Origin of the sequence: Variovorax sp. YR634 (assembly GCF_900106655.1) — a bacterium.
Taxonomy (GTDB): domain Bacteria; phylum Pseudomonadota; class Gammaproteobacteria; order Burkholderiales; family Burkholderiaceae_C; genus Variovorax.
The window spans coordinates 1-175,306 of the sequence record NZ_FNOL01000014.1 but is presented as its reverse complement, the minus strand read 5'-3'; the positions used below and the strand labels follow the sequence as shown (position 1 = coordinate 175,306).

The 175,306-nt window shown below is 66.7% G+C and carries 173 protein-coding genes, 1 tRNA gene and 1 pseudogene; 96 read left to right on the top strand and 79 right to left on the bottom strand.

The features are described from left to right. Window positions 1–167: 167 nt before the first annotated feature. The 20 genes from BLV60_RS22445 to serA all read right to left on the bottom strand — a co-directional run bounded on the left by BLV60_RS22445 (window position 168) and on the right by serA (window position 20,027). Complete coding sequence (locus BLV60_RS22445; RefSeq protein WP_093057488.1) at window positions 168–686, bottom strand: BON domain-containing protein; 519 nt, start codon at window positions 684–686, stop codon at window positions 168–170. 65 nt (window positions 687–751) lie between these two features. Continuing rightward, window positions 752–949, bottom strand: a complete 198-nt coding sequence (locus BLV60_RS22440; RefSeq protein WP_093057487.1) for a CsbD family protein — start codon at window positions 947–949, stop codon at window positions 752–754. Window positions 950–1,073: 124 nt separating this feature from the next. Further along, window positions 1,074–1,898, bottom strand: coding sequence for a DUF429 domain-containing protein (locus BLV60_RS22435; RefSeq protein WP_093057486.1), 825 nt, complete (start codon window positions 1,896–1,898; stop codon window positions 1,074–1,076). A gap of 4 nt (window positions 1,899–1,902) precedes the next feature. Further along, window positions 1,903–2,784 (bottom strand): EamA family transporter, encoded by an 882-nt coding sequence (locus BLV60_RS22430; protein WP_093057485.1) that lies wholly within the window; start codon window positions 2,782–2,784, stop codon window positions 1,903–1,905. Between the two features lie 10 nt (window positions 2,785–2,794). Beyond that, window positions 2,795–3,217: a BLUF domain-containing protein gene (locus tag BLV60_RS22425; RefSeq protein ID WP_093057484.1), complete on the bottom strand. Its 423-nt coding sequence runs from the start codon at window positions 3,215–3,217 to the stop codon at window positions 2,795–2,797. Between the two features lie 3 nt (window positions 3,218–3,220). Continuing rightward, a complete protein-coding gene (gene folE, locus BLV60_RS22420) occupies window positions 3,221–3,952 on the bottom strand; it encodes a GTP cyclohydrolase I (RefSeq protein ID WP_093057483.1) in 732 nt (243 codons plus the stop codon). A 73-nt stretch (window positions 3,953–4,025) separates the two neighbouring features. Continuing rightward, a complete protein-coding gene (locus BLV60_RS22415) occupies window positions 4,026–4,802 on the bottom strand; it encodes an endonuclease/exonuclease/phosphatase family protein (RefSeq protein ID WP_093057482.1) in 777 nt (258 codons plus the stop codon). Next, complete coding sequence (gene nudB / locus BLV60_RS22410) at window positions 4,799–5,275, bottom strand: dihydroneopterin triphosphate diphosphatase (protein ID WP_093057481.1); 477 nt, start codon at window positions 5,273–5,275, stop codon at window positions 4,799–4,801. Before nudB ends, BLV60_RS22415 begins: the two co-directional genes overlap by 4 nt. A gap of 15 nt (window positions 5,276–5,290) precedes the next feature. Further along, on the bottom strand, window positions 5,291–7,096 hold the full coding sequence (gene aspS, locus BLV60_RS22405) for an aspartate--tRNA ligase (protein ID WP_093057480.1): 1,806 nt from the start codon (window positions 7,094–7,096) through the stop codon (window positions 5,291–5,293). A gap of 38 nt (window positions 7,097–7,134) precedes the next feature. After that, complete coding sequence (locus BLV60_RS22400) at window positions 7,135–7,767, bottom strand: DUF502 domain-containing protein (protein ID WP_093057479.1); 633 nt, start codon at window positions 7,765–7,767, stop codon at window positions 7,135–7,137. 9 nt (window positions 7,768–7,776) lie between these two features. Beyond that, window positions 7,777–8,112, bottom strand: a complete 336-nt coding sequence (locus tag BLV60_RS22395) for an FmdB family zinc ribbon protein (RefSeq protein WP_093057478.1) — start codon at window positions 8,110–8,112, stop codon at window positions 7,777–7,779. A gap of 102 nt (window positions 8,113–8,214) precedes the next feature. After that, window positions 8,215–9,663, bottom strand: a complete 1,449-nt coding sequence (locus BLV60_RS22390) for a high affinity choline transporter 1 (protein WP_093057477.1) — start codon at window positions 9,661–9,663, stop codon at window positions 8,215–8,217. A gap of 13 nt (window positions 9,664–9,676) precedes the next feature. Continuing rightward, a complete protein-coding gene (gene ubiB, locus BLV60_RS22385; protein ID WP_093057476.1) occupies window positions 9,677–11,242 on the bottom strand; it encodes a ubiquinone biosynthesis regulatory protein kinase UbiB in 1,566 nt (521 codons plus the stop codon). Further along, window positions 11,239–11,808 (bottom strand): ubiquinone biosynthesis accessory factor UbiJ, encoded by a 570-nt coding sequence (locus BLV60_RS22380; protein WP_093057475.1) that lies wholly within the window; start codon window positions 11,806–11,808, stop codon window positions 11,239–11,241. The genes ubiB and BLV60_RS22380 overlap by 4 nt, the downstream gene beginning before the upstream one ends. A gap of 166 nt (window positions 11,809–11,974) precedes the next feature. Further along, a complete protein-coding gene (locus tag BLV60_RS22375) occupies window positions 11,975–12,997 on the bottom strand; it encodes a Tim44 domain-containing protein (protein WP_093057474.1) in 1,023 nt (340 codons plus the stop codon). A 41-nt stretch (window positions 12,998–13,038) separates the two neighbouring features. Further along, window positions 13,039–13,770: a bifunctional demethylmenaquinone methyltransferase/2-methoxy-6-polyprenyl-1,4-benzoquinol methylase UbiE gene (gene ubiE, locus BLV60_RS22370; protein WP_093057473.1), complete on the bottom strand. Its 732-nt coding sequence runs from the start codon at window positions 13,768–13,770 to the stop codon at window positions 13,039–13,041. A 148-nt stretch (window positions 13,771–13,918) separates the two neighbouring features. After that, a complete protein-coding gene (locus tag BLV60_RS22365) occupies window positions 13,919–14,332 on the bottom strand; it encodes a gamma-butyrobetaine hydroxylase family protein (RefSeq protein ID WP_093057472.1) in 414 nt (137 codons plus the stop codon). Then, window positions 14,332–14,772 (bottom strand): HIT family protein, encoded by a 441-nt coding sequence (locus BLV60_RS22360; protein ID WP_093057471.1) that lies wholly within the window; start codon window positions 14,770–14,772, stop codon window positions 14,332–14,334. Before BLV60_RS22360 ends, BLV60_RS22365 begins: the two co-directional genes overlap by 1 nt. Then, window positions 14,769–18,647, bottom strand: coding sequence for a DUF3683 domain-containing protein (locus BLV60_RS22355; protein WP_093057503.1), 3,879 nt, complete (start codon window positions 18,645–18,647; stop codon window positions 14,769–14,771). Before BLV60_RS22355 ends, BLV60_RS22360 begins: the two co-directional genes overlap by 4 nt. Window positions 18,648–18,794: 147 nt before the next feature. Next, complete coding sequence (gene serA / locus BLV60_RS22350) at window positions 18,795–20,027, bottom strand: phosphoglycerate dehydrogenase (RefSeq protein ID WP_093057470.1); 1,233 nt, start codon at window positions 20,025–20,027, stop codon at window positions 18,795–18,797. Window positions 20,028–20,263: 236 nt separating this feature from the next. Here serA and ugpB point away from each other — a divergent pair, with 236 nt between their 5' ends. The 6 genes from ugpB (at window position 20,264) to BLV60_RS22320 (ending at window position 27,679) form a co-directional block, all read left to right on the top strand. Continuing rightward, window positions 20,264–21,574 (top strand): sn-glycerol-3-phosphate ABC transporter substrate-binding protein UgpB, encoded by a 1,311-nt coding sequence (ugpB, locus tag BLV60_RS22345; protein ID WP_093057469.1) that lies wholly within the window; start codon window positions 20,264–20,266, stop codon window positions 21,572–21,574. A gap of 99 nt (window positions 21,575–21,673) precedes the next feature. After that, the gene (gene ugpA, locus BLV60_RS22340; RefSeq protein WP_093057468.1) at window positions 21,674–22,555 is read left to right on the top strand and encodes a sn-glycerol-3-phosphate ABC transporter permease UgpA; all 882 of its coding nucleotides are present in this window, start codon (window positions 21,674–21,676) and stop codon (window positions 22,553–22,555) included. 1 nt (window position 22,556) lies between these two features. Continuing rightward, window positions 22,557–23,408: a sn-glycerol-3-phosphate ABC transporter permease UgpE gene (gene ugpE, locus BLV60_RS22335; RefSeq protein WP_093057467.1), complete on the top strand. Its 852-nt coding sequence runs from the start codon at window positions 22,557–22,559 to the stop codon at window positions 23,406–23,408. A gap of 3 nt (window positions 23,409–23,411) precedes the next feature. Next, window positions 23,412–24,419: a sn-glycerol-3-phosphate ABC transporter ATP-binding protein UgpC gene (gene ugpC / locus BLV60_RS22330; protein WP_093057466.1), complete on the top strand. Its 1,008-nt coding sequence runs from the start codon at window positions 23,412–23,414 to the stop codon at window positions 24,417–24,419. Between the two features lie 3 nt (window positions 24,420–24,422). Continuing rightward, window positions 24,423–25,169, top strand: a complete 747-nt coding sequence (gene ugpQ / locus BLV60_RS22325) for a glycerophosphodiester phosphodiesterase (RefSeq protein WP_093057465.1) — start codon at window positions 24,423–24,425, stop codon at window positions 25,167–25,169. 77 nt (window positions 25,170–25,246) lie between these two features. Beyond that, entirely contained in the window at window positions 25,247–27,679 is a 2,433-nt protein-coding gene (locus BLV60_RS22320; RefSeq protein WP_093057464.1) for a DUF3772 domain-containing protein, read from the top strand. Between the two features lie 12 nt (window positions 27,680–27,691). On the opposite strand, the gene BLV60_RS22315 is transcribed toward BLV60_RS22320, so the two are convergent. After that, window positions 27,692–28,162, bottom strand: coding sequence for an Lrp/AsnC family transcriptional regulator (locus BLV60_RS22315; protein WP_093057502.1), 471 nt, complete (start codon window positions 28,160–28,162; stop codon window positions 27,692–27,694). A 264-nt stretch (window positions 28,163–28,426) separates the two neighbouring features. Between BLV60_RS22315 and BLV60_RS22310 the strand changes: the two genes are divergently transcribed. The 4 genes from BLV60_RS22310 to BLV60_RS22295 are packed head-to-tail and all read left to right on the top strand — an operon-like array spanning window position 28,427 to window position 31,577. Beyond that, the gene (locus tag BLV60_RS22310) at window positions 28,427–29,353 is read left to right on the top strand and encodes an ABC transporter substrate-binding protein (protein WP_093057501.1); all 927 of its coding nucleotides are present in this window, start codon (window positions 28,427–28,429) and stop codon (window positions 29,351–29,353) included. A 21-nt stretch (window positions 29,354–29,374) separates the two neighbouring features. Further along, window positions 29,375–30,271 (top strand): ABC transporter permease, encoded by an 897-nt coding sequence (locus BLV60_RS22305; RefSeq protein WP_093057463.1) that lies wholly within the window; start codon window positions 29,375–29,377, stop codon window positions 30,269–30,271. Beyond that, window positions 30,271–31,065 (top strand): ABC transporter ATP-binding protein, encoded by a 795-nt coding sequence (locus tag BLV60_RS22300; RefSeq protein ID WP_093057462.1) that lies wholly within the window; start codon window positions 30,271–30,273, stop codon window positions 31,063–31,065. Before BLV60_RS22305 ends, BLV60_RS22300 begins: the two co-directional genes overlap by 1 nt. Further along, the gene (locus BLV60_RS22295) at window positions 31,065–31,577 is read left to right on the top strand and encodes a GNAT family N-acetyltransferase (protein WP_093057461.1); all 513 of its coding nucleotides are present in this window, start codon (window positions 31,065–31,067) and stop codon (window positions 31,575–31,577) included. The genes BLV60_RS22300 and BLV60_RS22295 overlap by 1 nt, the downstream gene beginning before the upstream one ends. 7 nt (window positions 31,578–31,584) lie before the next feature. On the opposite strand, the gene BLV60_RS22290 is transcribed toward BLV60_RS22295, so the two are convergent. Continuing rightward, on the bottom strand, window positions 31,585–31,863 hold the full coding sequence (locus tag BLV60_RS22290; RefSeq protein ID WP_093057460.1) for a hypothetical protein: 279 nt from the start codon (window positions 31,861–31,863) through the stop codon (window positions 31,585–31,587). A 112-nt stretch (window positions 31,864–31,975) separates the two neighbouring features. Here BLV60_RS22290 and hemA point away from each other — a divergent pair, with 112 nt between their 5' ends. From hemA to BLV60_RS22260, 6 genes are all read left to right on the top strand, one after another. Further along, window positions 31,976–33,247: a glutamyl-tRNA reductase gene (hemA, locus tag BLV60_RS22285; protein ID WP_093057459.1), complete on the top strand. Its 1,272-nt coding sequence runs from the start codon at window positions 31,976–31,978 to the stop codon at window positions 33,245–33,247. Window positions 33,248–33,346: 99 nt separating this feature from the next. Beyond that, window positions 33,347–34,435 (top strand): peptide chain release factor 1, encoded by a 1,089-nt coding sequence (gene prfA, locus BLV60_RS22280; RefSeq protein WP_093057458.1) that lies wholly within the window; start codon window positions 33,347–33,349, stop codon window positions 34,433–34,435. Then, a complete protein-coding gene (gene prmC / locus BLV60_RS22275; protein WP_093057457.1) occupies window positions 34,435–35,289 on the top strand; it encodes a peptide chain release factor N(5)-glutamine methyltransferase in 855 nt (284 codons plus the stop codon). Before prfA ends, prmC begins: the two co-directional genes overlap by 1 nt. A 30-nt stretch (window positions 35,290–35,319) precedes the next feature. Further along, window positions 35,320–35,646, top strand: coding sequence for a Grx4 family monothiol glutaredoxin (gene grxD, locus BLV60_RS22270; RefSeq protein WP_093057456.1), 327 nt, complete (start codon window positions 35,320–35,322; stop codon window positions 35,644–35,646). 16 nt (window positions 35,647–35,662) lie between these two features. Continuing rightward, window positions 35,663–36,193 carry a cupin domain-containing protein gene (locus BLV60_RS22265; RefSeq protein WP_093057455.1) on the top strand — a complete coding sequence of 177 codons (531 nt, stop codon included), beginning with the start codon at window positions 35,663–35,665 and terminating at the stop codon, window positions 36,191–36,193. A 55-nt stretch (window positions 36,194–36,248) separates the two neighbouring features. After that, complete coding sequence (locus tag BLV60_RS22260; RefSeq protein ID WP_093057454.1) at window positions 36,249–37,559, top strand: polyamine export protein PaeA; 1,311 nt, start codon at window positions 36,249–36,251, stop codon at window positions 37,557–37,559. Between the two features lie 22 nt (window positions 37,560–37,581). Here the strand turns inward: BLV60_RS22260 and BLV60_RS22255 are convergent, their stop codons facing one another. Both BLV60_RS22255 and BLV60_RS22250 read right to left on the bottom strand, forming a co-directional pair. After that, window positions 37,582–38,262: a lytic transglycosylase domain-containing protein gene (locus tag BLV60_RS22255; protein ID WP_093057453.1), complete on the bottom strand. Its 681-nt coding sequence runs from the start codon at window positions 38,260–38,262 to the stop codon at window positions 37,582–37,584. Beyond that, window positions 38,259–40,004, bottom strand: coding sequence for a proline--tRNA ligase (locus BLV60_RS22250; RefSeq protein ID WP_093057452.1), 1,746 nt, complete (start codon window positions 40,002–40,004; stop codon window positions 38,259–38,261). The genes BLV60_RS22255 and BLV60_RS22250 overlap by 4 nt, the downstream gene beginning before the upstream one ends. Before the next feature lie 147 nt (window positions 40,005–40,151). On the opposite strand from BLV60_RS22250, the gene BLV60_RS22245 reads away from it, so the two are divergent. Both BLV60_RS22245 and BLV60_RS22240 read left to right on the top strand, forming a co-directional pair. After that, window positions 40,152–40,820 carry an RNA pyrophosphohydrolase gene (locus BLV60_RS22245; protein ID WP_093057451.1) on the top strand — a complete coding sequence of 223 codons (669 nt, stop codon included), beginning with the start codon at window positions 40,152–40,154 and terminating at the stop codon, window positions 40,818–40,820. Further along, on the top strand, window positions 40,768–41,361 hold the full coding sequence (locus BLV60_RS22240; RefSeq protein WP_176928885.1) for a CNP1-like family protein: 594 nt from the start codon (window positions 40,768–40,770) through the stop codon (window positions 41,359–41,361). Before BLV60_RS22245 ends, BLV60_RS22240 begins: the two co-directional genes overlap by 53 nt. A gap of 44 nt (window positions 41,362–41,405) precedes the next feature. Here the strand turns inward: BLV60_RS22240 and proB are convergent, their stop codons facing one another. The 4 genes from proB to rplU form a co-directional block, all read right to left on the bottom strand. After that, window positions 41,406–42,545, bottom strand: coding sequence for a glutamate 5-kinase (proB, locus tag BLV60_RS22235; protein WP_093057450.1), 1,140 nt, complete (start codon window positions 42,543–42,545; stop codon window positions 41,406–41,408). Window positions 42,546–42,634: 89 nt separating this feature from the next. Beyond that, a complete protein-coding gene (cgtA, locus tag BLV60_RS22230) occupies window positions 42,635–43,711 on the bottom strand; it encodes an Obg family GTPase CgtA (protein ID WP_093057449.1) in 1,077 nt (358 codons plus the stop codon). Window positions 43,712–43,782: 71 nt separating this feature from the next. Further along, window positions 43,783–44,043 (bottom strand): 50S ribosomal protein L27, encoded by a 261-nt coding sequence (gene rpmA / locus BLV60_RS22225; protein WP_093057448.1) that lies wholly within the window; start codon window positions 44,041–44,043, stop codon window positions 43,783–43,785. 12 nt (window positions 44,044–44,055) lie between these two features. After that, window positions 44,056–44,367 (bottom strand): 50S ribosomal protein L21, encoded by a 312-nt coding sequence (rplU, locus tag BLV60_RS22220; RefSeq protein WP_007833243.1) that lies wholly within the window; start codon window positions 44,365–44,367, stop codon window positions 44,056–44,058. 191 nt (window positions 44,368–44,558) lie between these two features. On the opposite strand from rplU, the gene BLV60_RS22215 reads away from it, so the two are divergent. The 10 genes from BLV60_RS22215 to BLV60_RS22170 all read left to right on the top strand — a co-directional run bounded on the left by BLV60_RS22215 (window position 44,559) and on the right by BLV60_RS22170 (window position 53,958). Next, a complete protein-coding gene (locus BLV60_RS22215; RefSeq protein ID WP_093057447.1) occupies window positions 44,559–45,551 on the top strand; it encodes a polyprenyl synthetase family protein in 993 nt (330 codons plus the stop codon). A gap of 51 nt (window positions 45,552–45,602) precedes the next feature. Then, window positions 45,603–45,679, top strand: a tRNA-Pro gene (locus BLV60_RS22210). Between the two features lie 113 nt (window positions 45,680–45,792). After that, window positions 45,793–47,526, top strand: a complete 1,734-nt coding sequence (gene pilB, locus BLV60_RS22205) for a type IV-A pilus assembly ATPase PilB (protein ID WP_093057446.1) — start codon at window positions 45,793–45,795, stop codon at window positions 47,524–47,526. 26 nt (window positions 47,527–47,552) lie between these two features. After that, the gene (locus tag BLV60_RS22200) at window positions 47,553–48,782 is read left to right on the top strand and encodes a type II secretion system F family protein (protein WP_093057445.1); all 1,230 of its coding nucleotides are present in this window, start codon (window positions 47,553–47,555) and stop codon (window positions 48,780–48,782) included. Further along, window positions 48,782–49,747, top strand: coding sequence for a prepilin peptidase (locus BLV60_RS22195; protein ID WP_093057444.1), 966 nt, complete (start codon window positions 48,782–48,784; stop codon window positions 49,745–49,747). The genes BLV60_RS22200 and BLV60_RS22195 overlap by 1 nt, the downstream gene beginning before the upstream one ends. 8 nt (window positions 49,748–49,755) lie before the next feature. Further along, window positions 49,756–50,364 carry a dephospho-CoA kinase gene (gene coaE, locus BLV60_RS22190; protein ID WP_176928882.1) on the top strand — a complete coding sequence of 203 codons (609 nt, stop codon included), beginning with the start codon at window positions 49,756–49,758 and terminating at the stop codon, window positions 50,362–50,364. A 69-nt stretch (window positions 50,365–50,433) separates the two neighbouring features. Further along, window positions 50,434–51,927, top strand: coding sequence for an MBOAT family O-acyltransferase (locus BLV60_RS22185; RefSeq protein ID WP_093057443.1), 1,494 nt, complete (start codon window positions 50,434–50,436; stop codon window positions 51,925–51,927). Window position 51,928: 1 nt separating this feature from the next. Further along, complete coding sequence (locus BLV60_RS22180) at window positions 51,929–52,963, top strand: alginate O-acetyltransferase AlgX-related protein (protein ID WP_093057442.1); 1,035 nt, start codon at window positions 51,929–51,931, stop codon at window positions 52,961–52,963. 30 nt (window positions 52,964–52,993) lie between these two features. Beyond that, entirely contained in the window at window positions 52,994–53,749 is a 756-nt protein-coding gene (gene zapD, locus BLV60_RS22175; RefSeq protein WP_093057441.1) for a cell division protein ZapD, read from the top strand. Then, window positions 53,746–53,958 (top strand): DNA gyrase inhibitor YacG, encoded by a 213-nt coding sequence (locus tag BLV60_RS22170; protein WP_007833230.1) that lies wholly within the window; start codon window positions 53,746–53,748, stop codon window positions 53,956–53,958. The genes zapD and BLV60_RS22170 overlap by 4 nt, the downstream gene beginning before the upstream one ends. Before the next feature lie 24 nt (window positions 53,959–53,982). Here BLV60_RS22170 and BLV60_RS22165 read toward each other — a convergent pair whose 3' ends face one another. From BLV60_RS22165 to secA, 6 genes are all read right to left on the bottom strand, one after another. Next, the gene (locus BLV60_RS22165; protein ID WP_093057440.1) at window positions 53,983–55,950 is read right to left on the bottom strand and encodes an acyltransferase family protein; all 1,968 of its coding nucleotides are present in this window, start codon (window positions 55,948–55,950) and stop codon (window positions 53,983–53,985) included. Between the two features lie 17 nt (window positions 55,951–55,967). Continuing rightward, on the bottom strand, window positions 55,968–57,926 hold the full coding sequence (locus tag BLV60_RS22160) for an acyltransferase family protein (RefSeq protein ID WP_093057439.1): 1,959 nt from the start codon (window positions 57,924–57,926) through the stop codon (window positions 55,968–55,970). A gap of 7 nt (window positions 57,927–57,933) precedes the next feature. Beyond that, on the bottom strand, window positions 57,934–58,389 hold the full coding sequence (locus BLV60_RS22155) for an NUDIX domain-containing protein (RefSeq protein ID WP_093057438.1): 456 nt from the start codon (window positions 58,387–58,389) through the stop codon (window positions 57,934–57,936). Then, the gene (locus tag BLV60_RS22150; protein WP_093057437.1) at window positions 58,386–59,261 is read right to left on the bottom strand and encodes an ATP-binding protein; all 876 of its coding nucleotides are present in this window, start codon (window positions 59,259–59,261) and stop codon (window positions 58,386–58,388) included. Before BLV60_RS22150 ends, BLV60_RS22155 begins: the two co-directional genes overlap by 4 nt. 82 nt (window positions 59,262–59,343) lie before the next feature. Continuing rightward, window positions 59,344–60,573: a bifunctional glutamate N-acetyltransferase/amino-acid acetyltransferase ArgJ gene (gene argJ, locus BLV60_RS22145; protein ID WP_093057436.1), complete on the bottom strand. Its 1,230-nt coding sequence runs from the start codon at window positions 60,571–60,573 to the stop codon at window positions 59,344–59,346. Between the two features lie 31 nt (window positions 60,574–60,604). Then, a complete protein-coding gene (secA, locus tag BLV60_RS22140; RefSeq protein ID WP_093057435.1) occupies window positions 60,605–63,391 on the bottom strand; it encodes a preprotein translocase subunit SecA in 2,787 nt (928 codons plus the stop codon). Window positions 63,392–63,559: 168 nt separating this feature from the next. Between secA and BLV60_RS22135 the strand changes: the two genes are divergently transcribed. From BLV60_RS22135 to BLV60_RS22125, 3 genes are all read left to right on the top strand, one after another. Beyond that, window positions 63,560–63,868, top strand: a complete 309-nt coding sequence (locus tag BLV60_RS22135) for a hypothetical protein (protein WP_093057434.1) — start codon at window positions 63,560–63,562, stop codon at window positions 63,866–63,868. A gap of 55 nt (window positions 63,869–63,923) precedes the next feature. Next, complete coding sequence (locus BLV60_RS22130; RefSeq protein WP_093057433.1) at window positions 63,924–64,910, top strand: ornithine cyclodeaminase family protein; 987 nt, start codon at window positions 63,924–63,926, stop codon at window positions 64,908–64,910. A 516-nt stretch (window positions 64,911–65,426) separates the two neighbouring features. Beyond that, on the top strand, window positions 65,427–67,628 hold the full coding sequence (locus BLV60_RS22125; RefSeq protein ID WP_093057432.1) for a YadA-like family protein: 2,202 nt from the start codon (window positions 65,427–65,429) through the stop codon (window positions 67,626–67,628). A 56-nt stretch (window positions 67,629–67,684) separates the two neighbouring features. Here the strand turns inward: BLV60_RS22125 and BLV60_RS22120 are convergent, their stop codons facing one another. Next, window positions 67,685–68,839: a threonine synthase gene (locus tag BLV60_RS22120; protein ID WP_093057431.1), complete on the bottom strand. Its 1,155-nt coding sequence runs from the start codon at window positions 68,837–68,839 to the stop codon at window positions 67,685–67,687. A gap of 93 nt (window positions 68,840–68,932) precedes the next feature. On the opposite strand from BLV60_RS22120, the gene BLV60_RS22115 reads away from it, so the two are divergent. Beyond that, complete coding sequence (locus BLV60_RS22115) at window positions 68,933–69,559, top strand: helix-turn-helix transcriptional regulator (RefSeq protein WP_093057430.1); 627 nt, start codon at window positions 68,933–68,935, stop codon at window positions 69,557–69,559. Between the two features lie 20 nt (window positions 69,560–69,579). Here the strand turns inward: BLV60_RS22115 and BLV60_RS22110 are convergent, their stop codons facing one another. Then, on the bottom strand, window positions 69,580–70,563 hold the full coding sequence (locus tag BLV60_RS22110; RefSeq protein WP_093057429.1) for a Bug family tripartite tricarboxylate transporter substrate binding protein: 984 nt from the start codon (window positions 70,561–70,563) through the stop codon (window positions 69,580–69,582). 19 nt (window positions 70,564–70,582) lie between these two features. Further along, the gene (locus BLV60_RS22105) at window positions 70,583–71,812 is read right to left on the bottom strand and encodes a threonine synthase (RefSeq protein WP_093057428.1); all 1,230 of its coding nucleotides are present in this window, start codon (window positions 71,810–71,812) and stop codon (window positions 70,583–70,585) included. Between the two features lie 91 nt (window positions 71,813–71,903). On the opposite strand from BLV60_RS22105, the gene BLV60_RS22100 reads away from it, so the two are divergent. Next, window positions 71,904–72,824 carry a LysR substrate-binding domain-containing protein gene (locus BLV60_RS22100; protein ID WP_093057427.1) on the top strand — a complete coding sequence of 307 codons (921 nt, stop codon included), beginning with the start codon at window positions 71,904–71,906 and terminating at the stop codon, window positions 72,822–72,824. A gap of 12 nt (window positions 72,825–72,836) precedes the next feature. Here the strand turns inward: BLV60_RS22100 and BLV60_RS22095 are convergent, their stop codons facing one another. The 3 genes from BLV60_RS22095 to BLV60_RS22085 all read right to left on the bottom strand — a co-directional run bounded on the left by BLV60_RS22095 (window position 72,837) and on the right by BLV60_RS22085 (window position 78,297). Further along, the gene (locus BLV60_RS22095) at window positions 72,837–73,505 is read right to left on the bottom strand and encodes a hypothetical protein (protein ID WP_256329439.1); all 669 of its coding nucleotides are present in this window, start codon (window positions 73,503–73,505) and stop codon (window positions 72,837–72,839) included. 146 nt (window positions 73,506–73,651) lie between these two features. After that, window positions 73,652–74,659, bottom strand: a complete 1,008-nt coding sequence (locus tag BLV60_RS22090) for a response regulator transcription factor (protein WP_093057426.1) — start codon at window positions 74,657–74,659, stop codon at window positions 73,652–73,654. A gap of 23 nt (window positions 74,660–74,682) precedes the next feature. Further along, a complete protein-coding gene (locus BLV60_RS22085; protein WP_093057425.1) occupies window positions 74,683–78,297 on the bottom strand; it encodes a hybrid sensor histidine kinase/response regulator in 3,615 nt (1,204 codons plus the stop codon). Window positions 78,298–78,401: 104 nt separating this feature from the next. Between BLV60_RS22085 and BLV60_RS22080 the strand changes: the two genes are divergently transcribed. The 7 genes from BLV60_RS22080 (at window position 78,402) to ureG (ending at window position 83,610) form a co-directional block, all read left to right on the top strand. Then, window positions 78,402–78,704, top strand: a complete 303-nt coding sequence (locus BLV60_RS22080; protein ID WP_093057424.1) for an urease subunit gamma — start codon at window positions 78,402–78,404, stop codon at window positions 78,702–78,704. A 25-nt stretch (window positions 78,705–78,729) separates the two neighbouring features. Further along, the gene (locus tag BLV60_RS22075) at window positions 78,730–79,329 is read left to right on the top strand and encodes a HupE/UreJ family protein (protein ID WP_093057423.1); all 600 of its coding nucleotides are present in this window, start codon (window positions 78,730–78,732) and stop codon (window positions 79,327–79,329) included. An 8-nt stretch (window positions 79,330–79,337) separates the two neighbouring features. After that, complete coding sequence (locus BLV60_RS22070; protein WP_093057422.1) at window positions 79,338–79,643, top strand: urease subunit beta; 306 nt, start codon at window positions 79,338–79,340, stop codon at window positions 79,641–79,643. Window positions 79,644–79,646: 3 nt separating this feature from the next. Next, window positions 79,647–81,365, top strand: a complete 1,719-nt coding sequence (ureC, locus tag BLV60_RS22065) for an urease subunit alpha (protein WP_093057421.1) — start codon at window positions 79,647–79,649, stop codon at window positions 81,363–81,365. Between the two features lie 88 nt (window positions 81,366–81,453). Beyond that, window positions 81,454–82,056: an urease accessory protein UreE gene (gene ureE / locus BLV60_RS22060; RefSeq protein WP_093057420.1), complete on the top strand. Its 603-nt coding sequence runs from the start codon at window positions 81,454–81,456 to the stop codon at window positions 82,054–82,056. Between the two features lie 209 nt (window positions 82,057–82,265). Further along, window positions 82,266–82,943, top strand: a complete 678-nt coding sequence (locus tag BLV60_RS22055; RefSeq protein ID WP_093057419.1) for an urease accessory protein UreF — start codon at window positions 82,266–82,268, stop codon at window positions 82,941–82,943. Between the two features lie 16 nt (window positions 82,944–82,959). Then, complete coding sequence (gene ureG / locus BLV60_RS22050; protein ID WP_093057418.1) at window positions 82,960–83,610, top strand: urease accessory protein UreG; 651 nt, start codon at window positions 82,960–82,962, stop codon at window positions 83,608–83,610. Window positions 83,611–83,625: 15 nt separating this feature from the next. Here the strand turns inward: ureG and BLV60_RS22045 are convergent, their stop codons facing one another. Then, window positions 83,626–83,805 (bottom strand): DUF3606 domain-containing protein, encoded by a 180-nt coding sequence (locus BLV60_RS22045; RefSeq protein WP_093057417.1) that lies wholly within the window; start codon window positions 83,803–83,805, stop codon window positions 83,626–83,628. Between the two features lie 229 nt (window positions 83,806–84,034). Between BLV60_RS22045 and BLV60_RS22040 the strand changes: the two genes are divergently transcribed. Both BLV60_RS22040 and BLV60_RS22035 read left to right on the top strand, forming a co-directional pair. Continuing rightward, the gene (locus BLV60_RS22040; RefSeq protein WP_093057416.1) at window positions 84,035–85,516 is read left to right on the top strand and encodes an ATPase domain-containing protein; all 1,482 of its coding nucleotides are present in this window, start codon (window positions 84,035–84,037) and stop codon (window positions 85,514–85,516) included. Next, entirely contained in the window at window positions 85,513–87,093 is a 1,581-nt protein-coding gene (locus tag BLV60_RS22035) for a hybrid sensor histidine kinase/response regulator (RefSeq protein WP_256329435.1), read from the top strand. The genes BLV60_RS22040 and BLV60_RS22035 overlap by 4 nt, the downstream gene beginning before the upstream one ends. 10 nt (window positions 87,094–87,103) lie before the next feature. Here the strand turns inward: BLV60_RS22035 and BLV60_RS22030 are convergent, their stop codons facing one another. The 4 genes from BLV60_RS22030 to BLV60_RS22020 all read right to left on the bottom strand — a co-directional run bounded on the left by BLV60_RS22030 (window position 87,104) and on the right by BLV60_RS22020 (window position 89,831). Further along, window positions 87,104–87,634, bottom strand: a complete 531-nt coding sequence (locus tag BLV60_RS22030) for a hypothetical protein (RefSeq protein WP_093057415.1) — start codon at window positions 87,632–87,634, stop codon at window positions 87,104–87,106. Between the two features lie 80 nt (window positions 87,635–87,714). Continuing rightward, the gene (locus BLV60_RS22025) at window positions 87,715–88,326 is read right to left on the bottom strand and encodes an ATP-binding protein (protein ID WP_176928880.1); all 612 of its coding nucleotides are present in this window, start codon (window positions 88,324–88,326) and stop codon (window positions 87,715–87,717) included. Further along, on the bottom strand, window positions 88,326–88,577 hold the full coding sequence (locus BLV60_RS34160; protein WP_101952286.1) for a hypothetical protein: 252 nt from the start codon (window positions 88,575–88,577) through the stop codon (window positions 88,326–88,328). The genes BLV60_RS22025 and BLV60_RS34160 overlap by 1 nt, the downstream gene beginning before the upstream one ends. 93 nt (window positions 88,578–88,670) lie before the next feature. Then, entirely contained in the window at window positions 88,671–89,831 is a 1,161-nt protein-coding gene (locus tag BLV60_RS22020) for a porin (protein WP_093057368.1), read from the bottom strand. Between the two features lie 211 nt (window positions 89,832–90,042). Between BLV60_RS22020 and BLV60_RS22015 the strand changes: the two genes are divergently transcribed. The 3 genes from BLV60_RS22015 (at window position 90,043) to BLV60_RS22005 (ending at window position 93,918) form a co-directional block, all read left to right on the top strand. Next, on the top strand, window positions 90,043–90,711 hold the full coding sequence (locus BLV60_RS22015; protein ID WP_093057414.1) for a nuclease-related domain-containing protein: 669 nt from the start codon (window positions 90,043–90,045) through the stop codon (window positions 90,709–90,711). Between the two features lie 89 nt (window positions 90,712–90,800). Continuing rightward, window positions 90,801–93,215, top strand: coding sequence for an outer membrane protein assembly factor BamA (gene bamA / locus BLV60_RS22010; RefSeq protein ID WP_093057413.1), 2,415 nt, complete (start codon window positions 90,801–90,803; stop codon window positions 93,213–93,215). 16 nt (window positions 93,216–93,231) lie between these two features. After that, the gene (locus tag BLV60_RS22005; protein WP_093057412.1) at window positions 93,232–93,918 is read left to right on the top strand and encodes a response regulator; all 687 of its coding nucleotides are present in this window, start codon (window positions 93,232–93,234) and stop codon (window positions 93,916–93,918) included. A 35-nt stretch (window positions 93,919–93,953) separates the two neighbouring features. Here BLV60_RS22005 and BLV60_RS22000 read toward each other — a convergent pair whose 3' ends face one another. Together BLV60_RS22000 and BLV60_RS34155 are read right to left on the bottom strand one after the other, a co-directional pair. Next, a complete protein-coding gene (locus tag BLV60_RS22000) occupies window positions 93,954–94,805 on the bottom strand; it encodes an intradiol ring-cleavage dioxygenase (protein WP_093057411.1) in 852 nt (283 codons plus the stop codon). Next, window positions 94,802–94,963, bottom strand: a complete 162-nt coding sequence (locus tag BLV60_RS34155) for a hypothetical protein (protein ID WP_256216802.1) — start codon at window positions 94,961–94,963, stop codon at window positions 94,802–94,804. The genes BLV60_RS22000 and BLV60_RS34155 overlap by 4 nt, the downstream gene beginning before the upstream one ends. Before the next feature lie 158 nt (window positions 94,964–95,121). Here BLV60_RS34155 and BLV60_RS21995 point away from each other — a divergent pair, with 158 nt between their 5' ends. Both BLV60_RS21995 and BLV60_RS21990 read left to right on the top strand, forming a co-directional pair. Next, the gene (locus BLV60_RS21995) at window positions 95,122–96,741 is read left to right on the top strand and encodes an ATP-binding protein (RefSeq protein WP_093057495.1); all 1,620 of its coding nucleotides are present in this window, start codon (window positions 95,122–95,124) and stop codon (window positions 96,739–96,741) included. After that, window positions 96,738–97,427, top strand: a complete 690-nt coding sequence (locus BLV60_RS21990; protein WP_093057410.1) for a response regulator — start codon at window positions 96,738–96,740, stop codon at window positions 97,425–97,427. Before BLV60_RS21995 ends, BLV60_RS21990 begins: the two co-directional genes overlap by 4 nt. Before the next feature lie 7 nt (window positions 97,428–97,434). On the opposite strand, the gene BLV60_RS21985 is transcribed toward BLV60_RS21990, so the two are convergent. Together BLV60_RS21985 and BLV60_RS21980 are read right to left on the bottom strand one after the other, a co-directional pair. After that, window positions 97,435–97,806: a glutaredoxin domain-containing protein gene (locus BLV60_RS21985; RefSeq protein ID WP_093057409.1), complete on the bottom strand. Its 372-nt coding sequence runs from the start codon at window positions 97,804–97,806 to the stop codon at window positions 97,435–97,437. A 94-nt stretch (window positions 97,807–97,900) separates the two neighbouring features. Continuing rightward, window positions 97,901–98,734, bottom strand: coding sequence for an AraC family transcriptional regulator (locus BLV60_RS21980; protein WP_176928878.1), 834 nt, complete (start codon window positions 98,732–98,734; stop codon window positions 97,901–97,903). A gap of 103 nt (window positions 98,735–98,837) precedes the next feature. On the opposite strand from BLV60_RS21980, the gene BLV60_RS21975 reads away from it, so the two are divergent. Then, complete coding sequence (locus BLV60_RS21975) at window positions 98,838–99,818, top strand: Bug family tripartite tricarboxylate transporter substrate binding protein (protein WP_176928876.1); 981 nt, start codon at window positions 98,838–98,840, stop codon at window positions 99,816–99,818. A gap of 2 nt (window positions 99,819–99,820) precedes the next feature. Further along, on the top strand, window positions 99,821–100,681 hold the full coding sequence (locus BLV60_RS21970; RefSeq protein WP_093057407.1) for a PhzF family phenazine biosynthesis protein: 861 nt from the start codon (window positions 99,821–99,823) through the stop codon (window positions 100,679–100,681). Between the two features lie 36 nt (window positions 100,682–100,717). Here BLV60_RS21970 and BLV60_RS21965 read toward each other — a convergent pair whose 3' ends face one another. Next, window positions 100,718–101,935 carry an acyl-CoA dehydrogenase family protein gene (locus BLV60_RS21965; RefSeq protein ID WP_093057406.1) on the bottom strand — a complete coding sequence of 406 codons (1,218 nt, stop codon included), beginning with the start codon at window positions 101,933–101,935 and terminating at the stop codon, window positions 100,718–100,720. 131 nt (window positions 101,936–102,066) lie between these two features. On the opposite strand from BLV60_RS21965, the gene BLV60_RS21960 reads away from it, so the two are divergent. The 5 genes from BLV60_RS21960 (at window position 102,067) to BLV60_RS21940 (ending at window position 107,572) form a co-directional block, all read left to right on the top strand. Then, window positions 102,067–103,404: an NUDIX domain-containing protein gene (locus BLV60_RS21960; RefSeq protein WP_093057405.1), complete on the top strand. Its 1,338-nt coding sequence runs from the start codon at window positions 102,067–102,069 to the stop codon at window positions 103,402–103,404. A 47-nt stretch (window positions 103,405–103,451) separates the two neighbouring features. Continuing rightward, window positions 103,452–105,680 (top strand): YccS family putative transporter, encoded by a 2,229-nt coding sequence (gene yccS, locus BLV60_RS21955; protein WP_093057404.1) that lies wholly within the window; start codon window positions 103,452–103,454, stop codon window positions 105,678–105,680. Window positions 105,681–105,759: 79 nt separating this feature from the next. After that, window positions 105,760–106,125 (top strand): hypothetical protein, encoded by a 366-nt coding sequence (locus tag BLV60_RS21950; RefSeq protein WP_256329429.1) that lies wholly within the window; start codon window positions 105,760–105,762, stop codon window positions 106,123–106,125. 175 nt (window positions 106,126–106,300) lie between these two features. After that, a complete protein-coding gene (locus tag BLV60_RS21945) occupies window positions 106,301–106,999 on the top strand; it encodes a Bax inhibitor-1/YccA family protein (RefSeq protein ID WP_093057402.1) in 699 nt (232 codons plus the stop codon). Between the two features lie 30 nt (window positions 107,000–107,029). Further along, window positions 107,030–107,572, top strand: coding sequence for an Rrf2 family transcriptional regulator (locus tag BLV60_RS21940; protein WP_093057401.1), 543 nt, complete (start codon window positions 107,030–107,032; stop codon window positions 107,570–107,572). Between the two features lie 69 nt (window positions 107,573–107,641). Here BLV60_RS21940 and BLV60_RS21935 read toward each other — a convergent pair whose 3' ends face one another. Next, on the bottom strand, window positions 107,642–108,544 hold the full coding sequence (locus BLV60_RS21935) for a DMT family transporter (RefSeq protein ID WP_093057400.1): 903 nt from the start codon (window positions 108,542–108,544) through the stop codon (window positions 107,642–107,644). A gap of 136 nt (window positions 108,545–108,680) precedes the next feature. On the opposite strand from BLV60_RS21935, the gene BLV60_RS21930 reads away from it, so the two are divergent. Next, window positions 108,681–109,124, top strand: a complete 444-nt coding sequence (locus BLV60_RS21930; protein ID WP_093057399.1) for an Lrp/AsnC family transcriptional regulator — start codon at window positions 108,681–108,683, stop codon at window positions 109,122–109,124. 3 nt (window positions 109,125–109,127) lie between these two features. On the opposite strand, the gene BLV60_RS21925 is transcribed toward BLV60_RS21930, so the two are convergent. Then, on the bottom strand, window positions 109,128–109,754 hold the full coding sequence (locus tag BLV60_RS21925; protein WP_093057398.1) for a TetR/AcrR family transcriptional regulator: 627 nt from the start codon (window positions 109,752–109,754) through the stop codon (window positions 109,128–109,130). 134 nt (window positions 109,755–109,888) lie between these two features. Between BLV60_RS21925 and BLV60_RS21920 the strand changes: the two genes are divergently transcribed. Then, the gene (locus BLV60_RS21920; protein WP_093057397.1) at window positions 109,889–111,115 is read left to right on the top strand and encodes an ABA4-like family protein; all 1,227 of its coding nucleotides are present in this window, start codon (window positions 109,889–109,891) and stop codon (window positions 111,113–111,115) included. 9 nt (window positions 111,116–111,124) lie between these two features. Here BLV60_RS21920 and BLV60_RS21915 read toward each other — a convergent pair whose 3' ends face one another. Next, entirely contained in the window at window positions 111,125–111,787 is a 663-nt protein-coding gene (locus BLV60_RS21915; protein WP_218132240.1) for a MarR family winged helix-turn-helix transcriptional regulator, read from the bottom strand. 171 nt (window positions 111,788–111,958) lie between these two features. Here BLV60_RS21915 and BLV60_RS21910 point away from each other — a divergent pair, with 171 nt between their 5' ends. The 13 genes from BLV60_RS21910 to BLV60_RS21850 all read left to right on the top strand — a co-directional run bounded on the left by BLV60_RS21910 (window position 111,959) and on the right by BLV60_RS21850 (window position 124,258). Then, window positions 111,959–112,984 carry an ABC transporter substrate-binding protein gene (locus tag BLV60_RS21910; protein WP_093057396.1) on the top strand — a complete coding sequence of 342 codons (1,026 nt, stop codon included), beginning with the start codon at window positions 111,959–111,961 and terminating at the stop codon, window positions 112,982–112,984. 28 nt (window positions 112,985–113,012) lie between these two features. Continuing rightward, entirely contained in the window at window positions 113,013–114,101 is a 1,089-nt protein-coding gene (locus BLV60_RS21905) for an ABC transporter ATP-binding protein (RefSeq protein WP_093057395.1), read from the top strand. Next, the gene (locus tag BLV60_RS21900; RefSeq protein WP_093057394.1) at window positions 114,098–114,949 is read left to right on the top strand and encodes an ABC transporter permease; all 852 of its coding nucleotides are present in this window, start codon (window positions 114,098–114,100) and stop codon (window positions 114,947–114,949) included. Before BLV60_RS21905 ends, BLV60_RS21900 begins: the two co-directional genes overlap by 4 nt. Then, complete coding sequence (locus tag BLV60_RS21895) at window positions 114,946–115,737, top strand: ABC transporter permease (protein WP_093057393.1); 792 nt, start codon at window positions 114,946–114,948, stop codon at window positions 115,735–115,737. Before BLV60_RS21900 ends, BLV60_RS21895 begins: the two co-directional genes overlap by 4 nt. A 39-nt stretch (window positions 115,738–115,776) precedes the next feature. Next, on the top strand, window positions 115,777–116,601 hold the full coding sequence (locus BLV60_RS21890) for a polysaccharide deacetylase family protein (protein WP_093057392.1): 825 nt from the start codon (window positions 115,777–115,779) through the stop codon (window positions 116,599–116,601). Then, window positions 116,598–117,347: an SDR family NAD(P)-dependent oxidoreductase gene (locus BLV60_RS21885; RefSeq protein WP_093057391.1), complete on the top strand. Its 750-nt coding sequence runs from the start codon at window positions 116,598–116,600 to the stop codon at window positions 117,345–117,347. Before BLV60_RS21890 ends, BLV60_RS21885 begins: the two co-directional genes overlap by 4 nt. 13 nt (window positions 117,348–117,360) lie before the next feature. Continuing rightward, window positions 117,361–118,113 carry an SDR family NAD(P)-dependent oxidoreductase gene (locus tag BLV60_RS21880; protein ID WP_093057390.1) on the top strand — a complete coding sequence of 251 codons (753 nt, stop codon included), beginning with the start codon at window positions 117,361–117,363 and terminating at the stop codon, window positions 118,111–118,113. Window positions 118,114–118,134: 21 nt separating this feature from the next. Continuing rightward, window positions 118,135–119,511 (top strand): amidase, encoded by a 1,377-nt coding sequence (locus BLV60_RS21875; RefSeq protein ID WP_093057389.1) that lies wholly within the window; start codon window positions 118,135–118,137, stop codon window positions 119,509–119,511. Window positions 119,512–119,676: 165 nt separating this feature from the next. Beyond that, window positions 119,677–120,468, top strand: a complete 792-nt coding sequence (locus BLV60_RS21870; protein WP_093057388.1) for a fumarylacetoacetate hydrolase family protein — start codon at window positions 119,677–119,679, stop codon at window positions 120,466–120,468. A 77-nt stretch (window positions 120,469–120,545) separates the two neighbouring features. Then, on the top strand, window positions 120,546–120,818 hold the full coding sequence (locus BLV60_RS21865; protein WP_093057387.1) for a hypothetical protein: 273 nt from the start codon (window positions 120,546–120,548) through the stop codon (window positions 120,816–120,818). A 193-nt stretch (window positions 120,819–121,011) separates the two neighbouring features. Continuing rightward, window positions 121,012–123,102, top strand: a complete 2,091-nt coding sequence (locus BLV60_RS21860; protein WP_093057492.1) for a TonB-dependent siderophore receptor — start codon at window positions 121,012–121,014, stop codon at window positions 123,100–123,102. Between the two features lie 139 nt (window positions 123,103–123,241). Next, window positions 123,242–123,622, top strand: coding sequence for a hypothetical protein (locus BLV60_RS21855; RefSeq protein WP_093057386.1), 381 nt, complete (start codon window positions 123,242–123,244; stop codon window positions 123,620–123,622). A gap of 42 nt (window positions 123,623–123,664) precedes the next feature. Further along, window positions 123,665–124,258, top strand: a complete 594-nt coding sequence (locus BLV60_RS21850) for a response regulator (RefSeq protein WP_176928874.1) — start codon at window positions 123,665–123,667, stop codon at window positions 124,256–124,258. Here the strand turns inward: BLV60_RS21850 and BLV60_RS21845 are convergent. Together BLV60_RS21845 and BLV60_RS21840 are read right to left on the bottom strand one after the other, a co-directional pair. Then, window positions 124,203–124,502 carry a hypothetical protein gene (locus BLV60_RS21845; protein ID WP_176928872.1) on the bottom strand — a complete coding sequence of 100 codons (300 nt, stop codon included), beginning with the start codon at window positions 124,500–124,502 and terminating at the stop codon, window positions 124,203–124,205. The two genes, BLV60_RS21850 and BLV60_RS21845, sit on opposite strands and share 56 nt — an antisense overlap. Before the next feature lie 20 nt (window positions 124,503–124,522). Continuing rightward, window positions 124,523–125,329: a response regulator gene (locus tag BLV60_RS21840; RefSeq protein WP_093057383.1), complete on the bottom strand. Its 807-nt coding sequence runs from the start codon at window positions 125,327–125,329 to the stop codon at window positions 124,523–124,525. Between the two features lie 224 nt (window positions 125,330–125,553). Between BLV60_RS21840 and BLV60_RS21835 the strand changes: the two genes are divergently transcribed. Continuing rightward, window positions 125,554–127,773, top strand: a complete 2,220-nt coding sequence (locus BLV60_RS21835) for an ATP-binding protein (protein WP_093057382.1) — start codon at window positions 125,554–125,556, stop codon at window positions 127,771–127,773. A gap of 225 nt (window positions 127,774–127,998) precedes the next feature. Next, a complete protein-coding gene (locus tag BLV60_RS21830; RefSeq protein WP_093057381.1) occupies window positions 127,999–128,487 on the top strand; it encodes a pilin in 489 nt (162 codons plus the stop codon). Window positions 128,488–128,541: 54 nt separating this feature from the next. On the opposite strand, the gene BLV60_RS21825 is transcribed toward BLV60_RS21830, so the two are convergent. Both BLV60_RS21825 and BLV60_RS21820 read right to left on the bottom strand, forming a co-directional pair. Then, window positions 128,542–128,769 (bottom strand): hypothetical protein, encoded by a 228-nt coding sequence (locus tag BLV60_RS21825; RefSeq protein ID WP_093057380.1) that lies wholly within the window; start codon window positions 128,767–128,769, stop codon window positions 128,542–128,544. 125 nt (window positions 128,770–128,894) lie between these two features. Continuing rightward, window positions 128,895–129,404 carry a tetratricopeptide repeat protein gene (locus tag BLV60_RS21820; RefSeq protein WP_256329449.1) on the bottom strand — a complete coding sequence of 170 codons (510 nt, stop codon included), beginning with the start codon at window positions 129,402–129,404 and terminating at the stop codon, window positions 128,895–128,897. A gap of 144 nt (window positions 129,405–129,548) precedes the next feature. On the opposite strand from BLV60_RS21820, the gene BLV60_RS21815 reads away from it, so the two are divergent. The 9 genes from BLV60_RS21815 (at window position 129,549) to BLV60_RS21775 (ending at window position 138,608) form a co-directional block, all read left to right on the top strand. Continuing rightward, window positions 129,549–129,779, top strand: a complete 231-nt coding sequence (locus BLV60_RS21815) for a hypothetical protein (RefSeq protein WP_143042628.1) — start codon at window positions 129,549–129,551, stop codon at window positions 129,777–129,779. Window positions 129,780–129,958: 179 nt separating this feature from the next. After that, window positions 129,959–130,429, top strand: a complete 471-nt coding sequence (locus tag BLV60_RS21810; RefSeq protein WP_093057377.1) for a type IV pilin protein — start codon at window positions 129,959–129,961, stop codon at window positions 130,427–130,429. Beyond that, window positions 130,429–131,049 carry a GspH/FimT family pseudopilin gene (locus BLV60_RS21805; RefSeq protein ID WP_093057376.1) on the top strand — a complete coding sequence of 207 codons (621 nt, stop codon included), beginning with the start codon at window positions 130,429–130,431 and terminating at the stop codon, window positions 131,047–131,049. The genes BLV60_RS21810 and BLV60_RS21805 overlap by 1 nt, the downstream gene beginning before the upstream one ends. A 2-nt stretch (window positions 131,050–131,051) precedes the next feature. Continuing rightward, window positions 131,052–131,510 carry a type IV pilus modification protein PilV gene (gene pilV, locus BLV60_RS21800; protein WP_093057375.1) on the top strand — a complete coding sequence of 153 codons (459 nt, stop codon included), beginning with the start codon at window positions 131,052–131,054 and terminating at the stop codon, window positions 131,508–131,510. 8 nt (window positions 131,511–131,518) lie between these two features. Beyond that, a complete protein-coding gene (locus BLV60_RS21795) occupies window positions 131,519–132,703 on the top strand; it encodes a PilW family protein (protein WP_093057374.1) in 1,185 nt (394 codons plus the stop codon). A 38-nt stretch (window positions 132,704–132,741) separates the two neighbouring features. Beyond that, window positions 132,742–133,320 (top strand): pilus assembly PilX family protein, encoded by a 579-nt coding sequence (locus BLV60_RS21790; RefSeq protein WP_093057373.1) that lies wholly within the window; start codon window positions 132,742–132,744, stop codon window positions 133,318–133,320. Beyond that, the gene (locus tag BLV60_RS21785; protein WP_143042627.1) at window positions 133,317–137,375 is read left to right on the top strand and encodes a pilus assembly protein; all 4,059 of its coding nucleotides are present in this window, start codon (window positions 133,317–133,319) and stop codon (window positions 137,373–137,375) included. The genes BLV60_RS21790 and BLV60_RS21785 overlap by 4 nt, the downstream gene beginning before the upstream one ends. 113 nt (window positions 137,376–137,488) lie before the next feature. Then, on the top strand, window positions 137,489–137,752 hold the full coding sequence (locus BLV60_RS21780) for a hypothetical protein (protein WP_143042626.1): 264 nt from the start codon (window positions 137,489–137,491) through the stop codon (window positions 137,750–137,752). A gap of 307 nt (window positions 137,753–138,059) precedes the next feature. Continuing rightward, a complete protein-coding gene (locus tag BLV60_RS21775) occupies window positions 138,060–138,608 on the top strand; it encodes a hypothetical protein (RefSeq protein ID WP_093057370.1) in 549 nt (182 codons plus the stop codon). 21 nt (window positions 138,609–138,629) lie between these two features. On the opposite strand, the gene pilQ is transcribed toward BLV60_RS21775, so the two are convergent. Beyond that, window positions 138,630–140,756, bottom strand: a complete 2,127-nt coding sequence (gene pilQ, locus BLV60_RS21770) for a type IV pilus secretin PilQ (protein WP_093057369.1) — start codon at window positions 140,754–140,756, stop codon at window positions 138,630–138,632. Between the two features lie 156 nt (window positions 140,757–140,912). After that, a complete protein-coding gene (locus BLV60_RS21765; RefSeq protein WP_093057368.1) occupies window positions 140,913–142,073 on the bottom strand; it encodes a porin in 1,161 nt (386 codons plus the stop codon). A 306-nt stretch (window positions 142,074–142,379) separates the two neighbouring features. On the opposite strand from BLV60_RS21765, the gene BLV60_RS21760 reads away from it, so the two are divergent. The 4 genes from BLV60_RS21760 to BLV60_RS21745 are packed head-to-tail and all read left to right on the top strand — an operon-like array spanning window position 142,380 to window position 147,296. Next, complete coding sequence (locus BLV60_RS21760) at window positions 142,380–143,402, top strand: hypothetical protein (RefSeq protein WP_143042625.1); 1,023 nt, start codon at window positions 142,380–142,382, stop codon at window positions 143,400–143,402. 18 nt (window positions 143,403–143,420) lie between these two features. Further along, entirely contained in the window at window positions 143,421–144,182 is a 762-nt protein-coding gene (locus tag BLV60_RS21755; RefSeq protein ID WP_093057366.1) for a nuclease-related domain-containing protein, read from the top strand. Between the two features lie 4 nt (window positions 144,183–144,186). Then, window positions 144,187–144,876: a response regulator gene (locus BLV60_RS21750; RefSeq protein ID WP_093057365.1), complete on the top strand. Its 690-nt coding sequence runs from the start codon at window positions 144,187–144,189 to the stop codon at window positions 144,874–144,876. A 35-nt stretch (window positions 144,877–144,911) separates the two neighbouring features. Beyond that, complete coding sequence (locus BLV60_RS21745; RefSeq protein ID WP_093057364.1) at window positions 144,912–147,296, top strand: LPS-assembly protein LptD; 2,385 nt, start codon at window positions 144,912–144,914, stop codon at window positions 147,294–147,296. A gap of 16 nt (window positions 147,297–147,312) precedes the next feature. Here BLV60_RS21745 and BLV60_RS21740 read toward each other — a convergent pair whose 3' ends face one another. The 12 genes from BLV60_RS21740 to nac all read right to left on the bottom strand — a co-directional run bounded on the left by BLV60_RS21740 (window position 147,313) and on the right by nac (window position 157,416). Then, a complete protein-coding gene (locus BLV60_RS21740; protein WP_093057363.1) occupies window positions 147,313–148,155 on the bottom strand; it encodes an ABC transporter substrate-binding protein in 843 nt (280 codons plus the stop codon). A 47-nt stretch (window positions 148,156–148,202) separates the two neighbouring features. Continuing rightward, window positions 148,203–148,937 (bottom strand): amino acid ABC transporter ATP-binding protein, encoded by a 735-nt coding sequence (locus BLV60_RS21735; protein ID WP_093057491.1) that lies wholly within the window; start codon window positions 148,935–148,937, stop codon window positions 148,203–148,205. A gap of 53 nt (window positions 148,938–148,990) precedes the next feature. Next, window positions 148,991–149,749 carry an amino acid ABC transporter permease gene (locus BLV60_RS21730; RefSeq protein ID WP_093057362.1) on the bottom strand — a complete coding sequence of 253 codons (759 nt, stop codon included), beginning with the start codon at window positions 149,747–149,749 and terminating at the stop codon, window positions 148,991–148,993. 12 nt (window positions 149,750–149,761) lie between these two features. After that, complete coding sequence (locus BLV60_RS21725; RefSeq protein WP_093057361.1) at window positions 149,762–150,463, bottom strand: amino acid ABC transporter permease; 702 nt, start codon at window positions 150,461–150,463, stop codon at window positions 149,762–149,764. A gap of 37 nt (window positions 150,464–150,500) precedes the next feature. Beyond that, window positions 150,501–151,253, bottom strand: coding sequence for an SDR family oxidoreductase (locus BLV60_RS21720; protein WP_093057360.1), 753 nt, complete (start codon window positions 151,251–151,253; stop codon window positions 150,501–150,503). 165 nt (window positions 151,254–151,418) lie between these two features. Next, the gene (locus tag BLV60_RS21715) at window positions 151,419–152,183 is read right to left on the bottom strand and encodes a LamB/YcsF family protein (RefSeq protein ID WP_093057359.1); all 765 of its coding nucleotides are present in this window, start codon (window positions 152,181–152,183) and stop codon (window positions 151,419–151,421) included. A 21-nt stretch (window positions 152,184–152,204) separates the two neighbouring features. Next, window positions 152,205–152,600 (bottom strand): acetyl-CoA carboxylase biotin carboxyl carrier protein, encoded by a 396-nt coding sequence (locus BLV60_RS21710; protein ID WP_093057358.1) that lies wholly within the window; start codon window positions 152,598–152,600, stop codon window positions 152,205–152,207. Between the two features lie 298 nt (window positions 152,601–152,898). Next, entirely contained in the window at window positions 152,899–153,882 is a 984-nt protein-coding gene (locus BLV60_RS21705) for a 5-oxoprolinase subunit C family protein (protein ID WP_093057357.1), read from the bottom strand. Further along, window positions 153,879–154,550, bottom strand: a complete 672-nt coding sequence (gene pxpB / locus BLV60_RS21700) for a 5-oxoprolinase subunit PxpB (RefSeq protein ID WP_093057356.1) — start codon at window positions 154,548–154,550, stop codon at window positions 153,879–153,881. The genes BLV60_RS21705 and pxpB overlap by 4 nt, the downstream gene beginning before the upstream one ends. Next, window positions 154,547–155,899: an acetyl-CoA carboxylase biotin carboxylase subunit gene (gene accC, locus BLV60_RS21695; RefSeq protein ID WP_093057355.1), complete on the bottom strand. Its 1,353-nt coding sequence runs from the start codon at window positions 155,897–155,899 to the stop codon at window positions 154,547–154,549. The genes pxpB and accC overlap by 4 nt, the downstream gene beginning before the upstream one ends. A gap of 13 nt (window positions 155,900–155,912) precedes the next feature. Further along, window positions 155,913–156,341, bottom strand: coding sequence for an acetyl-CoA carboxylase biotin carboxyl carrier protein (locus BLV60_RS21690; RefSeq protein WP_093057490.1), 429 nt, complete (start codon window positions 156,339–156,341; stop codon window positions 155,913–155,915). A 136-nt stretch (window positions 156,342–156,477) separates the two neighbouring features. Continuing rightward, window positions 156,478–157,416 (bottom strand): nitrogen assimilation transcriptional regulator NAC, encoded by a 939-nt coding sequence (nac, locus tag BLV60_RS21685; RefSeq protein WP_176928866.1) that lies wholly within the window; start codon window positions 157,414–157,416, stop codon window positions 156,478–156,480. 171 nt (window positions 157,417–157,587) lie between these two features. Between nac and BLV60_RS21680 the strand changes: the two genes are divergently transcribed. Both BLV60_RS21680 and BLV60_RS21675 read left to right on the top strand, forming a co-directional pair. Next, the gene (locus BLV60_RS21680) at window positions 157,588–158,796 is read left to right on the top strand and encodes an aspartate transaminase (RefSeq protein ID WP_093057353.1); all 1,209 of its coding nucleotides are present in this window, start codon (window positions 157,588–157,590) and stop codon (window positions 158,794–158,796) included. A gap of 30 nt (window positions 158,797–158,826) precedes the next feature. After that, on the top strand, window positions 158,827–159,498 hold the full coding sequence (locus BLV60_RS21675) for an RraA family protein (RefSeq protein WP_093057352.1): 672 nt from the start codon (window positions 158,827–158,829) through the stop codon (window positions 159,496–159,498). Between the two features lie 5 nt (window positions 159,499–159,503). Here the strand turns inward: BLV60_RS21675 and BLV60_RS21670 are convergent, their stop codons facing one another. Next, window positions 159,504–160,439 (bottom strand): LysR family transcriptional regulator, encoded by a 936-nt coding sequence (locus BLV60_RS21670; protein WP_093057351.1) that lies wholly within the window; start codon window positions 160,437–160,439, stop codon window positions 159,504–159,506. A gap of 108 nt (window positions 160,440–160,547) precedes the next feature. On the opposite strand from BLV60_RS21670, the gene BLV60_RS21665 reads away from it, so the two are divergent. From BLV60_RS21665 to BLV60_RS21650, 4 genes are read left to right on the top strand one after another with little or no spacing between them, the layout of a single operon-like run. Beyond that, a complete protein-coding gene (locus BLV60_RS21665) occupies window positions 160,548–161,486 on the top strand; it encodes a dihydrodipicolinate synthase family protein (RefSeq protein WP_093057350.1) in 939 nt (312 codons plus the stop codon). A gap of 59 nt (window positions 161,487–161,545) precedes the next feature. Further along, entirely contained in the window at window positions 161,546–162,517 is a 972-nt protein-coding gene (locus tag BLV60_RS21660) for a Bug family tripartite tricarboxylate transporter substrate binding protein (protein WP_093057349.1), read from the top strand. After that, a complete protein-coding gene (locus BLV60_RS21655) occupies window positions 162,507–163,208 on the top strand; it encodes an SDR family NAD(P)-dependent oxidoreductase (RefSeq protein ID WP_093057348.1) in 702 nt (233 codons plus the stop codon). Before BLV60_RS21660 ends, BLV60_RS21655 begins: the two co-directional genes overlap by 11 nt. A gap of 35 nt (window positions 163,209–163,243) precedes the next feature. Further along, window positions 163,244–164,410, top strand: coding sequence for a mandelate racemase/muconate lactonizing enzyme family protein (locus BLV60_RS21650; protein ID WP_093057347.1), 1,167 nt, complete (start codon window positions 163,244–163,246; stop codon window positions 164,408–164,410). 12 nt (window positions 164,411–164,422) lie between these two features. Here BLV60_RS21650 and BLV60_RS21645 read toward each other — a convergent pair whose 3' ends face one another. Further along, complete coding sequence (locus BLV60_RS21645) at window positions 164,423–165,400, bottom strand: tripartite tricarboxylate transporter substrate-binding protein (protein WP_093057346.1); 978 nt, start codon at window positions 165,398–165,400, stop codon at window positions 164,423–164,425. Between the two features lie 188 nt (window positions 165,401–165,588). Here BLV60_RS21645 and BLV60_RS21640 point away from each other — a divergent pair, with 188 nt between their 5' ends. Beyond that, on the top strand, window positions 165,589–166,137 hold the full coding sequence (locus BLV60_RS21640; protein ID WP_093057345.1) for a MarR family winged helix-turn-helix transcriptional regulator: 549 nt from the start codon (window positions 165,589–165,591) through the stop codon (window positions 166,135–166,137). Between the two features lies 1 nt (window position 166,138). Here BLV60_RS21640 and BLV60_RS21635 read toward each other — a convergent pair whose 3' ends face one another. Further along, window positions 166,139–166,492 carry a FlxA-like family protein gene (locus BLV60_RS21635; RefSeq protein WP_093057344.1) on the bottom strand — a complete coding sequence of 118 codons (354 nt, stop codon included), beginning with the start codon at window positions 166,490–166,492 and terminating at the stop codon, window positions 166,139–166,141. Between the two features lie 132 nt (window positions 166,493–166,624). On the opposite strand from BLV60_RS21635, the gene BLV60_RS21630 reads away from it, so the two are divergent. Further along, complete coding sequence (locus tag BLV60_RS21630; RefSeq protein WP_093057489.1) at window positions 166,625–167,071, top strand: universal stress protein; 447 nt, start codon at window positions 166,625–166,627, stop codon at window positions 167,069–167,071. On the opposite strand, the gene BLV60_RS21625 is transcribed toward BLV60_RS21630, so the two are convergent. After that, window positions 167,068–168,000, bottom strand: a complete 933-nt coding sequence (locus BLV60_RS21625) for a LysR substrate-binding domain-containing protein (RefSeq protein WP_093057343.1) — start codon at window positions 167,998–168,000, stop codon at window positions 167,068–167,070. The two genes, BLV60_RS21630 and BLV60_RS21625, sit on opposite strands and share 4 nt — an antisense overlap. A 130-nt stretch (window positions 168,001–168,130) precedes the next feature. Here BLV60_RS21625 and BLV60_RS21620 point away from each other — a divergent pair, with 130 nt between their 5' ends. Genes BLV60_RS21620 through hpaI form a run of 4 tightly spaced genes read left to right on the top strand, consistent with a single transcriptional unit; the run spans window position 168,131 to window position 173,060 of the window. Beyond that, on the top strand, window positions 168,131–169,126 hold the full coding sequence (locus tag BLV60_RS21620; RefSeq protein WP_093057342.1) for a tripartite tricarboxylate transporter substrate binding protein: 996 nt from the start codon (window positions 168,131–168,133) through the stop codon (window positions 169,124–169,126). A gap of 55 nt (window positions 169,127–169,181) precedes the next feature. After that, a complete protein-coding gene (locus BLV60_RS21615) occupies window positions 169,182–170,705 on the top strand; it encodes a UxaA family hydrolase (RefSeq protein WP_093057341.1) in 1,524 nt (507 codons plus the stop codon). 31 nt (window positions 170,706–170,736) lie between these two features. Beyond that, a complete protein-coding gene (locus BLV60_RS21610; protein WP_093057340.1) occupies window positions 170,737–172,209 on the top strand; it encodes an NAD-dependent succinate-semialdehyde dehydrogenase in 1,473 nt (490 codons plus the stop codon). Window positions 172,210–172,250: 41 nt separating this feature from the next. Next, the gene (gene hpaI / locus BLV60_RS21605; RefSeq protein WP_093057339.1) at window positions 172,251–173,060 is read left to right on the top strand and encodes a 4-hydroxy-2-oxoheptanedioate aldolase; all 810 of its coding nucleotides are present in this window, start codon (window positions 172,251–172,253) and stop codon (window positions 173,058–173,060) included. A 36-nt stretch (window positions 173,061–173,096) separates the two neighbouring features. On the opposite strand, the gene BLV60_RS21600 is transcribed toward hpaI, so the two are convergent. The 4 genes and pseudogenes from BLV60_RS21600 to BLV60_RS21585 form a co-directional block, all read right to left on the bottom strand. Further along, entirely contained in the window at window positions 173,097–173,612 is a 516-nt protein-coding gene (locus BLV60_RS21600; protein WP_176928865.1) for a PTS sugar transporter subunit IIA, read from the bottom strand. A gap of 25 nt (window positions 173,613–173,637) precedes the next feature. Further along, a complete protein-coding gene (locus tag BLV60_RS21595) occupies window positions 173,638–174,348 on the bottom strand; it encodes a DUF1826 domain-containing protein (protein ID WP_176928864.1) in 711 nt (236 codons plus the stop codon). Continuing rightward, window positions 174,338–174,682: a hypothetical protein gene (locus tag BLV60_RS21590; RefSeq protein ID WP_093057336.1), complete on the bottom strand. Its 345-nt coding sequence runs from the start codon at window positions 174,680–174,682 to the stop codon at window positions 174,338–174,340. Before BLV60_RS21590 ends, BLV60_RS21595 begins: the two co-directional genes overlap by 11 nt. Window positions 174,683–175,108: 426 nt before the next feature. Beyond that, window positions 175,109–175,306: pseudogene (locus BLV60_RS21585) on the bottom strand (hypothetical protein); the annotation flags it as partial.

The following is a 175,306-nucleotide window of genomic DNA, read 5'->3' as shown; positions in this document are numbered from 1 at the left end:
GCCAGCGTGTAGTCCCGCTGCGTGCGTTTGATGCCTGATTCCATTGACTCGCCTTTTCTGAGGGAAAAGGTGTCAACCCAGGTCAGGACGGGTCACCGCCCATGAAAAAGCCCGGTAGAACCGGGCTTTTTCATGGGTGAACGAGTAAAGCTCGCCAGGGCGATCAATCAGCCCTTCACTTCGAGCTGGTTGCTCACCGACGTCACGCCCTGCACGCCCTTGGCGATCTCTTCGGCACGCGCCTTGGCTGCCGCCGTGGGCGCCGGGCCCTTCAGGCTCACCGCGCCGCCCTTGGTGTCGACGTTGATCTTGATCGCGCTCAGGTCCGGATCCTTGGCCAGGCCCGCGGATACGGAAGCCGTGATGGCGGCATCGTTCACCGTCGCGCTCATCGCTGCGCCGGCATCCTTGGCCGCTTCCTTGGCATTGGCCATGCCTTCCTTCACCTCAGCAGTGGTGCTGGACGACTCGACCTTGGCCGTGGCGTCCTTGACAGCCTGGCCGGTCTTGGCGGCCGCGGTATCGGCGGCCTGCTCGGTCTTCGCCACAGCGCTGTCGAGCTTCTCGCCCGCGGTGCGGTTGTCGGATTTGTCGCAGGCGGCCAGCGTCAGCGCTGCGCCGGCCACGAGCACGGCAAGCCACGCACGCGAATGCGGCATGGCGATGTATTGATTCGATTTGTTCATGGGAATCCTCCAGTCACTCACGGAGATGGAAAAGGGCTGCGGGGTGTGCCCGCCGCCCTGTTCGGTCACAACTTGTCGGCGCCCGACTTGATCGCGTCCTTGGCCTTTTCCTTGACGTCGCCGTAGGTCTTCTGCACCTTGCCGGCGGCCTGGTCGGCAATGCCCTCGCCCTCGAGCTTTTCGTTGCCGACGACCTTGCCGGTGACTTCCTTCAGCTTGCCCTTGGCTTCCTCGACGCGGCCTGCCACTTGGTCCTTGTTCATGTCGCTTCCTTCCTGTTCGGGTAGTGAAATCCGTGGGCCGGAATGACCCACTGATTTCAATCTAGGCCCCGGCCGGTGACGGCGAATGCCGACGGAAGCCCGAAGCGGTGTAGGACAACAAGGCTCAGGCGCTGACGATCCATCCTTCAAGCGGGTCGACGCTTTCCGGCAGGCCGTGGCCCGGACCGGGGCTGCCGGCACGCTGCAGGCCCCAGGCCGCCTGCAGGAGGCACAGCACTGCGTCGATGTCGTCGCCGCGGGCATCGGCCAGCAGTTCGGCACGCTGCGGCCTGGTGATGGAGAGCCGCAGGCCGAGGCGGGTTGTCCCGGCCTCGAGCGCGGCCAGCAGGTCGGCGCGTGCGGCGTGCCGCTCAGGCGTCTGCTTCTGCAGGTCGTCGCTCTTGTAGCTGCGGCGCCCGATCAGCTCGCGCGCCAGCAGGCCGGGATAGGCCTCCAGCGCAATACGGTCGGCACCGCTGCCTGCGTGCAGGCCTGGAATGCGCGCACCGGCCGCCAGCAGGCGCGGCACGCCCGCATGAAGCATGTAGGCCACTGGCGGGTTGACCCATTTCATCGAAGGACTGGAGCCCGCCGGCCCGTCCGTCGCACGGTGCGCGAACTTGCCGCCGACCGGGCGCGCCGCGCAGAACGCAGCGAAGGTCTCGCGGATTTCGGCACGGCTCAGGCTGGCGTAGTGGGCCATCAGCGGCTTCCACTGCGGGGGCCATCGCAGATGCTCGACGAGTTCGCGCGGCAGGCTGAACGGAAAGTCGAAACCACCGGTCCAGGACGGCGTGGCGCACAGCCATTCGCCCCACGCCTGGAGCGTCGCGAAGCGCTGCAGGCTGGTCGGCCTGACGCGGTCGGCACCGGCCAGTTCACCAACCGCAATCACGATCGGCTTGCGTGCCGTCGGCGCGCTGGAGAAGTCGCAGCCGAACAGCACCATCGCCTCAGCCCATCGCGAGCGCCACCACCCCGGCGGCGATGAACAGCGCGCCGAGCAGCCGCAGCAGCCGGTCGCCTTCGCGCAGCAGGTGGCCGCCGATCAACGCGGCAAACAGCATCGACACCTCGCGCGCCGGCGCGACGTGCGAGATCGGCGCCTGCTGCACCGCGTACAGCACCAGCACATAAGACACCGGACTGACCGCCGCCACCAGCAGCGCGTACTTCCACTGCTCGCGCCACATGCGCGCGGTGGTCGCACGGTCCTTCAGCGCGACAGGCGCCAGCAGCACCATGCGCACGAGATTGCCGAAGTAGTCGAGCAGGATCGGCGACATCGCGAGGAACTTGACCGCGTAGCTGTCGGCCACGGTGTACGCCGCGATGAAGCCGCCGGTCAGCACGCCGTAGCGGATGCCCTTGTGCACGCGCTCGCGCTGCGCCGGGTCATGCGCCTTGCGCCACAGCTTGGGCCCGCCGGCAACGAGGAACACGCCGCCCACCACGCCAGCGATGCCTGCCACGCCAATCAGGCTGATCTTCTCGCCCAGGAAAAGCACCGCCACCAGCGACGACAGCAGCGGCCCCGAACCGCGCGCGAGCGGGTAGACCACCGTGAGGTCCGACTTGCGATAGCCGCGCAGCAGCACGATGAAATAGAAGATGTGCAGCACGCCGCTGAGCACGACGAAGCCCCACTCCGTCACGCCCCAGCCGGGCACCACGTTCCAGCCCAGCGTGATGCCCACGGGCGCCCAGATGAGCATGTTGAACACGCTGGTCTGGAAGCTGAATCGCGCATCACCATTCGCCTTCTTGGCGGCGATGTTCCAGCCTGCGTGAACGATCCCGGCGAGCAGGATCAGCGCGAATGCAGAGAGCGGCACCCCTGCCGGACTAGTGACGGCCGACGATGGCGGCGGTGGCCATCAGCTCTTCGAGCAGCGCCAGCGAAACCTTGCCCGACACCGCGTACGGGTTGAGCTCGGGCTTTTCGGAGTACTTCAGCAGCGTCGATGCGTTGAGCTTCGACAGGTTGACCTGTCCCATCGTCCAGCCGCCGAAGCGGCGCTCGGAAATCTCTTCGTAGTGCAGCAGCACCACGTCCTTGTGGCGCGCATCGCGCTGGATGTGGCCGTAGAGCTCGCTGATGGCCATGCGGCCACCCTCGATGGCTTGCAGGAAGGTGCCGGCACCGTAGCAGAGGATGCCGGTGATGCCGCAGGTCGTGTTGTGCGTGCGCGATTGCGCAAGGATCGCCTCGATGGCCTCGGGGCTGGTGTCGACGGCGCGGCTGGCGTAGAGAAGTCGGACCAGCATGGCTCAGCTCTTTCGGGGAAGGAGAGAAAGGAATTCGCGGCGCAGGCTCGGGTCTTTGAGGAACACGCCGCGCATCACGGAGTTGATCATCTTGCTGTCCATTTCCTTCACGCCGCGCCAGGCCATGCAGAAATGCTCGGCTTCCATGACCAGCGCGAGGCCGTCGGGCTGCGTCTTTTCCTGGATCAGGTCGGCCAGCTGAACCACGGCTTCTTCCTGGATCTGGGGACGGCCCATGACCCACTCGGCCAGGCGCGCGTACTTCGACAGGCCGATCACGTTGGTGTGCTCGTTGGGCATCACGCCGATCCAGAGCTTGCCGATGATCGGGCAGAAGTGATGCGAGCAGGCGCTGCGCACGGTGATCGGGCCGACGATCATCAGCTCGTTCAGGTGCTCGGCGTTGGGAAACTCGGTGAGCGAGGGCGGCGCCACGTAGCGGCCGCGGAACACCTCGTTCAGGTACATCTTGGCGACGCGCCGTGCTGTGTTGTCGGTGTTGTGGTCGTTCTCGACGTCGATGACCAGGCTCTGGAGCACGCCCTTCATCTTGACCTCGACCTCGTCGAGCAAGGCCTCCAGCTCGCCGGGCTCGATGAACTCGGCGATGTTGTCATTGGCGTTGAAGCGCTTGCGCGCCGCGGTGAGGCGCTCACGGATCTTCACGGAGACGGGCGTACCCTCGTCATCGTCGTTTCGATCGGGGCGCGGGTCGACGTCGGTTTTCCTCAGCATGGCGGGGATCGTACCAGTGAATGGCTCCAGACATTCGGGCCCGCAACGCCCGTCCCTTCTTGGAGCAATGCTATCAATTGAGGAGCGTGAAATCGGCCACCAGCGGCAGGTGGTCGGACATGCGAGCCCAGATCGGGCCGCGCGGCACCGTGCAGGCCAGCGGCTCCAGCCTGCGTCCGTAGACGAAGTCGAGCTGCGCCACCGGCAGGCGCGAGGGGTAAGTGAGCGTGCGCGGACCGCGCAGGTCGCTGGTGTCACGCAGGCCCATGGCATTCATGGCGTAGCGCATGCGCGCGCCCCAGTCGTTGAAATCGCCGGCCACCACAACGGCCTCGTCGGGCGGCACCTCGCGGTCGATGAACTCGCGCAGGCGCGCAATCTGCCGAACCCGGCTGCCCTTGATGAGCCCGAGGTGCACCACGATGGTGTGCACCCGCCGGCCCTCCACATCGATCACCACGTGCAGCAGCCCGCGCTGTTCGAAACGGTGGTCGGAAATGTCCTGATGGTTGATTCGCAGCACCGGCCAGCGCGTGAGCAGCGCATTGCCGTGCTCGCCGTGGCGCGTGACGGCATTGGTCTCGTAGACGGCGGTGTAGCCCTCGGGCGCGAGGAAATCGGCCTGCGGCAACTCGGGCCATCGCGCGAAACGGGCGGCCGCCTGCCGGTTCATCTTGCGCACTTCCTGCAGGCAGACGATGTCGGCGTCGAGCTGCTCGATGGCGTGGCCAAGGTTATGGATTTCGAGCCGCCGTGCGGGTCCGATGCCTTGAACACCCTTGTGGATGTTGTAGGTCGCGACCCGGAGGTTCTGCGTTGCTGCTACTGCTGCTGCTGCCGGCTGGTTCATCGCGCAAATTCTGGCAGCAACAGAATGGCTTCGGCATTCGATGGGGAAAAGCAGGCATCTGCCGCTTCGTGGTACGGCAGCCAGCGCCAGTCGGTGTGCTCGCGCGGGTCTAGCGTGGGCGTGATGCGTTCGGGCACGCACAGGCCGAACAGGTGCTCGGTGTTGTGGGTGATACCGGGCGCGTAGCGGGCGCGCCAGCGGGGGTAGATCTCGTAGACGTTGCGCAGCTGCCAGTCGACCAGTTGCGAGGCCAGCGCCGTGCCTTCGCCGCACTGGATGCCGGTCTCCTCGGCCACCTCGCGCGCCGCGGTGAGCGCGAGCGGCTCATCGGCCGCGTCCTTGCTGCCCGTGACCGACTGCCAGAAGTCGGTCTCGGCATCCGCACGCCGGATCAGCAGCACATCGAGCGCCGGCGTGTGGATCACGACCAGCACCGACTCCGGGATCTTCCAGGGTCGAGGGCTGGTCGTCATGGGAGCCTCAGAGCATCAGGCAGCTTGAGGCGTGTTGCGCAGCTTGATGTGCAGCTCGCGCAGTTGCTTCTCGTCGACCGGGCTCGGCGCCTGCGTCAGCAGGTCTTGTGCGCGCTGGGTCTTGGGGAAGGCGATCACGTCGCGGATCGACTCGGCGCCGGTCATGAGCATGACGAGGCGGTCCAGGCCGATGGCAATGCCGCCGTGCGGCGGCGCGCCGTACTGCAGCGCGTCCAGCAGGAAGCCGAACTTCAGCTGTGCGTCTTCGGCGCTGATCTTCAGCGCGCGGAACACCTTGCTCTGCACTTCCTCGCGGTGGATACGCACCGAGCCGCCGCCCATTTCAATGCCGTTGAGCACCATGTCATAGGCCTTGGCAATGCACTTCTCGGGAGCGGTGTCCATGAGGTCTTCATGGCCGTCCTTCGGCGCGGTGAACGGATGGTGCACGGCGCTCCAGCGCTGGCCTTCCTCGTCGAACTCGAACATCGGGAAGTCCACCACCCACAGCGGTGCCCAGCGGTCGTCGAAGAGGCCCGCCTTCTTGCCGAAGGCGCTGTGGCCGATCTTGACGCGCAACGCGCCGATGGCGTCGTTGACGACCTTTTCCTTGTCGGCGCCGAAGAACAGGATGTCGCCATTGCGCGCACCCGTGCGGGCGATGATCTCGGCCAGCGTGCTGTCGTCGAGGTTCTTCACGATCGGGCTCTGCAGGCCTTCGCGGCCGGCTTGGGCGTCGTTGACCTTGATGTAGGCCAGGCCCTTGGCGCCGTAGATCTTCACGAACTCCTGGTACGCATCGATTTCGCCGCGCGACAGGCCGCCCTCGGCGCCGCCGCCGGGCACGCGCAGCGCCACCACGCGGCCACCCGTCATGGTGGCGGCATTCGAGAACACCTTGAACTCGACGCGCTTCATCAGCTCGGTCAGCTCGGTGAATTCGAGCTTCACGCGCAGGTCGGGCTTGTCCGAGCCGTACTTGAACATTGCGTCGGCATACGTCATGGTCGGGAACACCGGCAGGTCGATGCCAGCGGCGTTGCGGAACACGTTGCGGATCATGCCTTCGAACATCTCGCGGATTTCCTCTTCGGCGAGGAACGAGGTCTCGATGTCGATCTGCGTGAATTCGGGCTGGCGGTCGGCGCGCAGGTCTTCGTCGCGGAAGCACTTCACGATCTGGTAGTAGCGGTCGTAGCCGGCCACCATCAGCAGCTGCTTGAACAGCTGGGGCGACTGCGGCAGCGCGAAGAAGCTGCCGTCGTGCACGCGGCTGGGCACGAGGTAGTCGCGCGCGCCTTCGGGCGTGGACTTGCCGAGCATCGGCGTCTCGATGTCGATGAAGCCGTTGGCATCGAGGAACTTGCGCGTTTCCATCGTCACCTTGTAGCGCAGCATCATGTTGCGCTGCATGGCCGGGCGGCGCAGGTCGAGCACGCGGTGCGTGAGGCGGGTGGTTTCCGACAGGTTGTCGTCGTCCAGCAGGAACGGAGGCGTGACCGAGGGGTTCAGCACCTTCAGTTCGTGGCACAGCACTTCGATCTTGCCGCTCTTGAGCTGGTCGTTGGTCGTGCCTTCGGGACGCGCGCGCACGAGGCCCGTGATCTGCACGCAGAACTCGTTGCGCAGGTTCTCGGCCACGGCGAAGGTGGAGGCGCGATCGGGGTCGCACACCACCTGCACGTAGCCTTCGCGGTCACGCACGTCGATGAAGATCACGCCACCGTGGTCGCGGCGACGGTTGACCCAGCCGCACAGGGTGACGGTTTGGCCCAGCAGGGCTTCGGTCACGAGACCGCAATAGTGAGTACGCATGGCCATAGGAATCCATTCCGGCGCCTTGTCGGCGCGTTCGTTTTTTATGAGTTGGAAGATTTCACCGCCACCGTGGTGGGGCCGCCTGGAACGACCACCCCCATCGAGACGATGTACTTGAGCGCTTCGTCCACGCTCATCTTCAGTTCGATGCAGTCGCTGCGCTTGAGCATCACGAAGTAGCCGCCCGTGGGGTTGGGCGTGGTCGGCACATAGACGCTGAGGAATTCCTCTTCGCCGAGGTGTTCAGCGACTTCGTTGCCGGGCGCGCCGGTGACGAAGGCGATGGTCCACACGCCTTCGCGTGGCCATTGCACCAGCACCGCGGTGCGAAAGGCATTGCCGTTCTCGGAGAACAGCGTGTCCGACACCTGCTTGACGCTGGAGTAGATCGAGCGCACCACCGGAATGCGGCGCACCACGGCGTCGCCCCAGCCGAGCAGGCGCTTGCCGACGAAGTTGCTGGCGGTGGCGCCCACCACCAGCAGGATCGCCAGCGTGAGCAGCACGCCCAGGCCGCGCACCTTGTGGTCGCTGAGCCAGACCTGCCATTGCTCAGGCAGCAGCCACAGCGTCTGGTCGAGCGTACCGATGATCCAGTTCAGCACGCCGAGCGTGATGACCAGCGGCACGATGACCAGCAGGCCGGACAGCAACCATTTGCGCAGGGCGAGCATGGTGATCGATCAGTCGCCGCTCTTGGCGGCAGCAGCCGGCGCGGGGGCCGGTGCCGCGGGCGCCGGAGCGGGGCTCGGCGTGGCGGCGGAAGAGGAAGATTCGGCGGACTTGGCACCGTCACTCGACACGGGCGCCGTGGCAGGCTCGGCCTTCTTGCCGCCGCCCTCACGGAAATCGGTCACGTACCAGCCCGAGCCCTTGAGCTGGAAGCCGGCGGCCGTGACCTGTTTTTCGAATGCGCTCGCACCGCACGCCGGACACACCGTCAGGGGCGCGTCGGACATCTTTTGCAGGGCGTCTTTGGCAAAGCCGCAGGCGCTGCACTTGTAGGCGTAGATGGGCATGGGAAATGAGGTCAAAAAGCGGCGCAGCTGCCGCTCGCAAAGCCCTCGATTATAGGGGCGCCCCTGCCAAAGGGCGCCCAGCCCGACCGCCGAGCCCGGGCTTCAGGCTGGCTCGGTGGCCAGCGGGCGGTGCGGCGTGTGAGTGTTCGCCAACCATTGCGGCAGCAGCGAGCCGGCCACCATGCCCACGAACGAGCAGAGCACGCCCGCCAGCTGGGCCGGGAACGCGCTGCCCCAGGGCATCCACAGGAACAGCAGCCACACGCCGATGCCCAGGACGATCGAGGCGACTGCTCCTTGGGTGCTGGCGCGGCGCCAGTACAGGCCGCACACCAGCGGCACGAAGGCCCCCACCAGCGGCACCTGATAGGCACCTGACACCAGTTCGTAGATCGGGGTGCCCTGCATGCGAATGGCGTAGGCCAGCACGGCGGCGCTGAACAGCAGCACCGTGATGCGCATCGTCATGAGGTTCTGGCGGTCCGTGCCGGCCGGGCGGAACTGGCGCCAGATGTTCTCGGTGAAAGTGACGCTGGGCGCCAGCAAGGTGGCCGAGGCGGTCGACTTGATGGCCGACAGCAGCGCACCAAAAAACAGCACCTGCATCACGAACGGCATCTTCTGCAGCACCAGCGTGGGCAGCACCTTCTGCGGATCTTCCTTCAGCAGCGCGGCGGTCTGCTCCGGCATGATCAGCAGCGCGCTGGCCACCAGGAACATCGGCACGAAGGCGAACAGGATGTACGCCACGCCGCCGATCACCGGGCCGCGCTGGGCCGCTTTCACACTGTTGGCCGACATCACGCGCTGGAACACGTCCTGCTGCGGAATTGAGCCAAGCATCATCGTGATGGCAGCCGCGAAGAAGAACACCATGTCGTGCCAGCTCGGCTCTGGCCAGAACTTGAAGAGGTCCTTGCTCACGGCAAAGGCCACCACCTTGTCGGCGCCGCCGGCCATGTTGCCCGCGAACACCGCGATGACGGCCAGGCCAGCCACCAGGATGATCATCTGCATGAAGTCGGTCACCGCCACCGACCACATGCCGCCGAACAGCGTGTAGGCCAGGATCGAGACCACCCCGATCACCATGCCCACCGGAATGCTGATGGCGTCGCCCGACAGCAGGTTGAACACCAGCCCCAGCGCCGTGACCTGCGCCGACACCCAGCCCAGGTAGCTCAGCATGATGATCAGCGAGCAGGCCACCTCCACCGTGCGGCCGTAGCGCTCGCGGTAGTAGTCGCTGATGGTCAGCAGCGTCATGCGGTAGAGCTTGCCCGCGAAGAACAGGCCCACCAGGATCAGGCAGGTGCCCGCGCCGAACGGGTCTTCGACCACGCCGTTGAGCCCGCCCTCGATGAACTTCGCCGGGATGCCGAGCACCGTTTCGGAGCCGAACCACGTGGCAAAGGTGGTCGTGACGATCATGAAGAGCGGCAGATGCCGCCCGGCAATGGCGAAGTCGGTGGTGTTCTTCACCCGCTTGGCGGCATAGAGGCCGATTGCGATGGTGACCAGCAGATAGACGATGACCAGCGTCAACAACACGGCGGAAACTCCTCTAGAACAAGCGCACGCGCACCAGCAATTGCATGGCGAGCAACCCCAATACAAAACCTATGCCACCGTAGACGATGGTCTGGAGCAACCGGTTGGTGCGCTTCTGCTCGGCCAGCAGTTCGAGCAGCTCGCGGCGGTTGTCGGACGGGCGATTTTCCAGGAAATCGTGCAGCAATCGAGGAAGCTGGGGCAGCAGCTTGGCGTATCGCGGTGCCTCGGCCTTGAGCTGCTGCAGCAGCTTCTTGGGGCCGATCTGGTCGACCATCCACTTCTCGAGGAAAGGCTTGGCTGTGGCCCAGAGGTCGAGTTCTGGGTCGATGTTGCGACCCAGGCCCTCGATGTTGAGCAGCGTCTTCTGCAGCAGCACCAGCTGCGGCTGGATCTCGACGTGAAAGCGGCGCGAGGTCTGGAACAGGCGCATCAGCACCATGCCCAGCGAAATCTCTTTCAGCGGCCGGTCGAAGTACGGCTCGCAGACGGTGCGGATGGCGCCCTCCAGCTCGTCGATGCGGGTGCCCACCGGCACCCAGCCGCTTTCGAGGTGCAGTTCGGCCACGCGCTTGTAGTCACGCCGGAAGAAGGCCACGAAGTTCTGCGCGAGGTATTCCTTGTCCGACTCGGTCAGCGTGCCGATGATCCCGAAATCCAGCGAGATGTAGCGCCCGAAGGTCTCGGGCTCCAGGCTCACCTGGATGTTGCCGGGGTGCATGTCGGCGTGGAAAAAGCCATCGCGGAACACCTGCGTGAAGAAGATCGTGACGCCGTCGCGCGCCAGCTTGGGAATGTCGACGCCGGCCGCGCGCAAGCGGTCCATCTGCGCGATGGGCACGCCCTTCATGCGCTCCATCACGATGACCTCGGGATGGCAGAAGTCCCAGAACATCTCGGGGATCAGCACCAGGTCGAGCTCGGCCATGTTGCGGCGCAGCTGGGCGGCGTTGGCGGCCTCGCGCACCAGGTCGAGCTCGTCGTGCAGGTACTTGTCGAACTCGCCGACCACCTCGCGCGGCTTCAAGCGCTTGCCGTCGGCCGAGAGGTTTTCGAGCCAGCCGGCCATCATGGCCATCAGCGCCAGGTCTTTCTCGATCACGCCGCGCATGTTGGGGCGCAGCACCTTGACCGCCACTTCGCGCACATCGCCCTGGTTGGTGCGGATGGTCGCGAAATGCACCTGCGCGATCGACGCGCTGGCAATGGGCGTTTCGTCGAACTGCACGAACACGTCGCCCACCGGGCGGCGGAATGCGCGTTCGATGGTGGCGATGGCCACCGACGACGGGAACGGCGGCACGCGGTCCTGCAAAAAGGCCAGCTCGTCGGCGATGTCGGGCGGCAGCAGGTCGCGCCGGGTCGACAGCACCTGGCCGAACTTCACGAAGATGGGGCCGAGGCGCTCGAGCGCCTCGCGCAGCCGCTGGCCGCGCGGCGCGTCGAGGTTGCGCCCGATCGAAACGACACGCGCCACAACGAGCAGCCAGGGCTTCCTGAAGCTCGTGAGCACGAGCTCGTCGAGGCCGTAGCGCAGCGCGACCCAGACGATGAACAGTCCGCGGTAGAAGCGCCTCATTCGGCCGTGCTCGCCGAGCCGGCCGTCGAGCCGCCAGCCTTGGCCGTGCGGTCGCCGACGAACTGGCGCAGCGCGCCCACGACACGCCGCACGCCGTTGCCCAGAGTGTGCGCAGGCACGTCGCCGATCACGCGGGCAAGGTCGTCCTCGACGTCCCAGCGCACATGGTCGACCAGCCAGTTGACCTCGGCCGCCAGCTGTACGTCGCCGATGATCTGCACGGCCGGCTTGTCGCCGCGCAGCGTGGCGCGGGCGATATCGAAGGGGGAATCGTCGGTAACGGTGAGCGTAAGTTCTGGCACCGAACCGGCAGGGGCCAGGTCGAGCAGGCCGGCCGGCGTGGCCACCAGTTCCATGGTCACGAAGCGCCACTGGAAGCGCACCACCCGCCCCTGCTGGCGCAGCAGCCGCTGCTGGGCCTCGGGCTCCTGCTGCAGCACATGGTTCAGGAACAGGACCGCGCGGTGCTGGATCTCGTGAACGGCCCAGTCCGGCGGCTGCAGGCGCTCGCCGATGCGGTTGAAGAGGTCGCCGAGAAAAGAAAATGGGGACGATGGTGTGGCCATGTCCCCATTATCCCGTCACTGTAGCGCCCCGCGACTCATGGACCGCATGCCCTTTTCCAGAAACACCGCAGAACCGGCTTTGCCGGGCTGCTGGTGTTGCCCCCGGCAGGGGCAGGAGAAGCGACACGAAGTGCGCGAAGCCTGGGGACGAGCCTTTAGCCTTTATTTACTGCAGTGCTTGCACGCCAGCCACCAGCCAGCCGCTGTTGCCGCTGGTCGGCTTGGTCATGTTCCACACTTCGCGGAACGGACCCGGGCCGGCCGAGGCGTCTTCGCGGATCATGCCGGAGAACTCCACGCTGGCCATGTAGGCGTCGGGCAGCTCTTCGATGCCCAGCAGCTTGGCGTCGAGCATCACGACTTCAGTCTTGTTCGAGGCACCGCCGGTGTGGCTGGCCCGGTCGGCCAGCTGCGCGCGGATCTCGTCGACCATGCCGTCGGTCATCATCGAACGCAGCATCGACACGTCGGCGCGGTCCCATGCGTCCTGCAGCGTCACGAAGTTGCGCTTGGCTGCGCCGAGGAAGCCGTCGATGTCGAAGCCCGCGGGAATGCCCCAGGACTGCGAACCGGCGAGTGCCGAGCCGATCATGCTGCCACCGGCCGCGGCGCCCGCTGCCGAGAGGCTGCTGCCATGCGGTGCGTCGTTCGAAGGCGTGGCGTCGAAGGCCGCTGCATTGCGCTCCCACGGACGTGCCGAGGCGTCGTTACCCACGTTGGCCGGGCTGTACTGCACCGGCGCGCTGGCATTGGCGGGGCTGCCGCCCGCGCCCTGGAACGCGAAGCCGCCCTGGCGATTGCCGGCAGGTTGCGAGCGCGACTTGATCATGCGCCACACCACCACGCCGGCCAGCACGAGCAGGCCGATCAGCAGGATGTTGCCGAAGCCGGCACCGAGGCCGAGCGAGCTTGCGAGCCATGCGAGGCCAAGGCCAGCGGCCAGACCACCGAGCATCGCGCCCCACGGACGTTTCGGTGCAGCGGCGGCGGGTGCGGGCGTTGCAGGCTTCGCCGCCGCCGCGTTGGTCGCACTCTGCTGCGAAGGCGCACTGGGCGATGCGGACTCGCGCTGCGTCACGTTGGACGACTGGCGCCCCACCGACTTGCCACCGCCCATGCGGGCAGCCTCGGCCTGGACACTGCCCAGCACCAATGCAGCTGCCAAAAACAAAGAACCCAAACTTTTCATGTCGTCTCCTCTTGAGCGAAAGATTCGCTTGATCAACACTTTCAACACTTGATTCCAACATGCAGGGCGGCGATGCCACCCGTCATGTTGTGATAGTCCACATGTCCGAAACCGCCCTCTTTCATGAGGGTCTTGAGCTCCTCTTGCGAGGGGTGCATCCGGATCGATTCGGCGAGATAGCGATAGCTCGCGTCGTCGCCGGCCACGAGCTTGCCCAGGCGGGGCAGCACGTTGAAGGAGTACCAGTCGTAGGCCTTTGCGAGCGGCTTCGCGACCTTCGAGAATTCGAGCACCAGCAGCTTGCCGCGCGGCTTGATCACGCGGTTCATTTCCTTGAGCGCGATGTCCTTGTGCGTCATGTTGCGCAGGCCAAAGGCCACCGTGACAACGTCGAAGTGGTTGTCCGGAAAAGGCAGCTTCTCGGCGTCGCAGACCATGGTGGGCAGCACCACGCCGGCATCGAGCAGGCGGTCTCGACCAGTGCGCAGCATGGCCTCGTTGATGTCGGTGTGAACCACTTGCCCGCTGGCGCCGACCTTCTTTGCGAAGGCCAGCGCGAGGTCGCCGGTGCCGCCCGCGATGTCGAGCACGCGCGAGCCTTCGCCCACGTTCGCGACCATCACGGTGTACGCCTTCCAGGCGCGGTGCAGGCCGGCCGACATCAGGTCGTTCATGACGTCGTAGCGCGAGGCAACTGAATCGAAGACACCGCGAACGCGGCGGGCCTTCTCGCTTTCGTCGACTGTTTCGAAGCCGAAGTGTGTGGTACTCATGCAACCGATGTTAGGCCGGAAGCCTTCACATCAAGCCGACGACCCCGCGCGCACGGCGGGCATTTGTTGCTTTTTTCGTCCCGCCCTTCCTGGGGGTAGGGCTATCTTTTCAATAGCGCGGCGCGGATTTTCAGGCGAATTCGCGCGCTCAGTGGCTGCCGCAGGCGTGGCCGCTCTTGTCGATCATCGGCGTGTCGCGGTCGACACCCGCTTCGAGCAGGCGGCGCTCGTAGGTGGCCCACAGCTCGGCCTGCTTCTCGCCCAGTTCGTAGAGCAGGTCCCACGAGTAGATGCCCGTGTTGTGGCCATCGCTGAAGGTCGGCTGCACGGCGTAGTTGCCGACCGCTTCGAGGTCGACGAGTTCGACCTCGCGCTTGCCCGTCTGCAGAATTTCCTGGCCCGGGCCATGGCCTTGCACCTCGGCCGACGGCGAGTAGATGCGCATCAGCTCGAAAGGGATTCGAAAGGTCGCGCCATCGGAGAAGCCCACTTCGAGCACGCGCGACTGGCCGTGCACGGTGATCGATTGCGGCGTCGGTGCGCCCGGTTTCAAGCCTGCCATCAGAAACTCCTGTTGCCCAAGCGTTCGATCATCGCAGCCTCGAGGGCTGGCAGGCGCGCGGCGATAGCCGCTTCCTGCGCCGCATTGCGTTCGCGCTGCACCGGCGCCCACACCGAGCCCGGGAAATGGCTGTCGTCGGCGAAGCGCGCGATCACGTGCCAGTGCAGATGCGCCACCATGTTGCCAAGCGCGGCGAGATTGATTTTCGTTGGCTTCAGGTGCTCGCGCAGGCACTGCTCGACGACCGCCACTGCTTCCATGCACAGCGTGCGATTTGCGGCATCGAGGTCGGAAAACTCCGCCGCATGGTCACGCCACACCACGCGATAGAAGGCCGGAAAGCCGGCCTCTTCCGCATGGATGACGCGCAGCTTCGCGCCCTCGAACACGAGGCGACCACCCGGCCCCTCGCACAGCACGCAGCCCTGTACCTTCGTCACACCAGCACCCGCTCGATCCCGCCCTGATTGGCTGCGGCCACATAGGTCGGCATCCAGTCGGCACCGAGGATCTTGTTGGCCATCTCGACCACGATGTAGTCGGCTTCGAGCAGGCCGTTGTTCAGGTCGTTGCCGTAGCGCGAGAGGCCTTGCAGGCAGCTCGGGCAACTGGTGAGGATCTTCACGTTGTCCTGTGAGCCGACCTTGCCGGAGTCGCGCAGCGCGGCTTCACCCTTCTTCAGCTCTTCTTCCTTGCGGAAGCGGATCTGCGTCGAGATGTCGGGCCGCGACACGCCCAGCGTGCCCGATTCGCCGCAGCAGCGGTCATTCTTGAGCACGTTGTCGCCGACCAGCGCCTTCACGGTCTTCATCGGGTCCTGCAGCTTCATCGGCGAATGGCAGGGATCGTGGTACAGGTAGCCGCCACCGCCCGCATCGGCAAGCGTGATGCCCTTTTCGAGCAGGTACTCGTGGATGTCGATGATCCGGCAGCCCGGGAAGATCTTGTCGAACTGGTAGCCCTGCAGCTGGTCGTAGCAGGTACCGCAGCTCACCACCACCGTCTTGATGTCGAGATAGTTGAGCGTGTTGGCCACGCGGTGGAAGAGCACGCGGTTGTCCGTGATCATCTTCTCGGCTTTGTCGAACTGGCCGCTGCCGCGTTGCGGATAGCCGCAGCACAGGTAACCCGGCGGCAGCACGGTTTGCACGCCCGCATGCCAGAGCATCGCCTGCGTGGCGAGGCCGACCTGCGAGAACAAGCGCTCCGAACCGCAGCCCGGAAAGTAGAAGACGGCCTCTGTCTCGGAGGTGGTCGCCTTCGGGTTGCGGATGATCGGCACGTAGTCGGCATCCTCGATGTCGAGCAGCGCGCGCGCCGTTTTCTTCGGCAGGTTGCCCGGCATCTTCTTGTTGATGAAGTGGATCACCTGCTCCTTGACCGGCGCCGGACCCAGCGTGGCTGGCGGTGCGGCCGTCTGCTTCTTCGCGAGGCCGCGCAGCAGGTCGTTGGCCATGCGCTGCGCCTTGAAGCCGATGCCCACCATGCCCGCACGCACCGCCTTGATGGTCTGCGGATTAGTGGCGTTCAGGAAGAACATCGCAGCAGCGTTGCCAGGACGGAAACTCTTCTGGCCCATCTTGCGCAGCAGGTTGCGCATGTTCATCGACACGTCGCCGAAGTCGATCTTCACGGGGCACGGCGTGAGGCACTTGTGGCACACGGTGCAGTGGTCGGCCACGTCCTCGAACTCTTCCCAGTGCTTGATGCTGATGCCGCGCCGGGTCTGCTCTTCGTAGAGGAAGGCCTCCACCAGCAGCGAGGTCGCGAGGATCTTGTTGCGTGGGCTGTAGAGCAGGTTGGCACGCGGCACGTGCGTGGCGCACACAGGCTTGCACTTGCCGCAGCGCAGGCAGTCCTTCACGCTGTCGGCAATGGCGCCGATGTCGCTCTGCTGCATGATCAGCGACTCATGGCCCATGAGGCCGAAGCTCGGCGTGTAGGCGTTGGTCAGGTCGGCGTGCAGCGTCTGCGCCTCGCCGGCAGGCGCACGCAGCAGCTTGCCCTTGTTGAAGCGGCCTTCGGGGTCGACCCTGGCCTTGTATTCGGTGAACGGGCGCAGCTCTTCGTCGCTCAGGAATTCGAGCTTGGTGATGCCGATGCCGTGCTCGCCCGAGATCACGCCGTCGAGGCTGCGCGCCAGCGCCATGATGCGCACTACCGCGGCATGCGCGGTCTGCAGCATGTCGTAGTTGTCGCTGTTGACGGGGATGTTGGTGTGCACATTGCCGTCGCCCGCGTGCATGTGCAGCGCGACCCACACGCGGCCCTTGAGCACTCGCTTATGGATGGCCGTGCACTCGGCCAGGATCGGCGCGAACTCGGCGCCCGAGAAAATCTCCTGCAGCGGCTGGCGCAGCTGCGTCTTCCAGCTCGCACGCAGGCTGTGGTCCTGCAGTTGCGGGAACAGCGCATCGACGTTCTGCAGCCAGCCAGCCCAGAGCGTACGCACTTCCTGCACCAGCGCCACGGCCTGTGCCACGCGGTCTTCGAGCAGCTCGGCCGCCGGAATCTCGTGCGCATCGTCGGTCTTGCCCAGCGGCAGGTTACCGCGCATGAGAAAGGCTTCGAGCTCGTCGGTGAGCGCGAGCTTGTTCTGCAGCGACAGCTCGATGTTGATGCGCTCGATGCCGTCGCTGTACTCGGCCATGCGCGGCAGCGGGATCACCACGTCTTCGTTGATCTTGAAGGCGTTGGTGTGCTTGCTGATGGCGGCCGTGCGCTTGCGGTCGAGCCAGAACTTCTTGCGCGCCTCGGGGCTGATGGCGATGAAGCCTTCGCCGCTGCGCGAGTTGGCGATGCGCACCACTTCGGAGGTGACGCGGGCCACCGCATCGGCGTCGTCGCCGGCGATGTCGCCGAACAGCACCATCTTCGGCAGGCCGCCGTGCTTCTTCGACTTGGTGGCGTAGCCCACCGCCTTGAGGTAGCGGTCGTCCAGGTGTTCGAGGCCGGCCAGCAGCACGCCTGAGCGTTTCTGCTCGGCGAACATGAAGTCCTTGATCTCGACGATGCTGGGCACCGCGTCCTTGGCGTTGCCGAAGAATTCGAGGCACACGGTGCGCGTGTGCGAGGGCATCCTGTGCACCACCCAGCGGCAGCTGGTGATGAGGCCGTCGCAGCCCTCTTTCTGGATGCCCGGCAGGCCCGAGAGGAACTTGTCGGTCACGTCCTTGCCCAGGCCTTCCTTGCGGAAGGTGCGGCCAGGGATGTCGAGGCGCTCGGTGCGCAGCTTGGTCTTGCCGTCGGCAGCGTAGTACTGCAGCTCGAACACGGCGCTTTCGGCGTCGTGGATCTTGCCGAGGTTGTGGCCGATGCGCGTGACTTCGAGCCATTCGGCCTGCGGCGTGACCATGCGCCACGAGGCGAGGTTGTCGAGCGCCGTGCCCCAGAGCACGGCCTTCTTGCCGCCGGCGTTCATGGCGACGTTGCCGCCGACGCACGAGGCCTCGGCCGACGTCGGATCGACCGCGAACACGAAGCCCGAGCGCTCGGCCGCATCGGCCACGCGCTGGGTTACCACTCCGGCTTCGGTCCAGATGGTGGGCACCGGATCGGCCAGGCCGGGCAGCGAGACGTGCTCGACCTCGGTCATCGCCTCGAGCTTCTCGGTGTTGATGACGACGCTGTTCCAGGTCAGCGGAATGGCACCGCCGGTGTAGCCGGTGCCGCCTCCGCGCGGAATGATGGTCAGGCCCAGCTCGATGCAGCCTTTCACCAGCAGCGCCATCTCGACCTCGGTGTCGGGGCACAGCACGACAAAGGGGTACTCCACGCGCCAGTCGGTGGCATCGGTGACGTGCGACACGCGAGAGAGGCCGTCGAACTTGATGTTGTCCTTGGCCGTGAGCCGGCCCAGCACGCGCGTGGCCTTGCGGCGCAGGGCGGCGACGTCGCGGAACTTGGTGTCGAAGGCGGCCACCGCCTCGCCCACGAGGCCGGTGAGTTCGCCCACGAGCTGGTCGCGCGGCAGGTCGCTGTCGGGGGTGCGGCGCTTTTGCACCTCGGTCAGGCGGTGCCTGAGGGCATCGACCAGCTGGCCGCGGCGGCGCGGATTGTCGAGCAGGTCGTCGACGAGGTACGGATTGCGCTGCACCACCCAGATGTCGCCGAGCACTTCATAGAGCATGCGGGCCGATCGGCCGGTGCGGCGCTCGGCGCGCAAGGTCTGGAGCAGTTCCCAGCCGCGTTCGCCCAGCAGGCGAATCACGATCTCGCGATCGGAGAAGCTGGTGTAGTTGTACGGGATCTCGCGCAGTCGGACAGGCTCTGCGGCCTGTGCCAACAGCGTGTTCAACGCAGTCGGAGCATTCATCGGGTGGGGCGCCTCGGCCGGGCGCTGCGCGCCCATAGCCGGGCTGGGGATTTTAGGGCAGCGCCTGGGGACTTGCCTCGTGACGGTTGCTACGGCCTTGTGCTAAGCATGGCTCCCGGAGGGCTCCCCGCCCCTTCTCAAGGAAACTCAGAACAGCACGCGGCTGCGAATCGTCCCGCCCACCTTCGCCAGTTTCTCCAGCGCCAGGTCCGAGGATGCCGCGTCGATGTCCATCACCACATAGCCGATCTTCTCGTTCGTCTGCAGGAACTGCGAGGAGATGTTGATCTGGTTGTCCGAAAAGATCTTGTTGATCTCGGACAGCACCCCAGGCACGTTCCGGTGGACGTGCAGCAGCCGGTGCTTGCCAGGGTGCGCAGGCAGCGCCACTTCAGGGAAGTTGACGGAAGACGTCGAAGTGCCGTTGTCGCTGTACTTGACCAGCTTTTCCGCCACTTCCAGCCCGATGTTGGCCTGCGCCTCCATGGTCGAGCCGCCGATGTGCGGCGTCAGGATCACGTTGTCGAGGCCTCGCAGCGGCGACTGGAACTCGTCCTTGTTGCTGCGCGGCTCCACCGGGAACACGTCGATGGCGGCGCCCAGCAGCTTTTTCGTCTTCAGGGCCTCGGCCAGCGAGTCGATCTCGACCACCGTGCCGCGCGAGGCGTTGATCAGGATGGCGCCGGGCTTCATGGCCGCGATCTCGGCCGCGCCGATCATCCATTGCGTGGCCTGCGTCTCGGGCACGTGCAGCGTCACGATGTCGCTCTGGGCCAGCAACTGGTGCAGCTCGCGCACCTGGCGCGCATTGCCCAGCGGCAGCTTGGTGACCACGTCGAAGAAGGCCACGTGCATGCCCAGCGCCTCGGCCAGCACCGACAGCTGCGCGCCGATGGAGCCGTAGCCCACGATGCCCAGCGTCTTGCCGCGGATTTCAAACGCGTTGTCGGCCGACTTGAGCCAGCCGCCGCGGTGCGCCACCGCACTCTTCTCGGGCACGCCGCGCAGCAGCAGGATGGCTTCGGCCAGCACCAGTTCGGCCACCGAGCGGGTGTTGGAATACGGGGCATTGAACACCGCCACGCCGTGCTCGCGGGCAGCTTCCAGGTCGACCTGGTTGGTGCCGATGCAAAAGCACCCGGCGGCCACCAGCTTGTGGGCGGCGGCGAACACCTCGGCCGTCAGCTGGGTGCGCGAACGGATACCCAGGAAATGCACGTCGGCGATCTTCGCCTTGAGCTCGGCGTCGGGCAGCGCGCCCGGCAGCGACTCGATGTTGGTGTAGCCGGCGGCGCGCAGCACCTCCACGGCCGAGGGGTGAATGCCTTCGAGCAAGAGGAACTTGATCCTGCTTTTGTCGAGGGAGGTTTTGCTGCTCATGGCGCTCTCGCAGAAGTCCCGGCCGTGGCGACAGGCTAGGCCAAAAAAGGGAGGGCGATGCTAGCATGGTGCGGCGCAGCAAGCAGGGCCGCAGCCCGCGCCGGGCCTGATGCAAACAGGGCCAAAGGGGTTTCCCCGATTGGAAGCAACCCGCGCTCCATGCGCCAATGTGACGCGGCTGTGTCATGCACATGCCCTAGCATCCGCGCTTTCCATTTTTCCCTTCAGGAGTCTTCATGCGATTCAAGACGCTTGCGCTGGCATCGGCGTTGGCCGCCACGCTGTTCAACGTGGCACAGGCCCAGACCGAGATCCAGTGGTGGCATTCCATGACCGCCGTCAACAACGAGTGGGTCAACGATCTGGCCAAGCAGTTCAACGAGAGCCAGAAGGAATACAAGGTCATCCCGACCTTCAAGGGCACGTACGACGAATCGATGACGGCTTCCATCGCGGCCTTCCGCGCCGGCAACGCGCCGCACATCCTGCAGGTGTTCGAAGTGGGCACCGCCACCATGATGGCCAGCAAGGGCGCCATCGTGCCGGTCGGCCAGGTCATGAAGGACGCGGGCGAGAAGTTCGACCCGGCCGCCTACATCCCTGCCGTGGCCGGCTACTACACCGCCCCCAATGGCCAGATGCTGAGCTTCCCGTTCAACAGCTCGACCACCATCTTCTATTTCAACAAGGACGCCTTCAAGGCTGCCGGCCTGCCCACCGACAAGGCGCCGTCGACCTGGCCCGAGGTGGTAGCCGCCGCCGCCAAGCTCAAGGCCAGCGGCCACAAGTGCCCGTTCACCACGGCCTGGCAGAACTGGACGCAGGTGGAGAGCTTCTCGGCCTGGCACAACGTGGAATTCGCCAGCAAGGCCAACGGCCTGCAGGGCCTGGACGCGCGCCTGAAGGTGAACTCGCCGCTGCACCAGCGCCACATCGAGAACCTGGCCAGCATGGCCAAGCAGGGCCTGTTCATCTACAAGGGCCGTGGCAACGTGCCCGAGGCCTCGTTCGTGTCGGGCGAGTGCGCCATGATCAACACCTCTTCGGGCTTCTACGGCAACGTGGCAAAGAACGCCAAGTTCGCCTACGGCCTGGCGCCCCTGCCCTACTACCCGGACGTGCCGGGCGCACCGCAGAACACCGTGATCGGCGGCGCCAGCCTGTGGGTCATGTCGGGCAAGAAGCCGGCCGAATACAAGGGCGTGGCCAAGTTCTTCAGCTTCATCTCGACGCCTGAAGTGCAGTCCGCCAGCCACAAGCGCACGGGCTACCTGCCCGTGACCACCGCTTCGTACAAGCTCACCGAAGAGTCGGGCTTCTACAAGCAGAACCCCGGCACCGACGTGGCCGTGACGCAGATGATCCGCAAGGTCACCGACAAGAGCCGCGGCATCCGCCTGGGCAACTACGTGCAGATCCGCGCCATCGAGGACGAAGAGCTCGAACAGGTCTGGAACGGCAAGAAGACGGCCAAGGAAGCCCTCGACGCCATCGTGACCCGCGGCAACGAGCAGCTGGAACGCTTCCAGAAGGCAAACAAGAGCTGACGATTGACGACCGGGCCCCTCGTGTCCGGCTAATATCGCCCGCCCCCGCTCACTCTTCTACAAGAGTGGGCGCGGCGGGATTTTTTACGTAGAGGGTTCATGGAAAAACGCGTCTTCTTTCGCTCGGGCTGGCTGCCCTGGCTGCTGCTGGCACCCCAGATGGCGGTGATCCTCGTGTTTTTCTTCTGGCCGGCGGGGCAGGCCATCCTGCAATCGCTGCAGCAGCAGGATGCGTTCGGCACATCGGTCGAGTTCGTCGGGCTGCAGAACTTCAAGGAGCTGTTCCACGACCCGGCCTACGCCGAGTCGTTCAAGACCACCGCCGTTTTCTCGGTGCTGGTGGCCGGCATCGGGATCAGCCTGTCGCTGGCGCTCGCCGTGTTCGCCGACCGCATCGTTCGCGGCGGCATGTTCTACAAAACCATGCTGATCCTGCCGTACGCGGTGGCCCCCGCCGTGGCAGCGGTGCTGTGGGTCTTCATGTTCTCGCCGTCGCTGGGCGTGGTGGCCTACGCGCTCGGCAAGATCGGCATCGACTGGAACCACCTGCTCAATTCGCGGCACGCAATGACGCTGATCGTGATGGCGGCTGTGTGGAAGCAGATTTCCTACAACTTCCTGTTCTTCCTGGCCGGCCTGCAGTCCATTCCGAAATCGCTGATCGAGGCCGCAGCCATCGATGGCGCGCGCCCGTGGCGCCGGTTCTGGACCGTGCAGTTCCCGCTGCTGTCGCCCACCACGTTCTTCCTGCTGGTGATGAACGTGGTCTACGCCTTCTTCGACACCTTCGCCATCGTCCACGCTGCCACCGAAGGTGGCCCCGGCAAGGACACCGAAATCCTCGTCTACAAGGTCTATCACGACGGCTTCAAGGCACTGGACCTTGGCGGCTCGGCCGCACAGTCGGTGGTGCTGATGGTGATCGTCATCGCGCTGACCATCGTGCAGTTCCGCTACGTCGAAAAGAAGGTGCAGTACTGACATGGTTGAAAAACGAAGCACCCAGGGCATCCTGGCCCACGTGGTGATGATCCTGGGGGTCATCATCGTCGCCTTCCCCATCTACCTTGCGTTCGTGGCGTCCACCCACACCGCGCAGGAGATCGTGCAGCGGCCCATGCCGCTGCTGCCCGGCAGCCACATGCTGGACAGCTACAAGGCCGCGCTCTTCGGCCGCGCCACCAGCGCCGGATCGAACGCGCCTGTTGCGCACATGATGTGGGTGAGCCTGGTGACGGCCATGGTCATTGCCATCGGCAAGATCTCGATCTCGCTGCTGTCGGCCTTCGCCATCGTCTACTTTCGCTTTCCGTTCAAGAAGATCTGCTTCTGGGCCATCTTCGTGACGCTGATGCTGCCGGTGGAAGTGCGCATCCTGCCCACCTACAAGGTGCTGTCGGACCTGAGCCTGCTGAACTCGTACGCGGGCCTCACGGTGCCGCTGATCGCGTCGGCCACGGCCACCTTCCTGTTCCGCCAGTTCTTCCTGACGGTGCCCGAGGAGCTCACCGAGGCCTCGCGCATGGATGGCGCCGGTCCGATGCGCTTCTTCTTCGATGTGCTGCTGCCGCTGTCGAAGACTTCGATCGCCGCGCTGTTCGTGATCCAGTTCATCTACGGCTGGAACCAGTACCTCTGGCCGCTCCTGGCTGTCACCAACGAAGACATGTACCCCATCGTCGTCGGCATCAAGCGGCTGATTGCCGGCGGCGATGGCCAGAACGAATGGAACGTCGTGATGGCCACCGCCATCCTAGCCATGCTGCCGCCCGCGCTGGTGGTGGTGCTGATGCAAAAGTGGTTCGTCAAGGGCCTCGTGGACACTGAAAAATAAGTTATGGCTGCTCTCTCCCTACGCAACGTCATCAAGCGCTACGGCCACGGGCCGAAAGCCAACCAGGTCATCCACGGCGTGAGCGCCGAGATCGCCGACCATGAATTCATCGTCATCGTCGGCCCCTCGGGCTGCGGCAAGTCCACGCTGCTGCGCATGGTGGCGGGCCTGGAGGAAGTCTCGGCCGGCGAGATCGCCATCGGCAACAAGGTGGTGAACCAGCTCGAACCCTCCGAGCGCGACATCGCCATGGTGTTCCAGAACTACGCGCTGTACCCGCACATGAGCGTGTTCGCAAACATGGCCTACGGCCTGAAGATCGCCAAGGTGCCGGTCGACGAGATCAAGGTGCGCGTCGACAAGGCCGCGAAGATCCTCGAACTCGGCCACCTGCTGGAGCGCAAGCCGCGCGAACTCTCCGGCGGCCAGCGCCAGCGCGTGGCCATGGGCCGCGCCATCGTGCGCCAGCCACAGGTGTTCCTGTTCGACGAGCCGCTGTCGAACCTCGACGCCAAGCTGCGCGCGCAGACGCGCCTCGAAATCCAGAAGCTGCACCGCGAGCTCGGCATCACCTCGCTGTTCGTCACGCACGACCAGGTCGAGGCCATGACGCTGGCGCAACGCATCATCGTGATGAACGGCGGCGTGATGGACCAGTTCGCCACGCCCGAAGAGGTGTACTCGCGCCCCGCCACCACCTTCGTGGCGAGCTTCATCGGTTCTCCTCCGATGAACCTGCTGCGGCACGCGCCGGGCGTGCGCCCGGGCCAGATCCTGGGCATTCGCCCCGAGCACCTGAAGCTCGACGAAAGCGGCTGGACGGTGCAGGTCGAGCAGGTCGAACTGCTGGGCGCCGAGCGCCTGGTGTACGGCCGCATCGGCGACGAGCAGATCATCATGCGCACCGACGAAGGCGACCATCCACCGGTCGCGGGCGACACCGTGAAGATCGCGGCGCGCGAAGACAAGCTGCACTGGTTCGACGCCGGTTCGGGCAAGCGCGCAGACTGAACGATGGCCTTGTCGACACCCTGGCCGTATCCCCGCTGGGTCGCGCATCGCGGCGCCGGCAAGCTGGCACCCGAAAACACGCTTGCGGCCTTCAAGCTCGGCGCCTCGCACGGCTACCGCATGTTCGAGTGCGACGCCAAGCTCAGCGCCGACGGCGTGGTCTTCCTCATGCACGACGCCACGCTCGGCCGCACCACCAGCGGCCACGGCATCGGCGGCGCGCAGCCCTGGAGCGCGCTGGCGCAGCTCGACGCGGGCGGCTGGCACTCGCGCGCCTACGCGGGCGAGCCGCTGCCCACGCTGGAGAACATCGCACGCTTCTGCCTGGCCAACGGGCACCTGCTCAACATCGAGATCAAGCCGACGCCCGGCGTCGAGCGCGAAACCGGTGAAGTGGTGGCGCGCGAGACCGCCCGCCTGTGGCAGGGCGCGGCCGTGCCACCGCTGCTCACGTCCTTCCAGGTCGAATCGCTCAAAGGCGCGCAGGCGGCGCAACCCGAGCTGCCGCGCGGCCTGCTGCTCGACACGCTGTGGAACGGCTGGCTCGAGGCCGCGCAGCAGCTGGACTGCGTGGCCATCGTCTGCAACCACGCGCTGTGGGACGCGGCGGTGGTGGCGCAAGTGCACGGCGCAGGCCTGCGCGCACTGAGCTACACGGTGAACGACGAGTGGGCTGCGCAGCGGCTGATCGACCTGGGCACCGACGGCATCATCACCGACAGGGTGGACCTGTTCAGCCCCGCCGGCTGAAGCTGCGCGGCTGAGGCCGCACCTACGCACTTACTTCTTACCGGCCCTTACGAAATGGCGGCTTCTATGATGCGGCCATGAGTTGGACCCTACGCTTCGCGAGCTTCTGCTTCGCAGCCCTGTGCATGTGCGGCGGCGCCTCGGCGCAGCCAGACCTCGGCGGCAACGCCAACAGTGCTGCCGCGGCCGCAGCAGCCCCCGCCCCCACAGTGGCCGAACTGCGCGAGCAGTTCACCAAGCTCAGCACCGCCGCCGAGACCGACGAGGACGCGCGCAAGCTGCTCGCGCAGATCAACGACATCGGCACCCAGGCCGACAAGTTCGTCACCGCGCGCACCGGCGAGCTTGCCGATCTGAACGCCCGGCTCGGCGAACTCGGCAACCCGCCCGCCGCTGGCGCCACCGAAGACCCCGACATCACCCGCCAGCGCGCGCGCCTGACCAAGGAGCGCAACGCACTCGACGCCGACATCCGCCTTGCGCGCCTGCTGTCGGTCGACGTACGGCAGCGCGGCACCGAACTGGTCACGCAGCGCCGGGCGCTGTTCGAGGCGCAGCTCACCGAGCGCGCGGCCTCGCCGCTGACCGCCGAGTTCTGGAACGACCTGCGCGAGGCCTGGCCCGACGACCAGGCACGGCTGAAGGCGATGGTGTCCTCGGTGAACGACGGCCTGGTGGCCGCGACCCAACCCGAAACGCGCCTGCAGGTGATCGCAGCCCTGGTCGGGGCGCTGCTGCTCGCGGTGTTCGGCAACTGGGCGGCCGAAGTCCTGCTCGCCCGGCTGGCCGCGCGCGTCCTGCCGGCGGGGCGGCTGCGGCGTTCGGTGCTGGTGATCGGCATCGTCGCGAGCCACGTGCTGCTCGTGGCCGTGGCCGCGCACGGCTTCGTCGAGGTGCTGAAAGAGTTTGCCACCTGGGAGCCGCAGGCGCGCAAGGTGCTCAATTCGACGGCCCAGGCGCTGGTGTTCATGGCCTTCGTGATCGGGCTGGGCCGCGGGCTGCTGGCCACGCGCCGGCCCTCGTGGCGCCTGCCGCCGATTCCCGACGCCATGGCCACGCGGCTCGCCGCCCTGCCCTGGCTGGTGGCGCTGGTGGCCGCGCTGGCGTGGACCCCGGCGGAGGTCAACGCGCTGATCGACGCGAGCTTCGCGGCCGTAGTGGCCACGCACGTGCTCACGGCGCTGGTGCTGACGGCGCTGGTCGCCACGGTGCTCTATGTCGTGAAGCCGCTGCGCGCCGATGCGGCCGAGGCCGGCCTGCCCGAGCGGCCGATGTGGGTCGGCCTGCTGGTGGCGCTGATCGGCGCGCTGATGATCGCGATCTGGGTGCTGGTGGCTGTCGGCTACGTGGCGCTGGCGAGCTTTTTGGCCTCGCAGCTCACCTGGAGCGGCATCGTGGCTGCCGCCTTCTACGTGCTGTTCAAGTTCGCGGACGACGTGTTCATGGCCACGGTGTCGTCGCGCGCCGCCTTCGGCCAGCGGCTGCAGAAGAGCTTCAACCTCGCGCCGCAGACGCTGGACCAGGTCGCCACGGTGCTGTCGGCGCTGAGCCGGGTGGCGCTGTTCTTCTACATGTTGATAGCGCTGGCCGCGCCGCTGGGCACGGGGCCGGGCGAGGTGTTCCAGCGCAGCGGCAAGTTCGGCACCGGCGTGAAGGTGGGCGAGTTCCAGCTGGTGCCGGGAGCGATCCTGAGCGCGATCGCGGTGGCGGTGGTGGGCTTTGTCGTGCTTCGGATCTTCAAGCGCTGGCTCGAAAGAGCCTACCTGCCGAACACGAAGTTCGAGCCGGGCATGCAGAGCTCCATCACCACGCTGCTGGGCTATGTGGGCGGCATCCTGGTGGTGGCGTTTGCGCTTTCCGCACTGGGCATCGGCATCGAGCGCATCGCGTGGGTGGCGAGCGCGCTGTCGGTGGGTATCGGCTTCGGCCTGCAGGCGATCGTGCAGAACTTCATCTCGGGGCTGATCCTGCTGGCCGAGCAGCCGGTGAAGGTGGGCGACTGGGTGGTGCTGGGCACGGCCGAGGGCGACGTGCGGCGCATCAACGTGCGCGCCACCGAGATCCAGCTGGGCGACCGCTCGACGCTGATCGTGCCGAACTCGGAGTTCATCACCAAGACCGTGCGCAACATGACGCTGGCCAACGCCGAGGGACGCGTGCTGATCCGCCTGCCGATGCCGTTGACCACCGACGCGCAGCGCGTGCGCGACCTGATCCTCGCGGCCTGCAAGGCGCACGAAGGCGTGCTGGAAACCCCGGCGCCGTCGCTCACGCTCGAGGGCATCGAGAACGGGCTGCTGATCTTCCAGGCGATCGCCTATGTGGCGAGCCCCCGGCTCGCGGGCGGCGTGCGCAGCGACCTGCTGTTCGCGATCCTCGACGAACTGAAGAAGGCCTCGCTGCCGCTGGCCGTGCCGACGATGGTGATGACGGCTACCGCGCCGGAAGCGCTCGCGACGCCCTCCGTGCCTTCGTCGCCCGCCTCGCCGATTCCCGGCATGCCGAGCTGATCACTCCAGCAGTCATTCCAGCGGCAGCGCCGTGGTGAATTTGACTTCGTTGAGGCACACGCTCGAACGCACCGCCGACACGCCGGGCATGTGCATCAGCGTGTGCATCAGGAACTGCGAGAGCGCCTCCAGGTCTTGCGCGACGACCTTGAGCACGTAGTCGAAGTCGCCCGTCACCGAGTAGCACTCCAGGATCTGCTTCAGGTCGGCGATCAGGTCCTGGAACTTGGGCAGTTCGTCGACATGGCCGCGCGCCATGGTCACGTGGATGAAGGCGATCACGCCCAGCCCGATGTGGCGCGCGTTCAGCCGCGCCGCGTAGCCGTTGATGAGCCCCAGTTCTTCCAGCCGCCGGTGGCGCCGCAGGCACTGCGCCGGCGAGAGATTGGCCACCTCGGCCAGTTCAAGGTTGGATGCACGGCCATGCACCTGCAGGTGCTCAAGAATCCTCCGGTCGATCCGGTCGAGTTCGATCTCATGCAATTTCTTCTCCCAATGCACCAAATTCATGCAATTTTATGGCGCAAAGCGGGGTAAGCCCGAGCCGTTCATGCACCTTAATTGTGCAAAGTACGATCTAGACTCCGAGGCGCCCGGGACGCATGCCGCGATCCAGGGTCGCTGAATTCCTCGCCACCGGCGCCCGCCGGCGGCTTCAGACGCATCCACACCCCCACCCGGAGACCCTTTCCCGTGAAAAACGCTTTGCTTCGCACACCCTTCAGCGCAGTGGCCCTGGCCCTCGGCATGCTGGCCGCCGCGCCTTCGTTCGCGGCCGACACCAAGTCGGTGGCCGTGACCGCCATCGTCGAGCACCCGGCGCTGGACGCCGTGCGCGACGGCGTGAAGGCCGAGCTGAAGGCGGCCGGCTACGAAGAAGGCAAGAACCTCAAGTTCACTTACCAGAGCGCGCAGGGCAACGTGGGCACTGCAGCCCAGATCGCCCGCAAGTACGTGGGCGATGCGCCCGACGCGATCGTCGCCATCGCCACGCCGTCGGCGCAGGCCGTGGTGGCCGCCACCAAGACGATTCCGGTGGTGTATTCGGCAATCACCGACCCGGTGGCCGCCAAGCTGGTGAAGAACTGGGAGCCCTCGGGCACCAACGTGACGGGCGTGTCGGACCTGTCGCCGCTCGAAAAGCACGTCGGCCTGATCAAGCAGGTGGTGCCGAACGCCAAGCGCATCGGCGTGATCTACAGCCCCGGCGAAGCCAACTCGGTGGCCATCGTCGCCTCTTTGAAGAAGGCCGCCGCCGACGCTGGCATGACCGTGGTCGAAGCCGCCGCCGCCCGCACGGTGGACGTGCCCACCGCCGCCCAGAGCCTGGTCGGCAAGGCCGACGTGATCTACACGCCCACCGACAACAACGTGGTCTCGGCCTTCGAAGGCATCGTGAAGGTGGCGCAGCAGGCCAAGCTGCCGGTGGTGGCAGCCGACACGGCCACCGTCGAGCGCGGCGCCGTTGCTGCCCTGGGCCTGAACTACAGCGACATCGGCCGCCAGACCGGCAAGATCGTGGTGCGCATCCTCAAGGGTGAAAAGCCCGGCACGATCGCCTCGCAGACCAGCACCAACTTCGAGCTGGTGGTGAACCCCGGCGCAGCCAAGCTGCAGGGCGTGACGCTGTCCGAATCGCTGCTGAAGACCGCCAAGGTCGTGAGCACGAAGTAAGCACGCGAGCCATTTTCTCTCATGTCGCTCATCGCTTCGCTGGGCGCCATCGAGATCGGTCTGATATTCGGACTGGTCGCGCTGGGCGTCTTCATGTCGTTTCGCATCATCAATTTTCCCGACCTCACGGTGGACGGCAGCTTTCCGCTGGGCGCCGCCGTGGCCGCGACGCTGATCGTCGCGGGCTGGAACCCGGTGGCCGCCACCGCCGTGGCCTGCGTGGCCGGCGCCGTCTCTGGCTGGGTCACGGCCTGGCTCAACGTGAAGCTGAAGATCATGCAGTTGCTCGCGAGCATCCTGGTGATGATCGCGCTGTACTCCATCAACCTGCGCGTGATGGGCAAGCCCAACGTGGCGCTCATCACCGAACCGACTGTGTTCAGCATGGTCGACTTCGGCGGCATGCCCGAGCAGTGGGCCAAGCCGCTGTTGCTGCTGCTGATCGTGATCGTCGCGAAGATCCTGGTCGACATGTTCTTCGCTTCTGAAGCCGGCCTGGCGATGCGCGCCACGGGCGGCAACGCGCGCATGGCGCGGGCCCAGGGCATCTCGACCGACTTCCACACCATGGCAGGCCTGGCGCTGTCGAACGCGCTGGTGGCGCTGGCCGGCGCGCTGTTCGCCCAGAGCCAGGGCACGGCCGACATCTCGATGGGCGTGGGCACGATCGTGATCGGCCTGGCCGCGGTGATCATCGGCGAGACGCTGCTGCCCGCGCGAAGCATGGTCATCACCACCCTGGCCTGCGTGCTGGGTGCGCTGCTGTATCGCTTTTTCATCGCGATGGCGCTGAACACCGACTTCATGGGCCTGCAAGCGCAAGACCTGAACCTGGTGACTGCCGTGCTGGTGGCGTTCGCGCTTCTGGTGCCAGCCTACAAGCGCAAGCTGGGCGGGCTTTTCAAGGGGAAGAACTGATGCTGCGCGCCCAACAACTCGAGATGACCTTCAACCCGGGCACGCCGATCGAGAACCGCGTGCTGCGCGGGCTCAGCCTGGAAATTCCGACCGGCCAGTTCGTCACCGTGATCGGCTCGAACGGCGCAGGCAAGTCGACCTTTCTGAATGCGGTGAGCGGCGACCTGATCGTCGACAAGGGCAGCATCGAGATCGACGGCAAGGACGTGACCCGCCTGAACGCCTGGCAGCGCTCGGGCATGGTGGCCCGCGTGTTCCAGGACCCGATGGCCGGCACCTGCGAGGCGCTGACCATCGAGGAGAACATGGCGCTCGCCTGGAAGCGCGGCGAGCGCCGGGCCTTCGGCTTTGCGCTCAACCGCAACCTGCGCGAGCTGTTCCGCGAGAAGCTGTCGATCCTGAAGCTGGGGCTGGAGAACCGGCTGGCCGACCGCATCGGCCTGCTCTCGGGCGGGCAGCGGCAGGCGGTGAGCCTGCTGATGGCCTCGCTCAAGCCCTCGCGCATCCTGCTGCTGGACGAGCACACGGCCGCGCTGGACCCGAAAACTGCCGCCTTCGTGCTGGAACTGACCGCCAGGATCGTCGAAGGCAGCCAGCTCACCGCGATGATGGTGACGCACAGCATGCGCCAGGCACTGGACTACGGTTCGCGCACGGTGATGCTGCACGAGGGCCAGGTGATCCTCGACGTGGCCGGGCCGGAGCGCTCGGGGCTCGACGTGCCCGACCTGCTGCGCATGTTCGAGCAGACACGCGGCGAAAAACTGGACGACGACAAGCTGCTGCTGGCCTGATGGTGTCGGACGCCCCATTCGTGCGCGGCATGCGCGCCGACGACCTCGACGCCGTGCTCGCGATCCAGCTCGCCTGCTATGGCGCGGGGTTCGTGGAGGACGGCGCACTGATCGCCCGGCGGCTCGCTGCCGCGCCGCATACGGGCTGGGTGGCCGAGCATGAAGGCGGCGTGCGGGCCTATCTGGCCGGGTATCCATCGGTAGTCGGCAAGCTCACTCCGCTGCACGGGGAGTTCGAAGTGGCCGAACAGCCCGATTCGCTATGCCTGCACGACCTGGCTGTGCACCCGGACGCCTCGGGCCTGGGGCTGGGGCCCTTGCTGGTACGCCATGCCTGGGCTCACGCGGCACAGGCCGGCTGGCGGCATTCGACGCTGGTGTCGGTGCAATCCTCGGTGGGTTTCTGGCTGCGCCAGGGCTATGCGGCCACGCAGCCCGCCGGCACCGGGCAGCAGGCCTGGCTCGCCACCTACCCCGGCGAGTCGGTCTACATGATCCGCCGGCTCGGCTGACTGGTTGTCAGCGGCGCCAGCCGCGCATCGCCAGCCACTGGACAGTGCCGCAAACCACCACGAGCGCGGCGTAGGTCACCATCGCTCCGTCACGCCCGAACACGGCAAGGCCCACCACCAACACCCCCACGCCGGCCGCAAAGGTCAGCGCCCACTGCACCCACCAGCGCGGGACGCCGGCGCGGTTGCCGCCCAGGAGCCGCCCGGCAAAGGCCAGCACCAGGGCCAGGAATGCCGCGGGTGCTACAAAATTAAGCAGGTGATTCAAGAGGGCCAGCAGGTCCATCGGGAGGGGTTGCGCACGTGCCGGAACATGCGCGGAAGGTTATGGCTGTCATAGGGAAAGCCATTTGTCCTTCCGCAAGCCTCGTGCGGCTGCTGATTTTATAATCACGGCCATGTCAGTCTGGGCTCTCGGCTTGAACCACACGACCGCGCCGCTCGATCTGCGCGGTCGTTTCGCGTTCGCGCTCGACCAGATAGCCCCCACGCTGCAGAGCCTGCGCAGTTCCTTTGCCTCCGGCCGCCACCCCCAGGTCGAGGCCGCGATCATCTCCACCTGCAACCGCACCGAGATCTATTGCGCCTCGGAACACATCGCGCTCGACCACACCTTCGGCTGGCTGGCAGCCAGCGGCGGCGTGGCCCCTGCCCTGCTGCGCTCGCACGCCTACACCCTGCACGACGACGAAGCCGCGCGCCATGCCTTCCGCGTGGCCAGCGGGCTCGATTCGATGGTGCTCGGCGAAGCGCAGATCCTCGGCCAGATGAAAGACGCTGTGCGCGCAGCCGAGACGGCCGGCGCGCTCGGCAGTACGCTGAACCAGCTGTTCCAGCGCTCCTTTGCCGTCGCGAAAGAGGTCCGCACCGCCACCGAGATCGGCGCGCACTCCATCAGCATGGCCGCCGCGGCGGTCCGGCTGGCCGGGCAGCTCTTCGAAGATTTGCATCAAACGCGCGTGCTGTTCGTCGGCGCGGGCGAAATGATCGACCTTGCGGCCACGCACTTCGCGGCCAAGGAGCCCAAGTCGATCGCCATTGCCAACCGCACGCTCGAACGCGGCGAAAAGCTGGCCTCGCGCTTCGGCGGCGAGGCGATGCGGCTGGCCGACCTTCCCTCGCGGCTCGCCGAGTTCGACATCGTGGTGAGCTGCACCGCGAGCACGCTGCCGATCATCGGCCTGGGCGCCGTCGAGCGGGCGCTCAAGGCACGCAAGCACCGCCCGATGTTCATGGTCGACCTGGCCGTGCCGCGCGACATCGAGCCCGAAGTGAAGGCTCTGGAAGATATTTATCTCTACACCGTCGACGACCTCGCCCAGGTCGTGCAACAGGGCCAGGCCAACCGCCAGGCCGCGGTGGCACAGGCCGAAGTGATCATCGACGCCGGCGTGCAGAGCTTCATGCACTGGCTGGGCCAGCGCGGCACCGTGCCGCTGATCCAGCAGCTCAACGCGCAGGCCGACGAGTGGCGCGCCGCCGAAATGGCCCGTGCGCGCAAGCTGCTGGCCAAGGGCGAATCGGTCGATGCGGTGCTCGAAGCGATGTCGCGCGGGCTCACGCAGAAGATGATGCACGGCGCCATGGCCGAGCTGCACGCTGGCGATGCCGCCTCGCGCGAGCAGACGGCTCAGACGATCTCGCGCCTGTTCCTGCGCAAAGAGCGTTAGCGACGCTCGTCATCGCCTGGCCCGACCGGCCGCGATCTTCTTCATGCGCCCTGCCCTCGCTCGGCAGCACCCTCCCATTTTTTCGAGCCTCTTTCCCCCGTGAAATCCTTTCTGCGCCATCAACTCGAACGCTACGCCCAGCGCCTGGGCGAGCTCGACTTCCTGCTCTCGCGCGAAGACATCATGAGCGACATGGCGCAGTACCGCACCATCTCGCGCGAGCATGCCGAGGTCACGCAGATCGCCGGCCGCTACGAGCGCTACCGCCAGCGCGAGGCCGACATCGCCGGTGCCAAGGAAATGCTCGACGACCCCGACATGGCCGAGATGGCAAAGGAAGAAATCGCAGGCGCCGAGGCCGAGCTGGTGCAGCTCGAAGAAGAACTGCAGCGCCTGCTGCTGCCCAAGGACCCCGACGACGCGCGCAATGCCTTCCTCGAAATCCGCGCGGGCACGGGCGGCGACGAATCGGCGCTGTTCGCGGGCGATCTGCTGCGCATGTACACGCGCTACTGCGAGCGTGCCGGCTGGCGCTGCGAGGTGGTGAGCGAAAGCGAGAGCGAACTCGGCGGCTACAAGGAAGTGGTGATCCGCATCGTCGGCGACGACGTGTTCGGTCACCTGCGCTTCGAATCGGGCGGCCACCGCGTGCAGCGCGTGCCGGCCACCGAGACGCAGGGCCGCATCCACACCAGCGCCTGCACGGTTGCCGTGCTGGCCGAGCCCGACGAGACCGTGGCCGTGCAGATCAACCCCGCCGACCTGCGCATCGACACCTACCGCGCGAGCGGCGCCGGCGGGCAGCACATCAACAAGACCGACTCGGCCGTGCGCATCACGCACATCCCGACCGGCATCGTGGCCGAATGCCAGGACGACCGCAGCCAGCACCGCAACAAGGCCAAGGCGCTGCAGGTGCTGTCGGCGCGCATCCAGGAAAAGGAACGCAGCGAACGCGCCGCCAAGGACGCGGCGATGCGCAAGGGGCTGATCGGCAGCGGCGACCGCTCGGACCGCATCCGCACCTACAACTTTCCGCAGGGGCGGCTGACCGACCACCGCATCAACCTCACGCTCTACAAGCTGCTCGCCATCATGGAAGGCGACCTCGGCGACGTGCTCGACGCGTTGCGCGCCGCACGCGAGGCCGAGCAGCTGGCCGAGCTCGAATCGAGCCTGCCGGCGTGATGACCACCACCGAGAACCCATTGCCGTCGACCGTGGCGCAGGCGCTGACCGCGGCTGTCGCCCTGGGCATCGACCGGCTCGACGCCCAACTGCTGCTGCTGCACGCGCTGGGCCGCGCGCCGCACGACCGGGCCTGGCTGCTGGCACACGACACCGATGCGATGCCTGATTCGGCATGGTCCGCGCTGGCCGCGCAGTTGTCTCGGCGCCGCGCTGGCGAACCGGTGGCCTACCTGCTGGGCGAGAAGGAATTCCATGGCCTCAACCTGCAGGTCGATGCCCGTGTGCTGGTGCCGCGCCCCGACACGGAAACGCTGGTCGAATGGGCCCTGCAGTGCCTCGAAGGCCATGCCGCCCCGCGCGCGCTCGACCTCGGCACAGGCAGCGGCGCGATCGCGCTGGCCCTGCAACACGCCCGCCCCGATGCACAGGTCGACGCGGTCGATGCAAGCGCCGATGCGCTCACGGTCGCCCAGGCCAACGCCCGACGCCTCGGCCTGCCCGTACGCTTCACCCAGGCGAATTGGCTCGACGGCGCCGACAGCGGCTACACGGTCATCGCCAGCAATCCGCCGTACATCGCCGCCGGCGACCCGCATCTGCCCGCGCTGCGCCATGAGCCTTCTTCCGCGCTGGTCGCGGGCACCGACGGGCTCGACGACATCCGCCAGATCGTGCAGAACGCCCCCACCCACCTCGCGGAAGGCGGCTGGCTGCTGCTCGAACACGGCCATGACCAGGCCGCCGCCGCGCGCCAACTGCTCGCCGCGCGCGGTTTCGCCGAAGTGCAAAGCCGCGACGACCTCGCCGGCATCCAGCGCTGCTCCGGCGGAATCTGGCGCACGGTGAAATAATCCCCCCAGCCTATTTTTTCAGGAGTCCCCATGTCCGACGCCCAGCAACGCATCGACGACCTCGTCAAGACCAACGACCTCGTGCTCTTCATGAAGGGCAATGCAAGCTTTCCGATGTGCGGCTTCTCTGGCCGCGCGATCCAGATCCTGAAGGCGGTCGGCGTCGACACGAAGACGCTCAAGACCGTCAACGTGCTCGAAGACGACGGCATCCGCCAGGGCATCAAGGAATACAGCAACTGGCCCACGATCCCTCAGCTCTACGTGAAGGGCGAGTTCATCGGCGGCTCGGACATCATGATGGAGATGTACGAATCGGGCGAGCTGCAGCAAGTGGTGAACGGCGCTGCCGCCTGAACCAACGAAGCCGGTCATGAGCCACGATCACGACGCGGATCACGGCCATTCGCATGACGGCGATGACGGCGATGACGGCGAAGGCGCCCCGGCCTGGAAGCACGACGGCGTGCGGGTGATCGGGGCCAACCAGCTCGACGTCAACACCGCGCAGACGCCCGGCATGAACCGGGCGGCCGCCATCAACTTCGCCCGCGTAGGCGCACAGAAGCTCTGGGCCGGCACCGTGACCATCCATGCCGATGCCAAGACCGGCGCCCATCACCACGGGCACCTCGAATCGGTGATCTACGTCGTGCGCGGCCGGGCCCGCATGCGTTGGGGCGAGAAGCTGGAGTTCACTGCCGAGGCCGGGCCGGGCGACTTCATCTACGTGCCGCCCTTCGTGCCGCACCAGGAAATCAACGCCAGCGCGACCGAGACGCTCGAATGCGTGCTGTGCCGCAGCGACGGCGAGGCCGTGGCGGTGAACCTCGACATCGAGCCTGTGGAAAAACCTGAATCGGTGCTCTGGGTCGACCCGACTCACCCCCACGGCGGGGTCTGAGCGTTTTTCCGGTGCCGAGTCATGGCACCATGGTGGCCGTCTTCGACGTGCCACCATGACCCTGACCCAAAGCCTGCTCATCATCGCGCTACTGATTGCGCTGAGCGCCTTCTTCTCCCTTGCCGAAATCACCTTGGCCGCCTCGCGCCGCCTGCGTTTGCGCCAGATGGCCGACGAAGGCGACCCTCGGGCAGAGAAAGTGCTGCGCGTGCAGGAGCAGCCCGGCCACTACTTCACCGTGGTGCAGATCGGGCTCAACGCGGTGGCGATCCTCGGCGGCGTCGTGGGCGAAGGCTCGCTCAGCCCTTACTTCGCAGTCTTCTTCGAGAAGTGGCTGAGCGTCGAGGCTTCGGCCAGCGCGGCCTTCCTGTGCTCGTTCATCATCATCATCGCGGTGTTCCTGGTGTTCGCCGACCTGTTCCCCAAGCGGCTGGGCATGAGCAACCCAGAGCAGTTGGCGGTACGCATGGTCGGGCCGATGCAGCTGCTGATCACCACCTTCAAGCCGCTGGTGTGGTTCTTCACGCGCTGCACCGACCTGCTGTTCAAGCTGCTCGGCATGCCGATGGTGCGCGACGACAAGATCACCTCGGCCGACATCCTCGCGATGACCGAGGCCGGCGCCCGGGCCGGCGTGCTCGCTGTGCGCGAGCAGCAGGTGATTGCCAACGTGTTCGAGCTGGAAACACGCCTTGTGAGCAGCGTGATGACCGCACGCGACAGCATCGCCTGGTTCCTGCATGACGACCCCGAGTCGGTGCTGCGCGCGCGCATCGTGGCCGAGCCCTTCTCGGCGTATCCGGTGTGCGACGGCGACATTGACCACGTGCTGGGCTATGTGGACGCCAAGGACATGTTCCAGCGTGTGCTCAGCGGCCAGCCGCTGGCCTTCGACCAGGGCCTGCCGCTGCACAAGGCGCTGGTCATTCCCGACCGGCTGTCGCTGACCGAGGTGCTCGAGCAGTTCCAGCAGGCGCATGAAGACTTCGCAATCATCGTCAACGAATACAGCCTGGTGGTGGGCGTGATCACCCTCAACGACGTGATGAGCACGGTGATGGGCGACCTGGTGTCGATGCCCGACGAAGAGCAGATCGTGCAGCGCGACGAAAACTCGTGGCTCATCGACGGCATCACGCCCATTCAGGACGTGCAGCGCGCGCTGCACATCGACGAGCTGCCGCATGCCGAGGAATACGAAACGCTCGCGGGCTTCCTGATGGTGATGCTGCGTCGCGTGCCCAAGCGCACCGACAACGTGACCTGGGGCGGCTACACCTTCGAGGTGATGGACGTGGACAGCTACCGCATCGACCAGGTGATGGTCACGAAGGGCTCGGGCACCGCCAAGGCGCCGGCGAACTGACTGGACTGGCTGGCTTGCAGACTCAGGCTGCCGACCGGTCCTTGTCCTTTTCCTTCTCGCGTTCCTTGTCGTTGAACACCCAGAGCCGCTGGTTGGCGAACACCGCGTTCGGGTATGGCGACTTGCCGCGGCTACCGTTGTAGCGGCCCAGCGTCATGTACAGGTCGCCGTTCTCGCGGTCGAGGTAGTGGCGCAGGATCACGCAGCCGAAGCGCAGATTGGTCTGCATGTGGAAGAGCTTGGCCGAATCGCTGTCGCCGATCACGCGCGTCCAGAACGGCATGACCTGCATGTAGCCGCGCGCGCCGGCGCTCGACACCGCGAACTTGCGGAAATTGCTCTCGACCTGCACCAGCCCGAGCACCAGGCTCACCTCGAGCCCCGAGCGCTTGGCTTCGTACCAGGCGGTCTGCAGGAATTCGATGCGCGAGGGCGCGTCGGCGATCTTCTTCTTGAGGCGTTCGCTCATCTCGCCGAGCCAGCGCAGATAGGCCAGGCGGGCTTCGGTGTTCGCGAACTGGGGCACCGGCGGCGCCTTGTTGTGGATGGCCGAGCTCAGTGCGGTGCGCACCGAGTCGATCAGCGGCTCCTCGATCTGCGCACCGGCCAGGGCGGTCTGCGGCAGCGATAGCATTGCGAGGGCGCCCGCCGTCACGGCGCCGCCCAGGCACTGGCGTCGCGAGAGGCCGCCCTCGAGGCTCATTTCGCGAGCTTGCCGGCGATGAAGTCGACGATGCCGGCCGCAGGCACCTTGGTGGCTGCGGTGTCGCGCCGGCCCTGGTATTCGAGCTGACCTTCCTTGAGACCGCGATCCGAGATGACCACGCGGTGCGGCACGCCGATCAGCTCCCAGTCGGCGAACATCGCGCCAGGGCGCTCGCCGCGGTCGTCGAGCAGCACGTCGACGCCCTTGGCAAGCAGCTCTTCGTAGAGCGCTTCGGCCGCGACCTTGACCTCGGGGCTGCGGTCCATGCCGATGGGGCAGACCACCACCGTGAACGGAGCCAGCGCGTCGGGCCAGATGATGCCGCGCTCGTCGTGGTTCTGTTCGATGGCGGCGGCCGGCAGGCGGGTGATGCCGATGCCGTAGCAGCCCATTTCGAGGAACTGCGGCTTGCCACCTTCGTCGAGGTAGGTGGCGTTCATGTCCTTGCTGTACTTGGTGCCCAGCACGAACACATGGCCGACTTCGATGCCGCGCTCGATGGCCAGCACGCCCTTGCCGTCGGGCGAGGCGTCGCCCGCGACCACGTTGCGGATGTCGGCGATCAGGTCGGGCTCGGGCAGGTCGCGGCCCCAGTTGACGCCGGTCATGTGGAAGTCGACTTCGTTGGCGCCGGTGATCCAGTCGGCCATGCCGGCAGCTTCGCGATCGGCCACCAGCTTGACGGGCTTCTTGAGGTTCAGCGGACCGAGGTAGCCGGGCTTGCAGCCGAAGTGGTCCTCGATCTCGGCGAGGGTCGCAAAGCGGAAGCCCTGGTTCAGGCCGGGCAGCTTGCTGACCTTGATCTCGTTCATGTCATGGTCGCCGCGCAGCAGCAGCAACCATACCTGCGAGCCCTTCGGATTGCCGGCCTCATCGACGATGTCGGTGGCCAGCACCAGCGACTTGATGGTGGTCGACAGCGGCACGCCGAGCAGCTCGGCCACGTCGGCGCAGGTGCTCTTGCCGGGGGTCGGAGTCTTCTGGAGCGCCTTGGCGGCCGCGGGGCGCGGGCCGGCCGGGGCCAGCGCCTCGGCCTTTTCCATGTTGGCGGCGTATTCGCTGTCGGGGCAGTAGACGATGGCGTCTTCGCCGGTCGCGGCGATCACCTGGAACTCTTCGCTCAGGTCGCCGCCGATGGCGCCGCTGTCGGCCGCCACGGCGCGATAGCGCAAGCCGAAGCGGTCGAAGATGTTGCGGTATGCCTGCGCCATGGTCTGGTAGCTGGCCTTGGCCGCGTCGAGGTCGCGGTCGAAGCTGTAGGCGTCCTTCATGATGAATTCGCGCCCGCGCATCAGGCCGAAGCGCGGACGGCGCTCGTCGCGAAACTTGGTCTGGATCTGGTAGAAATTCTTCGGCAGCTGCTTGTAGCTGCGGATCTCCTGGCGCGCGATGTCGGTCACGACCTCTTCGCTGGTCGGCTGGATCACGTAGTCGCGGTCGTGCCGGTCCTTGATGCGCAGCAGCTCGGGGCCCATCTTCTCGAAGCGGCCGGTCTCCTGCCAGAACTCGGCCGGCTGCACCACGGGCATCGTCATCTCGACGGCGCCAGCGCGGTTCATCTCCTCGCGCACGATGGCCTCGACCTTGCGGATCACGCGCAGCCCCATGGGCATGTAGGTGTAGATGCCCGTGCCGAGCTTCTTGATCATGCCGGCCCGCATCATGAGCCGGTGGCTCGCGACCTCTGCGTCAGCAGGCGCTTCCTTGAGAGTGGAGACAAAAAATCGGGAAGCTTTCATCGGGATCGGTGTGATGGATTCGCTGGATTCGAAAATGGGAAGTGGGGGACTGCTCCCCCGGAGAGACCCTGAGAGCCTGGCATCGGCAGCTTGCCGAGGGCAACCCGGCATGCATAATCGACTCAGTTCAAAAATTGGGGTTTGATTATGCTCGACCGGGACGGCTTCAGGCCCAACGTCGGCATCATCCTGCTCAACCAGAGAAACCAGGTTTTCTGGGGCAAACGCATACGCACGCATTCCTGGCAGTTTCCGCAAGGCGGCATCGACCGCGGCGAAAGTCCCGAGCAAGCCATGTTCCGGGAACTGCACGAGGAAGTGGGGCTCCACCCGGAGCACGTGCGCATCGTGGCCCGTACCCGCGACTGGTTGCGCTACGAGGTGCCGGATCGGTTCATCCGCCGTGACGCACGGGGCCACTACAAGGGCCAGAAACAAATCTGGTATTTGCTGCAACTCGTCGGCCACGACTGGGATCTCAACCTTCGTGCCACCGACCATCCCGAATTCGATGCTTGGCGCTGGCACGACTACTGGGTGCCGCTCGACGTGGTCGTCGAGTTCAAGCGCGGCGTCTACGAGATGGCGCTCACCGAGCTTGCTCGCTACCTGCCAAGGCAGGATTTCCGCAACCGCTTCCTGCGCAGCAACGTGCGCGCCCGAGAATTCGAGCGCCATTCGCCAGACGCCGGGGCGCCTCCCGGACTGGATCTGCCGCCCGGCGGCAGTTTCGATCCGCATCCCGACATTCCTTCTGCGAGCGATGAACCTCCTGTCCACAACAACAAAGCGCCGTTCCTTCCGACGCAACGCTGAACGCGCCCTTCTTCTGATCTGCTTCGGCGTCCTCGCGGGCTGCGCCTCGGGCCAGCACGACACCGACAACCCCGACTGGGCGCAGGCCGGCAGCCCGCCGCCGCCGAAGCGGTCCGAAACGGACAAGGAATGGGAAGAAACGGCAACGCCTCCGCCGCCGGCCTTCAGCGAAAGCCGTCTGCTGCCGATCGAGATGCCGCCTTACATGAGCCTGAAATTCGGCGTCGACCCGAACACGATCGCAATCACTGGCGACGGGATCGTGCGTTACGTGGTGGTGGCACACAACCGCAACGGCGGTGCCGTCAACGCCTTCTACGAGGGCGTGCGCTGCTCTACGGCGGAAATGAAGAGCTATGCGCGCTACAACAACGGCGCCTGGCAGGACGTCGCAAAGCCGGAGTGGAAACGCCTGAACGACCTGAACTCCAGCTACACCCGGGCGTTGTCGACCCAGGCCCTGTGTCGCGGCAATGCGCCGCGCGCCTCGATCGGGGAAATGGTGCAGAACATGCGCAACCCGGTGCGGGAAGTGCAGTAATCCAAACAACAACGGGGCGCAAGGCCCCGTTGTTGTCTGGATCATCAGCTGGGCATCAGCACCATGTTGTCGCGGTGGACCATCTCGGGTTCCGCAACATAGCCCAGCAGGCGCTCGAATTCGCTCGAGGGCTTGCGGCACAGCAGGCGCGCCTCCACGCTCGAATAGTTGGCAAGGCCCCGGGCCAGCTCGACGCCGTCGACGTCGCGCACCGCGATCACGTCGCCGCGCGAGAACTCGCCCGAAACGCTGGTCATGCCGATCGGCAGCAGGCTCTTGCCCTCGGCTCGCACCTTCGCGGCCGCGCCTGCATCGACGACGACGGCGCCGCGCAATTGCAGGTGGTCGGCCATCCAGCGCTTGCGGGCCTGGTGCTTGGCAGTCTGCGCCACCAGCAGCGTGCCGATGGACTCGCCCCGCGCCAGGCGCAGCAGGGCGTCGGCCTCGCGACCCCAGGCGATGACGGTAGAAGCGCCCGAGCCCGCGGCGCGCTTGGCCGCGAGGATCTTGGTGATCATGCCGCCCTTGCCGATGCTCGACCCCGCCCCACCCGCCATCGCTTCGAGCGCCGGATCGCCCGCGGCGGCTTCGTGCACAAACTTGGCTTCCGGGTCCTTGCGCGGGTCGGCCGTGTACAGGCCCTTCTGGTCCGTGAGGATGACCAGCGCGTCGGCCTCGACGAGGTTGGCCACGAGCGCACCGAGCGTGTCGTTGTCGCCGAACTTGATCTCGTCGTTGACGACCGTGTCGTTCTCGTTGATGACCGGCACCACACCCAGCTTGAGCAGCGTGACCAGTGTCGAGCGGGCATTGAGGTAGCGCTCGCGATCGGCCAGGTCGGCGTGGGTCAGCAGCACCTGCGCACTGCCGATTTCGTTTTCGCGCAACTTGGTTTCGTACATCTGGGCCAGGCCCATCTGTCCGACGGCCGCAGCGGCCTGAAGCTCGTTGATTTCGTGCGGTCGGGTGCGCCAGCCGAGGCGCTTCATGCCTTCGGCGATGGCCCCGCTCGACACCATCACGACCTCACGCCCTTCGCGCACCAGCGCAGCCAGTTGCCGGCACCACTCGCCGATGGCGGCCTCGTCGAGACCGCGCCCCTCGTTGGTCACGAGGCTGGAACCCACCTTGACGACGATACGGCGGGCATCCCGCAAGGCAGTGGATCCGGAGTTCGAGGTCATTTTCGGGTTGTAACGGTCTTGAATGCTGCGTGGGTTGCTGTCTGTCTATCTATCTGTTGGCAGGGCCGCGGGGGATGCGGCAACGCCGCTCAGGCGCCCTCGGAAGGCAACGGCGTGAAGCGCGGATCGACGACGACCGGCGCGTGCTCGGCCACCTGCTGCGCCTTGACCTGCTGATAAACAGCCTGCACCAGGTGTTCGCAGCCTTCGCGGGTGAGTGCCGAGATTTCGAACACAGGGCCCTTGAAACGCAGGCGCTTCACGACGTCCTTGACGCGCGCCGCGCGTTCTTCGGTCGGCACCATGTCGAGCTTGTTGAGCACGAGCCAGCGCGGCTTTTCGTAGAGCGCGGCGTCGTACTTCTTGAGTTCACCGACGATGGCCTTGGCCTGAGCGACGGGGTCGATGTTGTCGTCGAACGGTGCCATGTCGATCACATGCAGCAGCAGACGCGTGCGTTGCAGGTGACGCAGGAAGAGATGGCCGAGGCCCGCACCTTCGGATGCGCCTTCGATCAGACCGGGAAGGTCGGCCACCACGAAGCTCTGCTCCGGGCCGACGCGCACCACGCCGAGGTTCGGGTGCAACGTTGTGAAGGGGTAGTCGGCGATGCGCGGGCGGGCATTGGAAATGGCGCTGATCAGCGTCGACTTGCCGGCATTCGGCATGCCGAGCAGGCCGACGTCGGCCAGCACCTTCAGCTCCAGCTTGACGCTGCGCTTTTCACCGGGCCATCCGGGCGTCTTCTGACGCGGCGCGCGGTTGATGGCGCTCTTGAAGCGCATGTTGCCGAAGCCGCCGTCGCCACCCTTGGCAATGGTGATGACTTCGCCCTCTTTCAACAGCTCGAACAGCACCTCGCCGGTTTCGGCATCGGAGATGATCGTGCCGACCGGCATCTTGAGCGTGATGTCGTCGCCCGCGGCGCCGAACATGTCGGAGCCCATGCCATGCTCGCCGCGCTTTGCCTCGTGGCGGCGGGAGTAGCGGAAATCGACCAGCGTATTGAGGTTCGAGTCGGCAACCGCGAACACGTGGCCGCCGCGACCGCCGTCGCCGCCGTTGGGGCCGCCGAATTCCTTGTACTTCTCATGACGGAACGACACGCAGCCGTTGCCGCCATCGCCGGCGGCGATGTCGATGAAGGCTTCGTCGACGAACTTCATGGGATGTCCAGTTTACAAATGAAGAAGCCCCGGCAATGCGGGGCCTCGGGCAGGTCGAAGTGACTCGAGGCTTACGCCGCGGGGGTCACGTTGACCGTGTGCTTGTTGAGTGCACCCTTGGTACCGAACGACACGTGACCGTCGACCAGGGCAAACAGCGTGTGGTCCTTGCCCACGCCGACATTCACGCCGGGGTGGAACTGGGTGCCGCGCTGGCGCACGATGATCGAGCCTGCGCTGATCAGTTCGCCGCCGAAAGCCTTCACGCCGAGCATCTTGGGCTTGGAATCGCGCCCGTTTCGCGTTGAGCCGCCGCCTTTTTTCTGTGCCATGGAATCTGCTCCTTAGCCGGCGATCGCGCCGATTTGCAGTTCGGTGAACTGCTGGCGATGGCCTTGACGTTTCTGATAGTGCTTGCGACGGCGCATCTTGAAGATGTGGACCTTGTCGTGCTTGCCGTGCGACAGTACCGTGACTGTCACCGTTGCGCCGGACACCAGGGGCGTGCCAACCTTGATTTCAGCGCCGTTTCCGACGGCCAGAACCTGGTCGATCACGATTTCCTGGCCTACGTCCGCAGCAATCTGTTCTACTTTAATTTTCTCGCCGGAAGCAACGCGATACTGCTTGCCACCGGTTTTTATGACCGCGTACATGTAAACCTCTTAGAAATGAGTCTCCGCAGCGAATTCCGCAGAGCCCAAGATTATAGCGCGGTTTGTGGTTGCTAACCACTTTCGGCCCAGCGCAATCCCGGCAAACCGCCGCGGCTCCCTATAATTTGCGCCTTCCGGCCCTTCCTCCGCCTGGGTCGCCATCATCCTCAGCAGCGCTCCGCGCCTCCGCTTTGCCAGTTCCCGCCGCCGACACCTCCCCCACCGCCACCGTGCTGGACCTGATTGCCGGCGACATGGTCGAAGTCGACCGTGTGATAGCCCGCCGCCTCGACACGGGCGTGCCGCTGGTCAGCCAGGTTTCCAGGTACATCATTTCCGCTGGCGGCAAACGCCTGCGGCCGGCACTCCTGCTGCTGATGTCGGGCGCGCTGGGTTACACCGGCGAGCAGCGCTTCAATCTGGCGGCCGTTGTGGAATTCATCCATACGGCCACCCTGCTGCACGACGACGTGGTCGACGAATCGACCCTGCGGCGCGGTCGGGCGACCGCCAACGAATCGTTCGGTAACCCGGCCAGCGTGCTGGTCGGCGACTTTCTCTATTCGCGCGCATTCCAGATGATGTTGGATGCCAACAACATGCGCGTCATGCAGATCCTGGCCGAAGCCACCAACGTGATCGCCGAGGGCGAGGTACTCCAACTGATGAACATGCACGACGCATCGCTGGACGAGGCGGCGTATCTGCGCGTGATCCGCTCGAAGACCGCGAAGCTCTTCGAGGCCAGCACCCGCCTCGCGGCCGTGCTGGCAGGCGCCACACCCGAAGTGGAAGAAGCCTGCGCAACCTACGGACAGGCACTCGGCACCGCCTTCCAGGTGATCGACGACGTGCTGGACTACGCGGGCGACGCCAACGAGACAGGAAAGAACGTCGGCGACGACCTGCGCGAAGGCAAGACCACGCTCCCGCTCATCTTCGCCATGCAGCGCGGCACCTCGGCACAGAGCGACCTGGTGCGCGCTGCCATCGAGGCGGGCGATACCGCCCAGTTGGGCAAGGTCGTCGAGATCGTTCGCGAAACTGGAGCCCTGGATGCTTCCCGCGCGGCGGCTGCCGCCGAAGCACAACGCGCAATTCATGCGCTGAACGGCTTCCCGTCCAATTCGCACGCTTCAGGTTTGCTACAATTGGCGGCTCAGTTGCTTGAGCGACGTGCCTGAACACCTCTCCTGAGTTGGCATCTAGGACGATTTCTTTTTTCTTGCAACCATCGGGGTGTAGCTTAGCCTGGTAGAGCGCTACGTTCGGGACGTAGAGGCCGGAGGTTCGAATCCTCTCACCCCGACCAGCCTTTGGCTGGCATAAATAAATGGCCATGCCTGTTGCTGTGTAGCGATTTACAGCACTGGGCTGTTCAGCGATGATCGTGAAGCACTTTTTCACATCTTTTTCATTCGCTGAATGGCCGCTGCCGAACTTCCAGTTAAAGAACCCTCGCAGATTGCCCTCCCCGGGCTCGCGCGCGCCCTGGTGTCGGCCGGCAAGCTTCCTGCCAGGGCCGCCGAAGACATCTACCAGAAGTCCCTGAGCGGCCGCACCAGCTTCATCGCGGAGCTGACCGGCTCCGGCGCCGTCTCGGCCGCCGATCTCGCCCACACCCTTTCCACCGCCTTCGGCGCGCCGCTGCTCGATCTCGATGCCATCGATCCCCAGCGCCTGCCGAAGGATCTGCTCGACGCTAAGCTGTGCCACGCGTACCGCATCGTTGTCCTGAGTAAACGCAACAACCGTCTGATTGTTGCAACAGCCGACCCCTCGGACCAGCAGGCGGCGGAGAAGATCAAGTTCGCATCCCAGATGGGTGTCGACTGGGTCATCGCGGAATACGACAAGCTGTCCCGAATGATCGAAGCCGCTGCAGTGACGGCAGCGGAGACCATCAACAGCATCGTAGGCAGCGAGTTCGAGTTCGACGATGTCTCGGCCGACACCTCAGGCGACAGCAACGAGCAGGCGATCGCCGAAGTCGAAGACGCACCGGTCGTGCGCTTCCTTCACAAGATGCTGCTCGACGCCGTCGGCATGCGGGCCTCGGACATTCACTTCGAGCCCTACGAGCACCACTACCGCGTGCGCTTTCGGGTCGACGGCGAACTGCGCGAGATCGCCAGCCCGCCCACCGTCATCAAGGACAAGCTGGCCTCGCGCATCAAGGTCATTTCCCGGCTCGACATCTCCGAGAAACGCGTGCCGCAGGACGGCCGCATGAAGCTCAAGATCGGGCCCGACCGCGTGATCGACTTTCGCGTGAGCACACTGCCCACGCTGTTTGGCGAGAAGATCGTCGTTCGTATTCTCGACCCGAGCAGCGCGCGGCTGGGTATCGATGCCCTGGGCTACGACGCGGATGAAAAGGCGCGGCTCCTGCACGCCATCGGCCGCCCGTACGGGATGGTGCTCGTCACCGGCCCCACGGGCTCGGGCAAGACGGTGTCGCTCTACACCTGCCTGAACCTGCTGAACCAGCCGGGCGTCAATATCGCGACGGCAGAAGACCCGTCGGAAATCAACCTGCCCGGCGTCAACCAGGTCAACGTCAACGAACGGGCCGGCCTGACCTTCGCGACCGCGTTGCGCGCCTTCCTGCGCCAGGATCCCGACATCATCATGGTCGGCGAAATCCGCGACCTCGAAACCGCCGACATCTCGATCAAGGCCGCGCAAACGGGCCACCTGGTGCTCTCCACGCTGCACACCAATGACGCGCCGACCACGCTCACGCGGATGCGCAACATGGGCATCGCGCCGTTCAACATCGCGTCCAGCGTGATCCTGATCACGGCGCAGCGCCTTGCACGGCGGCTGTGCACCGTCTGCCGCGTGCCGGCCGACGTCCCGCGCGAAGCGCTACTCGACGCGGGGTTCAGGGAAGAAGACCTGGACGGCACCTGGAAGCCCTACCGCCCCGTCGGCTGCTCCGCTTGTAGCGGCGGCTACAAGGGCCGCGTGGGCATCTACCAGGTGATGCCGATCACCGAGGCCATCCAGGAAATCATCCTGCGGGACGGTAGCGCGCTCGACATCGCACAGCAGTCCGAGGCAGAGGGCGTACGCTCGCTGCGCCAGTCGGGTCTGCGCAAAGTGATGCAAGGTCTCACTTCTCTGGAAGAAGTCGTGGCCTGCACCAACGAATAACGAACACACTGAAAACCGGAGATCGAATGGCAACAGTGGCATCCACCCGCTCACGTGATGGGCTCAAGGAGTTTGTCTTCGAATGGGAAGGCAAAGATCGCAACGGCAAGATGGTGCGCGGCGAACTTCGTGCCGCCGGCGAAAACCAGGTGCAGGCTGCCCTGCGTCGCCAGGGCGTGCTCGCGTCCAAGATCAAGAAGCGCCGCATGCGCTCCGGCAAGGCGATCAAGCCCAAGGACATCGCCATCTTCACGCGCCAGCTGGCGACCATGATGAAGGCCGGAGTGCCCTTGATGCAGTCCTTCGACATCGTCGGGCGCGGCAATGCGAACGCGAGCGTGGCCAAGCTGCTCAACGACATCCGCAGCGATGTGGAAACCGGTACCTCGCTGTCGGCCGCCTTCCGCAAGTTCCCGAAGTACTTCGACAACCTCTACTGCAACCTGGTGGAGGCCGGCGAAGCAGCCGGTATTCTCGAAGAACTGCTGGACCGGCTGGCCACCTACATGGAAAAGACCGAGGCGATCAAGTCCAAGATCAAGTCGGCCCTGATGTACCCCACTTCCGTGGTCGTCGTGGCGTTCGTGGTGGTGGCCATCATCATGATCTTCGTGATTCCGGCATTCAAGCAGGTGTTTACTTCGTTCGGGGCCGATCTGCCTGCACCAACGCTGTTCGTGATGGCGATGAGCGAGTTCTTCGTCTCGTACTGGTGGCTGATCTTCGGCGGCATTGGCGGCGGGCTCTACTTCTTCATGCAGGCCTGGAAGCGCAACGAGCGCTTTCAAAGAGTCATGGACCGGGCACTGCTGAAGGTGCCGATTTTCGGCACGCTGATCGAAAAATCCTGCGTGGCTCGCTGGACCCGTACGCTGGCAACCATGTTCGCCGCCGGCGTGCCGCTGGTCGAAGCCCTCGACTCGGTGGGCGGTGCCTCGGGCAATACCGTCTATGGCGACGCCACGGCGAAGATCCAGCAGGAGGTCTCCACAGGCACCAGCCTCACCACGGCCATGACCAACGCCAACCTGTTCCCGTCCATGGTGATCCAGATGACCGCCATCGGCGAGGAATCCGGCTCCATCGACCACATGCTGGGCAAGGCCGCCGACTTCTACGAATCCGAAGTGGACGACATGGTCGCAGGCCTCTCCAGCCTGATGGAACCCATCATCATCGTGTTTCTGGGCACCATCATCGGCGGCATCGTGGTGTCGATGTACCTGCCCATCTTCAAGCTCGGCCAGGTCGTTTGATGCTCGTTTCGCGGGAGTTCGACACCGTTTTTGCCGGTGTGCTGGGGCTATTGATCGGCAGCTTCATGAATGTCGTCATCTACCGCACGCCGGTGATGATGTACCGCGACTGGCTCGCCGACGCCGTCGCCAATCTCATGCCGTCGAAGGACGCACCCTCGCTGTGGTCGCTGGCCTTCGGCCCGAAGGTCGCGCCCCCCGCGGGGCTGGAAGCAGCTGCTGACAAGGCGGCTGCAGTCATCGAAGCGCAGCCTCCTTTCGACCTGACCCGTCCCGCGTCGCGCTGCGGAACGTGCGGGCACAAGATCCGCTGGTACGAGAACATCCCCGTGCTGAGCTACGCCGTGCTGCGCGGGCGCTGCTCGTCGTGCAAGACCTCGATCAGCCTGCGCTACCCGATGGTCGAACTGGTCACGGGCGCCCTGTTCGCCCTCTGTGCCTGGCGCTTCGGCATCACGCCAGCCGGGGCGTTGTGGGCCGCATTCGGCGCCCTGCTGATCTGCCAGTTCCTGATCGATTTCGACACCCAGTTCCTGCCTGACTCGCTCAACTACCCCCTGCTCTGGCTCGGCCTGATCGGCGCGGCCATGGGCTGGACCGGCGTGCCGCTGAGCTCGGCGGTCTGGGGCGCGGTGTTCGGCTACCTGAGCCTCTGGCTTGTGTACCATGGCTTTCGCCTGGTCACGGGCAAGGAAGGCATGGGCTATGGAGACTTCAAACTGCTCGCCGCGCTGGGCGCCTGGCTCGGCGCCGACTACCTCATCGCGATCATCCTCGTCTCCTCGCTGGTGGGCGCGGTGATCGGCGTGACGCTGCGCATCGCCGGCAAACTGGCGCACAAGGACATTCCCATCGCCTTCGGCCCCTTCCTGGCCGGAGCGGGCCTCGTCTGCCTGGTGGCGGGCCCGGAAGTCGTGAGGCAATGGATTCCGTTCGCCTTCCCCCTTGGCGCACTGATCCATTGACACACCGCATGGTGCGGCGCATCGGTCTGACGGGCGGCATCGGCAGCGGCAAGAGCACCGTCGCCGGGCTGCTGGTGGCCCAGGGGGCGGTACTGGTGGACACCGACGCCATCGCGCGCGCCATCGCACTCCCAGGCGGCATCGCCATGCCGGCCCTCGAGGCAGCCTTCGGCCCCAGGGTCATCGCCCCGGACGGAGGCCTGGACAGGGCCGCCATGCGACAGATCGTGTTCGCGGATGCGGGAGCCAAGGTGCGCCTCGAATCCATCCTCCACCCCTTGATCGGCGCAGAAACCCAGCGCCAGGCCGCAGCAGCGGGCGAGGATGCGGTCGTCGTGTTCGATGTCCCCCTGCTCGTCGAATCCGGCCGCTGGCGCGCCATCGTCGACCGGGTGCTGGTGGTCGACGCCACCGAGGAAACGCAGCTCAAGCGCGTCGTCGCACGCTCTGGTTGGGCGCCGGAAGCGGTCAAGGCGGTGATCGCCCAGCAGGCCACACGCCAGGCTCGCCGGGCCGCCGCCGACGCCGTCATTTTCAACGAGTCGCTGACGCTCGAGGAACTCGCTCAGCAGGTACGGGGTCTCTGGGAACGGTGGGTTCGGCCGGGCACGCGATAATTTGGGGTTGACGCCGCGACGGCTACACGACGATCACGTCAAACGGCGCACGCCTCAGCGCCCCTCACGATGCTTTTCAATTCGTACCCTTTCATCTTTGTTTTCTTCCCGCTGGTCCTGATCGGCTTCTTCCTGATCGGTGCGCGCAGCCCCCGGTCGGCGGCGGGTTTCCTGGCACTGGCCTCGCTCTTCTTCTACGGGTGGTGGAGCGTCAAGGCACTGCCCTTGCTGCTGGGGTCGATCTGCATCAACTACTGGTTCGGATTGCGGCTCACGCCCTCGCCCGGCCGGGAAGACAAGCACCGCAAGGCCCTGCTGATCATCGCGCTGGTGGTCAACCTCGGGGTGCTGGCCGTCTTCAAGTACGCCAACTTCTTCCTGGAAAACATCGATGCCGGCCTGGCCGCCGCGGGCTTCGCGCAGATCGATCTGGTGCACATCGTGCTGCCGATCGGCATCTCGTTCTACACCTTCACGCAGATCGCCTTCCTGGTCGACTGCTGGCAGGGCAAGGTGCGGGAGCGCAGCTTCGTGCACTACGCGCTGTTCGTCACCTACTTCCCGCACCTGATCGCGGGCCCGGTGCTGCATCACGCGCAGATGATGCCGCAGTTCAACAACCCGGCCACCTACCGGTTCAACGCCAACAACATGGCGCTCGGACTGGGCATCTTCGTATTCGGCCTGGCCAAGAAAATGCTGATCGCCGACCCGCTGGGGCAGTACGCCGACATGATGTTCAAGGGCGTGCACGAAGGCGTGCTGCCCTCGCTGTACACGGCCTGGTTCGGGGTGCTGGCCTACACGCTGCAGATCTACTTCGACTTCTCCGGCTACTCGGACATGGCGGTCGGCCTGTCTCTGTGCGTGGGCGTGCAGCTGCCGCTCAATTTCAGGTCGCCTTACAAGTCGACCAACATGATCGAGTTCTGGCGCCGCTGGCACATTTCGCTGTCGACTTTCCTGCGCGACTACCTCTACGTGCCGCTCGGAGGCAACCGCAAGGGGCCGGCCCGGCGCTACATCAACCTTTTCCTGACGATGCTGCTGGGCGGCCTGTGGCACGGCGCCGCCTGGACTTTCGTCATCTGGGGCGCACTGCATGGCGCCTACCTGATGGTCAACCATTTCTGGAACGCCAAGGTGCGCCGCGGCAGCACCAGGACCACGTGGTATGGCCGCGTGGTCGGCTGGTTCATCACCTTCCTGTGCGTGATGATCGCCTGGGTGGTGTTCCGGGCCGACAGCATGACGGCCGCCGTCGAGATCTACAAGGGCATGCTGGGCATGCACGGCGCTCCCGTGTCGGCCTTCAGCGAGTTCCGCGTGCCGTTCCGCAAGCCCGAGTTCTTCCAGACCATCCTCGTCGGCCTGGTGATCTGCCTGGCGCTGCCGCCCACCATCACGCTCGACCGCTGGATCCCGAACGTCGCGGGGCTGGCCGGCCGCCCCCGCCTCCAGCGCCTGGCCACCTGGGTCACGGGCCTGGGCTGCATCTATCTTTTTGGCCTGTGCGTGTCGAAGTTCGGCAACTACAGCCCGTTCCTCTATTTCCAGTTCTGACATGGAAGACACGAAATCGGCCAGGACCTGGCTACGCATCTTTGTCGCGGGCTATCTGGTGTGCTGCGCGCTGCTGGTCGCCAGCCTCTTCACCCCCATCCCCTACGGCGACCTGACCCGCATCGGGCGCATCTCGGAACGCGAGTTCGGCTGGCACGTACCGCCACCACCTATTCCCGACGCGGACATCAAGACATGGCCGATCCAGGAATCCGACATCCTGGTGATCGGCGACAGCTTCTCCGTACGCTACGCCTGGCAATCGGCGCTCGTGGGCGCCGGCTACAAGGTCACCACGACGCACTGGGACAACCTCGGCGGCACCCTGTGCGACGACTTCTCTGGTTGGCTCGATAAATCCGGCTTCAAGGGCAAGGTGGTCATCGTCGAGAGCATCGAGCGCCTGCTGCAGGACCGTATCGAGAAGTCCGAGAGCTGCAAGACTATGAAGCATGCCTTCAAGCCGACGCCGCCGCCCTTCGAGAACCCGGCCAAGCCCGCCCCCGGCTTCCAGCTCAACTGGGATGCCCAGTTGCTCAGTGGCTGGTTCACATACCAAAACACCAAGGCCATCATGGCCTCCGACAGCTGGACCAACACGCCCGACCGCTGGGGCCCGCTGATCGACGCGCGCGTGGTGCCCGACGGCTGCAAGCAGTTCAGCCACCGCGCCTGCGACAAGCTGCTCATGACCGCCGAAGACCGCGTCAACGCGGCGCTGACGGCCGAGTCCGCGCAGTTCATGAAGCGCTTCGAAAGCACCGCCGCGCCTTACAAGGTGGTGTGGATGGTGGTCCCCAACAAGAGCACCGTGTATTTGCAACAAAACCATGCCGATGCGTTCCGGGCCGAATTCAACCCGCAAAATATCGGACCGGACCTGTTCGCGCTGGCAGAAGAGAACCGCTTCAAGATGATGGATCTTTTCCCCGCCAACGAGACCCACGTCTCGACCCGGGGTTACATTCTTTTCGGGCAGCGTATGCTGGAGGCTGTGCGCCAGGTGATGCCCACCCCGGTTGCCAAATCACAATGAGCTCGAACCCGACGTGAAAAAACGATACGCGTGATCCTCTACGAGTACCCCTTCAACGAGCGCATCCGCACGTACCTGCGGCTGGAGCACCTGTTTCGCCGCCTCGGTGAACTGGTGCCCGCCGAATCGCCTCTGTCCCACCACTACGCCCTGGTCACGATCTTCGAGATCATGGACGTCGCCGCGCGCGCCGACCTCAAGGCCGACGTGCTGCGCGACCTGGACAAGCACAAGAACGTCTTCAACAGCTACCGGGGCAATCCGGCCATTGCCGAGGCCGTGCTCGACCAGGTCGTCGGCCAGCTCGAAGGCAACTTCGCCACCCTCAACAGCGTGGCCGGCAAGGCCGGGCAGGCGCTGACGGAGAACGAGTGGCTCATGAGCATCCGCAGCCGCGCCGGCATTCCGGGCGGCACCTGCGAGTTCGACCTGCCCGCCTACTACGCCTGGCAGCACCGCCCCGCCGCCAGCCGCCGCGCTGACCTCGAACGCTGGTCGAACACCCTCTCGCCGCTGGCCTCGTCGATCTACCTGCTGCTCAAGCTGCTGCGCGATGCCGACGTGCCCTACAAGGTGATCGCCACCAACGGCCAGTTCCAGCAGAACCTGCCGCAGGGCCGCAGCTTCCAGCTGCTGCGCCTGCGCATCGACCCCAAGCTCGGCTTGATTCCTGAAATCAGCGGCAACCGCCTCATGGTCTCGGTGCGCCTGATGCGCCATGACGCGGACGACCGCCTCCACCAAAGCTCGGACGACGCGCCTTTCGAGCTGACCCTCTGCGCATGACGACACGGTTGAACAGCAAGGGCGAACGGATCGTCCGCTGCCCCACGTGCGGCGGCGACAGCATCTACGCACCGAGCAACGCCTACAGGCCCTTCTGCAGCGCGCGCTGCAAGGGTGTCGACCTGGGTGCCTGGGCCAGCGAAGAATTCCGCATGCCGGCCGAAGCGCCGCCTGACGACGAGCCTTTCGGCGACCCCAAGATCCAGTAGGCAGCCGGGCAGCCGCGGGGCTGGCTACTTGCCGCCCGCGTCTTCGTCGAGCAAGGCAGGGTCGATGTAGGTCGCGAAGCTGCGCGCGTACCGGGGCCGCAAGTGCCCGATGTCCTTGTAGGCCGGCGAACCGTCGTCCGGCATGCTGCGGATGCACTGGCCATCGGCACACAGGCTGGCAAACGGCTCGATGACCTTCGCGCCATTGGCCTCGGCCACCTGCTTCAGCCGCGCATTGAACTGCGCCTGGTCTTGCGGCATCGGCGCCTTGAGCTGCCCGGTGGCCGCCGTCATGCCGCCCAGCCGGCTACCCTGGATCTGCTTGAGCGGATCGAAATCCATGCCGACCGGATTGCCGAGCACCAGGTAGACCGCCTTGTGCGCCGACAGGCGCTTCAGCGTCTCGCCCAGCGACTTCAGCGACAAGTCGACGCCGTCCCCGCCGAGGAACGGGTGCACGGCCTTCTTGTCGTCGACGAAGTAGTTCACCGTGGGCCCGGCCCCCGTGAAGTAGCAGCTCCAGCATGCCCCGAGCACCACCGAATCGATCTCCGGCTTCAGCGCCAGGTTGAGCACTGCTGTGCGCCTCTCTTCGCACGCCGTATCGGCGCCGCTGAACAGGCCCGGCACAGGCGGACATGAGCCCTTGGTCGCGAAGTACACCGTGCGGGCCTTGCCGGGCTGCGTGCGCACCAGCTCGAGTGCGCGAGGCGCGTATTGCTCGACGTGGCTGTCGCCGATCAGCAGCACGTTGTGCTTGCCGCTGCCGGTGCGGTAGACGAACTGCCCGCCCAGCGCAGCCGCTTCGAAGCCGTCGTAGTAGTTGTCTTCGCGCGTCGCATCCGCCACGGCCTGCAGGGCCTGGCTGTCGTTGCGCGGAAGCGGCGTGCCCAGGAAAACCAGCACGCCGGCCAGCGCCAGCGCAGCGCCGCTGCCCGCCAACCCGCGCAGCATCGCCTGCGAGAGATGAAGCTTGACGAAGCGCTCGAGGAAGCGATACGTGGCCCACGCCAGCACGACCGACGCCACCACCAGCGCAATACGCACCTGCAGCGGCGGCTCCCCGCCCACCACAATGCGCGCATACGAAAGCAGCGGCCAGTGCCAGAGGTACAGCGGGTAACTGATCAAGCCGATCCACACCATGACGCGGTTCGACAGCAGATACCGGTTGAGCACGCCGTTCGGCCCGGCCGCGATGCAGCTCACCGCCCCCAGCACCGGCAGCAGCGCCCACCAGCCCGGAAACGCCTTCGTGCTGCGCGTCATGAAGAGGCCGAGCACGAGCAGGCCCACACCGACGACGGACTGCACATGCTTCGTCCACGCACGCGGCTGGGCCGAACCGCTGGCAGCCTGCAGCCGCATCGCCGCCAGCAACCCGCCGGCCATCAGTTCCCAGGCGCGAGACAGCGGCGAATAGAACGCCGCCGCGCGATGCGGCTGCACCGTCAGCACATTGACCAGGAACGAGATCGCGGCCACCGCCAGCGTCACGCGCAAGATGGGCCAGCGCTTGCGCCAGGCCAGCCCGAGCATCAGCGGCCAGAAGATGTAGAACTGCTCCTCGATCCCCAGCGACCACAGGTGCAGCAGCGGCTTGGTCTCGGCCGTGGCGTCGAAGTACCCGGCTTCGCCCAGGAAGACGAGGTTGGCAAAGAAGGCGGCCCCGCCCGTGGTCTGCTTGCCGAGCTGCGAGAACTCGCCCGGCAGCAGCACGTACCAGCCGAAGGCCAGCGTCGCGAGCAGCACGAGCACCAGCGCCGGAAAGATGCGCCGGATGCGCCGCGCATAGAAGTCGCGATAGCTGAAATCGCCCGCCGCCAGGCTCTGCAGAAGAATGGTCGTGATCAGGAAGCCCGAGATCACGAAGAAGATGTCGACCCCGATGAAGCCGCCCGGCAGCAGGCTCGGAAAGGCGTGATACGCCAACACCGAGCCCACCGCGATGGCGCGCAGGCCGTCGATGTCCGGGCGGTACTTGGGATGCATCGTTCGCTCAGCCTCGCTCAGCGCGACGGCTGTTGCACGGCGCGCACCGTGCGGTCGAAGTAGCTCGCCTCTTCCCGGGTATAGCGCGGGCGCAGGTGGTCGGCGTCCTTGTAGGCGGGCGAACCGTCGGGCATCGTGCGGATGCACTGGTCGTCCTTGCACAGCACCGCCATCGCATCGATGGCCTCGGCTCCGCTTGCCTGCGCGATCGCGCGCAACCGGTCATTGAGCTGCTTCTGGTCGGCCGGCAGCGGCGTCGTCGGCGTCGAGACCGAAGCCTCCATGTGCGTCAGGCGGCTGCCCTCGATCAGGCGCTTCGGCGTGAACTCGGGACCACCGGGGTTGTCGAGCAGCAAGTAGACCTTCTTGTGGCGTGCCAGCTCGCGCAGCGTGACCTCCAGCGAAGCCAGCGAGCGTTCGATGCCGTCGCCGCCCTGGAACGGATGGACCACGTTGTCCGCGCCGCGGTAGTAGTACTCCAGGGCGCCGTGGCCGACGAAGTAGCAGTTCCAGCAGCCGCCGATGACGACTGAATCGACCTCGGGGCTCAGCGCATAGGCCAGCAATGCGGTGCGCCGCTCGGCGCATCCGATATTCTTGTCCGCAAAGACCCCCGGCACCGCCGGACACGCGCCCTGGGTCACGAACCAGGCCGACTTGTCTTCCATCGACAGCGTGCGGGCCAGTTCCATCACGCGCGGCGCGTACTGCTGCACGTGGCTGTCGCCCAGGAACAGCACCCGCTTGGGCCCACCGCCAACCTTGTAGACCAGCTGGTCGCCGATCATGTCGAGCTTGAAGCCCTGGTAGTAGTCGGCATCCAGTCCGGCGTTGGCGACGATCTGCAGTTGGGCGCTGTTGTTGCGCGGCTCGGGCACGCCGAAGAAGATCGCCGTGCCTGCGGCGGCCAGCAGCACCATCCCCGCGCCCAGTGCCTTGAGCGTGCCCGCGCCGGGGCGGTTTCTCGCATAGCGCTCGACAAAGCGGTACGTGGCCCACGCGAGCAGCACGCTGGCCACCATCGCGCCGGCGCGGTAGACCGGCGACGGATGCAGCGGGTCGGCCTCCACGATGCGCACGAACGCAAGCAGCGGCCAGTGCCACAGGTACAGCGGATAGCTGATGAGCCCGAGCCACACCATCACCCGGTTCGACAGCAGGTACTTGTTCAGCACGCCGTTCGGCCCCGCGGCGATGCAGCTCACCGCGCCCAGCGTGGGCAGCAGCGCCCACCAGCCCGGGAACGCCTTGTTGCTGCGGATCATCACCAGCCCGAGCACGATCAACCCGACGCCCAGCACCGACTGCAAGTGGCTGCGCCACGCGCTCGGCGCCGGTGGCTTCAGCCGCATGCAGGCCAGGATGCCGCCCACCATCAGCTCCCAGAAACGGGAGGCCGGCGAGTAGAACGACGCCGCCGGCAACGGATGCACCGTCGTCACGTTCACCAGGAACGAGACCACCGCGACCACCAGCACCACGCGCACGATCGGCCAGCGCTTGCGCCATGCGAGCCCCAGCAGCAGCGGCCAGAAAATGTAGAACTGCTCCTCGATGCCCAGCGACCACAAGTGCAGCAGTGGCTTGGTTTCGGCTGCGGTGTCGAAGTACCCCGACTCGCCCCAGAACACCAGGTTGGCGACGAACGCCGCGCCGCCCACGGTCTGCTTGCCGAGCTCGGCGAACTCGTCGGACAGCAACAGATACCAGCCGGCGCACAGCGTCGCCAGCAGCACCACGATCAGCGCCGGAAAGATCCGCCGGATGCGCCGCGCATAGAAGTCGCGGTAGCTGAAGTCACCCGCCGCGAGGCTCTGGAGAATGATGGTCGTGATCAGGAAGCCCGAGATCACGAAGAAGATGTCGACCCCGACGAAGCCGCCCATCAGCGCCGTCGGGAAGGCGTGATACACCAGCACGGACCCGACCGCGATCGCGCGCAGCCCATCGATGTCCGGACGGTACTTGGGATGCATCAATCAGTCAGTTGGCCGGCGCAACAGGCGCGACGACCGGCGGCGGCACGAACGGCAGGCCGCGCTCTTCCGACAGCCATTGCAGCACCGGAAACGCGCCCGGGAGCACCGGCGTCACGTCCAGCGGCAGCTGTTGCCAGGCCATCTGCTGGCCTTCGCGCATCTCGAACTCGCCGCTCCAGGCCGTCACCTTGCACCAGTGCAGGCGCACCAGCGCATGCGGGTAGTCATGCTCCGTGATCTTCCAGACCTCGGCGCCGTCGATGGTGATGCCGAGTTCTTCCTGCAGCTCGCGCCGCAGTGCCTCTTCAACCGTCTCGCCCGCCTCGATCTTGCCGCCGGGAAACTCCCAGAAGCCCGCGTAGGCCTTGCCTTCGGGCCGGCTCGAGAGCAGCAGCGCATCGTCGGACAGGCGAATCAGCACGCCGACCGCGACTTCCGTGTGCTTGCGAGGTTCGGTCACGCGGCGCTCCGGCCCGCGTAGTCGCGCGCGAACTGGTAGGCCACGCGGCCGCTGCGCGAACCGCGCTCCAGCGCCCACACGAGCGCCTCGGGCCGCGCCGCCGCGATGGCTGCGTCGTCCACGCCGAACGACGAGAGCCACTGGCCCACGATCGTCAGGTATTCGTTCTGGCTGAAGGGATAGAAGCTCACCCAGAGGCCGAAGCGCTCCGACAGCGAGATCTTTTCCTCGATCACCTCGCCGGGATGGACTTCGCCATCGTCGGTGTGGGTGTACGTGAGGTTTTCCTTCATGTACTCGGGCAGCAGGTGGCGCCGGTTGCTGGTCGCGTAGATCAGCACGTTGGGCGTCGAGGCCGCGATCGACCCGTCGAGGATCGACTTCAGCGCCTTGTAGCCCGGCTCGCCTTCGTCGAAGCTCAGGTCGTCGCTGAACACGATGAATTTCTCGGGACGCTGCGACACAACTTCGACGATGTCGGGCAGGTCGACGAGTTCGGCCTTGTCCACCTCGATCAGGCGCAGGCCCTGCGGCGCATAGGCCTGCAGGCAGGCACGGATCAACGACGACTTGCCCGTGCCACGCGCGCCCGTCAGCAGCACGTTGTTGGCCGGCTTGCCTTCGACGAACTGCTGCGTGTTGCGCGCGATCTTTTCCTTCTGGACGTCGATTTCCTTCAGCGAATCGAGCGCCATCGCGGCCACGTGCTTCACTGGCTCAAGCACACCGTGGCCCGAGTTGCGGCGGCGGTAGCGCCAGGCGATGGATGCGTTCCAGTCGGCGGGTGCGGCCAGCGGCTGCGGAAGGATCGATTCGATGCGGGAAATGAGCTGCTCGGCGCGCTCGATCAGCTTCTGGAACTGCTCGTTCATCGACGCCCGCCCGGCCGCCCGAAGGGCGTTGAGCTCCCCCTCGGGGGGCAGCGATGACACGAAGTGCGGAGCGTGGGGGTCATCACGATCTGTAGTCGGCGTTGATGGTCACATACTCGTGGCTGAAGTCGCAGGTCCACACCGTCTCGCTGGCCGTGCCGCGGCCGAGGCCAATGCGCACCGTGATCTCGCTCTGCTTCATCACGCGCTGGCCGTCTTCTTCACGGTACGACGGGTTGCGTCCGCCCTTGACGGCCACGTGCACGTCGTCGAGGAACAGGTCGATGCCGGTCTGGTCGAGGTCGGCAATGCCCGCATAGCCGACGGCCGCCAGGATGCGGCCCAGATTCGGGTCGCTGGCGTAGAAAGCTGTCTTGACCAGCGGCGAATGCGCCACGGCATACGCTACCTGCTTGCACTCGGCGGCATCGCGGCCGCCTTCGACCTGGATGGTGATGAACTTGGTCGCGCCTTCGCCGTCGCGCACGATGGCCTGCGCCAGTTGGCGGGCCACGTTCTGCATCGCGGCCACAAGCGCCTTGCCGTCGGCCGAATCGAGCGAAGTGATGGTCGCGTGCGACGCCTTCTGCGTGGCGATGACCACGAACGAGTCGTTGGTCGAGGTGTCGCCGTCGATGGTCACGCGGTTGAACGAGGCATCGGCCAGCAGCTTGGCCAGCGGCTGGATCAGCGACGGATCGATCTTCGCGTCGGTGGCCATGAAGCCCAGCATGGTCGCCATGTTCGGGCGGATCATGCCGGCGCCCTTGCTGATGCCGGTGATGGTGACGGTGACGCCGCCGATCTGAACCTGCTGGCTGAAGGCCTTGGGAATCGTGTCGGTGGTCATGATGCCTTCGGCCGCGCGCGCCCAGTGGTTCGCGTCGGCATCGGCCAGCGCGTCCGGCAGACCTGCTTCGATGCGGTCCACGGGCAGCGGCTCCATGATCACGCCGGTGGAGAACGGCAGGATCTGTTCAGGCGCGATCTCCAGCTTGCGCGCGAGCGCGATGCAGGTGGAGCGCGTGCGCATCAGCCCGTCTTCGCCCGTGCCGGCATTGGCGTTGCCGGTGTTGATGACCATCGCCCGGATGCCGTAGTTCGCGGCCAGATGGTCGCGGCAGACCTGCACCGGCGCGGCGCAGAAACGGTTCTGGGTGAACACCCCGCCGACCGCCGAGCCTTCGTCTATCAGCACGACGGTCAGGTCCTTGCGATTGGCCTTGCGCACGCCCGCTTCGGCCACGCCGATGCGAACGCCGGGCACCGCGAACAAGGCGGCAGGATCAGGGGCGGACAGGTTCACGGGCATGGGGTTTCTCTCGGTGAATGTGTTGCGGACTTCAGCTGAGCTTGCCGTGGCACTGCTTGTACTTCTTGCCACTGCCGCAAGGGCACGGATCGTTGCGGCCGACGCGGGCGAAGGCCAGGGCTTCGGCGCTCAGCGTGCCCAGACCGGCGGCCGCCAGGCGGCGCTGGCTTTCCTCGTCGACACGCACCTCGACTTCACCGGTTTCGGTCGGCGCGCTGTAGGTGATGTTGGCGACGTTCTCGCCACGGCTTTCGAGCGCTTCGGCGGCCTCTTCGAGCTGCTCGCCCGACTGCACGCGCACCGTCATCAGCTGGCGCGTGACTTCGTTCTTGACTGAGTCGAGCAACTGGCCGAAGAGTTCGAAGGCTTCGCGCTTGTATTCCTGCTTGGGCTGCTTCTGCGCATAGCCGCGCAGGTGAATGCCCTGGCGCAGGTAGTCGAGCGAGGCCAGGTGTTCGCGCCAGTGGGTGTCGATGCTCTGCAGCAGGACCATGCGCTCGAACTGGGTGAAGTTTTCCTGGCCGATCAGTGCGACCTTGGCATCGAAAGTCTCGTTGGCGTTCTTCAGCACCTTCTCGACGATGTCTTCGTCGGCAATGGCGTCCGAGGCCTCGACTTCCTTCTTGAGCGGCATGTCGATGCCCCACTCGTTGAAGAGGCTCTTCTCGAGGCCGTCGAGGTCCCATTGCTCTTCGACCGATTCGCTCGGAATGTACTGGCGCACGAGGTCGGTGAAGCAGCCTTCGCGCAGCGCAGCGATCTGCGCCGTGAGGTCGCCCGCATCGAGGATGTCATTGCGCTGCTGATAAATCACCTTGCGCTGGTCGTTCGACACGTCGTCGTATTCGAGCAGCTGCTTGCGAATGTCGAAGTTGCGCGCCTCGACCTTGCGTTGCGCGCTTTCGATGCTGCGCGTGACGATGCCGGCTTCGATGGCTTCGCCATCGGGCATCTTCAGGCGGTCCATGATCGCCTTCACGCGGTCGCCCGCGAAGATACGCATCAGCGGATCGTCCAGGCTCAGGTAGAAGCGCGACGAACCCGGATCGCCTTGGCGGCCCGAACGGCCGCGCAGCTGGTTGTCGATGCGGCGCGACTCATGGCGTTCGGTCGCGATGATGCGCAGGCCGCCGAGCGACTTCACGAACTCGTGGTCCTTGGCCCATTCGGCGCGCACATGCTCGATGTCGGCCTTCTTGGTGGCTTCGTCGCGGCCTTCGTCAGCCTCGATCGCCTCGATCATCTTCTCGATGTTGCCGCCCAGCACGATGTCGGTGCCGCGGCCGGCCATGTTGGTCGCGATGGTGATCATCTTCGTGCGGCCGGCCTGCGCCACGATGTCGGCTTCGCGTGCGTGCTGCTTGGCATTCAGCACCTGGTGCGGCAGGCCCGCCTGCGTCAGCAGGCCGTCGATGATTTCGGAGTTCTCGATGGACGAGGTGCCCACCAGCACCGGCTGGCCGCGCTCGTAGCACTCGCGGATGTCCTGGATGGCCGCCTCGTACTTCTCGCGCGTCGTCTTGTAGACGCGGTCGAGCTGGTCTTCGCGCTTGCTGATGCGGTTGGGCGGAATGATCGTGGTCTCGAGACCGTAGATTTCCTGGAACTCGTAGGCCTCGGTGTCGGCGGTGCCGGTCATGCCGGCCAGCTTGCCGTACAGGCGGAAGTAGTTCTGGAAGGTGATCGAGGCCAGCGTCTGGTTCTCGGCCTGGATCTCCACGCCTTCCTTGGCCTCCACGGCCTGGTGCAGGCCGTCGCTCCAGCGGCGGCCCGTCATCAGGCGGCCGGTGAATTCGTCGACGATCACCACTTCGCCCTGCTGCACCACGTAGTGCTGGTCGCGGTGGTACAGGTGACGTGCACGCAGCGCCGCATTCAGGTGATGCATCAGCGTGATGTTGGCCGGGTCGTAGAGCGAGGCGCCCTCGGGCAGCAGCTTGAACTCGCCCAGGATGCGCTCGGCGTTCTCGTGGCCGTCTTCGGTCAGGAACACCTGGTGCGTCTTCTCGTCGACAGTGAAGTCGCCGGGCACCGTGACGCCCTCGCCCGTGCGCGGGTCGGCTTCGCCTTCCTGCTTCTTGAGCAGCGGCACCACCTTGTTGATGGCAAGGTAGAGGTCGGTGTGGTCTTCGGCCTGGCCGCTGATGATCAGCGGGGTGCGGGCCTCGTCGATCAGGATCGAGTCCACTTCGTCGACGATGGCGTAGTTCAGGCCGCGCTGCACCCGGTCGCCGGGCTCGTAGACCATGTTGTCGCGCAGGTAGTCGAAGCCGTACTCGTTGTTCGTGCCGTACGTGATGTCGCTGCGGTAGGCGGCCTGCTTTTCCTCGCGCGGCATCTGCGGCAGGTTGATGCCCACCGAGAGACCGAGGAAGTTGTAGAGGCGGCCCATCCAGGTCGCGTCGCGATTGGCCAGGTAGTCGTTCACCGTGACCACGTGCACGCCCTGGCCGGACAGCGCATTCAGGTACACCGGCAGCGTGGCCGTCAGCGTCTTGCCTTCGCCGGTGCGCATTTCGGAGATCTTGCCGTTGTGCAGCGCCATGCCGCCGAGCAGTTGGACGTCGAAGTGGCGCATCTTCATGACGCGCTTGGAGCCTTCGCGCACCGTGGCGAAGGCTTCCGGCAGCAGGTCGTCGAGCGATTCTCCCTTGGTGACGCGTTCTTTGAATTCCTGCGTCTTGGCACGCAGCGCATCGTCGCTGAGCTTCTCGAACTCGGGTTCGAGCGCATTGATGCGTTCCACCGTCTTGCGATACTGCTTGAGGAGCCGGTCGTTGCGACTGCCGAAAATCTGGGTCAGGAAGTTGGTTGCCATGGGTGGAGATGGGCGGGCACCTGATACGGCAGGCACTTCGACCGGATTCCCTAAGATATGGTGAAAGCAGTTGGGCGCGCTTTCAATGAAAGCAAGCAGCCTTTTTCCGGCGCGAACGCCGGCAAACCGGGCATTTTAGCTGTCTTGTTTCTAACCCCTGGATTACGCATGTATCGCCGACTTCCCCCCGCCGTTTCACTGCAGCAAGCTGCAGAAGGCGCGCCCACCCTGGGCAGCCTGATGGCGCGCGCACGCGACACCGCGGAGCGGCTCAAGGCCGTGGAAGGGCTGATCCCGCCGGCCATGCGCGGTGCCGTGCAGGCCGGGCCAGCCGAAGGCGACGTGTGGTGCCTGCTGGTCAAGGGCAGCGCCGCGGCCGCCAAGCTGCGCCAGCTGTCGCCGATGCTGGTGACCCGGCTCAAGAACCGGGGATGGGACGTGGCGACGATCCGGATCAAGGTGCATACCGGCCGCTGAGCAGCAAGCCTGCATTGATTTTGATTTTTCGTCTGGAAGTAGATAATATTTCCAGATGACAACATCCCCCGCGCCTTCGGACGCCCAACTCCTGCTGCTCGACAAGCACCAGGTCGACGCCCTCCTCTCCCCCGACGACGTTCTTCAGGCCGTGCGCGAAGCCTTCGTGCTGCACAGCGAGCGCGAGGGCCGCGTCTTCCCGGTCGTACGAGAGCCGCTGCGCACGGGCGGGGTGTTCGGCATCAAGTCTGGTGACGTGCAGGCCCAAGGCCTGCTCGGCTTCAAGGCTGCGGGCTTCTGGCCGGCCAACCGGCAACGCGGCGGCGAGCCCCATCAAGCGACGATCCTGCTGATCGACCCAGCGACCGGCCGGCCGCTGTGCGTCATCGACGGCAACACGGTGACGACAGTGCGCACGGGCGCGGCAGGCGGGCTCGGCCTCCAGCAGCTTGCACGGCCCGACAGCACGCGGCTGTGCGTCTTCGGCACCGGCGTGCAGGCGCGCATCCAGCTCGACTTCGCGCTGCGCCTGGTGCCATCGCTGCGCGAAGTTCTTTATATAAGTACGAACGGCCAGCGCAATGCGGCGTTCGAGGCCCACTTCACCGGCCGCTGCGACATCGCGCCGGCCAGCGACAGCAACGCCGCTGTTGCCCAAAGCGACATCGTGATCACCGCCACGCCGGGCGGCGGCGCCCTCTTCGACCTCGAAGCAGTGCGGCCCGGCACGCACCTGAACTGCGTAGGCGCCGACACCCGCGGCAAGCGCGAACTTCCCGAAGGCCTGTTGCCACGCGTGCGGCTGTTCGTCGACGATCGCACGCAGGCGCAGCAGATCGGCGAAACGCAGTGGTCGCCCGACACGCCATGCGTCGAACTGGGCGACCTGCTGAGCGGCAAGACGGCTGTCGAACGAGCCGCCGACGACATCACCGTCTTCGACATGACAGGCCTCGCGCTGCAGGACCTGACCGTTGCGCGCCTGCTGCATGCGCGTGCGGCTGAAGCGGGCATGGGCACACGCATCGCCTGGCCCTGGTAGCGAGAAACCGGCACGAATTCCTTGAACGTGCCGAGGTGGCTTGTGCGAAGCCACCGCAGTTCCCGAAGCACCACGGCATCGGGGCTCCTGCGCTGAAAGCGTGAACTTTTCGATTCAAAGAAGAAAACGTTTTCAGCGCCGCCGAATGACATTCTTTGCCAATTCTTGTCATTAATCGGCAACGAACAAGAGCGCGCACAACGGCCTTACGCGAATGCCGTTTGGAAAGCGCGAAATTCTTCCCAGTCCGAAATAAAAACTCGCCCCTCAGCGGGCCGTTGAATCCATTGACGGCGGTCATTAATTGACAGCAAACGTCATTGTCCAACTCGATCGTCAGTCGATACATTCCGCGGCCTGAGAGGTCTTGGCGGAGTACGGCAACACGCCTTGCGCCTGGAAGCACGAGGCGCGGGCTCTCCGGAATTCATGCCGCAAATCGAATCGCAATTTCGCGCGCACGCAAATCCGTCTTTGATCTCATGTTTTTAGATTTCCTTTCCCTCATCAATTGTTATGAATAATTTGTATCGCGGTATCTGGAGCGAGCCGCCCGGCGCATGGCTAGCAGCCACCGAAATCACCAAGACTCATGGCAAAGGCAGCTTCAGACTGTCGGCAGTAGTTGCCGCAATTCTGGCTGCCGGCCTGCAGGTGACGGCATCGGATGCCAGCGCATCCACCTACGCACCGGCCAACTGCAACTCCACAACCACGGCGACCATCGGGCAGGTGGCTGTTACCGGAACAAACGCTCAACCGGTCGATGGAACCGGGCCATGGTCCAACATCCTTGGCTGCAATACGAGTGGCAACGGTCTGGATGCCGTATCGGTGTTCGGAACCTACTCCCAAGGGGTTGGAAACGGAGCGGCCGTTTTCGGGCTCTCCAGCACTGCCGGCCAGTGGGCCAGCGCGCTTGGCCTCTCGGCAAATGCTTCCGGCACCGGAAGCACCGCGCTTGGCTTTGGCGCACAAGCTCAAAGCCTGAACTCGGTTGCAATCGGCGGAGCCGGTGGCGACGGAAGCACGGCTCTATCGGCCGCCAATTCAACGACCGCTTCAGGCGCCGGGGCCATTGCCATCGGCAGCAACTCGATCAGAGGGGCTCAGGCAACCGCCACGGACAGCATCGCGATTGGCGGGGCGGCTATCGCTGCCGGCCAAGGCAGCATGGCTCTTGGCAATGGGGCTGACGCGAAATACGACAACAGCGTGGCCATCGGAGCGGCCAGCAAGACGGCGGATTCGCTCGCCGCATTGCAAGGCGTAGCCGGCTACACACCTTCCCCGGGTGCTGCGATCTCCGCTGCGACGCCGGCTGGTGAAGTGTCTGTCGGGGCCAGCGGCAGCGAACGCAGGCTCACCAACGTCGCCGCAGGCGGCGCTCCGACGGATGCCGTCAATGTCAGCCAGCTGTCGACGGCGACTGCTTCGTTGTCCACCAGCCTGAACACGACGAACAGCAACGTGGCCAGCCTGTCCACCAGTTTGACCGCAACGAACAACTCCGTTGCGAGCCTGTCGACATCGACTTCCACAGGGCTGGGCATCGTTGCCGGCAACATCGACAGCCTGTCTACATCCACCTCGGCTAGGTTGAGCACTGCGACCAGCAGCATCGGCAGCCTCTCGACCGGTTTGGGCAATCTCTCGACGAGCCTGAACACAACCAATGGCAACCTCGGCAGCCTGAGCACGACGGTCAACACGATCAACGACAAGGGCACCCGGTACTTCCACGCCAATTCGACGGCTGGCGATTCGGTGGCCAGCGGCCAGAAAGCGGTGGCGATCGGCCCGCTGTCCGTGGCCAGCGGCACCAACTCCTTCGCAGCGGGCAGCGGTGCGCAGGCCACGGGTCTGAACGCAATCGCCATCGGCACCGGGGCGCTGGCCACGGGCTCGCAGGCCATCGGCGCCAATGCTCGAGCGGGCGGTGGTGGCGTGGCGCTGGGCGACGGCGCGGACGCCGGCGGCACGCCGCTGAGCCAGGCGCCGAACATCTCCAAGGGCACGGTCATCGGCTTCGGCGCCATCGCGCAGCAAAGCGGCGGCGTCGCACTGGGCGCGGGCTCGGTGGCCTCCACCGCCGCGGGCGTGGCCGGCTATGTGCCGGCTGGTGCAGCAGCGCAGCACCGGGTGGCCATCCAGGCGACCACCAGCACGCAGGCCGCAGCGTCGGTGGGCGACGTGGCCAACGGCCAGTACCGCCAGATCACGGCCGTGGCCGCGGGTACGGCCGACAGCGATGCGGCCAACGTCGCACAGCTCAAGGCATCTGCAGCCACCGTGAAGGCCAGCAGCGTGCAGTACGCGACCAACCCGGACGGCTCGGTCAACTACAACCAGGTCACGCTGGGCAACGGCCAGGCGCCGGGCGGCACGCGCATCGGCAACGTGGCGCCGGGCATCCTGCCGGGCGACGCGGTCAACGTGCAGCAGCTGAATCAGGTGCAGAGCCAGGTCGGCGACGTGGCCCGCATTGCCTACTCGGGCACGGCGATGGCCTTCGCGATGTCCGGCGCTTACTTGCCAACGCTGTCTCCCGGCGAGAAGACGGTGGGCGTGGGCCTTGGCAACTACAAGGGCTACAGCGCGGTGGCGCTGACCTTCAAGGCACTGTCCGACGACGGCAAGATGTCCTGGGGTGCGGGCCTGTCGACCACGGGCAAGGAGTGGGGCGTCAACGCCGGCGTCGGCTGGAAGTGGAAGTAACAAGCCACTGAGTCGGCCTGCGGTGCCGGTGCCTGGCGTCGATGAACAGCAGTTCGCTAGGCGACGGCGGCAGCGCCGCCAAACAGCTCGGTCATGAACTGCGTCGACTTCAGACCGGTGCCGGTCAACAAGGCCACAGTCGCCTCGCTGGCCTTGATGTCGCCGCGCTGCGCCAGCACCTCGATGGCCGCCGCGGCCGAAGCGGAGGTCGGCTCCGCATAGAGCCCGCTTGCTGCCAGCCGGCGCACCGCAGCCGCGATCTGCTCCTCGGTCAGCGCAACGGTCTTGCCCTTCGTCTCGCGCAGCGCCTGCAGGATTTCCTGGAGCCGCACGGGCCGCTTGATCGCAGTGCCTTCGGCAATGGTCGGCTGCACGACACGGTCCACCAGCGTGTCGACTCCGGCGGTGAAGCTCGCATCGATCGGCGAGCAGTTCAGCGGCTGCGCGACAAAAATGCGCGGCAGCTTGCTGATCTGCCCCGCCGCCAGCAGCTCCTTGAAGCCGATCCAGCACCCGAGCACGTTGCTGCCCGCTCCAGTCGGAATGACGACGTTGTCGGGCGCGACAAAGCCCAGGTCTTCCCACAGCTCATACGCCAGCGTCTTCGTGCCCTGCAGGAAGAACGGATGCCAGTTGTGGCTCGCATAGAAGATCGACTCCGACTGGCGCACCGCCTCGTACTCCGACTCTTCGCGCGGCCCCGGCACCAACTGCACCTCTGCGCCGAAGGCCCGGATCTGCGCCACCTTCGGCGCGGGCGTGTAGCTCGGCGCGAGCACCTTCACGCGCATGCCAGCCGCCGCGCCTGCCGCGGCAATGGCTGCGCCGCCGTTACCCGAGCTGTCTTCCAGCACCGCGTCGACGCCGATCTGGCGCAGGAAGGACATCATCACCGCCGCGCCGCGGTCCTTGAAGCTGCAGGTCGGGTTGAACCACTCGAGCTTGAAGTACGGCTCGAGGCTGCCCCAGCGCTTCTGCACCAGCGGCGTGCAGCCTTCGCCCATGCTTGCGGGCTTGTCGATTGCCACGGGCAGCGCCGCGCGGTAGCGCCAGAGCGAGCGGGTGCGCGAATCGATGTCGTCGCGCGAGATGCCGGGCAGCGGCGTGACCATCATCGGATGGCCGTCGTCCGAGCGCCATCGGCGTTCGGACAGGTCGTAGTGCCTGCCGGTGCGTGGGTCGACATAGCGTGCGCGTTCTCTCGCGGTCATTCGAGGCTCCTGGTCAAAATTGGATAATACATCCAACACTGTACTTTTTGTACAAATTGGATTGTTCGTCCAGAGCTGGATACATTCCCCGGCATGAAGAAAAAGTCGAACAAGCAGGTCCTGGAGATGCTGCGCAACATGGCCGAAGGCCTGGGCCAGACCTTTGCGCCCTTCTGCGAAGTCGTGGTGCACGACCTGAGCAACCCGAAGAACGCGATCTACGCCATCGAGAACAGCCTCAGCGGCCGGGAGGTCGGCCAGTCAGTCACGGAGCTGGGTCTCGCGCGCATCCAAGACCCGGAGTTTCCGGCGGTGATCGCGAACTACGCCAACACCTTTCCCGACGGGCGCAAGGTCAAGAGCACATCCATCGGCGTCAAGGACGACAGCGGCGAGTACGTGGCCGCGCTGTGCCTGAACGTCGACCTGACGCTGTTCCAGAGCTTCCAGGCCGCGATCTCGCAGTTCACGAAGATCGACGACAAGGAAGTGCACGAGCACATCGAGGCCGGCGGCAACCACTCGGACCGCATCCACGCGCGCATCGACGATTTCGCGGCCGCGCGCGCGACCACCTCGCGCTCGCTGAAGCCGGCCGACCGCAAGCAGCTGGTGCAGGAACTGAAGAAGGCAGGCCTGCTGGAAGTTCGCCGCGGCGCCGAGATTGCCGCGGCGCACATGGGCGTGTCGCGCGCCACGGTCTACAGCGACGCGAAGTAAGCCCCAACCTGTTCAGCCCGTTACTGCGGCTGCAGGCCGATCTCGTGCGCGGCCTTCTGCCAGCGCTCGGCCTCCGAGCGCAGGAAGGCGCGCAACTCCGCCGGCGTCGAGCCCTTCATCTGCACGCCCAGCACCGACAGGCGCTCCCTCACCGACGAATGGTCGAGCGCGGCGATGGCCTCGCGGCGCAGCTTCTCGATCACGTCGAGCGGCGTGGTGGCCGGCGCGACCATGGCCCACCACTGATCGATCTCCGGTCCCTTGAGCCCGTTCTCCGCGAGTGCGGGCACGTTCTGCAGGCCGGGAATGTTCGTCACGCGCTGCGTGCTCGTCACCAGCAGCGGGCGGATGCGGTTGGCGCCCAGCAGGCTGGAGCCGCTGGCCAGCGTCGCGAAGTGCCCCGCCACCGTGCCCGCCGCCACGTCGGTGAGCGCGGGTGCCGAGCCGCGGTACGGGACCATGTTGAACCTGATCTTCGTGCGGCTCGCCAGCAGTTCGGCGGCAAGGTGGCTCACCGTGCCCGCGCCGCTGTGCGCGATGGCCGGCGGAGCACTCTTTGCAGCCGCGGTCTGCAGGAAGGTCTTGAAGTCTTTGCTGTCGTCGTCCATGCCCGCGAAGAACACCAGCGGCGAGGTGCCGATCATGGTCACGGGCGTGAAGTCGCGCAGCAGGTCATAGGGCAGCTTCGCCGTCACGGCCGGCGCGATCGCATGCGGCAGCTCGACGATGGCAATGGTGTAGCCGTCAGGCGCGGCCTTGGCCGCCGCGTCGGTGCCGATCATGCCGGCGGCGCCGGGCCGGTTGTCCACGATCACCGGGCTGCCGAGGGTCTGGCTCATGCGCTGCGCCATCGCCCGTGCAATGGCGTCGGTGCTGCCGCCGGCGGCCCACGGCACGATGAGCTTCACCGGCTTGTCGGGGTAGGCCGCCCACGCCGGTCGAAACGAAGCGAGCAGGGCCGTAGAGCCGGCGGCCAGAAAGGCCCGGCGTTGCATCGTCGGCATGGTGAATTCCTGAAGGAAGTTAGATCGGGCGGTCGGGCCAGCTCGGGTCGCCGGCCGCATTGGCGGTCAGCATCAGCACCACGTGCGCATCGGCCGCAATGGCGTTGCTCTCGCGCAGCTGGCGCAATGCGGCCAGGCCGCCGGCAGCGCAGAGCTCGGCGCTGACGCCGAGAGAGCTGAGCAGCCGCCGTGCGGCGCGCGCTTCATCGTCGCCCACGACCACCGCGCCGCCGCCCGTGGCGGTCGCGGCCTGCCACTGCAGGTAGGTGACGGTGGCCCCCGCGGTGGAAAACTGCGCGGTGTGGCCCGGGTAGCTGCCGTTGATGGCGCCGCCCGCGAGCACTCGCGCCAGGCGCGGGAACGGTTCCACCAGCCAGAGCCTGGGCAGGCGCCCAATGCGCCCCGCGGCCATGAGGTCGCGAAAGCCCGCGTAGATGCCCCAGGCCAGATCGCCGCGCGCGGTGGGAATCACGATGTGGTCCGGTAGGCCGCCATCGGCCACGCATTCGAGTGCGATCGGCTTGTAGCCCTCGATGGCCAGCGGCGCGCTGCCCAGCGCGGGCAGGCGATAGTTGGTCAGTGCGAAGTAGCCTGGGTGCTGCGAACGCTCGCGCACGAAGGCCCAGCGGCCCGCGTTGTCGGCGAACACATAGCGCCGCGCGCCAAGTGCATCGAGCTGTCGCGTGTAGGTGGCCGGCATGCCTTCGTAGGTTGCGACCTCGCAGCCCAGGCCCGCGGCCCATGCGTAGTGCGCCGCCGACACGGCCGCGTTGCCCGAGGAGGCAAGCACCAGCGTGTGGGCGTCGAAGTCGAGCGCCTGCGCCACGCCCACCGCTGTCATGCGGTCCTTGTGCGAGCCGGTGGGGTTGCGCGATTCGTCCTTGAGGGCCAGGCGCGCCACGTCGAACTGCTGCGCCAGCTCCGGCATGTCCTCCAGCGGCGTCTGCCCCTCCCCCAGCGCGAAGCCGGAGGTGTAGGGCATGGGCATCGCCTCGGCGCTGTCGGGCAGGTAGCTGGCACGCAGCGCCACGTGGAAGCCCGTGCGCTTGCATGCGGGGCAGCCGTCGTGCGCCAGCGTGACCGGGTAGAGCGCATCGCACCGCAGGCATTGCAGGCCGCGCAGGTTCGGGTTGCGCACAGGCTTGGGTGCCTGGTCACGCACCAGCCCCAAGGGATTACCCGGAGGATGAGCCAGGGGATCCGGGGGAGGAGCGGCGAACTTGAAGTCCAGAACGGGCAATGTCGTCACGGGTCATGCGTCAGAAGTTGTGACCAAATCTTATGCAATCGGAAATAAAATTATGCAGCCTCAGATACTCAACCGATAACAAGACTTATCGATGCGATTCGGCGAGATCGAAACCTTCCGGGCTCTCATGCGCGGCAGCTCCACCCGCAAGGCCGCCGCATTGCTGCATGTGACGCAGCCCGCCATCAGCCAATCGCTCAAGCGCCTCGAGACACAGGCGGGGATGCTGCTGTTCCAGCGCACCGGCGGGCGGCTGGTGCCCACGCCCGAGGCACGCGCGCTGTGGGTCGAGGTGGAGCGGGTGTTCATCGGCATGGACGCCATCGAGCACCGCGTGCGCAGCCTGCGCGACTTCGGCGTCAGCCAGCTGGAGCTGAGCAGCTTTCCCGCCTACGGCCTGGGCTTCATGCCGCGCGCATTGGCACGGCTGAAGGCGCACCGCGGCGCGAGCCCCTGGCCGCAGGTGTCGCTGCAGGTGCTGAGCTCCAAGGACGTGCGCGACCGCGTGGCCATGGGCATCTCCGACTTCGGGCTGATGGCCGACGAGCTCTCGCTCGAAGGCATCGACCACTCCACCTTCTCGCGCTTTCCCGGCGTGGTGGTGATGCCGGCAGGCCACGCGCTGGCCCGCTTCAAGACCATCAAGCCGGAGCAACTGGCCGAAGCGCCCTTTCTCTCGCTCAACCCCGAAGACCCTTCGCACCAGCGGCTCGAAGCCGCATTGGCCCCGCACGGCGTGGCGCTGCGGGTGCTGGTGCAGACGCCCTATGCGGCCAGCGTGTGCGAGATGGCGTTGCGCGGCCTGGGCGTGGGGTTGGTCAACCCGATCACCGCGCTCGACTACGCGGAGCGCGGGCTGGTGGTGCGCAAATTCTCGGTCGACGTGTACTTCACCTGCCTGCTGGCGCTGCCGGCAGGCAAGGTGCTCTCGGCCACGGCGAGGGACTTCATTTCGCTGATGCGCCAGCAACTGGCCGAGGACGAGAAGCGGATACAGCGCTACCTGCGCTGATCCCCCCACGGTTCACTTCCAGGTGAACTCGTGGTTCAGCCCGATCACGAAGCCGCGCACGCCCTGCGGCCCGGTGCGAGATGTGCTCACGTCCACGCTGATCAGCGGCGTGATGCTGAAGCGCCCGCCGATGCGCGAGGTCCACAGGCCCGCCGCCCGGTTGCGCTCCGCGATGAGCGACACGGTGTCGTTCAGCGCCCATTCGACGCCAATGCCGCCGCGCGGCGTGCGCGCACCGGTTCCGTTGGCCCAGTCGGCACCTGCGTTGACGTGAATCTGCAGGCTCTCGAGTGGCCGCCACGTCAGGGGCACCACGAACTGCCCGCCCGCGCGGCCGCCGCGCTTCAGGTCGAACACCGCGCCCATCGACACGGCGGCGCTGAACGGCGCGTCGGCCGCCTGTCCGTAGAAATTCCACTTGAGCTGCGGTCCGCCGGTGACCGAATGAACGCCGCTCACCGAGGTGCGGTCGAAGTTCAGGCCCAGCTCGACCGGCCCGACGCGGCAGGCGGGCCCGAAATGAAACCCCGTGACAGGCTCCACGCCCGTGCGGCCCCACCATGTCTCGTACTGGCATTGGCCCGGGTCGAGCGTGCTCGCGTCGTCCACGTCGAAATGCCCTGCGGCGTATGCGCCCGGGCTCGCGGCCAGGTTCGCGAACAGGCAGGAAGCAGCAAGCATCCAGCCGCTGCATGGCGGTCGGGTTGTCGTTCTGTCGTGCCTGTTGTTCTTCATCGTGCGCGTCCCGGAGCCCTCGAACCATTCTAGGGACGCCGAAAGTAGTCGCCATGACGCAGGCGGCGCCGGCCTCAATCAACCGGCCTTCTTCAGATCTCGAACTGGGGCTGCAGCTCGCGGATGCGCTTGATGGCCACGCCGGCCGCGGCCGTGCGCGTCTCCACGCCGAGCTTCACGTACACCCGCTCCAGGTGCTTCTTGGCGGTGGCCGGGCTGCTGCCCAGGATCTCGCCGATGTCCTTGTTGGTCTTGCCCTTGACCACCCAGTAGAGCACCTCGGCCTCGCGCGCCGTGAGCTTCAGGCTCAGGCTCATGGCTTCGATGACGGCGGTGTCGGACACCTCGCGCATGATGATCATCCACTCGTCGCCGTCGTCGTCACTGCTCGTCTGCTGGTGCAGCCGCAGCGTGAGGCTGCTCGCGCCCTGCACGATGGACAGCGCCGGCGGCTCGATGCCGCGCTGGCGCGCATCGGGCGTGTGGCTGCGCAGCCATTCGAGCACGGCGGGCGGCGTCTCGGGCGCGCGCGTATCGCAGTAGCGCTGCAGCAGGTCGCGCGCCAGCGCGGTCTGCCAGATCAGCCGGCCTTCGGGCAGGCGCACGGTGATGCTCGCGTAGCCGAAGGCATCGAGCGCATTGCGCGCCTGGCCGGCCTGCCGCGCGTCCTGCCGCGCGCGGCGTGCGCCCTGCAGGTGCACGTTCATGCGCGCCAGCACTTCCTTCGGCTTGATGGGCTTGGTGACGTAGTCGACGCCGCCGGCTTCGAGCGCGGCCACAAGGTGCTCGGTCTCGGTGAGCCCCGTCATGAACACGATGGGAATGTGCGCCGTCGCCGCATCGGCCTTGAGCCGGCGCGCGACCTCGAAGCCGTCGATGCCCGGCATCATCGCGTCGAGCAGCACGATGTCGGGCCGCGCCTGCGCGGCGCGCTGCAGCGCCTGCTCGCCGTTGGTGGCAATGAGCACGGTGTAGCCCGATTCGTCGAGCGCGTCGTGCAGCACAGCGAGGTTGTCGGGCACGTCGTCGACGATCAGCACGAGATCGCTGTTGGCACCCTGCTGTTCGCGCAGGGTCTTGGCGAGTGGTGAGGTTTCCATGGCGGGAGGTGGCGTCGTCGAAGTCATGCGGCGCTTTCGACGGCTTCGGCCAGCGCGCGGCTCATGGCCTCGAACTGGAACTGGCGGGCCAGCACGCGCTGGGCTTCGGTCCACGACGCGCACTCGGGCTGCGCGGCGTCGATGTCGTCGAGCTGGTTCATGATGCCGCGAAAGTAGCCCAGGCTCACGGCCTCGTCGAGCGCACGCAGGCGGGCCAGCGAAGGCGCCTGCATCACGCGCGGCGCCACGGCGGCGACCGGCTTCGCGGCGGCATCGGTCCATTGCAGCCCGAGCCGGCGTTCGAGCCAGTCGAGCAGCTCGGTGTGGCGCACGGGCTTGACGAAGAAATCTTCCGGCGCAATGCCCACGTCGTTGTCCAGCCCCTTGTCGAAAGCGTTGGCCGAGACGATGGCCACCGATGCCTCGGTCAGCCCCAGCTTGCGCGCACGGCGAATGGTTTCCCAGCCGTCGATGCCGGGCATCGCGAGGTCGACGAACATCGCATCGGGCCGGTAGCCGGCCGCGATGAGGTCGAGCGCATCGTGCCCGCTGGCCGCGCTGCGCAGCTCGAAGCCCAGCGGCGCGAGCACATGGCCCAGCAGGTCGCGGTCGGCCTCCTCGTTGTCGACCACCAGCAGGCGGCGACGCGGACCTTCGTAGCCGCGCCGCGCGCGCTGCACCGGCATCGGGCGGCCGGTGCCGGCCACCGTGTCATGCACGCGCGGCAGGAACAGGCGCACACAGAAGAGCGAGCCCTCGCCCGGCGTGCTCTGCACCTTCATCTCGCCGCCCATCAGGTCGGTGAGCATCTTGGCGATGGTGAGCCCCAACCCCGCGCCCGGTGCAGCCGACATGCCCGCCGCATTGCCGCGCGCAAAGGGTTCGAAGATGCGCTCGATGTCCTCGGCCGGCATGCCGGGGCCGGTGTCCTCGATCTCGATGGACGCGAACTCACGCGCATAGGCCAGCCGCAGCGTGACCTGCCCCGCCGCCGTGAACTTGATCGCATTACCCAGCAGGTTGATGAGGATCTGCAGCACGCGCTTTTCATCCGCACGCACCACCTCGGGCAGCGGCCCCGCCGCCTCGAAGCGGAACTGCAGCCCCTTCTCCGCGGCCTGCAGCTCGAACATGTCGGCCAGCTCGCGCAGGGTGTCGGCAAAGCGCATGGGCCGCGCATGCAACGTGAGCTTGCCGGCCTCGATGTGCGCGATGGCCAGCGTGCCTTCGATGAGCGACAGCAGATGCTCCCCGCCGCGCTTGATGACCGCCACCGCCTGCTGGCGGTGCGGCGGCACCGAGTGATCTTCGCCCATCAGCTGTGCATAGCCCAGGATGCTGTTGAGCGGCGTGCGCAGCTCGTGGCTGATGGCGCTGATGTAGCGGCTCTTGGCCTGGTTGGCCTGGTCGGCAGCCTGCTTGGCCAGCTCGGCCGCGAGCTTGGCCTGCTCCGCGATCTCGCGGGCTTCGTCGGCCGCCTGCTTGGCGGCCTGCAGGGCGCGGTCGGTCTCGCGGTGCAGCTCTATTTCGCGCACCAGCAGATGAGTCTGGCGGTTCGATTCTTCCTGCGCCACCTTGCGGCTCTGGTGCGCCAGCACCAGCCACCACGCGACGATGCCCGCGATGACCAGCAGCGCCATGTACGCCTTGAGGAAGCCCGAGCGCAGCGACAGCTTCTGCACGCCGGCCAGCGCCGCGGCCACGTCGGCCTCCGACGCCAGCTCCAGTGCGCCTTCGCCGAAGGCACGCAGCTCCTGCTGGTAGAGCACGCCGAACACCACGGCCAGCAGCGGCACGATGACGAGCATCAGCAGCAGGAAGTGCCCGAGCCCCGTGTCGAGGTAGCGCCAGCTGCGGCGCGGCAGCAGCCAGCGCAGCACCGTCGACCATTGCGAAGACAGGCTCGCATGCGGCTTGCACAAATCGCCGCAGCGCGCGTCGAGCGTGCAGCACAGCGAGCAGATCGCACCCTGGTACGCCGGGCAGTGCGCCATGTCCGGCCCCTCGTACTCGCGCTCGCAGATCACGCAGTGCTGCACCTTCAGGCGCTGGTAGCTGCCGGTTTCGACCTTCGCCCAGCGCACCGCGCGCGGGCCCTCGGCGGGCGCGAAGGCCACCGCGCCATGCGCCTCGTCGGTGCCGCGCGCCAGGTAGTACTTGCCGCCCGTCGCCCAGGCCAGCAGCGGCGATGCCACGAGCGCCGTGCCCAGTGCGATCAGCGCCGAGAAGGCCTGCGCCAGCGGCCCGAACACGCCCAGGTGCGCGGTGATCGACAGCACCGACGCAAGCGCCATCGCGCCCACGCCCACCGGGTTGATGTCCCACAGGTGCGCGCGCTTGAACTCGATGCCCGGCGGCGACAGCCCCAGCGGTTTGTTGATGACGAGGTCTGCCACCACGGCCATCATCCAGGCGATGGCGATGTTGGCGAACAGGCCGAGCACGTCGCCCAGCGCCTCGAACACGTTCATCTCCATCAGCATGAAGGCGATGAGCGCGTTGAACACCACCCACACCACGCGCCCCGGGTGGCTGTGTGCCACGCGCGAGAAGAAATTGCTCCAGGCCAGCGAGCCCGCATAAGCGTTGGTCACGTTGATCTTGAGCTGCGATATCACCACGAACAGCGCCGTGGCCGCCACCGCCCAGCCGTAGTTCGGAAACACGTACTCGTAGGCCGCGAGGTACATCTGGTTCGGATCGACCGCGCGGTCGGCCGGCACCATGTGCGTGATCGCCAGGTAGGCCAGCAGCGCCCCGCCCAGCATCTTGAGCACGCCCAACACCACCCAGCCCGGGCCGCCGGCCAGCACTCCGGCCCACCAGCGGCGCGCCGTGGTCGCGGTGCGCGCGGGCATGAAGCGCAGGTAGTCGGCCTGCTCGCCCATCTGCGTGATCAGCGCAATGCCGACTGTCAGGGCAGCGCCAAACAGGTGCAGATCGAAGCCTTTGGTGCCGGAGCGAACCCCGTTGTAGTGCGCGATGCCCGCGAACGCACCAGGATCGCGCACCAGCACGTAGGCAAAAGGCACCACCAGCATCAGCAGCCACAGCGGCTGCGTCCACAACTGCAGCCGACTGATGGCCGACACCCCGTGCGTGACCAGCGGAATCACCACCAGCGCACACACCAGGTAGCCCCAGACCGGCGGGATGCCCAGCGCCAGCTCCAGCGCGTAGGCCATCACAGCCGCCTCGAGCGCGAAGAAGATGAAAGTGAAGCTCGCGTAGATCAGCGAGGTGAGCGTGGAGCCGATGTAGCCGAAGCCCGCGCCACGCGTGAGCAGGTCCATGTCGACGCCGTAGCGCGCCGCGTACACGCTGATCGGCACGCCCGCCAGGAAGATGATGAGCCCCGTCGCCAGGATCGCCCAGAAGGCATTGGCAAAGCCGTACTGCACCAGCAGCGTGGCGCCCACCGCCTCCAGGATCAGGAACGACGCCGCCCCGAAGGCCGTGTTGGCCACCCGCCATTCGGACCACTTGCGAAAGCGCTGCGGCGTGTAGCGCAGCGCGTAGTCTTCCAGCGTCTCGCTGGCCACCCAGCTGTTGTAGTCGCGCCGCACCTTGACGATGCGCTGCGGCGCGTCGTCGGGGGTGATCGGCGTGTCAGTGGGGTTCACACCGTTTCGGTGCATCTTTCATGCCACCCGTACGGCTTTTGGCGAACAGGGCACGACTGTTGCAAAGAAGCCGGCTTGCCCATAATGGCCGCCACTCTCTGCCACCCGATGCCGATCCCATGGAACTGACTCCGCGCGAAAAAGACAAGCTGCTGATCTTCACCGCGGCGCTGCTCGCCGAACGCCGCAAGGCCCGCGGCCTGAAGCTCAACTACCCCGAAGCCATCGCCCTGATTTCGGCCGCCGTGATGGAAGGCGCCCGCGACGGCAAGAGCGTCGCCGAGCTCATGAGCGACGGGCGCGCCGTGCTCACCCGCGCCGACGTGATGGACGGCATCGCCGAGATGATTCCGGACATCCAGATCGAAGCCACCTTCCCCGACGGCACCAAGCTGGTCACCGTGCACCAGCCCATCGTCTGAAATTCGAAGAACAAAAGGACTTTCCATGCGCCACAACGCCTCCAGAACCCTCGCCCTGCTCGCCCTCCTGCTGCCACTCGCAGCCAGCGCCCACACCGGCGTCGACGGCGGCCTGCACCACGGCTTCACCACCGGCTTCCTGCATCCGCTGACCGGCGCCGATCACCTGGCCGCGATGGTTGCGGTCGGCTTCTGGAGCGCACTGGCCGCGCGCCGTGCCTGGCCCGATCTGCTCTGGGCGCCCCTCGCCTTCGCCGGCATGCTGCTGGTGGGCGCGCTGATGGGCCTGGCCGGCGTGCAGCTGCCGGCGGTCGAGCCGATGATCGCGGCCTCGCTGCTGGTGCTGGGCCTGCTGGTCGTTACGCGCGTGCATCTGCCGGCGGTGGTGGCCATGGCGGTGGTCGGCGTGTTCGCGGTGTTCCACGGCGTGGCCCACGGCTACGAACTGGCCAGCGAACAAGGCGCGGCCCTCACGCTGGCCGGCATGGTCTGCGCCACGGTGCTGCTGCATGCCGCCGGCATCGCAATGGGCTGGGCCCTGCGCCACGCCAACGCATGGCTGCCGCGCGTGGCCGGCGCCGCGGTGCTCGGCCTGGGCGCGACGCTGCTGGCCCAAGCCATCTGAGGCCGGCCATGATTCCCGGCGAACTCTTCACCGACGACGGCGAGCACGCGCTCAACCCCGGCCGCCGCACCCTCACGCTGGTGGTGCAAAACACCGCCGACCGGCCGATCCAGGTCGGCTCGCACTATCACTTCGCCGAGACCAACGGGGCGCTCGGCTTCGACCGCGAGGCCGCGCGCGGCATGCGGCTGAACATCGCCTCGGGCGCAGCAGTGCGCTTCGAGCCGGGCCAGCAGCGCACGGTCGAGCTGGTCGATTTTTCCGGCGATCGCATCGTCTACGGCTTTCGCGGCCTCGTTCAAGGGAAGCTCTGAAACATGGCCACCATCGGGCGACGCGCCTATGCAGAAATCTTCGGCCCCACCGTGGGTGACCGCGTCCGTCTTGCGGACACCGAACTGCTGATCGAGGTTGAAGCCGACTACACCCTGCGAGCCGGCGGCTACGGCGAAGAGGTGAAGTTCGGCGGCGGCAAGACCATCCGCGACGGCATGGCGCAATCGCAGCGCACCCGCGCGCAAGGCGCCGTCGACACCGTGCTGACGAACGCGCTCATCCTCGACCACTGGGGCATCGTCAAGGCCGACATCGGCCTGAAGGACGGCCGCATCGCTGCCATCGGCAAGGCCGGCAACCCTGACGTGCAGCCGGGCGTCGACATCGTCATCGGCCCGGGCACCGAGATCATCAGTTGCGAGGGCAACATCGTCACCGCAGGCGGCATCGACAGCCACATCCACTTCATCTGCCCGCAGCAGATCGAAGAGGCTCTGTCTTCCGGCGTGACCACCATGCTCGGCGGCGGCACCGGCCCCGCCACCGGCACCTTCGCCACCACCGCAACGCCCGGCCCCTGGCACATAGAGCGCATGCTGCAGGCGGCCGACGCGTTTCCGATGAACCTGGGCTTTCTCGGCAAGGGCAACGCCAGCCTGCCGCACGCGCTGCACGAGCAGATCGAAGCCGGCGTCATCGGCCTGAAGCTGCACGAAGACTGGGGTACCACGCCCGCGGCCATCAGCAACTGCCTGGACGTGGCCGACGCCACCGACACGCAGGTGGCCATCCACAGCGACACGCTCAACGAATCGGGCTTCGTCGAGAACACGATTGCGGCCGTGGGCGGCCGCGCCATCTGCGCCTTTCATACCGAAGGCGCGGGCGGCGGCCATGCGCCCGACATCCTGCGCGTGGTGGGCGAAGCCAACTTTCTGCCCTCCTCCACCAACCCCACGATGCCCTACACCGTGAACACGCTCGACGAACACGTCGACATGCTCATGGTGTGCCACCACCTGGACGCCGGCATTGCAGAAGACCTGGCCTTCGCCGAGTCGCGCATCCGCAAGGAAACCATTGCCGCCGAAGACGTGCTGCACGACCTGGGCGCCATCAGCATGTTCAGCTCCGACAGCCAGGCCATGGGCCGCGTCGGCGAAGTCATCATCCGCACCTGGCAGACCGCGCACAAGATGAAGCTGCAGCGCGGCAAGCTGCCCGAAGACAACGAGCGCAACGACAACTTCCGCGCCAAGCGCTTCGTCGCCAAGTACACGATCAACCCTGCCATTGCGCACGGCATCGCGCACGAAGTGGGTTCGCTCGAAGTCGGCAAGTGGGCCGACATCGTGATCTGGAAGCCGGCCTTCTTCGGCGTGAAGCCCTTCACCATCCTGAAGGGCGGCACCATCGCAATGGCGGCGATGGGCGACCCGAACGCATCCATTCCCACGCCGCAGCCGGTGCACTTCCGCCCGATGTTCGGTGCGTACGGCGGCTCGCTGGCGAAGAGCTCACTGACCTTCGTCTCGCAGGCCGGGCTGGCATCGGGCATCAAGGAGCGCTACGGCCTGAGCAAGCACCTGAGCGCGGTGAAGAACATCCGCCACGTGCGCAAGAAGGACCTGATTCACAACGGCTATGCGCCAAAGATGGAGATCGACGCGCAGACCTACGCAGTGCGCGCCGACGGGCATCTGCTGACCTGCGAGCCGGCGAAGCTGCTGCCAATGGCGCAGCGGTATTTCCTGTTTTGAAGCCGGGGTATGCGCCTGCTTGACAGGCTGCGTATCCTCGAAGGTATTCATTCAGCCAACGAGCGCCCCGGGGCGCTCCCTTCGCACCATGCTCACCGCCAACAAACTCATGCCCCAGGGCCGCGGCCTTGCGCCCGTGCTGCTCAAGCGCGCCGCCACCATCGAGCTCGACTGGGACGTCCGCCAGAAGAGCCGTTTCGACGCCACCGACTCGCAGGGCCGCCAGATCGGCGTGTTCCTGCCGCGCGGCACCGCCGTGCGGGGCGGCGACGTTCTCGTGGCGGAAGACGGTTCGCTGGTGCGCGTGATCGCTGCGCCGCAGCCGGTGCTGCGCATCACGCACTGCACGGCCCATGGCACGCCCTTCGACCTGACGCGCGCGGCCTATCACCTGGGCAACCGGCACGTGCCGATCGAGCTGAAGCCCGACCACCTCAAGATCGAGCCCGACCACGTGCTGGCCGACATGCTGCGTTCGATGCACCTGATCGTCGTGGCGGTCGAGGAGGCTTTCGAGCCCGAGGGCGGTGCATACGGATCGCACGAGCATTCGCATGGCGGTGGTCACAGTCATGAGCACGGACATTCCCACAGCAATGGCCCGAAGCCGCTCGTGCTCGCGCCGGAGTTGCTCGACGACCATGACCACTCGCACGGTCACGACCACAGCCATCACGGTCACTCGCACTGAGATGAAATTGCGTCGATGCGTTGTCCGTCATTCAGCGCAGCGGTTGATCCCGCGGCACAACGACTGCGCTCATGTGCGAATGGCGCCGGGTGCTCCCCGCAGTGAAATAAAGGAGAAGCCGAAGGCGGGGGACATTCGCGGAGGGGAGCACCCGGTGTCATTCGCACGCACCCCGGACACGCAAATACAGCGCGCGCTGAAAAGCTGACATGCCAGACCCAGCCGCTCAAAGCCTCCTCCAGCTAATCTGGCTGGCCTCCCCAGCCCTGCCCGTAGGCGGCTTCTCGTACTCCGAAGGCGTCGAGGCCGCAGTCGAATGGGCCGGTATCGACTCCGAGCCGCGCGCCGCCGAATGGCTTGCCGACCAGTTGCACCTGAGCTTCGCGCGCGGCGACCTCGCCGTCTTCGCTCAGGCTGTAGAAGCCTGGCGCAACAAAGACACCCCACGTGTCCGCGAGCTCAACCAATGGGTGCTGACCACCCGCGAATCCGCCGAATTCTTCCTGCAGACCGAGCAGATGGGCCGCTCCTTCGTCGAATGGCTCAAGCTGCACCACGCCGACACGGCTCAAGTGTTCGCCGACCTGCCCGCCAGCTACCCCATCGCCTTCGCCTTCGCGGCCAGCCGCACCGACGCCAGCGTGCACGACTGCTGCCTGGCCTTCGCCTTCGGCTGGGCCGAGAACATGGTCGCCGCCGCCGTCAAGGCCGTGCCGCTGGGCCAGAGCGCGGGCCAGCGCATCCTCGGGCGGCTGGCGCAGGAAATCCCTGAGGCCGTGACACGCGCCATGGCCCTCGGCGACGACGAACGCCAGGCCTTCGCGCCCCTGCTGGCTGTGTTGTCGGCCCGCCATGAAACACAATATTCCCGCCTCTTCCGAAGCTGAACCGGACACCTCCTCCATGACCTCCGCCCTGCACCACATCCCCCATCGCACCAAGAAATTGCCCCCGCTGCGCGTTGGCATCGGCGGCCCGGTCGGCTCGGGCAAGACCACGCTGCTCGAAATGCTCTGCAAGGCGATGCGCGACAAGTACGACCTGATCGCCATCACCAACGACATCTACACCAAGGAAGACCAGCGCCTGCTGACCGTGGCCGGCGCGCTGCCGGCCGAACGCATCATGGGGGTGGAGACGGGCGGCTGTCCGCACACCGCGATCCGAGAAGACGCCTCGATCAACCTCGAAGCCATCGACCGCATGCTCGAAGACTTTCCGGATGCCGACATCGTGTTCGTCGAGTCTGGCGGCGACAACCTCGCGGCCACCTTCAGCCCCGAGCTGTCGGACCTCACGATCTACGTGATCGACGTGGCCGCCGGCGAGAAGATTCCGAGAAAGGGCGGCCCCGGCATCACCAAGAGCGACCTCTTCGTGATCAACAAGACCGACCTTGCGCCCTACGTTGGCGCCAACCTTGACGTGATGGAGCAGGACACGCAGCGCATGCGCCGCCAGCGCCCCTACGTGATGACCAACCTCAAGACGCTCACGGGCGTGGCCGAGGTGGTCGCATTCATCGAAGAGCGCGGCATGCTCGCCGCGGGCTGAGGCCTCCGGAAAGAATCAAGGCAGGCCGAAGTAGACCCGCAGGTCGTCCTTGCCGGTGCCCGCCGAGGCCACTGCGATGCGCAGGCGCTCTTCGCTCACGCCGAACCACTGGGTCCAGTAGTCGACCTCCTTGAGGTCCGTGACGTCGATCCGTTCATCGTCCTGGGGAATGCGGATCTCTGTGTCTTCGCGCATCGTCTTCTCCTGAAGAGCCAAATTAAGAAGGAAGGGCGGCGGGAGCCGGTAAGGCAGTTTCTCCATCCGCCCTACCCGGCCAGCCGGACGATTCCGCGGCCCCGTGCAGGACATTTCCCATAGTCGCTCCCCGTGGCGCGCCATGCGGCGCCGTCCTGCACGCGGCCCCACGGCTTCGATGTTTGAATTTGGCATTGACCTCATTCACTCTTGGAATGGAGAAGCCACCATGGAGCCTGATCACCAGCGACTGCTGAGCGTGGGCGTACGGGGCCTGAACGACGTGCTCGGCGGCGGCCTCGAGCCCAACCGGCTCTACCTGCTCGAAGGCACGCCGGGCGCCGGCAAAACGACCATCGCGATGCAGTTCCTGCTCGAAGGCGCGGCGCGCGGCGAGTCGGTGCTGTACGTGACGCTGTCCGAAACCGAGCACGAGCTGCGCGGCGTGGCCGTCTCGCACGGCTGGGACATCTCCGGCGTCCACGTGCGCGAGATGCTGCCCACGCAGGACAGCCTGCAGCCCGAGGAGCAATACACCATGTTCCACCCCTCCGAGGTGGAGCTGAGCGAAACCACGCTGCGCATCCTGAGCGACGTGGAGGCCATCAAGCCCTCGCGCATCGTGTTCGATTCGCTCTCCGAGTTGCGGCTGCTCTCGGGCACCTCGCTGCGCTACCGCCGGCAGATCCTGGCGCTCAAGCAGTTCTTCGCGGGGCGCCAGTGCACGGTGCTGCTGCTGGACGACATGACCGCCACCGAGCACGACCTGCAGGTGCAGAGCATCGCGCACGCAGTGGTGAGGCTGGAGCAGTCGAACTCCGACTACGGCTCCGCGCGCCGCCGGCTGCTGGTCGTGAAATACCGGGGCCAGTCGTTCCGGGGCGGCTACCACGACTACAAGATTCACCGCGGCGGCCTGCAGGTGTTCCCGCGCCTGGTGGCGGCCGAGCACGTCAACGACACCGCACTGACCAAGCTGCCCAGCGGCATCGAGGCGCTCGACGCGCTGCTGGGCGGCGGCCTCGAGAAGGGCACCAGCACCCTGTTCGTCGGCGCGCCGGGCACGGGCAAGTCGTCCGTGGCGGTGCGATTCGCCATTGCGGCGGCCGAGCGCGGCGAGACGGCCGCGCTCTTCGTCTTCGACGAGAGCGTCAACACCCTGCGCACGCGCAGCGCCGGCCTGGGCATGGCGCTGGATCCCCACCTGCAATCGGGCCGCATCCGCATCAAGCAGGTCGACCCGGCGGAACTCTCCCCCGGCGAGCTGGTGCACGAGATCCGCCAGGCCGTGACGCAGCACGGCGCGAAGGTGGTCGTCATCGACAGCCTGAACGGCTACCTCAACGCGATGCCCGACGAGCGCTTTCTCATCGTGCAGCTGCACGAGCTGCTCACCTACCTCGGGCAGTCCGGTGTGGCCACGCTGCTGGTCGGCGCGCAGCACGGGCTCATCGGCATGCAGATGCAGACACCTGTGGACGCCAGCTACCTTGCCGACGCCGTGGTGCTGCTGCGCTACTACGAGGCCGAAGGCGAAGTGCGCCAGGCCATCTCGGTGCTCAAGAAGCGCGGCGGCGCGCACGAGCGCTCCATCCGTGCGTTCTCGATGGACCGGCGGGGCCTGAACGTAGGAGAGCCGCTGCGCCATTTCAGAGGCATCCTGACTGGCGTGCCCGTGCCGATCGACGGCATTGCCACGCCCCCGCAGTGACCGACGGCCCCACGATCCAGTTGCCGCAGCTGCGAGACCCGCAGCTGCGCGTGCTGATGAGAACGGCCACCGCGAAGGACGCCGTGATGGCCGCCGCCGTGCTCCTGCAGGCGGGCATCGAGACGCAGGTGTGCGCCGACCTCCCCGAACTGCTGCGCGAAACCGAACGCGGCGCCGGCGCGCTGCTGGTGTCCGAAGAAATGCTCACGGGCAGCGGCGCCACCGAACTCGCCGCGGCCGTGGCGACCCAGTCCCCCTGGTCCGACCTGCCGGTGCTGATACTCGCGCGGCAAGGCGCCGATTCGCGCGCCATCACCACCGCCATGGAAGGCATGGCCAACGTCACCGTGCTGGAGCGTCCGATCCGCGTGGCCTCGCTGGTGAGCGCACTGCGCAGCGCGCTGCGCGCACGGCGACGGCAGTACGAGCTGCGCCGCATCCTGGAAGACCTCAACGAGGCCGACCGGCGCAAGACCGAATTCCTGGCCACGCTGGCGCACGAGCTGCGCAACCCGATGGCGCCGCTGAGCACCGCGCTGGCAATCCTCAAGCGCAAGCCGCTCACGTCGGAAGCCGCCCGGCCCTACTACGACCTCATGGGCCGCCAGCTCGACCACATGGTCCGGCTGGTGAGCGACCTGATGGAGGTCTCGCGCATCACGCGCGGCAAGATCGAACTGCAACTGGACGAGCTCGCGCTCGACCAGGTGATCCGCGGCGCGGTGGAGCTCAGCCGCCCGCTGATGGACGCCGGCCGCCACACGCTCGGGGTGCACGTCGCCGATGCCTCGCTGGCCTTGAAGGGCGACGGCGTGCGCCTCACGCAGGTGTTCGCGAACCTGCTGAACAACGCCGCCAAGTACACGCCCGAGGGCGGACGCATCGACGTGTTCGTCGAGCACGACGGCCACGGCCATGCGGTGGTGCGCGTGAAAGACAGCGGCGTGGGCATTCCATCCGCCATGCTGGGCGCGATCTTCGACATGTTCGTGCAAGTGAGCGGCACCGCGCGCGCCGCGCAGGGCGGCCTGGGCATCGGCCTCACGCTGGTGAAGAGCATGGTGGAGCTGCACGGCGGCACGGTCAGCGCCAGGAGCGACGGCGCGAACCAGGGCAGCGAGTTCACCGTGTCCCTGCCGCTGCTCGACCACGGGTTGCGGGCCGGCGCGAAGGCCGGAGCCTCGGAGGCCACGATGGCGGTGCAGCACCGCATTCTGGTGGTGGACGACAACCGCGACGCGGCCGAGTCACTCGGGGCGCTGCTGGGCCTGCTCGGCGCGCAGGCGACCGTGGCTTTCAGCGGCCTGGATGCACTGGCGAAGGCCGAGCACTTCCAGCCTTCGGTCGCCATCCTGGACATCGGCATGCCCGGCATGGACGGCTGCGAACTGGCGCGCCGCCTGCGGACGCATCCGCGGCTGCATGGCATCGGGCTGATCGCGCTCACGGGCTGGGGCCAGCCCGACGACCGGCTACGCATTGCGCAGGCCGGCTTCGACCATCACCTGCTGAAGCCGGTCGATGTAGAGGAACTGGCGGTGGCGCTGCAAAAGCTCGATCAGCGCGGCGCCGCCTGAGGCACCCCGTTCAGAGCTCGCTGCCGTCGCGCAGCTGCCGCGCCTTGTAGACCAGCCGCACGCTCGCACGACGCGGGTCGCTGACCTGCTGCACGTAGACGTCGGTGTCGTTGCTCACCCAGGCGGCGTATGCGCTGCCCGGGTCGCGCGATGCGAGTTCGTTGCCGAACGCCCCGCGGCCCCATTGCACCAGCGCCGCGAAGGCCGCGGCGCCGTTGTCGGGCGTGGCCTGCGCCGCCGCGACGTATTCGACGCGCCGCAGCTCCGAGGCGGCGAAGAAGAAGGTCGGCTCGAACAGCAACCCGGCCATCTCGACGGGCGCTGCGCGCCAGTTGCCGACGAGGCCGCCGCCGAGGCGCTGCGGCCGCTGCACGCGCTCGGCTGCGGGCAATGCGGCCTGCAGCTCTTCGGCCGTCATGCCCAGCCGCACGCCCGGCGGCAGGGCCTGCGCATGCAGCGCACCGGTGGCGAGAAGGGTCGCGCTCGCAGCGAGCGCACGGAGAAAAGTCGTCAGGGAGGCAAGAGATCGCACGTCTGGCATCGGGGAAAAGCGGCGGCACCGTGGGACCGCGAGTATGACGCGGAGTTCCACGAGGCCCTGCCCTGCCGGCCTTGCGTCGATCAGCGAGCGCGCTCGTCGGCCAGCAATGGCAGGCGCAGTGTCAGTCCCAGCACGCCGCCGGCATCCGGGGCTGAATAGATGCGTCCACCATGATGGCCGGCAATGCGTTCGCAGGCCTTGGCACTGGCCCCCGCAATCGCGGCCTGCGCGGTGTCGAAAAACCGCGCGAGCGGCGGGCGCACGTCGACGGCGTCGAGGTCGCGCCAGTGAATCACGGCCTGCGTGCCTTCCGCATGCGCGCGAACCTGCAGCGTGGCGCCCGCGCGCATCACGCTGGCCGCGTAGTCCGTCACCTTGGCGAGCAGCTCGCGCAGCTCGGCCTCGATCGCCAGCACGGGCACGGCTTCAGCCGGCAGCTGGATGTCGAGGCGGATGCCCTGGCAGTCCGGGGCGGCGTCGAGCAGCGGTCGCAGGTCCTGCACGCGGCTCGCGCTCATTCTTTGCCGCGCCTCGCTGCGGGCCTGTGCCGCGAGCTCGCGCGCCTTTGCGCCGTTCCGCATATTGGCGATGAACAGCGAGGCCATCAAGCAGACCACGCCACCAAGGCCGAGAAGGATCACGCCGGCGATGATGGCGCCGAGGTTGCCGGAATGCAGTTGTCCCCCGCTCATCAGCGTGCTCCCGGGGCTTGTTGCATCCCGGGTTCGCCCGGCATGCCGCGCGCGCAGCCGTCCCGTACGCCATCGCAGGCGTCCCATCCTGGAGGGGGCGGCCTGCGGGCGCCATAGAACATCGGCGGCGGCCCTTCACCGCGAAAGCCCGGCGGTGGCGGACGGTAGGGCATGGGCGGCGGGGGCAGCATGATGCAGCCGGTCAGGCCGGTGGCAGCCAGCACGCCCGCGAGGAGTGCAATTCGGTTCATTGGAAGAAGCTCACTGCTGGGTAGAAACGAAAAAGCCGCGCGGGAGAAAAAGAGTACTGAGGCCCCTTTCTCCCGCGCGGCGCGCGTCCTGCATCAGAACGCGTGGCGGATACCGAAGTCGTAGCCGGTGGAAGAGCGCGGCAGGCCCGTGTAGCTGGTGCCCGTGCTGCCGTAGCCCGTGGTGCTGGCCGACACCAGGCTGCCCGTGTAGTTCACGTCGTTGCGGTTGTTCACGCGCGCCACCGTCGCATACAGCGCCGTGCGCTTGGACAGGTTGTGCACGTAGCCAACTGCGAACTTGCGTGCCATCGGGTCTTCGCCCGTGATGCCGGCCGTGCCTTCGTTGTAGCGCACTTGCGAGTACGCCACGCGGATCAGGCCTGCGCCCACCGGCACGGTCGCACCGATCAGGTAGCCGTTGTAGGTGTCGTGCGTGTCAGCCGCTGCCGCGTAGTCGAACTTGTTCTTCACGTTCGACAGCTCGCCGAACAGCTTCACAGGACCGAAGTCGTACGAAGCGCCCAGGTTGATGGTCTGCACCCTGCGCTCCAGCGCGGTGGTGTCCACGACGGTGCTCTGGCCCACGGCCAGTGCCACGTCCAGGGGACCGTTGGCGTAGCCGAAGCGGCCACCGACGTAGCGCCCAGCCGTGCTGCTGGAAGCTGCAGTGGTGCTGGTGGCGTCGGTGCTGGCGTTCTCGTGCAGGCTGTACTGCACCTGGCCGTAGAAGCCGCCCAGGTTCGGCGGCAGGAAGTAGCCGATCGAGTTGCTGGCACGCACGTAGTTGGCGTTGTTGATGGTGGTGTTGCCGCTGACGGTGCTGATGACGTTGGTGCCCGAGCCGTTGGTGCCGAACGGGTCGAACACGGTGTCGTTCCAGAAGGTGGCGGTGTAGTCGCGGCCCAGGCGCAGCTCGCCGAAGCCACCCGACAGGCTCACGGTGGAGCGGCGCGCGAAGGTGGAGATGCCGGTGGCGCCGTCGTCGTTGGTGATGGGCGCTTCGAGCCAGAAGCTCGCTGCCAGCCCGCCGCCGAGGTCTTCGGTGCCGCGGAAGCCGATGCGGCTGGAGTTGTAGGCCGAGTTGCCCAGGCTCGTCTTGCTTTGCTTGACCGACGCGCCGGTGGTCGTGTCGCGCGAGGTGCTCGACTGGTAGGTCAGGCCAGCGTCCACGACGCCGAACAACGTGACGGACGATTGGGCAGAAGCCAGGCCGCAGACGGCCAGGGCAGCGAATGCCGTGAGGGTTTTCTTCATTCAGGGTTCTCCAGTTGCAGCGGCTCTCCATCGAGCAGCAGGCACGCATCGTCTCGTTCAAATTCGGAGGAATCTTGTGAATGCCTCTGCTTTGCGTGAACTGTTGTTTGCGTGCACTGCGCCGGGAGAAGCCCCGCACGACCGGAGGAAACACCTCACACAAGAAGTCTCCCAAAAGCAGCGCAATGCTCGGTGACCGAAGGAGTCATCCATGACCATTGCCATGCCAAGCACCGTCGCCACCTCGCTGGGTGTGCAGCAGCTGACCAGCGCATTCAGCCCCGCCTTTTCCTACCTGCGCATTCTTCGCAACCTCATCATTCCGATGCCCGAGGGGCATGCGGTGCGCACCGCGCGCATCGACGCCGTGGTGGTGTGCGAAACCGGCCTCTACCTGTTCGAGATCAAGGCTTGGCGCAATGCCTTTGTCTATCGCAAGAAGTCGGACCAGTCCCCGCCGCGCTGGTTCCTGCGCCTGAACGGCGGCAAGAGCGCGCGCGAGGTGAAAGACCCCGCATGGCAGGGCGGACGCAAGACCACCCAGCTTCGCAGCCTGCTGCCCGACGACCTGCGGCTGCAATACTTCGTGCTGCTGCCGTGCGAAGGCATCGAGCTCGAAGGCGTGATGCCGGCAGCCGTCATCACCCAGCAGGACCTGCCCTACATCGCGCGCCTGGTGCGCAACAACGGCCGTACCGCGCGCACCTACCGTCTGCTCGACGAAGAGGCCGTCGACCGCACGGTGGAGCGCCTGCTGCAGATACAAGGGTCCCTGTCGCTCGAAGAGCATCTGCAGAACTGCCGCGAAAGAGCCGGGTTCGTCGCGGGCGAACAGACGGCGCCGGCATGGCCGGCCTCAAACGCCATGGGGTTGCAGTAATGTAAAGACCAAGGTAAAGACCCCGAGCGGCCCGGGGCAGCCGGAGAAAAGTCCCAAATTTCTCCGACATTGGCAAAGACCATCCGTCGATGCACTTTCCCAAGTCCCTCGCAGCGGCCAGCGCGCTGCTTGCCTCTCTCGTCGCCCCTCTCGTCGCTCTTCCCGCCTGGGCCGTCGAACCGTTCACCGTCAGGGACATCAAGCTGGAGGGCCTCCAGCGCGTCGAGCCCGGCACCGTCTTCGCCACCATGGGCCTTCGCGCCGGCGACACCTACAGCGACGAGCGCGGCAGCGCCGCCATCCGCGAGCTGTTCAAGCTCGGCCTCTTCAAGGACGTGCGCATCGACGTGAACGGCAACGTGCTGGTGGTGGTGGTGGAAGAGCGCCCCTCCATCGCCGACGTCGACTTCGTGGGCACCAAGGAGTTCGACAAGGCCGCGCTGCAGAAGGCGCTGCGCGAGGTGGGCATCGCAGAAGGGCAGGCCTACGACAAGGCACTGGCCGACCGAGCCGAGCAGGAGCTCAAGCGGCAGTACATCAGCCGCAGTCTTTACAACGCGCAGGTCATCACCACCGTCACGCCGCTGGAGAACAACCGCGTGAACCTGACCTTCACCGTGACCGAAGGCGAGTCCGCGCGCATCAAGGAAGTGCACGTGGTCGGCAACAAGGCCTTCAGCGAAAGCACACTGCTCGACCTGTTCGACCAGGACACCGGCGGCTGGCTCGACTGGTACACCAAGTCCAACCAGTACTCGCGCACCAAGTTCAACGGCGACCTGGAGACGCTGCGCTCCTACTACATCACGCGCGGCTACCTGGAGTTCCGCATCGAGTCGACGCAGGTCGCCATTTCGCCGGACCGGCAGACGCTGACCCTCACCATCAACATCATCGAAGGCCAGAAGTTCGTGGTGGCCGGCGTGAAGCTCGCGGGCGACTACGTGGGCCACGAGGACGAGTTCAAGACGCTGGTGACCATCCGCCCCGGCGCGCCCTACAACGGCGAAGACGTGGCCGCCACCACCAAGGCCTTTACCGACTACTTCGGCACCTTCGGCTATGCCTTCGCACGCGTGAAGGCCGAGCCCGAGATCGACCGCGAGAACAATCGCGTCACGCTGGTGCTGAAGGCCGAGTCCTCGCGCCGTGCGTACGTGCGGCGCATCAACATCGGCGGCAATGCGCGCACGCGCGACGAGGTGATCCGCCGCGAGTTTCGCCAGTACGAAGGCGCCTGGTACGACGGCAACAAGATCCGCGCCTCGCGCGACCGGGTCGACCGCCTGGGCTTCTTCACCGAAGTGAATGTCGACACCGTCGACGTGCCCGGCTCGCCCGACCAGGTCGACCTGGTAGTGAACGTGGCCGAGAAGCCGACCGGCTCGCTGCAGCTGGGCGCGGGCTACTCGTCCACCGACAAGGTCTCGCTGAGCTTCGGCATCACGCAGGAGAACGTGTTCGGCAGCGGCAACTACCTGGGGCTGAACGTGAACACGAGCTCGTACAACCGCACCATCTCGGTCACGGCGACCGACCCGTACTTCACCAAGGACGGCATCTCGCGCACGATCAACGTGTTCCATACCACCACGCGGCCGTACTACGAGGCCGACGGCAACTACAAGCTCGCGAGCGAAGGCGGCTCCATCCGCTTCGGCTTTCCGGTGGGCGAGCAGGACACGGTGTTTCTCGGCATCGGCCTGGAGCGCTGGTCGTTCACGCCCGGCACCAACGGCACCTACACGCTGGTCGACGGCTCGTACGTGTACACCGCCACGCCGCAGGCCTACCTCGACTACTTCAAGTGCACGGGCACCGCGCCGAGCGTGACCTGCGCCAAGTCGAGCGTGGTGGGTATCCCGGCCACGCTGGGCTGGTCGCGCGACGACCGCGACAGCGCACTGGTGCCCACGCGCGGCCGGCTGCAGAGCGCCAACCTCGAAATCGGCGTGGGTAGCGAACTGCGCTACCTGAAGACCAACTACCAGTACCAGCAGTACTTCCCGCTGTCCAAGCAGTACACGCTGGCCATCAACGGCCAGCTCGGCTATGCGCGGGCGCTGGGCGACAGCACCTACCCGATCTTCAAGAACTTCTACGCCGGCGGCCTGGGCTCGATCCGCGGCTTCGAGCAGAACTCGCTCGGCCCGCTCGACTCGGTCACGGCCGGTGCGCTCGGCGGCACGCGCAAGGCGATCTTCAACATGGAGTTCAGCACGCCCTTCCCGGGTGCGGGCAACGACAAGACGCTGCGCCTGTACACATTCTTCGACGCGGGCAACGTGTTCGCCGACCGCACCGCCAGCATGACGGACGCGCAATGGAAGGCGCAGAACCGCATTCGCGCGTCGACCGGCATCGGCATCAGCTGGATCTCGCCGCTCGGCCCGCTGCGGCTGGCCTATGCGGTGCCGCTGATCTACCAGAAGGAAGACACGGCCAACGGCATCTCGGCCGACCGCACGCAGCGCTTCCAGTTCCAGATCGGAACCTCCTTCTGAGCGGAGTACCCTGGCCATGGCTCGCATCCTGCTGGTGGAAGACGGACGCGACAGCAGCGCCCCGCTGCTGCTCGGCCACCTGCAAGGCGCAGGCCACGAGGTCGAGCAGGTCGAAGACGGCTCGGCGGCGCTGGAGCGCATCCTGAGCATGCCGCCGGCGCTCACCCTGCTCGACATCGTGCTGCCGCGCATCGACGGCATCCAGGTGCTGGAGACGGTGCGCTCGTACGGCAACCACCCGATCATCATGCTGACGGCGCGCGCGCAGGAAGCCGACCGGCTGCTGGCGCTCGACCTGGGCGCCGACGACTATGTCTGCAAGCCCTTTTCGCCGCGCGAGGTGGTGGCGCGCATCCACACGGTGCTGCGCCGGCATGCGCAGTGGCGCGATACGGCCGCCCGGCCCTCGACAGCGGTGCGCTTCGACGATCCGCGCGGCAACGCCTGCCTGGAGGGGCGCGCACTGAGGCTGACGCGCCGCGAGCTGCTGTTGTTGCGGGCGCTGTCACGCGACCCCGGCCGGGTGTTCACGCGCTCCAAGCTGCTCGAAGCCGCGTTTCCGGAGGCGTTCGACGTCAACGAGCGCGCGGTCGACGGGCACATCAAGAACCTGCGCAAGAAGCTCGCGGCCGCCGTGCCTTCGCACGACTGGATCCGCTCGGTCTACGGTGTGGGCTTCAGCTTCGCGGAGCGGCCGGCCTGAGCCCGCACGCCCGCTGCAAGCGTGGCTTGCGAGGCTCAGCCTTCGGCGCGCGGCGGCACCAACGCGCGGGCGCGCGCAGTGCCTTCCAGCGCGCGGGGCCGCATCGGACGCATGCCACCGCCACCGGGGGGCGGCATCCCGCCGGGCGGCGGGCCACCAGCACCCCCAAAGCCAGCACCCGGCCGCGGCGGCCGGTCAGTCACCGGGTTCGCCGCCGGGTCCACCACCAGTGCGAGCGTGGCAACGTAGCGTTGCCGCTCCTCGCGCACCGCGCCGAGCACCGTTGCGCCGGCCTTCAATGCGATGCCGTCCACGCTGTTGAGCGTGTCGCGCAGCCGCGCGCGCTGATAGAGCGGCATCTGCGTGTAGAGAAACTCGCTCAGCGCATCGGGCAGGAAGAACTGCGAGGTGAGCACGGCGTGCGCGCCCTTGATCACCTTGAAATGGATGTGCGTGGTGCGCCCTGCATACCAGCCCGGGTACACGGTGCCGAAGGACACGGCGCCCTCGCTGTCGGTGTGCTGGCTGCCGCGCAGGAAGGTCTTGCCTTCGAACGACTGGGCGCGGTCGTCGCCCTGCTCGCCGAAGCCCGAGTAGCGCCCCTGCGCGTCGCAGTGCCACAGGTCCACGCGCAGCCTGGGCAGCGGCCGGCCGGCCGCGTCGCACACAGTGAAGCGCACGTCCAGCGGCACGCCATCGAGCCCTTCGGTGATGTCGCGGCGCTCCAGGGCGAGGTCGAGGTAGTACGGCCCTTCGGTGGCCTGCGCAGTCAGCGGCAGGCGGCGCGGCGCGGCCAGTGCCGGGCGTGCCGATGCCGACAGGCCCGCGGCGCCGAAGGCGGCCAGCAGGCCGCGGCGCCCGGGGAGCAGCGAATCGGGGGGTGTCATGGCGTCTTTTCCTTGTCGATCGGTCCGGTGCCGGACGCGGCGGGCCGCGTGGCGCATCCCTCCGCCCAGAAGACGAACAGCGTCCACGCCTGGGCGATCAGCCAGAAAAACACCGTGATCGCCAGCTGCAGCGGCAGGCCCATGTGAGGAGGGTTCATGGCCTGCATCGTGCGGGCCGATTCAGGAGAAATGGTGGAGAAATTTCCTCCCAATTTCCTCCACATTCGGCCGCAATGATCGGCCGCTTGCCCATCAAGTACCCCTTCGCCTGCCCGCCATGCATGCCGCAGAATGCGGCCATGCCTCCCCCCAGTCCATGCCTCACCTGACACTTTCCAGGAAGATCTTCCTGGCGCTGGCCGCCCTGTTGATCGTGCTGTTGATCAGCTTTGCGGGCCTGTCGATCATCGCGCTGCAACGCGGCCTGGGCTCCTACGTGGCCGAGATCGAGATCCGGCGCATGGACTGGCTCACCGACCTGCTGCTGAAGCACTACGTCGCCAACGGCGACTGGAAGAGCCTGCGCGACAACGACGACGCCTGGCGCCGCCTGCAGATGGGCCGGATGGCTGCCCTGCTCGACAGCACCAGCAACGGCAGCAACGCCGGCGACGAGCGGCGGCTGCCGCCCTGGTACGACTACCGCGCCATGCGCGGCGGCAATCCTTCCGCCCCTCCACAGCACGACAACGGTGCCGACGGCAGCCCGCCACCCCCGCCGCCGTCGGAGACGACGCTGTCGTCACCACAGCTCGACTTGATGCCACGCCGGCTGCCGACCATGCCGCCGCCGTGGTTCTTTCGCGATCCACGGGAATCGCCCGACTCCATCTTCCAGCGGCTGGCCGTGCTCGACGCGCACGGAGCGCGCGTGGTGGGCGCCGACGTCGACCTGGCGAACGCCGCGCGCACGCCGATCCGGCGCGACCGCACGGTCATCGGCTATCTGGCGCTCACGCCGCTGCAGGGCCTCGAAAGCGAGGCCGACCGCGCCTTCGTGGCGCGGCAGTCGGGCGTGATCGTGCTCACGGGCCTGTGCGGCCTCGGCTTCGCACTGGTGCTGTCGTGGCTGCTGGCACGCCGCTGGTTCAAGCCCATCGACGAACTCACGCAGGCCGCGCAAGACCTGGCGCGCGGCCGGCTCTCCACCCGCGTCGCGGTGCAGGGCTCGGACGAGCTTGCGCTGCTCGGGCGCACCTTCAACGACATGGCACAGCGCCTGGACACGGTCGAGGCCTCGCGCCGCGCCTGGCTGGCCGATGCGGCGCACGAGCTGCGCACGCCACTGGCCGCCATGCGCGCAGAAATCGAGGCGCTGCAGGACGGCGTACGCACTTTCGACGAACGCACCGCGCTGCGGCTGCACCGGCAGGTGATACGGCTCGGCCAGCTGGTCGACGACCTGCGCAGCAGCATGCGCGAGCCGCAGAGCGACCTGCTCACGGCCACGGTGTTTCCGCTGTCGCTGCTGAAAGAAGCGCTCGACCACACGCGCGACCGCTTCGCCGCGCGTGGCATCACGGTGGACCGGCGCGCCATCGACCTCATCGGCGCCGCCGCGCAGCCGACCATCGACGGCGACGCGCACCGGCTGCACCAGGTCTTCATGAACCTGCTGGAGAACACGCTGGCCTACACCGACCAGGGTGGCCAACTGCGCATCGACGTCACGGTCGAGGGCGCATGGACCGGCAACTGCCTCACCCTGCTGTTCGACGACAGCGCGCCGGGTGTGCCCGAGGCCGAGCTGCCGCGCCTGTTCGACCGCCTGTTCCGCGGCGAGGCCTCGCGCAGCCGCGAACACGGTGGCTCCGGGCTCGGCCTTTCGATCTGCCGCGCGACCATCGAGACGCACGGCGGCACCATCGATGCGTCAGCCTCGCCCCTGGGCGGGCTGCGCGTGACCATCACCCTTCCACTGGGGACATCCTCATGACACGCATCGTCATCGTCGAAGACGAAACCGACATCGCCTCGGTGGTGCAGGACTACCTGCGCCACGCGGGCTACGAAACCGAGCACTTCACCGACGGGCAAAGCGCGCTGGAAAGCATCGTCGCCGCACCGCCCGACCTCACGCTGCTCGACATCATGCTGCCGCGGCTCGATGGCATCGAGGTGCTGCGCCGCGCGCGCGAGCACACGGCGCACCCGATCATCATGCTGACCGCGCGCATCGAGGAGGTCGACCGGCTGCTGGGCCTGGAGCTGGGCGCCGACGACTACGTGTGCAAGCCCTTCTCGCCGCGCGAGCTGGTGGCGCGCGTGCGCGCGGTGCTGCGGCGCACCGCGCCGGGGCTGGCGCAGGGTTCGGCCTCGCAGAGCGATGCTCCGGGGCTGGTGCTCGACGACGTGCACTGGCGCGCCTCGCTCGAAGGCACGCCGCTGAACCTCACGCGGCGCGAGTTCGGGCTGCTGCAGGTGCTGTCGCGGCACCCGGGGCGCATCTTCTCGCGCTCCCGCCTGCTCGAACTGGCCTACGACGACACGGTGGACGTGACCGAACGCGCCATCGACAGCCACGTGAAGAACCTCCGCCGCAAGCTCGGCTCGGTCACGCCCGAGCACGACTGGATACGGTCGGTGTACGGCGTCGGCTTTGCGTGGGAAGTGCCGGGCTAGCCGGTGGCTATCGGCTGGCGAGAAGAGTCTTGAGTTCGCCGCTGTCGATGAGCTTCTGCAAGTCCGTGGCGCCGCCGACCAGCATGCCCTTGACGAACACCATCGGAAAGGTCGGCCACCCGGTCCACATCTTGAGCGCGTTGCGGTCGCGCCATTGGCTCAGGTAGCTGCCGTACCCGAGGTACTTGTACGGCTGCCCGATCCGGTCGAGGGCCTGGCGCGCTTTCTTCGGGAACGGATTGATGCCCATGCCGACCACGACCACGTCGTGCTCGGCAACTGCCGCCATGACTTCGCGCACGAAGGTCTGGCGGCTGTCGGCCAGCCTTGCGCGGATGGCGGGGTGGATGCGGGCTTCTTCGAGAACGGGGCGGGGCATTGGGCGCTTTCGGTGTTCGTGTGAATGTAAGGGCGCGGAGTGGCGCTTCCTGATAGCGCAGGGCAGGTGATCGTGTGGACGGGGAAATGACGCTCTAAAGACTCGAGCCCGGCCCCGAGGCTCGGATCTGCGTCGCGGTCTTCGCCCAGGTTTTCTCCAGCATCCGCGACAGGTACGAGCCCGACTCCCACCCCACCTGCAGGGCAATGGACAGCACCGACTCCCGCGTGTGGGCCAGCAGGTAGGCCGCGCGCTCCAGGCGCCGGCGCTGCAGGTAGGCCAGCGGCGACACGCCGTACTTCGCGCGGAAGATGCGCTCCACCTGGCGGCGCGAGAGACGGTGCTGCTGGGCAAAGGCTTCCAGCGACAGAGGCTCTGCCAGGTCGCTTTCGATGGCTTCGGCCAGCAGTTCGGCCACCAGCAGGGCCGATGACGGATCGCCGTCCGACAGGGGGTTGCCGCTGAGCCGCGCCGCCTCCATGACGAGCGCGCCGCACAGCGCGTAGTTTTCACCAGCGCCGGTCTTCGCGGACTCGAACATCCGCTGCGACAGTGCTCGCAGCGCAGTGCTGCCCGCGCGCATGCCCTGCGGCGGCCCCGAGACACCCTGCGCCTGCAAGGCGGTGGCCCACAGCGCGGGATCGACATAGACAGCGATGTGCGTCTGCCCTGACGTAAGCGTGGTCGTCGAATGCGCGCTCCCCGCCGCAAACCAGACGAAGTGCCCGGGACCGAGGCGCTGCGCCTCGCCCTGCGCATCGCCGACGCTGAAGCGTCCCGCGAGGGGCACGAACAGCATGTCGCAATCGTGCACGTGGGTGTCGGTGGCATAGCGGTCGCGGGTGTTCGCGACCATGGTGGCGTGGTGCGACAGCCGCTCGACGAACAGCGACTGGCGGGGCGTCGAGGGCGCGTTGTTCAGGTGCATGGCCACTCCTTGTCGCATTTGGATTCGTGCATGTCGCAATCGGTCGCGCGCATTTGTGCACGCTCAACAGAATCGGGAAACACCACTCCCGCAAGCAAGAAGCATGACCCCAAAACCTCTGCGCCGCGCGCTCCTCGGTCTGGCAGCCGCCGGGCTTCTGTACGGCCCTGCAGCCTCCTGGGCGGCCCCGGACTATCCGGGCAAGCCGGTCACGATCATCGTACCCTTCCCCGCCGGCGGCGGCACGGACGTGATCTTCCGCTCGGTGCAGCAGCGGCTGCAGGCCGCGCTCGGCGTGTCGGTGATCATCGACAACCGCTCCGGCGCGGGCGGCACCGTGGGCACGGGCTTCGGCGCAAAGGCGAACCCCGACGGCTACACGCTGGTGGCCGCCACCACCTCGACCATCGCATCGGCCGACGCGGTGTACCCCAAGCTGCCCTACGACCCGATCAAGGACCTGATGCCGGTCGGCACCATCGGCACCACGCCCTTCGTGCTGGTGGTGACGCCTTCGCTGGCCGCACGCGACCTTAAAGGCTTCATCGACTACGCCAAGGCGCATCCACAGGCGCTCAACTACGGAAGCATCGGCAACGGCAGCCTGAGCCATCTGACAGGTGAACTTTTCAAGCAGCGCACCGGCATCGAGATGACGCACGTGCCCTACCGCGGCGCAGCGCCCGCGCAGGCCGACCTGATGGCGGGGCAGATCCAGGCGCTGTTCGACAACCCGCCCGCGCTGCTGGCGCAGGTGCGCGGCGGCCGCATGCGGGCGCTGGCGATCAGCGAGCCCTCGGCCGGCTTCGACGGCGTGCCCACTTTCGAGCAGGCCGGCATCAAGGACTTCAAGCCCCAGCTCTGGTACGGCCTGATGGCTCCGGCAGCCACGCCGCAGCCGGTGATGCAGCGCCTGCGCGCCGCGCTCGACACGGCAATGAACGACCCGGCCCTGCGCGCCGACATGCTCGCCAAGGGCGTGACGCCGTGGAACGTGCAGCCCGACGGGTTCCAGGCGCAGATCCGCGGCGACATCAAGCTCTGGGGCGGCATCGCGCGCTCGGTGAACGCGAGGGCCGATTGACGATGGCCAGCGTTCACAACATCCGCGTCTTCGTGGGGCCCGACCCGAAGGTCGGCGGCAACCCCGCGCCGGTCTGGCTCGATGCCGATGCACTCTCCAGCGCGCAGATGCAGGAATACACGCGGCGCAGCGGGCATGAATCGGTCTTCGTGCTGAAGCCCGCGACGCCCGCTCATGCCCTGCGCATGCGCTACTTCGTACCGAACCACGAAATGGAAATGTGCGGCCACGCCACGGTCGGCGCGCTGTGGCTGTTGCACCAGCGCGATGAATGGAACGGCGCACCGGTCGCCATCGAGACGCTGAGCGGCACCGTGACGGGACGGCGTGTCGATGGCACGGTGCAGATCAGCCAGCCGCGCGCGGTGGTGCAGGAAGTGACGCAGCAAGCGCTGGTCGAAGAGATCGCGCAATGCCTGGGCATCGACGCGTCGCAGATCGCGGGGCCGGTGCTCAATGCCGCCACCAGCCGCGTGAAGACACTGGTGCGGCTGGCGGACACGGCGCAGCTGCATGGCTTGCGCGTGGATTTCTCGCGCGTCGAATCGCTGTGCGAGCGGCTCGGGTCCACCGGGCTCTATCCCTTCGCGATGTCACAGGACGCAGCCGACACAGTCAGCGCGCGACAGTTTCCAAAGTCTTCGGGCTATCCGGAAGACGCTGCCACGGGCATCGCCGCGGCCGCGCTCGCGTGGGGGCTACGCCATCTGGGCCTGGTCGGCCGCGGCGCGCTGTCAGTGACGGTTCGCCAGGGCGAGGCCATGGGGTCGCCCTCTGCCATCCACGTGGGGCTGCCCCCGGAAGCGATGGCACAGGAAGGCTGCTGGGTAGGCGGCGACGCTGCGGCAGAAGATCTCCGCTGAAGCAGCGTTGCCGACGCGCGGCTGGTCGGTCCTGCCTTACTGGTACGCCGCCAGCTCCTGCTTGGCAATCGCGTTGCGGTGCACCTCGTCGGGACCGTCGGCCACGCGCAGGTGCCTCTCGTAGGCGTAGAAATGCGTGAGCAGCGTGTCCTGGCTCAGGCCCATGGCGCCGAAGGCCTGCATCGCCCAGTCGATCACCTTCACGCAGTTGTTGGGCGTGAGCACCTTGATCATTGCGATCTCCTTTGCGGCGACCTTGTTGCCCACGGTGTCCATGCGGTAGGCCGCGTTGAGCACCATCCAGCGCGACTGCTCGATGAGCATGCGCGACTCGGCAATGCGCTCGCGCCACACGCCCTGCTCCGACAGCGGCTTGTGGAACGCGACGCGCGACACGAGGCGCTGGCACATCATTTCCAGCGCGGCCTCGGCCATGCCAATGGCACGCATGCAGTGATGGATGCGTCCCGGCCCGAGGCGGCCCTGTGCAATCTCGAAGCCGCGGCCTTCGCCGAGCAGGATGTTCTCGACCGGCACGCGCACGTTGTCGAACACGATCTCGGGGTGGCCGAACGGCGGGTCGTAGACGCCGAGCAGTGCCATGTCGCGCACGATGGTCACGCCGGGCGTGTTCTTCGGCACGAGGATCATCGACTGCTGCTTGTGGCGATCTGCGTTGTCGGGGTCGGTCTTGCCCATCAGCACGAAGATTTCGCAGCGCTCGTTCATCGCGCCGGTGATGTACCACTTGCGCCCGTTGATGACGTACTCATTGCCTTCGCGGCGGATGCTGCAGCGGATGTTGGTGGCGTCGCTCGACGCCACCTCGGGCTCGGTCATCGCGAAGGACGAGCGGATCTCTCCAGCCAGCAGCGGCTTGAGCCAACGCTCCTGCTGGGCCTTGGTGCCGTAGCGCGCCAGCACTTCCATGTTGCCGGTGTCGGGCGCAGAGCAGTTGAAGATTTCGGAGGACCAGTAGCGCCGGCCCATGATCTCGCACAGCGGGGCGTATTCGACGTTGCTCAGCCCCGGGCCGTGCTCCGACTCCGGCAGGAACAGGTTCCACAGCCCGCGCTCGCGCGCCTTGGCCTTGAGGCCGGCCATCATCGGCAGCTCGGCGTAGGGGCGGCCCGCGCGGGCGTTGGCGGCCAGTTCTTCTTCATGGCGCTTTTCGTTCGGGTAGACGAACTCGTCCATGAACTTGAGCAGTTCCTCGCGCAGCGCGGTCACCCTGGGTGTGAATTCGAAATGCATGGTGCGTCCTTCAGCAACAGTCGATGTGCCTTGAAGGTACGTCGCGCACCGCATTCCGGACGGTCTTCCGCGCGACAGCCCGAGGCCCCTGCTGTCGCCTTCGCAGCAGCCACCGGCGCGACAATGCGTGCATGACAGCCAGCACTCCGGATGCCACGCCACAACCCGCTTCGCCGCCGCGCCCCGTGCGCTCGGCGGCCACCCTCATCGTTCTGCGCGACGCAAGCCACGGCCTCGAAGTGCTGATGCTGCGGCGGGCCGAGAAGGCCAACGACCAGAACAGCGGCGCCAGCGTGTTTCCGGGCGGCGTGATCGATGCGCACGACCGCGGCCTGCACGTGCACTGCGCCGGCATGGACGACAGGGCCGCGAGCGAACGCCTCGCGGTGCCTGATGGCGGGCTCGACTACTACGCCGCCGCGATCCGCGAATGCTTCGAGGAAGCCGGCGTGCTGTTTGCGACCGACGGCGGCACCGAACGGCTGGTGTCGCTGGACAGCCTGCCTCCCGACCAGCTCGCCGCCATGCGCCATGCGGCGGAGCAAGGCACCGATGCGCTGCTCTCGCTGTGCGAGCGGCACGGCTGGCGGCTCGCGGCCGACCGGCTCGCTTATTTCGCTTACTGGCTCACGCCGCCAGGCATGCCGCGCCGCTTCGACACCCGCTTCTTCATCGCGCCGATGCCCGAGGCGCAGCGCGTGCAGCCCGATGGCCGCGAGACGGTCAAGCACATGTGGCTGCGCCCCGCCGAGGCCGTGGACCCGGCGCGCGGGCTCAAGCTGATGAACGTGACGCGCCGCATCCTCGAGCAACTCGCGCAGTTCGCAAGCACGGCCGAGCTCATGGACCATGCGCGCGGCCTGCAGCACATTCCGCGCGTCATGCCCCGGCTGGCGGACGGGCCCGCGGGACGACGGCCGGTGAACATGGACGAGCCGGCATACGAAGAAGTCGCGCATCTCGACCCGGACGGCAAGGGCGGTGGCCGCTATGCGCACGAGGCCGGGCTGGTGACGCAGCTGTCGGCGCGGGTTCTGCGGGTTACGGGCGAAGCATCGGGCGAACTGGCGCACAGCTACTTCGTGGGAGCTGAGGGCGGCGATTGCGCGTTGATCGATGCGTTGCCCGCTAGCCCCGGGCACATCGCGGCCCTCGTTGCAGCGGCACCCGGGCGCGTGCGATGGATCCTGTCTACGCAGGCGTGGTCGGAAGAAGCCATGGGCGCCCTCGCCGGCCTGCTCGACATCTGGCCCGATGCCTCCACGGTGCTGCCCACGCCGGGCGAACGGATCGACCTGGGCGGCGCCACGCTGCGCGTGCTGCCGGGTACGGACGGGGCGCAATCCCGCCAGTTCCTGCAGGTCGAGGACGAGATGCTGCTCACAGGGGTTGCCCCCGCAGCCGACGACGCCCGAGCCCGGTGGATAGCCCCGCGCCACGGCTTCCTGCGCAGCCGGCCTGCGCCCTAGCCACAAGGCGCCACACGGCCGTGGCATGCATCGTGCAAGATCAGCCCATGCTTCCCCTGTCCCCCGACGCGCTGCGCCAGCGGCTGCGGTCTTTCGCTTCCCGCGCGCAACCCGTTCGCATCCTTCTCACCCTCGGCAGCCTCATGGCGGCCTGCGCCTGGACCGGCCATCCTGATGCGGTGATTCCCCTGTTCCTCGGCGCCATCGCCAGCGCGCTCGCCGAGACCGACGACAGTTGGCGCGGCCGGCTGCGCGCGCAGGTGGTCACGCTGGGCTGCTTCGCGGCCATCGCATTCGCGGTCGAGGCGGCGTTCGGCCTGCCACTGCTGTTCATCACCGGGCTTGCGCTCGCGGCCTTCTGCCTCACGATGCTCGGGGCGGTGGGGGCGCGCTACAAGGCGATTGCGTATGCGACGCTGATCCTCGCGATGTACGCCACGCTCGGCATCGAGAACATGGGCGCGCACGGTGTGGCTCATCGCGGGCGCGAACCGCTGCTGCTGCTGGCGGGCGCTGCGTGGTACGGCGTGTTCTCGGTGCTGTGGTGCGCGGCCTTTCCGGCGCAGCCGGTGCAGGCGCGGCTCGTGACGCTGTTCGCGGTGCTGGGCAATTTCGTGCGCTTCAAGGCCTCGCTGTTCGAGCCGCTGCGCGGCATCGACATCGAGCGCAAGCGGCTCGCACTGGCGCAGCTCAATGCCGAAGTGGTGGCGGAGCTCAACGCCGCGAAGGAAAGCATCTTCCTGCGCATCGGCGCGCGCGCGCCGACCGGGCGTCTCTCGCGTTACCGCGGGCTCTACCTGATCGCGCAGGACGTACACGAGCGCGCCAGCTCCTCGCACGACGACTACAACGCGCTGGCCGACGCCTTCTTCCATAGCGACCTGCTCTACCGCTGTCAGCGCCTGCTGGGCCTGCAGGGCCTGGCCTGCCAGCGGCTGGCCGATTCGATCGCTCGGCGCGAGCCCTTCGAGGTGGGAACGGAGACGGTGCAGGCGCTGGCCGACCTGCGCAGCGCCATCGAGCATGAGCGCGCGCGGGCCGATACGCCCGGGCGGCTGGCGCTGCTGGCGTCCGTCGAGGCGCTGGCGCGCAACCTCGCGCTGCTCGACGGGCAACTCGCCGGGGCCAGCCAGCCGTCGGCGCGCGCGGGCCGTACGGAGATGGGCCTGTTCGACCGCTCGCCGCGCTCGTGGCGCGATGCGGTCGAGCGCGTGCGGCGGCAGCTCACCACGCGCTCGCCGCTGTTTCGCCATGCGCTGCGCCTGTCGGTGGCGCTGGTGGCGGGCTACGGCGTGATGCGCGCCATTCACCCGGCGCAGGGCTACTGGATCTTGCTGACCACGCTGTTCGTCTGCCAGCAGACGTATGGCGACACCATTTCGCGCATGGGGCAGCGCATTGCCGGCACCGCGCTCGGCGTGGTGGCCGGTTGGGCGCTGCTGCAGCTGTTTCCGCAGCCGCTGGTGCAGTCAGTGATCGCGGTGGTGGCGGGCGTGCTGTTCTTCGCGACCCGCACCACGCGCTACCTGCTGGCCACAGCCTCGATGACGCTGCTGGTGCTGATGTGCTTCAACCAGGTCGGCGACAGCGGCGTGCTGCTGGTGCCGCGGCTGGTCGACACCGCCATCGGCAGCGCGATCGCCGGGCTGGCGGTGCTGCTGGTGCTGCCGCACTGGCAGGCACGGCGCATCAACGAGCTAGCGGCGGCCGCCATGCGCGGCCATGCCGGCTACCTGCGGCAGATCGTCGGGCAATACCGCACCGGCGCGCGCGACCACCTCGACTACCGGCTGGCGCGGCGCAACGACCACAACGCGGATGCGGCGCTGTCCACGGCCGTGTCGGACATGTTCCGCGAGCCGGGCTACGTGCGGCCGCGCGCGGGGGTGGCGCTGCGCTTCCTGATCCGGTCGCACACGCTGCTGAGTTACCTCTCGGCCCTGGGCGCCCACCGTGCGGCGCTGCCAGACTCGGCGCAGATGGCGGTGCTGCGTACTGCCGCTGAAGGGGCGATCGCAGCGCTGGAAGGGCTGGCGGCCGGGCTGGAAAAGGGCGTGATCGAGGCGCCGGGCGATGCAGTTGCGGAATCAACCGCGCGCGCCGCACTGGCGCAGGCCGTTGCCGCCAGCGGCGAGAACGGGGACGGCAGCGACCCGCAGGCGCGAACTTTTCACACCGAACTCGGTCTGATCTGGCTGCAGATAGACGCGTTGCGCACCCATGCACGCGAATGGCTGCAGTCTGAAGGCAGCGAAACCACGACCGCGCCAGCCTGAGCGAACATCCATGCGATCCGGTCGGTTGAAAGCACCCGCCGTGAACACCTCGTGGCGCGGCAGGTAAGATTACCCCTACATGTCCCGCTGGTTTGTCGCCACTGTCCTGTCCATCATGCTGTCCTGCTACGGCTTTGCCGTGCTTGCCCACAGCGTGATCGGTAGCGGCCATTCGCACGGCGAACAACAGGAGTCCGCGCTGGTTGTCAGTGCTGACTTCTCCGATGCAGCAACGCCGGCAAGCGATGCCGACAAGGCGTCGGACGATTCCCTTTCCGTCGACGAAGCCGGCTCCGAGCACGCCGAACTGGTCGACGCACGCAACGGCGCCCCCGCGCTGCTGCGCTTTACGGAACAGCCGCCGAAGCTCGGCCTGACCACCTCCGTCGCGCCGTTCCTAGCGCGACCCAAGCGGCCACCCCGCGCCGCGTCCTTCGTCGCCTAGGCCCCTCAAGGCCTTGCGCGACCGGGAGCCGCCATGGCTCCCGCCCTTTCGATCCGGGCCCCCGCCATCCGGCGGCACCCGCATCGCAGCAACGACATCTCTCATTTCCGGCCCTGTGCCTCTTGCGCGCCATTGCGCGCAAGAGGCACCGGTCCAGCTTCAAGGAATCAACACAATGAACAACAGTCCCTCCACCTATCACGACGGCTTCGACCTCCCGCTCGCCTCGCCGCAGGAGCGCAACCGCGTGCTGCGCAACACCTACTGGCTGCTCGCGCTGTCGATGGTGCCCACCGTTCTGGGCGCCTGGATCGGCGTTTCCACCGGCTTCTCGCGCGCCATGTCGCCGGGCATCGGCCTGATGGTGTTCCTCGGCGGCGCCTTCGGCTTCATGTACGCCATCGAGAAAACCAAGGAATCGGCCGCCGGCGTGCCGGTGCTGCTGGCCTTCACCTTCTTCATGGGCCTGATGCTGTCGCGCCTGGTGGGCTCCGTGCTCGGCCTGGCCAACGGAGCCAGTCTGGTGATGACGGCGTTCGCCGGCACCGGCGCGATCTTCTTCGGCATGGCCACGCTGTCGTCGGTCATCAAGCGCGACCTGTCGGCCATGGGCAAGTGGCTCTTCATCGGCGCCATCCTGCTGCTGGTGGCTGGCATCGCCAACTTCTTCATCCAGTCGAGCGCGCTGATGATGACGCTGTCGGTCGCGGCCATCGGCATCTTCTCGGCCTTCATCCTGCACGACCTCAAGCGCGTGAAGGACGGCCTGGAGACCAACTACATCTCCGCCACGCTGGGTGTGTATCTCAGCATCTACAACGTCTTCCAGTCGCTGCTGGCCCTGCTGGGCATCGCGGGCGGCCGGGACGAGTAATTCCCCACGAAGGAAGGAAAGGAACATCCCATGCGTCTCACCACCAAGGGCCGCTTCGCGGTCACCGCGATGATCGACATCGCCCTGCACGGCCGGTCGGGCCCCGTCACGCTGGCCTCGATCAGCCTGCGTCAGCGCGTGTCGCTGTCGTACCTGGAGCTGCTCTTCGGCAAGCTGCGGCGCGCCAGCCTGGTCGAATCGACCCGCGGCCCCGGCGGCGGCTATTCGCTCAGCCGCAAGGCGGCGGAGATTTCGGTGGCCGACATCGTTCTCTCGATCGAGGAACACGATGCCGAATCCACCCGCCGGCGCGACGCCGACGCCCCGGGCGAGACCGGCCGCTGCGAAATCGACGAGCTCTGGGCCACCGTGAACCTGCGGGCGGTCGAGTTCCTCAAGTCGATCTCGCTGCAAAGCCTGGTCGACGAACAAAAGGCCAAGGGCGTGCAAGCCGCAGTACGGACCGAAACCCGGCGCACGCCGACCGGTCAGCCGGCCACGCGCAAGCCTTTTGTGGTCGACGCGCCCAACTCGGTGTTCGCACTGGGACGGCGTCAGCAGAGCGCCAGCTAGCCTCAGCCGGTCAACGCCATCACGGACCATGCGGTCGCCCGGCGCGGCCGCACGCGACGACGTCCTGACTCAGCGCTCTTCGGTGGCGGGCGAGCGCCTCGGCACGCCGGGCAGGGTCCATCCGAACGTCATGCCCGCCGCGGCTATCAGGATGGCCGCGGCGCCCACCACCTGCAACGCGCCCAGCCGCTGGCCGAAGGCGACATAGTCGACGCCGATGGCCACCAGCGGATAGATGAACGACAGCGCGCCGGCCACGGGCGTCGACAGCTTCTGCAGTGCCCCGTACAGCAGCACGAACACCAGCCCCGTGTAGACCACACCCATGGCCAGGTGCACGCCCCACGTGGCCGCATCGCTGGGCAGCGTCTTCAGATACGCGAACGGCGCGAGCATCACGATGCCCACGCAGACCTGGATCAGCGCGATGAGATGCGGGGCGATGCCGTCGAGCTTCTTCGCAATGATCGCGGCCACCGCGTAGCAGAAGGCCGCGCCCAATGCCATCAGCACGCCGACGAAATAGGCCGAACCGTCGGCCCCGCCGCCCGGCTTGGCCTGCGCCACCAGCACCACGCCAGCGAACGCGATGCACAGCCACACGGCCTTCATCGCGGTCAGCCGCTCCGACAGCAGCAGCGCGCCGAGCGCGACCAGCATGAAGGGCTGCGTGTTGTAGACCGCCGTGGCAATCGAGATCGACGCGCGCGAGAAGGAAGCGAAGATCAGCACCCAGTTGACGACCAGCGCCACGCCGCCCAACGCGGCCAGCGCAAAGCTGCGCAGCGTCAGGCCACGCCGCAGCAGGCCCAGAGCGAGGCACACGATGAGCAGCGTGGCCGCGCCGAACACGCAGCGCCAGAACAGCAGGTCGGGCAGCGGCTGTCCGGATCGCACGACGAACCATCCGATGGTTCCGGAAATCACCATGGCCGCGCTCATTTCCAGCGCACCGCGAAGCTGTGTCTGCATGTCTGTCTCGAATGGCAGAAAGGAAGGAGCAAGCGTGCCACGTCCGGCGCGGATTGGATATGCTTTGAATAAGGCAATCACCGCTGATGACCTTTCAAAACAAGCCATCGCGGCCCATTCACCGGAGATCGGCAACATGCTCGACGCAATCGACGAAACCATCGTGCAGGCATTGGCCGGCAACGCGCGGATGTCCCTGAAAGAGCTGGCCCACCACGTGGGGCTGTCGTCGCCCAGCGTGTCGGAGCGGCTGCGACGACTTGAAGAGCGCGACGTGATCCGCGGCTACACGCTGGACGTGAACCCGAAGGCGCTGGGCTACCAGTTCCAGGCCATCGTGCGCATCCGCCCATTGCCGGGGCAACTGCAGGCAGTGCAGAAGCTGATCGAGGCCACGCCCGAGTTCTGCGAGTGCGACAAGGTCACAGGCGAAGACTGCTTCGTCGCGCGGCTGTTCCTGCAATCGCTCGAACAGCTCGACGGCATTCTCGACCGCATCGCGAGCAAGGCCGAGACCAACACCTCCATCGTGAAGGCGCAGACGATCCGCAGGCGGCTGCCGCCCTTTCCGGCTCAGTGAAGGTCAGGGCCAGAACTGCTTCAGTATTTCCGGCAGCATGCTCTCGACAAAATCGTTCGTGCACGCGCTGCCGGCCTGCTCGCCGAACTTCTCGTCCAGCGCAAGATGCGCAAAGCCGTGCACGACAGACCAGGCGCCGAGCGCCGCGGCCTGCATCGCGCGGTTCGGCGGCTTCTTGCTGCTCCAGCCGTTGTAGTCGCGCACTGCCTGCTCCAGTTCGGCGAATGCCGCGTCGCCGGCCGCCTGCAGCCGGAGGTCTTGCGTCAACCGGTCCTTGCGGAACATGAGCTGAAAGCGCGCCGGGTAGGCCAGCGCGAATCGCACATAGCCCATGCCCTGCCCACGCAAGCGACGCGCGGGGTCGGTACCACCCGTTTCCGTGCCGGCACGCAGGCAGCGTGTGAGTTCCTCGAAGCCCAGGATCGCCACCTCGGTCAACAACCCGGCTGCGCTGCCGAAATGATGCATGGGCGCGGCCGCCGACACGCCGGCGCGCCGCGCCGCTTCGCGCAGGGTGAAGCCCTCGATGCCGCGCTCGGCGAGCAGGGCTTCGGTAGCCCCGATCAGCGCCGCGTGCAGATCGCCGTGGTGATAGGGCGCGGGGGCTTCCTCTGTTTTCTTTGCCGCCATGGCTGGTTGCTGCTTTCGGTCTTCAAAGGAGGGAACTCTACCTTCTAAAGAATCTGCTGGCGTTTTTATCTAAACACTGTCAAGATTGCGCCATGCCAATCCTGGCGAGCCACATTTCTTGCTGGAGGCCGTGCATGTTCGACTCACTTTTCAGCGCAGGCAGCACCGTCGCCCTTCCTGCCTGGGCCGCGCTCGGCGCAGCCCCGTGGCTCGGGCGTGCCAAGCCGGTGATATGGGCAACGACGGGCATCGTCATTCCCGTCGGCCTCGGGCTGGCGTACTGGTGGCTGATGGCGACGTACTGGTCCGCGGCCGGTGGCGGCTACAGCTCGCTGTCGGCGGTGCATGCGCTGTTCCAGCATCCGGGCCTGCTCACCGCCGGATGGTTCCATTACCTCGCCTTCGACCTGTTCGTAGGCACGTGGATCGCACGCGAGGGAGAGCGCGCGGGCATCGCGCCGGTGCTGCTCATTCCTTGCTTCGCTCTCACCTTCCTGTTCGGGCCAGTCGGCCTATTGGCCTTCCTGGCGCTGCGAGTCGCGCCCGCATGCATGGCGCTGGCGCGCGAAGTGCATCGGCGGCAACCGCAGCTGGCCTGGTTCGGTGGCCTGCTGCTCGCAGCGATGGTGCCTGCCCTCGTGGCTGCTTGGCTCGATCCGCGCACGCTGAACGGCGTAGGCGTGTGGGTCAAGCCGTTGAAGTTCATGGCTTCGGTCAGCCTCTACGCGCTGACCACTGCATGGCTGCTCGGCGACCTGCCGCGCGAGCGGCGCGGGGGCCGCATCGAACGCGCGGTTGTCGCTGTGGTGATCGCCACGGGCGTCTTCGAGGTCGGCTACATCACGCTGCAAGGTGCCCTCGGGCAGGCCTCGCATTTCAATGAAGACTCGACCTTCCACATCGTCATGTACAGCCTGATGGGCGTGGGTGCGCTGTCGCTCAACGCCACGGCATTGCCGCTCGCGTGGCTGTTCGCGCGCCACGGCGACGCGCTGGCAGCGCCTTACAGGCTGGCCGTGGTGCTGGGGCTGGGGCTGACCTTCGTCGCCGGAGCGGGCGCGGGCATCGCGATCAGCCAGCACGGCGGATCGACCATCGGCGCCATCGCAGGCGGCACAACGCTCCCCCTGTTCGGCTGGTCAGCCACCGGCGGCGATCTGCGCGTGCCGCACTTCCTCGGCGTGCACGCACAGCAGCTGCTGCCGCTGGCGGGCGCACTCATCAGCGTGTCGCTCATGCCATGGGGCCGTGCGGCAGTCTGGCTCCTGACGGGCCTTTACGCGGCGCTGATTCTGCGGATGTTCAGCCTGGCCTATGCGGGCGTTCCGCTGATTGCGCTCGGCGTTCAGGCCGCGGCATAGCTCTCTCGGTCAGTCGCTCTTCGTGCGCAGCGCCTGGCCGGGCTCGGGGCCAGTCTCGGGCGCATTGCCCGTCATCATCTGGCTCAGCAGGCTCGAGAGCACGTCGCGCTGCGGCGCATCGAACATGCGCAGCAAATGCAATTCGGCGGCCGCGTGGCGCGGCATCGCTTCATCGGCCAGGCGAATGCCCTTGGCGGTTAGCTTGACCAGCACGCCGCGACCATCGTTCGGATCGATCGAGCGCTTGATCCAGCCCTCCTTCTCGAGCCGCTTCAGCAGGTTCGACAAGCCACCCGAAGTGAAGAGAAGCGTGCTCTGCAGGCGCGACGGCGACAGCCTGTAGGGCGCGCCCGCCACGCGCAAGGTAGCGAGCACCGCGTACTCCTGGTACTTCATGCCGAAGGGCTCCAGCACCTGGTTCAGCGTGCGCAGCACCACCTCTTCGAGCCGCAGCAGCCGGCCAACCACGGACTTGCCGCTGCTGTCGATGTCAGGCCGCTCGCGCCTCCATTGCTGGATGCCGCGCTCGACCAGGTCGGCGCCGCCTTCCATCGGCGCTTCATCGGCCGGTGCAACGGGCTTGGCGGCCTCAGCGGCCTCAGCGGCATCGTCGCGATGCCTTGCATCGCCTTGGGGCGGACGTCGATTCGACGCTTCTTTTTTGTGCGGCATGACGTGCTTTCCATCCAGGTTGATGCCCATGCGCTGCCATTGTGGTGCGGCGCGATGGCGCGGGTTGGTCCCTATCTTAAATTCCTTGCATTTATCTTTTACGAAAGATAAAGTGAATTCCAACGCAGCCATCCGGCCCTTCGTTCCGGGTTTTCCCCACAGGAGCTCTTCATGAAAACCATGTTCTCGCGCTGTCTCGTTTCCGGCTTGGTGGCCGCTCTTTTCGCAGGCGCTGCACAGGCCGAGGAGCTGGTGGTCGGCATCTTCGGCGGCTCCTTCGCCGACGACTCCAAGACCTGCCACATTGCGTCGTTCGAGAAGAAAACAGGGGCCAAGGTCGCGCTCAAGCTGGGCAGTTCCTCGCAGTTCGCGGCTGCGATCCGCGCGACCGGCGGCAAGTCGGACTTCGACGTGGTCTACATCGACAACTCGCTCGCCGCGCAGCTCAAGAACGAGAAGCTGCTCGAGACCATCGACAAGAGCAAGCTCACGAACGCCGCCGAAGTGTCGCCGCGCGCACTCGACAAGGACGGCCAGTACGTCGTGTTCATGACCGGTGCGACCGTCATCGTCTACGACACCAAGCAGATCAAGACACCGCCCACCTCCTGGTCCGACCTTGCAAAGCCCGAGTACGACGGCAAGCTCGCCATCGGCGACATCAGCGGCACCTCGGGCTCGCAGTTCCTGATGGCTCTCAACCGCATGAAGGGCGGCACGCTCGCGAACATGGACGCGGGGTTCGCGGCCATCAAGCCGATCGCGAAATCGTCCGTCACGCTCTACACGCAGGCCGACCAGATCGTGTCGCTCTTCGAACGCCAGGAGATCGCCGCCGCCGTGTGGTACCCCGACCGCGCCGGCTCGGCCATCGACAAGGGCCTGCCGCTGGCCATCGTCTATCCGAAGGAAGGCGCGGTGGGCATCCTGCCTGCGCTGGTGATCCCGAAGGGCGCGAAGTCGCCTGCGCTCGCGCTCAAGTACATCGACGAGGTGCTGTCCAAGGAAGGCCAGACCTGCTTCGCAGAACGCAAGTACGCGGGCCCGGTCAACACGCAGGTCAAGCTCAGCGACAAGGCCGCGAAGATCGTTCCCTACAAGGAGACTTTCGACAACCTCTGGCTGCCCGACCCCGAGGCCGTGGCCAAGTCGCTGCCCGACTGGACCAAGCGCTGGCAGCGCGAAGTGGCTCGCTGAGCCGCCGCAACCTCCAGGACCGAACGACATGCCGGCACTCACGCTCGACCGCCTCGAGAAACGCTACCCGGGCCACATTGCCGCACAGTCCGTGTCGCTGTCAGTGCACGACGGCGAGTTCATCTCACTGCTCGGCCCTTCGGGCTGTGGCAAGACCACCGTGCTGCGCATGGTGGCCGGCCTGATCGAGCCGACGGGTGGGCGCATCCTCGTCGATGGCCGCGACGTCACGGCGCTGCCCACCAACAAGCGCAACATCGGCCTGGTCTTCCAGTCGTACGCGCTTTTCCCGCACATGAGCGTGTTCGAGAACGTCGCGTTCGGCCTGCGCCGCCAAGGCCTGCAGGGCAGCGAGTTGAAGCAGCGCGTCGACCAGGCGCTGGCCAGCGTGCGCCTCTCCGCGCTCGGCGACCGACTGCCGCGCCAGCTCTCCGGCGGCCAGCAGCAGCGCGTGGCCGTGGCACGTTCGATCGCGCCGCGCCCCAGCATCCTTCTTTTCGACGAACCGCTGTCGAACCTCGACGCCTCGCTGCGCGACGAGATGCAGATCGAGCTCAAGCGCCTGCAGCGCGAAGTGGGCATCACCACGCTGTTCGTCACGCACGACCAGGGCGAGGCGATGTCGATGTCCGACCGCGTGTGCGTGCTCGCGCACGGCGTGGTGCAGCAGTTCGACACGCCCGAGGCCATCTACCACCGTCCCGCCACAGGTTTCGTCGCGAGCTTCATCGGCCGCCCCAACCGTCTCGCGGGCCGCGTGGTGCGCTCGCCCGAAGGCGCGGCTGCGGTGCAGTTGAACGATGGCCCGGTGCTTGCGGCCACGGCTGCCGATGGCATGGCACAGGGCACGGCGGTCGACGTGGTGGTACGCCAGGAGGACATCCGCTTCGCCGACTCGGCGGCGTCGAACGGCCCGACGCTTTCGGGCCGCGTGGCCATGCGTTCCTTCGTCGGCTCGCGCGTGCAATACCTGCTGGCCTTCGGCAGCACCGAGCTCATCGCCGAGGCGCTCACCAATGGCCCGCACGCCGGCCTGGCGGTCGACGCACCGGTTCGGGTGAGCGTCGAGCCGCAGCACGTCTACGTGACACCCACGGCAAGCCAGGCCACCGCATGACGCCGCGCAAGATCACCGGCACTCTGCTGGCGTCGCCGCTGCTGCTGCTCCTGCTGCTGGCATTCGTCGCGCCGGTGCTCCTGATGGTGCCGCTGAGCCTGCACCCCTATGTGCCCGGCACCGGCATCGCCGCCGGCTGGACGCTCGAGAACTACACCAGCATCCTCACCGACGAGTACTACCGCGAGGTGGTCGTGCGCACACTGGTACTGGGCTTCGGCGTCACCGCCATCTGCCTGCTGCTGGGCTACCCACTGGCCTACTACATCGCGAATGCGGGCCCGAAGATGCGCCTTACGCTCACCATGCTCGTCATCTTCCCGATGCTGCTGAACCTGGTGGTGCGCTCGTTCGGCTGGATCGCGCTGCTGGCCAACCGCGGGCTGGTGAACAACCTGCTCATCGACATCGGCCTGATCGAGCGGCCGATCAAGATGATGTTCAACCTGTTCGGCCTGCTGGTCGGCATGTCGCACATCTTCCTGCCGTTCATGGTGCTGATGCTGGTGCCGGCCATCCAGGCGATCTCCAAGGACGTGCAGGCGGCCGCGTACACGCTGGCCGCAAGCCGGCTGCGCGTGTTCTGGTCGATCACGCTGCCGATGAGCGCACCGGGCATCCTGTCGGGCTCGATCCTGGTGTTCGTGCTGACCATCAGCGCACTGGTCACGCCGCGCATGCTGGGCGGGCCCACCTACAAGGTGATGGCCACGCTGATCTACGACGACTTCCTGCAGACGCTCGACTGGCCCGCAGGCGCCGCGATGTCCTTTGCGCTCACCGCGCTCACGCTGGTGGTCATCGGCCTGTCGAGCCGCGTGCTCAGGCGCTGGGGAGGCAACGCATGAGCATCGAAGGCAAGAAGGCGCCGTTCCTCGCGGCCACGGCCATCGCGGTGGTCGTGTTCCTGCAGATTCCCGTGCTGGTGGTAATGCTCGCGGCCTTCAGCAAGACGGCCTACCTCACGATCCCGCCCAAGGGCCTGACCTTCCACTGGTTCGAGGTGGTGCTGCGCGACCCCGAGTACCTCAGCGCCGCCTGGACCAGCCTGTGGCTCGCCGCCGCATCGACCGCCGCCGCGCTGGTGCTGGGCCTCATTGCCGCCTACGCCATTCACCGCCGCATGGTGCCCGGCGCGGGCGCGCTCACCTCGCTCTTCATGGCGCCGCTGATCCTGCCTTCGGTGGTGCTCGGCGTGGCGCTGCTGCAGTACTACACGATGACCGGCCTGCGCGGCAACTCGCTGGGCCTGTGGCTCGCACACGTGGTCATTACCGTGCCCTACGTGGTGCGCGCGAGCCTGGGCAGCCTGTCGGCGGTCGACGAGTCGCTCGAGGACGCGGCGCGCGTGCTGGGAGCCGACGGCTTCACGAGCTTTCGCCTGGTCACGTTGCCGCTGGTGAAGCCCGGCCTCGTCGCTGGCGGCCTCTTCGCCTTCATCACCTCGCTCGACAACGTGCCGGTGTCGGTGTTCCTGCTCTCCGCGAGCCAAACGACGCTGCCCGTGAAGATCTTCACCTCGGTCGAGCAGGGCGTGGACCCGAGCGTGGCCGCCGTCTCCACCCTTCTGATCGTAACCACCGGCGTCGTGCTGCTGCTGGCCGAGCGATGGACGGGCTTCCACAAGCACGTCTGAGCACCCCGCTTTCCACCTCATTCGCCAAGGAGTTTCTTGATGCCGACCACGAGCAAAGGCTTCCCGCTCATGCTGACCTTCGACCTCGACGCGGAGACCATGTGGACCGGCCGCGACCCCGCCAACGCGCAGCGCCCCATCCTCATGTCGCAGGGCGCCTACGGCTGGAAGGTCGGCATGCCGCGCATCCTCGCGCTGCTGGCGCGCTACGACATCAGCGCCACCTTCTTCATTCCCGGCGAAGTGGCCGACAAGCACCCGGACCTGGTGCGCGAGGTGGTCGACAAGGGCCACGAGGTGGCGCACCACAGCTACAGCCACCGCTGGATCGTCAACCTGAGCCCCGCGGAAGAACGCGAGGAGATGGAGCGCGGCATGGAGACGCTCACCCGCCTGGCCGGTACCCGCCCACGCGGCTGGCGTTCGCCGGCGGCGGAGTTCAGCAGCATCACGCTCGACCTGCTCAAGGAGTACGGCTTCGACTACTCGTCGAACTTCTTCGATGACGACTCACCCTACCTGCTGGAAATCGGCGGGCAGCGCACCGACATCGTGGAACTGCCCTTTCGCTGGGTGCTCGACGACGCGCCCTTCTTCCAGTACTCGATCACCCTGCCGGGCCGCACGCTGCAGGCGCCCTCTGCCGTGCTCGAGGCGTGGACGAGCGAGTTCGACATGCTGTACGCCGAAGATCGGATGATGATGGTCGGCATGCACCCGCAGATCATCGGCCAGCCATCGCGGCTCAAGGTACTCGAAGGGCTCATCGAGCATGCGCTGGCGCACTCGGGTGTGTGGATCGACCGCTGCGACCGCATCTCCGACGACATGCGCCCGCGCCTGAAGGCGGCGGTCAAGGCATGACCACCGCCTTGCGTTTCGTGGTGAGCGGCGGCGCGAGCGGTATCGGCTTCGCGGTGGCACGGCTCGCGGTGGAACGTGGCGCGCGCGTCGTACTGCTCGACCTTGATGCGCCACGGCTGCAGGCATGCGTCGCGGCATTGGGCGACGCAGCGCTGCCACTGGTGTGCGATGTGACCGACGCACCGGCCGTGAAGGCTGCGGTAAACCATGCCGCCCAGTGGCTCGGCGGTATCGACGCGCTGGTCAACTCGGCCGGTGTCGATTCGCTGAAACCGCTGGAGCAGACCGACGACGCCGAGTGGGCCCGCACGCTGGCCGTCAACCTCACGGGGCCGATGCTGATGTGCCGCGCCGCCATGCCGCACCTGCGCGCGGCGGGCGGCGGCAGCATCGTCAACATCGCGTCGGGCGCAGGCCTGCGGCCGCTGCCGAACCGCACCGCCTACTGCGCCACCAAGGCGGCCGTGATCATGTTCGGCAAGGCACTGTCCATTGAAGCGGCGGCGGACGGCATCCGCGTCAACGCTGTGTGCCCCGGCGCCATCGACACGCCTCTGTTTCGCACCAGCTACGAGCACAGCGACGACCCGGCACGCACGCTCGACGAGATCCGCCAGCGCTATGCACTGGGCCGTGTCGCCGCGCCCGAGGAAGTGGCCGAGGCCGTGCTCTACCTGAGCGGCCCGGGTGCCAGCTACATCACGGGCACCGCGCTGGCCGTCGACGGCGGGCGCACCTTCCACTGAAAGATCAGATGCCATGAGCTTCGACCATCGCATCGCCGTCGTCACCGGAGGCGGCCAGGGCATAGGCGCCGCCACGGTGCTCGACTTTCTGGACCAGGGTGCGCGCGTTGCCGTGCTGGACCTCGACTGCACCCCGCTCGCGCAGCAACTCGCAACCAGGCCCGAAGCCGCCGCGCATTGCCTGCGCGTGTCGGGCGACTGCACCGATGCCGCCGTGGTCTCGGCCTTCTTCGACCGGGTCGAAAAGGAACTGGGCCCGGTCGACATCCTGTTCAACAACGTGGGCCAGAGCGCGCGCGAACGCGGTGGCCTGTTCACCGAATCGGACGAGGCCGTGTGGCGCTTCGTCATCGAGGTGTCGCTGCTCACCACCATGCGCGCCGCGCGCCGCATCGCGCCCGGCATGAAGGCGCGCGGCTTCGGGCGCATCGTCAACATGAGCACCGACGCAGCCTTTGCCGGTGACGTGGGCCTGGCCGATTACGCCGCCGCCAAGATGGGCGTGGTGGGCTTCACGCGCTCGCTGGCGCGCGAACTCGCGCCGCACGGCGTGACCGTGAATGCGGTGTGCCCCGGCGCAATTCGCACGCGCGCGCACGACAGGCTGCGCCCCGAGGTGCTCGCGAAGATCGTGGCCGACACGCCCGCCGGCTTCGTCGGCTCGCCCGAGGACGTGGCCGCCACGGTGCGTTTCCTCGCGAGCGACGAAGCGCGCTTCATCACCGGCCAGACGCTGCTGATCGACGGCGGCCGCTGGATGCTCTGACCTCTTTTCAAGGACACGACCATGGACCTGATGGACCACAGCGCACGCGAACTTGCCGCACTGATCCGCACCAAGGAAGCCTCGCCCGTGGAGGCGGTGCGCGACGCGCTCTCGCGCATCGAGGCGCGCCGCGAGCTCAATGCCTTCATCACCGTGACGGGCGAGCAGGCGCTCGAAGCCGCGCGCCGCGCCGAAGCCGCCGTGATGGCCGGCGAGACGCTCGGTCCGTTGCACGGCGTTCCGTATTCGGTGAAAGACCTGACGCTGACGGCCGGCGTGCGCACCACCATGGGCTCGGCAATCTACGAAGACTTCGTGCCGAAGGAAGACGCCGTGGCCGTGGCGCGCGCCAAGGCCGCTGGCGCCATCCTCATCGGCAAGACGACCACGCCCGAGTTCGGCCACAAGCAGGTGGCGACCGCACCGATCTTCGGCCGCACGCTGAACCCGATCGATGCGCGCTACACACCTGGTGCGTCGAGCAGCGGAGCGGCGGTGGCGGTAGCGGCGGGCCTCGGCTCGCTCGCGCTCGGCACCGATGGCGGTGGTTCCATCCGCATTCCGGCTTCGTGCTGCGGCATCGTCGGGCTCAAGGCCACGCTGGGCGTGGTGCCGAACCTGCAGGCGCCCGACCTGTTCTCGGCCAATTCCTTCACCGGTCCGATGGCGCGCGACGTGGCCGACACGCAGTTGCTGTTCGATGTCATCAAGGGCTTCGACGCGCGCGATCCCTATGGGTTGGGCGGGCCGGTGCCGCAGCGTGCGATGCCCACGTCGCTGCGCGGCCTGCGCGTGGCGTGGTTGCCCACGGCGGGCAACCCGATCGACCCCGAAGTCGAGGCCGTGACGACGGCCGCCGTGCAGGCGATGGAACGCGAAGGTGCCATCGTCGAAACCGTGCAGCTGAACTTCGTGGCGCTCGAACGCCACTTCCTCGTGGTGCTGCAGTCGATGCTGGCCGCACGCGTGGGCGCCAACCTCGAGCGCTTCGGCGACCGGCTGGACGCCACGCTGATCGACGCCGTGCAAAAGGGCCGCCGCCACAGCGCTGTGGACCTGCACGACGCCACCTTCGCCAAGACCCGCTGTTTCACTGAATTGCAGACGCTCTTCAAACGCTTCGACGTGCTGGTGTCGCCCACCGTCTCGGCGCCGCCGTTGCCCATCGACATGGACGTGAGCGGCGAAGTGGAGATCGGCGGCCGGCCCGCCGGCACCATCCGCGGCGCCTGGTATCCGTACACCTACCCGATGAACCTGACGGGCCATCCCGCGCTCTCGATGCCCTGCGGCAAGAGCGCGATCGGCCTGCCCATCGGGTTGCAGCTGGCGGGCCGCTGGTACGACGACGACCACCTGCTGGCCATTGCACGGCTGGTGGAGCCCGCGCTCGGCTGAAGTTTTCTTCTCTTCCGCCTCGCGCACGAGGCTTGGCGGGCGCCAAGTGGGTTCTGTCCTGTTTTTGCGTAGATGCGTACGGTTGGGCAGCAGTTCGCCGTCCCAGAATGAACCGGCCGTGCGGGGTACGGCACGCGCATTTCTTCATAGAACAAGGAGACCCTCATGATCACTTCCCGTCGCGGCCTGCTGGCCGGTTCCGCCGCCATGGCCACAGGCGCCATTGCCGGTTGTGCATTGCCCGCAGGCGCCAGCCGCACGCAGGCAACGCCTTTCGATGTCGCCGCATCGACCATCCCGATCGTGGGCAGCGAGCAGGTCTATCCGGTGCGCCGCATCTACTGCATCGGCCGCAACTACGAGGCCCATGCGCGCGAGATGGGCTCGGACCCGAGCCGCGAGCCGCCCTTCTTCTTCCAGAAGCCGGCCGACGCGATCCAGGTCGTGACACCCGGCGTGGTGGCCGACCACCCCTATCCCACGCTCACGAAGAACTACCACTACGAAGTGGAGCTCGTGGTGGCGCTGGCCAAGGGCGGGCGCAACATCCCGGCGAGTTCGGCGCTCGACCACGTGTACGGCTATTCGCTCGGTCTCGACATGACGCGCCGCGACCTGCAGCGCGAGATGGGCGACCAGAAGAAGCCATGGGAAATCGGCAAGAGCTTCGACCATTCGGCGCCCATCGGACCGATCCACCCAGTGGCGAAGGTCGGGCACTTCACCGACGGTGCGATCTGGCTCAAGGTGAACGGGCAAACGAAGCAGAGCGCCACGCTCAAGCACATGATCTGGTCGGTGGCCGAGCAGATCAGCCGGCTGTCGCAGGCCTTCGAGCTGAAGCCGGGCGACATCATCTACTCGGGCACGCCGGAGAACGTCGGGCCCGTGGTGCGCGGCGACCTTATCGAAATCCACATCGACCGGCTGCCGGAGCTGTCGGTGCGGATCGTCTGAGGGCGCGGAGGCCGTCGCACCATTTTTCCTACCAGATTGGTGCCGATCATCGGGGCTCCTGCATCTCCAGAGCCACCATGTCCCAGCCTCCGCAAGCCACCTACATCGACGACCTGCACGCCCCGCAGGTGTTCGCGGACGAAGTCTCGGGATACTGGGTCAACGCGGGCTGCGTGCACATCACCTTCGATGCCAGCCGCGTCGACCACAGCTCCGACCGGTGCCCGGTCCATCGGGCCGCCGTGCTGCGCGTGACGCTGCCGATACCCATTGCACAGGTGCTCGCGGTCAGCCTCTATGACTTCCTGAAGCAGCGCGGGCTGGCGCCGGCGCCTGGCAACGGGCACTGACGAGGGCAAGCAGCACCCGGCGGCGGGTAGCCTCCAAGATTTCTCCGAGATTCAACTTTAAAATGAGAAGCATTCTTATTTGTGAAGTGAGTCAACGTTGAATCCTGGACGCCAGAACACCGCCGGCACCGTCACGGTCCCCTCCCCCACCTCATTCAGCCGCAGCGCATTCGGCCCGCCCGCGCGCGCCACGCTGCTGGTGCTGTGGGCGGCCGCCCAGATCGGCCGCGCGCATGCACAGGAGGTGCAAAACAAAGAAACCTCTTCGCTGCCGACCGTCACAGTCACAGCCGAATCGCAGGACGACTCGCAGCAGCACCTCGGCGCCAAGGTGAGCAGCGGCGCGCTCGGTGCGCGCTCGCAGCTTGAAACGCCCTTCTCCACCACCGTCGTGACCAGCGAGGACATGGCCGAGCGCCAGGTGTCGAAGCTGGGCGACGTGTTCGCACTCGACGCGTCGGTGTCCGACAACAGCGGCGCCTACAGCAGCTGGGCCAGCTACATCACGGTGCGCGGCCTGCCGCTGGACTGGCAGAACGCTTACCGCATCAATGGCCAGCCCTTCCTGAGCTACGCCATCACCATGCCCTACGAGCACTTCGAGCAGATCGAACTGCTCAAGGGTTCGTCGGGCTTCATGTACGGCTTCGGCTCGCCGGGCGGCATCGTCAACTACGTGACGAAGAAGCCGACCGACACGCCGGTGCGCAGCATCGAGGTCGGCTACAAGACCGCCGGCATCTGGAGCGAGCACGTCGACCTGGGCGGGCGCTTCGGCACCGACGACCGCTTCGGCTACCGGCTCAACGCCACGCACGAGGAAGGCAAGACCTACAACGACGGCAACATCCGCCGCGACTCGGTGTCGCTCGGGCTCGACGCGAAGCTCACCGACAAGCTCACCTGGACCTTCGACTCGCTCTACCAGAAGCGCACCTCCACCGGCCAGACGCCATCGATCTACCTGGGCAGCTACACGGGCACGAGCCTGCCGTCCACGATCAGCGCCAACAACGCGAGCCTCGTCGGCCCTGGCCAGCACCTTGCCACCGACTTCAGGCTCTATTCGACCGGCCTGCAATACCAGCTATCGCCCGACTGGACGCTCAGCACCAGCTACAGCCACAGCAGCGCCACGCGAAGCCGCAACGAAGGCATCTCCTACCTGCAGGACGCCAGCGGCAGCTACGACGACTACCGCTCCGACAGCGAAGAAGGCCACCGCTTCAACCAGTGGCAGGCCATGGCCACGGGCAAGCTGCGCACCGGCGACTTCGAGCACCAGGTGACGCTGGGCGCGTCGTGGCAGAAGCAGGTCAACTACTACAGCAGCAACGCTGTCTACCAGCTGGTGGGCACCGGCAGCATCTTCGGACAGAACATCAACAGCTACAACAGCGTGACGAACCTCACGCCCTACCGCAACAGCGACATCACGCAGCGCGCCGTGTTCGCGAGCGACACGATGAAGCTGTCCGAGAAGTGGTCGGTGCTGGCCGGCCTGCGCAGCACTACCTACGAACAGGTCGGCTACGACACCACCGGCCTGCAGAACTCCACCTACCGCAAGAGCGGCGTGATCACGCCCACGCTGGCGCTGATGTACAAGCCCGCGCCCGACACCACGCTGTACACCAGCTATGTCGAATCGCTGGAGCCCGGCAGCACGGTGAGCAACCTCTACGCCAACGACGGCGCGCTGCTCAACCCGCTGAAGAGCCGCCAGTACGAACTGGGCGTAAAGACCGAGCGCGAACGCTGGAGCGCCACGGCCGCGCTGTTCCGCATCGAGCGCGGCGCCGAATACGCCAACAGCTCCAACGTGCTGGTGCAGGACGGCCAGTCGATCTACCAGGGCCTGGAGCTCGGCGCTTCCACGCGACTGGGCTCGCAGTGGCAGATCGGCGGCAACCTGATGCTGCTCGACAGCTCCTACGAGCGCGGCAGCAGCTATGTCGGCAACCGCGTGGCGGGTGCGCCGAAGCTGGTGGCAACGGCGCAGGTGTCGTACACGGTGGCGCAGGTGCCGGGCCTCAAGCTCTCGGCCGACATGAAGTACACGGGCAACACCATGCTGAACGCGGCGAACCAGCTGACCGTGCCTGGCTACACCATCGCCAACATCGGCGCGAGCTACACGACGCGCATCGGCGGGCGCAACACGACCTTCCGCGCGGCCATCAACAACGTGGCGAACCGGAAGTACTGGGAATACCAGTACGACAACTACATCAAGCCCGGCGACCCGCGCACCTTCAGCCTGAGCGCCAAGCTCGACTTCTAGGCCTTCTCGCAGTCTCTGCTTCCTTGGCCGGCCGCCGTCTTCGACGGCGCGCCGGCTTTTGGATTTCTGCAGCGGCCGATGGCCATCGGGGGAGCCGTCATCCAATTTTTCTCCCCCTTTGAAGTTCACGATACGGGTCATGAACACCATCCCGCATCGCAACCCGCACGGCGCATCGCACGCGCTGCGCTTCACCGGCCTGCCGGCGTTGGCGCATGCGGATCGCCACTCCCCGGAACTCACCATGCAAGCACGCTGGAGCAGAACACAGCCCGCCCTCGTCGCTGCGCCGCGGCTGAAGAAGTCCTTCTGGCTGTCGCTTCTCGCGGGCCTGCTGGCCTTCGGCGCGCTGGCGTTCGGCGTCCTCGTGGCCGCGAGCGACACCGGCTGCGCAGCGCGTGAAGCCGGCGCTTCGGGCAACTACAGCCAATCGACGCTCGCGCCGATCACATCGGCCGGCGGCAGTTGCAAGCGCAAGCAGGAGCCCGGCCGCCTCGAGCATCCGAAGACGATGCTCTAACACGCCCACTTGCGACAGCCCACTTCAGAAGAAAGCACATCCGTGTTCGATACCAAGCTGCCCGGTGGCGCCTCGCGGGTGTTCCGGCCACAGCCTTTCTTCAGTGCGCTTGTAGTGGAAAGCGATCCCGCCGTGGCGAGCCGCCTGAATAGCGTCCTGGGGGTCCTCGCGCCGGGACGGTGCGTGGTGCTTGTGCCCACGCGCGAAGAGGCCGATGCGATGCTGGACACGCTGTCCTTCGACCTGGTGTTCGTCGACATGCAGCTCTATCCGATCGGCGACGGCGCATCGCTGATCGCCGACGTGCGTGCGATGCAGCCACGCGCCCGGATCATTGCCCTGTCGGACACGGACGATCGTGAGCTGGCCCTGTCCGCATTCGCCTCCGGGGCGACGGGCTACCTGCTGAGCGAGGCGGAAGACGCCGAGATCGCCTACGCGTTGCGCGCCCTGGCGAACGGCGGCGCAGTGCTGGACCCGCGAGTGGCGCGCCACGTGGTGGCCATGTTCGCCGAGACGCTGGCTGAGCCAATCCGCGCCGGCGACTTCCACGCGGACGGCGCCTTCCGCAAGCTCGAGCTCAGATCCCTGACTCCGGCGATTCCCGAGGGAACACGCCCCGGTCTTCCAGGCTGACACCGACACGAAGGCGCTTCCTCTCGCGCGGCAGCTCGTGCTCGACGATGCAACGCCGGGCAAGGAGGAACGCCAGCCGCCGGGCATCCCAGGCCAGGAACATCGCCAGCAACGCGACGTCGCACACGGCCAGCGCGATCAGGGTGCGCCAGTCCCACAGCCAGTCGAACGAAGTCATGAGTCGGTAGAGGTGATGAATGCGAAGCCCCGAGATTGCGGTCTTCGCATTGCCTGCGAATTTCACCGTGTTACGGTGATCGCGGTTCAGGCTTCGCGCGTGCGCGTTACGGCGGGCACGAACATGTAGCCCTCGTTGCGCACGGTGCGGATCAGGTCGGCGCGCGTCTCGCCGGAGGCCAGCTTGCGTCGCAGGCGGCTGATCTGCACGTCGATGGCGCGGTCGTACGAATCGCTCTCGGCGCCGAGCGCGTACTGCACCAGCTGGTCGCGCGTCAGCACCCGCCGCGGGTGCTGCACCAGCGCGCGCAGCAGGCGGAACTCGCCGTCGGAGAGGTCCACCGGGCGGTCTTGCGGGTCATGCAGCAGCCGGGTTTCGAGGTCCATGCGCCAGCCTGCGAAGTACAGCACCTCCGGCTGCTGCGCTTCTTGCGCCGCAGGCGTGCCAGAAGGCGGCGGCACGGATTGTTGCGCCGGCAATCCGACAGCGGCCGCATGCGCAGTGCGGCGCAGCACGGTGCGGATGCGCGCCAGCAGTTCGCGCGGATTGCAGGGCTTGGCCAGGTAGTCTTCTGCGCCGATCTCCAGGCCCACGATGCGGTCGATGTCCGTGCCCACGGCCGACAGCATGATGACGGGCGGCCCGCCGATGCGCTGCAGCTCGCGCAGCGCGCTCAGGCCGTCTTCGCCGGGCATCATCACGTCGAGCACGATCAGCGCGTAGTCGGCCTGCGCGAGCCGCTCGCGCATCTCCGCGGGATGGCCGGCCGCATCGACATGGAAGCCGTGCTTCTCCAGGAAGGACGCCACCAGGCTGCGGATGCCGGCGTCGTCGTCGACGATGAGGATTCGGGTAGACAGGTTCACGTTACGGCGGATCGGGTAGCGGATCATAGGCCGGGCGCGGCCTCCGCCCGAAGCCCCGCGAGCCTTGAAATAATTTGCAATGCGCTGAAATCCGGCTGCAACATCCGCTTCACAGACTCGTGCGCTCGAACGTTTGCGCATGCCCCCCCGCCTCGCGCATGCGCGCTGACAGCTGGGAGAAAAAAGATGGGAACGCAAAGATCGAGCCATGCCGGCGTGACATCGCTTCCCGTCCGTGCCAGCATCAACCCATGAACTCCCAAGGTACCGCGCGCCGCTGGTCGGGCCCGCCGCTCGCGTGGCAAATCATGGGCCTGCTGCTGGGCGGGCTGGTGGTGGCGCAAGTCGTGACACTGGCGCTGACCGTGCTGCTCCCGCCGCAACCACAGCGCCAATGGGAGATGGGCGACATCGCGCGCGTGCTGTCTGGCCGGAGCGCCGAAGGCCGCAACGCGAACCTGCTGCAGCGCACGCTGCAGGCGAACGCGCCCCAACCCAAGGGACAAGGCTGGCTGACCTCCGAACGCTCGCGGCGCGACCTGGCGCAGCTGCTGACGCGCGACGAGGCAGAGGTACGGCTGTACTTCTTCACGCCGCTGCCGTTCGCGGGCACCACAGGGCCTGTCGCGGCGACGGAGAACGGGCATGACGCAGCGCAGCCGGTGCCGCGCCGCATCGCCGATACCTTCGCCGGAGCCGGCTTTCTGCGGGTCCAGGCGAGGGGTGGGCCGGGGGGCGGCGGTGGCGGACCGGGAGGTCCCGGTGGACCTGGAGGCATGGCGTTTCCGGGTGGGATGGGCCCCTCGGGCGGCGGCTTCGGCACTGACAGGGGCCCGAGAGGGAACACCACAGGCACTCCACCGCCGCCGCCTGGCGGCACGACAACGAATTCCGCGCCGGGCAACGCGCCGGCCACTGCACCGGATGCACCAGTCGGTACATCCGCCCCCACGCCCGCGGCCGGAAACCCTCCAGGCAGCACGGTAGCGGCGCCCCCTGGTAGCGGCGCAGGCCCCGTCGGCACACCGCCATCGCCCGGATCGGCGGCACCGAACACGGCGACCACGCCGGGCTCGGCGACTGCACCAGGCTCAACGACCGCGCCGGGCGCGCCCGGTGCCGCCCCTCCACCAGGCCTCTCGCCCACGGCGCCGCCATCGGGTCCCGCCCAAGGCCAGCCCGGAGCCCCTTCCATACAGTCAGGGCCCTCCATGCGAGCCTTGCCGCCGGTCATCGAAAGCCACCCACGCCACGAGGCCCCCGCCAGGGCTGAGGCGCCTGTTGCAGCCCCTCCCGCGCAGTCGCCGCGCGCCAAGCCCGCCACGCGGCCGTCCTCGGCCAGCACGCCACCGGCGACCGCGGCTGCACCGCCACGCGTCGTCACCCCCGCCGAACCGCCCCGTGCGTCCAGAGACACCGACACGACGATCACGACGCCCATTGCGACCACCGACAACGAACGCCCCGCCGCGCGCGGCCTCTTCGGGCTCGCTCCCGCGCCGTTCGTCGAAGGCGACTTCATCGCCGCGGTCTACACGCCCGAAGGCAGTTGGGTGGTCGTGCAGCCGGTGCCCGAGTCTTTTCCGAACGCATGGCAGCGCCGCGTGCTGCTGTGGTTCCTGATCGCCGCGGCAATCGTCGCCCCCGCGGGCTGGCTGTTCTCGCGCCGGCTGGTGCGGCCGATTGCCGGCTTCGCACGCGCGGCCGACCAGCTGGGGCGCGACCCTGCGGCGCCGGTGCTGGCACTGGAGGGCCCCGCCGAGATCGGTCGCGCAGCACAGGCCTTCAACCGCATGCAGGCGCGGCTGCGCAGCTTCGTCGACGACCGCACGGTGATGATCGGCGCCATCAGCCACGACCTGCGCACGCCCCTCACGCGGCTGCGCTTTCGCATCGAGGACGTGCCCGACGATGTACGCGCCGGCATGCTCGAAGACGTCCAGGAGATGGAGCTGATGATCGGCTCCGTGCTCAGCTTCATCCGCGATGCCTCGGTGGTGAGCGCGCGAGAGCGCATGGACCTCTCGAGCCTTGTCGAGGACGTGGTCGAGCAGGCCATCTTCGTCGGCAAGAACGTGCAGCTGCGACGCGTCGAGAGCGCGCAGGTGGAGGTCGACCCGATCGGCATGCGCCGCGTGCTCGACAACCTGATCGAGAACGCCGTCAAGTACGGGCACCTGGCACGCGTGCGGCTGTTCACCGATGGGCATGACGCCGTGGTCGAGATCGGCGATCGTGGGCCGGGGCTGCCCGCAAACGAAATCGAGCAGGTGTTCAAGCCGTTCTATCGGACTGCGCAGGCGCGGTCCTCGCGTGCTGCGGGCAGCGGCCTTGGTCTGGCGGTATGCCGCTCCATCGCGCGCGCGCATGGTGGCGATGTCGTGCTGAGATCCGGCTCACACGGGCTTGTTGCGCAGGTTCGCGTACCGCTGGCGCTCGAGGCACAACGGCTGGCGTCTGCGGCGCACTGAGCAAAGCCGGCGCACACGCGCGATGACACCACCCTTCAGATGCCATGGCACGCGCCGCCGCGCGTCATAGTGAAGCGGCACGAACGGGTCCGCGCCTTTACCTCCTGAAACACCTGTCGAAACACGCATGAACCACCGCAGGACGGGTGGCATGCGGACTGCAGAAAGAAGCTCGTCCCGGTGAGTTTTTCCGGGCGCACTTTTCTCAACCGCAGGAGTTTCACAATGAACCATCGTTCCTTCGCACGCAACGTGCAAAAGGGTTTCACCCTCATCGAGTTGATGATCGTCGTGGCGATCATCGGCATTCTGGCTGCTATTGCGATTCCGCAGTACCAGACCTACGTCGCGAAATCGCAAGTAGCCCGCGCCATGGGGGAAACCGGCGCCCTGAAGACGGCGTATGAAGATTGCCTGAACAATGGAATGACTGCTGTGGCTGCCTGCGACCTTGGCGCCACCAGCTCCGGCATCTTGAGCTTGACCTCGCCCCTGGTTTCGACGGCTGGCACGTCACTCGGCACATCCACCACAAATACTGTCGCTCTGACTACCACCGGCACCATTGCAGGCAGCTTCGCCGGCCAAGCGGCTGCAATCCTGAAAACGACCCCCTTCACGATCACCTGGACTCGTACCGCCGAAGGCAGCTGGAGCTGCAAGACTACGGCTGACTCGAAGTACGCACCGGCGGGCTGCCCTAACGGCACCTGATTCAGCCGCATCGCTTAACGCAAGCCGCCTTCTGGCGGCTTTTTTGCGTCTGCGTCAGGGCGACGAGATCTGTTGCGCGCTGGCCTTGCGGTATGCGGCCTCCACCAGCGCCTCGCACTGCCCCGCACCCGTGGTATCGAGACAGCCTCGCTGAAAGAGCTGATACATATCGAGCGCCGCGCGAGCCGCCAGTCGCTCACCTGTTGACGAAGGCGGCGCGTCAGCACACTCGTAGAGATCCGGCACTCCCGCCGCATTGCATTTCTGCTGCGCGACGATCATGCTGCGCACCGCGACATCCGCACCGAAATCGGCCGGCTCATCACCAGGCCTACGTGAGCCTCCGCAAGCTGCCAGTGCTGTGAGTACGAGTGCAGGGCAAACAATCCACGCAGCCAACCGCATGCCTACGGCTCGCCGCATCCCGCCCTCATGCCCTGAATCTGCTGGCAAGCCACCGGATGCCCCAACGACGCCGCCTTGGCAATCCACATGATTGCGAGGCTGTCGTCCTTCGGCACGCCCAGGCCCGATGCATGGCAGTTGCCTAGCCACTGCATAGCATCGGCATTGCCTTGCGCAGCCGCCAGGTCGAACCAGTAGACGGCCGCATTGAAGTGGCCCGCGACGAAGAACATCCCGCCGACATCGGCCTGCGCATTCGCATCACCGCTGTCGGCCTTCACGATCATGTGCAGGTCTTCGTCAGACAGCTCGAGCTTGATCAGACCAACGATTTGCGCGAAGGCGAGCATCGCCCGTCCCCGTGCGTCTTCCTTGTGCTTGGCGATGGTGCCGTCGGACACGCGACGCCACAGCGTGCGCTTGCTGATGCCGGTCATCGCGATGGCGGCCTCGAGGCTGATGGCGTCCGACCTCAGCTCCGGGCCGCCCTCGGGCTCGAGGCCGTCGTGCACATGCGGCAACGTCTCGCTCTCAGTCGCCTTCCGGCGTCGGCTGCTGCGAGGCAGCCGCTGCCGTACCGTCATTTCCGGGATGCACTGCCAGGGGGTGGTGGCCTGCCGCCGTCCTGCGCGGGCTTGGTGAAGCCTGCCTTGGTCATGCACGCGGTCATCGCGGTCTCGTCGGGGCCGCCGTTCGAATCCTTGGCCACGCTGGCCGCGCAGGTCTTCAACGCAGCATCAACCGCTGAATTGCCGCCAGTGCTGCCGGTGCTTGCACTGCTGCTTTCCGTGGTCGTCGACGCAGCCCAAGCCGCGGCCGAACATCCCACCAGACACGCAATCCCAAGGGACAGCAACATCTTCTTTTTCATCGATCACTTCTCCTGAACATCGGTCGATCCGATACAGCAGTGATGCTGGGCAACAAAGTCGGAGAAACGTCGGATTCACTGCACCCGCGCGCACACAAACCCCAACGCATCAGCCAGCTTTCTCCCAAATTGCATGTTCGACTCGGCGTCCAGGAAGTTTCTGATTGCTTCCGGTACACGAGGAGAAGAACCACCATGACGCGGCTGCAGAAGAAGCCTCCAGAGCTCCGTGCGCGAGCGCCCGGCTTCACCTTGATCGAGGTGATGGTCACCGTGGCGATCGTGGCGATCCTGGCGTCCCTCGCCCTGCCCTCCTACACGGACTACGTCCGGCGCGGCCGCATCCCGGAGGCGACCTCCAATCTCTCTGCCAGCAACGCAAAGATGGAGCAGTGGTTCCAGGATGCCAAGAGCTACTACGCCACCGGGTCCACCAGTGCATGCGGCGTGAGCATCTCGAATACCAACCTGAAGTACTTCACGCTCACCTGCTCGCCCAGTTCGTCCACGAGCTACACCATCACTGCCACCGGCACGTCCACCATGGCCGGCTTCGTCTACACCATCGACCAGGACGGCACGCGGACTACCACCATCACCGGCGTTTCCGGATGGACCGCAACCTCGTCGAGCTGCTGGATCACAACTAGGGGCGGGAGTTGCTGATGCGCATGCGGCAGCCTTCGTCGGCGGGGTTCAGCTTGATCGAGTTGATGGTGGCTATCACGCTCTTGGCGATCCTGACTTTGCTGGCCGCACCCGGGTTCAGTGACTGGACACGCAACAACCGCCTGCGCAGCACGGCCGAGTCGCTGCGCTCCGATCTGCAGACGGCCAGGGCGGAAGCCATCCGCCGCAACACCGGCACGCGATTGCAGTTCGTCAGCTCACTGGACGCCAGTTGCGCGTTGAGTACCAGCGTGGCGATCTGGGTGGTGAACGCCGGCATCTCCCAGACACCGGCCGGCGCCTGCGGCAATGCCCCGAGCGCCACCAGCACGCCCTACCTGATCAGCAAGAGCCCGATCGAATCCAGCAAGAGCTCGGATCTGGTGCTCACCGCAACGCGCAGCACCGTAGGCTTCGATGCATTGGGCCGCCAGTCGGCCACGAGCAACCCGACCACGTCGGTCGCCACGCTGACGGTGCAGCTGACCAGCGCCAGCAGCACCTGCGTCGCCTCCGGCGGCTCGGTGCGCTGCCTGAACGTGATCGTCTCGCCGGGCGGTGATACCCGCATCTGCGACCCCGCGCGCAGCGGGAGCACCGACCCCATGACCTGCTGACCATGCCGCGCCGCCAAACACCTTCATCCGCCATGGGCGGCTTCACCCTCATCGAGGTGATGGCCGCGCTGCTCATCTTCGCCGTCGGCCTGCTGGGCATCACCGGCCTCTATGCCAGCGCGGCGCGCACCGCTACTGGCGCCGAATTCCGTACGACCGCCGCCATGCTCGCCAGCGACCTGATCAGCCGCATGTGGATGAGCGACCGCACAGCGGCCACCCTCCAGGCCAACTACGGGAGCACGGCCGCCGGCACGGGCTACACGAGCTGGAAGGCCACCGTCGACAAATCGAACCTGCCGGGCATCGGCAGCCTGCCGCCGACCGTCACTTTCAGCACGGTAGCCGGCGGCGGCAGCTCGGCCGTCAGCAGCAGTCTGGCCACCATCACCATCTACTGGAAAGGCCCAGGCGACAGCAGCGCCCACCAGTACGTGGCCATGGCCCAGATGAAGCCGTGAGAACCTTCATGCCCGCCCCACGCCCCATTCGCAGCCAGCACGGCTTCAGCATCATCGAACTCATGGTCGGCCTGCTGGTCGGCATGCTGGCGGTGCTGATCGTTGTGCAGTTGCTGTACTCCACAAGCACACAGCAGCGGCTGACCAGCACCAGCGGCGACGCTGAAATCAACGGCGCCACGGCCACCCACATCCTGACGCGTGAACTGAGCCAGGCCGGCCTTGGCATCAGTGCCTACACGCTGCTGGGCTGCAGTCTCACGTACACCACGACCTCCGACAGCAAGAGCGTCACGCTGTCGTCGCTGGCCCCGGTCACGGTCAATCCCGGCACTTCGCTGGTGCCCGCGGGCGACACCGGCACCGACACGCTGCTGGTCGTCAGCGGCAGTTCAGCCAGCCCCACCGAGGGGGACGCTCTCGCGGGCACCAGCACCGCAACCAGCTACACCGTGACCACCCCGTCGTCCTTCGCCACGGGTGACTGGGTGATGGCCGCCTCGACCACGCGCGACAGCACCTCTTCATGCGCCATGACTCTGGGCAAGGTGACTGCCATTGCAAGCTATGTGCTGACTGTGTCCAGCGGCACCGCGGGCCTGGCGTCAGCGGAGGCCGCCGTCTACAACCTGGGGGCCGCCCCTGTCATCCATGCCTATGCGATCCGCAACGGCAACCTCACCGTGTGCGACTACGCGGCCTACAACTGCGGCGACACCAGCTACACCACCACGCTCAACAGCAGCGTCTGGGTTCCGGTGGCCAGTCACGTCGCCAGCCTGCGGGCCCAGTACGGCCGCGACACCAGCGACCTGAGCACCCCGAAGATGGACGGCGTGGTCGACAGCTACGACCAGACCACCCCCGGCAGCACGAGCGATACCTCGGGCCTGTCCAGCTACTGTGGCTGGCTGCGGGTGGTTGGCCTGCGGCTCGCGGTGGTCGCGCGCAGCCAGCAATACGACAAGGACTCGGTCACCACCACCGCACCCACCTGGTCCGGCAGCAGCGCCAACACCAGCACCACCAGCACGCTGACCACCGTGACGCCCACCGCCCTGGCGATCGACCTCAGCACCAACTCGGATTGGAAGCACTACCGCTACAAGACCATCGAGACCACGGTGCCGCTGCGCGACATCATCTGGAACGGCAACCAGGTCACCTACCAGAGCGGAGACGTCGCATGCTGAGCCCACAGCGCAGGCAACGCAGGCAGAGTGGCTTCGTCATGATCATCGTCCTGATTGCGCTGGCGATCATGAGCATGGCCGCTATCGGCCTCATGCGCACCGTCTCCAGCTCGGCGAGCATCGCCGGCAACCTAGCCTTCGAACAGGCGGCTGCCACCTCTGCCGACCAGGCGGTGGAGACGGCGGTGACCTGGCTGGAGAACAACAGCGGACAGACCAGTTCCAGCACCGCCAGCGCTTGTTCGACAGGAACCTCCGTGCTGGCCTGCGACCAGGCGAGCCATGGCTACGCCGCCACGCGCACCGACCCCGGCAGCACGCAGTCCTGGTCGCAGCTGTGGACCCAATTGGCCAGTGCGGGTTACACCGCCATCCAGCTGAGCCAGGACAGCTCGGGCAATACCGCTGCCTATCTGATCCAGCGCATGTGCGCCAGCACAGGCGATGCGTCATCCACCAACGGTTGTGGCAGTTCACCCCTGACCGTGAACACCGGTGGAAGCAAGAAGTCCGGCAGCACCCAAACGTCCAGCACTCAGGTCTATTACCGCATCACCGTCAAGGTGAGCGGGCCGCGCAATACCGTCTCCTTCACGCAAGCCATGGTCGCCCTATGAATATGTTCCTTCCCGGCCGCAGGTCGATCGCCGGCCGCTGGCGCGCCTGCATGGGCGCCCTGGCGCTGATCCTCGGAGCACCCGCCTTCGGTGCTCTCACCGACCTGGCCACGGCCCCGCTGGAAACGTCCTCGGCCACGCTGGTCAAGCCCAACATCATGTTCATCCTGGACAACTCCGGCAGCATGGCGTCAGCCTACCTGCCGGACTGGGCAGACGACTACAGCGCCAGCAGCTATCCGTACCTCTACCGCAACAGCCGCTTCAACGGCATCTACTACGACCCGTCGGTCACCTATTCGCCGCCTGTCAACTACGCCGGCACCAGCTACACCAGCATGACTTCGGCCAACACGTCGGCATGGGCCAAAGTGCCGACCGACGGCTTCGGCATCATCTCCACGGGCACGACCGACCTCACGGGAACAACCACCCCCGCCACGTACTACACCTTCATTCCGGGCGAGTACTGCTCCTCGGCCAACCTGCGCACTTGCAACAAGCAGAGTGCGGCCACCACCGCCTATGCCTACCCGGCCTACCTGCGCTGGTGCACCACGTCCGCACTGAGCACCTGCCAGGCCGCATACATCGACAGCACCTCCGCGCCGGCCACCTACAAGTACCCGCGGTATCCGGGCATAAGCTCCACCGCAACGATCGTCATCAGCGGATCGAGCAGCACGAGCATCAGCGGCATCACTGTCAACGGCGTGCAGATTCTCTCGGCCACGACCACGGCCAGCACGTCGTCCACCACGGTGGCCACCAACATCGTCACGGCCATCAACAACTGCACCAGCAGCAAGACCGGCAACTGCGGCATTGCCGGCTACAGCGCCAGCCGCAGCGGCAGCACCGTGACCATCACCTCGCCCAAGGGCACCGATGCCTATGGCTATTCGCCCGTGGTCACGCAATCCGGCAGCATGACGGCCACCGTCACCGCCTTCAGCGGCGGCACGCCGGGCAGTTGGGTGCAGACCACCATCAGCAGCAGCACGTCGACCTATGCCTACCCCGGCACGAGCGCCCGCTCCACGACGCGCACCGACTGCACCACCAACAGCACCACCTGCACCTATGCGGAGGAGATGACCAACTTCGCCAACTGGTGGGCTTACTACCACACCCGCATGCAAACGATGAAGAGCGCCACGACGCTCGCCTTCAGCGGGCTGACCTCCAGCTACCGGCTGGGCTACATGACCATCAACAAAGTCAGCAGTTCGACGGATTTCCTGAACATCGCCGACAACACCACCACCAGCGGCGGGCAGAAGTCGCTGTGGTACGGCAAGCTCGTGGCCGCCCAGGCCAGCAGCACCACGCCGCTTCGCACTGCATTGTCGAATGCCGGGCGCTACTTCGCCGCCAAGGTTTCCTCCATCAATGGAGTCACGACCACCGATCCGATGCAGTACGCCTGCCAGCGCAACTACACACTGCTGTCGACCGACGGTTACTGGAACGAGACCGCGACACCCTACAAGGCCGATGGATCCACCGCCATCGGCGACCAGGACAGCAGCGAGTCCCGCCCCTATCTCGATGGCAACAAAGTGTCCAACACGCTGGCCGACGTGGCGGAGTACTACTACGTCACCGACCTGCGCTCATCCTCCCTGAGCAACACGACGAATTCGAGCGGCACGGATGTCTCCAGCAACAGCTATTCCAACAAGCGCCAGAACATGGTGACATCCACCATCGGCCTGGGTGCCTCGGGCTACATGCTGTTCGATGCGGACTATGCAAATGCCACGAGCGGCGACTACTACGACGTCGCCAACGGGACCACCACCAGCAGCACGACGCAGACTTCCGGAGTGTGCGGCTGGCAGAGCTCCGGCAGTTGCAACTGGCCCACGCCGGTCAGCGACACGCAAACCGCCATCGACGACCTGTGGCATGCCGCCGTCAACGGCCGGGGCAGCTACTACAGCGCGTCCAACGCGGCCGATATCAAGACCGGCCTGACCAACTTCCTCAATACCGTGGACGCCACGACCAGCAGCTCCGCAGCTGTTGCGCAAAGCGCGCCCGTGCTGACCTCCACCACGGCCGGCTACACCTTCTCGACCACCTATTGTTCCGGCAAGTGGTTTGGTGAATTGGCGCGCTACGCGGTCAATTCCAGCACCGGAGTCACCTCCACCACCGCCGACTGGGCCGAGTCGGGCGCGGGCTCCGACTGCTCGAGCACTTCGGGCAGCCTCACCACCACGGCACTGCTGGACAACGTCGGCTACGCCTCGCGCACCATCTTCACCTACGACCCCAGCACCGCGACGAAGCTCAGTTTTTCCTGGGATGCGCTCACGACAACGATGCAGGGCTACTTCAAGATCGCGTCGATCAGCTCGCTGTCCCAGCTGTGCAGTTCGGGCAGCGCCTGTCTGGCGACGGCATCCCAGGTGAACAGCACCACCGCCGGCACCACCACCGGCGCGGGCGCGGTGAACCTGGTGAACTACCTGCGTGGCGACCGCAGCAACGAAGGCTCCACCAACACCAAGTACTACCGTTCGCGCACCCACGTCCTGGGCGACGTCGTCAACTCCACGCCGGTGTACATCAAGGCCCCTTCGCGCAGCTACAGCGACTCGGGTTATGCCACCTTCAAGTCCACCTACGCCTCGCGCCAGGGCATGGTCTATGTGGGTTCCAACGACGGCATGCTGCATGCCTTCAACGCCGACACAGGCGCCGAGACCTGGGCGTACATCCCCTCGGTTCTGCTGCCTAACCTGTACAAGCTGGCGGACAAGAACTATGCGTCCAACCACGTCTACTTCGTGGACGGCCAGATCACGCAGGCCGACGTCTACTACAACAGTGCCTGGCACACCATCATCGTGGGCGGCCTGGGCGATGGCGGCCGCGCGTACTTCGCACTGGACGTGACAGACCCGGCCTCCCCGACGGTGCTGTGGGAATTCAGTTCAAGCAGCACGCTCACGCCCAATCTGTACGACGTGGACCTGGGCTACACCTATGGCGCCCCGGTGATCACCAAGCTGTCGGACGGGACCTGGGCGGTCATCCTCAGCTCCGGCTACAACAACGTCTCCGACGGCGACGGCGAAGGCCATCTGTGGGTGAGAAACGCCATGACCGGCGCGCTGATCAAGAAAATAGACAACGGCATGGGCACCACCTCCAGCGGTGGCACGGTGACCGGCTGTTCCGTCGCGCCTTGCCCCAGCGGCCTGGCGAAGATCAGCGGCTGGACCAACAGCTCCACAGACAACACGACCACACAGCTCTACGGCGGCGACCTGTTCGGCAATCTCTGGCGCTTCGACATCAGCGCCCTGGCTTCCAGCAGCGGCAGCGCCACGGTGCAGCTTCTGGCCACGCTGTCGGATAGCTCGGGCAACCGCCAGCCCATCACCACCGCGCCGGAACTGGGGCTGGTGAGCAGCCAGCACGTGGTCTTCGTCGGCACCGGCTCATACCTGGGCGTGACCGACATCACGACGACACAGGTGCAGTCCATGTACGCCATCAAGGACTCGCTGAGCGGCAGCTCCACCACCAGCGCCATCTACAGCAACCCGCGCAGCAATGCATGCAGCACGGGAACGGTGACCAACTGCTTCGTCAAGCTGACGCTCACCGACACCTCCGGGGTGCGCACGGCTGCCAGTTCAGTGAGCTACTCCACCAATTTCAGCACCATGTACGGCTGGTTCGTGGACATGCCCGAGTCGGGCGAACGCGTCGACGAGGACCCGGTGCTTTCTTCCGGCACGCTGGTCTACGTCTCCAACACGCCCAGCACCTCGGGCGCCTGCAGCACCGGCGGCTCCAGCTACATCAACTACGTCAACTACGCCACCGGCCTGGCGGTGTCGGGCGCCAGCAATACGGGCGTGCTGCTGTCGAGCTCGGGCTTGTCGAGTTCGGCTGCGCTCGCGGTGACCAGCAGCGGCAAGACCGTCGCTACCACAAAGGACTCCACCGGTACCGTGACGACGACCACCATTCCGGTTTCCTCCTCAAGCAGCACACGCCGCATCTCCTGGCGGCGGCTGACCGATGGGCAGTGAGGAAGGGCACAAGGGCATTGCCAACCTGACAGTCGGCGTTGGAAGACAACGCCGGCTGCACACAAGGCGCTCCCCTCAAGATGTCTCCCACATCGCCGCGCAGACTCGCCGGCATGTGCACTCCCGCAGCTTCGCGCCCATGGATCCGCCTGCGCTGGCGATTGCCGTGCGTGGGCCTGTTCGGGCACCCCGTCGAGGGCCACTGGCTGTGGGAGCCTGACACGCCGTCGGTGCGCGCCGCATTCCAGGCGGCCGTGGAGGCCGGCAACAAGGCACATGGCGCCGGGACGCACTGGATGGAGCAGGAAGAAGCCGAGGCGGCGCCGGACAGGACGGCCATCCGGCAGGCGCCAGGGGCGGATCACATGATCGGGTGATTGCAGCCGGACGGCACTCTTCGAGAATCGCGAGCGGGACGACGGCCTCCATCGCACTTCGAGGAGAACAGCGATGCCACCCTATGTTTGCAGCTGCGGTCTGAAATGCTGGGACCCGCACACTCCCCCGGTCTATTGCACCCAGCGCCCAAGGTGCGGCCCCTTTGTTGACGAAGGCACTCTGCCGGAGGAGTTGGCGCCTGACTCTCCTCACCCGCCTCCCGATCTGCCACCGCCCCCAGGCGGCTCGGTGGCCGTTCAGTCTGCCTCCAACACCATCACGATAGTTCCCATCGCACACCAGCCCATGCCGGTCGGCCTGCTGTCGATGCCCGTGGAAATACTCCACCTGATCCTGACCAACATCGGGCCCGGGCTTGTGCCGGTACTGGGTGCGCTGCACCGAACGAGCAATCGGACGCACCACCTGACCCAGCTGGCCCTGGGGTCCGACATGCATCTGGCGACCGTACCGATCTTCACCAACATGCTCTTCAGATTCCAGACGCAGTGGCAGCCACATGCGGCAGAGATCACACAACAGCTCGCGGTCAGGTTGACGGGGAACCTGGAGACCCTCAAGGCGCTGGTGAAGAAGCTCACTTTGCTGCGCAAGGAATGCCTGTTCCTCATCACCCAGCTGGAAGGCCTCTTGTCGGGCATAGAAAACGTGTGCCGCCTGATCGACGGAGCCGACACCGTGCGCCGAGCCACCATCACGGCGAATCTCGTCGCGCTCAGGGACCGGGTGAGGGCCCTGAGAGACCAGATTGCAGCACAGGCGACAGCGTTGGGCCTGAGACTGCAGGCCGCGAAGAAGGCCGAAAGCCAGAAGCGATCCCTGATGCGCCTGTAGATGCGCCTGTGGCGATCAGGCTCAACGCGCCGCGTTCCGATCCGAAATCATCTTCGGGCTGATGAAGATCAGCATCTCGGTCTTGTTGTTGACCCGGCTGCGGGTGCGGAACAGCGCGCCGACCATTGGCAGTTCGCCCAGCACCGGCACGCGGGACTCCGAGTTGGTGTCCGTCAGCTCGAAGACCCCGCCGATGACGACGGTGCCGCCGTTCTCCACCAGCACTTCGGTCTGGATGTGCTTGGTGTTGATGGCGTAGCCCGCCGTGGTCGATTGGCCCACGGTGTCCTTGTTGACGTCGAGCGCCAGGATGATGTTGCCCTCGGGCGTGATCTGCGGCGTTACCTCGAGCTTGAGGTTGGCCTTGCGGAACGCGATGGACGTGGCGCCGCTCGATGTCGCTACCTGGTAGGGCAGCTCGGTGCCCTGCTCGATCAGTGCCTTGGTCTGGTCGGCCGTCACCACGCGCGGGCTCGACACCACCTTGCCCTTGCCGTCCGCCTCCAGCGCGGAGATTTCGAGGTTGAGCATCTTCGTCAGGCTCGAATTGAACAGCGACAGAGCGAAAGTTCCGACCGCATCGCCGGTCGTGCTGGTAGCCGGCAGGTTGACGAAGCTGGTGCTCGAGTAAGTGTTGGTGCTGGTGGTGGTGGTCACGCCGCCGGTCGTGGTCGAGCTGACGGAAGGCGTCACGCCCACCGACGAGTTCGAATTGACGGAGCCGCCGCCGAGCTTGACACCCAGCGACTTGCTGAAGGTATCGGTCGCCTCGACGAAGCGCGCCTCGATCAGAACCTGGCGCACCGGCACGTCGAGCTTCTGCAGGAGGTCAGCCACCTGCGACAGCCGCGAGGGAATGTCGGTCACGAAGAGCTGGTTGGTGCGCACCTCGGCCAGCACGCTGCCGCGTGAACTCAGGATGCGGGTGGTCGAGCCCGAGCTGCCACCGCCGCCTCCACTGCTTCCGGTGCCGGTAAGGCCCTGCGCCACCGTGGCGGCCTTCGCATAGTTGAGCTGGAAGGACTGCGTGCGCAGCTGCTCCAGTCCCTGCAGCGTGGCCTGCGCCTCGTACTTGATCTTTTCCTTGGCATTGAGCTCGTCTTCCGGCGCGATGCGCAGCACGCTGCCGCTCTTGCGCATGCCGAGGTTCTTCGCCTCCAGGATGATCTCGAGCGCCTGGTCCCAGGGCACGTCCTTGAGGCGCAGCGTGAGCGTGCCGCTGACGGAGTCCGAAGTGACGATGTTGAAGTTGGTGAAGTCCGCAATCACCTGCAGCAGCGAGCGGATCTCGATGTTCTGGAAATTCAGCGACAGCTTCTCGCCGCTGTAGCCCGTGCCTTGCGCGAGCTTGTTGGGGTTTTCCTTGCGCGGACGCACCTCCACCACGAACTGGCTGTTGCTCTGGTAGGCGCTGTGCTCCCATTCGCCGCGCGGGTCGATCACCATGCGCACGCGGTCGCCGGACTGCTGCATGCTCACCGACTGAACCGGCGTGCCGAAGTCGGACACGTCGAGCCGGCGGTTCAGCCCCTCGGGCAGCGACGACTTGGTGAACTCGACCACGAGGCCCTTGCCCTGCTGGCGGATGTCCACGCCCACCTGGTCGTTGGGCAGCGACACGATCACGCGGCCGGCACCCTCGGTGCCCAGGCGGAAATCGACGTCGCGCAATGGCAGCACGTCGCGGTTGCGGTTCTCGGCAAACTCGAAGGGTGTAGAAGCCACCAGCGCGGGGCCCGCCGCGGGTTGCAGCACCACCAGCAGCGACTTGCCGCGCAGCTCGGTCGTATAGGCGGTCGCCTGCTTCAGGTTGAGCACGAGGCGCGAGCGCTCGCCCGCCTGCACTACGTTGACGGAGCGCAGGTTGCCCTGGCTGATGTCGATGGCTTCCCGACCCAGGCGGCTGGTCATGCCAGGAAAGTCGAGCGCGATGCGCGCCGGCGACTGGATGGCGAAGCCGTTGGGCGCTGCGGCCAACGGTTCGGAAAAATCGACACGCAGCACTTCGCTGCCTGCCTGCACGGAGCCCGTGACTGATTCGATTCTGTTCTGTGCCTGTGCCTGCGCCGCTGCGAGCGACCCGAAGGCAACGAGCAAGAAGACGGACGCGCGCAACCAGCGCGCGAGCACGAATGACTGTTTTTTCATTTCACCTGCCTTGAAACTGCGGCTCCATCTCCTCGCTGCCCTGAGGTCCCTCCCGAGCGCAGCGATGCCCCGGCGCCGCGCAGTCCATGCTGCGCAGCGGGGGCGAGCAGCGCGGCCGCTTGCTGGCCGCGCTGCTCCCTTCACGTCCTCACGTCATCAGAACGCGTGGCGGATACCGAAGTCGTAGCCGGTGGAAGAGCGCGGCAGGCCCGTGTAGCTGGTGCCCGTGCTGCCGTAGCCCGTGGTGCTGGCCGACACCAGGCTGCCCGTGTAGTTCACGTCGTTGCGGTTGTTCACGCGCGCCACCGTCGCATACAGCGCCGTGCGCTTGGACAGGTTGTGCACGTAGCCAACTGCGAACTTGCGTGCCATCGGGTCTTCGCCCGTGATGCCGGCCGTGCCTTCGTTGTAGCGCACTTGCGAGTACGCCACGCGGATCAGGCCTGCGCCCACCGGCACGGTCGCACCGATCAGGTAGCCGTTGTAGGTGTCGTGCGTGTCAGCCGCTGCCGCGTAGTCGAACTTGTTCTTCACGTTCGACAGCTCGCCGAACAGCTTCACAGGACCGAAGTCGTACGAAGCGCCCAGGTTGATGGTCTGCACCCTGCGCTCCAGCGCGGTGGTGTCCACGACGGTGCTCTGGCCCACGGCCAGTGCCACGTCCAGGGGACCGTTGGCGTAGCCGAAGCGGCCACCGACGTAGCGCCCAGCCGTGCTGCTGGAAGCTGCAGTGGTGCTGGTGGCGTCGGTGCTGGCGTTCTCGTGCAGGCTGTACTGCACCTGGCCGTAGAAGCCGCCCAGGTTCGGCGGCAGGAAGTAGCCGATCGAGTTGCTGGCACGCACGTAGTTGGCGTTGTTGATGGTGGTGTTGCCGCTGACGGTGCTGATGACGTTGGTGCCCGAGCCGTTGGTGCCGAACGGGTCGAACACGGTGTCGTTCCAGAAGGTGGCGGTGTAGTCGCGGCCCAGGCGCAGCTCGCCGAAGCCACCCGACAGGCTCACGGTGGAGCGGCGCGCGAAGGTGGAGATGCCGGTGGCGCCGTCGTCGTTGGTGATGGGCGCTTCGAGCCAGAAGCTCGCTGCCAGCCCGCCGCCGAGGTCTTCGGTGCCGCGGAAGCCGATGCGGCTGGAGTTGTAGGCCGAGTTGCCCAGGCTCGTCTTGCTTTGCTTGACCGACGCGCCGGTGGTCGTGTCGCGCGAGGTGCTCGACTGGTAGGTCAGGCCAGCGTCCACGACGCCGAACAACGTGACGGACGATTGGGCAGAAGCCAGGCCGCAGACGGCCAGGGCAGCGAATGCCGTGAGGGTTTTCTTCATTCAGGGTTCTCCAGTTTCAGGTCTGATGCGGCCGTTCGGTATCGACCGGCTGTACGCATGGTTTCGCCCAAATCAGGAGGAATTTGGTGGTTCCGTTTTCTGCGGCTTCGAGTGTTGTGCGCGTACATCACACACGCGCAGGCCTCATGCGGCAGGGCCATTGCAGCGTCCTTCAAATTTCTCCCAGATCGCCTGAAAAGATCCACGCATGACGAAGCTGGAGACTCACAGGTGAAGCGCTCACGAATCCTGATAGCGGCGATTTGCGGGGCCTTGGCCATCGCATGCGCCAGCACGAGCATCGCAATGGTTCACTCCACCTCCGTGCTTGCGGCGAGCATGTTCGTCGACCACAAGGTGCGCACGCAGGCGCCGGCAAACACGCAGCAGCAACATTGGTGGGCCAGCTTCGAGGACACGGCAATGAACCGGTTGATGGCCGCATCGGGCGGCGCCAACGAATCGGGCGTGGCCGCGACCTACATCGCGCTCAAGGTAAAGACGCTCGAGCTGCTCTATCTGGAGAACACGCGTTCCGCCGTCGTGCGGCAAACCATGCTCATCCAGGGCACCGCGCAGCCGTACGACGACTTTGCGAAGCAGCTCGCGGCGCGGCACGCCAGCGCGGAAACGACCATCGGCAAGCTGCAGGTGCAGCGCGCAAGCTACATCTCTTATCTGGCGAAGCAGTGCCACATGTCGGAAGCTGCATTGAACGAAATGCTCGCCGACGCATTGCAGGACAAGTCGCTGCCCCGCTTCGCAGCCGAGGTGCCGCGCGAGCTCCCGATGGCGGTGCTTTCAAACAGGAACGACGTCAACCTGGCCGCCGCACTCTACGGCGCCGACGCGAGCGCGATGCCCGACGGCGTGATCGAAGCGACGAACGAGGCGACGAACGAAGCGTCGAACGAAGGGCAACAGAACATCGACATGCCCGGCAATCCCTTCTACGTGCACGCGGTCGCGCAGGCACGAGAGCAGGTTTCAGAGGCACTGCGCCGCCTGCAAGCGCAGAGCGACATCGCGAACACCGCGTACGCGCGCGTCGCGAATGCAAGGGCCGAATTCGAATCGTCGAAGCAGCGCCGCGACCGCGGCGAGATCTCCGAAGTGCAGCTGATGGAGGACTTCCAGGGCCTGCTGCTCGACCTGCACGTGCTGGCCGCAGCCAACGGCGAGCTGGCGCTTGCGTGGGTCGTCTTCATGGGAAGCATCGGAAACAGCCCGTCGATCGACTCGATCGCGGGCCCGCAATCCGCGCAGGCCGAACAAACGGATCAATTGCCGTTTCTGCACAAAGTCTCCCGAAAGTTGCGCAATCCTTGAAGTTCGAAGGAGCCTTACATGACCACTGCCTTGCATAAAGTCCCCACCCGCCCCGTGCTGAAGCTGGCCGGCCACGGACACCCGAAGCCCGACACTGCCGCACCCGTGCGCCGCGCGTGCCCGGCGGACGGCGAGCAAGCGAACAACACCACGGCGACCACGCTGGCCATCCAGCAACTCGTCAGTGCGTTCCAGCCCGCATTCGATCGGATGCATGTGCTGCGGGATCTCGTCATCCCCATGTACGAAGGCAGCGCCGTGCCTACGGCGCGCTTCGACGTGGCACTGGTGTGCGAGGCCGGCGTGTACCTGTTCGAGGTGAAGGGCTGGCGCAACGCGGTGGTGTATCGCAAGACCGCCGCCCAGGCGCTGCCGCGCTGGTTCCTGCGCCAGAACGGGCATTCGCTGGCGCGCGAGGTGAAAGACCCGGCCTGGCAGTGCGGCCGCAAGACCACGCACCTGCGCAGCCTGCTGCCACCCGACCTGCGGGTGCAGTACTTCGTGCTGCTGCCGTTCGAGGGCGTGGAACTGCAGGGCGTGATGCCGTCCGTCGTCATCACGCCGCAGGACCTGCCCTACATCGCGCGCGTGGCGCGCAACAACGGGCGCACCGAGCAGGGCTATCCGATGCTCGACGACGACGCCATCGACCGCACGCTGCGGCTGCTGACCGGCCTGCAGGGCAACCTGACGGTCGACGACCACATGAGGAACAGTCGCGAAAAGAGCGCGCAGGCCCCGGTCAGGCCGGCGCATCCGGGCGTCCTGAAGCTGCAATGACGCGATGAGCCGGATCCTGCTGGTGGAGGAAGGGCGCGACGCCGCGTCGGTGCTGCTGGACGAATTGCACCGCGCCGGGCACGAAGTCGACCACATCGACGACGGCGCGGTCGCGCTCCATCGCATCCTGACCTCGCCGCCCGCGCTCACGCTGCTCGACGTTCAGCTGCCGCACGTCAACGGCCTGCAGATCCTGGAGAAGATCCGCGCGCGCAGCGACCACCCGATCATCATGCTGACGGCGCTCGCACACGAGGCCGACCGGCTGCGCGGCTTCGAGCTCGGTGCGGACGACTACGTGTGCAAGCCCTTTTCTCCGAGGGAAGTCGTGGTGCGCATCCACACGGTGCTGCGGCGCTATGCGCAGCGCCGCATCGTCGCCCGGCCTTCGGTGCCGATCACCTTCGGAGCCGTGCGCGGCTGCGCGATTCTCGACGGGCACTACCTGCCCCTGACGCGCCGCGAGTCGCTGCTGCTGCGCGCGCTTTCGCAGGAGCCAGGGCGGGTGCTGACGCGCTCGAAGCTGCTCGAAGCCGCGTTCCCGGAGGCGCTCGACGTCAACGAACGCGTGGTCGACACCCACATCAAGAACCTCAGAAAGAAGCTCGCCACCGTCTCGACCGAGCACGACTGGATCCGCTCGGTCTATGGCGTCGGCTTTGCATGGGAATCGCAGGCCAGGCAAGACGCCTGACCCGACGCCGGCTTGCTTCCTGGAAATCCTCTCACATGAAATTACGCTGGCGCGGTTTTCCGCGGCCGCCGATGGTGTTGCTGTCGCTGCTTCTGCTGCGCGCGCAAACGGCCCCGGCACAGGAAACATGGACCGAGGCGCCGATGACGCTGCGCCGCACGCCAGAGCTCGCGGAGACCATCGCACCAACCGAGCGCAGCACGCGCCCGAGCCTGGTCGACGGCGACAAGCTCAGCGGTCGGCCCGACCTCGAAGTGGTGGTCGAGGGCAATGCTTCGCTGCGGCGCGGCGACACGCGCATCACGGCTGACCGGCTCGAATACCAGCCGCCGGGCGATCTGGCCACGGCCACAGGCAACGTGCACCTGAACCAGGCCGGCAACGTGTACGAAGGCCCCGAGCTGCACCTGAAGGTCGAGAGCTTCGAGGGTTTCTTCAACCACGTGCGCTACACGCTGCTGGCCAACGGCGGGCATGGCGAGGCCGACCGCATCGACTTCGTCGACCCGAAGGTGTCGATCGCGCGGCACGCCACCTACACCACCTGCCTGCGCGAGAACTATTCGAGCTGGGTGCCTGCGTGGATGCTCACGGCGGTCACGATGACCACCGACACCGACACCAACCTCGCAACCGCCACCGACGCGCAGATCAGCTTCCTCGGCGTGACCACGCCCTCGATACCGTCGGTGAGCTTTCCGCTCAGCAACGCGCGCCAGAGCGGCCTGCTGCCGCCGGTGATCGGCTACGACACCACCAACGGCTTCGAGTACCTGCAGCCCTACTACTGGAACATTGCTCCCAACCGCGACCTCACGCTGTATCCCGAGATCATGACCAGCCGCGGCGTGAACCTGGGCACCGAGTTCCGCTACCTCGAGAAAACCTACAGCGGCCAGATCCGCGTTGACGAGATGCCCAGCGACAGCCTGCGCGGCATCAACCGATGGGGCCTCTGGGCCAAGCACGACCAGCAGTTGGATCCCAAGCCCTTCGGGCTCGATTCGCTAAGCACCTCGTTCAACATCAACCGCGTGAGCGACGACGACTACTGGCGCGACTTCTCGCACACACCCACGCTGACCTCGCGCACGCTCACCAACGAGTTCGACCTCAACTGGACCAAGGGCGACTGGAGCGGCCAGGCGCGCACCCTCGCCTACCAGACGCTGCAGTACGCGGCCTCGCCCATCACGCCTTCGTACAACCGCGTGCCGCAGATCACGGCAAACTACAACAAGTACGACTGGCACGGCTTCGACGTGTCGGGCACGCTGGACTACACACGCTTCGAGATCGATTCGGCCTACTCGCCCACGCTCAACGGCATCAAGCAGCCCAACGGCGAGCGCATGGTCGGCAACCTGCAGATCAGCCGGCCGTGGGTCACACCAGGCGGCTACGTGATTCCGAAGCTGCTGCTGCACACCGCCGCCTACCAGCTCGATTCGGCGCTGGCCAGCGGCGCGACCTCCATCACCAGCGTGGTGCCGACCGTAAGCCTCGACAGCGGCCTGGTGTTCGAGCGCGACACCAACCTCTTCGGGCGCGCATGGCGTCAGACGCTGGAGCCGCGCGCCTTCTACGTGCACACGCCCTACCGCGACCAGAGCCAGCTGCCCGTGTACGACACGGCCGCCAATGACATCAGCTTTGCCACGCTCTATACAGAGAACGCGTTCTCTGGCAACGACCGCGTCTCGGACACCAACACGCTGACCACAGGCGTGAGCACGCGCCTGATCGACCCGACCACCGGCGCCGAGTCGGCACGCTTCGGCATCGCGCAGCGCTTTCGCTTCAGCGACCAGAACGTCACGCTGCCCAGCGGCACCGCCGTGACCGACCGCACGGGCGACTTCATCGTCGGTGGGCTGGTGCACTGGAATCCGAAGTGGAGCGTGGACGGCATCGCGCAATACAACATGGATACCGGCAAGAGCTCGCGCGACGCGCTCACGCTGCGCTACACGCCTGCGCCGTACCACACGCTCACCGCGGCCTTCCGCTACCAGGCAGACAGCAGCTCGACCGCGGACGACGGCACGAAGACGGTGGACTTCAACTGGCAGTGGCCGCTGAGCGAGCTGACGAGAGGCCTCTTCGGCAACAAGTCGCCCACGGACCCGGGGCGCTGGTATGCGGTGGGGCGGCTGAGCTACAGCCTGCACGACCACGCGATGTCCGACAGCCTGATCGGCGCGGAGTACAACGCCTGCTGCTGGGTGGGCCGCGTCGTGCTCGAGCGCCTCGTGTCGGGCCGCACCACGCCCGACACGCGGCTGATGTTCCAGATCCAGTTCAACGGCTTCGGCAACATCGGCTCGAACCCGACGAGCACGCTGCTGCAGAACATCCAGGGCTACCAGCCGTTGAATGCCCCTACGCAGGAGCCGAGCCGGTTCACGAACTACGACTGAGGGGCTTCAGGTCGGTTCAGGGCAGCAGTTCGAACTTCAGGTCAGCCAGCGGCGTGACCTTCTCTTCGCGCACCATCTTGTATTCGGTGTTCGGGCCCAGCCACTTGGCCCAGAGGCGGTCGAGCTCGCCCGACTTCTCCAGCGCGTAGAGGGCAGCGTTCACCTTGGACAGCAGCACGGGCTCGTCCTTCTTCATGCCGATGCCGATGGGCTGGAGCACCATCGGGTCCTTGATCATCTTCAGCGCGACGCCTTCGGTCTTCGACTGGTTGACCAGCTTGGTGATGGTCATGGTGTTGGCGACCATGCCGACCGACTTGTTCTGCTGCACCGCCATGAAGGCCGAGCCGGTGTCCTGGAACGTGACCGGCTCCGAGCCGTTCATCTTGATCGACATCTCGGAGGTGGAGCCCTTGGTCGAGCTCAGGCGCTTGCCCTTGAAGTCTGCCTTGGCCGTGCCGGGGTCGGAGGCCTTGACGGCCAGCATTTCCTTGGCCACGTAGTACGGGTCGCTGAACTGGATCTGCTCGCCGCGGCTCTTGGTGTAGGCCAGGTTGGCGATGGTCACGTCGACGCGGCCGAGCTTCACTTCGGGCACGCGCGCCTCCACCGACAGCGGCGTGACCTTGGCGGTGAGGCCGAGCTCCTTGGCGAGCGCATTGCACAGGTCGACGTCGTGGCCCACCATCTCGCGCGTCTTCGGGTCGGGTGCCGCAAAGGGGGGCACGTCGGCGAAGGTGCCGCACTTGAGCTCCTTGCGCTGGCTGATGTCGCTCCACTGGTCGGCGTGCGCGAGCAGCGAGGCCGCGCTGAGACAGGTGCCAAGAATGGCGAGGCGGAAGACGGTCTTGTTCGACATGGTGAGCTCCTGGGAGATTGCGAAAAAGTGAACGACGGGGACTGGACTCAATGCGCACGCAGGTCCGACAGGAAGCGCTGCGCGCGCGGATGCTGCGGACTGCCGAAGAAGGTCTCGGGGTCGGCCTTCTCCAGGATGCGGCCCGCGTCCATGAACCAGACGCGGTCGGCCACTTCGCGGGCGAAGTTCATTTCGTGGGTGACGCACATCATGGTCATGCCGTCGTTGGCAAGCCCGCGCATCACCGACAGCACCTCGCCCACCATCTCCGGGTCGAGCGCGCTGGTGGGCTCGTCGAACAGCATGGCGGGCGGCTCCATCGCCAGCGCTCGGGCAATCGCCACGCGCTGCTGCTGGCCGCCCGAGAGCTGCGCCGGGTACGCACCCGCCTTGTTCGACAGCCCGACGCGTTCGAGCAGCTGCCCGGCCTTGGCCTTCGCGTCGCCGCGCTTCACGCCGAGCACGCGCATCGGCGACAGCATGATGTTCTCCAGCACCGACAGGTGCGGAAACAGGTTGAAGCTCTGGAACACGAAGCCGATGCGGCTGCGCAGCTTGTTCAGCGCCGCGCTGCCCATGGGCGCATGGATGTCGTGGCCGTCGAAAAGCAGCTGCCCCGACTTCACTTCTTCCAGCCGGTTCACGGTGCGGATCAGCGTGGACTTGCCGGATCCCGAAGGCCCGCAGACCACGACGACCTCGCCCTTCTTCACCTCGGCATTGATGTCGGCCAGCGCCTGGTAGTCGCCGTACCACTTGTTGATGTTCGAGAACAGGATCATGGTGTCGTCCTTGGCGGCAGCGGGCCGCCCTGCGGGGTGTGGAGCGGGCGTTGTCATGGCTGGGTCACCACAGGGGTTGGAAGCGGCACGCCGTCTTCGGCGGCCTTCACCGGCGCGGCGCCGAGCCGCTTGTGCGCGATGCGCCGCTCCAGCCATTGCGCCAGTTGCGTCAGGCTGAAGCAGACCACGTAGTACGTCATCGCCAGGATGAAGAACACCTGGAACGGCTTGGTCAGCAGCTGGTTGTTGATCTGGTTGGCCGCGAAGGTGAGTTCCTGCACGTTGATCACGTAGCCCAGCGTGGTCTCCTTGATGGTGGAGATGAACTGGCTCAGCATGCTCGGCAGCATGTTGTAGAGCGCCTGCGGCAGGATCACGAACCACATGGTGCCCAGGTGGCTGTGGCCGAGCGCACGCGCCGCCTCGCTCTGGCCCTTGGGCAGCGACTGGATGCCGGCGCGCACCACCTCCGAGAGGTAGGCTCCTTCGTAGATCACCAGCGTGCACAGCATGGTGGTGAAGCCCGACACCTCGCGCCCGATGAGGATGGGCACCAGAAAGTAGACCCACAAAATCACCATGAGCAGCGGCACGCCGCGCACCACGTACACCAGCACGGTGGCGGGCCAGCGCAGCAGGCGCCATGGCGAGAGCCGTGCCAGCGCAAGCAGCACCGACAGCGGAAAGGCCAGCACGATGCCGAGCACCGACAGGATCAGGGTGGCGACGATGCCGCCGAGCGGACCGGTCGGGTACTGGCCGACCAGCAGCAGCAGCCAGTTGTCGCGGAGGATTTCGTAGACGCTGAACATCGTGGCTCCTGCTTAACGTGCACCGACGATGCGATAGCGCCGCGACAGCCAGCCGCCCACCGCCATGATGAGCAGCGAGCACACCAGGTACAGCACGGTGGCCACGCTGTAGGCCTCGAAGGTGCGAAAGCTCTGGCTCTCGATTTCCTTCACCGCGTGCGTCAGCTCGGCCACGCCGATGGCCATGGCCAGGCTGCTGTTCTTGAAGAGCGACACGCTGTGGTTCACCAGCGCCGGCACCGCGTTGCGGATGGCCTGCGGCAGCATCACGTGGCGCATCGACCCGATGTAGCCGTGGCCGAGCGCGCGCGCGGCCTCGGCCTGCCCCGACGGAATGGCGCGCAGGCCCGAACGCATGTCTTCGCTGAAGTAGGCGGCCTGGCACAGGCCGAGCGCGACGATCGACAGCAGCCTCTCGGCGTTGTGCACCGACAGCCAGCCCTGCAGCGCATCGGGCAGCAGGCTGAAGATGCCGAAGTACCAGAACATGAGCTGCACCAGCGTGGGCACGTTGCGGTGGTAGGAGACATAGCCGGCCACGATGCGCTCGGCAATGCGGTTCGGCGTGAGCCGCACCACCAGCAGCACGACGGCCATGGTCATCGCCAGCAGCCAGGAGCCGGCCGCGATCTTCAGCGTCTCCAGCAGGCCGTGCAGCAGCATGTCGCCGAACTCCGGCTTCAGCAGGATCGCCAGCAGGTCGAAGTCCTTCATGCGCTGTTCCTTTGCGTGGCGTGCATGGAGCTGGGGCTCAGTCGCGCGGCGTTTCCGGCCGCGTGGTCGAAAGGCCGCCGGGCACCTGCAGCGTGGGCGTGATTTCCATGTGGCCCACGTTCACCGCGATGGGCGCGGCAATGGCGAAGGCGATGGCGTTGGCAATGTCTTCGGCCTGCGGCAGTTCATAGCCTTCGACGAAGCGCTTGTAGGTGTCTTCGGAGTCGCCGTGCACGTGCGCGAAGATGTCGGTGGCCACGCGGCCCGGGCAGATTTCGGTGACACGCACGCGCTTGCCGAAGCAGTCGATGCGCAGCTGGCGCGACAGCATGCTCACGGCCGCCTTGGTCGCGTGGTAGGTGCTGTTGCCGCCGAAGTTGTAGGCCGCGGCAATGGAGCTGATGTTCACCACGTGACCGCGGTCGCGCGCCGCCATGCCGGGCACCACGAGCCGGCACAGGTGCAGCACGGCGCGCAGGTTGACGTCCACCAGCAGGTCGATGCCTTCGGCGTCGGCCTTGAGGATGGAGCCGGGGCGGTCCACGCCGGCGTTGTTGACCAGCACGTCGAACTCGACTTCCTTCGCGAGGCGCGTGACGGCGGCGAGGTCGCTCACGTCGATGGCGTGCGGAATGCAGCCGGTGCGCGCGGCCAGGTCGGCCAGCTTGTCGGCGCTGCGCGCAAGCGCGTGGACCTTGAGGCCTTCCTTGCTCAGGCGTTCGACGACGGCGGCGCCGATGCCTGAAGAGGCTCCGGTCACCAGCGCGGTCTTGTAGTCGGAAAACGGCATATCGGGTTCTTTCGTTAAGGGGCAGATGACTGCCTGGATTTCACTGTAGCCAGCGCCTGCGGGCGGCGCCAAGACGGATTGACTGTGGAGCGATAAGCCCCCCTTATGTCGCCCGGCATCTGTGCATATGAGTAAGGGTAAGCACCATGTTCGTGCCCCGATGCATCAGGTCGATTGTTTTGAGATGGGCACCACGCGCCCCGCCTTCTCGACCACGCCACGCACGGCGCGAGCCAGGTCGACGGCGCCGGGCGTGTCGCCGTGCAGGAGGATCGAATGCACGCGCATCGGGATCTTCTTGCCGGTGCTGCTGGTGACGGTGCCTTCTTCGAGAAGCTGGCGCACGCGCGCCAGCACCGCGTCGCGCTCGTGGATGACCGCGCCGGGCAGCTTGCGCGGCACGAGCAGGCCGTCGTCGCCACAGGCGCGATCGGCCAGGAAGGTGGTGCGCACGCGCAGGCCGCAGCGCTCGGCCGCGCCTTCGATGGCGCGGCTGGCGGAGGTGCTGACGGTGAGCGAGGGATCGAAATCGGCCACGGCGCGCACCAGCGGCTCGGCCAGCGCGGCGTCGGCCGCGGCCATGTTGCCGAGCGCTCCGTGAAAGCTCATGTGCGTCATGCGGTGGCCGGTGGTGCGGGCCATGCCCTCCAGCGCGCTCAGCTGGTAGAGCACGTATGCCACCAGTTCCTTCGTCTCTATCTGCATCGGCCGGCGCCCGAACCCCATGAGGTCGGGAAAGCCCACGTGCGCGCCGACATCGACGCCGCGCTGGCGCGCCATGCGCACGGTGCGGTCCATGATGACCGGGTCGCCCGCGTGGAAGCCGCAGGCCACGTTGGCGGAGGAGACGATGTCGAGCAGGGCTTCGTCCTCGCCCATGCGCCAGGGGCCGAAGCCTTCGCCGAGGTCTGCATTCAGATCGATGTCCATCGTGAATCCTTGTCTCGTTCGTCAGAGGGGGTGCAGGTCGAACAGTTGGGCGCCGTAGCCGACTGCGAGGCCGTCGGCCGCGTGGATGCTGTCGACGATGCCGGCTTGCGGTGCGGTCACGGGTAGCAGCAGCGGGCCGATCTTCAACAGGCCGATGGTCTGGCCGGCTTCAACGCGCTGGCCGATGCGGACCAGCGGTACAGCAGCCAGTGGATGGCTTTGCAGGAATACGCCGAGCGAAGGGGCGCGGATCGACAGGATTTCGGGCTCGGCTTCTTCATCCGGCAGTTCGATGATTTCGTCGCCTTGCCTTCCGAGGCGCAGGGTGCCTTGTGGCGTGCGCAGTTCGAGCAGGCCTATATCGGTACCTGCCAGCCAGGCGGCCAGCTGTGGGGTGCGCAGTGCTGTGTCCTGCATTTTTCAGGCCTTCGCTTTTTGGTGCTCTTGTTCGGGGTGATGCACAGGCCGCCGGGTACTCCCCTCCGCGAATGTCCCCCGGGCTTCGCCCTCCTCCTTTATTTCGCTGCGGGGAGCACCCGACGCCCTGTGCACGAGGCACGCTGCTGGCGTTCGGCGGATCAACCTGCGCTCAGTCCAACGATCACGTCGATGGGGTGCCTTGCCCAGCGAAATAAAGGAGGAGGCCGCAGGCCGGGGGACATTCGCGGAGCAAGGTACCCCGTCGGCGTGATCGCGCCCCGAACGACAACAACGCTCAAACACGAGGCGCCCCCCGATGAAGAGCCACCACGCGCGCCACCTTGTCGAGCCACGCGCGCACTTCGTCGAGTGCGGTCAGGGCTTCGTCCCAGGTGGTTTCGATGAAGCGCATGCGGCTGCCGATGGGCGCCTGGCCGAGGCGCCACATGTCGGCCTCGATCACGGTGCCGAACTTGGGGTAGCCGCCCGAAGGCTGGGCGTCGCGCATCTGGATGATGGGCTGCCCGTTGTGCGGCACCTGGATCACGCCGGGCACGATGCCGTGGGAGCGCAGTTCCATCGGTGCAATGGGCCGCAGCGCCTCGCCGTCGAGCCGGTAGCCGTAGCGGTCGCTCTGGGAGGTGATTTTCCATTCGCCGGCCCAGAAGGCTTCGCGCGAAGTCGGCTCGAAGGCCAGGTACTCGGCAGCGGGCAGCACACGTACGGCGACAACGCCATCGCGCTCCAGCGGCAGTGCGAGCGCGGGCGGCACCAGGCCGAACCCGGTGCGGCACACGTTGCCTGCATCGACTGCGCGGAGCACGTCGCCACGGCGCAGTGCGCGCCCTTCATGCCCGCCGAAGGCACCGCGCAGCTGGGTGCTGCGCGAGCCCAGCACCTCGGGCACGTCGATGCCGCCGGCCACGCACAACACTGCGCGGCTGCCACGCTGCGCACCGCCTTGCGGCAGGCCCAGCGTGAGCACCTGGCCGGCGCGTGCCTGATGCACCCACCAGGGCAGCAGGGGTTGCTCGTCGAGCTTGGCTGCGCAATCGGCGCCGGTCAGTGCGAAGGCGCAGTCTTCCTCGAAGCGCACCTTGAACGGAAACACCGGCACCTCGATGGCAGCCGCGCCAAGCGCGTTGCCCAGCAGCAGGTTGCCAGCGGCCAGCGCGAGGTTGTCCATGGCGCCCGAGGTGCCGACGCCCCAGCGCAGGCTGCCGGTGCGGCCCAGGTCCTGCACGGTGGCGAGCGCGGCGGATGAAAGGATTTCGATCATCGGACGATGCCCTCCACGCGAAAACGGATCATGTCGCCCGGCTGCAGCATGGCGGGCGGATCTTGCGCGGGGTCGAAGAACACCATCGAGGTGCTGCCGATGGTGTTCCAGCCGCTGGGGCCGGCCGATGCCGACACGCCCGTCTGCGCGCCGCCGATCGACACCGCGCCGCCCGGGATGCTCAGCACCGGCGTCTTGCGCCGCGGCGTGGCGATGCGCGGGTCCATGCCGCCCAGATAGCAGTAGCCGGGATGGCTGCCGAGCGCATACACCGGGTAGAGCGGCGCGCTGTGCAGCTCGACGATGGCCTCGACGCTCAGGCCCGTGTGCGCCATCACGTCGGCCATGTGCGGGCCGCCCTCGCCGCCGTAGACCACGGGAAGCTCGACCACGCGGCCTTCGCGCGGCACGGCGGTGGCCGCGCTCCAGGCGTTGCACAGGCGCTCGCACAGCGCATCGAGATGGCGCGGCGCGCGCGTGAAGGTGAGCATCAGGTTGTTCATGCCCGGCACGGCCTCGCGCACTTCGGGCCAGCTCTCGGCTTCGTGCGCCAGGGCCCAGATGCGCTGCTGAGACGGCAGGTTCATGTCGCCGTGCGCTTCGAACAGCAGCGCCGTGGTGCCCAGAAGACTGATGGACGGTTCGGTACGGGATGCCTGTGCGCTCACGCTGCGCTCCTTTGCTGCAGCCAGCGTTCGAGGTGATGGATGTCGACGCCGCCGGCGGCAAAGCCGTCGTCGCGCAGCAGCGCGCGGTGCAGCGGCACGTTGGTGGCAATGCCTTCCACATGCGTCTCGGCCAGCGCCAGGTGCATGCGATCGAGCGCATCGGCGCGGGTGTCGCCGTGCACGATGAGCTTGGCGATCATCGAGTCGTAGTACGGCGGCACACGGTAGCCGGCGCCCGCGTGCGAATCGACGCGCACGCCGAAGCCGCCAGGCACCTGCCAGCCGGTGATGCGGCCAGGCGCGGGAGCGAAGGTGTCGGGGTTCTCGGCATTGATGCGGCACTCGATGGCATGGCCCTGGCAGCGCACGTCGGCCTGCGCCAGCGACAGGCGCTCGCCGAGCGCCATGCGCAGTTGCTGCTGCACGATGTCGATGCCGGTGGTCATCTCGGTCACCGGGTGCTCCACCTGCAGGCGCGTGTTCATCTCGATGAAATAGAACGCACCCTTCTCGTAGAGAAACTCGAAGGTGCCTACGCCGCAGTAGCCGATCTGCCGGCACGCGGCCGCGCAGCGCTCGCCCACCTCGGCCATCAGCGCGTCGTCGATGCCGGGCGCGGGCGCCTCCTCGATCACCTTCTGGTGGCGGCGCTGCAGCGAACAGTCGCGACTGCCCAGCCACACGGCGTTGCCGTGGCTGTCGGCCAGCACCTGGATCTCGACATGCCGCGGATGCAGCAGGAACTTCTCGATGTAGACCTCGGGGTTGCCGAAGGCCTGGCGCGCTTCTTCGCGCGTGAGCGCCATGGCGTCGAGCAGCGCGGCCTCTTCGTGCACCACGCGCATGCCGCGCCCGCCGCCCCCGCCCGCGGCCTTCACGATCACCGGATAGCCGATGTCGCGCGCCAGGGCCAGCACCGCGGCCGGGTCGTCCGGCAGCGCCTCGTCGGGACCGGGCACGCAGGGCACGCCGGCCTTGCGCATCGCGCGCTTGGCCGAGACCTTGTCGCCCATGGTGCGAATGCAGGCAGCGCTGGGGCCGACGAACACGAGGCCGGCCTGTTCGACACGCGCGGCGAAGCCCGCGTTCTCCGAGAGAAAGCCGTAGCCGGGATGAATGGCCTGTGCGCCGCTCACCTCGGCGGCGAACAGGATGGCGGACTGGTTGAGGTAGCTCAGCCTCGGCGCTGCCGGCCCGATGCACAGCGCCTGGTCGGCCTGCGCGACGTACATCGCGTCGCGGTCGGCCTCGGAGTGCACGACCACCGTTCGCAGGCCGAGGCCCCGGCAGGCGCGCTGGATGCGCAAGGCGATTTCGCCCCGGTTGGCAATGAGCACGGTGTCGAACATCGCGCGTGCCTCCTCATCCGAAGCGGAACAGGGGCTGCCCTGCTTCCACTTCCTGGCCCGAATGCACGAGCACCTGCTGCACGGTGCCTGCACGATCGGAGCGGACTTCGTTGAACATCTTCATCGCCTCGATCACGCACAGCAGCCGGCCGGCTTCCACAGCCTGCCCCGGTTGCACAAAGGGCGGCTCGCCGGGCGCGGGCTGCAGGTGCACCACGCCGAACAGCGGTGCAAGGCATTCGGCGTTGGCCACCGCGGTTGTTTCTTCCAAAGCCTGTCGCGGAGCCTTCCGTGCAGCGGACGGGCTTCGCACGGCAGTTGCGACGCCCAGCGCCGACAGTTTCACCAGCCGCAGCGTGCTGCCGTTCTCGCTGTACTCCAGTTCCGCCAGGTCCGATGCGGCCAAAGCGTCGATGAGCGTCTTGATCTGTTCCTGCTTCATGCCGATGGCTGTGATGGCCGACGCATTCCGCGAACGCGTGACGGCATGCATGAAAGGTAACGGGCCGCGGGCCCGAAGCCAAAGACGGATTGGCTGTGCCGGGATAAGGGCGCCTTATGACGGACGGCCCATCAGCTCAAGACAAGGCGGCGAGCTCGGGTTCAGGCGTCGATGCGACAGTGCGGGCCAGGTCGACCACGAGTTCGAGCAGGATGTCTTTCACTGCCTGCGCGGGCTCGGACAGCGGCAGGTGGTCGGACTGGCACAGCGCCAGCGGCGCCTCGATGACCGGGTCGACGATGGGGAATTGCCAGGCCCCGCAGCTCGCGACCACCTCGCGCGCCATCGACGCCGGCAGGATGGTGGCGCCCAGCCCGTCGGCAATGGCCGCAGTGAGGGTAAAGGCCGATTCGATCTCCGCCACCACGCGCGGCACCATGCCCGCACGCACGAAGGCCGCGTCCACCAACTTGCGCACCACGTTGTACGGGCGCGGCAAAAAGAGTTCGATGTCGCGCAGGTCGGCCAGCTTCACCGGCTGCGAGGGCGCCGGCATTGATGCGGGGCCGACCAGGAACAGCGGCTCCTTGAGCAGCGGCAAGAACGTGAGCCCGTGGATGGCCTTGTCTCCGTAGAGCACGGCGAGGTCCATGCGGCCGTTCATGATGAGCTCGCTCAGCGTAGTGCCGTAGTTCTCGTTCAGGTAGAGCAGGATGCCCGGGTGGCGCGCGCGCACGGTGCGCAGCAGCGGCAACGACAGCGCCGATGCGGCCGTGCCGGGCGCGAGCCCCACCGACACCTGGCCCGAGAGCCCTTCGCCGGCCGCCTCCATGTCGACGCGGGCCTGCTCGCACTGGCGCAGGATGATCTGCGCATGGCGGTACAGCACCTTGCCGGCTTCGGTGGGCGTCACGCCGCGCTTGGTGCGCACCAGCAGTTGCTGGCGCACTTCGCCCTCGAGCGTGGCCAGTTGCTGGCTCAGCGCGGGCTGGGCGATGAAAAGGACCTCGGCGGCCTGGGTCAGGCTGCCGATGTCCACGATCTTCACGAAATATTTGAGGCGTCGCAGGTTCACGCCTTGTCCCCAAGCAAAAGCCAAGCCTAGCACCGGCCCTGCACAGCCGGTATCAGGGCTCACCATAAGCTGCGCCTATACAACCAGTGAAAAGTCGTCTTGGCCTCGGCTGTTCGATGTGCGTACCGTTCGGTCCATGCAAGCCTCTGCACAGCAAGAACAGGAAGTCATGTGACCATGTCCCGCATTGCCGCCCGCGTGCGGCGCATCAAGCCCTCGCCCAGCACCTCGGCCGCCGACCGCGCCAACGAACTGCGCAGGCAGGGCAAGTCGATCGTGAATCTCGTGGTGGGCGAGCCCGACTTCGACACACCGCCCCACATCCGCCAGGCCGCGGCCGCCGCCATCGAGCGCGGCGCCACGCGCTACACGCTGATGGCGGGCACGGTGGAGCTGCGCGAAGCCATCGTCGCCAAGCTCGAACGCGAGAACGGCCTGCGTTATGCGATGAACGAGATCATCGCCACCAGCGGCGCGAAGAGCGCGATCTACAACGCCTTTGCGATCACGCTGGAGCCGGGCGACGAGGTGATCATTCCCGCACCCTACTGGGTGTCGTACCCCGACATGGTGCTCGCCTGCGAAGGCACGCCCGTTACCGTGGCCTGCCCCGAATCCCAGGGCTTCAAGCTCGCGCCCGCGCAGCTCGAGGCAGCCATCACGCCGCGCACGCGCTGGCTGCTGATCAATTCGCCGAGCAACCCGACCGGTGCGAGCTACACGGCCGCAGAATACCGCGCGCTGGCCGAAGTGCTGGAACGCCATCCGCACGTGATGGTGATGACCGACGAGATCTACGAGCACATCCGCTTCGACGGCGAGGCGACGCCGCACCTGCTTGTGGAGGCGCCCGCGCTGCGCGATCGCACGCTGATAGTGAACGGCGTCTCCAAGACCTATGCGATGACCGGCTGGCGCATCGGCTATGCGGCCGGCCCGGTGGACCTGATCAAGGCGCTGGACACGCTGCTGTCGCAGTCCACCGGCAACTGCTGCTCGGTGAGCCAGGCGGCCGCGGCTGCTGCATTGAATGGCGACCAGGGCTTCGTGGCCGAGAGCGTGGCCGTGTACAAGCAGCGGCGCGATCGCACGCTGGCGCTCATCAACGACATTCCCGGCCTCAGCTGCGCCACGCCGCCCGGTGCCTTCTACCTGTACATCAACTGCGGCGGCCTCATCGGCAAGACCACGCCCGAAGGCAAGCGCCTGAACGAAGACGGCGACGTGGTGATGTACCTGCTCGAAAGCGAAGGCGTTGCCGTGGTCGCGGGCACCGCGTACGGCCTGTCGCCCTACTTCCGTCTTTCCATTGCCACGTCGATCGAGACGCTGGAAGAAGGCTGCACGCGCATCGCCCGTGCAGTGGCCGCACTGCGCTGACGCGCGCCGAAGAACTCACAAGGACCAGTCATGCCCTACAAAGCCATCCGCAAGAACCCGTCGGCCCTGCAAGTGGCGCCGGCCATCATCGCCGCGCTGCAGGACATTCCGGTGGCCGCGCTCAGCGACAACCTGCACCGCAACATCGGTAGCGTCGGCCTGCAGCCCTACCACCGCCCCGGACACAAGACCATGGCGGGCACGGCAGTCACCGTGAAGACGCGCGGCGGCGACAACCTCACGCCGATGCGCGCCTTCGAGTTCTGCCGGCCCGGCGACGTGCTGGTGATCGATGCGGGCGGCGACATCACCAACGCCGTGATCGGCGGCATCCTGTCGTTCTATACCGCGACCATCGGTACCGCGGGCCTGGTGCTCGACGGCGCCATCCGCGACGTGGCCGAGATCCGCGAGCGCGACTACCCGGTGTATGCGCGCGGCGTGAACCATCGCGGCCCCTACAAGGACGGCCCCGGCGAGATCAACGTGCCGGTGTCGGTCGGCGGCATGATCGTGAACCCGGGCGACATCGTGGTGGGCGACCAGGACGGGTTGCTGGCCTTCTCCCCCGACGAGGCCGAGTTGCTGATCGAGAAGGCTCGCGCGCACCTGGAGACGGAAGCGCGCACGATCCAGGCGATGAAGGAAGGACGCTGGGACCGCTCGTTCCTCGATGCTCTCGAGGCACGCTGCGCCAATTGAAGCGGTCAGGCGCCTGAGGCGCCGCCGCTGACCAGCGCCCACAGCGCTTCCGCCACCGGCGCCATGTGCGCCTGCTGGCGGTACAGCCGGATGTCCACCGGCACGCGCCAGCCACCCGCGCCGGCGTCGACCAGCGTGCCGCTGCGCAGGTCTTCGGCCACCAGGCTCATCGGCAGCCATGCGAGGCCACGGCCTTCGAGTGCCATGGTGCGCAGCAGCGCGGCATGGTGGGCCGTGAAAACGATCGACAGCGACGCAGCGAAGTCCTTGCCGAATTCGCTGTCCTGCATGGCCCGCATGATCCGGCCCAGTCCCGAGGCATCGCTGTAGGCCAGCACGGAAGGCGACTGGCCTGCGCCCAGCGCATGCAACGGAGCGCCATTTGCATCGGGCGCGCTCACGGGCACCAGCACGTCTTCGCTCAATCGCTGAACGGGGTAGCCGGTGTCGTCGAGCCGCCCCGGCGCGCCTGCGTGTCCGTGGCACAGCACGAACTGCACGCGGCGCTGCAGCATCAGGTCTTCGCAGGCGTACGAGCTGTCGGAAACGGTCTGGATCGGGCCCATGCTCAGGCGCGATTCCACGCTGCCCAGCCAGCGCGGGAAGAAGGTGAGCGACAGCACGTGCGTGGCGGCGAAGCTCAGGCTGGCGGCATCCAGGTCATGCGCGGCACGGGCCTTGATGCGGGCGGCTTCGAGGCCGGCGAGCACTTCCTGCAGCAGGGGCTGAAAGCGCTTGCCCGCCGCCGTGAGCGCGGTGGGGTGCCCGCTGCGGTCGAACAGGTCGACGCCCACCCACTCCTCCAGCGATCGGATATGGCGGCTGAAGGCGGGCTGCGCGATGGAGCGCGCCTGCGCGGCACGCGAGAAATTGCCGGACTCGGCCAGGGCCAGGAAATCTTCCAGCCATTCGAGGTCGAGGGGTCGGTTGCCGGGGCCCATGCGCAGCGCAGTTGAATAGTTGTATGCGATTCGAGTATTGGACGGCTCGCGCCCCGCCGGCAAAAGATGCACCCATTCCTGCACCTTGAACCACAACGGAGACACAGCATGCCTTCCATCGCGAATTATCGCGGGATCATCCCCGCCATTTCCTGCCCCTTCACGGCCGACCACCGCATCGACGAGCCGGCGCTGCGCAAGCTGGCCTCGTGGCTGGCCGGCCATGACGGCGTGGTGGCGATCATGACCAATGGCCACACCGGCGAAGTGTTTTCGCTGACGCCCTCGGAGCGCGCCGAGGTGACGCGCATCGTCGCCGACGAGCTGCGCGGCCGCACGCCGGTGATTTCTTCGATCGTGTGCGAAGGCCTGGCCGAGGCTGCCGAGCATGCACGCGCCGCGCAGGCTGCCGGCGCGGTGGCGCTCGACGTGATGCCGCCGCACCACTGGCTGCGCTTCGGTTTCACGCCCGGCCATGCGCTGCAGTACTTCGAGGCCATCCACCGCGCCGCGCCGGAGCTGGACCTGGTCTGCCACGTGTACCCGGCCTGGACGCGCGCCTCTTACTCGTCGCAGCTGCTGGCCGAGCTGGCGCGCCTGCCCTACCTGCAGGCCTTCAAGGTAGGCCAGCGCGACATGAACAAGTACGCCCGCGACATCCAGGCGATCCGCGAGGCCGATGCATCGAAGGCCATCCTGACCTGCCACGACGAGTACCTGCTGGCCTCGATGGTGCAGGGCGTGGACGGCGCGCTGGTCGGCTTCGCGACCTTCATTCCGCAATTGATCATCGACCTGTGGAACGCGGTGAAGGCCGGCGATTTGAAGAAGGCGATGGCGGTGCAGGCGCTCATCACGCCGCTGAAAGATGCGGTGTACGGCGGCGGCGAGCCGACCGGCGAGGCGCACGCGCGCATGAAGGGCGGCATGTTCCTGGCCGGCGTGCTCGACAACGCCACCGTGCGCCCGCCAACGGAAGCGCCGAATGCGCGCGAGATGGATGCATTGCACGCCGCCGTGCAGCAGGCCGGCCTGTCGAAGCGCTGAGCCCACGGGGCCGCGACACCCGCGATGCCCCGATGAAAAAACACAAGGAGACAAGAGACATGCAACGCAACCATTTCCTGCGGGCCACGCTGGCCGCCCTCGCGCTGGCCGCGGCATCCACCGCCGGCTTCGCCCAGACCTGGCCCAGTCGCCCGGTGCGCATGGTGATTCCGTTTCCGCCGGGCGGCACGCTCGACACCATCGGCCGCCTGCTGGCGCAGAAGCTCGGCGAGCAGACGGGCCAAAGCTTCATCGTGGAGAACCGCGCGGGCGGCAACGGCGTCATCGGCGCCGACGTGGTGTCGAAGGCGCCGGCCGACGGCTACACGCTACTGTTCAACGCCTCGACCTTCACGACGGCGCCGATGACCATGAAGGCCGTGCCCTACGAAGTGGTGAAAGACTTCACCCCCGTGGCCCTGGTGGCCAAGGCGCCGCTGTCGGTGGCCGTCAACAAGAACCTGCCTGTGACGGACGTGAAGTCGCTCATTGCGTACGCCAAGGCGCACCCGGGCAAGATGACCTTCGCGGTGGGCTCCATCGGATCGGCGGGCCATCTGTCGACCGAACTGCTCAAGCGCGCGGGCGGCGGGCTCGACTACCTGATCGTGCCGTACAAGGGCACGGCGCCCGCGTTCCAGGACCTGATCGGCGGGCAGATCGACGGCTTCATCGACCCCATCCTCGGCTCGCTGCAGTACCACAAGAGTGGCATGGTGAAGGTGATTGCCGTGACCTCGGCCACGCGCGCCGCGAGCCTGCCGAACGTGCCCACGGTGGGCGAGAGCATTCCGGGGTACGAGTTCTACAGCTGGTACGGCCTGTGGGGGCCTGCCAAGCTGCCAGCCGCCGTCACGCAGCGGCTGAACGCCGAGGTCAACAAGGCGCTGGGCACCGACATGCGCGAGACGCTGAATGCGCAGGGCCTGCTGCTGACGCCGGGCAGTGTCGAAGACTTCGTGAAGTTCCAGGCCGACGACATGGCGCGCTCCAAGAAGATCATCGTGGAGGGCAACATCCATGTCGAATGAGGCTGCCCCGCATGCAGTGGTGACGGGCAGCAGCGGAGGCATCGGCCGCGCCATTGCGTCGCAGTTGCTCGAAGCGGGCTGGCGCGTGAGCGGGCTCGACCTGGCCGCACCCACGTTGTCTCACGCGGGCTTCGTGCACGTAGCCGCCGACCTGTGCGATGCCGACGCCATCGCGCGCACGGCCTCCGCGCTCCAGAACGCCGATGCACTGGTGCATGCGGCCGGCGTGCTGCGCGTCGGCCCGCTGGGCTCGCTCGACCACGCAGGCGGCGAACTCATGTGGCGCCTGCACGTCGACGCCGCCACGCGGCTGGCCGATGCCCTCGTGCCCGCGATGGCTGCGCGCGGACACGGCCGCGTCGTGTTCGTCGGCAGCCGCGTCGCACAGGGCTTGCCCGGGCGCGGCCAGTACGCCGCGACCAAGGCGGCGCTGATCGCGCTCGCGCGCAGCTGGGCCGCGGAGGTCGCGGCCCAGGGCGTGACCGTCAACGTGGTGTCGCCCGGCGCCACGCAAACCTCGATGCTGCAGGACCCGGCCCGCGCGGGCAGCGCGCCGCGCATGCCGCCTATCGGCCGGCTGATCCAGCCCGAGGAAATCGCTGCGCTCGTGGGCTTTCTTCTGTCGCCGCCAGCGGCGGCCATCACGGGGCAGGACGTCGCCATCTGCGGCGGCTCGTCGCTGCACCGCTGAACGTCTTTTGCTTTCTCCATCCCCCGAATCCGACCATGAAAATCGTCAACATCCTCGAATCCACCCGTCCCATCAAGTCGGACATCCGCAACGCCTACATCGACTTCTCGAAGATGACCCTGAGCCTCGTGGCCGTGGTCACCGACGTGATCCGCGACGGCAAGCCCGTCATCGGCTATGGCTTCAACTCCAACGGCCGCTATGGCCAGGGCGGGCTGATCCGCGAGCGCTTCCTGCCGCGCCTGCTCGAAGCCGAGCCCGCGTCGCTGCTCGACGAAACCGGCGACAACCTCGATCCGCACAAGATCTGGGCCCGCATGATGATCAACGAGAAGCCCGGCGGCCACGGCGAGCGCTCGGTGGCCGTGGGCACCATCGACATGGCCGTGTGGGACGCCACCGCCAAGATCGCGGGCAAGCCGCTCTACCAGTTGCTGGCCGAGCGCTACGGCAACGGCACGCCGAACCCGCGCGTGTTCGTCTACGCAGCGGGTGGCTACTACTACCCCGGCAAGGGCGTGGAAGGCCTGCAACGCGAGATGACCAGCTACCTTGAGCGCGGCTACTCGGTGGTGAAGATGAAGATCGGCGGCGCCACGCTGGCCGAAGACTGCGAGCGCATCGAGTCGGTGCTGAAGATCCTCGGCCCCGGCCAGCAACTGGCGGTGGACGCCAATGGCCGCTTCGACCTGAAGACCGCCGTCGACTACGGCCGCGCGCTGTCGCAGTACCCGCTGTTCTGGTACGAGGAAGCCGGCGATCCGCTCGACTACGAGCTGCAGGCGAAGCTCGGCGAGGTGTACGCCGGCCCCATGGCCACGGGCGAGAACCTGTTCTCGATGCAGGACGCGCGCAACCTCATCCGCCACGGCGGCATGCGGCCCGACCGCGACTGGCTGCAGTTCGACTGCGCGCTGAGCTACGGGCTGGTGGAGTACCTGCGCACACTCGACATGCTGAAGGAGAACGGCTGGTCACCCTCGCGCTGCATTCCGCACGGCGGCCACCAGATGTCGCTCGCCATTGCGGCCGGCCTCGGGCTCGGCGGCAACGAGAGCTACCCCGACCTGTTCCAGCCCTACGGCGGCTTCCCCGATGGCGTGAAGGTGGACAACGGCTACGTCACGCTGCCGCCGCTGCCGGGCATCGGCTTCGAGGGCAAGGCCGATCTCATTGCGGAGATGCGGGCGCTTGCGAGCTGACGAAAGAAAGTCTCACGGCTGGAAGCCGGAGCGGCGGACCACTGGCTCCCATTGCGCACGAAAGGCCTTCAGCATCTGCGCAGTCTCGGCCGCATTGCTGATCACGGGCGTGATGTAGAGCGCGTCGGCCGCCTTCTGCAGGCCCGGGTCTTTCATGACGTCGCGGATCGCGTTGGCCAGCAGTTGCACCTTGGCGTTCGGCATGGTGCTGGGCGCGAAGAAGGTGTTCCAGCCGTCGGCATCGATCTTCATGCCGGCCTCGCGGAAGATGGGAATGTTGGGCGCGAAGCTCGCGCGCTTCTTGCCCGAGGTGGCCAGGATGCGGATCTTGCCGGCCACGTGCTGGGGATAGAGCGAATCGAGCGTGTCGATGGCAATGGGCAGGCTGCCGCCGCTCAGGTCGGCCGCCAGAGGCGCCGAACCGCCGTAGCCCTTGATCTGCGGCTGCACGCTCAGCGCATCGCCCACCATCAGGCCGAAGAAGTGAGGCAGGCTGCCAGTGGCAGGCACGCCGAAAATCGCCTCTTCCGGATGTGCCCACAGCCGGCTCACGAGAAACATCGCGCGGTCGAGCTGGAGCTTGTTGCCGACCGCCAGCGCAAAGTCGTAGCTGCTGACTTGCGACACGGGCACGAAGTCCTTGTCGGGGTCATAGCCCGCGTCCTTGAAGACCAGCGGCGCGACCACCATCACGGCGGGGTTGCCGAGCATCAGCACGTTCTGCCCCGCGGGGGCGCGCTTTACTTCCTTGGCCGCGAGCCGGCCGCCCTCGCCCGGACGATTTTCCACGCTCACCTGAACGCCGAGCTTGGGCGTCAGCCGCTCGGCGATCAGGCGCGCGATGCGGTCGGTGCTGCCGCCCGGCGCATAGCCGACCACGAGGGTGAGTGGCCCGCCGTCCAGCGCCTGGGCGTGGACCATGGGAGCGCAAGCGGCCAGGGCAATGCCCCACGCCATGATGAGCTTGCGCCTGGAAAGGAATGCGGGCATCGGATCTCCTGCGAGCGGTTGTCGTGAACGGGGGCGCGCGAGTTTTCACGGCGAAAATCGCGCGCCAAGACTGTTTCCGTTCGTTCAAATTTGTTACCGGTTTATACGTATGGGCAAACAGTTGATCTAATCAACTACCAGTGCTCCGAGGCGGGCGAACCACACTCCCCATCCCATTTTTCATACGTATGCAACAAGCTTTTCCCGATGCAGCAGCGTTGCGCGCGCCCCGTTCCCTGAACGACCTGCTGCTGTACCGCCTGGCGCGAGCCATGCGCTCGGGCAACGGCATGGCGACCCGCCTGGTCGAAGGAGGCTTCGGCATCACGCGCCGCGAGTGGGGAATGATCGCCACGCTGGCGCAGGAGGGCGAGATGACTGCGTCGACGCTGGCCACGCACCTGCACCTGGACCGCGTGCGCACCTCGCGCGGACTGCGCAGCCTCGTCGAGAAAAAGCTGGTGGTGCGGCGACAGGACGCTCAGGACCGCCGCGAAGTGCACGTGCGGCTGAGCGCTTCAGGCCAGCAGTTGTTCGGCAGGCTGTTTCCCCGGATCGCGGGGCTGAACACCGAATTGCTCGAAGGCATCGAGCCTGCGGATCTCGATGTCTTTCTTCGCTGCCTGCAGCACCTGGAGCAACGCGGAGAGCAGTTGCTCGTGCAGGGCGTTGTCATGGAGAAGGCGGACCGGCGCTCGGGGGGCACGCGGCACCGGTGGCCGGAACGCGGAGGCTGAGTCAGGCCTTCACGTCCAGCATGCTGCCGATCGAAGTGCTACCAGCGTTGGCGCGCTGCGATGTGCTGCTGCTGCCGCTGCTGCTCTCTTCCATTGAAGCCATCGCGCTCTTTTGGACGCTGGCCGTGCGCAGCGCGTTCATCTGCTGCTGCAGCATGGCAAGCCGGGCCGCCAGCGCTTCGAGCTGCAGCCGGATCGCATCGCGCGCGTCGCCCTCGGGCGTGCCGAGCAGCTGGCCCTGCGTTTTCGCGATCTGCTTCTGCGTTGCCGTGATCTGGCGCTGGATCTTCGCGAGCTCGGCGTTGACGTCGCCCCCGCTTCTGGCGCTGCCGGTCGCAGCGATGGCATTCAGCATCTGGGTCCCCTGTTGTGTCCTCAAGAGGGTTATCGGCAGTTCGGGCGAAAAATGAAGGGCCTTGCATGACCGCAATCGCGAACTAGACTGAACATGAGGGCACCCGCGGTGCCGGGGGCCAAGGAGCCTGCCATGTACAAGCGTGTTCTTGTCGCAACCGACGGCTCCGCGCTGTCGGAGCAAGCGGTCAACGCCGCCATCGACCTGGCCCTGTTGACCAACGCGGAACTGGTGAGCGTCACCGTCGCGCACATCGAGCCGGTCGGCTACTTCGAAGGCTCGATGATGCTGAGCCAGCGGGACATCCAGGCCTCCCAGGAGCATACGGACCGCGCCGCGCAGCAACTGGTCGACAAGGTCGTGGCCACTGCGGTCGCCAAGGGCGTTCGCAATCCGCAGGCCATCGTCATGAAGTCGAACCAGGTGGCCGAGGCCATCATCACGACCGCGAAGAACCAGCAGTGCGACCTGATCGTGATGGCCTCGCACGGACGGCGCAGCCTGGCGCGCCTGCTGATGGGCAGCGAGACGCTGCACGTGCTGACGCACTCGCACATTCCGGTGCTGGTGCTGCGCTAACGCGGCGGCGCGACCTTTCGCAGGCATTCCATAAGTAGCTGACTGGCGGGCGTCTGCGAGCGCCCCCGCAGCGTGATGATGCCCACCGGCGGAAGCTCGATCGGCACGTTGATCTTCAGGATGCACACCTGCCCCTGCTTCGCGAAGTGCCGGGCGACGCTTCGCGCGAGGAACCCCACGGCCGGCCGCTCATGCATGACGGACAGCGTGACAAGAAACGACGCTGTCTCGACGATGTCCGCCGGCGGCACGAGGCGGTGCTTGTAGAACATCTGGGCCAGCTTCGAGCGCGATGAAGCCCACGGCGGGGGCACCACCCAGGGCAGCTCGGCGAGCATCTTCCAGCTTGGCCTGGAAGCCTCCGCCAACGGGTGGCCGGGGCTCACCACGATGCACATCGGCTCCGTGTAGAGGGCTTCGGTCTCCAGGTCCGGCGAGGCATAGCCGGGCTCCAGCCGTCCGACGATCAGGTCGAGTTCGCCCACGCGCAGGCGGGGGAGCAAGCGCGTGAGATCGCCCTCTTCCACCATCACGGTGGTCAGTGCCGACTGCTTCTTGAGCTGCTGGATGGCCTTGACGAGCAGGCTCGGCGTCGCCACCACCATCGCGCCCACGCTGGTGCGGCCGGCGCCGCCGCTGGCCACGGCGTCGATCTCGTCGCGCGTGCGCTGGTAGTCGGCCAGCACCGAGCGCGCAAAGCGCACCACCGTGACGCCGAAGGGCGTGGGCTCGGTGCCGCGCGTGGAGCGCGTGAACAGTTTCAGATCGAACATGCGCTCGATCTCTGCCAGCATCTTCGAAACGGCCGGCTGCGTGATCGAAAGAAACTCCGAGACCCGCCCCAGGTGGCGAAACTCATCCAGCGCCACCAGCAGTTGCAGATGACGCAGCTTGAGGTTGGAACGAAGAACGCGATCGATCTGGCTCATGGCGCTTTGAGCGGGCTTTCTTCTTCATAACCTGGAGCTCATGAAGAGAGTCCGCTATTTCATTGGATGGCAATGATTGTCTCCGGAAGAATCCGCCTTGCTTGCCGAACAACGATTTCTGGAGACAACGATGAAAACCCCTCGCAACATGGCGCGGCGCCAGCTCGTGCTGGGCGGCCTCGGCGCCGCAGCTCTCGCCACCGCCCCCGCTCGCGCGCTGGCCGCCGACTACCCCGAACGCCCTCTCACATTCATCTGCCCGTGGCCCGCGGGCGGCACGGCCGACCGGTCGATGCGCATCATCTGCCAGATCGCCGCACGCGAACTCGGGCAGCCCATTGCGCTGGAGAACCGCGCAGGTGCCTCGGGAATGATCGGCACCAAGGCGCTGGCCTCGGCTCGGCCCGACGGCTACACGATCGGCCAGATACCGATTTCGGTCACGCGTTTCTCCCAGATCGGCACGGTGCAGCTCGATCCGCTGAAAGACCTCACCTACCTCGCGCGCACTTCGGGCCAGACCTTCGGCATCGCAGTGCCGGCACGCTCGCCGTTCAAGTCGCTGCGCGACGCCGTGGCGCAGGCCAAGGCCCATCCCGGCACCGTCACCTACGCACACGCCGGTATCGGCGGCGCAACGCACGTGGGCATGGAGCAGTTCGCGCAGGCCGCCGGCGTGAAGTTCAACGCCATCGCCTACAAGGGCGGCTCGGCCGCGCTGCAGGACGTGCTGGGCGAACAGGTCGACATGCTGGCCGACAGCAGTTCGTGGGCGCCGCACGTCGAAAGCGGCAAGCTGCGCCTGCTCGCCACCTGGGGCGAGGCGCGCACGCCGCGCTTCAAGGACACGCCCACGCTCAAGGAGCTCGGCTTCGACGTGGTGGTGGAAGCGCCCAACGGCATCGGTGCGCCCAAGGGCCTGCCTGCCGCAGTCGAGAAGCGGCTGCGCGATGCGTTCCGCACGGCCGTCAACAGCGAAGAGTTCCGCAAGGTGGCGGAAAGCATCGATGCACCGGTCATGTACCAGGACGGCCCCGAATACCAGAAGTACGTGCAGACCGTGTACCGGCAAGAGACCGACCTGATCCGCAAGCTCAACCTCAAGGAGCTGATGGAAAAGGGCTGATGAAGCCCTCGCCCACCGGCATCCGAACCTGCTCGAAGCAACCCCACGCCACGCCATGAACGACAGTCCCCTGCTTCGCCTGCACTCGAACGACAACGTGCTGGTCGCCAAGAGCGCCATTGCCCTGGGCGAAACGATCGCCGAGTTCGGCGTGCGCGCCAGGGCGCAGATTCCCGCCGGCCACAAGATCGCGTCGCGCGCCATCGCGGCCGGCGAGGAAGTGAAGAAGTACGACACGGTGATCGGCGTAGCCTCGCGCGACCTGCAGGCTGGCGACTACGTGCACAGCCACAACCTCACGCTGGTCGACAGCTACCGCGACCCGGCCTTCTGCCAGGACGTGCGCCCGGTGGACTTCGTGCCGGTTGCCGAACGCGCGACCTTCATGGGCTTCGAGCGGCCCGGCGGCGGCGTCGGCACGCGCAACTTCATCGGTATCCTGTCGTCGGTGAACTGCTCGGCCACGGTCATCAAGCGCATCGCCGCGCACTTCACGCCCGAGCGCATGGCCGCCTTTCCCAACGTGGACGGCGTGGCCGCCTTCGCGCAGACCAGCGGCTGCGGCATGTCGTCGCCGAGCGAGCATTTCGACGTGCTGCGCCGCACGCTGGCGGGCTATGCGCGCCACCCGAACCTGGCCGGCGTGCTGATCGTCGGCCTGGGCTGCGAACGCAACCAGGTCGATGCGCTGGTCGATTCGCAAGGGCTCGAAGCGGGCCGCCTGATGCGCACGCTGGTGATGCAGGAAGTGGGCGGCACGCGCCAGACCATCGAGGCCGGTATCCGCGCAATCGAAGAAATGCTGCCCGAGGCCAATGCCGCACGGCGCACGCGCGTCGGCGCGCACCATCTGAAGATAGGGCTCGAATGCGGCGGCTCCGACGGCTTCTCGGCCATCACCGCCAACCCCGCGCTCGGCGCGGCGATGGACGTGCTGGTGCGCCACGGCGGCACAGCCATCCTGTCGGAAACGCCCGAGATCCACGGCGTGGAATTCATGCTCACGCGCCGCGCCGTAACACCCGAGGTCGGGCAGAAGCTGCTCGACCGGCTGGCCTGGTGGGAGCGCTACGCGGCCGGCCAGAACGCGCAGTTCAACGGCGTGGTGGGCCACGGCAACCAGGCCGGCGGACTGGCCAACATCTTCGAGAAATCGCTGGGCTCTGCGATGAAGGGCGGCACCACGCCGCTTCGCGCGGTGTACGAATACGCCGAGCCGATCGAGGAACCCGGCTTCGTCTTCATGGATTCGCCGGGCTACGACCCGGTGGCCGCAACGGGGCAGATCGCCAGCGGCGCGCAGCTGATCTGCTTCACCACCGGACGCGGCTCGATGTTCGGAAGCAAGCCCGCGCCGACGATCAAGCTCGCGAGCAACACGCCGATGTTTCGCCGCCTGGAGGAAGACATGGACATCAACTGCGGCGTGGTGATCGACGGCGAACTCTCCGTGCCCGAACTGGGCCAGCAGATCTTCGAGCAGATCCTGCGCCACGCTTCGGGCGAGCCGACCAAGAGCGAGACGCTCGGACTGGGCGACCACGAGTTCGTGCCCTGGCACCTGGGCATCGTGAGCTGACTGCCTTCTTTCCCCCTTTCTCCTTCTCTCCATGCCCCTGACCCTTTCGCGCCCCGACCTGCAACGCACGGCCAACTTCATCGCCGGCGAATGGTTGCGCTCCGCTTCCGGCGGCACGCTCGATGTGACCGATCCGGCCACCGGCGCCCTCATCGCGCAGGTACCCGACTCCAGCGCAATCGACGCGCACGCAGCCGTCGATGCCGCGCATGCCGCCTTTCCCGCCTGGCGCAAAACACCCGCCAAGCAGCGCGCGCAGATCCTCAAGCGCTGGAACGACCTTGTGCTCGCGCACCAGGAAGACCTGGGCCGGCTCATCTCGCGTGAGCAAGGCAAGCCGCTGGCCGAAGGCCGCGGCGAGGTTGCCTATGCGGCCAGCTACATCGAATGGTTTGCCGAGGAAGCCACACGCGCCAACGGCGACGTCATTCCGGCGCCCGTACCGGGCCGGCGCATGTTCGCGCTGCGCGAACCGGTCGGCGTGGTCGCGGCGATCACGCCGTGGAATTTTCCGGCCGCGATGATCGCGCGCAAGATCGCGCCGGCGCTTGCCGCGGGCTGCACCGTGGTGTGCAAGCCGGCCGAGGACACGCCGCTGACTTCGCTCGCGCTTGTGGCCCTTGCCGCGGAAGCCGGCGTACCGCCGGGCGTGCTGAACATCGTCACCGCATCGCGCGAGCGCACGCCCGAAGTGGTCGATGCCTGGCTCGACGATGCGCGCGTGCGCAAGATCACTTTCACCGGCTCCACGCCCGTCGGCAAGCACCTCGCGCGCCGTTCGGCCGACACGCTCAAGAAGCTGTCGCTCGAACTCGGCGGCAATGCGCCGTTCATCGTGTTCGAAGATGCAGACATCGAGGCCGCGGTGGAAGGCCTGATGGCCGCCAAGTTCCGCAACGGCGGCCAGACCTGCGTGTGCCCGAACCGCGTCTTCGTGCATGAGGCAGTGCACGAACGTTTTTCCGAACTGCTGGTTGCACGCGTGGCGGCATTGCGCGTCGGACCTGCCGCCGACGCGGCCTCTCAGATCGGGCCGATGATCAATGCGCGCGCGGTCGAGAAGATCGAGCGCCATGTGCAGGACGCGGTGGCGCGTGGCGCGCGCGTGCTCACCGGCGGTACACGACTGCCCGAGCTCGGCTCGAACTACTTCGCACCGACCGTGCTCGCCGATACAGACGCCACCATGGCCTGCGCCTGCGAAGAGACCTTCGGCCCGGTCGCGCCGCTGACGCGCTTCTCGAACGAGGCCGAGGTGATCGCGCAGGCGAACGACACGCCCTTCGGCCTGGCCGCGTATTTCTATTCACGCGACGTGCGCCGCATCTGGCGCGTGGCCGATGCGCTGGAGACCAGCATCGTCGGCATCAACGAAGGCGCGCTGGCAGCCGAGGCCGCGCCCTTCGGCGGCGTGAAGGACTCGGGCTACGGCCGCGAGGGCTCGGTCCACGGGCTGGACGACTACCTGCACACCAAGTACGTGTGCCAGGGGCAGCTGGACTGACGGCCGGCGCCCATCCATCACCACTCTTCGACAGATCCCACATGCCCGCTCACAACCCCTTCAAGGCGGCCCTGGCCGCAAACCAGCCGCAGGTCGGCCTCTGGCTCTCGATGGCCGATCCGTACATGGCCGAGGTCAGCGCAACCGCCGGCTTCGACTGGCTGCTGATCGACGGCGAACACGCCCCCAACGACTTGCGCTCGACGCTGGCCGCGCTGCAGGCGGTGGCGCCGCATCGGGCCCAGCCGGTGGTGCGCGCCGTGCAGGGCGACACCGCGCTCATCAAGCAGTTGCTCGACATCGGCGCGAAGAACCTGCTGGTGCCGATGGTCGACACCGCCGGGCAGGCGCGTGCGCTGGTGTCTGCCACACGCTATCCACCGCGCGGCATTCGCGGCGTGGGTAGCGCAGTCGGACGCGCGTCGCAGTGGAGCGCGCGCACCGACTACCTCGACGCAGCCGACGACGAAGTCTGCCTGCTGGTGCAGGCCGAGACGGTGCAGGCGCTGGACAACCTCGCGTCGATCTGCGAGGTCGACGGCGTGCACGGCGTGTTCATCGGCCCGGCCGATCTCGCGGCCTCGATGGGCCATCGCGGCCGGCCCGGCCACCCCGAGGTGCAGGCAGCCATCGAAGGTGCGATGCGGACTATCGTGGCCTCAGGCAAAGCCGCCGGCACGCTGACCTCCGATCCGAAGCTGGCGCGCCGCTACCTCGAACTCGGCTGCACCTTCGTCGCCGTGGGCGTTGACGTGCTGCTGTACGCGGGCGCCGCGCGCAAGTTGGCGGCCGACTTCCTCGGTGCGCCGGTTTCTACTCCTGTGCCGCCTGAATCGCGCGGGGCGTACTGAGTCACGGCGGCAGCTAGCGAGATAGAGAACCCCCCGCTACGAGGAAGCAGAAGCCACGCGCGCAGTCCCCGCCCGAAACGCGTCCTCGACCGCCGCCGCATCCTGCGCGCCATCGAGCTGCGCCCGGAAACGATGTTCGGAGAACAGGCGGGCCATCAGCGCGAGCAACTGCAGATGATCGTCCTTGGCGCCGTCCTCCGGCACCGTGATGGCCAGCATTTGGGAGACCGGCTTGCCGTCCGGGGCATCGAAGGCAATCGGCCGCCTGGTGCGAATGAACAGGGTGATCGGCCGTTCGATGCCGTCGATGCGTGCGTGCGGAATCGCAAATCCGTCGCCGAGGGCGGTCGATCCAGCCTGTTCACGTCGACACAACGCGCGAAAGACTGGTGCCGGGTCGAGGCCGCGAGCACCGCAGATCGTCGCCGCAACAAGCTCGAGCGCGTGCGTTCGATCCCGGACATCGGCGTCGAACAGGATGTCCTGCGGTTGCAGCCAAGCGGCAATCTGCGCGATGTCGTGTGTCATCGAAATCGTTTCCTCGAATTTCATGAAGATGCGCCCGGTTGGAGCGCATCTACCGCAGTTCGTCCAGACGCAACACGTAGCGGTGCGACCCGAGGTAGCGCAGTTGCGGCGAACGGTGCACCAGCCCTCGATCACCGCCTTGCGCATCCACCCCACGTCCCTGAAGGAGCGCAACCGCCTGGAGCGGCATGCGCTCGAAAGGTCCCGTAAAGCACTTCGGCATCCGCAGTGCCGTGTCTGCGTGCGGAGATGCCACCCACTCCGTGCCCAGGCCGCTGTAGCTGCACAGCAGATGCACCCCGGCATGGTCAAGGTGCCAGTTTTCATCGATGTCACAGCCGCGAACCTGCAGCGTAAGGGTCATCCGGGGGCTGCCAGTGATCAGCGCGAAGCGTGTGGCGAGCATGTCGATGTCTGCCAGCAAAGCGTCTCGCCCGGGCCCACGCGGCGTGCGGGAAGTCTTGCATGCCGCCTGCAGCGCAACCGCCACATCGGCCGCGCGCAATTGCAGTTGCACCGTGGGATGCCTGGCCGGAGGCAAGGCATCCAGCCATGCAGCAATCGGGGCCTGCGGTTCGCGCCGCCACAGCGCCAGGTCGATGCCCGGTTCCAGAATGCGTTCGAGCACGTCGATGTCCTGGCCGAGCAGGATCTCCGGCGGGAGCCGCAAGGGCGCTGGCCGACTCAGGCAATCGCGAACGAAGGTCTTGCCGGAATCGGCCGTCGCATCGGCGACCACGCTCTCCAGGTCAGCCGCCATTGGCCAGACCACAACGCTGGAGATGCTCGCGCCAGCTTGTGAGGTGGCCGATCTCGCCATCGGGCGCGCATTCGAGCAGACAGTGCACCACGGAGGCATAGCTCTCCAGGGGCAGACGAATCATGAGGCGGGCGCGCGGAGCGCCATTTGCGCACGTTGCATTCACACGCATCAGGGGCTCGCAGCGCAGCACGCCGGCACCCTTGCATGCGGCGATGCCGCGCCGCACGCGGCACGCGTCGACCGACGGCACCGTGACGTCGAGCACCTTGAAAACCGTCTCGCTCTTGGCACGCACAGTGCCTGCGTATTCCCGATAAGCGGCGTAAGCCATGAAACTCCTGCAATGGAAAAGAACACGGTGTCAGTATCGGCAGGCGCGTGTGAAAACGGTGTAAACAATGCACCCTGCGGTGGAAATGCCGCGTAAATATGCTGGCTTCAGCGCTGGCCCGATCTGGAACTGGCCGTGGACGAGCAAGAGATTTCCCAGTAACCCGGGCAGCCCTCTTGCGGAACAACGCTCAACCAGCGCGCTCCGCAATGACCGCAGGAAGCCAGGAGAACTTCGGCGCCGTCCTGGCTTTCCAGGCTCTCCTGCGCGGGATCGCGCATGGGCGTGCCGCAGCAGGACCAATGCAGGCTCATGTCGGGCAAGGCGCGAGCAGCCCGAACCCACGCTGCAGCGCGGGACCAGAGCGTTTCTCCTGGAGGCATGGTGTGCACGAAGGCGGGCCGCGGCCCGCCTGTCGCCTTGGAATCAGAGCGTCTTCGTCAGCGTGAGGATGAAGCGCGCCTTGTTCGGCGAGTAGGTCGTCTGGCCGAAGGTGCCGAAGCTGAGGTCGACGCCCGGGTTGGCCACTGCGAGGTACGAGCTCTTCTTGTTGGCGCCCTGCACCGAGCCGGTCAGCGACAGGCCGTTGCCGAAGTCGTAGCTCGCGCCGACGTTGTAGTCGAC

What these genes read in the sequence shown, in the direction of transcription:
- pilV (WP_093057375.1), top strand. Translation starts at nt 131,052, where the DNA reads ATGCCGCGCCGCCAAACACCTTCATCCGCCATGGGCGGCTTCACCCTC.
- BLV60_RS21635 (WP_093057344.1), bottom strand. Translation starts at nt 166,492, where the DNA reads ATGCTGAATGCCATCGCTGCGACCGGCAGCGCCAGAAGCGGGGGCGAC.
- BLV60_RS22170 (WP_007833230.1), top strand. Translation starts at nt 53,746, where the DNA reads ATGACGACACGGTTGAACAGCAAGGGCGAACGGATCGTCCGCTGCCCC.
- BLV60_RS22295 (WP_093057461.1), top strand. Translation starts at nt 31,065, where the DNA reads ATGGTGTCGGACGCCCCATTCGTGCGCGGCATGCGCGCCGACGACCTC.
- BLV60_RS22135 (WP_093057434.1), top strand. Translation starts at nt 63,560, where the DNA reads ATGTATCGCCGACTTCCCCCCGCCGTTTCACTGCAGCAAGCTGCAGAA.
- BLV60_RS21735 (WP_093057491.1), bottom strand. Translation starts at nt 148,937, where the DNA reads ATGATCCTGTTCTCGAACATCAACAAGTGGTACGGCGACTACCAGGCG.
- BLV60_RS21630 (WP_093057489.1), top strand. Translation starts at nt 166,625, where the DNA reads ATGTACAAGCGTGTTCTTGTCGCAACCGACGGCTCCGCGCTGTCGGAG.
- BLV60_RS22080 (WP_093057424.1), top strand. Translation starts at nt 78,402, where the DNA reads ATGGAACTGACTCCGCGCGAAAAAGACAAGCTGCTGATCTTCACCGCG.
- BLV60_RS21910 (WP_093057396.1), top strand. Translation starts at nt 111,959, where the DNA reads ATGAAAACCATGTTCTCGCGCTGTCTCGTTTCCGGCTTGGTGGCCGCT.
- BLV60_RS21640 (WP_093057345.1), top strand. Translation starts at nt 165,589, where the DNA reads ATGCAACAAGCTTTTCCCGATGCAGCAGCGTTGCGCGCGCCCCGTTCC.
- BLV60_RS22150 (WP_093057437.1), bottom strand. Translation starts at nt 59,261, where the DNA reads ATGAACGAGCAGTTCCAGAAGCTGATCGAGCGCGCCGAGCAGCTCATT.
- BLV60_RS21625 (WP_093057343.1), bottom strand. Translation starts at nt 168,000, where the DNA reads ATGAGCCAGATCGATCGCGTTCTTCGTTCCAACCTCAAGCTGCGTCAT.
- ubiB (WP_093057476.1), bottom strand. Translation starts at nt 11,242, where the DNA reads ATGAGGCGCTTCTACCGCGGACTGTTCATCGTCTGGGTCGCGCTGCGC.
- BLV60_RS22380 (WP_093057475.1), bottom strand. Translation starts at nt 11,808, where the DNA reads ATGGCCACACCATCGTCCCCATTTTCTTTTCTCGGCGACCTCTTCAAC.
- BLV60_RS21610 (WP_093057340.1), top strand. Translation starts at nt 170,737, where the DNA reads ATGCCCCTGACCCTTTCGCGCCCCGACCTGCAACGCACGGCCAACTTC.
- BLV60_RS21870 (WP_093057388.1), top strand. Translation starts at nt 119,677, where the DNA reads ATGATCACTTCCCGTCGCGGCCTGCTGGCCGGTTCCGCCGCCATGGCC.
- BLV60_RS22015 (WP_093057414.1), top strand. Translation starts at nt 90,043, where the DNA reads ATGACCATTGCCATGCCAAGCACCGTCGCCACCTCGCTGGGTGTGCAG.
- rpmA (WP_093057448.1), bottom strand. Translation starts at nt 44,043, where the DNA reads ATGGCACAGAAAAAAGGCGGCGGCTCAACGCGAAACGGGCGCGATTCC.
- BLV60_RS22305 (WP_093057463.1), top strand. Translation starts at nt 29,375, where the DNA reads ATGTCGCTCATCGCTTCGCTGGGCGCCATCGAGATCGGTCTGATATTC.
- ugpQ (WP_093057465.1), top strand. Translation starts at nt 24,423, where the DNA reads ATGGCCTTGTCGACACCCTGGCCGTATCCCCGCTGGGTCGCGCATCGC.
- BLV60_RS21995 (WP_093057495.1), top strand. Translation starts at nt 95,122, where the DNA reads ATGCCTCACCTGACACTTTCCAGGAAGATCTTCCTGGCGCTGGCCGCC.
- BLV60_RS22260 (WP_093057454.1), top strand. Translation starts at nt 36,249, where the DNA reads ATGACCCTGACCCAAAGCCTGCTCATCATCGCGCTACTGATTGCGCTG.
- BLV60_RS22040 (WP_093057416.1), top strand. Translation starts at nt 84,035, where the DNA reads ATGGAGCCTGATCACCAGCGACTGCTGAGCGTGGGCGTACGGGGCCTG.
- BLV60_RS22130 (WP_093057433.1), top strand. Translation starts at nt 63,924, where the DNA reads ATGACAACATCCCCCGCGCCTTCGGACGCCCAACTCCTGCTGCTCGAC.
- BLV60_RS22250 (WP_093057452.1), bottom strand. Translation starts at nt 40,004, where the DNA reads ATGAAAGCTTCCCGATTTTTTGTCTCCACTCTCAAGGAAGCGCCTGCT.
- coaE (WP_176928882.1), top strand. Translation starts at nt 49,756, where the DNA reads ATGGTGCGGCGCATCGGTCTGACGGGCGGCATCGGCAGCGGCAAGAGC.
- BLV60_RS22090 (WP_093057426.1), bottom strand. Translation starts at nt 74,659, where the DNA reads ATGGAAACCTCACCACTCGCCAAGACCCTGCGCGAACAGCAGGGTGCC.
- BLV60_RS22240 (WP_176928885.1), top strand. Translation starts at nt 40,768, where the DNA reads ATGAACCTCCTGTCCACAACAACAAAGCGCCGTTCCTTCCGACGCAAC.
- BLV60_RS21665 (WP_093057350.1), top strand. Translation starts at nt 160,548, where the DNA reads ATGCCTTCCATCGCGAATTATCGCGGGATCATCCCCGCCATTTCCTGC.
- BLV60_RS21840 (WP_093057383.1), bottom strand. Translation starts at nt 125,329, where the DNA reads ATGATCCGCTACCCGATCCGCCGTAACGTGAACCTGTCTACCCGAATC.
- BLV60_RS21670 (WP_093057351.1), bottom strand. Translation starts at nt 160,439, where the DNA reads ATGGGCCCCGGCAACCGACCCCTCGACCTCGAATGGCTGGAAGATTTC.
- BLV60_RS22110 (WP_093057429.1), bottom strand. Translation starts at nt 70,563, where the DNA reads ATGCCGACGATGCAACGCCGGGCCTTTCTGGCCGCCGGCTCTACGGCC.
- BLV60_RS22115 (WP_093057430.1), top strand. Translation starts at nt 68,933, where the DNA reads ATGAAGAAAAAGTCGAACAAGCAGGTCCTGGAGATGCTGCGCAACATG.
- BLV60_RS22025 (WP_176928880.1), bottom strand. Translation starts at nt 88,326, where the DNA reads ATGAGCGGGGGACAACTGCATTCCGGCAACCTCGGCGCCATCATCGCC.
- BLV60_RS22120 (WP_093057431.1), bottom strand. Translation starts at nt 68,839, where the DNA reads ATGACCGCGAGAGAACGCGCACGCTATGTCGACCCACGCACCGGCAGG.
- BLV60_RS22055 (WP_093057419.1), top strand. Translation starts at nt 82,266, where the DNA reads ATGCCAGACCCAGCCGCTCAAAGCCTCCTCCAGCTAATCTGGCTGGCC.
- hemA (WP_093057459.1), top strand. Translation starts at nt 31,976, where the DNA reads ATGTCAGTCTGGGCTCTCGGCTTGAACCACACGACCGCGCCGCTCGAT.
- BLV60_RS21930 (WP_093057399.1), top strand. Translation starts at nt 108,681, where the DNA reads ATGCTCGACGCAATCGACGAAACCATCGTGCAGGCATTGGCCGGCAAC.
- BLV60_RS21600 (WP_176928865.1), bottom strand. Translation starts at nt 173,612, where the DNA reads ATGAAATTCGAGGAAACGATTTCGATGACACACGACATCGCGCAGATT.
- proB (WP_093057450.1), bottom strand. Translation starts at nt 42,545, where the DNA reads ATGACCTCGAACTCCGGATCCACTGCCTTGCGGGATGCCCGCCGTATC.
- BLV60_RS22290 (WP_093057460.1), bottom strand. Translation starts at nt 31,863, where the DNA reads ATGGACCTGCTGGCCCTCTTGAATCACCTGCTTAATTTTGTAGCACCC.
- BLV60_RS21765 (WP_093057368.1), bottom strand. Translation starts at nt 142,073, where the DNA reads ATGAAGAAAACCCTCACGGCATTCGCTGCCCTGGCCGTCTGCGGCCTG.
- BLV60_RS21795 (WP_093057374.1), top strand. Translation starts at nt 131,519, where the DNA reads ATGCCCGCCCCACGCCCCATTCGCAGCCAGCACGGCTTCAGCATCATC.
- BLV60_RS21590 (WP_093057336.1), bottom strand. Translation starts at nt 174,682, where the DNA reads ATGGCTTACGCCGCTTATCGGGAATACGCAGGCACTGTGCGTGCCAAG.
- BLV60_RS21690 (WP_093057490.1), bottom strand. Translation starts at nt 156,341, where the DNA reads ATGAAGCAGGAACAGATCAAGACGCTCATCGACGCTTTGGCCGCATCG.
- BLV60_RS22445 (WP_093057488.1), bottom strand. Translation starts at nt 686, where the DNA reads ATGAACAAATCGAATCAATACATCGCCATGCCGCATTCGCGTGCGTGG.
- secA (WP_093057435.1), bottom strand. Translation starts at nt 63,391, where the DNA reads ATGGCAACCAACTTCCTGACCCAGATTTTCGGCAGTCGCAACGACCGG.
- BLV60_RS21885 (WP_093057391.1), top strand. Translation starts at nt 116,598, where the DNA reads ATGACCACCGCCTTGCGTTTCGTGGTGAGCGGCGGCGCGAGCGGTATC.
- BLV60_RS21825 (WP_093057380.1), bottom strand. Translation starts at nt 128,769, where the DNA reads ATGATCGTCGCGCAGCAGAAATGCAATGCGGCGGGAGTGCCGGATCTC.
- BLV60_RS21720 (WP_093057360.1), bottom strand. Translation starts at nt 151,253, where the DNA reads ATGCCGTTTTCCGACTACAAGACCGCGCTGGTGACCGGAGCCTCTTCA.
- BLV60_RS21890 (WP_093057392.1), top strand. Translation starts at nt 115,777, where the DNA reads ATGCCGACCACGAGCAAAGGCTTCCCGCTCATGCTGACCTTCGACCTC.
- BLV60_RS21790 (WP_093057373.1), top strand. Translation starts at nt 132,742, where the DNA reads ATGATCATCGTCCTGATTGCGCTGGCGATCATGAGCATGGCCGCTATC.
- BLV60_RS21920 (WP_093057397.1), top strand. Translation starts at nt 109,889, where the DNA reads ATGTTCGACTCACTTTTCAGCGCAGGCAGCACCGTCGCCCTTCCTGCC.
- BLV60_RS21675 (WP_093057352.1), top strand. Translation starts at nt 158,827, where the DNA reads ATGCCCTACAAAGCCATCCGCAAGAACCCGTCGGCCCTGCAAGTGGCG.
- BLV60_RS21895 (WP_093057393.1), top strand. Translation starts at nt 114,946, where the DNA reads ATGAGCATCGAAGGCAAGAAGGCGCCGTTCCTCGCGGCCACGGCCATC.
- BLV60_RS22300 (WP_093057462.1), top strand. Translation starts at nt 30,271, where the DNA reads ATGCTGCGCGCCCAACAACTCGAGATGACCTTCAACCCGGGCACGCCG.
- BLV60_RS22245 (WP_093057451.1), top strand. Translation starts at nt 40,152, where the DNA reads ATGCTCGACCGGGACGGCTTCAGGCCCAACGTCGGCATCATCCTGCTC.
- BLV60_RS22320 (WP_093057464.1), top strand. Translation starts at nt 25,247, where the DNA reads ATGAGTTGGACCCTACGCTTCGCGAGCTTCTGCTTCGCAGCCCTGTGC.
- BLV60_RS22095 (WP_256329439.1), bottom strand. Translation starts at nt 73,505, where the DNA reads ATGCTTGCTGCTTCCTGCCTGTTCGCGAACCTGGCCGCGAGCCCGGGC.
- ugpE (WP_093057467.1), top strand. Translation starts at nt 22,557, where the DNA reads ATGGTTGAAAAACGAAGCACCCAGGGCATCCTGGCCCACGTGGTGATG.
- accC (WP_093057355.1), bottom strand. Translation starts at nt 155,899, where the DNA reads ATGTTCGACACCGTGCTCATTGCCAACCGGGGCGAAATCGCCTTGCGC.
- bamA (WP_093057413.1), top strand. Translation starts at nt 90,801, where the DNA reads ATGCACTTTCCCAAGTCCCTCGCAGCGGCCAGCGCGCTGCTTGCCTCT.
- BLV60_RS22100 (WP_093057427.1), top strand. Translation starts at nt 71,904, where the DNA reads ATGCGATTCGGCGAGATCGAAACCTTCCGGGCTCTCATGCGCGGCAGC.
- BLV60_RS22355 (WP_093057503.1), bottom strand. Translation starts at nt 18,647, where the DNA reads ATGAATGCTCCGACTGCGTTGAACACGCTGTTGGCACAGGCCGCAGAG.
- BLV60_RS21900 (WP_093057394.1), top strand. Translation starts at nt 114,098, where the DNA reads ATGACGCCGCGCAAGATCACCGGCACTCTGCTGGCGTCGCCGCTGCTG.
- BLV60_RS21780 (WP_143042626.1), top strand. Translation starts at nt 137,489, where the DNA reads ATGTGCACTCCCGCAGCTTCGCGCCCATGGATCCGCCTGCGCTGGCGA.
- BLV60_RS21925 (WP_093057398.1), bottom strand. Translation starts at nt 109,754, where the DNA reads ATGGCGGCAAAGAAAACAGAGGAAGCCCCCGCGCCCTATCACCACGGC.
- BLV60_RS22255 (WP_093057453.1), bottom strand. Translation starts at nt 38,262, where the DNA reads ATGAGCCTCGAGGGCGGCCTCTCGCGACGCCAGTGCCTGGGCGGCGCC.
- BLV60_RS21950 (WP_256329429.1), top strand. Translation starts at nt 105,760, where the DNA reads ATGTCCCGCTGGTTTGTCGCCACTGTCCTGTCCATCATGCTGTCCTGC.
- serA (WP_093057470.1), bottom strand. Translation starts at nt 20,027, where the DNA reads ATGAGCAGCAAAACCTCCCTCGACAAAAGCAGGATCAAGTTCCTCTTG.
- BLV60_RS22375 (WP_093057474.1), bottom strand. Translation starts at nt 12,997, where the DNA reads ATGAAAAGTTTGGGTTCTTTGTTTTTGGCAGCTGCATTGGTGCTGGGC.
- BLV60_RS21815 (WP_143042628.1), top strand. Translation starts at nt 129,549, where the DNA reads ATGCACGCGGTCATCGCGGTCTCGTCGGGGCCGCCGTTCGAATCCTTG.
- BLV60_RS22005 (WP_093057412.1), top strand. Translation starts at nt 93,232, where the DNA reads ATGGCTCGCATCCTGCTGGTGGAAGACGGACGCGACAGCAGCGCCCCG.
- BLV60_RS21785 (WP_143042627.1), top strand. Translation starts at nt 133,317, where the DNA reads ATGAATATGTTCCTTCCCGGCCGCAGGTCGATCGCCGGCCGCTGGCGC.
- BLV60_RS22165 (WP_093057440.1), bottom strand. Translation starts at nt 55,950, where the DNA reads ATGCATCCCAAGTACCGCCCGGACATCGACGGCCTGCGCGCCATCGCG.
- prmC (WP_093057457.1), top strand. Translation starts at nt 34,435, where the DNA reads ATGACCACCACCGAGAACCCATTGCCGTCGACCGTGGCGCAGGCGCTG.
- ugpC (WP_093057466.1), top strand. Translation starts at nt 23,412, where the DNA reads ATGGCTGCTCTCTCCCTACGCAACGTCATCAAGCGCTACGGCCACGGG.
- BLV60_RS21990 (WP_093057410.1), top strand. Translation starts at nt 96,738, where the DNA reads ATGACACGCATCGTCATCGTCGAAGACGAAACCGACATCGCCTCGGTG.
- BLV60_RS34155 (WP_256216802.1), bottom strand. Translation starts at nt 94,963, where the DNA reads ATGAACCCTCCTCACATGGGCCTGCCGCTGCAGCTGGCGATCACGGTG.
- BLV60_RS22125 (WP_093057432.1), top strand. Translation starts at nt 65,427, where the DNA reads ATGAATAATTTGTATCGCGGTATCTGGAGCGAGCCGCCCGGCGCATGG.
- BLV60_RS21965 (WP_093057406.1), bottom strand. Translation starts at nt 101,935, where the DNA reads ATGCATTTCGAATTCACACCCAGGGTGACCGCGCTGCGCGAGGAACTG.
- aspS (WP_093057480.1), bottom strand. Translation starts at nt 7,096, where the DNA reads ATGGCCATGCGTACTCACTATTGCGGTCTCGTGACCGAAGCCCTGCTG.
- BLV60_RS21750 (WP_093057365.1), top strand. Translation starts at nt 144,187, where the DNA reads ATGAGCCGGATCCTGCTGGTGGAGGAAGGGCGCGACGCCGCGTCGGTG.
- BLV60_RS21970 (WP_093057407.1), top strand. Translation starts at nt 99,821, where the DNA reads ATGGCCAGCGTTCACAACATCCGCGTCTTCGTGGGGCCCGACCCGAAG.
- BLV60_RS21760 (WP_143042625.1), top strand. Translation starts at nt 142,380, where the DNA reads ATGGTTCACTCCACCTCCGTGCTTGCGGCGAGCATGTTCGTCGACCAC.
- BLV60_RS21985 (WP_093057409.1), bottom strand. Translation starts at nt 97,806, where the DNA reads ATGCCCCGCCCCGTTCTCGAAGAAGCCCGCATCCACCCCGCCATCCGC.
- BLV60_RS22265 (WP_093057455.1), top strand. Translation starts at nt 35,663, where the DNA reads ATGAGCCACGATCACGACGCGGATCACGGCCATTCGCATGACGGCGAT.
- nudB (WP_093057481.1), bottom strand. Translation starts at nt 5,275, where the DNA reads ATGACGACCAGCCCTCGACCCTGGAAGATCCCGGAGTCGGTGCTGGTC.
- yccS (WP_093057404.1), top strand. Translation starts at nt 103,452, where the DNA reads ATGCTTCCCCTGTCCCCCGACGCGCTGCGCCAGCGGCTGCGGTCTTTC.
- BLV60_RS22070 (WP_093057422.1), top strand. Translation starts at nt 79,338, where the DNA reads ATGATTCCCGGCGAACTCTTCACCGACGACGGCGAGCACGCGCTCAAC.
- BLV60_RS22045 (WP_093057417.1), bottom strand. Translation starts at nt 83,805, where the DNA reads ATGCGCGAAGACACAGAGATCCGCATTCCCCAGGACGATGAACGGATC.
- BLV60_RS21830 (WP_093057381.1), top strand. Translation starts at nt 127,999, where the DNA reads ATGAACCATCGTTCCTTCGCACGCAACGTGCAAAAGGGTTTCACCCTC.
- BLV60_RS21980 (WP_176928878.1), bottom strand. Translation starts at nt 98,734, where the DNA reads ATGCACCTGAACAACGCGCCCTCGACGCCCCGCCAGTCGCTGTTCGTC.
- hpaI (WP_093057339.1), top strand. Translation starts at nt 172,251, where the DNA reads ATGCCCGCTCACAACCCCTTCAAGGCGGCCCTGGCCGCAAACCAGCCG.
- BLV60_RS21915 (WP_218132240.1), bottom strand. Translation starts at nt 111,787, where the DNA reads ATGCCGCACAAAAAAGAAGCGTCGAATCGACGTCCGCCCCAAGGCGAT.
- BLV60_RS21875 (WP_093057389.1), top strand. Translation starts at nt 118,135, where the DNA reads ATGGACCTGATGGACCACAGCGCACGCGAACTTGCCGCACTGATCCGC.
- BLV60_RS21730 (WP_093057362.1), bottom strand. Translation starts at nt 149,749, where the DNA reads ATGTTCAGCGTCTACGAAATCCTCCGCGACAACTGGCTGCTGCTGCTG.
- BLV60_RS21880 (WP_093057390.1), top strand. Translation starts at nt 117,361, where the DNA reads ATGAGCTTCGACCATCGCATCGCCGTCGTCACCGGAGGCGGCCAGGGC.
- BLV60_RS21715 (WP_093057359.1), bottom strand. Translation starts at nt 152,183, where the DNA reads ATGGACATCGATCTGAATGCAGACCTCGGCGAAGGCTTCGGCCCCTGG.
- BLV60_RS21960 (WP_093057405.1), top strand. Translation starts at nt 102,067, where the DNA reads ATGACAGCCAGCACTCCGGATGCCACGCCACAACCCGCTTCGCCGCCG.
- BLV60_RS22365 (WP_093057472.1), bottom strand. Translation starts at nt 14,332, where the DNA reads ATGGCAGGCTTGAAACCGGGCGCACCGACGCCGCAATCGATCACCGTG.
- BLV60_RS21710 (WP_093057358.1), bottom strand. Translation starts at nt 152,600, where the DNA reads ATGCAGGACACAGCACTGCGCACCCCACAGCTGGCCGCCTGGCTGGCA.
- BLV60_RS21945 (WP_093057402.1), top strand. Translation starts at nt 106,301, where the DNA reads ATGAACAACAGTCCCTCCACCTATCACGACGGCTTCGACCTCCCGCTC.
- ugpA (WP_093057468.1), top strand. Translation starts at nt 21,674, where the DNA reads ATGGAAAAACGCGTCTTCTTTCGCTCGGGCTGGCTGCCCTGGCTGCTG.
- BLV60_RS22200 (WP_093057445.1), top strand. Translation starts at nt 47,553, where the DNA reads ATGGCAACAGTGGCATCCACCCGCTCACGTGATGGGCTCAAGGAGTTT.
- BLV60_RS21705 (WP_093057357.1), bottom strand. Translation starts at nt 153,882, where the DNA reads ATGATCGAAATCCTTTCATCCGCCGCGCTCGCCACCGTGCAGGACCTG.
- BLV60_RS21905 (WP_093057395.1), top strand. Translation starts at nt 113,013, where the DNA reads ATGCCGGCACTCACGCTCGACCGCCTCGAGAAACGCTACCCGGGCCAC.
- BLV60_RS22425 (WP_093057484.1), bottom strand. Translation starts at nt 3,217, where the DNA reads ATGCTGGTCCGACTTCTCTACGCCAGCCGCGCCGTCGACACCAGCCCC.
- BLV60_RS21655 (WP_093057348.1), top strand. Translation starts at nt 162,507, where the DNA reads ATGTCGAATGAGGCTGCCCCGCATGCAGTGGTGACGGGCAGCAGCGGA.
- ugpB (WP_093057469.1), top strand. Translation starts at nt 20,264, where the DNA reads ATGCGATTCAAGACGCTTGCGCTGGCATCGGCGTTGGCCGCCACGCTG.
- BLV60_RS21740 (WP_093057363.1), bottom strand. Translation starts at nt 148,155, where the DNA reads ATGTCGAACAAGACCGTCTTCCGCCTCGCCATTCTTGGCACCTGTCTC.
- BLV60_RS21755 (WP_093057366.1), top strand. Translation starts at nt 143,421, where the DNA reads ATGACCACTGCCTTGCATAAAGTCCCCACCCGCCCCGTGCTGAAGCTG.
- BLV60_RS22440 (WP_093057487.1), bottom strand. Translation starts at nt 949, where the DNA reads ATGAACAAGGACCAAGTGGCAGGCCGCGTCGAGGAAGCCAAGGGCAAG.
- BLV60_RS21865 (WP_093057387.1), top strand. Translation starts at nt 120,546, where the DNA reads ATGTCCCAGCCTCCGCAAGCCACCTACATCGACGACCTGCACGCCCCG.
- BLV60_RS21620 (WP_093057342.1), top strand. Translation starts at nt 168,131, where the DNA reads ATGAAAACCCCTCGCAACATGGCGCGGCGCCAGCTCGTGCTGGGCGGC.
- BLV60_RS21835 (WP_093057382.1), top strand. Translation starts at nt 125,554, where the DNA reads ATGAACTCCCAAGGTACCGCGCGCCGCTGGTCGGGCCCGCCGCTCGCG.
- BLV60_RS21725 (WP_093057361.1), bottom strand. Translation starts at nt 150,463, where the DNA reads ATGAAGGACTTCGACCTGCTGGCGATCCTGCTGAAGCCGGAGTTCGGC.
- BLV60_RS21775 (WP_093057370.1), top strand. Translation starts at nt 138,060, where the DNA reads ATGCCGGTCGGCCTGCTGTCGATGCCCGTGGAAATACTCCACCTGATC.
- BLV60_RS21935 (WP_093057400.1), bottom strand. Translation starts at nt 108,544, where the DNA reads ATGCAGACACAGCTTCGCGGTGCGCTGGAAATGAGCGCGGCCATGGTG.
- BLV60_RS21615 (WP_093057341.1), top strand. Translation starts at nt 169,182, where the DNA reads ATGAACGACAGTCCCCTGCTTCGCCTGCACTCGAACGACAACGTGCTG.
- BLV60_RS34160 (WP_101952286.1), bottom strand. Translation starts at nt 88,577, where the DNA reads ATGAACCGAATTGCACTCCTCGCGGGCGTGCTGGCTGCCACCGGCCTG.
- BLV60_RS21855 (WP_093057386.1), top strand. Translation starts at nt 123,242, where the DNA reads ATGAACACCATCCCGCATCGCAACCCGCACGGCGCATCGCACGCGCTG.
- BLV60_RS21940 (WP_093057401.1), top strand. Translation starts at nt 107,030, where the DNA reads ATGCGTCTCACCACCAAGGGCCGCTTCGCGGTCACCGCGATGATCGAC.
- BLV60_RS22160 (WP_093057439.1), bottom strand. Translation starts at nt 57,926, where the DNA reads ATGCATCCCAAGTACCGTCCGGACATCGATGGGCTGCGCGCGATCGCG.
- pilQ (WP_093057369.1), bottom strand. Translation starts at nt 140,756, where the DNA reads ATGAAAAAACAGTCATTCGTGCTCGCGCGCTGGTTGCGCGCGTCCGTC.
- BLV60_RS22310 (WP_093057501.1), top strand. Translation starts at nt 28,427, where the DNA reads ATGCTGGCCGCCGCGCCTTCGTTCGCGGCCGACACCAAGTCGGTGGCC.
- BLV60_RS22435 (WP_093057486.1), bottom strand. Translation starts at nt 1,898, where the DNA reads ATGGTGCTGTTCGGCTGCGACTTCTCCAGCGCGCCGACGGCACGCAAG.
- BLV60_RS22075 (WP_093057423.1), top strand. Translation starts at nt 78,730, where the DNA reads ATGCGCCACAACGCCTCCAGAACCCTCGCCCTGCTCGCCCTCCTGCTG.
- BLV60_RS21975 (WP_176928876.1), top strand. Translation starts at nt 98,838, where the DNA reads ATGACCCCAAAACCTCTGCGCCGCGCGCTCCTCGGTCTGGCAGCCGCC.
- cgtA (WP_093057449.1), bottom strand. Translation starts at nt 43,711, where the DNA reads ATGAAGTTCGTCGACGAAGCCTTCATCGACATCGCCGCCGGCGATGGC.
- BLV60_RS22195 (WP_093057444.1), top strand. Translation starts at nt 48,782, where the DNA reads ATGCTCGTTTCGCGGGAGTTCGACACCGTTTTTGCCGGTGTGCTGGGG.
- rplU (WP_007833243.1), bottom strand. Translation starts at nt 44,367, where the DNA reads ATGTACGCGGTCATAAAAACCGGTGGCAAGCAGTATCGCGTTGCTTCC.
- BLV60_RS22415 (WP_093057482.1), bottom strand. Translation starts at nt 4,802, where the DNA reads ATGAACCAGCCGGCAGCAGCAGCAGTAGCAGCAACGCAGAACCTCCGG.
- BLV60_RS21645 (WP_093057346.1), bottom strand. Translation starts at nt 165,400, where the DNA reads ATGCCCGCATTCCTTTCCAGGCGCAAGCTCATCATGGCGTGGGGCATT.
- BLV60_RS22000 (WP_093057411.1), bottom strand. Translation starts at nt 94,805, where the DNA reads ATGACACCCCCCGATTCGCTGCTCCCCGGGCGCCGCGGCCTGCTGGCC.
- BLV60_RS22185 (WP_093057443.1), top strand. Translation starts at nt 50,434, where the DNA reads ATGCTTTTCAATTCGTACCCTTTCATCTTTGTTTTCTTCCCGCTGGTC.
- BLV60_RS21805 (WP_093057376.1), top strand. Translation starts at nt 130,429, where the DNA reads ATGCGCATGCGGCAGCCTTCGTCGGCGGGGTTCAGCTTGATCGAGTTG.
- BLV60_RS22180 (WP_093057442.1), top strand. Translation starts at nt 51,929, where the DNA reads ATGGAAGACACGAAATCGGCCAGGACCTGGCTACGCATCTTTGTCGCG.
- BLV60_RS22020 (WP_093057368.1), bottom strand. Translation starts at nt 89,831, where the DNA reads ATGAAGAAAACCCTCACGGCATTCGCTGCCCTGGCCGTCTGCGGCCTG.
- BLV60_RS21810 (WP_093057377.1), top strand. Translation starts at nt 129,959, where the DNA reads ATGACGCGGCTGCAGAAGAAGCCTCCAGAGCTCCGTGCGCGAGCGCCC.
- ureC (WP_093057421.1), top strand. Translation starts at nt 79,647, where the DNA reads ATGGCCACCATCGGGCGACGCGCCTATGCAGAAATCTTCGGCCCCACC.
- BLV60_RS22395 (WP_093057478.1), bottom strand. Translation starts at nt 8,112, where the DNA reads ATGCCCATCTACGCCTACAAGTGCAGCGCCTGCGGCTTTGCCAAAGAC.
- BLV60_RS21595 (WP_176928864.1), bottom strand. Translation starts at nt 174,348, where the DNA reads ATGGCGGCTGACCTGGAGAGCGTGGTCGCCGATGCGACGGCCGATTCC.
- BLV60_RS22400 (WP_093057479.1), bottom strand. Translation starts at nt 7,767, where the DNA reads ATGCTCGCCCTGCGCAAATGGTTGCTGTCCGGCCTGCTGGTCATCGTG.
- BLV60_RS21745 (WP_093057364.1), top strand. Translation starts at nt 144,912, where the DNA reads ATGAAATTACGCTGGCGCGGTTTTCCGCGGCCGCCGATGGTGTTGCTG.
- ureE (WP_093057420.1), top strand. Translation starts at nt 81,454, where the DNA reads ATGCTCACCGCCAACAAACTCATGCCCCAGGGCCGCGGCCTTGCGCCC.
- ureG (WP_093057418.1), top strand. Translation starts at nt 82,960, where the DNA reads ATGACCTCCGCCCTGCACCACATCCCCCATCGCACCAAGAAATTGCCC.
- BLV60_RS22030 (WP_093057415.1), bottom strand. Translation starts at nt 87,634, where the DNA reads ATGCCAGACGTGCGATCTCTTGCCTCCCTGACGACTTTTCTCCGTGCG.
- grxD (WP_093057456.1), top strand. Translation starts at nt 35,320, where the DNA reads ATGTCCGACGCCCAGCAACGCATCGACGACCTCGTCAAGACCAACGAC.
- folE (WP_093057483.1), bottom strand. Translation starts at nt 3,952, where the DNA reads ATGCTGAGGAAAACCGACGTCGACCCGCGCCCCGATCGAAACGACGAT.
- BLV60_RS21650 (WP_093057347.1), top strand. Translation starts at nt 163,244, where the DNA reads ATGAAAATCGTCAACATCCTCGAATCCACCCGTCCCATCAAGTCGGAC.
- BLV60_RS22085 (WP_093057425.1), bottom strand. Translation starts at nt 78,297, where the DNA reads ATGCACCGAAACGGTGTGAACCCCACTGACACGCCGATCACCCCCGAC.
- pilB (WP_093057446.1), top strand. Translation starts at nt 45,793, where the DNA reads ATGGCCGCTGCCGAACTTCCAGTTAAAGAACCCTCGCAGATTGCCCTC.
- argJ (WP_093057436.1), bottom strand. Translation starts at nt 60,573, where the DNA reads ATGCCCGTGAACCTGTCCGCCCCTGATCCTGCCGCCTTGTTCGCGGTG.
- ubiE (WP_093057473.1), bottom strand. Translation starts at nt 13,770, where the DNA reads ATGAGTACCACACACTTCGGCTTCGAAACAGTCGACGAAAGCGAGAAG.
- BLV60_RS21660 (WP_093057349.1), top strand. Translation starts at nt 161,546, where the DNA reads ATGCAACGCAACCATTTCCTGCGGGCCACGCTGGCCGCCCTCGCGCTG.